This window comes from Winogradskyella endarachnes (assembly GCF_009741275.1).
Lineage (GTDB): Bacteria > Bacteroidota > Bacteroidia > Flavobacteriales > Flavobacteriaceae > Winogradskyella > Winogradskyella endarachnes.
Genome location: NZ_WOWS01000002.1, coordinates 634,387 through 826,412 on the forward strand (window position 1 = coordinate 634,387; position 192,026 = coordinate 826,412).

General features: G+C 31.8%; 176 protein-coding genes and 3 tRNA genes. 86 read left to right on the top strand and 93 right to left on the bottom strand.

The annotated features are described in order from the left end of the window. Positions 1–48 precede the first annotated feature (48 nt). Entirely contained in the window at positions 49–498 is a 450-nt protein-coding gene (locus GN138_RS07480) for a hypothetical protein (RefSeq protein ID WP_157363168.1), read from the top strand. Beyond that, positions 498–701 (top strand): helix-turn-helix transcriptional regulator, encoded by a 204-nt coding sequence (locus GN138_RS07485; protein WP_157363169.1) that lies wholly within the window; start codon positions 498–500, stop codon positions 699–701. Before GN138_RS07480 ends, GN138_RS07485 begins: the two co-directional genes overlap by 1 nt. Positions 702–708: 7 nt before the next feature. Here GN138_RS07485 and GN138_RS07490 read toward each other — a convergent pair whose 3' ends face one another. Beyond that, positions 709–1,383 (bottom strand): SIR2 family NAD-dependent protein deacylase, encoded by a 675-nt coding sequence (locus tag GN138_RS07490; protein ID WP_157363170.1) that lies wholly within the window; start codon positions 1,381–1,383, stop codon positions 709–711. A 98-nt stretch (positions 1,384–1,481) separates the two neighbouring features. Between GN138_RS07490 and GN138_RS07495 the strand changes: the two genes are divergently transcribed. Next, positions 1,482–2,147 (top strand): TrmH family RNA methyltransferase, encoded by a 666-nt coding sequence (locus GN138_RS07495; protein WP_157363171.1) that lies wholly within the window; start codon positions 1,482–1,484, stop codon positions 2,145–2,147. Positions 2,148–2,159: 12 nt separating this feature from the next. On the opposite strand, the gene GN138_RS07500 is transcribed toward GN138_RS07495, so the two are convergent. From GN138_RS07500 to GN138_RS07520, 5 genes are all read right to left on the bottom strand, one after another. After that, positions 2,160–2,960: a carboxypeptidase-like regulatory domain-containing protein gene (locus GN138_RS07500; protein ID WP_157363172.1), complete on the bottom strand. Its 801-nt coding sequence runs from the start codon at positions 2,958–2,960 to the stop codon at positions 2,160–2,162. 238 nt (positions 2,961–3,198) lie between these two features. Continuing rightward, the gene (locus tag GN138_RS07505; RefSeq protein WP_157363173.1) at positions 3,199–5,097 is read right to left on the bottom strand and encodes a DEAD/DEAH box helicase; all 1,899 of its coding nucleotides are present in this window, start codon (positions 5,095–5,097) and stop codon (positions 3,199–3,201) included. 259 nt (positions 5,098–5,356) lie between these two features. Next, positions 5,357–5,917, bottom strand: a complete 561-nt coding sequence (locus GN138_RS07510; protein ID WP_157363174.1) for a carboxymuconolactone decarboxylase family protein — start codon at positions 5,915–5,917, stop codon at positions 5,357–5,359. 76 nt (positions 5,918–5,993) lie between these two features. Next, positions 5,994–6,557 carry a TetR/AcrR family transcriptional regulator gene (locus GN138_RS07515; protein ID WP_157363175.1) on the bottom strand — a complete coding sequence of 188 codons (564 nt, stop codon included), beginning with the start codon at positions 6,555–6,557 and terminating at the stop codon, positions 5,994–5,996. Between the two features lie 99 nt (positions 6,558–6,656). Next, positions 6,657–7,229 carry a non-canonical purine NTP diphosphatase gene (locus GN138_RS07520; RefSeq protein WP_157363176.1) on the bottom strand — a complete coding sequence of 191 codons (573 nt, stop codon included), beginning with the start codon at positions 7,227–7,229 and terminating at the stop codon, positions 6,657–6,659. Between the two features lie 59 nt (positions 7,230–7,288). On the opposite strand from GN138_RS07520, the gene GN138_RS07525 reads away from it, so the two are divergent. Both GN138_RS07525 and hpf read left to right on the top strand, forming a co-directional pair. After that, positions 7,289–8,275 (top strand): DUF4421 family protein, encoded by a 987-nt coding sequence (locus GN138_RS07525; protein ID WP_157363177.1) that lies wholly within the window; start codon positions 7,289–7,291, stop codon positions 8,273–8,275. Positions 8,276–8,438: 163 nt separating this feature from the next. Next, on the top strand, positions 8,439–8,738 hold the full coding sequence (gene hpf, locus GN138_RS07530) for a ribosome hibernation-promoting factor, HPF/YfiA family (protein ID WP_157363178.1): 300 nt from the start codon (positions 8,439–8,441) through the stop codon (positions 8,736–8,738). Positions 8,739–8,782: 44 nt separating this feature from the next. Here the strand turns inward: hpf and rlmH are convergent, their stop codons facing one another. Continuing rightward, positions 8,783–9,256 carry a 23S rRNA (pseudouridine(1915)-N(3))-methyltransferase RlmH gene (gene rlmH / locus GN138_RS07535; RefSeq protein ID WP_157363179.1) on the bottom strand — a complete coding sequence of 158 codons (474 nt, stop codon included), beginning with the start codon at positions 9,254–9,256 and terminating at the stop codon, positions 8,783–8,785. Positions 9,257–9,375: 119 nt separating this feature from the next. Here rlmH and nadC point away from each other — a divergent pair, with 119 nt between their 5' ends. Both nadC and GN138_RS07545 read left to right on the top strand, forming a co-directional pair. Further along, positions 9,376–10,233, top strand: coding sequence for a carboxylating nicotinate-nucleotide diphosphorylase (gene nadC, locus GN138_RS07540; RefSeq protein ID WP_157363180.1), 858 nt, complete (start codon positions 9,376–9,378; stop codon positions 10,231–10,233). Between the two features lie 57 nt (positions 10,234–10,290). After that, the gene (locus GN138_RS07545) at positions 10,291–11,271 is read left to right on the top strand and encodes a YihY/virulence factor BrkB family protein (RefSeq protein WP_157363181.1); all 981 of its coding nucleotides are present in this window, start codon (positions 10,291–10,293) and stop codon (positions 11,269–11,271) included. On the opposite strand, the gene GN138_RS07550 is transcribed toward GN138_RS07545, so the two are convergent. Next, complete coding sequence (locus GN138_RS07550; RefSeq protein ID WP_157363182.1) at positions 11,264–12,001, bottom strand: LytR/AlgR family response regulator transcription factor; 738 nt, start codon at positions 11,999–12,001, stop codon at positions 11,264–11,266. The genes GN138_RS07545 and GN138_RS07550 overlap by 8 nt on opposite strands. Positions 12,002–12,003: 2 nt before the next feature. Next, complete coding sequence (locus GN138_RS07555; RefSeq protein WP_157363183.1) at positions 12,004–13,791, bottom strand: tetratricopeptide repeat-containing sensor histidine kinase; 1,788 nt, start codon at positions 13,789–13,791, stop codon at positions 12,004–12,006. 166 nt (positions 13,792–13,957) lie between these two features. On the opposite strand from GN138_RS07555, the gene GN138_RS07560 reads away from it, so the two are divergent. From GN138_RS07560 to priA, 7 genes are all read left to right on the top strand, one after another. Next, positions 13,958–14,485, top strand: coding sequence for a hypothetical protein (locus GN138_RS07560; RefSeq protein ID WP_157363184.1), 528 nt, complete (start codon positions 13,958–13,960; stop codon positions 14,483–14,485). An 18-nt stretch (positions 14,486–14,503) separates the two neighbouring features. Next, a complete protein-coding gene (locus tag GN138_RS07565; protein WP_157363185.1) occupies positions 14,504–14,926 on the top strand; it encodes a hypothetical protein in 423 nt (140 codons plus the stop codon). Positions 14,927–14,937: 11 nt separating this feature from the next. Continuing rightward, positions 14,938–15,792, top strand: coding sequence for a tetratricopeptide repeat protein (locus GN138_RS07570; protein WP_157363186.1), 855 nt, complete (start codon positions 14,938–14,940; stop codon positions 15,790–15,792). Positions 15,793–15,815: 23 nt separating this feature from the next. Next, the gene (locus tag GN138_RS07575) at positions 15,816–16,331 is read left to right on the top strand and encodes a hypothetical protein (protein WP_157363187.1); all 516 of its coding nucleotides are present in this window, start codon (positions 15,816–15,818) and stop codon (positions 16,329–16,331) included. A gap of 20 nt (positions 16,332–16,351) precedes the next feature. Continuing rightward, entirely contained in the window at positions 16,352–16,885 is a 534-nt protein-coding gene (locus GN138_RS07580) for a hypothetical protein (RefSeq protein WP_157363188.1), read from the top strand. A 116-nt stretch (positions 16,886–17,001) separates the two neighbouring features. Beyond that, positions 17,002–17,427, top strand: a complete 426-nt coding sequence (locus GN138_RS07585) for a DUF2147 domain-containing protein (RefSeq protein ID WP_157363189.1) — start codon at positions 17,002–17,004, stop codon at positions 17,425–17,427. Next, positions 17,427–19,880 carry a replication restart helicase PriA gene (gene priA / locus GN138_RS07590; protein ID WP_157363190.1) on the top strand — a complete coding sequence of 818 codons (2,454 nt, stop codon included), beginning with the start codon at positions 17,427–17,429 and terminating at the stop codon, positions 19,878–19,880. Before GN138_RS07585 ends, priA begins: the two co-directional genes overlap by 1 nt. A 76-nt stretch (positions 19,881–19,956) precedes the next feature. Here priA and GN138_RS07595 read toward each other — a convergent pair whose 3' ends face one another. After that, positions 19,957–20,652, bottom strand: a complete 696-nt coding sequence (locus GN138_RS07595) for a LytR/AlgR family response regulator transcription factor (RefSeq protein ID WP_092443855.1) — start codon at positions 20,650–20,652, stop codon at positions 19,957–19,959. Positions 20,653–20,865: 213 nt separating this feature from the next. Here GN138_RS07595 and rpsF point away from each other — a divergent pair, with 213 nt between their 5' ends. The 5 genes from rpsF to GN138_RS07620 all read left to right on the top strand — a co-directional run bounded on the left by rpsF (position 20,866) and on the right by GN138_RS07620 (position 23,493). Next, the gene (gene rpsF, locus GN138_RS07600; protein WP_157363191.1) at positions 20,866–21,210 is read left to right on the top strand and encodes a 30S ribosomal protein S6; all 345 of its coding nucleotides are present in this window, start codon (positions 20,866–20,868) and stop codon (positions 21,208–21,210) included. Beyond that, the gene (gene rpsR / locus GN138_RS07605) at positions 21,210–21,509 is read left to right on the top strand and encodes a 30S ribosomal protein S18 (RefSeq protein WP_172837628.1); all 300 of its coding nucleotides are present in this window, start codon (positions 21,210–21,212) and stop codon (positions 21,507–21,509) included. The genes rpsF and rpsR overlap by 1 nt, the downstream gene beginning before the upstream one ends. Positions 21,510–21,522: 13 nt before the next feature. Further along, on the top strand, positions 21,523–21,984 hold the full coding sequence (gene rplI / locus GN138_RS07610; protein ID WP_157363192.1) for a 50S ribosomal protein L9: 462 nt from the start codon (positions 21,523–21,525) through the stop codon (positions 21,982–21,984). A 117-nt stretch (positions 21,985–22,101) separates the two neighbouring features. After that, on the top strand, positions 22,102–22,974 hold the full coding sequence (locus tag GN138_RS07615) for a glycerophosphodiester phosphodiesterase family protein (RefSeq protein ID WP_157363193.1): 873 nt from the start codon (positions 22,102–22,104) through the stop codon (positions 22,972–22,974). Between the two features lie 45 nt (positions 22,975–23,019). Further along, positions 23,020–23,493: a DUF6495 family protein gene (locus GN138_RS07620; protein ID WP_157363194.1), complete on the top strand. Its 474-nt coding sequence runs from the start codon at positions 23,020–23,022 to the stop codon at positions 23,491–23,493. A gap of 155 nt (positions 23,494–23,648) precedes the next feature. On the opposite strand, the gene GN138_RS07625 is transcribed toward GN138_RS07620, so the two are convergent. Then, the gene (locus GN138_RS07625) at positions 23,649–24,890 is read right to left on the bottom strand and encodes an ABC transporter permease (RefSeq protein ID WP_157363195.1); all 1,242 of its coding nucleotides are present in this window, start codon (positions 24,888–24,890) and stop codon (positions 23,649–23,651) included. Between the two features lie 178 nt (positions 24,891–25,068). On the opposite strand from GN138_RS07625, the gene hisS reads away from it, so the two are divergent. After that, a complete protein-coding gene (gene hisS, locus GN138_RS07630; RefSeq protein WP_157363196.1) occupies positions 25,069–26,451 on the top strand; it encodes a histidine--tRNA ligase in 1,383 nt (460 codons plus the stop codon). Positions 26,452–26,508: 57 nt separating this feature from the next. Here the strand turns inward: hisS and GN138_RS07635 are convergent, their stop codons facing one another. Further along, positions 26,509–31,392 (bottom strand): LamG-like jellyroll fold domain-containing protein, encoded by a 4,884-nt coding sequence (locus GN138_RS07635; RefSeq protein WP_197429328.1) that lies wholly within the window; start codon positions 31,390–31,392, stop codon positions 26,509–26,511. A 430-nt stretch (positions 31,393–31,822) separates the two neighbouring features. Here GN138_RS07635 and GN138_RS07640 point away from each other — a divergent pair, with 430 nt between their 5' ends. From GN138_RS07640 to GN138_RS07690, 11 genes are all read left to right on the top strand, one after another. After that, positions 31,823–37,690 carry a PKD domain-containing protein gene (locus GN138_RS07640; protein ID WP_157363198.1) on the top strand — a complete coding sequence of 1,956 codons (5,868 nt, stop codon included), beginning with the start codon at positions 31,823–31,825 and terminating at the stop codon, positions 37,688–37,690. A 6-nt stretch (positions 37,691–37,696) separates the two neighbouring features. Further along, positions 37,697–38,701, top strand: coding sequence for a PorP/SprF family type IX secretion system membrane protein (locus tag GN138_RS07645; protein ID WP_157363199.1), 1,005 nt, complete (start codon positions 37,697–37,699; stop codon positions 38,699–38,701). A gap of 155 nt (positions 38,702–38,856) precedes the next feature. Continuing rightward, the gene (locus GN138_RS07650; protein ID WP_157363200.1) at positions 38,857–40,494 is read left to right on the top strand and encodes a tetratricopeptide repeat protein; all 1,638 of its coding nucleotides are present in this window, start codon (positions 38,857–38,859) and stop codon (positions 40,492–40,494) included. Positions 40,495–40,598: 104 nt separating this feature from the next. After that, a complete protein-coding gene (locus GN138_RS07655) occupies positions 40,599–42,905 on the top strand; it encodes a T9SS type A sorting domain-containing protein (RefSeq protein ID WP_157363201.1) in 2,307 nt (768 codons plus the stop codon). 282 nt (positions 42,906–43,187) lie between these two features. Next, positions 43,188–43,334 (top strand): hypothetical protein, encoded by a 147-nt coding sequence (locus tag GN138_RS07660; RefSeq protein WP_157363202.1) that lies wholly within the window; start codon positions 43,188–43,190, stop codon positions 43,332–43,334. A 103-nt stretch (positions 43,335–43,437) separates the two neighbouring features. Then, positions 43,438–43,800: a hypothetical protein gene (locus tag GN138_RS07665; RefSeq protein ID WP_157363203.1), complete on the top strand. Its 363-nt coding sequence runs from the start codon at positions 43,438–43,440 to the stop codon at positions 43,798–43,800. A gap of 176 nt (positions 43,801–43,976) precedes the next feature. Continuing rightward, positions 43,977–45,656, top strand: coding sequence for a type I restriction-modification system subunit M (locus GN138_RS07670; protein WP_157363204.1), 1,680 nt, complete (start codon positions 43,977–43,979; stop codon positions 45,654–45,656). A gap of 695 nt (positions 45,657–46,351) precedes the next feature. Further along, entirely contained in the window at positions 46,352–47,548 is a 1,197-nt protein-coding gene (locus GN138_RS07675) for a restriction endonuclease subunit S (RefSeq protein ID WP_157363205.1), read from the top strand. A 103-nt stretch (positions 47,549–47,651) separates the two neighbouring features. Further along, complete coding sequence (locus GN138_RS07680; RefSeq protein WP_157363206.1) at positions 47,652–49,187, top strand: Fic family protein; 1,536 nt, start codon at positions 47,652–47,654, stop codon at positions 49,185–49,187. Positions 49,188–49,320: 133 nt separating this feature from the next. Next, positions 49,321–49,608 (top strand): GIY-YIG nuclease family protein, encoded by a 288-nt coding sequence (locus tag GN138_RS07685; protein WP_157363207.1) that lies wholly within the window; start codon positions 49,321–49,323, stop codon positions 49,606–49,608. Beyond that, positions 49,605–52,478, top strand: a complete 2,874-nt coding sequence (locus tag GN138_RS07690; protein WP_157363208.1) for a type I restriction endonuclease subunit R — start codon at positions 49,605–49,607, stop codon at positions 52,476–52,478. The genes GN138_RS07685 and GN138_RS07690 overlap by 4 nt, the downstream gene beginning before the upstream one ends. Positions 52,479–52,692: 214 nt before the next feature. Here GN138_RS07690 and GN138_RS07695 read toward each other — a convergent pair. Next, positions 52,693–52,766: transfer RNA gene (locus tag GN138_RS07695), tRNA-Met, on the bottom strand. A gap of 149 nt (positions 52,767–52,915) precedes the next feature. On the opposite strand from GN138_RS07695, the gene GN138_RS07700 reads away from it, so the two are divergent. After that, positions 52,916–53,308 (top strand): START-like domain-containing protein, encoded by a 393-nt coding sequence (locus GN138_RS07700; protein WP_157363209.1) that lies wholly within the window; start codon positions 52,916–52,918, stop codon positions 53,306–53,308. 67 nt (positions 53,309–53,375) lie between these two features. Continuing rightward, positions 53,376–54,227: an aminotransferase class IV gene (locus GN138_RS07705; RefSeq protein ID WP_157363210.1), complete on the top strand. Its 852-nt coding sequence runs from the start codon at positions 53,376–53,378 to the stop codon at positions 54,225–54,227. Positions 54,228–54,264: 37 nt separating this feature from the next. On the opposite strand, the gene GN138_RS07710 is transcribed toward GN138_RS07705, so the two are convergent. The 5 genes from GN138_RS07710 to GN138_RS07730 form a co-directional block, all read right to left on the bottom strand. Beyond that, positions 54,265–54,819 carry a YqgE/AlgH family protein gene (locus GN138_RS07710; protein WP_157363211.1) on the bottom strand — a complete coding sequence of 185 codons (555 nt, stop codon included), beginning with the start codon at positions 54,817–54,819 and terminating at the stop codon, positions 54,265–54,267. 142 nt (positions 54,820–54,961) lie between these two features. Then, positions 54,962–55,234 carry an HU family DNA-binding protein gene (locus tag GN138_RS07715; RefSeq protein ID WP_157363212.1) on the bottom strand — a complete coding sequence of 91 codons (273 nt, stop codon included), beginning with the start codon at positions 55,232–55,234 and terminating at the stop codon, positions 54,962–54,964. 196 nt (positions 55,235–55,430) lie between these two features. After that, positions 55,431–56,390, bottom strand: a complete 960-nt coding sequence (gene fmt, locus GN138_RS07720) for a methionyl-tRNA formyltransferase (protein WP_157363213.1) — start codon at positions 56,388–56,390, stop codon at positions 55,431–55,433. Next, the gene (locus tag GN138_RS07725) at positions 56,387–58,282 is read right to left on the bottom strand and encodes a RecQ family ATP-dependent DNA helicase (protein ID WP_157363214.1); all 1,896 of its coding nucleotides are present in this window, start codon (positions 58,280–58,282) and stop codon (positions 56,387–56,389) included. The genes fmt and GN138_RS07725 overlap by 4 nt, the downstream gene beginning before the upstream one ends. After that, positions 58,282–58,824: an AAA family ATPase gene (locus GN138_RS07730; RefSeq protein WP_157363215.1), complete on the bottom strand. Its 543-nt coding sequence runs from the start codon at positions 58,822–58,824 to the stop codon at positions 58,282–58,284. The genes GN138_RS07725 and GN138_RS07730 overlap by 1 nt, the downstream gene beginning before the upstream one ends. Positions 58,825–58,993: 169 nt before the next feature. Here GN138_RS07730 and GN138_RS07735 point away from each other — a divergent pair, with 169 nt between their 5' ends. From GN138_RS07735 to GN138_RS07750, 4 genes are all read left to right on the top strand, one after another. After that, positions 58,994–59,287 (top strand): DUF493 family protein, encoded by a 294-nt coding sequence (locus GN138_RS07735; protein WP_157363216.1) that lies wholly within the window; start codon positions 58,994–58,996, stop codon positions 59,285–59,287. A gap of 89 nt (positions 59,288–59,376) precedes the next feature. Further along, positions 59,377–60,036 carry a DUF4290 domain-containing protein gene (locus tag GN138_RS07740; protein WP_157363217.1) on the top strand — a complete coding sequence of 220 codons (660 nt, stop codon included), beginning with the start codon at positions 59,377–59,379 and terminating at the stop codon, positions 60,034–60,036. 6 nt (positions 60,037–60,042) lie between these two features. Then, positions 60,043–61,359, top strand: a complete 1,317-nt coding sequence (gene murA / locus GN138_RS07745; protein ID WP_157363218.1) for a UDP-N-acetylglucosamine 1-carboxyvinyltransferase — start codon at positions 60,043–60,045, stop codon at positions 61,357–61,359. Between the two features lie 227 nt (positions 61,360–61,586). Further along, complete coding sequence (locus tag GN138_RS07750) at positions 61,587–64,844, top strand: T9SS type B sorting domain-containing protein (RefSeq protein ID WP_157363219.1); 3,258 nt, start codon at positions 61,587–61,589, stop codon at positions 64,842–64,844. A 39-nt stretch (positions 64,845–64,883) separates the two neighbouring features. Here GN138_RS07750 and GN138_RS07755 read toward each other — a convergent pair whose 3' ends face one another. The 19 genes from GN138_RS07755 to GN138_RS07845 form a co-directional block, all read right to left on the bottom strand. Next, positions 64,884–65,246, bottom strand: coding sequence for a nuclear transport factor 2 family protein (locus GN138_RS07755; RefSeq protein ID WP_157363220.1), 363 nt, complete (start codon positions 65,244–65,246; stop codon positions 64,884–64,886). 162 nt (positions 65,247–65,408) lie between these two features. Then, on the bottom strand, positions 65,409–66,713 hold the full coding sequence (locus GN138_RS07760; RefSeq protein ID WP_157363221.1) for a cryptochrome/photolyase family protein: 1,305 nt from the start codon (positions 66,711–66,713) through the stop codon (positions 65,409–65,411). Between the two features lie 144 nt (positions 66,714–66,857). Next, entirely contained in the window at positions 66,858–67,325 is a 468-nt protein-coding gene (locus tag GN138_RS07765) for an SRPBCC family protein (RefSeq protein WP_157363222.1), read from the bottom strand. 26 nt (positions 67,326–67,351) lie between these two features. Continuing rightward, a complete protein-coding gene (locus GN138_RS07770; protein WP_157363223.1) occupies positions 67,352–67,816 on the bottom strand; it encodes a TspO/MBR family protein in 465 nt (154 codons plus the stop codon). 1 nt (position 67,817) lies between these two features. Further along, positions 67,818–67,988, bottom strand: a complete 171-nt coding sequence (locus tag GN138_RS07775; protein ID WP_157363224.1) for a Lacal_2735 family protein — start codon at positions 67,986–67,988, stop codon at positions 67,818–67,820. A gap of 6 nt (positions 67,989–67,994) precedes the next feature. Then, on the bottom strand, positions 67,995–68,483 hold the full coding sequence (locus tag GN138_RS07780) for a glutathione peroxidase (RefSeq protein ID WP_157363225.1): 489 nt from the start codon (positions 68,481–68,483) through the stop codon (positions 67,995–67,997). A 31-nt stretch (positions 68,484–68,514) separates the two neighbouring features. Then, on the bottom strand, positions 68,515–69,201 hold the full coding sequence (locus tag GN138_RS07785; protein ID WP_157363226.1) for an SDR family NAD(P)-dependent oxidoreductase: 687 nt from the start codon (positions 69,199–69,201) through the stop codon (positions 68,515–68,517). A 4-nt stretch (positions 69,202–69,205) separates the two neighbouring features. Then, complete coding sequence (locus GN138_RS07790; RefSeq protein ID WP_157363227.1) at positions 69,206–69,436, bottom strand: hypothetical protein; 231 nt, start codon at positions 69,434–69,436, stop codon at positions 69,206–69,208. Positions 69,437–69,443: 7 nt separating this feature from the next. Beyond that, the gene (gene folE, locus GN138_RS07795) at positions 69,444–70,133 is read right to left on the bottom strand and encodes a GTP cyclohydrolase I FolE (RefSeq protein WP_157363228.1); all 690 of its coding nucleotides are present in this window, start codon (positions 70,131–70,133) and stop codon (positions 69,444–69,446) included. A gap of 139 nt (positions 70,134–70,272) precedes the next feature. Then, a complete protein-coding gene (locus GN138_RS07800) occupies positions 70,273–70,545 on the bottom strand; it encodes a TIGR03643 family protein (protein ID WP_157363229.1) in 273 nt (90 codons plus the stop codon). Then, a complete protein-coding gene (locus GN138_RS07805) occupies positions 70,542–70,973 on the bottom strand; it encodes a hypothetical protein (RefSeq protein WP_157363230.1) in 432 nt (143 codons plus the stop codon). Before GN138_RS07805 ends, GN138_RS07800 begins: the two co-directional genes overlap by 4 nt. Before the next feature lie 101 nt (positions 70,974–71,074). Then, on the bottom strand, positions 71,075–72,565 hold the full coding sequence (locus GN138_RS07810) for a cryptochrome/deoxyribodipyrimidine photo-lyase family protein (RefSeq protein WP_157363231.1): 1,491 nt from the start codon (positions 72,563–72,565) through the stop codon (positions 71,075–71,077). Between the two features lies 1 nt (position 72,566). After that, entirely contained in the window at positions 72,567–74,036 is a 1,470-nt protein-coding gene (locus GN138_RS07815; RefSeq protein ID WP_157363232.1) for a cryptochrome/photolyase family protein, read from the bottom strand. A gap of 125 nt (positions 74,037–74,161) precedes the next feature. Continuing rightward, positions 74,162–75,469, bottom strand: coding sequence for a DASH family cryptochrome (locus GN138_RS07820; RefSeq protein ID WP_157363233.1), 1,308 nt, complete (start codon positions 75,467–75,469; stop codon positions 74,162–74,164). Further along, positions 75,439–75,588, bottom strand: a complete 150-nt coding sequence (locus GN138_RS07825; protein ID WP_157363234.1) for a DUF2256 domain-containing protein — start codon at positions 75,586–75,588, stop codon at positions 75,439–75,441. Before GN138_RS07825 ends, GN138_RS07820 begins: the two co-directional genes overlap by 31 nt. Continuing rightward, complete coding sequence (locus tag GN138_RS07830) at positions 75,585–77,003, bottom strand: SDR family oxidoreductase (protein WP_157363235.1); 1,419 nt, start codon at positions 77,001–77,003, stop codon at positions 75,585–75,587. Before GN138_RS07830 ends, GN138_RS07825 begins: the two co-directional genes overlap by 4 nt. Beyond that, a complete protein-coding gene (locus GN138_RS07835) occupies positions 77,003–77,641 on the bottom strand; it encodes a flavin reductase family protein (RefSeq protein ID WP_157363236.1) in 639 nt (212 codons plus the stop codon). The genes GN138_RS07830 and GN138_RS07835 overlap by 1 nt, the downstream gene beginning before the upstream one ends. Continuing rightward, the gene (locus GN138_RS07840; protein ID WP_157363237.1) at positions 77,642–78,952 is read right to left on the bottom strand and encodes an ABC1 kinase family protein; all 1,311 of its coding nucleotides are present in this window, start codon (positions 78,950–78,952) and stop codon (positions 77,642–77,644) included. 5 nt (positions 78,953–78,957) lie between these two features. Then, on the bottom strand, positions 78,958–79,614 hold the full coding sequence (locus GN138_RS07845) for a TetR family transcriptional regulator C-terminal domain-containing protein (protein WP_157363238.1): 657 nt from the start codon (positions 79,612–79,614) through the stop codon (positions 78,958–78,960). Positions 79,615–79,881: 267 nt separating this feature from the next. Here GN138_RS07845 and GN138_RS07850 point away from each other — a divergent pair, with 267 nt between their 5' ends. Beyond that, entirely contained in the window at positions 79,882–80,727 is an 846-nt protein-coding gene (locus tag GN138_RS07850; protein WP_157363239.1) for a DUF2911 domain-containing protein, read from the top strand. A 66-nt stretch (positions 80,728–80,793) separates the two neighbouring features. Here the strand turns inward: GN138_RS07850 and GN138_RS07855 are convergent, their stop codons facing one another. The 5 genes from GN138_RS07855 to GN138_RS07870 all read right to left on the bottom strand — a co-directional run bounded on the left by GN138_RS07855 (position 80,794) and on the right by GN138_RS07870 (position 87,356). Next, positions 80,794–81,465 carry a Gfo/Idh/MocA family protein gene (locus GN138_RS07855; protein WP_317162716.1) on the bottom strand — a complete coding sequence of 224 codons (672 nt, stop codon included), beginning with the start codon at positions 81,463–81,465 and terminating at the stop codon, positions 80,794–80,796. Next, the gene (locus GN138_RS16305; protein ID WP_317162717.1) at positions 81,462–81,767 is read right to left on the bottom strand and encodes a Gfo/Idh/MocA family protein; all 306 of its coding nucleotides are present in this window, start codon (positions 81,765–81,767) and stop codon (positions 81,462–81,464) included. The genes GN138_RS07855 and GN138_RS16305 overlap by 4 nt, the downstream gene beginning before the upstream one ends. Next, complete coding sequence (locus tag GN138_RS07860) at positions 81,767–83,575, bottom strand: sodium:solute symporter (protein WP_157363240.1); 1,809 nt, start codon at positions 83,573–83,575, stop codon at positions 81,767–81,769. Before GN138_RS07860 ends, GN138_RS16305 begins: the two co-directional genes overlap by 1 nt. 179 nt (positions 83,576–83,754) lie before the next feature. Next, positions 83,755–86,274 carry a PIG-L family deacetylase gene (locus tag GN138_RS07865; protein WP_157363241.1) on the bottom strand — a complete coding sequence of 840 codons (2,520 nt, stop codon included), beginning with the start codon at positions 86,272–86,274 and terminating at the stop codon, positions 83,755–83,757. Positions 86,275–86,483: 209 nt separating this feature from the next. Next, positions 86,484–87,356, bottom strand: coding sequence for an AraC family transcriptional regulator (locus tag GN138_RS07870; protein WP_157363242.1), 873 nt, complete (start codon positions 87,354–87,356; stop codon positions 86,484–86,486). Between the two features lie 199 nt (positions 87,357–87,555). Here GN138_RS07870 and GN138_RS07875 point away from each other — a divergent pair, with 199 nt between their 5' ends. The 3 genes from GN138_RS07875 (at position 87,556) to yidC (ending at position 92,135) form a co-directional block, all read left to right on the top strand. Next, positions 87,556–88,137, top strand: coding sequence for a hypothetical protein (locus tag GN138_RS07875; protein WP_157363243.1), 582 nt, complete (start codon positions 87,556–87,558; stop codon positions 88,135–88,137). Between the two features lie 346 nt (positions 88,138–88,483). Next, positions 88,484–90,100, top strand: coding sequence for a CTP synthase (locus GN138_RS07880; protein WP_157363244.1), 1,617 nt, complete (start codon positions 88,484–88,486; stop codon positions 90,098–90,100). A gap of 121 nt (positions 90,101–90,221) precedes the next feature. Beyond that, the gene (yidC, locus tag GN138_RS07885) at positions 90,222–92,135 is read left to right on the top strand and encodes a membrane protein insertase YidC (RefSeq protein WP_157363245.1); all 1,914 of its coding nucleotides are present in this window, start codon (positions 90,222–90,224) and stop codon (positions 92,133–92,135) included. A 178-nt stretch (positions 92,136–92,313) separates the two neighbouring features. Here the strand turns inward: yidC and GN138_RS07890 are convergent, their stop codons facing one another. Further along, complete coding sequence (locus GN138_RS07890; RefSeq protein WP_157363246.1) at positions 92,314–93,294, bottom strand: fasciclin domain-containing protein; 981 nt, start codon at positions 93,292–93,294, stop codon at positions 92,314–92,316. Between the two features lie 63 nt (positions 93,295–93,357). Between GN138_RS07890 and GN138_RS07895 the strand changes: the two genes are divergently transcribed. The 10 genes from GN138_RS07895 (at position 93,358) to GN138_RS07940 (ending at position 102,697) form a co-directional block, all read left to right on the top strand. Then, positions 93,358–94,068, top strand: a complete 711-nt coding sequence (locus tag GN138_RS07895) for a toxin-antitoxin system YwqK family antitoxin (RefSeq protein ID WP_157363247.1) — start codon at positions 93,358–93,360, stop codon at positions 94,066–94,068. A gap of 138 nt (positions 94,069–94,206) precedes the next feature. Further along, positions 94,207–95,394 (top strand): tRNA 2-thiouridine(34) synthase MnmA, encoded by a 1,188-nt coding sequence (gene mnmA, locus GN138_RS07900; protein WP_157363248.1) that lies wholly within the window; start codon positions 94,207–94,209, stop codon positions 95,392–95,394. Positions 95,395–95,503: 109 nt separating this feature from the next. After that, a complete protein-coding gene (locus GN138_RS07905; protein ID WP_157363249.1) occupies positions 95,504–97,123 on the top strand; it encodes a S8 family serine peptidase in 1,620 nt (539 codons plus the stop codon). 155 nt (positions 97,124–97,278) lie between these two features. Continuing rightward, positions 97,279–98,220, top strand: a complete 942-nt coding sequence (locus GN138_RS07910; protein WP_157363250.1) for an NAD(P)H-dependent flavin oxidoreductase — start codon at positions 97,279–97,281, stop codon at positions 98,218–98,220. A gap of 225 nt (positions 98,221–98,445) precedes the next feature. After that, entirely contained in the window at positions 98,446–99,021 is a 576-nt protein-coding gene (locus GN138_RS07915; protein WP_157363251.1) for a hypothetical protein, read from the top strand. Positions 99,022–99,159: 138 nt separating this feature from the next. Beyond that, the gene (locus GN138_RS07920) at positions 99,160–99,678 is read left to right on the top strand and encodes a DUF3124 domain-containing protein (RefSeq protein WP_157363252.1); all 519 of its coding nucleotides are present in this window, start codon (positions 99,160–99,162) and stop codon (positions 99,676–99,678) included. Then, positions 99,679–100,287 (top strand): MarC family protein, encoded by a 609-nt coding sequence (locus GN138_RS07925; RefSeq protein ID WP_157363253.1) that lies wholly within the window; start codon positions 99,679–99,681, stop codon positions 100,285–100,287. It abuts the gene before it with no gap. Between the two features lie 39 nt (positions 100,288–100,326). Then, positions 100,327–101,703, top strand: a complete 1,377-nt coding sequence (locus GN138_RS07930; RefSeq protein WP_157363254.1) for an MATE family efflux transporter — start codon at positions 100,327–100,329, stop codon at positions 101,701–101,703. A 197-nt stretch (positions 101,704–101,900) separates the two neighbouring features. Next, entirely contained in the window at positions 101,901–102,128 is a 228-nt protein-coding gene (locus GN138_RS07935; protein ID WP_157363255.1) for a hypothetical protein, read from the top strand. Next, positions 102,128–102,697, top strand: coding sequence for a phosphatase PAP2 family protein (locus GN138_RS07940; protein WP_157363256.1), 570 nt, complete (start codon positions 102,128–102,130; stop codon positions 102,695–102,697). Before GN138_RS07935 ends, GN138_RS07940 begins: the two co-directional genes overlap by 1 nt. Here the strand turns inward: GN138_RS07940 and GN138_RS07945 are convergent. From GN138_RS07945 to GN138_RS07965, 5 genes are all read right to left on the bottom strand, one after another. Beyond that, on the bottom strand, positions 102,684–104,294 hold the full coding sequence (locus GN138_RS07945) for an ArnT family glycosyltransferase (RefSeq protein WP_157363257.1): 1,611 nt from the start codon (positions 104,292–104,294) through the stop codon (positions 102,684–102,686). The two genes, GN138_RS07940 and GN138_RS07945, sit on opposite strands and share 14 nt — an antisense overlap. 2 nt (positions 104,295–104,296) lie before the next feature. Further along, positions 104,297–104,920 (bottom strand): lipid-A-disaccharide synthase N-terminal domain-containing protein, encoded by a 624-nt coding sequence (locus tag GN138_RS07950; RefSeq protein ID WP_157363258.1) that lies wholly within the window; start codon positions 104,918–104,920, stop codon positions 104,297–104,299. Between the two features lie 8 nt (positions 104,921–104,928). Continuing rightward, positions 104,929–105,645 carry a glycosyltransferase family 2 protein gene (locus GN138_RS07955; RefSeq protein ID WP_157363259.1) on the bottom strand — a complete coding sequence of 239 codons (717 nt, stop codon included), beginning with the start codon at positions 105,643–105,645 and terminating at the stop codon, positions 104,929–104,931. A gap of 77 nt (positions 105,646–105,722) precedes the next feature. Continuing rightward, on the bottom strand, positions 105,723–105,950 hold the full coding sequence (locus GN138_RS07960) for a hypothetical protein (RefSeq protein WP_157363260.1): 228 nt from the start codon (positions 105,948–105,950) through the stop codon (positions 105,723–105,725). Between the two features lie 156 nt (positions 105,951–106,106). Next, complete coding sequence (locus tag GN138_RS07965) at positions 106,107–106,673, bottom strand: DUF2911 domain-containing protein (protein WP_157363261.1); 567 nt, start codon at positions 106,671–106,673, stop codon at positions 106,107–106,109. A 266-nt stretch (positions 106,674–106,939) separates the two neighbouring features. Between GN138_RS07965 and GN138_RS07970 the strand changes: the two genes are divergently transcribed. The 4 genes from GN138_RS07970 (at position 106,940) to GN138_RS07985 (ending at position 110,427) form a co-directional block, all read left to right on the top strand. Beyond that, complete coding sequence (locus GN138_RS07970) at positions 106,940–107,437, top strand: RNA polymerase sigma factor (protein WP_157363355.1); 498 nt, start codon at positions 106,940–106,942, stop codon at positions 107,435–107,437. Then, on the top strand, positions 107,421–108,002 hold the full coding sequence (locus GN138_RS07975) for a hypothetical protein (protein ID WP_157363262.1): 582 nt from the start codon (positions 107,421–107,423) through the stop codon (positions 108,000–108,002). The genes GN138_RS07970 and GN138_RS07975 overlap by 17 nt, the downstream gene beginning before the upstream one ends. A gap of 63 nt (positions 108,003–108,065) precedes the next feature. Then, the gene (locus GN138_RS07980) at positions 108,066–109,652 is read left to right on the top strand and encodes a hypothetical protein (RefSeq protein WP_157363263.1); all 1,587 of its coding nucleotides are present in this window, start codon (positions 108,066–108,068) and stop codon (positions 109,650–109,652) included. Between the two features lie 88 nt (positions 109,653–109,740). Next, positions 109,741–110,427 (top strand): peptidoglycan DD-metalloendopeptidase family protein, encoded by a 687-nt coding sequence (locus GN138_RS07985; protein ID WP_157363264.1) that lies wholly within the window; start codon positions 109,741–109,743, stop codon positions 110,425–110,427. 7 nt (positions 110,428–110,434) lie between these two features. Here the strand turns inward: GN138_RS07985 and GN138_RS07990 are convergent, their stop codons facing one another. The 9 genes from GN138_RS07990 to GN138_RS08030 all read right to left on the bottom strand — a co-directional run bounded on the left by GN138_RS07990 (position 110,435) and on the right by GN138_RS08030 (position 116,765). Continuing rightward, positions 110,435–110,842, bottom strand: coding sequence for a hypothetical protein (locus GN138_RS07990; protein WP_157363265.1), 408 nt, complete (start codon positions 110,840–110,842; stop codon positions 110,435–110,437). Positions 110,843–110,904: 62 nt separating this feature from the next. Continuing rightward, positions 110,905–111,984, bottom strand: a complete 1,080-nt coding sequence (corA, locus tag GN138_RS07995; RefSeq protein ID WP_157363266.1) for a magnesium/cobalt transporter CorA — start codon at positions 111,982–111,984, stop codon at positions 110,905–110,907. A 2-nt stretch (positions 111,985–111,986) separates the two neighbouring features. Further along, positions 111,987–112,520: a mechanosensitive ion channel domain-containing protein gene (locus tag GN138_RS08000; protein WP_157363267.1), complete on the bottom strand. Its 534-nt coding sequence runs from the start codon at positions 112,518–112,520 to the stop codon at positions 111,987–111,989. A gap of 36 nt (positions 112,521–112,556) precedes the next feature. Next, complete coding sequence (locus tag GN138_RS08005; protein WP_157363268.1) at positions 112,557–113,495, bottom strand: septum formation inhibitor Maf; 939 nt, start codon at positions 113,493–113,495, stop codon at positions 112,557–112,559. 79 nt (positions 113,496–113,574) lie between these two features. Further along, positions 113,575–114,168 (bottom strand): Maf-like protein, encoded by a 594-nt coding sequence (locus tag GN138_RS08010; protein ID WP_157363269.1) that lies wholly within the window; start codon positions 114,166–114,168, stop codon positions 113,575–113,577. A gap of 1 nt (position 114,169) precedes the next feature. Continuing rightward, positions 114,170–115,096, bottom strand: coding sequence for a geranylgeranylglycerol-phosphate geranylgeranyltransferase (locus GN138_RS08015; RefSeq protein WP_157363270.1), 927 nt, complete (start codon positions 115,094–115,096; stop codon positions 114,170–114,172). Between the two features lie 8 nt (positions 115,097–115,104). After that, positions 115,105–115,416, bottom strand: coding sequence for a hypothetical protein (locus GN138_RS08020; protein WP_157363271.1), 312 nt, complete (start codon positions 115,414–115,416; stop codon positions 115,105–115,107). 7 nt (positions 115,417–115,423) lie between these two features. Continuing rightward, positions 115,424–115,957: a KdsC family phosphatase gene (locus tag GN138_RS08025; protein WP_157363272.1), complete on the bottom strand. Its 534-nt coding sequence runs from the start codon at positions 115,955–115,957 to the stop codon at positions 115,424–115,426. A 16-nt stretch (positions 115,958–115,973) separates the two neighbouring features. Beyond that, positions 115,974–116,765 carry a Rossmann-like and DUF2520 domain-containing protein gene (locus tag GN138_RS08030; RefSeq protein WP_157363273.1) on the bottom strand — a complete coding sequence of 264 codons (792 nt, stop codon included), beginning with the start codon at positions 116,763–116,765 and terminating at the stop codon, positions 115,974–115,976. Positions 116,766–116,834: 69 nt separating this feature from the next. On the opposite strand from GN138_RS08030, the gene GN138_RS08035 reads away from it, so the two are divergent. From GN138_RS08035 to GN138_RS08050, 4 genes are all read left to right on the top strand, one after another. Beyond that, positions 116,835–117,236, top strand: coding sequence for a group III truncated hemoglobin (locus GN138_RS08035; RefSeq protein WP_157363274.1), 402 nt, complete (start codon positions 116,835–116,837; stop codon positions 117,234–117,236). 53 nt (positions 117,237–117,289) lie between these two features. Next, positions 117,290–117,739, top strand: a complete 450-nt coding sequence (gene mscL, locus GN138_RS08040; RefSeq protein ID WP_157363275.1) for a large conductance mechanosensitive channel protein MscL — start codon at positions 117,290–117,292, stop codon at positions 117,737–117,739. A 103-nt stretch (positions 117,740–117,842) separates the two neighbouring features. Beyond that, positions 117,843–121,040, top strand: a complete 3,198-nt coding sequence (gene ccsA / locus GN138_RS08045) for a cytochrome c biogenesis protein CcsA (protein WP_157363276.1) — start codon at positions 117,843–117,845, stop codon at positions 121,038–121,040. 130 nt (positions 121,041–121,170) lie between these two features. Continuing rightward, positions 121,171–122,322: a trans-sulfuration enzyme family protein gene (locus GN138_RS08050; RefSeq protein ID WP_157363277.1), complete on the top strand. Its 1,152-nt coding sequence runs from the start codon at positions 121,171–121,173 to the stop codon at positions 122,320–122,322. Between the two features lie 66 nt (positions 122,323–122,388). Here the strand turns inward: GN138_RS08050 and GN138_RS08055 are convergent, their stop codons facing one another. From GN138_RS08055 to GN138_RS08065, 3 genes are read right to left on the bottom strand one after another with little or no spacing between them, the layout of a single operon-like run. After that, positions 122,389–123,075, bottom strand: coding sequence for a DUF2490 domain-containing protein (locus GN138_RS08055; protein ID WP_157363278.1), 687 nt, complete (start codon positions 123,073–123,075; stop codon positions 122,389–122,391). 57 nt (positions 123,076–123,132) lie between these two features. Continuing rightward, complete coding sequence (gene pckA / locus GN138_RS08060) at positions 123,133–124,770, bottom strand: phosphoenolpyruvate carboxykinase (ATP) (RefSeq protein ID WP_157363279.1); 1,638 nt, start codon at positions 124,768–124,770, stop codon at positions 123,133–123,135. Positions 124,771–124,800: 30 nt separating this feature from the next. Further along, positions 124,801–126,639 carry an SLC13 family permease gene (locus GN138_RS08065; RefSeq protein WP_157363280.1) on the bottom strand — a complete coding sequence of 613 codons (1,839 nt, stop codon included), beginning with the start codon at positions 126,637–126,639 and terminating at the stop codon, positions 124,801–124,803. Positions 126,640–126,947: 308 nt separating this feature from the next. Here GN138_RS08065 and bshB1 point away from each other — a divergent pair, with 308 nt between their 5' ends. Next, complete coding sequence (gene bshB1 / locus GN138_RS08070; RefSeq protein WP_157363281.1) at positions 126,948–127,664, top strand: bacillithiol biosynthesis deacetylase BshB1; 717 nt, start codon at positions 126,948–126,950, stop codon at positions 127,662–127,664. A 59-nt stretch (positions 127,665–127,723) separates the two neighbouring features. After that, positions 127,724–127,799: transfer RNA gene (locus GN138_RS08075), tRNA-His, on the top strand. A 107-nt stretch (positions 127,800–127,906) separates the two neighbouring features. Here the strand turns inward: GN138_RS08075 and GN138_RS08080 are convergent. From GN138_RS08080 to GN138_RS08090, 3 genes are all read right to left on the bottom strand, one after another. Then, positions 127,907–129,487 (bottom strand): M28 family peptidase, encoded by a 1,581-nt coding sequence (locus GN138_RS08080; RefSeq protein WP_157363282.1) that lies wholly within the window; start codon positions 129,485–129,487, stop codon positions 127,907–127,909. Positions 129,488–129,568: 81 nt separating this feature from the next. Continuing rightward, entirely contained in the window at positions 129,569–130,600 is a 1,032-nt protein-coding gene (locus tag GN138_RS08085) for a M28 family metallopeptidase (RefSeq protein WP_157363283.1), read from the bottom strand. A 157-nt stretch (positions 130,601–130,757) separates the two neighbouring features. Further along, the gene (locus GN138_RS08090) at positions 130,758–131,096 is read right to left on the bottom strand and encodes a hypothetical protein (protein WP_157363284.1); all 339 of its coding nucleotides are present in this window, start codon (positions 131,094–131,096) and stop codon (positions 130,758–130,760) included. Between the two features lie 244 nt (positions 131,097–131,340). Here GN138_RS08090 and GN138_RS08095 point away from each other — a divergent pair. Further along, a tRNA-Ser gene (locus GN138_RS08095) sits at positions 131,341–131,425 on the top strand. 69 nt (positions 131,426–131,494) lie between these two features. Here the strand turns inward: GN138_RS08095 and GN138_RS08100 are convergent. The 3 genes from GN138_RS08100 to GN138_RS08110 form a co-directional block, all read right to left on the bottom strand. Then, on the bottom strand, positions 131,495–132,259 hold the full coding sequence (locus GN138_RS08100; RefSeq protein WP_157363285.1) for a patatin-like phospholipase family protein: 765 nt from the start codon (positions 132,257–132,259) through the stop codon (positions 131,495–131,497). A gap of 66 nt (positions 132,260–132,325) precedes the next feature. Further along, complete coding sequence (locus GN138_RS08105; protein ID WP_157363286.1) at positions 132,326–133,009, bottom strand: hypothetical protein; 684 nt, start codon at positions 133,007–133,009, stop codon at positions 132,326–132,328. A 46-nt stretch (positions 133,010–133,055) separates the two neighbouring features. Continuing rightward, positions 133,056–133,595 carry a hypothetical protein gene (locus GN138_RS08110; protein ID WP_157363287.1) on the bottom strand — a complete coding sequence of 180 codons (540 nt, stop codon included), beginning with the start codon at positions 133,593–133,595 and terminating at the stop codon, positions 133,056–133,058. Between the two features lie 347 nt (positions 133,596–133,942). Between GN138_RS08110 and GN138_RS08115 the strand changes: the two genes are divergently transcribed. The 4 genes from GN138_RS08115 (at position 133,943) to GN138_RS08130 (ending at position 141,557) form a co-directional block, all read left to right on the top strand. Next, positions 133,943–135,808, top strand: coding sequence for an OmpA family protein (locus GN138_RS08115; protein WP_157363288.1), 1,866 nt, complete (start codon positions 133,943–133,945; stop codon positions 135,806–135,808). Between the two features lie 88 nt (positions 135,809–135,896). Then, positions 135,897–136,526, top strand: coding sequence for an NAD(P)H-dependent oxidoreductase (locus GN138_RS08120; RefSeq protein WP_157363289.1), 630 nt, complete (start codon positions 135,897–135,899; stop codon positions 136,524–136,526). Positions 136,527–136,587: 61 nt separating this feature from the next. Beyond that, positions 136,588–137,781: a DegT/DnrJ/EryC1/StrS family aminotransferase gene (locus tag GN138_RS08125; protein WP_157363290.1), complete on the top strand. Its 1,194-nt coding sequence runs from the start codon at positions 136,588–136,590 to the stop codon at positions 137,779–137,781. A gap of 14 nt (positions 137,782–137,795) precedes the next feature. Beyond that, complete coding sequence (locus tag GN138_RS08130; RefSeq protein WP_157363291.1) at positions 137,796–141,557, top strand: transglutaminase domain-containing protein; 3,762 nt, start codon at positions 137,796–137,798, stop codon at positions 141,555–141,557. Positions 141,558–141,620: 63 nt separating this feature from the next. Here the strand turns inward: GN138_RS08130 and ribB are convergent, their stop codons facing one another. The 8 genes from ribB to pheT all read right to left on the bottom strand — a co-directional run bounded on the left by ribB (position 141,621) and on the right by pheT (position 152,267). Then, positions 141,621–142,769, bottom strand: coding sequence for a 3,4-dihydroxy-2-butanone-4-phosphate synthase (gene ribB / locus GN138_RS08135; protein ID WP_157363292.1), 1,149 nt, complete (start codon positions 142,767–142,769; stop codon positions 141,621–141,623). A 31-nt stretch (positions 142,770–142,800) separates the two neighbouring features. Then, positions 142,801–144,789 (bottom strand): LptF/LptG family permease, encoded by a 1,989-nt coding sequence (locus GN138_RS08140; protein WP_317162718.1) that lies wholly within the window; start codon positions 144,787–144,789, stop codon positions 142,801–142,803. A gap of 18 nt (positions 144,790–144,807) precedes the next feature. Continuing rightward, on the bottom strand, positions 144,808–145,449 hold the full coding sequence (locus tag GN138_RS08145; protein WP_157363294.1) for a LolA family protein: 642 nt from the start codon (positions 145,447–145,449) through the stop codon (positions 144,808–144,810). A gap of 23 nt (positions 145,450–145,472) precedes the next feature. Further along, the gene (locus GN138_RS08150; protein WP_157363295.1) at positions 145,473–147,923 is read right to left on the bottom strand and encodes an FtsK/SpoIIIE family DNA translocase; all 2,451 of its coding nucleotides are present in this window, start codon (positions 147,921–147,923) and stop codon (positions 145,473–145,475) included. 30 nt (positions 147,924–147,953) lie between these two features. Next, positions 147,954–148,727, bottom strand: coding sequence for a M15 family metallopeptidase (locus tag GN138_RS08155; RefSeq protein ID WP_157363296.1), 774 nt, complete (start codon positions 148,725–148,727; stop codon positions 147,954–147,956). Positions 148,728–148,806: 79 nt separating this feature from the next. Then, positions 148,807–149,175 carry a diacylglycerol kinase family protein gene (locus GN138_RS08160; RefSeq protein WP_157363297.1) on the bottom strand — a complete coding sequence of 123 codons (369 nt, stop codon included), beginning with the start codon at positions 149,173–149,175 and terminating at the stop codon, positions 148,807–148,809. 5 nt (positions 149,176–149,180) lie between these two features. Then, entirely contained in the window at positions 149,181–149,681 is a 501-nt protein-coding gene (tpx, locus tag GN138_RS08165; protein WP_157363298.1) for a thiol peroxidase, read from the bottom strand. Positions 149,682–149,840: 159 nt separating this feature from the next. After that, on the bottom strand, positions 149,841–152,267 hold the full coding sequence (pheT, locus tag GN138_RS08170) for a phenylalanine--tRNA ligase subunit beta (RefSeq protein WP_157363299.1): 2,427 nt from the start codon (positions 152,265–152,267) through the stop codon (positions 149,841–149,843). 164 nt (positions 152,268–152,431) lie between these two features. Between pheT and GN138_RS08175 the strand changes: the two genes are divergently transcribed. The 3 genes from GN138_RS08175 to GN138_RS08185 all read left to right on the top strand — a co-directional run bounded on the left by GN138_RS08175 (position 152,432) and on the right by GN138_RS08185 (position 154,580). Next, positions 152,432–152,659, top strand: a complete 228-nt coding sequence (locus tag GN138_RS08175; protein ID WP_157363300.1) for a hypothetical protein — start codon at positions 152,432–152,434, stop codon at positions 152,657–152,659. Positions 152,660–152,673: 14 nt separating this feature from the next. Beyond that, positions 152,674–153,237, top strand: a complete 564-nt coding sequence (locus tag GN138_RS08180) for a hypothetical protein (protein ID WP_157363301.1) — start codon at positions 152,674–152,676, stop codon at positions 153,235–153,237. Positions 153,238–153,338: 101 nt separating this feature from the next. Beyond that, entirely contained in the window at positions 153,339–154,580 is a 1,242-nt protein-coding gene (locus GN138_RS08185) for a peroxiredoxin family protein (RefSeq protein WP_157363302.1), read from the top strand. A 41-nt stretch (positions 154,581–154,621) separates the two neighbouring features. On the opposite strand, the gene GN138_RS08190 is transcribed toward GN138_RS08185, so the two are convergent. Both GN138_RS08190 and GN138_RS08195 read right to left on the bottom strand, forming a co-directional pair. After that, complete coding sequence (locus GN138_RS08190) at positions 154,622–155,272, bottom strand: hypothetical protein (RefSeq protein WP_157363303.1); 651 nt, start codon at positions 155,270–155,272, stop codon at positions 154,622–154,624. 71 nt (positions 155,273–155,343) lie between these two features. Next, positions 155,344–156,381: a YHYH protein gene (locus tag GN138_RS08195; RefSeq protein ID WP_157363304.1), complete on the bottom strand. Its 1,038-nt coding sequence runs from the start codon at positions 156,379–156,381 to the stop codon at positions 155,344–155,346. A 412-nt stretch (positions 156,382–156,793) separates the two neighbouring features. Between GN138_RS08195 and GN138_RS08200 the strand changes: the two genes are divergently transcribed. Next, positions 156,794–157,675: an NAD(P)-dependent oxidoreductase gene (locus GN138_RS08200; RefSeq protein ID WP_157363305.1), complete on the top strand. Its 882-nt coding sequence runs from the start codon at positions 156,794–156,796 to the stop codon at positions 157,673–157,675. A gap of 103 nt (positions 157,676–157,778) precedes the next feature. Here GN138_RS08200 and GN138_RS08205 read toward each other — a convergent pair whose 3' ends face one another. Beyond that, a complete protein-coding gene (locus tag GN138_RS08205; RefSeq protein ID WP_157363306.1) occupies positions 157,779–158,666 on the bottom strand; it encodes a hypothetical protein in 888 nt (295 codons plus the stop codon). Positions 158,667–158,875: 209 nt separating this feature from the next. Here GN138_RS08205 and GN138_RS08210 point away from each other — a divergent pair, with 209 nt between their 5' ends. The 3 genes from GN138_RS08210 (at position 158,876) to GN138_RS08220 (ending at position 160,331) form a co-directional block, all read left to right on the top strand. Continuing rightward, positions 158,876–159,031 carry a YqaE/Pmp3 family membrane protein gene (locus GN138_RS08210; RefSeq protein WP_157363307.1) on the top strand — a complete coding sequence of 52 codons (156 nt, stop codon included), beginning with the start codon at positions 158,876–158,878 and terminating at the stop codon, positions 159,029–159,031. 8 nt (positions 159,032–159,039) lie between these two features. Then, positions 159,040–159,696, top strand: a complete 657-nt coding sequence (locus GN138_RS08215; RefSeq protein ID WP_157363308.1) for an SDR family oxidoreductase — start codon at positions 159,040–159,042, stop codon at positions 159,694–159,696. A 74-nt stretch (positions 159,697–159,770) separates the two neighbouring features. Further along, a complete protein-coding gene (locus tag GN138_RS08220) occupies positions 159,771–160,331 on the top strand; it encodes a type 1 glutamine amidotransferase domain-containing protein (RefSeq protein ID WP_157363309.1) in 561 nt (186 codons plus the stop codon). 61 nt (positions 160,332–160,392) lie between these two features. Here the strand turns inward: GN138_RS08220 and GN138_RS08225 are convergent, their stop codons facing one another. Then, the gene (locus tag GN138_RS08225) at positions 160,393–162,930 is read right to left on the bottom strand and encodes a DUF559 domain-containing protein (protein WP_157363310.1); all 2,538 of its coding nucleotides are present in this window, start codon (positions 162,928–162,930) and stop codon (positions 160,393–160,395) included. Between the two features lie 222 nt (positions 162,931–163,152). Here GN138_RS08225 and GN138_RS08230 point away from each other — a divergent pair, with 222 nt between their 5' ends. Beyond that, positions 163,153–165,129: a M1 family metallopeptidase gene (locus tag GN138_RS08230; protein ID WP_157363311.1), complete on the top strand. Its 1,977-nt coding sequence runs from the start codon at positions 163,153–163,155 to the stop codon at positions 165,127–165,129. Next, positions 165,129–166,013: a patatin-like phospholipase family protein gene (locus GN138_RS08235; RefSeq protein WP_157363312.1), complete on the top strand. Its 885-nt coding sequence runs from the start codon at positions 165,129–165,131 to the stop codon at positions 166,011–166,013. The genes GN138_RS08230 and GN138_RS08235 overlap by 1 nt, the downstream gene beginning before the upstream one ends. A 97-nt stretch (positions 166,014–166,110) precedes the next feature. Here GN138_RS08235 and GN138_RS08240 read toward each other — a convergent pair whose 3' ends face one another. Then, positions 166,111–166,632 carry a DUF7935 family protein gene (locus GN138_RS08240; protein ID WP_157363313.1) on the bottom strand — a complete coding sequence of 174 codons (522 nt, stop codon included), beginning with the start codon at positions 166,630–166,632 and terminating at the stop codon, positions 166,111–166,113. A 126-nt stretch (positions 166,633–166,758) separates the two neighbouring features. Between GN138_RS08240 and GN138_RS08245 the strand changes: the two genes are divergently transcribed. Further along, a complete protein-coding gene (locus GN138_RS08245; protein ID WP_157363314.1) occupies positions 166,759–168,324 on the top strand; it encodes a hypothetical protein in 1,566 nt (521 codons plus the stop codon). A 103-nt stretch (positions 168,325–168,427) separates the two neighbouring features. Further along, on the top strand, positions 168,428–170,767 hold the full coding sequence (locus GN138_RS08250; protein WP_157363315.1) for an ATP-dependent helicase: 2,340 nt from the start codon (positions 168,428–168,430) through the stop codon (positions 170,765–170,767). Here GN138_RS08250 and GN138_RS08255 read toward each other — a convergent pair. Next, entirely contained in the window at positions 170,764–171,627 is an 864-nt protein-coding gene (locus tag GN138_RS08255; protein ID WP_157363316.1) for an alpha/beta hydrolase, read from the bottom strand. The two genes, GN138_RS08250 and GN138_RS08255, sit on opposite strands and share 4 nt — an antisense overlap. A 47-nt stretch (positions 171,628–171,674) precedes the next feature. Between GN138_RS08255 and GN138_RS08260 the strand changes: the two genes are divergently transcribed. Next, positions 171,675–172,295 carry an L-threonylcarbamoyladenylate synthase gene (locus GN138_RS08260; RefSeq protein WP_157363317.1) on the top strand — a complete coding sequence of 207 codons (621 nt, stop codon included), beginning with the start codon at positions 171,675–171,677 and terminating at the stop codon, positions 172,293–172,295. A gap of 12 nt (positions 172,296–172,307) precedes the next feature. Here GN138_RS08260 and GN138_RS08265 read toward each other — a convergent pair whose 3' ends face one another. Beyond that, positions 172,308–173,504, bottom strand: a complete 1,197-nt coding sequence (locus GN138_RS08265) for a multidrug effflux MFS transporter (protein ID WP_157363318.1) — start codon at positions 173,502–173,504, stop codon at positions 172,308–172,310. A gap of 82 nt (positions 173,505–173,586) precedes the next feature. Here GN138_RS08265 and GN138_RS08270 point away from each other — a divergent pair, with 82 nt between their 5' ends. After that, the gene (locus tag GN138_RS08270) at positions 173,587–174,033 is read left to right on the top strand and encodes a DinB family protein (protein WP_157363319.1); all 447 of its coding nucleotides are present in this window, start codon (positions 173,587–173,589) and stop codon (positions 174,031–174,033) included. A gap of 49 nt (positions 174,034–174,082) precedes the next feature. On the opposite strand, the gene GN138_RS08275 is transcribed toward GN138_RS08270, so the two are convergent. The 7 genes from GN138_RS08275 to GN138_RS08305 form a co-directional block, all read right to left on the bottom strand. Beyond that, positions 174,083–174,718 carry a hypothetical protein gene (locus GN138_RS08275; RefSeq protein ID WP_157363320.1) on the bottom strand — a complete coding sequence of 212 codons (636 nt, stop codon included), beginning with the start codon at positions 174,716–174,718 and terminating at the stop codon, positions 174,083–174,085. A 57-nt stretch (positions 174,719–174,775) separates the two neighbouring features. Next, the gene (locus GN138_RS08280; RefSeq protein ID WP_157363321.1) at positions 174,776–176,317 is read right to left on the bottom strand and encodes an acyl-CoA carboxylase subunit beta; all 1,542 of its coding nucleotides are present in this window, start codon (positions 176,315–176,317) and stop codon (positions 174,776–174,778) included. Positions 176,318–176,402: 85 nt separating this feature from the next. After that, positions 176,403–177,842 (bottom strand): acetyl-CoA carboxylase biotin carboxylase subunit, encoded by a 1,440-nt coding sequence (gene accC, locus GN138_RS08285; protein ID WP_157363322.1) that lies wholly within the window; start codon positions 177,840–177,842, stop codon positions 176,403–176,405. A 142-nt stretch (positions 177,843–177,984) separates the two neighbouring features. Beyond that, positions 177,985–178,464: an acetyl-CoA carboxylase biotin carboxyl carrier protein subunit gene (locus GN138_RS08290; RefSeq protein WP_157363323.1), complete on the bottom strand. Its 480-nt coding sequence runs from the start codon at positions 178,462–178,464 to the stop codon at positions 177,985–177,987. A gap of 117 nt (positions 178,465–178,581) precedes the next feature. Further along, the gene (locus GN138_RS08295; RefSeq protein WP_157363324.1) at positions 178,582–179,259 is read right to left on the bottom strand and encodes a PrsW family intramembrane metalloprotease; all 678 of its coding nucleotides are present in this window, start codon (positions 179,257–179,259) and stop codon (positions 178,582–178,584) included. Continuing rightward, positions 179,256–179,813 carry an NUDIX hydrolase gene (locus tag GN138_RS08300; protein WP_157363325.1) on the bottom strand — a complete coding sequence of 186 codons (558 nt, stop codon included), beginning with the start codon at positions 179,811–179,813 and terminating at the stop codon, positions 179,256–179,258. The genes GN138_RS08295 and GN138_RS08300 overlap by 4 nt, the downstream gene beginning before the upstream one ends. 78 nt (positions 179,814–179,891) lie before the next feature. After that, positions 179,892–180,980, bottom strand: a complete 1,089-nt coding sequence (locus GN138_RS08305) for a M42 family metallopeptidase (protein WP_157363326.1) — start codon at positions 180,978–180,980, stop codon at positions 179,892–179,894. Positions 180,981–181,105: 125 nt separating this feature from the next. Here GN138_RS08305 and GN138_RS08310 point away from each other — a divergent pair, with 125 nt between their 5' ends. Next, a complete protein-coding gene (locus tag GN138_RS08310; RefSeq protein ID WP_157363327.1) occupies positions 181,106–181,825 on the top strand; it encodes a DUF4294 domain-containing protein in 720 nt (239 codons plus the stop codon). Beyond that, positions 181,809–182,435, top strand: a complete 627-nt coding sequence (gene trhA / locus GN138_RS08315) for a PAQR family membrane homeostasis protein TrhA (protein WP_157363328.1) — start codon at positions 181,809–181,811, stop codon at positions 182,433–182,435. Before GN138_RS08310 ends, trhA begins: the two co-directional genes overlap by 17 nt. 27 nt (positions 182,436–182,462) lie before the next feature. On the opposite strand, the gene GN138_RS08320 is transcribed toward trhA, so the two are convergent. Continuing rightward, positions 182,463–183,731, bottom strand: coding sequence for a hypothetical protein (locus GN138_RS08320; RefSeq protein WP_157363329.1), 1,269 nt, complete (start codon positions 183,729–183,731; stop codon positions 182,463–182,465). A gap of 48 nt (positions 183,732–183,779) precedes the next feature. Next, positions 183,780–184,673: a sulfotransferase gene (locus tag GN138_RS08325; protein WP_157363330.1), complete on the bottom strand. Its 894-nt coding sequence runs from the start codon at positions 184,671–184,673 to the stop codon at positions 183,780–183,782. 423 nt (positions 184,674–185,096) lie between these two features. On the opposite strand from GN138_RS08325, the gene GN138_RS08330 reads away from it, so the two are divergent. The 5 genes from GN138_RS08330 (at position 185,097) to GN138_RS08350 (ending at position 189,532) form a co-directional block, all read left to right on the top strand. Further along, positions 185,097–185,498 carry a DUF134 domain-containing protein gene (locus tag GN138_RS08330; protein WP_157363331.1) on the top strand — a complete coding sequence of 134 codons (402 nt, stop codon included), beginning with the start codon at positions 185,097–185,099 and terminating at the stop codon, positions 185,496–185,498. Between the two features lie 181 nt (positions 185,499–185,679). Continuing rightward, positions 185,680–186,063 carry a NifB/NifX family molybdenum-iron cluster-binding protein gene (locus GN138_RS08335; protein WP_157363332.1) on the top strand — a complete coding sequence of 128 codons (384 nt, stop codon included), beginning with the start codon at positions 185,680–185,682 and terminating at the stop codon, positions 186,061–186,063. 82 nt (positions 186,064–186,145) lie between these two features. Then, positions 186,146–186,583: an acyl-CoA thioesterase gene (locus tag GN138_RS08340; RefSeq protein WP_157363333.1), complete on the top strand. Its 438-nt coding sequence runs from the start codon at positions 186,146–186,148 to the stop codon at positions 186,581–186,583. Then, positions 186,561–187,343, top strand: a complete 783-nt coding sequence (locus tag GN138_RS08345) for an MBL fold metallo-hydrolase (protein WP_157363334.1) — start codon at positions 186,561–186,563, stop codon at positions 187,341–187,343. The genes GN138_RS08340 and GN138_RS08345 overlap by 23 nt, the downstream gene beginning before the upstream one ends. Before the next feature lie 116 nt (positions 187,344–187,459). Continuing rightward, entirely contained in the window at positions 187,460–189,532 is a 2,073-nt protein-coding gene (locus tag GN138_RS08350) for a hypothetical protein (protein ID WP_157363335.1), read from the top strand. A 60-nt stretch (positions 189,533–189,592) separates the two neighbouring features. Here the strand turns inward: GN138_RS08350 and GN138_RS08355 are convergent, their stop codons facing one another. From GN138_RS08355 to GN138_RS08365, 3 genes are all read right to left on the bottom strand, one after another. Next, positions 189,593–190,789: a TlpA family protein disulfide reductase gene (locus GN138_RS08355; protein ID WP_157363336.1), complete on the bottom strand. Its 1,197-nt coding sequence runs from the start codon at positions 190,787–190,789 to the stop codon at positions 189,593–189,595. Between the two features lie 536 nt (positions 190,790–191,325). Next, positions 191,326–191,631 carry a type II toxin-antitoxin system RelE/ParE family toxin gene (locus GN138_RS08360; protein ID WP_157363337.1) on the bottom strand — a complete coding sequence of 102 codons (306 nt, stop codon included), beginning with the start codon at positions 191,629–191,631 and terminating at the stop codon, positions 191,326–191,328. Further along, positions 191,631–191,849: a hypothetical protein gene (locus GN138_RS08365; RefSeq protein ID WP_092447541.1), complete on the bottom strand. Its 219-nt coding sequence runs from the start codon at positions 191,847–191,849 to the stop codon at positions 191,631–191,633. The genes GN138_RS08360 and GN138_RS08365 overlap by 1 nt, the downstream gene beginning before the upstream one ends. Between the last annotated feature and the right edge of the window lie 177 nt (positions 191,850–192,026).

A 192,026-nucleotide genomic window follows, 5' to 3' on the forward strand; every position in this document is an offset into this window, starting at 1 on the left:
ACATATGGGAAAATATGTTTTCCTTTATATAAAGAAGATTTGTCAATTATGAATACAGAGAAACTTATTAATTGCGAACGTAAAAACTTTCAGAAACTTATAAAATTTAGGTTACCACATGGTTTTATGACTGTTGGTATTGCAATTGTAGTCTTATCAATTATTGGTATGTGCGTGCGAGCGTTTGCTTTAGAAGGCGACTTATTATGGCTAAAACAGTTGTTACAAAAAACACTTTTGGTAGGTATGTTAGTTATGTCTATGTCTAAGGACAAAGTAGAGGACGAGATGACTATTACTTTAAGAGCACAATCTTATGCCATTGCTTTTGTAGTTGGTGTGATCTATGCGCTAGTGATGCCATATGTAGAATACGGTGTTTCTAATGTGGTTCATTCTGGTGGCGAAGCGTTTAAAGACTTAGGCGATTTTCAGGTATTACTTTTTATGCTAATGATTCAGCTTTTGTTTTATCATAATTTAAAACGTTTTAGATAATGGAAAACACTATAAAGGTAGAACGCGCTATTTTAAATTTAACACAAGATGAATTGGCTAAGAAAATAGGTGTGTCTAGGCAAACCATAAACTCTATTGAAGCTAATCGTTATGTACCATCAACGGTTTTAGCTTTAAAATTATCTCAACTTTTTAAGAAACCTGTAAATGATTTTTTTAAATTAAATGCTGATGACTATTAGAAATAACTTATAATAACTTAATGAGTTCTTGCATACCTTCTGTAGCAGATTTGGCAATTACGGTTACCATGTCTCCGCTGTTAATAGCTGGCTTTGGGTCTATGTAATAAATCGGAGTTTTGGCTTGCACATAATCTATTAAACTTGCCGCAGGATAAACTTGCATACTTGTGCCAATGATGATAAGAATATCTGCAGTGTTACAGATGTTAATTGCGGTTTCAATCTTTGGTACTGCTTCACCAAACCAAACAATGTGTGGGCGTAATTGATGTCCTTTGTCACATAAGTCACCAATGTTTATATCTTCTGTCCAATCTCTAATGTCGTTCTCATTTCCTGTACTTCGTATTTTTCGTAATTCGCCGTGAAGATGCACTACATTTGTACTACCAGCACGTTCATGTAAATCATCTACATTTTGTGTTACAATGGTTATTTTATACTTGTTTTCTAGTTCAGCCAAATCGAAGTGTGCTTGGTTAGGTTCAACCTCTTTTAACTGCTTGCGTCTTTCGTTATAAAAGTTTAAAACCAATTCTGGATTGCGCTCAAACCCTGCAGGTGAAGCTACTTCCATAACATCATGGCCTTCCCAAAGTCCGTCCGCATCTCTAAAGGTTTTTATTCCACTTTCGGCACTCATGCCTGCTCCTGTTAATACAACGATGTGTTTTTTCATAGATTAAAAATAATTAATTTTGAGTTATTTTGACTGCACTTAGTGTTTCAATTAAAATTAATGGCTTTGCTCTAAAGGACATTTCTTATTTTTGAATTATGCAAGATTTACAATTATTAGACTATTTAGAAACATTTTTAACTGAAAATAGGAGAGAGCGTTTTAAAAATGTGTTGCCACAACGAACAAAACATTTTACAGTTGCTACAGAAGATGTTTATCAATTACATAATACAAGTGCTGTAATGCGTTCTTGCGATGTGTTCGGAATTCAAGAATTAAACATTGTAGAAGAAGTGAATTCTAAAAGTATAGATAGAGAAATTGCAATGGGTGCACAGAAATGGGTAGATTTAAATAGATACCATTCTACTGCAGATTGTATAAGTGATTTGAGAGACAAAGGCTATCAAATTGTAGCAACCACACCACATAGAGATGACTGCGAACTAATTGATTTTGATATTACTAAAAAGTCATGTTTTTTCTTTGGAAGAGAAACAGAAGGATTATCTGAGCAAGTACTAGAGGAAGCGGATTGTTTTTTAAAAATACCAATGGTTGGTTTTACAGAAAGTTTGAATATTTCTGTGTCTGCCGCAATAATTCTTCAGCATGTCACAGCTCAATTAAGAAAATCTGCAATAAATTGGAAACTAACAGAAGCGGAGGTTATAGAGAAACGATTTGATTGGATTAAGAAAACTTTAAAAGATTATGATGCTATTGTTGAGCGCTATGATTCAACTAAAAATAAGCTATAAATTAATTCAGCTTTAATTTTTCTTATTTGTTTTTCGTTCCTTGCTATTTCTTATTACTTTATATTCTTCGTAACACTCGCTAATAGCGTCTAAAATTTGAAGGTCGTTTGCCGTATTTATAAAGTCTTTAGAGTAGTTACATTGGTTTACAATTTCGTCTAAATCGTATTTTGTAACTTGGAGTAGAACTAATAACATTTCTCTATCGAAACGTTTTGCCAATTGATTTCTAATTTCATCATCTTCCTTCATTTTCTTTAGCTTATGCATTTCGTTGGGCTTTTTTCCAAACATATTGTATAAGAAATCTGCAGGATTAAATATTGCACCTAAAACTTTGGTTGCTATATTAGGTTTACCAGCTTCATAACCTTGTCCAGGTAAGCCAGATATACGATAACGGTTGTTAGAAGTTACAGGAATTTGCTCCATATCTACTTCTAAATAACCTGTAAGTTCTAATTGTTTTACGGTAACTTCTTCTAATGCTAAGGCCAATTCTGTCATTTGAATTTCTGTTTCTCCAAATTTTAACCAGTCGTTTGTAACTCGGACTTTAATTGATTTGTAACCTAAGTAAGATAAATGAAGGGTATCATTTACGTTGGCTTTGATTTCAAATTCACCTTCGTCGTTTGAAGCTGTACCAATAACCTGATTAATATTTACAATGTTTGCTTCGCTTAATGGTAGTTCTGTAGAGGCACTAACTAAAGTACCTTTAACTGTTGTTGGCGTTTTTGTGGCTGTGCTGTCTTGACTATAGCCTTGGACTGTAGTTAAGCATATAATGAGAATTAATAAATATCGCATGTAGTAGTGTTACTGGGTAAAGGTAATAAACAAAACCGATTTAACATATTGGACCTTTATATTTGACTTAAAATTAACAAACTTTAGTTTTAGAGTTTTAGAGTTTTAGAGTTTTAGAGTTTTAGAGTTTTAGAGTTTGAAATGAAAAAATCCAAAACTTAAATTAATTTTTCAAGTTTTGGATTTTGTATGCGCCTTTATAATCTTATTAGTTGTAAAATTATTATCTAAACGACATTTAATCTCTGCGTCTAGAACGTCTAGGTCTATCTGAACCAGAGGAGTTAGTAGATTCTGGGCGTCTGTCTCCTCTAGAATCGTTAAATTTTCTATCGCCTCCTCTGTCATTTTTATTGTTATCAGAGCGTCTGCTTCTTCTATCGCTTCGGTTTCTAGAACCAGAAGAACGTCTTTCACTAGAGCGCCTATTTCCTCTGTCATCTCTTCTGCGGTTTCCACCACCAGAACGTCTGTCGTTTCCGCCACGTCCACGACCTCTATCGCGTCTTCCGCCACCACTACGACCTCTATTTTCGCTAACTTCTACGTTTACAAAACGACCATTGTGTTTGAAGTCAGTGAAGAATTCTAAAACTTTATCTTTTAAGTTATTTTCTGTATTAAAAAACGAGAAACTTTCCTTTACATCTACTTTAAAGACATCATCACGCCCTAATTCTAGTTGTTCTTTTAAGAAATCTTTTAATTTCATCCAATCAAAACCATCTTTACTACCAACGTTTATAAAGTAACGTGTATCGTTAGATTGTTTTGCGTAATCTCGTCCGCCATCTCTATCACCTCTAGATTCTACAACATTTATATCTTTAGATTTTTGATAATAATCAAAGAATCGATTAAATTCTACTGAGAAGAATTTTTTAATTAACTCATCTTTATCTGTATCGGCAAATAATTCGTTAATACTATCTAAATGCTTATCAATTTCGTGATTAGTCTCAGTTGCATGAATTTTATTTGCTAAAGACATTAATTGTACTTCCACTATATCAGTACCAGAAGGAATATCCTTTTTCTCAAACTGCTTTTTAATGATACGTTCTATACTCTTAATCTTTCTAACTTCACTTTTAGAAACAATTACCATAGAAACACCTGTTTTACCAGCACGTCCTGTTCTACCAGATCGGTGTGTGTAAGTTTCTATTTCGTCTGGTAATTGGTAATTGATAACATGTGTTACATCATCTACATCTATACCACGTGCAGCGACATCAGTAGCTACAAGCATTTGTATTTGGTTGTTTCTAAATGACTTCATTACCAAATCTCTTTGATTTTGGCTTAGGTCTCCATGCAATGCACCTGCAGAATAGCCATCTTCAATTAAGTTTTCGGCAACTTTTTGTGTATCTCTTTTAGTTCTACAGAAAATTACAGAAAATATATCTGGATTTGCGTCTGCTAAACGTTTCAAGGCTCTGTAGCGGTCTCTTGCATTAACTAAATAATACTCGTGAGAAACGTTACTTGTACTTTCGTTTTTGTTACCAACAGTTATTTCTGTTGGGTCGTACATAAATTTCTTAGCAATTGTAGCCACTTCTCTAGGCATCGTTGCGGAGAATAGCCATGTACTTTTATCATCTGGTGTGTGCGATAAAATGTCTGTGATATCTTCATAGAATCCCATATTTAACATTTCATCTGCTTCATCTAAAACACTATACTGAATTTTAGAAATATCAACCAATCTGCGGCTAATCATATCTTTCATACGACCAGGCGTTGCTACTATTATTTGGGCGCCTCGTTTAACTTGTCTGGCTTGTTCGGTAATACTAGATCCACCATAAATAGCTACAACATTTAAACCCTTGCAATATTTACCATAGTTTTTTAATTCATTGGTGATTTGTAAACAAAGCTCTCGAGTAGGTGATAATATTAATCCCTGTGTGGTTCTACTTTCAATATCAATTTTTTGTAACATTGGGAAACCAAAAGCTGCTGTTTTACCAGTACCAGTTTGTGCTAAGGCTACTAAGTCTTTGTCTTCTTCTTCTAATAAAAGTGGAATTGCTTTTTGTTGAACTTCACTAGGTTTTACAAAACCTAAATCTGTAATGGCGTTAAGGAGGTCTTCATTAAGACCTAATTCTTGGAATGTGCTCATTCTTGAGTTTTATGTATTCGATTATGTTCTGTTGGTGTTACAAGAGAAGCGAATCGACATACTAAACACTAAAACTTCTAGGTAACACATCCTCACTCTGAGGAATTTAAAAATTCAATTTATGAATTTTTTGCAAGGTGCAAAGGTAGGTTAATTTATTTAAATTGCAATTTTGTTGGCATTTAGCTTATGATTTAATTATAAAAACCTTCTGAAGTATGTTCAGAAGGTTTGAAATTTAATTAATTCTGGAGTAGAATTAAGATACAGTGTCTTTAGACCATGCAAACTTCTCAAAAGGTGCATCTACAGGTGTATTTGCAATATGATTAGTGTAGTTACTAATAGTCTTTTGAGATAATCCTAAGATGATATCTAATACGTGCTTTTCTTCGTATCCTGCAGCGTAAAATGTGTCTAATTCTGCTTGAGAAACATTGCCACGATTTCTAACAATAGATAATGTCATAGTGCGTAAAGCTTCAAGTTTAGCATCTTCTAACGGTGTTTCATTACGTAAAGCTTCTGTAATGTTATCATCTACTTTCATCATTTTGGCAATGCCTGTATGGGCTGGCACACAATAATGACATGCATGTTCTACATTAATAGCTTGCCAAACTACGGTTAACTCATCCTCGTTAAAAGAAGATTCCGAAAATAACTCATGTAAAGTTTGGTAAGCTTTTAATATTTGTGGTGATCCCGCTAAAACGCCGTGTAAACCAGGAACCATTCCGAAGGCTTTTAAAGAATTTTCTAATAATGGTTGCGCATCTTTTGGTGCATCTTCAATAGTGTGAACTTTTAATGTTGTCATTGTAATTTTGTTTTTAATTTAAAATTCTGTTAATCTTTTCTAAACGTTCGTTTAGTTATTGTGTAAAAAAAATGTGTTATAAATTTTTGAAAGTCATTTCTATATAATCTTCAATTTCTTGTTTTGTATTTACTCTCGATGCCGCAGCTAAACCATGTTTTGCTAATAACAAATAGTTAGCTTGCCTTAAGATAGTTTCTTCATTTTTAGAAGTATCTATTTTTAATTTTTCTATGATAATTTGCTTTAAATTAGTCATAAAAGCTTCCATTTGCTCTTTTACCATGTCATCTTCTGTTTCAGAAAATTCGTTATAGGTATTTGTAACAAAGCATCCTTTTAAGTTGTTGTCTTTAAAATTAGAACTTACAGAATCGTAGAAAAATTGTTTAATGTCTTCAATTCCTTTTGTTCCGTTTTTTAATTTATTGAAAACCGAATTTACGCTAGATTTATAGTGTTTTAAACTCTCTAAAAATAAACTATGCTTATTTCCAAAACTAGAATATATAGAGAACTTGTTAATGCCCATTTCTTTTTCAAGCATTTGCATTGAAGTAGACTCATAGCCATTTTTCCAAAAAAGACGCATGGCCTTTTCTAGTACTTCAGCTTCATTATATTGTTTTGTTCTGGCCATTTTTATATTCCCAATAAGAGAAACATTTATATTTACATCACAAAACTAAACAATCGGTTAGTAATAAAAAAAGTTTTAACATTATATTCTGAAATACCTTTATTTGCTTAGAAATTCTATGAGTTGGGTTACGGCTTTCCCACGATGACCAATTCTGTTTTTTTCTTCAAGCGTAATTTCTGCAAAAGTTTTATTATAACCTTGTGCTTTAAAAACAGGATCGTAGCCAAAGCCACCTTCACCATGTTTTGTTTTGGAGATTTCACCTTTGCAGATACCAGTAAAGGTGTGGAGTTTTCCATTAATATGTAAAGCAATTACCGTTTTAAATTGGGCATTTCTGTTCGGTTTATTTTTTAATTCAGTCAATAATTTATTGGTATTATCTTCTGCATTACGTTGCGGACCAGCATAACGTGCAGAAAAAACACCTGGTTCGCCATTTAAAGCTTCAACCTCAAGGCCAGTATCATCAGCAAAACAATCGTAACCGTAATGTGTTTTAAGGTATTCTGCTTTTTGTATGGCATTACCTTCTATGGTTAATTGGGTTTCTGGTATATCTTCTGTGCAGGCAATATCTTTTAAACTTAAAAGTTTAATGTGTGGTGGCATTATAGCTTGTACTTCTTTTACTTTATTTAAATTGTTTGTTGCGAAAACGAGTTGCATAGAGTCTTTTTATTAATGTATTTTAGCTATTGTAAAAATATAAATCTAATTACATATCCTTGTTAAAAATTTTAAACATTAAAAAGACTCTAGCATTAAAACTTTTTATTTCTTTTACATGCTCTTTATTATATATTACTGCACATGCTCAAGATATGGAAGGTATAGATGACTTGTTATTGGATAGGGATATAGACAATTACTCTTTTAGAGTATTTACCAATTTTAAAGCTAATAAATTTAGTATTTTAAGTGAGACCTCTAAAGCTAGATTTGCTCCAAACAATAGACATGGATTAGGCTTGGGTATAGCAAATAGAAAAATAATTTTAGATTTAGCTTTTAATATTAAAAAAGCAAATAAAGAAGCTACAAAGAAGTTTGATATACAAGGAACTACAATTATAAAAAGAAGACATTATACCAATTTATATTTTCAAAGCTATAAAGGTTTTACAGCCAAAAACAATTTTGATGTAGATTATGATTTTAGAAGTAATATGCGCTCTTTAAGTTTTGGAATTAATTACCTATACACTTTTAATGATATTGAATTCTCATATGCCTTACTTAAAGCTGGTTTGGAAGACAACGAAAATAAAAATGTTTTAATTTCTGGAGGAATAGGACTGTTTTCTGGTTTTAACTATTTTTCTGCAAATTCTGGTATTCTTACAGAAGACACAAGTCTATTTTTTAATGATCAGGCTAACATTAGACGCTTTCAAGGTGTAACAGTTGGTGTGTTGGCAGGTTTGATTTCTTATTTTAAATTACCAGAAAATATTACAGCAACTGTAAATATTATGCCAGGAATGGGTGTAATGTATAAAAAACTTACCATTGAAGGCGGAAGCTATACACCTAGTAATCCTATGATTTATAAGCTAGATTTTATGCTTGGTTTGGGCTATAATTTTGATAGATTTTACATAAGTCTAACTTATAATAATGGTTTGTATACTACTGATTTTGATTATTCTAACAGGTATAGATTAAATGTAACAAATGCTAAACTAGCTATTGGTTATAGGTTTAAAAGTTAGAATAATTAATTATTAAGTAACCCAGTTTTAAATTCCATATTCTATTTATTTAAGTGATAGAATTTTAGAAATTTTATAAATTATTTATGATATATATCAGTCAGAAAATTGCTGTTAATCTTTATCTTAGACAAAAGAATTATTAATTAAAACAAGATAGATTATGACTGTGAATTTTCAATATGTAAATACAGATGTTAGTGAAACACTTTCAGCTATTACTACAGAAAAATTAGAAAAATTGGTAAAAAAAAATGAGTTCTTAATATCGGCACAAGTCTATTTTAAGCACGATGATAAAGATTATAACGCTGGTAAAATTTGTAAAATAGAATTGAGTCTTCCTGGTCCAAGGATTTTTGCTACATCAAATGAAAAAAATTACGAAATGGCTGTAAATAAAACAATCAGCGATTTAGAAAAACAACTAAATAAACGAAAAGAAACCTATAAAACATTTTAATATTTAACGTTACGACGTTTGTTTTTTCAGAGGGTTTATAGTTTTTAGCGATGATGATATGGCTCATTTCTAAGAATTGTAAACCCTCTGTATAATTGTTCTATAAAGAATAACCGTACCATTTGGTGAGAAAATGTCATTTTAGATAAACCTAGTTTTCCGTTGGCTCTTTTATACACGGCATCAGAAAATCCGTAAGGACCTCCAATTACAAAAATTAGGGTTTTAATACCAGAATTCATGTGTTTTTGCAAATAGTTAGAAAAGGCAACAGAATCTAACTGTTTACCGTTTTCGTCTAATAAAATTAAAACATCAGAATTTTGAGTTTTCGCTAAAATAAGATCACCTTCTTTATCCTTTTGTTGCGCCTCTGATAAATTTTTAACCTTCTTTAAATCTGGAATAACTTCAAATTCAAACTTGATATAAAACCCAAGTCGTTTAGAATAATCTGCAATTAAGGCAATTAAGTTTTTGTTGTCCGTTTTGCCTATGGCTATGAGTTTAATGTTCATATTTCAAATTTACAATTTACAAGGTATCATTTTAATTTTTTTTTAGAATTATAATTCGTAATTCTAAAATCGGATATCGTTAATCAATTTCCTATTTTTACATCAAATAAGTATTTAATATGATTTCACAAGCACAATTCGATAAAGAAATAGAATTAATAATCTCTAATGCCATCCGTGAAGATGTTGGTGATGGCGACCACAGTTCATTAGCATGTATACCAGCTTCAGCACAAGGAAAAGCAAAATTATTGGTAAAAGATACTGGTGTAATTGCTGGTGTAGAATTTGCTAAGCAAGTGTTTGCTTATGTGGATGCTAAAATGAAGGTAGAGACCTTAATTGAAGATGGCAGCCGAGTTAAACATGGTGATATTGTATTTTATGTTGAAGGTGCTTCACAATCTATTTTAAAAGCAGAACGTTTAGTACTTAATGCCATGCAACGTATGAGTGCTATTGCCACAAAAACAAGAGAATTTGTAGATATTTTAGAAGGAACAGGAACCAAAATTTTAGATACACGTAAAACAACACCAGGCATTAGAGCTTTAGAAAAATGGGCTGTAAAAATTGGTGGTGGTGAAAACCATAGATTCGCATTGTATGATATGATTATGCTTAAAGATAATCACATTGATTTTGCAGGAGGTGTTTCTAAAGCTATTAATTTGACTAAGGATTATTTAAAAAATACCGAAAGAGATTTAAAAATCATTGTAGAAGCTAGAAACCTTGATGAAATTAAAGAAATTTTAAATTGTGGAGGCGTTTACAGAATTTTAATAGATAACTTTAATTATGAAGATACTCGTAAAGCGGTAAAATTAATTGGTAACCAATGTTTAACTGAATCTTCTGGTGGAATAAATGAAAACACTCTGAGAAAATATGCCGAATGTGGTGTAGACTATATTTCATCTGGTGCATTAACACATTCCGTTTATAACAAAGATTTAAGTTTAAAAGCAGTATAGTTTAATAAATAAGTCTAAAAAATGAGCCGAATTAAGGCAATAGCTAAACGCTAAATAATGACTAAACACATAGAAGATAAATTAGATAAGATTCCGGTTTTAAATATAATTGTGCGTTTTTTTAAGCAAATTAGACTACCAGGATTTGAAGGTTTATCTATTTATGATTTGTTAGAGCTCTACGTAATGGGAATTGTAAAAGGTGCATTAACAACAAGAGCTAGTGCTATTGCGTTTAGTTTCTTTACAGCTATATTTCCTTTTTTATTATTTGTAATTATTTTAATTCCGCATATTCCAATACCTGATTTTCAATCAGAATTTTTAGATTTTTTAAATTCATTTTTACCACCGCAAACTTCGGATTTTTTCATTTCAAATATTTTTGATAACATAAGTGGAAATGGAGGAGGAGGTCTATTGTCTTCTGTATTTTTATTATCCATGCTATTAATGGCCAATGGTGTAAATGCTGTTTTTTCTGGCTTTGAAAATTCGTATCATAAACAATTAACAAGAAATGTGTTTAAACAATACATATTCGCTTTGGGTATAGCTCTAATTTTAGCCATACTAGTATTGTTAACTGTTGCATTTTTTGGTTATTTTCAGATTTATGTAATAGAACCTTTATATGAAAGTATTAATAATGAAATAGTCTCTGAAGATAACTCAGGTGTTGGTTGGGTGATTTTTGCAAAGTATATGTTCTTTGTAGCAATGACGTATATAGCTACAGCAACATTATATTATTTTGGAACACGAGAAGGACGAAAATCTAGATTCTTTTCCGTTGGTGCTTTGCTAACTACTTTACTTATTATTTTAACCTCGTATTTATTCGGAATTTACATTAATAACTTCTCGCAATACAATGAACTTTATGGGTCAATTGGAGGTTTGTTAATTCTATTATTATATTTGTGGTTAAACTCTAATATTTTACTTTTAGGCTATGAGTTAAATGCCTCACTTCAGTTTTTAAGGAAGCATCCTAAAGCTAAAAAACCAATTAATTTTAAGGATATAATTAGTTAAAATGTTTTAGAAATTCCTCCTTACGTCTTACTGATATTGGTACCTGTGCTTTATTAGACATTACAACGTAACTTTGTTTGCCTTTAAAATATTGTTTAACGTGGTCTAAGTTTATTAAATGCGATTTGTGTGTTTTAAAAAACAAACCATCATCTAATAAATTTTCGTAGAATTTAATGGGTTTAGAGACTATTGTTTTGCCTTCTTTGGTATAAATATGTGTATAACTTGTGTCGGCTTCTAAATGAATAATGTCTTCAATTTTTAAGGTTTCAAAGCCTGTTAATGACGGAATTGTAATTACCTTTTTTTGGTTAGGTTTTATGTTTTTAAATAAATTTTGAAGTTGCTGCTCCATGCTTTGCTGAGAAATGGTTTCTCGTAATCTAGAAACGGAAGCATTAAAATCATCGGCATCAATTGGTTTTAATAAGTAATCAATAGCACTGTATTTAAAGGCTTTAATAGCAAAATTATCAAACGCTGTAGTAAATATGACTTTAAAATTTATGGTATCAATGGCTTGAAGAAAATCAAATCCTGTTTTTTCATGAATTTTAATATCTAAAAACACCAAATCAGGTTGTAGTTGTGGCACAAGTTCTAAAGCGTCTTCAATGGTGTCTATAACTTTTAAGACATTAAAGGTGTTAGGTTGTTGTCTTTCTATTAAATTTAAAATACGGTCAGAGCAATGCTTTTCGTCGTCTATAATTATGGTTTTTATCATTTTTAGTAAGCAAATTGCATAGGTAATGAAACATCTATTCTGGTACCTTTGGTTTTATCAATTATTTCAATATTTCCGTTGGTATTTTTTAATTTATTGATAATCTCAATTCTACTTTTGGTAATGGCCATTCCCATAGATTTGTTTTCTGTGTTAGCTTTGTTTGTTGCAGAGGATTTTCTACCTATCCCATTATCATCAACACTACAAATTAGCATATCGTTTTTGGCTTTAAATGAAATGGTTAAAACACCAGAATTTTCCTTATGAGATAATCCATGAATAATACTATTTTCTATAAAAGGTTGCAAAATCATTGGTGGTACAAGGATATTATCTTCATCTAGTCCTTCATCGACGATAATATTGTATGTAAACGTATTATTGAAGCGTTTGCGCTCAATATCCATATAAGTTCTAAGTAGGGAAATATCTTCACTTAGTAGAATCTCCTTTTTTTCAGAATTCTCTAAAGTGAGTCGCATTAATTTGGCAAACTTGCTCAAATAATCGCTAGCAGACTGTGTGTCGTTTTTTAAGATATAATCGCCAATTGAGTTTAGAGAATTAAATATAAAATGCGGATTCATCTGAGAGCGCAACGCCTTTAATTCTGTATCAGAAACCTTGGCATTAAATTCAGCTTCTTTAGATTTAGAAACGGCATCGCGCTTTCTTCGGTATAAAATGAAACCAATGATTGCGGCTAAAACTAAGCCTGCTCCTCCAATAATAGACGCATTTTTAATTGATTTTTGGCGTTCAATTTCAACTTGTGCTATGGCTTTGTCTTTATCGGCTTTAAACTGAATTTCCTTTCTGGAGATTTCTAATTTTCTATCAGCATTAATTAAACTATCTCTTAAAACAATATGTTCTTTATAGTTAGTCAGTGCATTTTTATAATCACCTTTTTGAGCGTATACATTAGCTAATGTTGCCAAAGCACTATTTTTAGTAGATAAACTATTGATGCCTTCACTCAATTTTAAACTGTTTGAGGCATAATATTGAGCTTTTTCGATGTTGTTATTTTGCAGGTAAACTTCAGCTGCGTTAGTGTACGCTGTAACGCGTAAGCCTTCAATGTTATGAGTTTCAATGATATCTAAACTCTCTTGTGTGTTTAATAAGCCATCCTCTAAAAAGCCTGCATTTGTTTGTACTACGCCTAAGTTAGTTTTGATATTGGCTATAAAAATTGGCCGTTTGTTTAGTTCTGCACCAACCAATGCTTTTTTGTAGTAATAAATGGAAGAATCTAATTTTTTTTGTTCGCCATAGACATTTCCAATATAAAATTCAGTCGTGTATTTGCTCTTGTTTTCCGGATTATGAAGTAAGGTTTTAAAGCTTTTTAAAGCTTTGGTATATTCTTGTTGCTCTAAATAAATAAGTCCAATATTGGTAAGAACTCCAATTACATATTTTTGAAATTTTGGCTCTTTTTCAAAAACGTCATAAGCCTGTTGATAATACTCTAAGCCTTTTAATGGGTCTGATAAAAAGTAATGTTTAACAATACCTAAATTATTATAAGATATACCAATGCCTTTAGGGTAATTAAGTTTTTGGGATAACTCTAAAGTTTTGTTGTTGTACGTTGTCCATGTGGTATCTGCAGGTGTTAAGAACATCTTTCTCGCTGCATATTTAATTCTAAGATTTACATAATTGGTGTCTTGGGTTTTGTAATTAGAAATTAAATTTTCTAGAGAATCTAACATCTTATTTTGCGAAATACAAACAAGCGGAATCAATAAAAAGAGGATACTGAGATATCTTTTCATTTCAATTATTTAATTAATAGCTAGGCTAAAAATAGTAATTATTTGTTAAAAATAAACTAGAGTTTTAACGTTAATGTACTCAAAACCAACGTTGATAAGTTGGTTATGGTTTTTGGAAGAGAATAATTAGTTCTTTAGACATAATTAAATCTATAACATCAAAAACATGAAATCCATTCTAAATTCCCTCAAAATCGCCTTCACTTTTTTAATACTAGTTGGTTGCTCTAATAGCGACGATTCAGATTCTAACGTTTACGGAACAATTCAATTATCTGGCGCAGATACAGCTGTTGTTGGGTCGTCTTTAACTGTTGGCAATATAGATTCTGACGCTTTAGATACCACAGGTACTTCTAGCTCAGTTGTGCTTTTAGATGAAAATACAACCTTTGTAAATGGCGAAATAGAATCTTCAGATTATTCCAATGCGTTTATAATAGTTGCTGCAGAATTTAATGCCGTAGATGAAGCTGATGTTGAGAAATCAATTTCTATGACTATCGTTAAAAATGGTGTGCAAATGAGTTATGTCTGTACTTCTCCTGCTACAACCTCTGGAGGTAATATAGATTGCGGTACAGGCTTTAGTGTAGATAAAGTAGAACAAGAAATTATTTTTTCTAACACAACAGTTATCAATGTTGAAAATGAGAATGTATTAACTATGAATGGTGTTATTCAATACAACTAATATTTAAAATCTCTAATTATGAAATTAATCAATCCAAACAAGCCTCATCTCGTAATAATATTATCAATTTTTATAGGCCTTCCGCTTATAAGTTGGTCTCAGCCTAAACGTTTAAAACCACCCAAGCGAAGTTCTAGAATAGAAAGTGTAGATAATTTTGTTAGTCATTCATTTGAATTATATCACAAAGTTTTTGTGTATGATAGTTTAACAAAAGCTGGTATTGAAATACCTGCAGAAATAGAAGATGAATTAATTGAACGTGCAGAAATTGATGCCGATAGTTTGTGGCAAGAAGTGCCAGATTTATTAGAAGAAATTAGCGATGCCTCTGTGATGAAACAAGCTAAAGCGACCATAAATTTAAATAAAACAAAGAAGGCCCTAAAATTTTGTTTGACAGCAATTAAAAATTATTTCACAGAACCAGAAGAAGATTAAATATTTGATATATGAAACTAATAAATACGTTTATATTACTGATTATTAGTGTTTTGTCGGCAAACTCACAATCCTATAAAAAAGCATTTAGAGATGATATGTGCCAGTGTATAGAGCTGGTTAGCCAAAAGAGGAGTCTTACAAACAATGTACTTAAAACATGTTATGTAGAAATCCTTCCAAATTATGCAGATTTAATAGATGCAACTATTACAGAAGAAGATATCAATAAGAAATTTATAGAAGGGCAATTAGCACGCAAGGATTTGCTAACAGCTATGTATTCTGAATTAATTTATACCTGTGATACGTATTACAACTTTATTGATTTTCAAAGAACCAATAGTGCATTGGTTTTGCGCGAAAATGCCAGTGAGAGTGAATTAAAACGTTATAACCAATGGGTTGCCTTAAAACCAAATTTCACAACCTATTATATGAGGGCTTGTGTACATTTTACGCTAAAAAACTTAAAAGAAGCTGAAGCAGATATTAATAAAAGTCTAGCACTAAACCCAAATAAAAAAAGCGCAAAAATTACTAGAAAAGAATTAGAACTTTTAGCATGGGTTTACGAGGAACAAGAGCGTTTTAAAGAAGCTGTTGCTATATACGATTCCATTTATTTAGGAGATTTTGATACTAATGTAGCTCAACTTAGAGCATTAGCCAATAGAAAATCTGGTGGTACAATGTCTCAAATTCTAAAAGAAGAAATTACTAGCAATAAAGTTCTAGGACAAAAAGAAAATACCAATACTCAAAAAAATCAGAAAGTATTAACATCCAATAAAAGTAAGTCAGAAACAACAATAAAAAGTAAAAAGAAAGATACGGCTGCACTGAGAAAACTTTTTAAAATTTAAAACCAATAACTACCCACTAAAACATGAAAAATAATTACCTCTTTACAATACTTATCAGTTTACTATTTCTAAGTTCAGTGTACTCTCAAAGTATTTCAGAACCTGGAAAATTAGGATTAGGCTTTGCATCATCTTATCCAGGTTATGGATTAAGTGCTAAATATAATTTTACCGAAACTCACGCAGGCCAAGTTATTATTGGAGGTGCATCTTACGGATTTGGTACAAGTTCTTTAGCTATTTCTGCGCGTTACCTTTATAATTTTAAAACAGGAGGAAGCAAGCTTATTTATAAACCTTATGTATACGGACAAGCTGGTTATTTTAGTGTAAAGGTTGAATATTTTGGCGTGTCAGAATCATATAATACGGTGTCTTTTGGTTTTGGTGGAGGTATTGAATTAACTATTGATGAATTTGTAGAAGGCTTGGCTTTTAATGTAGAATTAGGTTACATAGGTGGTTCATTTGATAATGGTGTGGGCGGATTTGCAGGTTTTGCTTATGGTGTAGGTATTCATTATTATTTTGATATATAATTTTTTAAAATCTATAACCCATGAAAAAAATATTCATATGCATATTAGCTATAATATTAACAAGTTGTGATACAGAAGATATTGTTAGTCAGTTTGTAGATGGTTCAGTTAGTGCAGATATTAATGGAGAAACACAAACATGGCAATTTGGACCCAATGCATTAGGAGCAATAATAAATAGCGAATCTGTAGGTACTGAAACTGTTTATACCTTTAGTGTAGTAGCATCTACCGATGGTGTTTCAGATAATTCAGAAAGTAAATCTATTGGAGTTGTGGTGTTTATTGATAGTCCTGCCAACATTGTTTCAGGTGCAACATTTAATTCCTCTACCGATTTACTCGTTGCTTCATATGCGTTTGAAAGTACTAATAGTACATTGTCTATAGATGCTGATCATACGGTAAGTGCAACATTGCAAATTTCTAACATAAATTTATCTGATGAAACAATTTCTGGAATATTTAGTTTTGAAGTAATCGATGAAACTACTGCTATAACCTACAATATTACCAACGGCAGTTTTACAAATATTCCTTATTACAATGATTAATAGTTAATATAATTTATAAATCACAAGTTTATTTAAATTGAAAACCATCTCATAAAGGGATGGTTTTTTTAATTAAACCTATTACTTTTGATATATTAAGCCTTAAATTTTCAATTATGATTAAGAATGTATTAGTATTTTTTTTAGTTTTCTTTATGTTTTCTTTTCTGCCAGCGCAATCTGTTTTAGGAAAATGGAAAAGTATAGATGATAGTACAGGTAAAGCAAGGTCTATTATAGAAATTTATGAAAGTGATGGAAAAATCTACGGAAAAATTATAGAATTAATAGACCCAAAATCTAAAAACCCAATTTGCCGTGAATGCAAGGGAGCTAATAAAAATAAGCCTATAATAGGGTTAGTAATAATAAATGGTTTGTCTAAAAATGAAGATGTCTACGATGGCGGAACAATTTTAAATCCTGAAAACGGAAAGACATACGACTGTCGTTTAAAATTTGAAGACGATGAAGATACGTTACAAGTAAGAGGTTATTTAGCATTTTTCTATAAAACCCAATATTGGAAACGTATTAAATAATGTTACATTTTATAGATGTTATACTTCCAATTCCGCTTCAAAAGGCATTTACTTACCATATTACAGAGGCAGAATCTAAATTTTTATCGCTAGGTATGCGTGTTGCTGTGCCTTTTGGAAAAAGTAAAATATATACGGCTATAGTTTATAGTATTCATCAAAATCCACCAACAGCGTATGAGGCTAAAACCATTCATCAAATTTTAGATGAAACACCTGTAATTACTATGCACCAATTAAAACATTGGGAGTGGATTGCTAAGTATTATATGTGCAGTATTGGTGAAGTTCTTAGAGCAGCAATGCCAAATGCATTTCTTTTAGAAAGTGAAACTATTATTTCAAAAAATGAAAAACAAACTATTGATGAGTCTAATTTAAAAGATGACGAATTTTTAATCTATGAGGCTTTACAACATCAGTCGTCTTTAAAAATTAATGATGTGGTTTCTATTTTAGATAAAAAACGAGTTTTACCTACTATAAACAGTTTGGTAGAAAAAGGGGTTTTAAATCTACAGGAAGAACTTTATGAAAAATACACGCCAAAATTAGTGCGTTATGTAAAGTTACATCACAATCATAAATCTCAAGAGAAGCTTCAAGAATTATTAGAAGAATTAAGTAGAGCGCCAAAACAACGCGAAGTAGTCTTAACGCTTTTTACAATGGAAGCTTCACTAAAACAACCCATAAAAGTTTCTGATTTATCTCAGCAAAGTGGTGCATCAACGAGTATTATTAAAACGCTAATTGATAAACAAATATTAGAAGAATATCATATTCAGGTGGATCGCGTTAGGTATGAAGGAGAAGGTGATGAAGATGCTAAACGATTAAGTGAGGCTCAACAAACAGCTTTTAATGAGGTTGAAACTATTTTTAGAGAAAAATCAGTAGCCTTATTACATGGTGTCACTTCTTCTGGTAAAACCGAAATTTATGTTCAGCTTATTCAAAAACAATTAGAAATAGGTAAACAGGTATTGTATTTGTTGCCAGAAATAGCATTAACTACGCAATTGGTTAATAGACTTCAAGATTATTTTGGAGAGAAAGTAGCTGTTTTTCATTCTAGATATTCAGGAAACGAAAGAGTAGAGGTTTGGCAAAATATGCTATCTAATTCTCAAAAAGCGCAAGTTATTATTGGTGCGCGCTCCTCTTTATTATTGCCATTTCAAAATTTAGGTTTAATTATTGTAGATGAAGAGCACGAGCAATCTTATAAGCAATTTGATCCTGCACCACGTTATCACGCTAGAGATGCCGCCATTGTTTTGGCTAATATTTTTAAAGCCAAAACGTTATTAGGTTCTGCAACACCAAGTTTAGAAAGTTATTTTAATGCAAGCCAAGGAAAATATGGCTTGGTAGAATTAAATACACGTTACAATAATGTATTGATGCCAGATATTGAATTGGTAGATTTAGCAGATAAGTACAAACGTAAACGTATGAAAGGTCATTTTAGCGATAGACTTATTGAAGAAATGACCGAAACGTTAGAAGAAGGTTTTCAGATTATATTATTTCAAAATAGAAGAGGGTATTCACCAATTATTGAGTGTACAACTTGTGGTACGTCACCACAATGTCCTAATTGCGATGTAAGTTTAACCTATCATCAATACAGAGATCAATTACGTTGTCATTATTGCGGTTACAATTCGGCAATGCAAAAGGCGTGTCAAGCTTGCGGAAATTCTACATTAGATACCAAAGGATTTGGTACGGAACAGATAGAGCAAGAAGTAAAAGTGTTATTTCCAGAGAAGAAAGTGGCACGTATGGATTTAGATACCACACGAGGTAAATATGGATTTGAAAAAATTATAACCAGCTTTGAGCAGCGCGAAGTAGATATATTAGTAGGTACGCAAATGCTAACCAAAGGTTTAGATTTTAGATTTGTGAAGCTAGTTGGAATTATGAATGCAGATAACTTACTTAATTTTCCAGATTTTAGAGCACACGAGCGTAGTTATCAGTTAATGGCTCAGGTTTCAGGCAGAGCAGGTAGAACTGAATTGCGTGGAAAAGTGTTGATACAAACCTACAACCCTCATCATAACATACTACAGCAAGTATCTACAAATTCATATAAAGAAATGTTTACTGAGCAAATAAATGAGCGCTATAATTTTAAATATCCTCCAATATATCGTTTAATAAAAATTACGTTTAAGCATAAAGATTATAACCGTGTAAATTTAGCAGCAGACTGGTATGCAAAATCTTTAAAACACTATTTTAAATCTAATGTATTAGGTCCTGAATTTCCTCCAGTCTCTCGAATAAGAAATTTATATCATAAAAATATTTTAATTAAAATTCCGCAGCAGCAATCTTTAGGTAAAACAAAAGAGGCCATAAGAAAGATTGATAACAGTTTTAATGCTGTCAAGGATTTTAGATCAGTGCGTGTGGTTATAAATGTAGATAATTATTAAAATAAAAAATCCTAAGCCGTCATGACTTAGGATTTTTTAAAATTATAATGTAATGCTTAAATCATAATGTAAGGTTTTACATGTTGTTTAAGGCATCAACTAATTGAGTCTTTTTGTTTCGACTCAACGGAATTTCGTAAGCGCCAACTTCAACATTTTTACTATTAAATCTGTCAATTTTATCGAGGTTTACAATATAAGATTTGTGAATTCTTAAAAATTTTCCTTCTGGTAATTCACTTTCAAAAGCTTTCATTGTTGATAAAACCACTAAGCTGTTTTCTTCAGTTACTACTTTTACATAGTCACCAAGAGCTTCAATCCATTTAATGTCCTTAATATATACTTTACGTTTTTTAAGGTTACTTTTTACAAAAATATGTTCGCCGTCTGTTTCGTTAAAGTCTAGTTTTAATTTGTGCTGCTCAATAGCCTTTTCTACGGCAGTGTTAAAACGTTCTTTAGTGATAGGTTTTTGAAGATAATCTGTAGCGTCATAATTAAACGCTTTAAAAGCATATTCGGTTTTACCAGTAACAAAAATAATTTGGGGTTTGTTGTTGAGTACATCTAGTAACTCAAAACCGTTTAATACAGGCATTTCAATATCTAAAAAGATAAGATCTACTTTATGCGTATTAAGACCATTTTTTGTTTCTAATGCACTACTGTACTCTGCTATAAGATTAAGAGAGGAATGGTTCTCAATTAATTTTACTATAGAGAGACGCTGAATCGCAGAATCATCAACAACTACACAGTTTAAAGTCATAACATTATTTAATTTTAGGTTAAGATATCGACAATAGTACGATAATTTCGGTTAAAAAACAAATAATACCGACAAACCGTAAAAATTAACATAAAATTTTAGTTCAATTTATGGGGTAAATCTGTGTTTTCAAAGTAGTTGTAAAAGTAGTTGTCAGATTTATAAAAAATATGTATTTTTGCAGCCGTTTTAACAATAAACAAAATTATTATTATGAATCATTATGAAACTGTTTTCATCTTAAATCCCGTTTTATCTGAAGATCAGATAAAGGAGACAGTAAAGAAATATGAGGATTTCCTCGTTTCTAAAGGAGCTAAGATGGTATCAAAAGAAGATTGGGGCTTAAAAAAATTAGCTTATCCAATTCAAAACAAAAAAAGTGGTTTTTATCACTTATTTGAGTACACTGTTGCTGGAGAGGTAATAGAGCCTTTAGAAGTAGAGTTTAGACGTGATGAGCGTTTTATGCGTTACTTAACTGTGAAATTAGACAAGCATGCTATTTCATGGGCTGAGAGAAGAAGAGAAAAACTTAAAGTTAAAGCAAAAGCGTAATTATGTCATCTATAGAACAACAAGCAAAAGGAAAAAAAGACGGTGAAATTAGATATTTAACACCATTAAATATTGAGACGTCTAAGACTAAGAAATATTGTCGTTTTAAGAAATCTGGAATCAAGTATGTAGATTATAAAGATGCAGATTGGTTATTAGGTTTTGTAAACGAGCAAGGTAAGTTATTACCAAGACGTTTAACAGGAACTTCTTTAAAATACCAAAGAAAAGTATCTGTAGCGGTAAAGAGAGCTAGACATTTAGCTTTAATGCCATACGTAGCTGATTTATTAAAATAAAATACCGATAACAATGGAACTTATATTAAAACAAGACGTTGAAAATTTAGGATTTAAAGACGATGTTGTAACAGTTAAGAACGGTTATGGTAGAAACTTTTTAATTCCTCAAGGCCATGCTATAATGGCTACTTCTTCTGCTAAAAAAGTTTTAGCAGAAACTTTAAAGCAAAGAGCATTTAAAGAAAAATCTGTAATTGAAGCTGCTGAAAAAACAGCAGAAGCAATTAAAGGTTTAGATATAAAAATAACAGCAAAAGCTGGTACAGGAGCTACAGCAGGAGATAAATTATTTGGTTCTATTACCACAATTGATTTAGCTGAAGCTCTTAAAAATGCTGGTCACGATGTTGAGAAGAAATTTATTTCTATCAATGGTGGTAACATTAAGCGTTTAGGTCAGTACGAAGCTGCAATAAGATTGCACAGATCAGTAACAGTTGATTTATCTTTCGATGTTGTTGGTGAAGCCTAGTCTTTATTAAAATAAATTTTAAAACCGTTTAGTTTTCTAAACGGTTTTTTTATAATTTTTTTTTAGTTCAGCCCTAGTGAATTATAATTTTACAGGTTCAAAATTATTACTTTATACATGAAAAAAAATCTTCTAATTTTAATTGTTCTTGCTTTTATAAGTTGTAAAAACACTTCAAAAAAAGAGACTATTGTTGAGGTTGAAGTTTCTCAGCTAATAAATTTATTTAAAGCATCTCGTACAGATTACCCAAACATTAGTGTACATCGTGGTGGTAAAGGGTTATTAAATTATCCAGAAAATTGCTTAGAATCTATAAAATTTATAAACGATAGTATTTCTGCTATTTACGAGATAGATGTTGCCCAAACCAAAGATGAACAGTTAGTTTTAATGCACGATAACGCTATAGATAGAACATCTACAGGAACAGGTAAAGTAAGCGATTTAACGTATAATGAATTAAAGCAATTTAATTTAGTGGACGATTTTGGTAACAAAACACCATTTAAAATACCATTATTTTCTGAAGTATTAGATTGGTGTAAAAAAAATAATGTCATCCTTACAGTAGATATTAAACGTAGTGTAAAACAGCAAGATGTAATTGAAGTTATTAAACGTAAGAATGCAGAAGATATTAGTATTATAATTACTTATAATGTAGAACAAGCAAAAACAGCTTATCAATTAGCACCAGAATTATTGTTATCAGTTTCGGCAAGAAATAATGAAGAATTTAATAGGCTTTTAGATGCTAAAATACCAACTAAAAATATGCTTGCCTTTACAGGTACACGTCTGTCTGATGCTTCATTGTTTAATAGGTTACATGATAACAATATTGTTTGCATGCTTGGCACATTAGGTAACTTAGACAAAAGCGCTGCAGCCAAAGGTGATGATTTGTACAAGAAATGGAAACAATTAGGTGCAGATGTTTTGGCAACAGATAGACCATTTGCCGCATATAAAGCTATAAATAATTAAAAAATAGATTCTGATACATGTTCAGAATGACAAATCAATGTTGAAATGAAATATTCAAGATTAACAAAAGAACAATTTGAAGAGTTACACCAAGAATTCATTAACTTTTTAGCTACTCAATCTATTACAGCTGATGAGTGGGAAGATATAAAGAAAAATAAACCAGAAACTGCCGAACAAGAATTAGATGTATTTAGTGATTTAGTTTGGTTAGGTGTACTACAAAAAGTTGAATATTTAGAGCATATTTCTCCAAATCAAATTCATTTATTTCAATGTAATGAAAAAAGCATGCGTTTAATTGCTTTAAGAATTGAAAATAAACGCGTAGATTTTACAACTAAAGAAGGTTTTAATTGGTTACGCGATAATTTATTATCTGATTCTGTTGAGTTTTTTAATGCAAAAAAAGACTACTCAGAAGATAAGTATTTAGATATCTTTAAAATGATTCAATCTGGTGCAAATATCACAAAGGGTGAGTTGTTTAATTACTTTGCTAATTTGGTAAAAGGATAAATTTACTGCGTAGACAGAAGTCTCGTGTTAAATGTGAATTTATTTATTTTTGAGAACGCTATATCCATATTAGTTCTTAGCTCCAACGATTTTGAATTATTAAAGTTTAATAAACTCGAGTTTTATTTATTGAGATTCCTGTCTTCGCAGGAGTCTTACTCATAACGTAAACTCTCAATTGGGTCTAGCCTTGCGGCTTTAGTTGCTGGATATAAACCAGAAACAATAGCTACTATAAAAGCAATACTAGTAGCCCAAATCATGGCAACCCAAGGTGTGGAGAATTCTAAATCAAAACCATTAGCTACAGCCATACCAATTAAAATACCTAGAATGATGCCTAAAATTCCACCAAGTTGACCAATAATTATGGTTTCCATAAAAAATTGAAAAGCAATAGTTTTACGCTTTGCACCAAGTGCTTTTCTCACACCAATTTCTCTGGTGCGTTCACTTACAGAAACTAGCATAATATTCATTAAAGCAATCGTAGAACCAAAAATAGTGATGATGCTTATAATCCATGCTGCAAGGTAAAGTGCAGCTGTGTTTTCAGCAACTCGGTTAAGCAAATCGTCACTACGCTCTAGTCCAAAATCGTTATCTTCAATAGGGTTTAATCTTCTAATATTTCTAAAGGTTAAAATAGCATCTTCTTGTGCAACGTCTAACATATCAGTTTTATCAACTTTTACACTTAAATTATAATTGATATTAGGATTAGTGAAAATAGAACGTGCTTTTTGTATAGGTATAATGACTCTTAAATCTTGATTATTTCCAAACGTAGAGCCTTTTTCTTTTAAAACACCAATAACTTTAAATTTAGAACCTCTTATGCTGATAGTTTTATTAACCGGATTATCTTCAGGAAACAAGGCCTTTTGCAAATCGCTACCAATTACACAAACGCCATTGCTATTTTTTACATCAAATACATTTAACGACCTACCATTATCAATTTCTAAACCAGAGTTTTCAATATAAAATTCGTTAGCACCTAAAACCGCAACTTCTGGATCTGTTTTTTCACTGTCATATTTTACCTCGGCAGTAGATGTTCCGTAAAATGAAACAGCTACTTTAGTAAACGGAAAATCATAATTATCTTCAAAATCTTTCACATTTCTGTAGTTAATAACCGGATTTATTTTTTGACGTTCTCTACTGCTTTGACGTTGATTTGTAAATTCGTAACGCTGAATATTGAAGGTATTAGAACCCATTGAAGAAAAATTACTCGTAATGGTATTTTCTAAAGCAGAGACACCACTTAAAATTCCTACTAAAGCCATTATTCCAATAGCAATAATTAAAACCGTTAATATAGTACGAAGCAATTGCCCTTTTATAGAGTCAAAGGCAATTCTAATATTCTCTCTAGCTAATGAAAACATAGTATTTTATCGCGTTAGTTGGGTTGTTTTAAGTATAAGACTACTTAATCCGTATAAAGTTACTATAAAATGAAGATATCTTTATAAGACCTCTGAAAAATATAATATTTTTGCGTTGAATTTTACATTTAAAATAAAGTTTCACTAAAAGAGATTCCTGCTTTTGTAGGACGTATATATGGCACAAAAACCAAGCATCCCAAAAGGTACAAGAGATTTTAATGCAGCAGAAGTTGCAAAACGTTCTTATATAATGGAAACTATTAAAGAACAGTTTCAAATTTTTGGATTTCAACCTATTGAAACACCAAGCTTTGAAAACTCAGAAACCTTAATGGGAAAATATGGAGATGAAGGTGATCGCTTGATTTTTAAAATTTTGAATAGTGGTGAGTATTTAAAGAAAATTTCTGACGAAGATTATAATGCTAAGTCTGAAGTTAAAATAACGCCTAAAATTTCAGAAAAAGCACTTCGTTACGATCTCACAGTACCTTTTGCACGTTATGTAGTACAACATCAAAATGATATAGAATTTCCATTTAAGCGTTATCAAATTCAACCGGTTTGGCGCGCAGATCGTCCACAAAAAGGACGATTTAGAGAGTTTTTTCAGTGCGATGCAGATGTGGTAGGTTCTAAATCTTTGTTTCAAGAAGTAGAGTTTGTGCAGTTATATGATGCGGTTTTTTCAGCTTTAAAATTAGAAGGTGTTACTATTAAAATCAATAACCGAAAAATCTTATCTGGTATTGCAGACGTAATTGGAGCACAAGATAAACTCATCGATTTTACAGTGGCTTTAGATAAGTTAGATAAAATAGGAGAGGAGAAGGTAAAAGAGGAAATGCGAAGTAAAGGTATATCTGAAGATGGTATTACTAAGCTTCAACCTTTATTTACCTTAAAAGGTGATTTTGGAAATCAAATAGAAAGTTTAAAATCTATTTTGAGTGCTTCAGAAATTGGACTAAAAGGTATTGAAGAATTAGAATTTATAAATACAGCCATTTCAAACTTAAAACTAAAAACAGCTATCTTACAATTAGACGTTACTTTAGCTAGAGGTTTAAATTATTATACAGGTGCTATTTTTGAAGTCTCAGCGCCAGAAGGTGTAAAAATGGGATCTATTGGTGGAGGTGGTCGTTACGATGATCTTACCGGAATCTTTGGTTTAAAAGAAATGAGTGGTGTTGGTATTAGCTTTGGCTTGGACCGAATTTATTTAGTGTTAGAAGAATTGAATTTGTTTCCAGATACCATTACAGAATCTACAAAAGTATTGTTTATTAATTTTGGCGATAATGAGGCAATGTATAGTTTAGGTGCAGTTACAAAGTTAAGAGCTGAAGGTATAAAAGCAGAGTTATTTCCAGATGCTGCAATATCGGGCAAGCAAAAGAAAAAACAAATGAACTATGCTAACCGTCGTAATATTCCTTATGTTGTTTTAGTTGGTGACCAGGAGTTGAATTCAGAAGTGTTTACATTAAAAAATATGGAGTCTGGTGAACAAAAAACTGTTGATTTAGCTACGTTAACTAGCTTTTTAAAATAAAGAAAGCCTCAGTTGAATGACAATGAGACTTTCTTCTAACTAACTAAAAACAATTATTTATTTGACTATTATTTTTTTTGTTACTAATAAACCAGCTTCGGTTTGAAGCTTTATAATGTAGGTGCCACTACTTAAATTATCTATACTATATTCTGAATAATTACTTAATGTGATAGCGTTATTATTATATACAGATTGTCCAAGCACGTTATATAAGTGCATGGATTTAATATCAAAATAATAAGGGTTTATAATTACTATTTTTTCGATATCATTAGAATAGAGGATATCAATGCTTGTTGTTGTTTGGTTTTCTAAACTTAATGCGTCTGCAGCTAAACCAAAAGTGATTTCAAAGCGATCTAAATAGGTGCCAGCATTTAAGAAAATCTCGTAATTATTAAGTCTTAAATCATGATAGATTCCTAAGTCTTTATCATGTAGGTAGATATTGAATTCTGATGGTACATTTTCTAATTCATCTATAGTTATAGAATTTATACCATCTGTACTCGTTTTTATACCAAGAGGATAGATGCTTGTAGTTTCTGCATCATTACTTCCTTGTATAATATAGGCTTCAGTGTTTATTAGCCAGTACATATCATCTATTTGGTCTTCGTTTAATAAGCCATCGTAAGCCCAATCTACACCTGTTGTAGCATTGTTATCTATTGTTAATAATAGTTGACGTTTTATGGTATTAACAGAGTTAAAGCCAATTCTAAATTTCATTCTTAAATCCTCTTCTTCAACTGTGGTATCATCGTTATTAGTTTTAGCTATTGAAGTATTTGTACTTCTCATAAAAACTGAAGTACTATTTTCTTTTTGAAAAACACGTTGACTATTGTTAAAGTTTATTGTTCCGGAATTTTCACCAATGACAAAGAAACCTTGACCAACAGGTATATAGCGACCTGGTTGTTTAGTTGGTGTTCCACCAGAGGCAAGATTAGGGTAATTATTAGCCATATAAGCTGCGGCAACTGCGCCAGAATAATTATAGGTAGCGTAACCACCTTGATAATCTTGTAAAATATGTGATCCGCCTCCCCAATGTTCCCAAAAATATAATGTACCACTAATTAACGGTGTAGTATCTGAAGTAGAGCTGTTATTGTAAGTAAGTTCTATGCCATTGTCACTTATAAATTTATCGGCATCAATAGCAGATGGATAAGGGTTACCAACTAAGTAATCGTTATTTGCGGCTAATGTAAGATTGATATCGCCATTATTAGGCAGACCAGAAAACACGTAATTTTGAGGGGTTGTAATAGAGCCTGTTCCTGGACCCTTCATGGTAAACCCTTCGCCAGGATAAATTTTTCCTGTTTTTCTTATGTGTTGCCAAGACGAATAATCTCCAGTAGGATGGTTGGCAAATTTCCATATCCAATAATCGGCTATTTTAATTGGGCTAGTTGCTGCGCCATTATATCCTGAAGACGAAAAGTTAATTGTAGTTGGAACATCTGGGTTTGTACCATCTCTCATAATATCAGATACATTATAGTTTAGCGCAGTAGAATTTTGACGTTTTACAGGTGAAGACCAATAGTTGTATGTGTAAGTGTCTGCTGTACCTTGTTGGTCGCGTTCAATTTTACCTATACTAGTATCATCAAGTACACTATCCTCGCCTTGTATTAGTTGAGATTCGCCTTCTAAGTCAATAAAACCATCTAATTTCAGATACCATGACACATTGAGTTCAGAATCATTTGTTATATGATATTCAATAGGGTTGTTAGTTGCATCTGTTTCTTCTATAAATAAGCCTAGATGTTTTTGTCTGTTATTAAAGGTGACATCATTGTGTTCTACTTTTACAATAGACCAGTCGTAATTAATAGCATCTTCTCCATTAATACCATCAGATGCTATAGTTAAAGCAGTTTCTAGATTTCCACTTTGTTTTGTTACAAAAGGCATTGGTGCAGATTGATAATTGAACGTTTTTATATTGTATAGTCTTGCGCCAGAATTAGTATCTACAACAGGTGTTGTTAAATTGTCTGTATACGCACCTTTTAATTGATCTAATCTGTAATATTTTATAAGGTTAGCCCATGGAAGTGGTGTAATATTGTCACTATCTACAAAATTGGTGATATCTCTTGGTATTACAGTGCCTCTTATAGTAGAGCCATTAGCCTCTATTTCTTGGTATACCATTTTTTGTATTTCATCATCAGAAAGTGCTTTGTTAAAGAGTCTTACTTCGTCTAGATAACCTTTAAAAAACCAAGGTGTTGTGCTATGGTCTCTTCTACCCATATAAAAAGGTGTATTATCTGTATTGAGGTTTCCAGAGATTGAGCTATCTCGTACAAATTCGCCATTAACATAGATTTTTAGACTGTTAGTAATACTGCTATAAGTAGCACCAACATGAACCCATTGGTCTGTTGGTAAAGGAACGGTGTAAAACAAGTTTTTGGTATTAGCTCTAACTAACAAACGTCTGTTACCTAATAGTCTGAAATAAAAATTGTTCTGACCAAATAGAATTTGATTTCCGGTTCCTGTTGAATCTATTTTTATCCAACCCATTAACGTACATTCTGGCCAATTACTAATAACTGGGTCATCTTGGATATAATCATTTCTGCCATCAAAATATATTTGAAGCTTTTTATCTATATCTCTAGGTGAACCAAAAATAGTGTTGTCAGTATCAAAATTATCTAGTAATCCATCGCCATCTGTATCAGAATTTCCATCAATTACACCATCGTTATTTGTATCTAAGTCAGCATAAAGTGTATTGTTGATATCAAAAGTAGCTTCAATATTATTGTAATTATCAATATAGTCTGGTAGTTCATCGTTATCTGAATCTTTAACATAAAATGCATGGTCTGTACCTTGGTTAGAATTTCCATAACTGTTATTTATGGTATTACCATTATAATAATCGTAGATATCTAAAATACCATCTGAGAAATACTCTAAAACACCATCGGAGTCAAAGTCTTTTTCTCTTACAGCGTCAGTATCTAAGCCATCACCAACACCATCACCATCTATGTCTCCATCACCATTTTGAAATGAAGAATTTCCTATATTACCAGCACCAGATTCGTCAACATCAAAAATACCGTCGTTATCACTATCTAAATCGAGATAATTTGGTACACCATCATTATCGGTATCTAACGCTGTTGTATTTTCTATAGCATCGTGTAAGCCATTATTATTGGTGTCAATTAATGAAGAAATTACAGCATTACCAGAAGTTAAGGAAGCAAAACCTGCTTCTACAGCATCTGGTATACCATCATTATCACTATCTAAGTCATATACATTGGCTATACCATCGTTATCTGTATCGCATAGGGTTTGTATAATTTGTATATCATCAATAGCTAAATCGTTTCCAAGTCCTCCAGACTGGTCATTGTAAAAGTATACATTAAATTCACTAACCGAAAAGGTAAGGTCAGCTGTAAAATTATGCCAACTTGCTGCGGCATCACCATTGATAGATGGAGGAATATCACCTGTGTTAATTGTAGCAAGTAAATTGTCATTTACATCTCTAAATTCTACTTTAATTTGTGGTCTTAACCTACTGTTTATGTTTGGGGCAGATGTTGTATCTAAATTTAATACCCAAAAACTATAAGTAATAGGCACGTTAGGTAATGCACCTACAATATTTGCTGTATAGAAAACACCTGGATCGTAAGCGGCATTAAACATAGCCATTCTTCCGTTGGTATCACCTTCAGTGTGATCACCACCAGTATACCAATATTGGTCAGCCCAAGAAGCAACTTCAGAGTTTGGTGTATCGTTATTACCATCACCATCAGCAGCCCTATGATATACGGTGTATTTTCCATCTCCTAAATTAATATTACCATCACAAGAGCCGTAACCATCTTCGTAACAATACGTTGTAATAGCATTATAAGATGTATTAATTTGTGTTCTGTTACCAGTACCAAAAGTTTCATTTAAAAATTTATAATTTGTAGTTGTAGATATATTAGAATTTAAACAAGCTAATTCTTCATCAGAATCTGCAATACCGTCATTGTCATCATCCATGTCAAGATTATCTAAAATACCATCACCATCACTATCAAAGAAACTTAGAGTGGCTTCAGCTTTAATTTTAAATGTGAATGGATTTTCGTCGGAATCATTATTATCTATTGTAACAATAGCAGTTGAAATCCCTGTATTTATTGAATTAAATTGAATATCAATAGTTGTTTGTTGTCCTGCCGTTATAGAATTATCATAGGTACCAATTATTGAGAAATCTGTTGTATTAGATAAAGAAATATTAGTTATAGATAATGTTGACGTTCCAGTGTTTTTAATAGTAAATGTTTTAATTATGGCGTTGTTTAGTTCAGCAGAACCATAGTCTGTATTGTTCGCAATACTTGGCGAATTACTTCCATCATTAATTTGATTAGCTAAACCAGTTACATTTATTTCTGGTGCATTTGGATAGCCTTTAATAATTATATTATCTACATACATTTCTCTCCATGCAGAATTTGTACGAATTCTAAATTTAGAAGTATTGGTAAAAACATATGTTGCACTATCTATAGTAATAGAGGCGGAATAATTGATGTCATTGTCGTAATTAGGATAGTTATAATACCCTATTTCAGTCCAATTTGTACCATTATCATTAGAAAACTCCACAAAATAATGTTGATCCCACCAAAAGTTATTCAATCTAAAATCGAACTCTATTGTTGCTGCGCCATAAGCTGTTAGATTAATGTTGTTAGAGTATGTAGATGAATTACTTCCAGAATCATATTGCAGCGTAACGCCTTTGCCTGAACCTATAGGTGTAGAGTTAGATAGATGCACATTTGAGCCGCCATCATTCCAATTTCCCCAGCCAGAACTAAAATTATCTGTTGTTATAATTGTTTGTGCGGATATATTAAAGCTAATCATTATAAACGCGCAAAAAAGAGCACATTTATTGTAATTAAACTGGCTATTCATTTCGGTTAAATTTAGTTTGGGACTAAGTTCTAGGACAAACGTATGGTTTTAATCTTTAAAAAGCAAATAATCACGATAAAATACTTTTAATTGTAGTCTTTTTATTACTTTAGATGTGTGAATTATTATGTAATAACTCTAGTAATCCTTATGCTATATAGTATATAAGGCATATGCTATATCAATCACATGAATTTAAACTTTGCATTACATGTTCTAACACAGGTTAGTATACCTAATTATATCAGTGATTTTTATATAAATAATGCATTTGGTAGATGATTATTAAATCTTATCGAAGTTTACACTGTAATAATATTACCATTTATTGTTTTTATTATATTGAAAACCTATTTAAGTAATTAGCTATCATGTATTTATGGGGAAAATAAAATATAGCTTATTATTGATCATAAGTCTTGTTTTTGGTCTAATAAGCGCAATAAATATTGCGAATACATCTGAGGAGGATAATAAGCCTTTAAATTCAACGGAATCTTTGTCTAGTAATTTACCACCAACAGCAACTATAAGTGGTGGCGGAATTACCGTATGCCAAAACAATGAGCCAATTCCTCAAATTACGTTCACAGGTTCTGCCGGTTTACAGCCATATACATTTAATTATCAAATAAATTCTGGTGCTACTCAAACTATAATGACTACAGGTACCGATGATTTTGTTACTTTTAATGCCGATATAAGTACTATTGGGACCATCACTTATACTCTAATAAGTGTAGAAGATGCAAATGCAGAAGTAACTGCGATAGGGCAGAGTGTAGATTTTACAGTTATAGAATCTCCAGATGCAAATTTAGGAGGCACTGGTTCTGGTACTACTTTTAATGGTCTACCTGTTTTTAGACAATGTATTAATTCTGGTTCAGAATTTACGTTTACTAATTTATCTACTACTACAGCTTTAAATACAAGTTATAATATTAATTGGGGAGACGGTTCCCCAGATTTTAATGCAACTGATTGGTCTAGTACAACACATAATTTTGGTGTTGGGATTTATGATTTAACTTATACTATTACAGGAAGTAATGGTTGTACTACTGTTACAAATTATTCGGTCTTTGTTGGGTCTAACCCAGGTGTTTCTCTAGGAAACCCTGGTAATACAGATATCTGTAATGTTAACCCATTAACATTTCCTATAACTGGGACAGAGAATAATCCTCCAGGTACAATTTATACAATTACATTTAATGATGGTTCTGCGCCACAAGTGTTTAACCATCCACCACCATCTAGTGTTTCTCACACTTTTGAAGTATCGTCGTGTAATACTACAAGTTCTGATGGTACTAATACCTATGAGAATTCGTTTTCTGCTATTATTGTAGCATCAAATCCTTGTAGTACATCGTCAGTTGGTGTTGTACCTATATATGTTTCGGTAGCTCCAGAAGCTAGTTTTAATAGTGACGATGTTACGTGTACTAATACGCCAGTTTGTTTTCAAAATACATCAATTGGTGATGAAAATAACGGGCAAGGTGGCTCTTGTGATACAAGTCCAAGTATAATTTGGGATGTAACGCCAGCAACAGGTTTTACAGTGTCTAGTGGTTCATTAGGTAATGATTTTGGAAGTACAGACCCAAGTGTTTGGTTACCAGGAACAGATAACATGTGCTTAAACTTTACTCAAGTTGGGACTTATGAAGTACGACTAAGAACTGGAAATCGATGTGGTATGGATGAAATGATAAGAACCATATGTGTTGAGGATGATTTAATACCTGTATTTACCACAAGTACAGTTGAAGGTTGTTCACCTTTGCAAATTACTACAACAAACTCCACGGATGAATCCAATAGTTGTGTAACACCAACTTATTTTTGGGAAGTAAATTATACCTCAGATTATTGTGGCACAACGTCAACTTGGAATTATACCAACGGGAGCGATGAAAACTCTTCTAATCCATCGTTTCAATTTGATGAAGCTGGAACTTATGAGCTTATAATGACTGCTACGAACTCTTGCGGTGATTTTACAACATCCCAATTTATAGAAGTTAAACAACCACCAACAGCGATTATTGAAACGATAGATGATGCCTGTGGAACGGCATCAATAAATCCGTTAGTTACCGTAGATTCTTGTACAGATGCTTCAGATACTATTACCTATAATTGGTCGTTTCCTGGCGGAACGCCTTCAACCTCTAACCAATTAAATCCAGGTACTATAGATTATGCAACAATAGGAGATTATACCATCACTTTTAGTGTAACCAATTCATGTGGTACTACAACTGTAACTGAAGGTTTTTCGGTTAACGATTCACCGATAATGACAAATACAGATTTTATGCAAACCATTTGCTCTGGTGCATCTACTGATGAAATTATTTTTACATCAAATAATTCAGCTACATCTTATAATTGGGCATCTAATAATCCGGATGGTTTGTCTGGTTATATACCAAATGGGACTTCTAATAGTATTCCTATTCAGTCTATAGTTAATTCTACAACTTCAAATATTTCTTTAATCTATACAGTTACACCAGAAATTAATGGTTGCATTGGCACTGCTATAGATTTTGAAATCGTTGTAATTCCCGCACCATTAATTACAACCCAACCAAGTTCTGATTCGGTTTGTCTTAATGGTGTTGCTAATGATTTGTCAGTTGCATTTGACGGTTCAGGAACACCTAATTATCAATGGTTTGAAAACACTGTAGATAATACAACATCAGGAATGGCAATTGCAGGTGCTACTTCATCTACTTTTACACCTCCAACAACAGCAATTGGCTCCATATTTTATTATGTTGTTATTTCGTTCACCACAGGTGGTTGTAGTGAAATAATTTCAGATACAGCAGAAATTGAAGTTACCGATTTAACACAAATAGATACACAACCACAAGCAACACAGACCATATGTGAAGGCGGTACTTCTGAAACATTAGAAATAGAAGTTTCTGGAGGTTCTGTAGATCCAACGTTTCAATGGTTTTCTAATACAACTAATAATAACTTTGGAGGAACCTTAATTTCGGGAGAAACCAATTCAACATTTTTACCACCTGTTTTTAATGCAACAGGCACCTTTTATTATTATGTAGAAGTGAGCTATAGCGAAAATGGTTGTGCCGCACTTACTAGTGCAGTTTCAGAAATTGTGGTAATTGATGATCCTATAGTAACAACAGAACCTATGGCATCTCAAAGCTTATGTGAAAATTCTATAGTACAAGATTTAACCGTTGCAATTTCTGGTGGTACTGGGACAATAACATATCAATGGTATGTTAATTCAATAAATAATACAACTTCAGGTTCACCAATAGCTGGTGCTACATCAGCGACTTTTACACCACCTTCAGATAGCGTTGGTACGTTTTACTATTACTGTGTAATTACACAAGATGTTTCGGGTTGTGAAGTAACAAGTGCTGCTGCGGAAGTTGAAATTAATGCAGGTGCTCAATTTAGTGAACAACCATTATCAGATGAATTATGTTTAGGAGAAACTACAGCAGATTTAATGGTGTCATTTACAAATGGAGCAGGAGCAGCAACGTATCAATGGTATCAAAATTCTACAGATGACACTACAACAGGAACAGCCGTTTCTGGAGCAACAGCTTCAAATTATAGTCCAGATGTAAGTAGTGTTGGCACAAGCTATTATTATGTAGTAATTAATTTTGATTCAGGTGGCTGTTCTGAAATTGTATCACAAACCGCAGAAATAATAGTTAACGAAACACCATTTATAAATGATTCTACCGCTTTAATTTGTAGTGGTACAGCTTTTCAGTTTATACCAGATACTTCTAGTACTGGAGATATTATACCCTTAAATACAGAATATACTTGGGCAATGCCAATTGTTAGTCCGGCCGGAACAATTAATGGCGCAACAGAACAATTAGCTGGAGTTTCAACGATTTCTCAAACTTTAGAAAATACAACTACAAATCCTTCAACAGTAACTTATGTTGTAACACCAACATCTGGAAATTGTGTGGGTGAAACTTTTGAAATTGTGGTGACGGTAAATCCTTCAATCTCTATAACCTCAACAGTTATTAATAATTTGTGCTATCAAACTGATACGGCTTCAATAGAAATTGATATTGTTGGAGGTGTACCCTTTACCTCAGGTAATCCTTATACTATTTCTTGGACAGGACCAGATGGTTTTGCGAGTACTGATGAGGATATTTATAATTTAGCTGCTGGAAGTTATATTGTAAATATTACAGATAATGGAGGTTGCCCTTTTTCTGAAACATTTGAAATTACAGAACCTGATGAACTTGTGTTTAGTGCTATCAATTTTGATCCAGAGACTATATCTTGTAATGGTGCAAATGATGGAGAAATTTCTATAGATGTTTCTGGAGGTGTATTGCCATATACTTATAATTGGACGTTGAATGGTAACCCATTTTCTACAGATGAAGATTTAGCAAATTTAGGACCTGGTGATTATTTTATTTCAGTAACAGACGCTAATAGTTGCAGCCCAATAGAAATAAATTTTATAATTGAAGAACCAGATGAATTAGACGTGTCTCTATATACTAAAACAGATGTGTTATGTTTTGGAGATGCTACAGGCGAAATTTTGGTTGATGTTGTTGGTGGAAGAGGAGATTACACGTTTGCATGGACAGGTCCAAGCGGATTTGTAAGTACTAATGAAGATCTTAATAATTTAATTGCAGGAATTTACAATTTAACGGTTACCGATAGCTCTGGTTGTATTGATATGTTACAGGTTGAAGTCCTTCAGAATACAGAAATTGAAATAGATGTAACGGTTACACAAATGCTCTGTTATGGCGATAATGATGCCTCTATAGTTATTAATTCAATCTCTGGAGGTGTTTCACCATATGAAGTATCATGGAGCAATTTTGGCCAAGGAATGAGTCAGGTAAATTTGTCTGGTGGAACATATATTATAACGATTACTGATGGGGAAAATTGTGAAAAAGAATTTCCGGTAATTATAGATCAACCACCTGTATTTGATATAAATCCTGTGGTTACACAAATGACCTGCGCCGGAGAAAATGATGCAAGCATCACTTTAAATTTTGTGGGAGGAATTGATCCTGTAACGCTGGTTTGGGATGATGACCCAGTTGCAGGTACAGAACGTAATAATTTAGCGCCTGGCACCTATACGGTAACTATTATAGATGGCACACCTTGCGAAATTCAGGAGAGTTTTACCATTTATAATATTGTACCATTATCATTGAGTGCCAATATTACACATGCGTTAGATTGCGAAGATACTAATAGTGGCGGCATCAATTTATTAATTGAAGGTGGTACACCGCCTTTTGAAGTTTTATGGAATAATGGTGAAACTACTGAAGATTTGTCTAATATACCTCCAAGCACATATACAGCAACTGTAACTGATGCCAATGGTTGCGAAATTTCAGACAGTTGGGCTATTAATAGATTTGAGCCCTTGCTAGTTGAAGTTATTGATCAAGTAGATGTAGATTGTGAAACTGCCAGTATAGATCAAACATTTTTAGCTATGGCAACAGGAGGTGTGCCGCCATTTCAATTTAGTTGGTCAGATGGTACGGTTAGCGGACAGAATAATGAATTTATGTCTACAGATACTAATGGTTTAATAGTTTTAGAAGTTGAAGATAGTTTAGGTTGTACAGCAAATTATACGTTTAATGTAGAACTTGCAGTTTTTGGCGAACCAGGTTTTACAACATCTTCTTTTGGGTATTTAAATTACGGACTTTTTGCAATTGAAGACCCAATTGAATTTACAAATACCGCAACAGGAAATTACGAAAGCATCTTATGGGATTTTGGAGATGGAAGTTTTTCTTCTGATGAAAATCCAATACATACTTATTTTTCACCAGGTAGTTACATAGTGACTCAAACAGTTACTTATCCTTTAGGTTGTGTGTTTACTGAGACAATAACCCTTGTTATTGAAGAAGGTTATAAGTTAGTTGTACCCAATGCATTTACACCAAATGAAGACGGAATCAATGACTTTTTTATACCAGTCTTTTTAGGTTTGAGCAGTATAGAACTTAGTGTTTATGATACTTGGGGAAGTTTAATATATAATGAAACAGGAGATTCTATAAGAGGTTGGGATGGAAAAGTAAATGAAGAAGAGGCTGAGAATGGTAATTATTATTACACATTTTCAGCTAAAACATTTTATGGTAATGAAGTAAAAAGACAAGGCGCATTTATATTTATCAAATAAAACTGAATGACAATTAAAGCAAAATTCACAATTATAGTAGCGGTTTTATTTGTGTGTATAACACATGCTCAAGACCCTGTTTTTACGCAGTCTAACTATATACAAGAAACCTTAAATCCTGGATTTTCTGGTTTTGAGGATAATGATAGAATTAGTGCAGGTGTTTTAAGTAGAACGCAATGGCCAAATTTAAATTTAAAGGTTAGTACGCAGTATTTTTTTATTAATAAATCTTACGAAAGTAGATACAGTTCTGGTCATGCCTTTGGGTTTAACGCGTTATGGCAAAACGAATCTGCTACTAATTACAATTTTTATCAGGCTAATGTTAATTACATGCATCGTGTTAATTTAAATGGTGGATGGTTTTTTAGACCAGCAATAGAGGTTGGTTTTGGTATAAAAGATTTACGCTTTAATAGTTTAACACTTGGTGACCAAATTAATATTTATAATGGAACAATAAATCCAAATTCCGTTGATCCATTTGGTAGTAACACAGAGAATGTTGCTTTTTTTGATGTGTCATCAGGGTTTGTATTTGAAAAACAAGGCTACAATAACCAAACGTATTGGTTTGGTTTTTCTGCAAAACATTTAAATCGTCCCAATATTGCATTTGTAAGGGATCAAAATGTAGATTTAGATATTTTTTACTCAGTGCATGGTAATTATAGGTTTCCTTTCTTAAATGATTATAGAATAATGATGACGGTAAATTATATGCAACAAGGAGAGTATAACCGATTAGATATTGGGTCATTATTTCAAGTAAATCAGTTTTTATTTGGCCTTACTGCTGCTTCAAATCCTGCACAGAACGATGATAACAGTCATTTGCTAACTTCAGTAAATGGATTTCTAGGTTTAGAGTATACTAATTTTAGATTTGGCCTTTCTTATGATGCCAACATCTCAAAAATTGGTAGAACAAATGGTGTTTATGAGTTTTCAGTAACCTACATGTCACGTTGTCGAAATTGTCCAACAGATCGCAGCCGCAAACGTTAAATAGACAAATTAAAAATACTTTACTTCAAATTTTAATTAGAATTTGGTTGTTTTATTTGTAAGTTATTTCAACATTTGTGTAAATAGAGATTTTTTTTTACCTCTAGCTCAGCTATTTTAATTAATCTCTTAATTATCCCGGTTTTAAATTAAGTATGAAGTTTTTTATTAAAGTTTTAATTTTTTTTAGCAGTACGTTATTAGGTGCACAAACTGCAGAGAAGTTAGATAGCTTAATATTAAAAGGCATTACTGCACGTAATAATAAGGATTATTCGCTGTCATTAGAATTATTGACTGAAGTTAATGCTATAGCAGAAGACAACCACCTTTATAGACATCAATTTTTAGCAATAAATAATATAGGAGCTAATTATTATTCTATGCTAGATTATGGTGAGGCATTAGATAATTATTTAGAAGCATACACTATTGCAATAAAGCATCTCGATGAAAATGAGGAAATGACGGTTTTAAATAATATCGCTATTCTTTACAGTAAAGAAGGTGATTTAGAAAAGGCAGAAGAATATTTTACAAAAGCTTATGAACTAGCAGTAGCCAATGAAGAGAGTTTAAAAATTGGATTATATGCCTTAAATTTAGGTATTGTTGCTAATAAGCTAAATAAGTTAGATGTAGCTGTTAGTTATCTTAAAGATAGTAAAAAACGCCTTGCAGAGCATCCTGAAATTTCCATATTGGCAGATGTAGCCATGGCAGATAATAAATTTAAACAAGGTGATTTTACAGGCGCAAAGGTTTTAGCCGAAAGTATACTACCTCATTTAGATGATAGCGCGTTAACTGAAGAAAAAATTGAAACTTTAATACTGCTTTCAGATATATCTGAGCGTAATAATAAATTAGTATTAGCTATAAATTACGCAAAAAGTGCTCTTGCATCGGCTCACAACCCTGAATTTAAAATTTCGGCCTATAATCAGTTGGCTAAAGTATACAGTTCACAAGGCTTAGTAGAAGATGCTTTAATATCTAAAGACTCTATAATTGCAATGACAGAAGCGTTAAATCAAATAAAAAACGGGCGTTTGTATGAGTCTAATAAGGTAAAGTTTGAAGTTGCAAATTATAAAAAAGAATTACAGCAAAATAAGGTATTACAAGCCATTGAGCGTAAAAGACTTTATACATTACTTGGCATATGCGCGTTAATAATTGCTTTAATCTCTTGGGCTTTAAGAAATAGTTTTATTAAGAATAAACAACGCAAGATATTACACCACAGAAGTAAGGAAATTATCGAATTAGAATTACAAAAGAAAGAAAGTGATAATTTAGTATTAGAGCAGCAATTACAAGCGCAAGAAGTAACATTGCAATTAGAACAAGAAAAGTTAAAGAATGAAATAGATGCACGTAACCGAAAATTGGCTACTAAAGCACTTCAGATTTCAAGTAGAAATGAATTATTAAAAGATATTATTAGCTCCTTATCTAGTCAGGTTGAAATTTCTAAAAATGCATTTCTTTCAAAAAAAGTTAAAGAATTAAACCATTTATTAAAAAGTGATAGTGAATGGGAAAATTTCCTAAAACATTTTGAAGAAGTCAATCACAATTTTATATTTCAATTAAAAAAACGTCACCCAGAACTTACAGCAAATGACATCAGATATATAAGTTATTTATATATGGATCTCACAAATAAAGAAATTTCTTCACTCTTTAATATCACAGCAGTGGCCTCTCGCAAGCGAAAAGAACGCATCAGTCTTAAAATGGGATTAACAGAGAGTTCTGAGTTATATAGTTATTTGTCAAGTATTTAAGTTGTTATGTCACACTTTTTATTAATGCTGTCGCATTAATTATTTTAAATTTTTGGCATTTGTAATTATTTTGAAAGAATATTGAAGTTCACAAAAAAATAATTATGAAAAAAACAATTACGCTCTTCTTATTTATAGTTTGTTTTACTTCTCAGCAAACATTTTCTCAAATTGAGATTACTGGTTCTAGTGCATATGGTAGGATTTTTGATTTAACCTACGATTCTAATATTGCTAATAAAATATACGCAGTAACTTTAGGTAACCATATTTTAGTTTCTGAAGATAATGGTAATAATTGGTCCATTTTATATTCCATGAATCTGGTCTCTAATGGAATTATTGAGCAAATGAAACTGTCGGCAGACGGTACAGCTTTAACATTTGCTGTTTATAAGGGAAACTCTACAGAAAATGCAATCGTAGTCTATGATATTGCAACGGCATCTATTACAAAAACATTTACGTTACCTAATCAATTAGATTTAGCCTATGTGAGTTCTTATGATTTTTATGATAATAATATGGATATTTTGCTCGTAGATACCAATTATCCGGTTGGTTTTGATACCGAGGGGAAAACGTTTTACACCTCAGATGGAGGCATTACATGGGATATGATTTATTATACCAATAATTACGATACCGTTTTTTTAAAAAAAGTAGCTATCAGTCCTAATGATCCCAATAAATTATTTTTAACTAGAGGAAACGGAAGCACAAATATAGATGGAGGCCTTTTTGTATCTAATGATGCCGGACAAAATTTTACAGAATTATTACCAGGTGTTGTGTTAGATCCAATTACTTTTCATCCTACAGACAATCAAACTATATATGTAGGTACAGGAATTAGTTTTGGTAGTACAACAGAAAACGTATATAAATCTACAGATGGAGGAAGTACGTTCAATATTGTTCCTATATCGTGGACATCTGGTATTTTAGATAATATTGTTGCGATAAAAATTAATGAGAATAACCCTTCACAAATACTTATTTTAGAGGAAAATGAAATGGTAATTTCTGAAGATGCAGGTGTAACTTGGCAAAATGTGGTATATCTAAATGAAGACCCAGAAAGTTATTACTATGGTTTAAATGCTAGTTATAATCCTCAAAACTCTAGTGAAATTGTAATAAGTGCTAATTATAAACCTTTATTTTCAAACGATGGAGGATTAACAGTGGCAAGCATACCAAATCCATATTTTGCAAGTACAGGTAAGACAGCTGTTTTTAAAAACGCCTCTGTTTCGTCTTTATATTATGGCGTACAATTTGGTAATATTCATAGAGATTTATTAACCAGTACAGATACGGCATATAACATTGTTCCTTTAAATTATTTTTCTAACGGTGGAGGTGCGCCTTATTTTGTAGATCAGATAACACCTAATCGTATCTTTACTTTAAATTCTGGTTTTGTAGGCAGTAGCTTAACGGTTAGTAATGATAATGGTAATACGCAAAATCAACTTTATAGTTTATTTACTAATAGATTTACAGCATTGGCAACATACCCAACTAATACAGAAACTGTTTTAGCGGCTTTTGCTGGTTATGATCCCTCAGAAACTATTTTGAAAAAAGTAGATTTTTCAGATATTAATAATGTACAAGCAACAGATGTTTCACTACCTGTTTTAAATTATATTAATGGAATTTTAATAGATAACACAGATAAAGTTACAGTTGCCATTGGTACAGAGGTATATTACACAAATGACGATGGTACTACTTGGGTTAATAGTAGCGCAGGACTAGAAACCTTAACAGCAAACGATTTAATTTACGATTTACAACAAGACCCATTAAACTCTAATAATTTAGCTTTAGCTACAACCTCTGGTGTTTTTATCTCTACTGATTCTGGTTCTACATGGAATCAAAAAACAACCAGTATAGTTCATAATGTTGCATTTTCTACCGAAAGCCAAGGCGTTATATTGGCTTCTACTTACAGTAGTGAAGTTTCATTATTTCATATGTATTACTCTACAGATGGTGGAGATAATTGGGAAACTATAAGTAATGATTTATTATTAAATGTAAGTGCATCATCATCATCTTATTATTTTAATGCAGATTCCGTTATTGCGTATGTTGGTACTGCGGATTTAGGATTAATGGAATTCACGTTAGATATAAATGCTTTAGGTTTACCTCAAATTGCATCTGATCAACAAATGCTTTCAGTTTTTCCAAACCCTTCCTCAAATATTGTAAATATTGATGTGAAAAATGCGAATATAAACCGGATAACACTTTATAGTTTAACAGGTAAAATGATAAAAGAATTTATTGGTGCATCAACAATTGACATTTCTAGTTTTTCATCTGGTATTTATCTAATGCGCGTACAAGACAGTAATAACAAAGTAAATTTTAAAAAAATTGTAAGAGAATAATAATAGTTACCCCCAATTTACCCTTACCCTTAATAGCGATCAAAGCCCAAGTTACAAGTTAATGAGGGTTTTGGTTTTTTATAAAGACATGTTTTAATGTTTATGATAAGAAATGTTGGTTTTAATCGAATAAAACAAGCAGTTTATCTGCAAAGTTTACAAGATTGCGACTATAATGTTAAGAAAATGCTAACTAATTGATTTTTAATAGGTTTTTAGGGTATTTGGACGTCCAAAATAGATTTCTTCAACGTATCTTTAGTAACATTAAAAACGAGGGCTATGAAAACTATAAAAGAACTTAAAGATAAGTTACAAGGATTTAAATTTAGATCATCTAAAAAGGCTGTAACTTCAACTAAAACAACGACTAAAACTTTAGCAACTAAATCGTATTCTGGAGATGATGATTTGTTTATGTTTATTTAAACACATCTGTGTTTTAAGTTAGCATGTAAATTACGTTTTTATTTTCTCACCATTATTAATTCTTCAATTAATAACCGCTAGTTTTGTGTAAATTTTTACACTAATGGAATTATCAGAACTAGTAGGACAATTTAATGTTATCGGTAGTAACCAAAATGAAGATGGCATTGCCTACCAAGGCACGTTAAATTTAACCTTAGATTCTAACAACAGAATAGTTGCGCACTGGGTAATCAATTCTACTCAAGAACAATTTGGAACCGGTTTTTTTAAAGATAATATCCTAGTCATTAATTTTAATTATAAAGGTTACAATACCGAAACTTTTAAAGGCGTTGTCGTTTACAAATGCATTACTAAAGATGTGCTAGATGGTTTTTGGTCCGAAAAACACGGCAACCCACTTTATTTAGGTAGTGAGCGTTGTTTTAGAATAGGGACCTCTAGTAGTATTGCAATTAATTAAGTAATTTTATTACAGTTGCTATATTTTTTTAGGTAAAAATCAGAAAAAATGTACTATTAAACACTTGCACAAACAAGGGCTTTTCTTACCTTTAAACTCCCTTAATTAATTTCCTAATTATAATTAATATACCTTCAGTTTTTTTTGAAGGTACAAACACACACTATTTTATTTAAATGTCCGAAAACCAACAACAACTACATCAAACCCTCTGGAACATCGCCAACGACCTTCGTGGTAATATGGATGCCGACGATTTTAGAGACTACATACTAGGCTTTATATTTTACAAATACCTAAGCCGTAAAATGACGCTACACGCTAACAAAGCACTAGCGCCAGATGGCTTAACTTATGATGAAGTAATGGGTCATGAGCAAGAAGAAGCACTTATAGATGCCTTGCGTACCGATGCGTTAGACGCTTTAGGCTATTTCTTAAAGCCAACCGAACTGTTTAGCGAGTTGGCAAAACGTGGTAATTCTGGTGGAGTTAACAAGTTTGTACTCGAAGATTTACAAAAAGTACTCACTAGCATAGAGCAAAGCACAATGGGTAGCGAGAGCGAAGACGATTTTGGTAACCTCTTTGAAGATTTAGACCTAACGAGTAGCAAACTAGGTAAGACTGAAGAAGCCAAAAACGAACTTATAGTAAAAATACTAAACCGTTTAGAAACCATTAACTTTGATGTAGATAATGCCGAAAGCGACATTCTAGGTGATGCCTACGAGTATCTTATTGGGCAATTTGCCAGTGGCGCAGGTAAAAAAGCAGGCGAGTTTTATACACCACAGCAAGTATCTAAAATACTAGCGCAGTTAGTCACAACAGACAAAAACCGACTTAAAAGCGTGTACGACCCAACCTGTGGTTCGGGTTCCTTACTACTACGTGTGGCAAAAGAAGTAAACGAAGTTGGCGCTTTTTACGGGCAAGAAAGCAACCCAACCACGTACAACCTAGCACGTATGAACATGATTATGCACGATGTGCATTACAAACGTTTCGATATTTATAATGAAGATACGCTAGTCAACCCATCGCCAGTACACAGCGAGCTTAAGTTTGAAGCCATAGTGGCAAATCCGCCGTTTTCTGCAAAATGGAATCCAGATGCTATAATAAGCGACGAGCGTTTTTCACCATACGGAAAAATGGCACCCAAAAGTAAAGCCGATTTTGCGTTTGTACAGCACATGATTTACCAGTTAGACACTAACGGAACTATGGCTTGCGTATTACCACACGGCGTTTTGTTTCGTGGTGCTGCCGAAGGTCACATACGTAAATACCTTATTGCAGACACCAACCAGCTAGATGCCGTAATAGGTCTGCCAGCAAATATTTTTTACGGTACCAGTATACCAACTTGTATTTTAGTACTTAAAAAAGACCGCTCGATATGTCATGCTGAGCGCAGTCGAAGCATCCTATTTATAGATGCCAGTAACCATTTTGAAAAAGTAAAAACCCAAAACGTACTGCTGCCAGAACATATAGATAAAATAGTTTCAACATATAGAACTTATTGTCACACTGAGCGCAGTCGAAGTGCAAACAATACTCTTAACAATAATAGTCACACTGAGCGCAGTCGAAGTGCAAACAATACCGATAACACCAACCATCCGGCAAACATAGACAAATACAGCTACGTAGCCAGTTTAACCGAAGTAAAAGAAAACGATTACAACCTAAACATACCACGCTATGTAGACACCTTTGAAGAAGAAGCACCTGTAAACCTACAAGCCGTATCACAGCAATTACAACAGCTAGAAAAAGAGATGGAAAGCACAGACGAAGTAATAACAGGCTTTTGTAAACAATTAGGAATAAACACACCGTTTTAGTCATTACGAAAAGTATAGTTTAAACGTCACATCAAGTAATTTGAGAAGCACAAGCAAACAGTATCTCAAAACCGTCACATCGAGTGATTTGCGAGGCACGAGCAAATAGTATCGAGATGCACCCACAATAACCACATGAACAAAACAACAAAACATAAAACAAGAAGTCATTACAAACCGTCACATCAAGTAATTTGTGAAGCACGAGCAAATAGTATCTCAAAATCGTCACATCGAGTGATTTGTGAGGCACGAGCAAATAGTATCGAGATGCACCCACAATAACCACATGAACAAAACAACAAAACATAAAACAAGAAGTCATTACAAACCGTCACATCAAGTAATTTGTGAAGCACGAGCAAATAGTATCTTTAAACCGTCACATCGAGTGATTTGCGAGGTACGAGCAAATAGTATCGAGATGCACCCACAATAACCACATGAACAAAACAACAAAACATAAAGCAAGAAGTTATTACAAACCGTCACATCAAGCAATTTGTGAAGCACGAGCAAATAGTATCTCAAAACCGTCACATCGAGTGATTTGTGAGGTACGAGCAAATTGTATCGAGATGCTAACCTTTTTGGGCGTGCCCCAAGGGTCGGGCTATACATTACAATCTTTTTGCTCGTACCTCACAAAAAGGATATCCATTGCTATCCCTCACGCAAACCAAACAAACCTATAAATGGCAGCAGTAAATAACAAACATATAACTACAACAAAAAGGCGCGTACCAAAACTACGTTTTAAGGAATTTGATGATGAGTGGAAAGAGAAAGAATTTGATGAAATATGCATAATTAAAACAGGAGGAAGAGATACTCAAGATAGAAAAGATGAAGGCGAATACCCATTCTTTGTGAGGTCAAATACTGTTGAGCGAATTGATACTTTTTCTTTTGATGGTGAAGCAATTTTAACGTCCGGTGATGGTGTAGGTGTAGGTAAAAATTTTCATTATATAAACGGAAAGTTTGATTATCATCAAAGAGTATATGCTCTTCATACTTTTCACAATAATTTTTCTGGAAAGTTTGCATATCACTTGTTTGCCGAAAAATTTTATCGAAGAGTATATAGGTTAAGTGCAAAAAACTCTGTCGATTCTGTTAGAATGGAAATGATTGCTAAAATGAAGGAGTATTTCCCATCCCTACCAGAACAACAAAAAATAGCCCAATTTTTAACCGCAGTAGATAGCAAACTACAGCAACTCAACCAAAAAAAGGAGCTGCTGGCGCAGTACAAAAAAGGCGTTATGCAACAACTGTTTAGTCAACAACTACGCTTTAAAAAAGATGATGGTAGTGATTACCCAGATTGGGAAGAGAAGAAGTTGGGTGAGGTATTGAAGTATTATGATGGTACACATCAGACACCAAATTATGTAAGTGAAGGTATCCCTTTCTATAGTGTTGAACATGTAACATCAAATCAATTTATTAATACAAAATTCATATCTGATGAGGTTTTTGAAAAAGAAAATAAACGAGTCATGCTTGAAAAAGGTGATATATTAATGACTCGCATTGGTGATATTGGTACCTCAAGATTAATTGATTGGGATGTAAAAGCATCTTTTTATGTGAGTTTAGCATTGTTGAAGCAAAATAAAAGTTTAAATCCTAGTTATTTAAACCAGCATATTTCATCAGATAGTTTCCAACGGGAATTGTGGAAACGGACAATTCATGTAGCTTTTCCAAAGAAAATAAATTTGGGAGAAATTGGAAATTGCCATGTTCAATTGCCGTGTATGGAAGAACAACAAAAAATAGCCAATTATTTAAGCGCTATAGATAGTAAAATAGAAACCGTTACCCAGCAAATAGAAGCCACACAACAGTTTAAAAAAGGCCTGTTGCAGCAAATGTTTGTGTAAATAATAAACGTTTTTCACCAAAATATTAAAAAAATAAATGTTTTTTACCAGCTGTAAGTGTTTTTCACCTATATTTGAGAATAAATGTTTTTCACCATAAACTATGAATAATAAGCATTATTCACTTGAAATAAGTGTTTTTCACGGCAGGCAAGCACCAGAAACAGGTACATTAGTAGGCTATGGCGCCATCATTGAAGCGCATCACCTACCAGTGCCATTGCCTAAAACATTATCTCTCATAAGTACTAAAAAACGTCGTTATACCACAACACACTGGCAGGTATTTACACCTAGACATGAACCAGAAAACAATTTATACAAACAACTGGTATTTGCTTTAAAATATGAAGGTGTAGATTTATTAGTATTAAAAAAGCTATTTGTTGCCATTGATAAAGCACTAATAACTGAAATAATTGCATCCGAGACACTTGGTCAGTATAGCAGGAAACTTTGGTTTTTATATGAGTGGTTACTAGAGGAACAACTTGATATCCCAGATTTATCAACTGGTAATTATGTACCCTTATTAGACAAAAAATTACAATACGCCATTACAGGTACAAAATCTTCCCGTCATAGAATTACAAATAATCTTCCAGGAACTAATGAATTTTGTCCGTTGGTGTTTAAAACAGACAAATTAGATAGTTATATAAAGGCTAACCTTTCCGAACAAAAAAACACCTATTTAAATACTACACATGCCGATGTATTGCAACGCGCGGCTTCATTTTTAGTGTTAAAAGATTCAAAGGCATCATTTACTATAGAACAAGAACATCCAACAACTAATAGAGCCATGCGTTGGGGAAAAGCTATCGGGCAAGCTGGTAACAAGCCCTTAAGTATAGAAGAGCTAGAACGTTTACAGCAAATTGTTATTGAAAGTGCTAGGTTTTTAAAACTAGGGTTGCGACAAGAAGGCGGTTTTGTAGGAGAACACGATAGACATACAGGAGAACCCATTCCAGAACATATATCTGCAAAGCATGAAGATTTAGAGACTTTATTACAGGGTTTAGTAAATGCCAACAAATTATTGCAAGACGAAACCTATGATGCGGTTTTAGCAGCAGCAACCATAGCATTTGGTTTTGTATTTATACACCCTTTTGAAGATGGTAACGGACGTTTACATAGATACCTAATACATCATGTGTTATCTAAAAAAGCATTTTCACAACAAGGAGTTATTTTTCCCGTATCAGCATCCATTCTAGACCATATTGATGATTATAGATTGACGCTTGAAAGTTATTCGCATCCATTGCTGGACTTTATAGAATGGAAAGAAACAGAAGGGCATAATGTAGAAGTCTTAAATGATACCATAGATTTTTACCGTTATTTCGATGCCACAAAACAAGCTGAGTTTTTATATGATTGTGTGGCAGATACCTTAAATCGTGTAATACCACAAGAGGTGAATTATTTATTAAAATATGATGAGTTTAAACATTTTATAGATAATAAATATGAGATGCCAGACAACTTGGTAGCATTATTAGTTCGTTTTTTAGAGCAAAATAATGGTATACTATCACAACGCGCTTTGAAAAAAGAATTTTCTGCCTTAAAAGAAAATGAGGTAAAAGAAATACAACAATTTTATAAAGACCTATTTTTTGAGTAATGACCATGGAGTTGCAAAAAAAAGCGTGTTACAATAACCGTCATTGCGAACGTAGAGAAGCACTCTCATTTTGCGGAGTACTAACAGTAAACAGATTGCTTCGTGCCTCGCAATGACGTAAAAAAATGACGCTATGAAACCAGGATACGTTTACATAATGACCAATAAAAATAACACAACGCTGTATGTAGGTGTCACTTCCAACCTAGAGCGACGTGTTAAGGAACATAAGTGTAAAAAGTATCCTAAAGCCTTTACGGCACGATATAATTTGGGTAAATTAGTGTATTACGAAGCGCACCAAATAATAGGCGACGCCATAGGTAGAGAAAAGCAATTAAAAGCAGGAAGTAGAGCAAAAAAAATAGCATTAATAGAAAGTATAAATCCTGAGTGGTTAGATTTATGTAATGAATTATGAGTAAACAATCTGAAGCACAATTAGAAAACAACCTCATTAAACAATTAGTTGGTTTAGGCTACCAAAACATTACCATACACGATGGCAATGCTTTGGTTGGTAATTTAAAAACACAATTAGAAGTATTTAATAACACAACGTTTTCTACCAAAGAGTTTGAAACCATTTTAAACCACTTAGCAAAAGGTAATGTGTTTGACAAAGCCAAAACCTTACGTGGCAGGTTTCAGTTTACTAACGATGCTGGTGAGCCTACTTATATTCAGTTTTTTAATAGCGAAGATTGGTCTAAAAATCTATTTCAAGTCACTAACCAAATTACCCAAGAAGGTGTTTATAAAAACCGTTACGATGTAACGCTTTTAGTAAACGGTTTACCTCTGGTACAAATAGAGTTAAAACGTCGTGGTTTAGAAATTAAAGAAGCGTTTAATCAAATAAACCGCTATCAAAAACACACGTTTTGGAGTAATAATGGGTTGTTTCAATACGTGCAATTGTTTGTAATTAGTAATGGTGTTAATACTAAATATTTAGCCAATAACGAGTTGCAATCGGTAAAACAAACCTTCTTTTGGAGCGATGTAAACAACAAAAACATTACAGAGCTTACAGATTTTGCGGCTTCGTTTTTAAATCCCGATCATTTGGGTAAAATGATTGCCAAGTACATAGTACGTAACGAAACCCATAAAATACTTATGGTGTTGCGTCCGTATCAATTCTTCGCCGTAGAACGTCTAGTTGAGCGAGTAAAAACGAGTAATGATAACGGTTATGTATGGCACACCACAGGTTCTGGTAAAACCTTAACCTCTTTTAAAGCGAGTCAGATTTTAATGGATTTACCACAGGTAGATAAAGTGTTGTTTGTGGTAGATCGTAAAGATCTAGACTACCAGACTATGAAAGAGTTTAACAGCTTTAAAAAAGATAGTGTAGATGTTACTAATAATACCAGTAGTCTAGTAAAACAACTTACAGACGAATCTAAATTGGTATTAACCACCATACAAAAGTTAAACAACGCCATATCAAAAACGCATTATGAAAACCAATTATCTGTATTAAAAAACCAGCGTATTGTTATCATTTTTGATGAGTGTCATCGCAGTCAATTTGGTAAAACGCACGAACTAATTACCAACTATTTTACAAACAGTCAGTTATTTGGGTTTACAGGAACACCAATTTTTGCCGATAATGCATCAAAAAACGATTTAGGTAAACGCACCACCAAAGATTTATTTGGCAAATGTTTGCACAAATACGTGATAACAGATGCTATTAAAGATGGTAACGTACTTAAGTTTGGTATAGAATACATTGGTAAATACAAACAAAAAAGCAACACCTTTGTAGATATTGAAGTAGAAGATATTGATAAAGCAGAAGTGTTTCAAGATGAAAAACGTTTAGAAAAGATAGCCGATTACATTATTAACTATCATAGTTCTAAAACCTTTAATAAAGCCTATTCAGCATTATTTGCAGTAAGTAGTATTGATGTTTTAATAAAATATTACGATATTTTTAAGCGTAAAAAAGAAACAGGAGAACACAATTTACGCATAGCAACCATATTTTCTTATGGTGCTAATGAAGACAGTAAAACAGCACAAGATTATTTACCAGATACAGAAGATGACTATGATGCAGCAGCAGAACCTACAGCAGTTTATGGTAAGCATACTAGAGAAAAGTTAGACGAATACATTGCCGATTATAATAAAATGTATAATACTGGCTTTTCTACCAAAGACAGTAAGCAGTTTCAAAAGTATTTTGAAAATATTAGTAAGCGTTTAAAAGAACGAGAGAAAACATCATTTAAAGATAAAGATCGATTAGATATTGTTATTGTGGTGAATATGATGTTAACGGGTTTTGATGCAAAAAAGGTCAATACGCTTTATGTCGATAAAAATCTAAAGTATCATGGATTAATACAGGCTTTTTCTAGAACCAACCGAATTTTAGGTGAACAAAAATCACAAGGAAATATTATTTGCTTCAGGAATTTAAAAGGCGCTACAGATGAAGCCATCACGTTGTTTTCTAATAAAGAAGCCAAAGAAGAAATCATTTTACCACCTTATGAGTCTATTGCTTCAAAATTTGATGAAGCCTTAAAAAACCTACTTCAAATTACACCAACCTACCAAAGTGTTGACGATTTGCGTGATGAAAACCAAGAACTAGAATTTGTTACAGCATTTAGGCGCTTATTACGAGCTAAAAACGTGTTAGAATCTTATGTGGATTTCGATTGGGATGATTTGGGTATTGACGAACAAACTTTTGAGGATTTTAAGGGTAAATACTTGGATTTACATGATAAAGTAAAAACCGATAGGCAAAAACAAAAAACATCAATTCTTGATGATATTGATTTTGAGTTGGAGCTAATTCATCGCGACGAAATTAATGTCGCTTATATTTTACAGCTATTAGCTAAATTAAAAGCGTTAAAACCATCGGAAGCTAAAGCACAGAAAAAAGCTATTATTGACTTGTTAGGAGGTGAAGTAGAGTTACGAAGTAAGCGAGAGCTTATAGAGAAGTTTATAAAAGAAAACTTACCACATATTGAAAATCCTGATGATATACCCGACGAATTTGAAAAGTTCTGGCAACAAGAAAAAGTCATGGCATTATCAAAACTATGCGAAGACGAAGGTTTAGACCAACAACAATTTAATGCTTTAATAGAAAGCTACGTATATAGCGGACAAGAACCTATACGCGATGAGGTTTTTAAATGTTTAGATAACAGACCAAGCATTTTAAAAGCAAGAGCAATAGGCGAACGCATCATTTTAAAAATGAAAGAGTTTGTACAAGTGTTTTTAGAAGGGATGACAGGGTAGAAATTTAATTTTATACGCTTACTTTCTAGTTAAACTTTTACTGTTGTAGCGCGGTAGAGATTTACATAATCTTTTTTAGGGAAGCTATATAATAGTAAAAGCCTACAATACTAGGGTATTGTTGCCGTCTTTTTTTTGTACATTTTGCTATAAAGCAAGTTTTAGCAATACATATAAAAAAGTCCAGTACGTTTGTACTAGACTTTTACTGTTGTAGCGAGAACGAGATTTGAACTCGTGACCTCCGGGTTATGAATCCGACGCTCTAACCAACTGAGCTACCTCGCCATTATTAATTACCAATAGGTAAATGCGGCTGCAAATATAAAAACAAAATCTACTCTGACAAACAATAAAATCTAAAAAAAAATAATTTTAATTTAATCTTCAATTCTAAGCCATAAATTGTATATATTGAGCACATAATTATAGTATTTATGGACGATAAAGAAAAATATGAAATGGAGTTTGTGATCCAAGCATCACCTGCGTTGCTATACACTTATATATCAACACCGTCTGGCTTGTCAGAATGGTTTGCAGATAACGTTAATTCGCGTGGAGAAATGTTTACATTTATTTGGGATGGGTCAGAAGAAGAAGCAAAATTATTAAGTAAAAAAAGTGGAGAACGTGTTAAGTTTAGATGGCTAAATGATGAAGAAGATGGCCTATCTTGTTATTTTGAAATGCGTATTCAAGTAGACGAAATAACAAAAGATGTTTCTTTAATGATTATAGATTTTGCAGAAGATGATGAAATTGATGAAGGAAAAATGCTTTGGACTAATCAAGTTTCAAGTCTCAAACAAGTTTTAGGGTCTAGATAGCTTGTAAATAGTTATTCTAATATATCTTTGTCTCGATTTAATTTTTAAACTAAATCGAGATTTTTTTATGGTTAATTTAAACGGTTCATTACTAACTGAAGCAAACTCTAAACTTACAGTAAATAATAGAGGTTACAACTATGGAGATGCTTTATTTGAAACTCTAAAAGTTGTAAATGGTAAGATTTTCTTCTGGGAAGATCATTATTTTAGGCTAATGTCTTCTATGCGTATTTTAAGAATGGATATTCCTATGAATTTTACTATGGAATTTTTAGAAGCGCAGATTTTAAAAACGTTAGAAGCTAATAATTTATTACAAGCGGCTGCACGTGTAAGACTTAATGTAGATAGAGGAGTAGGAGGAAAATACGCACCTTCTAAAGATGCCATTGTACAGTACAATATTAGTGTAGAACCACATGATAATCCGTTCTATACTATAAATACTGATGCTAAATATATTGTAGATTTATACAAAGATTATTTTGTAGCACCAGGCTTATTATCTGGTTTAAAGTCTAACAATAAAGCCATACAAGTTATAGGAAGTATTTATGCCAAGGAAAATGATTTTGAGAATTGTTTAATATTAAATACCAATAAAAGTGTTATAGAAGCTCTAAATGGAAATCTATTTTTAGTCAAAGATGGCAACATAAAAACACCTCCATTAGAAGATGGCTGCCTAAAGGGCGTTATGAGAAAGCAAATTTTAGAAATCTTATCTAAAGATGTTAATATTACTATTGAAGAAGCGTCTATAAGTCCATTTGAATTGCAAAAAGCAGATGAGTTATTTATTACCAATGTTATTAAAGGTATTGTTTCAATAACAAAATATCGTAAAAAACAATTTGGGAATGATTTTGCGCAAAGCCTTGTTAAAAAACTTAATGCAAAACTGAGATTATTATAATTTAACTTGTAATTAGTTGAGTTTTTATTTGTTTAAACTAATTATAACTTGGGTTTTCTGGTGCATTAGACCAAATACTGTAGTCACCACCTAACTCTAACATTTTATCACGCCAAAAAGAATTACAAGGTTTAGAGATAATTTCGTTGTTGTAGATGTTTTCTGAAATGAGCCAAGCATTAGATTTAAGTTCGTTATCTAATTGTTGCTCATCCCAACCAGAATAGCCCAAAAAGAATCTAATATCTGATGAAGAAATAGCACCTTCATTAATAAGGTTAATAACAACAGAAAAATCACCACCCCAAAAAATGCCATGAGATATTTCTACGCTGTTGGGTATAAGATCTGGTGACTTATGAATAAAATAGAGGTTGTCTTGCTCTACTGGTCCACCATTATAAACTTTAAACTCGGATTCCGTACCTTCAATTATATCTTTAAGATTGTACTCTAATGGTTTATTTAAAATAAAACCAACAGAACCAAAGGCATTATGGTCAGCTAGTAGGATGACAGCACGATTAAATGAAATGTCTCCGATAATAGATGGTTCAGCAATTAGTAAATTACCTTTTTCGGGCTTGTTCATTTTATACTTTTAATTGGTTTTATTTAAAATTCTGCTATTAAAGCTAGTTTATTTTTGTTAAATAAACAACTTATAACCATAAAATTAGAACAAAAAAAGCCTGCTCATTGAGCAGGCTCTGTATTTTTAAACAAAAAATGTTTTAGTTTACAGCGCTACTTAAGTCAGAACCTGCCTTAAATTTCACTACATTTTTAGCTTTAATTTTGATAGTTTTACCTGTTTGTGGGTTTCTTCCTTCTCTTGCAGCTCTTTTAGAAACTGACCAAGATCCAAAACCTACTAAAGATACTCTGTTACCTTTTTGTAAAGATCCTTCGATATCAACTAATAAAGAGTCTAATGCTTTTTTTGCTGCTGCTTTTGTAATTCCAGCATTCTCTGCCATTCCGTTGATCAAATCTGTTTTGTTCATAAATATTAATTTTAAATTGTTAAAAATTCGATTTTAGTCATAGTGTTGTTAAAACCGGTACACAAAATTATTAGGAATATTAAGCTATACAAGGAATAGCAAGGGAAACTCGGATTTTTGTTAATAACTTGAGGCATTTGTTAATAAACCTAATGAATTTTATCGAATATTTTGTAATACCAATGATAATAAGGGTTTACAGCAGTTTGGCTCCTTCAGAAAATTTAAAACCATTTAAAAGCGATTTTACCTCCATTTTTCGTTTGCCTGGCAACTGAATTTCTAAGATTTTTATATAACCACCTTGGCAAGCGACCTTTAACTCGTCTTTAGTTACTATTAATTTTCCAGCTTCAAAATTATGTGATTCGTCAATTTTTTCTACCCCATAAATTTTTACAGATAGTGGCTTTTTTTCATCATTTTCTAACAAACACCATGCTGTTGGAAATGGATTTAAACCGCGTATCTTATTATATATGGTATCAATATTTAATGTCCAATCTATTTTGCAGTTATCTCTATTAAGTTTGTAAGCTGTTTTTAAATCCTCGGTTTGTGACTGAACTTTAGTTTTAACCGTATTGTTTTCAATTTGCTCAACAGTTTTAATGACTAGTGTGCTACCAATATGCATTAATTCATCATGCAATTCGCCAACGGTTGTAGCGTTTCCTATTACGGTTTCTTCACTTTTAATAATAGCACCTGTATCTATTTTTTCGTCTATAAAAAAAGTAGTAACACCAGTTTTAGTTTCACCATTTATTATAGCCCAATGTATTGGTGCAGCACCTCTATATTGTGGTAGTAAAGACGCGTGTAAATTAAACGTCCCAAACTCTGGCATTTGCCAAACCACTTTTGGTAACATTCTAAAGGCAACAATGATTTGTAAATTAGCGTTTACGTTCTTTAGTTCTTCTAAAAACGATTCGGCTTTTAAGTTTGTAGGTTGCATAATAGGTAAACCTTGTTCTAAAGCAAAGGTTTTAACTGCAGAAGCTCTTAGTTTTTGCCCTCTACCAGCAGGCCTGTCTGGTGCAGTAATAACACCAACAACATTATAATTATGGTTAATAAGTGCTTTTAAAGTAGCAACAGCAAAATCTGGTGTACCCATAAAAACAATTCGTAAATTGCGTTTTTCGGTCATATAAGTGTATAGGTATTTGTAGGTGTTAATTTTATTTTTTTAAGTTCTATTAATTCTGAAAGTGTTTTTAAAAGTACCTTTTCAGAACATTGTATTTGAAGTAATAATTGTCGCGAAGATAAAGCTTCTGCTGTAATAGATGTTATAATTTGAAGTGCAATAGCATCATTTGAAGCCGTATCTACGCTTGAAGCTTTTGCCACACAAACCGAACAAATGCCACATGGTTGTTTTAACGTCTCACCAAAATAGCGCAGAAGTTGTTGACTTCTGCAAACGGTATCATTTTTAATGTAATTTAATACGGATTCAATTTGCTGATGTTTTAATGTATGTTGTTGTTCTATTGTTTTTGCGATTGGGTTAATGGTAATAGCATCTTCACGTGGTTTTAAAAATGTAATTTCAGAATCTGTGTTTGCCATTTGTAAACTAATTACATCGTCTTTTTCTAAACGTTGCAATTGAGCAATAACTTGCTTTTCTGATAAATTAGATTTTTTAATAACCAAACTAAGATTCACTTTGGTTTCATAATCAAAAATACCACCATAGGTTCGTAATAATACTTTTACTAAAATATTTAAATCTTTATTAGTTTCTAGGTACTGAAACAAAACGGTATTAGTAGTTATAAACTGTATTTTTGTTCTGAAGTTAAAATGTTGTATCAGTGTAATTATGGCATTTCGGTCTAAAAGTAACAAAGCATTGTAGGTAATGCTAGCACTTAATTTATACTGATTGCAAAAGGATTTAAAATCGAATTGATGTAAGGTGTTTTCTCCCTCACCGTAAGAGATCTGAAAATAATTACACAGTTTGTTATATACCGTTTTTACAAAGGCTACGGACGGTAAATTATTTAAAAACTGACTACGTAAATGATTCTCATCAATATGTTGTTTTAAAATAATTGCGTGTGCTAATTTACCATCTCGTCCTGCGCGTCCTGCTTCTTGGTAATAACTTTCTAAACTTTCTGGTAAATTAATATGAATAACGGTTTTTACATTAGCCTTATCAATTCCCATTCCAAAGGCTGTGGTGGCCACCATAATATCTAGTTGTCCATTAGTCCATTGGTACAACCGTTGTTGTTTTTCTTTATTAGTAATACCGCCATGATAAAAAGTAGAGGTAAAACCTTTAGCTGTTAAAAAATTATGAATGTCTTGAGTGGCGCGTCTATTTCTTACATATATAATAGAAGAACCAGTATGCTTTTTTAATATAGATTCTAACTGAAATAATTTATCGTCTGTATGGATAACATCATATGCAATATTAGGTCTTGCAAAAGAGGCTTTGAAAATATTAGGATTTATAAAATCTAGGTTTTCTACAATATCATCTACTACATTATGTTTTGCTGTGGCTGTTAATGCAATGCAATTAACATGTGGATGCATTTGTCTTAGTATAGCAATGTTTTTATAAGCAGGTCTAAAATCATTTCCCCATTGACTTATACAATGTGCTTCATCAATCGCAATGAGGTTTACTTTCATTTGCTGAATGCGATCTTGTACTAAAGTTTGTTGTAAGCGTTCTGGTGAGAGGTAAAGAAATTTATAATTTCCATAAATACAATTGTCTAATTGCGTGTCTAAATCTTTATAAGACATGCCAGAAGTCAGCGCAATAGCCTTAATACCTTTTTCTTTTAAAGTGGTGACCTGGTCTTTCATTAAAGCAATCAGCGGCGAAACAACAATACAGATGCCATCTTTTATTAAAGCAGGAATTTGAAAACAAACTGATTTTCCGCCTCCAGTTGGTAACAAAGCAAAAGTATCCTCTTGGTTTAAAACCGAAGTAATAATCTCTTCTTGAAGCGGTCTAAAGGACGTATAATTCCAGTATTGCTCTAAAACTTCTATAGGATGCATTACTGCAAATTTAAGAACTCTAAGATAAAGTTGGCTCTAGTTTCTACACTTCCAAAAGGCACGTCAATTAATTTATAGCCAAAACGCTTATAGGTTTCTAATAAATGGTTGTGTATTTTTATAGCTTCTTCAAAATTCTCATAACGTTCATTGTCACTAGTAAAAATTTCTTGCCAAGGTGCTAAAACAAAAATGATATCGTATTTATGGTTGTCACAAGCTTCTACAAAATGATTGGGATACGTGTCTCCTATAAAATCCATATACGCAATAACATCAGGAATTCCTCGATCTAAAAAAACAACCTCATTTGTTTCAATAGTAGCATCTTTATATTGCTGTATTCTCCCATCTAAGAGTTTCTGACTAAATAACAATGGGTCAGTTAGAAACATTTGTTCAATACCTTCCTCTCTAGCTTGTAATGTAATTTGTCTAGAGATTTCATCATAACAAATAAAATTTCTTTTTTTTAGTTCGTTAATTATAGTGGTTTTTCCTGTTCCAGGTCCACCTGCAATGACGACTTTTTTCGGATTCAAATTGTCTATAAATTTTAAGAAAATAATGAGGGTAAAAATAAGGCATTAAATAGAAAATATAAAAATCCTAACTATATTTTGAAAAACACCATTAAATACCAGGTTCAGTTAATTTGAATTTTCTCTTTTTTAAGTTTTAAATGTATCTTTGCAGTTGAAAATATAAACTATGAATAGTTCTAAAAAAACAGATGAATTTTACGAGAAATTAAAGTCGCAATTATACGACACAACGCTTTGGCCATCAGAGTATTTGTATAAATTTATTGTAATTACAAAAGGGTCTGGAGTTAACCACATTGAAGCACTTTTTGATAATTTAGGCGCTGTAATTTCTACTACTGAATCTAAAAATGGGAAATACACTAGTGTTTCTATTAACGTTAGAATGAAAAACCCAGAAGCAGTTATAGCTAAATATAAAGAGGTGGCAGAAAATGTTGAAGGCGTAATTTCTTTATAATTTTATATTAGACTTCTTATTTTTTTGTACTTTGCAACAAAACCTAGAGACTTCGGGTTTTACAACATTATACTACACATATTACAATTTTGATTGACAATTTAGAATACAACACAGAGCGCGAGCATTTAATAATTCCAGAATATGGACGTCATCTTCAAAAGATGATTAATCATGCTAAGTCTCGCGAAACAAAAGAAGAGCGTAATAAATTAGCTAATGCTATTATTTCTGTAATGGGAAATCTGCAACCACACTTAAGAGATGTGCCAGATTTTAAACACAAATTATGGGACCAGTTATTTATAATGGCAGATTTTGATATTGATGTAGATTCACCATATGGAGAACCATCAAAAGAAGAAATACAAGCGCGACCAGAGCCTTTAAAATATCCGCAGAATCACCCTAAATATCGTTTTTATGGTAATAATATAAAAACTATGATTGATGTTGCGGTGAGTTGGGAAGAAGGCGAATTAAAGGAAGCTTTAACGTATACTATAGCTAATCACATGAAAAAGTGTTTCCTTAATTGGAATAAGGATACGGTAGAAGATGATGTTATATACAATCATTTACTTGAACTTTCTGACGGAAAATTAAACTTAAAAGATAGTGAAGAAGATTTAACAGACTCCTCTAGTTTAATGCGTACCAAATCTAAATATGGTTCTAAAAATAACTCTAACAAAAAGAATAACAATTCTAATAAAAAGAAATATTCTAATAACAGAAAACGTTACTAAAAACGGATGAGTACATTTAAAATTGAAGGTGGCCACCAACTTAAAGGGAAAATTCAACCACAAGGTGCCAAAAATGAAGCTTTACAAATCTTATGTGCAGTACTTTTAACTGCCGAAGAAATTCAAATAGATAACATTCCAGATATTATTGATGTTAATAAGCTCATTGCTTTATTAAAAAAGCTAGGCGTAAAAATAAATAAAACAGGTAAAGGGTCTTACACGTTTAAGGCTGATGATGTTAATTTAGGATATTTAGAGTCTGCTCAATTTAAAGAAGATGGTAAGGGTTTAAGAGGTTCTATAATGATTGTTGGTCCATTATTAGCACGTTTTGGTAAAGGTTATATTCCAAAACCTGGCGGTGATAAAATTGGTCGTCGTCGTTTAGACACACACTTTCAGGGATTTATAGATTTAGGGGCTAAGTTTAGATATAATAAAGAAGATTTATTTTATGGAGTTGAGGCAGACCAGTTAAAAGGAACTTACATGCTATTAGATGAGGCTTCTGTAACAGGTACAGCTAACATAGTTATGGCCGCAGTTTTAGCAGAAGGTACCACAACTATCTATAACGCAGCATGTGAGCCTTATTTACAGCAGCTTTGTAAAATGCTGAATCGTATGGGAGCAAAAATTTCTGGTGTTGGTTCTAACATGCTTATCATTGAAGGTGTTAAGTCTCTAGGAGGTACAACTCACAGAATGTTACCAGACATGATTGAAATTGGAAGCTGGATTGGTTTAGCTGCTATGACTAAAAGTGAGTTAACGATAACCAATGTAAGTTGGGATGATTTAGGCCAAATGCCAAGTGTATTTAGAAAAATAGGTGTTACAATTGAGCGTCAAGGTGATGATATTTATATACCAGCGCATATTGATGGTTATGAGGTGCAAAATTATATTGATGGTTCTATATTAACGGTTTCAGATGCGCCATGGCCAGGATTTACACCAGATTTATTAAGTATCATTCTAACCGTTTTAACACAAGCTAGAGGAGAAGCTATTGTGCATCAAAAAATGTTTGAAAGTCGGTTGTTCTTTGTAGATAAGTTAATTGATATGGGTGCAAAAATTATTCTTTGTGATCCTCATAGAGCTACAGTTATTGGTCACGATTTTAAGTCTACATTAAAAGCAACAACAATGACCTCGCCAGATATTAGAGCAGGTGTTTCATTATTAATAGCTGCATTATCTGCAAAAGGAACATCTACTATTCATAATATTGAACAAATAGATCGTGGTTATGAAAATATAGACGAGAGATTAAGAGCAATTGGTGCTAAGATTGAACGTATAGAAGGAAATTAGAAAATAAAAATATAATATATAAAGAGCCTCATTTTTTATGAGGCCTTTTTTTTATGTTTATAGTAAAATTTTATATCTGTAGACTATGTATTTATAAAATCATTTTCTATTTTAGTAGCTTTTAGAATAATGCATAATATTTAATCAATTATTAATTATATTAACGTGTTTTAAGGATAAACGTTAATTAATTTTAATTTGTGGTATAATGCTTTGAAAAATAAATAATGTATTTAATTTTCCCTCAAAAAAACTACATTCTATTTTTTCTTGTATTAATTAGCTCTTTTGTGCATGCGCAATTGAGTGATTTTAACTTTTCAGTAAGTGTAACAGAAGAGTCTTGTTCAGGAAATGGTTCAATTACAATGGAGGTTTCTGGCCTAGAAACAGAAGCACAAGTAACGTATAAACTATTTTTATATCCAGATCTAGATACACCAATTGCACAAACATCTTCAAGCATGTTTAGTAATTTAGAAAGCGGTGATTATTTGGTTGAAGCTACACAAACATTAGATGACTTTCAGAACACACAAACTGCAGATGCTACTATAATTGATGCTATTACTGTTTTAGACTTTGAGGTTGACCAAGGCTATTCTGGGGTTTGTGGAGACTTAATTTTAGTTGTTAATATATTATCTGGTAATGCTGAATCTTTTGAAATTATTTCGGGCCCTGTAACAGTGCCTTTACAAACAGGTAACACGTTTACTAATCTTCCTGAAGGAACTTATGTTATCCGTGTTTATGATAATTGTGGTAATGCTTTAACTAAAACCTATACTTATTTATTTAATGATTCCGTTTTAACAGTATCTGAAATTGAACAATCTAATGTTTTAATTAACTGCGATGAGGTTACCATTTATCAAGTTATATCAGCGAGTAATGGGTCACAACTGTCTTACCCTATAGTTGTTAATTTTACCATAAATTTTTCAGATGGAAATGAAACTACAAGTTATTCTCAGACCTACGATAATGGTCCAGAAACTGAGTTAGAGATATCAACAACGGTAACTGATTATGCTGAGCAAACTTTTACCGTAGATACGGTAATACAAGATGGGTGTGGCACTATGGTTACTAGCACTGAAATTGTAAATCCAAACCCTGAAATTAATTTATCTGAAGTTGCAAATGTTTGCGGAAATGATTTAATAATTGCCATATCCAATATGCTACCGCCTTTTACACTACAGTTTATTCAGGCACCTATAGAGTTCAATCCTTCAGATTATAATGATAATCAAGGTGTATATTCAGATTTTGTTATTGTTTTTGGGCAAGAAGATGAAGGCTTACCTTTTGGAGTATACGAAGTAAGTATTGTGGATGCTTGCGGAAATATTGGTGAGGCAAGCATAGAGTTAGTAGAAGAGTTAGAAATTCCAGTTGTAAATACTTCAAATGGTGGGTGTGATACAGAATCTGGAGCATTGTCGGTGAGAATTCCAAATAGAGAGCTTGTATCCGCATTAATTACAGCTGCACCTATTAATTATAGTAATGCTGTGCCAGATGATGTTTCGTATTTAATTTCTTCAAATGGTAGATTAATGCTAAACGACCTTCCATTAGGTAATTATACGTTGGAGATGATAGATAATTGTGGAAACACTTATATAGAAGACTTTGAAATTCCAGAACATGAGATTTATGATTTTAACGTTTCAACCTCAGTTAGCTGTAGTACAAATCTAGGAGCTTTAAATTTAACAGGTGGCAATGGTACAGTTGCATCTGTAATTTTTATTGAAGCTCCAGTTGAGTTTTCACAATCATTGCCTTACGATTACAGTTATGCAATTTCATCTCAAGGCATATTTTATGTTGAAGATTTACCAGCTGGTAACTACACAATAGAGTTTACGGATAGCTGTGGTAGCCAATTTATGTTTACAGAAATTGTTGAAACGTACAATGATGATAACAATGAATCTATTTATGTTTTACAACAAAATTGTGGTTCTTTTGATTTGAGTATTCTAGATAATGATGATGCTGTAGTAAATCAAACTTATTGGTTTCAAAAGTACTACCCAGAATATGATAGTTGGGGACATCCTAATACAGGTGTAATGTATAATGAAGGTGAATTGCCAACTGATATAAATTCTATTTCAATTGAAAATGGAGAAAGTCTTCTTAATATTTTTGTTGTCGGTGAGTTTAGATTAATAAAAGTATTTCAAACTGCAGTTAACCCAAATCCAGAGGCATATTGTTTTGATATTTTTGGAGAATTTGAAATAGAATCAGAGCTAACAATAAATGATGTTTTTAATTTAAATTGTGATGGAGGCTCAGGACCGTCAGACATAATAGTAGATGTAAGTGGTGTGCCTCCTTATAATTTCTCTATTATTTCTCCTATCGTTATAGATAATGGTGCCGTTAATGTTTTTACAGATTTGAGTGCAGGTATTTATGAAATTAGGGTAGAGGATGCTTGCGGAAGTATAGCTGCCACTACTATTAATACCATGGATTTACTACCTGTGGTTAGTCTTGGAAATCCAACTGATATGGTAATTTGTAGTGATTCAAATAACAATCAAGCGTTATTTAATTTAACTGAGCAAAATACCCAATTGTTGGGGAATCAAAACCCAGATAATTTCACAATTACATATCATCTAAATCAAATGGATGCAGATTCAGGGAATAACCCGATTTCAGAAAATTATGAGAATGTAATAAATCCACAAACTGTTTATGTTAGAATGGTTCATAATACTTTAGATGTATGTTATGAAACAGATGCTTTTCAGCTTATAGTTGGCTTTGCTCCAGAGTTGGGAGCTGATGAATCTACTACGATTTGTGAAGGTAACTCTATTTTGCTGTCTGCAGATTTGGGGTATTCTAGTTATTTATGGTCTTCAGGTGAAACAACAAGAAGTATAGTTGCAGATACAGAAGGAACTTACTCTGTTACAGTTTTTAATAACTATGGTGATTTTTATTGTGAAGCTACTAAAACCTATACTGTGGTTATGTCTGGTGTTGCTAATATTGAAAATATCATTAGCGAAGACTTTACCTCTAATAATAATTTTGTTGATATTGAAGTTTCTGGTATTGGTGATTATGAATATTCATTAGATGGCGTAACTTATCAGTTAGAAAATCATTTTGAAAATTTAGATTCTGGAATTTATACCATTTTTGTAAGAGACAGAAATGGTTGTGGTGTTAGTACTGAAAATATTTCGTTATTAAATTATAAAAAATTCTTTACACCAAATGGTGATGGCGAAAATGAATATTGGCAAATAACAGGCTCGCATTTAGAAACTGATATGCAAGTTTTTGTTTATGATAGGTACGGCAAGTTATTAATTAATTTTTCTGGTAATGATATCGGTTGGGATGGACGTTATAATGGTAACCAAATGCCTACTAGTGATTATTGGTTTTTAGTAAAACGTTCTAACGGGTTAACACATACAGGTCATTTTACTTTAAAACGCTAAGTTATTTTATACAATTGAGAGTGGTTTCTTTGCTATGATTTAATCTATAGTATACAAAAATTGTTCAGATGTAATTTTGCCATCCTTAACTTCAAACACGGCAATTTCTTCCATTTGTTGTCTTCCTCTATCTTTAAAAGTTAAATCGAATTTCATTTTAGAAGAAAAATGATTACCCGCAACAAGAGGCGCACTTATAGAACTGCAATGAATTTTTTCAACATTATCTAACCATTCCTTGTTTTTATTCCAAACATTTTGTTTGCCAGTAATTTTTTCTCCAGGCATACCTGGCATTTCTTTACTTACAACGTTGTCTGCATAAAGCTCATTTATGCATTCTAAGCTTTTACCTTGCTCGCACATTTCTTTCCACTTTCTAGCAACTCCCCAAGTATTCATAATTCTCTAAATTTAAATTAGTGCTTTAAAAATAGTGAAAAGTTTTTCTAAAATCTATATATATTCCCGAGCTTTTTAACTTTTAAATTAATTATTAGAGCGTTGTGGTGCTGTTTGCTAGTAAAAAATAATGGTATTATGACAATGCGAAAGGTAAAGTAATTAATCTAAGGCAGATTTATATCTTATTAAACAACGTTCTCTTGCTTCTTTATGGTCAACTATTTGTTTGGGATAAGTTAACTCTTGAAAATCCGGAACCCATTTTTTTATATATTCTAAATTCTTATCAAATTTTTGAATCTGAGTAGTAGGATTAAAAATTCTAAAATATGGCGAAGCATCTACACCAGAACCAGCAACCCATTGCCAATTACCAACATTACTTGCCATATCGTAATCGTGAAGTTTCTCAGCAAAATAAGCTTCGCCCCAACGCCAATCAATGAGTAAATGTTTGCATAGAAAACTACCAACTAACATACGTACTCTATTGTGCATAAAACCTGTGGCATTTAGTTGACGCATACCAGCATCAACAAGTGGATATCCCGTTTTACCTGCGCACCATTTTTTAAACTCTTCTTCATTATTTCGCCATTCAATGCGGTCGTATTTTGGTTTAAAGGCTTTGTCTTTTGTATGCGGAAAGTGCCATAGAATCTGCATAAAAAACTCGCGCCAAATTAACTCTTGCCAAAACACTTCATTGTCTTCAGCAATGGCTTTTTTTACCATTTTACGAATGCTAACGGTTCCGAATCTTAAATGTGGTCCTAAACGTGAGGTGGCATCTTTAGCAGGAAAATTTCGTGTGGCTTCGTAATTCTTAATCAATGTTGGTGTAACATCATAAGCTGCTATTTCTTGACTCGATTTTTCAAAACCAATATCTGCTAATGATAAGTTTGGTAATCTGCTGTGCTCAATAAGATTGTCTAGATATGAGTTGGTATAGAAAATTTCTAAATCTAGATTTCTAAATTTTTCTTTCCACTTACGCATGTATGGTGTGTAAACCATGTAGGGTTTACCGTCATTTTTTACAACCTCACTTTTTTCAAAAATAACCTGGTCTTTATAGGTTTTGAATTCTATATTGTTTTTTTCTAAAAGGGTTTTTATTGAATTATCACGTTCTGTAGCATAAGGCTCGTAATCATGATTTGTAAACACCGTTTCAATATCGTATTCTGAGATTAATTGCTTGTAGGTGTCTTCAGGCTTTCCTTTAAATATGGCAATGCTACTGCCGTGCTCATCTTGTAGCGTTTGTCTTAAACCTTGTAGTGTTTCAAAAATAAAAGTAACACGCGCATCATTTTTGGGTAGTTTTTCTAAAATCGAGGTATCAAATATAAATATAGGAAGCACAGGATGTTCCGATTTTAAAGCTTCATAAAAACCAAGATTATCATCTAATCTTAAGTCGCGTCGAAACCAGAAAATGTTTACTTTTTTTGTCATGTTTTGTTGTTAATTAGTAGAAAGTGTAAAGTGAGAAGTGATAAGAGTATAATGTAAAGTAAAAAGTTTCGCTTAATATTTTCTGCTTTTGGAATCTCAGTGACTCTTCAGCTTTAAATCTTTGCGCCTTAGCGAGAGCGTACATTACAACTCGTATTTCCCAAACAATTTTTCTAACTTTTTAGTTCTATAGTTAAAAATTTCTTCCAATTTGGGCTTCACTATAATAGGATGAATTAGTTGTCCTAGGATTCCTAGAGGCACTTTATAATCTATAATATCTTCCATTTCTACACCACCTTCAATTTCCTTTATAAAATGCTTATGATGCCAAAGGGCATAGGGTCCAAAACGTTGTTCGTCTACAAAGTATTCATTGTCTTTTACATGCGTAATTTCTGTAACCCATTTTGTTTTAATGCCTAATACAGGTGTCACAATATACTGAATAATTTGCCCAGGAAACATTGGTCTATCTGCGCCAGAGAGAATATCAAAGCTCATATAATCTGGTGTGATGGTTTTTAAATTAGCAGGACTAGATAAAAACGCCCAAGCTTCTTCTACTGAGATTGGTAAATTTTGTTTTTTGTGTAACCTATATATTTTCATTTGTTAGTTTTTCTACTAGTTGGTGATTAGTTATTAAATACAATGTAGCCATTGAGCGATGTAGCAATACAGAGCCAAATAATGTAAGGTAGTAAGAGATATTTAATGTGACTTAGTTTATCGTCGCCAAACGTTATAAAGAAATAGGTAATGAGTAAAGTGAGTAAAATGATATTAACGAAACCTAGTGTCGTTAACTGTTGGTTAAAAAACACGTAATTCCAACTCACATTTAAAATTACCGCTATAACGAAAAGTGCTTTAACAACATTAGAATTCCGAACTAAAAATAAATAACTAAGATAAACTGAAAAGCATATCATAATTAATGTCCAAGCCGCTCCAAAAACCCAACCTGGTGGTGTCCAAGGTGCTTTATTTAGATTGGTATACCATTCGCCAGTTACAGCGTCTCCCATAAAATAGCGTCCCAAAGCAAGACCACCGAAATTAATAACTAGAAATAGAATGATAAGATATATCTTTTTCAATTTATGCTTGTTTTAATTGTTCTATTTTGTCCATTATTACTTGTGCTTCAGCATATTTTTTATCACTTTCGCCTCTGTTTGTGGCAGACAATTTATGCCAATCTGCCATTAGCTTTTTGTATTGCTTTTGAAGCTTTTCTAATTCTGTAGTTTTTTTAAAGCGTCCAAACATAGTCTTCTATTTTAAATATTTTGTTATTCTAGAGCTATTAGGCTTAGTAATTGAAAAAAAGTAATTTAGAAATTCGCCATTTTCATCAATAAGATATTTTTGAAAATTCCAACGTACATTAGAATTTTGCTTTCCGTTTAAAGATTTATCTGTAAGCCAAGCGTATAATGGATGTTGAGAGTTGCCTTTAACATCAATTTTTTCTGTTATTATAAAAGAAACACCATAGTTAATTTCACAAAATTCTTGAATATCATTTGCGCTACCAGGTTCTTGATTTCCAAATTGATTACAAGGCACGCCAATAACCACCAAATTGTCTTTATAAGTATCTTGAAGCTCTTGCAACGCTCTATATTGAGGTGTAAAACCACATTTTGACGCTACGTTAACAAATAGTATTTTTTTACCTTTAAATTGTTGAAAATCTATAGGTTGTCCTTGAAGGCTGTTCATCTTTATATCGTACATGGAATGCGTAGCTGTTGCTATCATGATATTTAAGTATTAAATTATTCAATGGTATTTATAACTTGAAACTGACGATGCCACAGTCCATTTCAAATATTTGTCCTGACATAGAAGCCGCTTTTTCTGATAATAAAAAGCCTGCCATATCCGCAACTTCTTTAGGTTGAAGATATTTTTTTAAGGGATGACGTTCGTTCATATTGTCAATCATCCGTTCATTACGCAGTAATTTAGATGCCAACTCTGTATCTGTAACAGTTGGTGCAATCGCATTAATGCGAATGTTTGGTGCTAATTCTGCACCTAATGATTTTGTTAAGCCTTCAATGGCAGATTTTGAAGCCGCTACACTAGCATGAAACGGCATGCCTAACTTTGCTGCAACGGTACTAAACAATACAACCGATGGTTTATTACCATTTTTTAAAGCTGGTAAATAGTTTTGTATAGCTTTAACAGCTCCTATAACATTAATGTCAAAATCATTTTTAAAATCATCTACACTAAGTCTGTTTATGGGTTTAAGATTAATACTTCCAGGACAATACACTAACCCATCGGCTTTATCTATTTCTGGTAATTGGTCAGTTAAAATATCACAACTGTAATGTTTTAAATTAGGCTGTGACGCTTCTGGCGATGTCCGACTGATATTTACAATCTCATCGTAAGAAGAAAGCAAAGATGAGATAATTGCTTTACCAATACCTTTGCTTCCTCCAACAATTATTAATCTTTTCATATTATTAAGCCAGTTCTGTTAAAGGTCTACCTTTTAATCGTTTTTCAATTTTTTGCTTAATAACAGTTAATCGCTTCATTAAGTCCATTAATTTCGCGTCTTTTTCTTTTTTGTATATTTCGTTGACTTCTAATATTAAATCTTTAGCTTCTCTTGCTGCTAAAATTCTGTCACTTGTTGTTTTAAATGAAAACTTTCTGTTTTCAAATTCTAAAGCTTTTTCTACTGTACTCATAATATATTTAGTTGTTTAAATAGTTTTGTAATTCTAAAATTTTTGAAGCGTTGTTAAATTCGCCTCCATAAAATGTTGTTATCGTTGTAGAAGTATCGTCTTTTACACCTCTAGAGGATACACATAAATGCTTGGCATCTATAATAACAGCCACGTCTTCAGTTTCTAAGACAGTTTTAAGTTCATTCGCAATTTGATTTGTTAAACGCTCTTGAACTTGAGGACGTTTGGCATAGTATTGAACAATTCTATTTAATTTAGAAAGTCCAATCACTTTTCCAGATGACTTGTAGGCAATATGTGCTTTTCCTATTATGGGTACAAAATGATGCTCACAATTAGAGTAGAAGGTAATATTTTTTTCTACTAACATCTGATTATATTGATATTTATTTTCAAAAAGTGCCATTTTAGGCTTGTTTTTTGGGTCTAAACCAGAAAAAATCTCTTCAATATACATTTTTGCAACACGGTCTGGTGTGCCTTTAAGGGAATCGTCGGTTAAATCTAAACCCATAACATCCATTATTTCTGAAAATAAAATAGATATGCGTTTTTTCTTTTCTTCATTAGACATATCAAAAGCATTGGCTTTCATTGGTGTGTCTAAACTTGTAAATAAATGGTCGTCGCCTATAGCCTCATTTGTAAAACCATTAAGCGTTCCATTTGTTTTGGAAGTTGTTTCTGTACTCATCTGTTTTTTTTAATTTTAATCAAAGGTCAGATGGAATTCGTCAAGTCTACTTTTTAATTGTTAAATGACATTGACTCATTTCATAGAATCTTTTTTATGTGCTGTCTTTAAGTACTCCAAGCTTAAATCAAAGCACGTGTTAACGTTTTGAAATAGAGTTATTTGTTATTGTTCTTTGTCTCGAGCATTTAAATCTGCCTTTGTCAAACGTTCTTTTTTTACTGTGTTTAGTAGCTCTACCTTGCACTCGCGCTCTCCATAATCTGAAGCTACTTGGTTTTAATTCGCGTCGCATCAAATTAATAACCTCTTGTTCTTTTAAATTGAATTGAAATGTAATAGCGTCAAAAGGTGTTCTGTCTTCCCATGCCATTTCAATAATTCTGTCAATGTCTTTTAGTTCTAAATTCATAGTCCGTGAGGCATTGTGTGTTGTAAATCGTACTTTACTTTTTCATCCATTAATTTGTCAAAAAACTTCTTATTTTCTTTAAAAGTTTTGTTGGCCCTAAAGTGCACAAATTTTCCTTGCGCATGTATACTAGACCCATTGATTTTATATATAACGAGATGGTAATAAGGTATTATCCATGTAAAATTTTGTAAGCCTTTATTAATTCTAATTAAAATACCTTTTGGTCTCAATTCAATATTTCCATAATTAATATCAGATACAGTATTCATCATGGATTGCATATTTGGACTCACTTCGTCAATTATCATACGTTTAGAACCTATACCATTCATTTTCAATTTCTGTACCAAACTAAACGGACTGCCAACTAAATCGGCAATGATTTGTTTGTGCTCAGGATTGTTATATGTAGTATTGAGTATCATATATCATCAAATATATAAAATGTTTAACTATTTATTTTAAAAGTTAAACAAAAATTAACAGATAATTATGACTATGAAATTTCTTAGGTAAGAAACAGAAATCAATCACTTCTCAGCATACGCTTTCTATCTTGTAATGTATGTCGTTTTAAGATTCTATAACTTTCACGCAGCACTTCTGGGTCTTTTTTCATATTCCACAAAATTTTGCTTGCACGCTTTCTATTTTCCTTTACATCTACTATAGGCATTGGGTAATCTTCGCCTAGCTTAAAACTATAAAAGGCTTGCTCCATCTCAGTCATCAAATAAGGTTCATGAATAAATGGTATATCTAAGTGTGCCAATTCTGGAACCCATTTTTTAATAAATTCAGCATCAGGATCGTGCTTTAGTCCATTGAGAGTTGGATTGTAAATTCTAAGATTATTAATGCCTGTTTCGCCTGCTTGCATCTGTAATTGTGGAAAATGGATGCCAGGTTCAAAATCTAAAAATTGTTGTGATAAATGCGTGGTTGCAGACTGCCATGGTTGCCAAAGGATATGCGTAAAAAAAGATGCCAACATGGCACGCATTCTAAAATTTACGTAACCTGTTTCAATTAAACATCGCATACTCGCATCTACCAACGGAAATCCGGTTTGCCCATCTTTCCATGCGTTTTGATAACGTTCAGACAGTGTTTTCTTGAGTTTATGATACCCTTTGTTAACGCTTGCGTTTTCCATGGTGTGTTCCATTTCAAACTTTTGAATGAAATGGGCTTGCCATCGTAATCGTGAAATAAACGCACCAATGTGACGTTTATCTTGAGTTGTAGATTTTAATTGTTTTGCTTTCTGAAACACTTGTCTAATGGACAAATTTCCCCAAGCTATGTATGGCGAAATTCGGCTACAACTGGTTCTTGAAGCTTCAGGCTTTGAAATATTAACCATATAATCTACATGTCTGTTTTCAAAAAATGAATTGGCATATTTCCAACCCATAGTGGTGCCACCTTTTTGAAACTTAGTGTCTTCAGGTGTGGTTAAATTTGTTTCCGATAGGACGTTTTCTAAAGTTTCAATTTCTGAAAGATTTAATAGTTGATTGTCGCTAGGTTGAAACACTTCCAAAGGACTATTCATGTAGGTTTCCCAATTTTCAAACCAATTATCTCTATTAACCAAACCACGTTCTACACCATTGTTTTTAGATTCTTCCCAGTGAATTAAATTGTTTCGGCAATAGCGTTTAAATTCTTTGTCTCTGTTGTATGTGACTAGTAGACCAGTTTCCACATGCGAAAAAACCGTATCAATTTTGTGGAATGCTTGTAGTTGGTTAAATACACTTGAAATATCGCTAGTTACAGTGAGTATTTTAGTCTGGTGTGCGGCAAGATTTTCATTTAAATCTCTTAAAGATTCTTTTATAAAATTGAAATGACGTTTGCTATAATGCGCATCATTCAATAGTAAATGCTCAAAAACATATACAATAAGAACACGTTTGCCTGATTTTAGAGCATTGGAAATGGCTTCATTATCCTGAAGTCTTAAATCGCGTTTCAACCAAACGACATTGATATGTTCTTTTGTTTTCATCTTAAAGTTGCTCTAAAAACTGTTCTGCGTTATTAAAATGATTTTCTAAAGTCTCTTTTTTCATTTTGTCTAAATTGCCCAAAAGCATGCCTAGTCTTGGATTGCCAGCAAAAAAATCGCGATGCTTATCCATAAACGTCCAGAACAAACCATCCCAAGTGTCTTGCCAATCGCCTTTAGCATAGTTGCTCATTTTCATTATATAGTTACTGCTACTGATGTATGGTTTTGTGGACATTAAACCACCATCAGCAAACAAACTCATGCCATACACATTTGGTACCATAACCCAATCGTAGGCGTCAATAAACAATTCCATAAACCATTGGTAAACCTCGTCTGGATGAAATTCGCACAACACCATAAAGTTGCCGAGTAGCATTAAACGCTCTATATGATGTGCGTAGCCTGTTTTTAATACTTTTTTAATAACATCGTCAATGGGTTTAATGCCTGTGTTGCCATCGTAGAAAGATGCTGGAATTTTCCTGTTGAAATTCCAAAAGTTTTTTGTGCGTTCTTCCGTGCCTTTTACTTCGTAAACACCTCTAATAAATTCGCGCCAACCTAATATTTGTCGTACAAAACCTTCTAATGAATTTAAGGGAACGTCGTTAGATTTTGCATAATCGATAGCTTTTTCGATAACATCTAAAGGTTGAAGTAATCCAACATTAATAAGAGGTGAGAGGATGCTATGATTTAAGAAATGTTCTTCCTTAACAATGGCATCTTCATAAGGTCCAAACTCATGAAAACGTTGCTCAAAAAACTGGTTCAACCATTCTTCTGAAGATTTAAAATCTACAGGATAAATTACAAAATCATTGAGTTCGCCATAATGCTCACTAAAATTAGCGTTGACATAAGTTTCGGCTTCCTTATGATAATCGGTTTTATCTGGAAAATGAATATGTGGTGGTGTTTTATCTTTTGGATATTTCTTTCGGTTATCAGCATCATAAGTCAGTTTGCCGCCTTCTGGCTCACTATTTACCATTAAAATATCACGTGTTTTACGTTGCTGCTTGTAAAATGAGGTTTGAAAGAATTTCTTTTTTGTGGGTTTAAAGAATGAACTTAACTCTGCTTTTGTATTTATGAACAGAGGATTTTCATACCATTCAATTTCTATTCCTTTTGAAGCCGAATTAATATGTTTTTGAAGCCAATTATCTGTTGGGTCAATGATATGAAATTTTTCAATGCCATCTTCAATAAGTTTTGGTATCAGTTGTCTAACATCAGATTGTTTTGTGGTGGCTTCGATATAATTTACGGTTTTATTTTGGGTTTTGAGATAATCCGCATAGGCTTTCATGGAAGCTCTATGAAAGGCAATTTTTTGCTTGTGAAACTTATATTGCTTAAAGAATAAGAACTCTTCAATTACATAAATATCAGTATCTACTTTAAGAATTGGTGCATCCTTAAATAATTGATGTGGGAATATGAATATGGCTTCTTTCAATTTTTTCTTTTTTGTTTTTAATCCTGCTATGATTTAAGCATATTTTAGTTATGGTTGGTTTTGAATATATTGCATCTCAATACTATTTTTCATTCTTCAAAATCACTCGATGTGACGTTTCGTTCTCAGAACAATGTTGGTTGCAACCAAAGATTTCTAAATTTTCTATTGGCATCATAGCGTTCCGCTTGTAATTCAACATTAAACTTTCTATCTCTTGGGTCGTTACCAACACCAGCCACGTACATCCAATTGCCATAATTGCTGTGCACGTCGTAATCTATGAGTAAAGACTCAAAATAGGCAGCACCAATACGCCAATCTAGTTCTAATGATTTGGCAAAATATGAGGCCACATTTTGGCGTCCTCTGTTGCTCATCCAACCGGTTTCTTTAAGTTCAATCATATTAGCGTTTACAAATTCAGATGTAGTTTCGCCATTAATCCATTGTTGTATCTGAGTTTGGTTTATAAACCAATCGTAATCCTTTTGAAGTATGCCTTCTAACTTGAAGATTTGGTTGCCATGTTTTAAGGACACGTATTTGAAATAATCGCGCCAAATGAGTTCAAAAATGAGCCAATAGGTGGATTGATTTTTGAAGAATTCGTTTTCAAAATTTTTCACTTGCCAATAAATTGTTCTGGCAGAGATGCAACCATTTGCCAACCAAGGTGAAAACTTAGAGCTGTAATCCGTACCAACTAATCCGTTTCTCGTTTTTTTATAAAACCCTAACTTTTTAGTGTTAAAAAAATAATCTATGAGGCGTTTGTTAGCTTCCGTTTCGCCACCTTTAAAAGGAAAAGCCGAATGTGGATGGGTTTCAAAATCTTCAAAGCCTAAATCGTGAAGTGTTGGAATTTTAGTGTTGTTGGTAATGCGATTACTTTCAGGATATGTTTTAGGTTGTAATTCTGGTCGAATGGTAACATTCTTTTCTAGTTTCTTTCTAAAATTAGTAAAGACTTGTGATGTTTGTTCAATTTTAAAATTAAGGTCTTCTGGATGGAATAAAAACTGATTGTAAACTGCATACCAGTTAATAGAATTTAATTTTGATTGAACAGCATGTTCAGTTTCTAATTCTTCAGACGTCCATTCTTTTTGAAAAAATATTGAATTGACATTATAGGTTTTGCAAAGTTCTGGAATTACTACTTCTGGCTGTTGATGAAAAACCAATAAATCAATGTTTAAATTTTTGAGTTGCTTTTTTAAATCTTGTACAGATTCAATTAAAAACTTAGCTCTAAATTTTGCTGTCTTTTTAAACTCAAATTTGTCAATTGTAAAGTGATTGGGATTAAAACAATAGACGGCAATTATTGGATTACCGTCTTTTTGAGCTTCGTATAAAACGGCATTGTCCATGGTTCTTAAATCGTTTCTAAACCATATTAAATTATTATTGTTTTCTGTTTTTTGCATTTATTGCTACAATATTTAACGTATTCCCAATCGCGTTCCCATTTTTTGCGCCATGTAAAAGGACGATTACAAACAGGACATTGTTTTGAAGGCAGATTTTCCTTTTTTACGCCTTTCATTTTTTTACCAAAGCGTTAATCATACCATTAAAAACAAAAGCATGAAACGGTAAAACAGCATACCAATATAAGCGTCCCCAAATGCCTTTAGGTCTAAAAACCGCACGTTGATGTAATTGGTCTTTTACAATTTTAAATTCTAACCAAGCTTCGCCAGGTAAACGCATTTCTGCGAAAAGCAACAATCGTTTTTCTTCTTTATTAGCATATAACACGCGCCAAAAATCTAGTGCGTCTCCAGCTTCTAAATACGTGTCGCTTGTTCGGCCACGTCTTAAACCAACACCACCAAAAAGCTTGTCCATATAGCCTCTTAGTTTCCATAAACCATTGAAACTGTACCATCCATTTCTGCCACCAATAGCCCAAATTTTATTCAGTGTAAATGCTTCGTCTGTTACTTTACGTTGCTTTACATCTTTAAAACAGCCGAATTTTGGTAACTCAATATGCTTAGATAATTGGTCTTTAAAGCGTCCGCTACTTACAGCATCTTTCCAACTCGAAATCACAGCATTTTGTTCAATTTTCTGAAAAGCTAAATCTACAGCTGTTTTGTAATCCATGGGCTCAATACCAATAATAGTGTTAATGTTGCTTGGTTTGCCAATCACTTCAACCTTCATACTATCTACCAAAGCAGCAGCTAATTTAAACGAGGTTGAGGTTACAAAATATAACCAATATGATGATAGTTTTGGTGTCAGTACAGGTAAAGTAACAATGTAACGTATTAAGCCTCTTACTTCTGCAAATTGAAGCAACATTTCTTTGTAAGTCAGTACTTCAGGACCAAAAATATCGTAAGACTTATTATAGAGTTCGGTTTTACCTAATCCACCTGCTAAAAAGTTAAGAACATCACGAATAGCTAAAGGTTGTGTTTTGGTATTTAGCCACCTTGGTGTAATCATAAAAGGCAATTTTTCAACGATATCTCTTATAATTTCAAAAGAAGCGCTTCCGCTACCAACAATGATACCTGCTCTAAATGTGGTGAGTGCATAGGCTTTAGACTTTAAAGTGGTTTCAACCTGTAATCTCGATTTTAAATGTTTAGATAACGATGCATCGTTAACAATGCCACTTAAAAAAAGGACTTGTTTACAGTTGGTTGGTTCAACAAGGTCTTTAAAATTTTGGGCACATTGTTGTTCTAAATCTTCAAAATCATTAGAACTTGTAGACATGGAATGAATTAAATAATACGCAGCATCTATGTCTTTAGGAATTTCAGCATCTTTAGGTTTTAAGAAATCTACTTTTATAAAAGAGCATAACGGATGGTCTTCAATTTCATCTGGAATTCGGTTTAAATCACGTACACAACAGACTAGTTCGTGCTTATCTTCAAGTAATTGAAGTGCTAGTCTTTTGGCAATGTAACCTGTTGTACCTGTGATTAATATGCGCATTAGCTTTTAGAGTTTACAAATTCTGGTTTCGGTCTTTGGTACTCAAAACGTGTTTTTAATTCTGGTATAGCATAACCATCTAAACCATTTATAGTTGCCACATTCCCTTTAGAAAGGTTAACAAAACCATCGTCGTTTAATAAGGTGTCTTGTATGTATAGTTTTTCAATTTTACCAATAACCAAAATAGTATTGTTCGCAGCGATAGGATATTCTTCAACAAATTGCATCGCCAATTGTACAGGTGCATTTTTTACAAAAGGTGCCCAAAATTTATCTTTATATGCTTCCGTTAGTTTTGTGGCATCAAATTCTGATATGTGCGAATCGTATTTAGCCGAAGTGTGATGTGCATCTTCTATAATTTCAGAATGAATGTGATTTATAGTGTATTTTCCTGTCTTTTTTAAATTTGAGTACGTATTACGCATTACCGTTGTTGGTCTTAAAAAGAAACCCAATAAGGCAGGATTAGAACCTAAATGCGTTACAGAACTAAACACAGCGACATTACTAATACCATCCTCACTTTTTGTACCAATGAGATTAGCAGATTTATAGCCAGAACAACTATTAATGAGGTTAATTCGGTATAAATGGTCCATGTTTTCAAAGTCGTCACTGGTAAATTCTAACATCTATAGATTTTTAAAATTATTGATTTTAACGTTTTTAGATTTTAAATCGAACATTAAATTATACAGTCCAAAGAAGGTTCTATTGATGTAAATAAAATGTTTAGAACCTCTATTACCGTTCATGTTTCTAAGCTCTGTACTTTTCGAATAACGTTGTCCCATTTCTGAAATTTGATTGAAGAATTCAGGATTTGAAAAATCGAATTCTTCAACATGAAATGGTTTTGTAAACAGGCTTAATAACTCATGAAACATAGCGCTAAAGAATTTTATTTCTTCATCTGAATCATCTTCTCTTAAAATTTCTAACGCGTATAATTTTTCGGTAAATAACTTCGGATTATCGATGCATTCTTTTTCAGCTAATTCGAAATACGGAATGTAGAAATCTTCCGGAATGGTTTTCATACAACCAAAATCTAACGCAATTAAATCGCCAGATGCTGATATTAAGAAATTTCCAGGATGTGGATCTGCATGGACCTTTCTTAAATTGTGAATTTGAAACATGTAAAAATCCCAAAGGGCTTGGCCTAACTGATTGGCTAAAACTTGGTCAGTATTATGCATTACAAATTCTGAAAGGTGTTCGCCTTTCATATAATCCATAGTAATAATACGTTCAGAGGATAAATCTGAATAATAGTTAGGAAACTTTAAATTAGGAATATGTTGGCACGCCTCAACAACGGCTTTACTTTGTTCAACTTCTAAGATGTAGTTGGTTTCTTCGGTGAGTTTATTTTCAACCTCTTTGAAATATTTATCAGAATCTTTGCCTTTTATATTAAACATTTTAATGGCAATGGGTTTAACCAAAGCTAAGTCTGATGCAATACTTTCCGCAACTCCAGGATATTGGATTTTCACAGCAAATTTCTTCCCATTCTTCTCTGCAATATGGACTTGGCCAATACTGGCAGCATTAACTGAAGTTGCGTTGAAAGTATCAAATAATTCTTCGGGATGCTTCCCAAAATATTTTTTAAATGTTTTTATCACTAAAGGTGGCGACAATGGTGGTACCGAAAATTGAGACAACGAAAATTTTTCTACATAAGCCTGTGGCAATATGCTTTTTTCCATGCTCAACATTTGGGCTACTTTTAGCGCACTTCCTTTTAATGTTTTTAAGCTATCGTAAATATCTTCTGCGTTATTTTGATTAAGACGTTCTTTAGCTTCTGCTTCAGACTTAACCATTTTATCGCCATAATACTTTAAGTAGTTTACACCAACTTTTGCACCAGTAGACACCAATTTAGTGGCTCTTGAAATTTTGGTAATCGGTATGCTATCTATCGTTTTCATAAGCTCTATTTGGTTTGCATTTTTTCTTTGTATAAAAATTTACCAAAGTCGATAATGCTTTTTAATGGTGTTGTATCTATTAAATCGAAGCTTGTTTTTAACGATTTTTCTATAAAAATATCGGTCTTTTCAAATGAAGACGATGTGTCGTCCATCCAAAATTTTAGTGTGACTAACAATTGAATCCAAGCGGATTCTTTTAAGGCTTTATTCTGAATTTTTTCTAACTTCTCTTGTTTTAAATCAATTGTTTTTATGTCTAAGTGTGCCACGTAATTAGTGAAACTGTCTTTTAAATGTTTTAAGACTTTTAAAGTTTCTAGTTTGTTATTACTAGATTTTAATGCATGAATCACATAACTTCTGTTAGCCGTTAAAATCTCAAAGAAGGTGTAATAGAAACTGAGCATTTTGTTTCTGGCATCAAAAGACTGATAATCTTCACTTTTGTCAAGATTAGCAATAGTATGGTCAAAAAATACTTGAAATATAGCTTGTTCTAAGGCTTCAAAAGACCCAAAAAATTCATAGAATTTCTGTTCTTCAAAATTATTGTCTTTAGCAAAAGCATAGACGGATTTTGGCTTATGATTGTGAGTTAAAACATAATCCATGTAAAAATCGATTACGTCCGATTGTTTGATTGCCTTTTTTTTTGCCATGATATCTTCTTTTAGAATGGTGTAAAGATAAATAATGTTTAACTATTTTTGTTGTTAGTTAAACAAAATTTAACAAGAATTTATTGATTAGCTGTTTTTAGCTATTATTTTGTGTCCATTAATGATAAGGATTTGATTCATCTGATTAGATGTCTTCTAGTTATATTGAAGAAAGTTAATGGTATTTTAAGTTTTTATTAACAAAGACAATATATGTTTAGATGTAATTTTACAAGCAATTCAAACAACCACTAAACACTATAATTTATGAAAAAGTTAGTATTATTTACATTTGCTTTAACCTTATTGTTTTCAGTAAATGCACAGATTAAAACACCACAACCCAGTCCTGCTGCTAAACTAGAGCAAGTCGTTGGTTTAACAGATGTAGCTATTGAATACTCTAGACCAGCAATGCGTGGCAGAAAAATATTTGGAAACCTTGTACCTTACGGCAAACTGTGGAGAACTGGTGCTAATAAAAATACTATGGTAACTTTTAGTGATGCTGTAGAAATTGGAGGAAAAGAATTAAAAGCTGGTTCTTATGCGATTTTTGTAACACCTTCTGCTAAATCTTGGGAAGTCATTTTCTATACGGATACTAATAATTGGGGAACACCAAAAGAAATAGATGAATCTAAGGTTGCAGCACGAGTTACTGCACAAGTATATCCTATAGAAATTGATATTAAATCATTTACAATTTCTATAGATGATATTACTAGCAGCTCTGCTGTAATTGGTATGATGTGGGAGAAAACTTATGTTGGTGTAGAATTTAAAGTACCAACCGATAAAACCGTTAGTGCTGCAATAGAAAAAGTAATGGCTGGTCCGTCTGCAAATGATTACTATGCTGCTGCAGTATATAATTTAGCTGAAGGAAAAGATATTAAGCAAGCAAAAGAATGGATTGATAAAGCGATTTCTATGATGAAGGAGCCTCGTTTTTATCAATTACGCAAGCAATCTTTAATTTATGCAGCAGCAGGAGATAAAAAAGGTGCGATTGAAATTGCTAAAAAATCGTTAGAAGGTTCTAAAAAAGCCGGAAATGCAGATTATATTAAAATGAATGAAGATTCTCTGAAAGAATGGGGCGCAAAATAATACGCTCTACTTAATTTATATTTAGTAATCTGAAAAACGCAACTTTATAAGTTGCGTTTTTTTGTTTTAATATTCCAATCCAATTAGCTTTCTGACCTGGTCTAAGGTCTTAATTAATTGCTGACTTTTTTTAAACGTCATTAAATGGCTTTCTTTTTTATCACTTCTTACCAGTTGGTTAAAATGTTCAATTTCAAAACTATAACCGATGGTATTATAATTGAAATCTTTTTCTTTAGAATTTCCTTTTTTGTCAATTAACGTAACTGAAGATGGCTCGTGAAAACGACTATTTATTTTAATAATGCCTTCTTCACAATAAATTATAGCTTCGGTATTAGTTTTCTCTAAAAAAGTGCTTTTTAAATAAGCTTTAGCTTGATTATAGTGAAAAGTAACATTGCATTTAGAATCTGCTCCAGTAACAAAGAATTCTGCATTAGCCTCAATTGAGTTAGGTACGCCTAAAGCGGAAAGTGCCATAAAAATAGGGTAGATGCCAATGTCTAAAAGACTTCCGCCTCCAACGGATTTATCAAATACTCTCGAAGTTTCATCATAGGTTGGATGGAACCCGAAATCCGCTTCAAGTTTTAAAATTTCTCCAAAATGTTTACGTTGAAGTAGTTCTAAAACATAATTAAAATGTGGAAGAAAATTGGTCCACATGGCTTCCATTAATAATGTATTCTTTTCTTTAGATAGTTGAATCATATCTTCAACCTCTTGTAAGTTCATTGCGAATGGTTTTTCGCATAATACAGGTTTTTATGGTTTAAACATAAAGCCGTATGCGCGTTATGAAAACTGTGTGGTGTAGCAATATAAATGGCATCAATATTATTGTCTGCTATAAGTTCTGCATAGCTGCCATAAGCGACATTTGCATGATGCAGTTTTTTAAAGGAGTCTGCTTTTTCAATAGTCCTAGAAGCAATAGCGTAAAAATTACAATTAGGAACTGTGTTTAAATCTGTAGCAAATTTGGTAGCAATTTTCCCTGCTCCAATAATTCCCCAATTGATGATTTTAGATGTCATTATGCTACTTTTTTCGGCATAAGTGCTTGTAAAATATGTGCCATACATATTACAACAACGCAACCAAATAGATTTAGCCATAAATAAGGCATCCAGTCTAACCACCAACCAATTACAACGATGGTTTGTGTAATTAATGCTCCAATAAATACAGCGTTTCCTTTAATATATTTAAAGAAAAAGGCGAGTAAAAAGATACCTAATACATTACCATAAAATATAGAACCGATAATGTTAACGAGCTGAATTAAATTCTCTGCCAAATCGGCAAAACAAGCAATAATAATGGCTACAATTCCCCAACCTAATGTAAAGAGTTTGGTCATTTTTACCATATGGTCATCATCCTTTTCCTCTTTTAAATTTCTACCATATAAATCAATAGAGGTTATGGTTGCTAAAGCATTTATTTCAGAAGCTGTAGAAGACATGGCTGCAGATAAAATAACGGCGAGTAATAAGCCAATAAGACCTGTAGGTAATTGGTTTAAGATAAACCTAATAAACATATAGTCTCTATCGTTAGTTTGTGTGTCTTTTGCCGCATCTTTATATAGTGATGCTAATGACGCTGATTTGGTTAAGTAGGCTTCACTTTCTGGATTAGATTTTAAAGCTTCAACTTCTTTTTTAAGTGCATTATACTCTTTGGCATAGTCAGAGTCAACTGCTTTTTTAATTAAAAACTTAGATTCTAATCTATAGGTTTTTTCAATGCTATCGAGTTGAAATAATTTGTGCTTTAAATTGTTGTTTTCAGTTTTGGATAATGCTAAACTTATGCTTTGCTTTTCTTCGAATAAGACAGATTGTTTATTTTGTAGTGCTCTATATTCATCACCATATTCTGAAGCTAAAACCGTTTGTGTTGATGCATCTATAAAGTTTAACGGTGATGGGTTAAATTGATAAAACACAAATACCATAACACCAACTAGTAAAATAAAGAATTGCATAGGTACTTTTAGCATACCATTAAATAGTAAGCCCATTTGCATTTCTTTCATAGATTTACCAGAAAGATAGCGTTGTACTTGGCTTTGGTCTGTCCCAAAATAAGAAAGCATAAGAAATGTACCACCAATTAAACCTGTCCAAACGGTATATCTATTTTCTAAATCGAAAGAAAAATCTAAGACTTGCATTTTGCCCGAAGCACCAGCAATATTAATGGCATCAGTAAAAGAAACGTCTTCTGGTATTAAATTTATAGTAATAAATAAGGCAGCCAACATACCAGCAAAAATGACGAACATTTGTTGCTTTTGAGTAACTGTTACCGCTTTGGTTCCACCAGAAACCGTATAGATAATTACTAATACGCCAATGATAATGTTTAATGTAACAATATTCCAGCCAAGTACTACAGAAAGAATAATGGCGGGAGCAAATATGGTAATACCAGCAGCTAAGCCTCGTTGTATTAAAAACAGAATGGCTGTAAGACTTCTTGTTTTAAGGTCGAATCTATTTTCTAGAAATTCATAGGCTGTATAAACCTTGAGTCTATGATAGAGTGGAATAAAAACTAGGCATATAATTACCATGGCAATTGGGAGTCCAAAATAAAATTGGACAAATCCCATGCCATCTGAAAATGCTTGACCTGTTGTAGAAAGGAAAGTTATAGCACTAGCTTGCGTTGCCATTACGGATAATCCGATGGTCCACCATTTTGAAGAATTACCTCCTTTTATGTAATCTTGTGCGTTTTTTTGTCCTTTAGTTTTCCAAGTTCCATAGCCAACAATAATAGCGAGGGTAGCTATTAATACTGTCCAGTCTTTCCAATCTAAATACTGCGGCATTAATTAAGCAAATGAAGCAGTGATAAAGTAAAATAAAACAATATAAAGTGCATTTGCTATTAGCACAGCAGTGTACATTTTATTCCATTTTTCTTTTTTCTGAGGGAAATTTTGATTTTGCATTTTGTTAGTTTTAGTTAGTTACTTAAGGTTGTGTAGGTAGTTCCGCTAGAAAAACACTATTTTTTAATTGAGGGATTATCGGTTTTTTTAGCGGATAGTAAGTTAGCAAATAATCTGTAAGAACCAAGCACTCCAGCCGGAAATTCTCTAAAAAAGCTTAATCCTGTGTAGATATAATTGCCTTTTCCGTAACTCGCCACAAGTAATACGCCTTCTTTAGAAGATTCGCCTTTATCGTTGGAAGCGAGAAGTGGTGTAAATTCGTTAGACCATTCATTTGGGAAGTATAATCCGCGTTCTTGTACCCAACCTTTAAAGTCTTCACTAGTAATTTTATTAGGATAATTTAAAATAGGGTGGTTTGGTTCTAAGATTCTTACTTCTGCAGTTTCGTCTGTAACTCTATCTCTAGATAATTTTAAATCGAAAGGTGCAATATTATTAACTTTTAGTCTTCTATTGGTGTTATACTGAACAACTAAATTTCCGCCTTCTTTAACGTAGTTTAGCAAGAATTTTTGTTTAAACTTTAACTCTTCAACAATATTGTAAGCTCTAATGCCTACAACAATAGCATCAAAATTAGTAAGATTTTCTGGTGAAATTTGTTCAGGTTTAATAATAGTTACATTATAACCTATTTGTCTTAAACTCTCTGGGACAACATCTCCAGCACCTTCAATATAGCCAATATTGTTTCCTCTTTTTTCAATATTTAATCTTACAATTTTACTTTCACTTGGAATTAGTACAGTTTGAAACGGAATATGTGCATAATCAATTTCTATAAGTTCGTCAGTGTAAAATTCGCCATCAACATTGACCATTGGTGTAATTAAACCTTCACTTTGATTTTTTGGTGGAATTACAGTAAATGTTACTTTTTGAATATCGCCTTTATTTGCAATTTTAATTTTTTGTTTTTGAGGAAATACTTCCCAATCGTTAGGGTATGCCAATTGCACATAACCTTCTATAATATCTTTACCAGCTTTTACGGTAACTTCAATTTCTTTTTGTTGGTCGTTTTCAAAAATGTATACTTTATCACTTAAACTGGCAGAAACTATAGGTACAATTTCAAAAGGTCTATAAAGTTCACCTTTATCTGGCTCAGAATATCTGTAAATAACTGGTTTTGTAAAACTAATAGGTGTGCCGGCAATCATTAAATTAAAATCTACTAAGACTGTTCTTGGTGTTTCTGGTAGACCAATTAAGGTTTGGTCTTCTACATTGTACATGCCTAAGGTACTTTGTTTATTTAGCCAATATGGTGTAGTGTAATTGCTGTTTGCAGGAATAGTTATGCCTTCTTCAAAATTCAATTTTTTATTTGAAGCCATTATCATGTTCTTAGAAATTCCCTTATTTATAGTTGATAATTTATAAGATAGTAATTTAATGTCTGCAGTGCTTCTGTTTAAAACTTCCATATTTAAAGTCACATCAGAGTTTGGTGCTGCATTTGGTGTGTTAGCCGAAACTTCTAAATATAAACCAGTGCAAGCTTCAATTATGGTTTTAATTTCTTTGGTTTTTACTGCTTTCCAGTGTTTATTATCTAATTTTTGAATTAATTTGTAAGCTTCTAATAACTGTGGTAAATGTGCAGCTGGATTTTTAAAATTAAAATTGTCTTCAACCGATTTTAAAATAACTTCGATTGCTTTTCCACCTTTAACTCTGTTCCAAGAGGTATCAATGCCTTCAAAAACACTCTCTTTTTTGTCTAATGGTTGTCCTTTTAAAAACTCTATATACTCTTGTTGAGAACCGCGTTGCGATAAACGTCCAAAACCTTGGCAAAGGTGTTGGCTACTAGCAAGTGCTGCGACTTCATTGTTAGACATACCTTTGCTTGGGTAATACACACCAATATCAAAATTTAGCATGTTGCTTTTATCTACCTTATCAAATTCTTCTTGGCTGCCGTATCTCCACCAACTAGTATTGTAAAATAAACGTTTTGGTTGCCAGGTTTCTGTAAAGTTTAATTGACTGGCATATTTAGTAGCATCGTTAGCTAAATCAAAAGCTTCTATACTTAAAAGGGCAGAAGTGGTATGGTGTCCGTGAGTTTTACCAGCTCTTCTATGATCAAAACGGTTAATAATAACATCTGGTTTAAATTCTCGTATAGCCCAAACGACATCAGCAAGAACTTTGTCTTTATTCCATATTTCTAGTGTTTCATCTGGATGTTTAGAATAACCAAAATCATTGGCTCTACTGAAACGTTGTTCGCCACCATCTACACGTCTTGCGGCTAATAGTTCTTGAGTTCTAATAACACCTAAAAGTTCTCTAATTTCTGGGCCAATAAGGTTTTGGCCGCCATCGCCACGTGTTAAGGATAAATAGGCTGTACGTGCTTTAACTTGGTTAGACATGTACGAGATAAGACGTGTGTTTTCATCATCTGGATGAGCTGCAATATATAAAACGGAACCTAAAACGTTAAGTTTTTGAACTGCTTCATAAATTTCTGAAGCATTATATTTTTTTGGTTTTTGTGCTTGTAATGACGCAATTGCGCTTATAAAAAGCAATAGACAAAGTCTAAATTGGTACATGAGGTGTGTTAGTTAGTTGCGCTTCAAATATAAAAAAGATACCTAGCTGTTTGTTGAGTTTTAGATTTTTTTAACGTTGTAATATATTATATTGATGGCGTATACTTTTATCTACTATTAGGTTGTAAAAAAAGTGAATTTTCTTTTATGTATTTGATAGGTTTTAAACACTACAAAGTTTATTTAGATGTTAAACGCATACATACAGGCTACTGAACAAGTTTTTTTACGTTAGCTCTGTACTTAGATGCACTTTCTCCTGTAGTTTCTTTGAAGACTTTATTAAAATGAGAAAAGCTATTAAAACCGCACTCGAAACATATATCTGTAATACTCATGTCACTTTCTTGTATAAGTTTGGTGGCGTGCACAATTCTATATTCATTAACCAATTTTGTGAAAGTTTTTCCGGTTATCTTTTTAAAAGATCTACAAAAAGCAGGAACCGTCATGCTCACCGCATCAGCAATTTCATCTAAAGAGATATGGTTTTTAAAATTGTCGTTAACGTGTTTGTAGATGATATCCATTTTGGCAGTATCTTGTGGTTCTACTTCAAAATTAAAACCTTCAGGGTTGAGAACTCTATATTCATCGGTAACAGAAAGCTCGTGTAAAATGTCTAAAAACTTAATTACTTTGTGGTAGCCTTCGTAATTAACTAAATCTTCGATTTTTGGTCCTAATTCTTTTTTTATTTTAGGATTAAATAATAAGCCTTTATTAGCACGTTCAAATAAGTTATTGATGTCTTTCATTTCAGGAACGTCAAAAAATGAATCTCCTAAAAATTCTTTTTTAAACTGTATAATAGTTTCTTTTCCATTATCCGTAATTCCATCAGTAAAACCTTTATGCGGAATATTTGCACCTATTAATAAGAGCTGACTATTATTAAAGTATGAAATATGACTACCAACATGCCGTTTACCATGACCTTGATTTACATAGTGTAATTCTATTTCTGGATGAAAGTGCCAAAATGCTGTTTTGCTATCTAATCTTTCATTACGTTGAACTATAAGTATGGAACTTCCAAAATCTGAATTTAATTTTTTTAAAACAGGCTTTTTAATAATCATTACTAAAATTTTTTACAAAGGTAAGTTGTTAAAATCATTAATTATACACAAATATAACTTAATTATGCTCTATATTAACATTTACTCAAAACGAATATTTTCTTTTGGTTAATTTAGAGTATAAAATGGTCAAATCTGGTGTTTTTTAGCACGCTAAAGCCCTATATCTTTGTAGTGTAAATAATAAAAATAATTTATCATGAAAAATATACTTAAAAACATTTTAGTAGTAGCATTAATGTTTACAGCATTAGTAGCAAGTGCAGATTCATCACTTAGAAACTCTAAAGACGAATCAAAAACAATCTTAACATTAACAGATGTTATTGAAGGAAACAAATTACTTATTAAAGATGCTTACGGTTTAACATTATATACTGAGCAAATTGAAAATTCTGGAGATTATATTAAAGGATTTGATTTAACAGAACTTCCAAACGGGAACTATTATTTTGAGTTAGTACAAGATTTTAAAATTAAAACCATTCCTTTTTCAGTAGAAGAAAATACAGTGAAATTTGAAAAGGATAACGAGTCAACAGTATTTAAGCCAGTTGTTAAAGTAGAAGATGACTTAGTTTATATTTCAAAATTAGCTTTAAACAAACAAGCATTAAGCATAGAAGTTTATTATGATAACGATGGGTATAACTTATTACATTCTGAAACTATCGAAGGAACACAAGATATTAAAAGAATGATTAAGTTAACAGAAAAAGGTAGTTACAAAATAGTAACTAAGTCAGATGGTAAAACATTTGTAGAGAACTTTAAACTATAATTAAATTACTACGAGAAAGAATAAGACAGTAGTTTAAGATAAAACAGTTAAAGTCGGTAAAGTTAATCTTTACCGACTTTTTTATGTTATTTTGTTTCTAATTATAAAGAATAGTTACATCATTAACTTACTTTGCCTGGACTTAGATAGGGTTTTATAATAAAAACAATAAAAATTGCTTCTTATACAAAAATTAAAGTCTATATGTAAGGTTTTGAAAACCATAGATTAAGTAAAGATTTTTTAGGAAAGTTTACTAGCAAAAAAGAACATATTAACAAACCATAAACAATTAAGGAAATTACTCATTAAATTTCGTAATTTTGCCTGCGTTTAAAAACGTATCATGACCACAAACCCTAAATATATCTTTGTAACAGGAGGCGTGTCTTCTTCTTTGGGAAAAGGCATTATTGCTGCATCTTTGGCAAAATTACTGCAAGCACAAGGTTACAGAATTACGATTCAAAAATTAGATCCATATATAAATATAGATCCAGGAACATTAAATCCGTACGAGCACGGCGAATGCTATGTAACAGATGATGGCGCAGAAACTGATTTAGATTTGGGCCATTATGAGCGTTTTTTAAATGTACCAACCTCGCAAGCCAATAATGTAACTACAGGTAGAATATACCAAAGCGTAATAGATAAAGAAAGACGTGGTGAGTTTTTAGGTAAAACGGTGCAAGTAATTCCGCATATAACCGACGAGATTAAACGAAGAATACAAATACTAGGTAACTCGGGAGATTATGACATTGTAATAACCGAAATAGGAGGAACCGTTGGTGATATTGAGTCTTTACCATACGTTGAAGCAGTAAGGCAGTTAGAGTGGGATTTAGGAGAACACAACACTTGTGTTATACACCTAACCTTAGTGCCATATTTATCTGCAGCAGGCGAACTAAAAACTAAGCCAACCCAACATAGTGTAAAAACCTTAATGGAAAGTGGTGTACAAGCTGATATTTTAGTTTGTAGAACAGAGCACAAGTTAAGTGAAGGGTTAAAAACAAAACTAGCACGTTTCTGTAATGTAAAAAAAGAAGCTGTTATAGAGTCTATTGACGCATCAACCATTTACGATGTGCCAAATTTAATGTTAAAAGAAGGGCTAGATAAAGTAGTTTTAAATCAATTACAATTAAAGAGTGATGTACCTAATTTAACAACTTGGAACACTTTTATAGAACGTTATAAAAACCCAAAAAGTGAAATTACAATTGGTTTAATAGGTAAGTATGTAGAGTTACAAGATTCATATAAATCTATTTTAGAAGCATTTATACATGCTGGTGCAGAAAATGAAGTTAAGGTAGTTGTAGAACCAATTCATTCAGAATATTTATCTGAAAGTAATATAGATTTTAAACTAGGTCATTTAGATGGCGTTTTGGTAGCTCCTGGTTTTGGTGAAAGAGGTATAGAAGGTAAAATTGATGCTGTAAAATTTGTAAGAGAAAATAATATTCCGTTTTTAGGTATATGTTTAGGTATGCAAATGGCAGTGATAGAATATGCCAGAAACGTTTTAAACCTAAAAGATGCTAACTCGGTAGAAATGGATGAAAATACTCCAGATCCTGTAATTAACTTAATGGAATCTCAGAAAGATGTGATTAATAAAGGCGGAACCATGCGTTTAGGAACTTGGGATTGTAAATTAGATAAAGAAAGTATTGCTTATAAAGTTTATAAATCTGAATTAATTACAGAACGTCACAGACATCGTTTTGAATTTAATAGCAACTACAAAGAACAATTTGAAACTGCAGGATTAAAACCAACAGGTTATAATCCAGATACAGGTTTAGTTGAGATAGTTGAAATAACAGGAAATGATTGGTTTGTTGGTGTACAATACCATCCAGAATATAAAAGTACAGTTAAGAATCCACATCCATTATTTGTGGCTTTTGTTGCTGCAGCTTTAAAGCATAGTAAGAAGAAGTAAAATATAAATGTGTCACTTTGGCGCACTATTAACTTTTGGATAGTTTTTTGGTTATTCAATTGTTACCATATAAGACCTGTTAGATAGTAATACCTGACAGGTCTAAAACTGAAAAATAAACATGGAAGAAAAGAAATTCGACGTTAAATCTATTATTGGCTTTGTTTTAATATTTGGGATTTTGGTATTTATGATGTATCAAAATCAACCTTCACCAGAAGAACTAGAAGCACAGAAAAAAGCAGAACAAGAAAAAGTTGCCGAAGAAAAAAACAACAGAAAGCAAAACGAAACTTTAGTTACAACATCTAACGATTACGTAAACACCCAAGCTTTAGATTCTACACAAAAAGTGGCTTTACAAAGCAAAGTAGGTTCATTTGCATATGCATTAACATTACCATCGTCTTCAGAAAAACAAACTGTGGTAGAAACAGATGTTTTTGAATTAAAATTCAATAATAAAGGAGGGCAGTTATCTGAAGTAAAACTTAAAAACTTTGTAGATTATGATTCAGTTCCTATTTATTTAATTAAAGATAACAACAGTGCATTTAATATCACCTTCGGAACATCGGATAATAGAACTTTAAATACACAAGATTTTCCTTTTGAACCAACAGTTACTAAAAGTGGAGAAAACACTGTAGTTTCTATGAAACTTAAAGTTTCGGCTACAGATTTCTTGGAGTTCCGTTACGAGTTAAAGCCTAACGATTACATGATTGACTTTTCAATTAAATCTCAAGGTTTAAGTGGTGTTTTTAACACGTCTCAACCAGTTTCTTTAGATTGGAAACAAAAAGGAATTAGACACGCAAAAAGTATAAGCTACGAAAATCGTTATACAAGATTAACTTACATGCATGATGATGGTAAGGTAGACAAATTATCTCAAACAGGAGATGATGATGACACTGCAGAAGCTGTAGAATGGTTATCTTACAGACAATTTTTCTTTAGTTCTATATTGGTTTCAAATGATAGTCCGTTTAAAAAGGCGGATTTAACGTCTCAAAATTTAGTTGAGGATGACGAAATAGATACGTTGTATACAAAATTGTACACCTCTAAATTACCATTGGCTTATAATGGAGGCGAATTAAACAAGAATTTAGGTTTGTATTACGGACCAACTAAAGCAGATATATTAAAAGAATACGACAAAGGCTTAGACCAAAGTATTCCTTTTGGATGGGGAATTTTTGGATGGATTAACAAAATTATATTTATCCCTCTATTCGGTTTCTTAATTCAATATCTACCACATGGTATTGCTATTATTTTAATGACTGTTTTGGTTAAGATAATGTTGTCTTTTGTACAATACAAGCAGTTTTTATCTCAGGCAAAAATGAAAATTCTAAAGCCAGAATTAGATGCCGTTAGAGAAAAATATAAAGACAATAAATTAAAAGCGCAACAAGAAACAATGGCTATTCAGAGTAGAGCTGGTGCAAGTCCATTAAGTGGATGTTTACCAGGTTTAATGCAAATACCTGTATTCTACGCTTTATTTCAGTTTTTTCCAACAGCTTTCGATTTAAGACAGAAAAGTTTCCTTTGGGCAGATGATTTAAGTTCTTATGATTCTATTTTAGAATTACCATTCAGTATTCCTTTTTACGGAAGTCATGTAAGTTTATTTCCAATTTTGGCGGCTGTAGCTATTTTCTTTTATATGAAAATGACTACTGGTCAGCAAGTAGCAACACAACCAACACAAGAAGGTATGCCAGATATGGGTAAAATGATGAAATATATGATTTATTTTTCACCATTATTAATGTTAGTATTCTTTAATAACTATGCTTCTGGTTTAAGTTTATATTATTTCATATCTAACTTAATTAGTATTGGTATAATGTTGGTGATTAAAAACTACATTATTGATGAAGATAAAGTGTTAGCCAAAATAGAAGTGAATAAAACGAAGCCAAAAAAGCAAAATAAGTTTCAAAAGAAAATGGCTGAAATGATGGAGCAAGCAGAAGCACAGAAACAAGCACAACAAAGAGGTAGAAAGAAAAAGTAAGCCTTACTTCTTATTATAAAATAAAAAAAGCTCTAACATATTTAGTTAGAGTTTTTTTTTAGTTTAAAAGAAAAGAAACAAAATGATTGTGAAATAGTAAAAGCCCAAACCAAAGTATGGGCTTCTACATTCTAACTATTAATCAACTTAAATTTAGGTAATCAGTCTTTGTTTAATATTATTGTGGAGTTAAAATCACTTTGTCAATAACGTGTACCACACCATTTATAGCTTGGATGTCTACTAAAGACACTACAATGTTGCTAACTCTTCCGTTAGCATCAGTTAACGTAAATGCTGAGTTATCTGCTGTAATATCACCACCAAGTGTTGTTACTGTACCATTAGGTAAACCAGAAGATTGTACATTGGCATTAACAATATGATATAATAAAACAGCATCTACAGTAGCTGTATCTAAATCTGTTAGCGCAGAAATGTTTAACTCAGTTAATAAATCTGAAAATGCATCATTTGTTGGTGCAAATACAGTATATGGGCCAGCAGTAGCATCAGATACCGTTTCAATATAAGGTACAGTTGGTGTGCCAGAATCTGCATACGCTAAAGCTGTAACTAGAGTATCTAAAGCATCATTAGTTGTGGCAAAAGTTGCAATGGTTGGTAAACCAATAACTTCATCTACAATATGAACAATGCCATTAGATGCTGTATTATCTGCACTTGTTACTGTTGCAGAACCATTTAACATTACACCATTAGATGTTGTAAAATATAAACTTAAATTTTCATCATTTGGGCCAGTTGCTGCAGTGTTAGTATAACCAGAACCTGCTGTAATTAAGGCAGAAGAATTAACCGTTTCTCCAATAATTACGTGGTTTAATAATATGTTTCTTACTAAATCTTCTTCATCGTCTGATAAATCGTTTAAATCTAAACCAGTTGCTGCTAATAAATCAGTAAAAGCCTCATTAGTTGGTGCAAATACAGTAAATGGTCCATCACCTTGTAAAGTTGTCACTAAATCAGTGGCTTCTAAGGCAGCTGCCAAGGACGTTAAATTGTTTGCTAAAGCAATATCCACAACGGTAGTTGGTGTTGTTGTACCATTGTCGTCGTCGTCACTGCAAGCAGTAAAACCTATAACCAATAGAAATACTGCAAGTAATTTGAAGTTTTTTGAAATAATTTTCATTGTTTTGAGTTTTTAAATTGTTCAACATTCAAACCTCACTGGTTTGTTTAACAAATATAGAAAATGGTTAAACAAAAAATTTATTCTCTTTTTATTTTAACAGTTTTTTTAACAACTGCTAATGCCCAAAAATCTGTAAATCAATTTGATAAAAACGGCAAACGTCACGGTATATGGACAAAAAACTACCATAAAACTGACCAAAAACGTTACGAGGGCACTTTTGTGCATGGCAAAGAAGTTGATTCATTTAAATACTATACCTTATCTTCTGGTAAAAGTGTGTTGAGTGCTGTAAAAGTCTTCAATGAGAAAGATAGTATTGCAGATGTCACCTTTTTTTCGTCAACCAAAAAAGTGATTAGTAAGGGTAAAATGAACGGGAAACGTTTTATAGGCCAATGGATTTTTTATCATAAAAATTCTACTGATATTATGATAAAGGAATATTACAATGAGGATGGCGTATTAGATGGCAAACGTATTGTATTTTTTAAAAATGGAAAAGTTGCAGAAAGCGCTAACTATAAAAATGGTGAGTTACATGGTGAATCAAAATGGTATTCAGAACAAAACGTGTTACTAAGGCATGCACAATACAAAGATGGTCATTTAGAAGGAAAAACCATTCATTACAATTCGGAAGGCGACGTCGTTTCTGAGGGCAATTACAAGAAAAGTAAAAAAGATGGTATTTGGAAATATTACAAAGCAGGTGAGCTTCACAAAAAAATAGACCATACCACTGGCGAAATTATATTTAAGAAAGAATAGTTTTAAGCTATACAGTCTATAGAATTTGAAAATGGCAATCTTACAAAGATTGCCTTTTTTATTTTGTAATTTTGCCAAAGTTTTTTAGACTAAGATTTTGTAAATTAAAACGAGATTACTGTTTTACAGGGAATGATTATGAAAAGAGTTATAGTAGGACTTTCAGGAGGTGTAGATTCTAGTGTTGCCGCTTATCTTTTAAAAGAGCAAGGCTATGAGGTTATTGGCTTATTCATGAAAAATTGGCACGATGATTCTGTAACCATTTCAGACGAATGTCCTTGGTTAGAGGATAGCAACGACGCTATGTTAGTAGCAGATAAATTAGGTATTCCATTTCAAACTGTAGATTTAAGCGAGCAATATAAAGAGCGTATTGTAGATTATATGTTTAATGAATATGAAAAAGGGCGTACACCAAATCCTGATGTATTATGTAATCGTGAAATTAAGTTCGATGTCTTTATGGATATTGCCTTAGAACTTGGTGCAGATTATGTAGCAACTGGTCATTACTGCAGAAAAGCTACGATAGAAAAAGACGGAAAACAAATACATCAACTATTAGCTGGTGCAGATAATAATAAAGACCAATCGTATTTTCTTTGTCAATTGTCGCAACAGCAATTAGCAAAAGCTTTATTTCCTATTGGCGAATTACAAAAACCAGAAGTAAGAGAAATTGCTAAAGCCCAAGATTTAATTACTGCAGAAAAGAAGGATTCTCAAGGCTTATGTTTTATTGGAAAAGTAAGATTGCCAGAATTTCTTCAACAACAATTAAAACCTAAAGAGGGTAATATTGTTGAGGTGGATTCTAATTTTAAAATTTACAATCAAGTAATTCCAACATTTAATTCTAAAGAAGCCGAACTAGAGTTTTTATCTAAAAAACCAAATTATAATGTAACGGATGGCAAAGTTGTTGGTAAACATCAAGGTGCACATTATTTTACCAAAGGCCAACGAAAGGGACTAGGTGTTGGTGGTACAGTAGAACCTTTGTTTGTAATTGATACAGATGTTAACGAGAATGTAATTTACACAGGTCAAGGTAAACAACATCCTGGATTATACAGAAATGTATTGTTTGTATCTAATGAAGAATTGCATTGGGTACGCGAAGATTTAGCTATTAATGAAGGTGACACTTTAGATGTTATGGCAAGGATTCGTTACAGACAAAATTTAGAAAAAGCAACCTTGCATAAAGTCGCATCAGGATTATACGTGGAATTTGAAAATAAACAATCTGCAATAACCGAAGGTCAGTTTGTAGCTTGGTATGTGGAAGATGAATTATTAGGTTCAGGTGTTATTTCTTAACTTGCATAGAAATTAATAGACAAGTAGTTATAAAATAAAAGTTGTATTACAGAGTGTCAACGTTTATAAACTGAAAATTGCGTTAAAAAGAATAAAAATATATAGTTTTATGAAAAACATATTTACACTTCTATTTTTAGTATTTATCTCCACTAGTTTCGCCCAAGAAGACGCATGGATTTATCTTACTGATAAACCTAATGTAGCAGCTTCAATTGCTAATCCTATTAGCATCTTAACCCAAAAAGCTATTGATAGAAAACAAAATCATAATGTAGCTATAGATGAACGCGATGTGCCTGTTAATGAAGCCTATATTTCAGATTTAAAACTTCAAACTGGGATTACAGTTATGGCTAAATCTAAGTGGTTTAATGCTGTGCATGTTAGAGGGACTCAAGTAGATATTGATGCTTTAAGCAGTTTAACCTATGTAGATAGTATAGATTTTGCAAACAATAATTTAGATGCCGCCTCAAGAGGGACTGCAGTAACAGATAAACATGAAATAGAAAATGAGTCCATCATTTTTACGTATGGAGACACGCAAAACCAAGTAGAAATGATTAATGCAGATAATTTGCATATTGATGATTTTACAGGTGAGGGCATTACCATTGCTGTAATGGATGCTGGTTTTCCTAATGTTAATACCATGTCTGGTTTTCAGCGTTTACGAGATAATGGCGATTTACTAAATGGTTATGATTTTGTAGATAGGGTTTCAGATGTTTATGCTTATACGGGAAACAATCACGGTACAAAAGTTCTGAGCACAATGGCTGGTTTTGTGCAAGACCAATATGTTGGTACTGCTCCAGATGCTTCCTATTATTTATTTAGAACCGAAGACTCTGCAAGTGAAAATCCTGTAGAAGAAAGTTACTGGGTAGAAGCGGCAGAACGTGCAGATAGTTTAGGTGTAGATATGATTAATACATCTTTGGGTTACACAGATTACGACAACTCTAATTATAATTACACACCTGCAGATATGAATGGGCAAGTTACCTTTATTGCCAGAGGCGCTTCCATAGCTGCAGAAAAAGGTATTTTGGTTGTTGTTAGTGCCGGAAATTCTGGTGCAACGGCTTGGCAAACTGTGGGTTCGCCTGCAGATTCTCCAGACGTTTTAAGTATTGGTGCTGTAGACGCAGCTGGTAATTATGTAGCGTTTAGTTCGCAAGGAGGTGCTGCGCAAGTGGGTTACCAAAAACCAGATGTAGTTGCTAGAGGTGGAGCTGCTTATGTTATAAGTGAATATGATAATATTGTGCAAAATAACGGAACATCGTTTAGTGGACCAATTATGTGTGGTGGTATTGCTTCATTATGGCAAGCCATACCAGATGCTTCACCTTCTGAAATTATGGATTTTGTTAGAGAATCCGCTTCTCAATATACAACACCAGATGACTTCTTAGGGTATGGAATTCCAGATTTAGATTTAGCCAGAACAAATGCATTATCAATAGATAGTTTAGCAAAAGAAACCTTCAATTTTTATCCTAATCCTGTAAGGACAACTTTAAATATTGACATTCCTTCAAATGTTGATAAAGTTGAAGTTTTTGTTTACAATCAATTAGGCCAAGAAATATTGAGTCAATCTGTAACTGAAAATTTAAAAACGATTAATGTTTCAGGTTTAGCTTCAGGTATTTATTTGATGAAACTTTCAACTCAAAATAATTCAAAAACGTTCAAGTTTATTCGTAGTTCTAATTAAAAATGGAACATTAGTTCTATTGATTTAAATCCTGAAATTTTTCGAGAAAGAAATTGTATCGAAAACAACGTGGACTAAAATTATCCTTATTTTCAATGGTGAAACTCGTTTGAATTGCCGAAATTTATACTCTATTTCAACAGATATAATTTCACATGGCAAACAAAATCACTTCACTTTTCAATATAAAATATCCAATTATCCAAGCCGGAATGATTTGGAATAGTGGCTGGAAATTAGCCTCAGCAGCTAGTAATTCTGGTATATTAGGCTTAATTGGTGCTGGTTCTATGTATCCAGAAGTGTTGCGTGAGCATATTAAAAAATGTAAAGCAGCAACCGATAAACCTTTTGGCGTTAATGTACCAATGTTGTATCCAGACCTTCAAGAAATTATGGATATCATTGTTGAAGAGGACGTTAAAATTGTGTTTACCGCAGCCGGAAATCCAAAGACGTGGACCAAATGGTTAAAAGATAAAGGCATAACTGTTGTACATGTGGTGAGTAGTGTAAAATTTGCATTAAAGGCACAAGAAGCAGGTGTAGATGCTGTTGTTGCTGAGGGATTTGAAGCAGGAGGCCATAACGGAAGAGACGAAACCACAACCCTAACGTTAATACCAATGGTAAAAGAACAACTTCAAATTCCGTTAATAGCAGCAGGAGGTATTGCCACAGGTAAAGCCATGTTAGCCTGTATGGTTTTGGGGGCAGATGGTGTGCAAGTTGGTAGCCGTTTTGTGGCTAGTGAAGAATCCTCAGCTCATGCCGCCTTTAAGCAAGTGGTTGTAGATGCTAAAGAAGGCGATACACAACTCACCTTAAAAGAATTAGCACCTGTAAGATTAATTAAAAACAAATTCTACAACCAAGTACAAGAACTATATAAAACAGGTCCAACACCAGAACAACTTAAAGAATTATTAGGAAGAGCAAGAGCTAAACGTGGTATGTTTGAAGGTGATTTAGAAGATGGTGAATTAGAAATTGGCCAAATTTCTGGATTAATCCATGAGGTAAAACCAGTGGCTGAGATTGTAAAAGCTATGGTTGAAGAGTTTGAAGAAGCAAAGAAATTAGTTGCTACATTTTAATATAATTGGTTTTGTAATATTTTTCTTAAAAATATGTGGTTCTACGTATTGAAATCATTATTCTTAAATATTAACTTCGCTTACTTGTCCTGATCTTGTTTCAATAACGTTTGACATGATTCCTTAAAACGGATTTGTATCAATTACAGTTAAGCGCAATACTTAAATTATCTTTAAATTAAATCTTTCATATTATCTTTAACTTAAACAATTAATTAGTTAGCCATGAGAAAAAGACTCCTCCTATCCATACTTACATTAGGACTTTTAGGTTGTGAAAATGAAAACAAGCCAATTATAGACTTAACAAACCTAGAAATAGTAGATGGTTATGTTGATGTACCGCTTACTATAATTGAAAGTAAAGAACTTGATAGTTATTATGAGTACAACTCTGGTGCAATTGTAAATAAAGATACTATTGGGCTTATTGTAAGGTTAAAAAAAGATATTCCTGCAGGATTTGTTAATGGAGTACCAAAAAATATGTTTATTGGTGAAGGCATTCAATTTGTTTCAAAAGGAAAAGTAAGTGATAATTTATTGGAGTTTTTATCTGAAAAATATGGACTTCAAAACGATAATCTTAAACTCATGGATTCTCAAACCTTTACTTGCGCTAATCTTAATCAAGAAAAGACAAATTATAAAAGCGGAGAAAGCCGATTTAAAATTTTCTTAGAAGGCGAAGAAGATTATTCAGAGTTATTTGTGAACTTTAATTTTGCAAAAGGCATTGTTTCTTTAAACGAAAAAGATGAAGAATATAGAGCGCCTTTAATCAAACTATTAAAAAAGTAGACGCTCTAAAATGTTATATTAATATAGCTGAGGTATTATTTTATATGTCAGTATATGGTATATAAATTATCCTAAAAAATATTTCTACCAACTAAATGTAATCAATTATCTTTATCTTGTTGAATTAACTATTAAGCTATGAAAAAAATACTATTACTTTCCATACTGCTTCTTGGTCTATACGCTTGTGAAAATAAGATTAACTTAGATCCAGAAGAACCTCTAAAAGTTAATTGGAATGAGCGTGTAGCTTCAATGTCTATTGCAGATTCTTTATTAACTTCTGGTCATTCTTATCTCTCTGTGTATTCTCAGATTTATAGTTACTCTCAGCATAAAACCTATAATTTAACCGCTATGGTAAGTTTAAGAAACGTGAGTATGAAAGATACAATCTATCTTACCAACGCAGATTATTACGATACGCATGGCACACTTTTAAAAAGTTATATTAAAAACCCAGTGTATTTAGCACCATTAGAAACCGTAGAAATTGTTATTGATGAATCTGATATTTCAGGTGGTACAGGTTCTAATTTTTTATTCGATTGGAAAATTCCTAATAACGCACCAGAACCACTTTTTGAAGGTGTAATGACCTCCACAGCTGGTCAGCAAGGTTTGTCTTTTGTAACGCATGCTAAAAGAATTAGATAAATGGCAGAGATTATTACAAGCATATTTTTTCTATTTGCAGTAATTGACCCCATTGGTTCGGTACCTGTTTTTTTAGAGGCAACTAAAGAATTTGATACAAAGTTTAAGAAAAAAATAGCGCTTAGAGCTTCTGGTGTTGCTTTCTTTATTTTACTCTTCTTTATTGTAATTGGCCAGCTAATTTTAGAAAGCATGGAAGTGTCTTTAGATGCGTTTCAGATTTCAGGAGGTGTAATTTTATTTTTATTTGCTTTAACCATGATTTTTGGTGATGGTAAACCCGAAAATGAAAAGAGTCACATTTCAGATTACAAACATGTAACTATATTTCCTGTAGCCATACCCTCTATTGCGTCGCCTGGAGCTATAATGGCTGTGGTATTATTAACAGATAACCATAAATATACTATTAACGAACAAATCTTTACCACGTTTTTAGTGCTAGTAGTTATTGGTATTACATGTTTAATTTTGTTGGCAGCAACTAAAGTGCAAAAGCGCATTGGAAGTTATGGAATAACCGTAATTAGTAAAGTTATGGGCTTAATTTTAGCTGCTTATGCTGTTCAGAATATCTTATCAGGAATTTCAGATTATTTTGCGAAATAATTAGACCATTATAGCAAAACGAAGTATTACTTTTGCAAAATGGTTTTAAGTGACTACACAAAAGAATTTAAGTACAATCTCAAACTAGCATCACCTGTAATGTTAGGTATGTTAGGGCATACCTTTGTGAGTTTTGTAGATAATGTAATGGTTGGGCAATTAGGTGCTGCTGAACTTGCTGCAGTATCTTTAGGTAATAGTTTTATATTTATTGCCATGTCTTTAGGTATTGGGTTTTCTACAGCTATTACACCATTAGTGGCAGAAGCAGATACCGAGAATAATTTTGAAAAAGGAAAATCGGTTTTTAAACATGGCCTGTTTTTATGCACGGTTTTAGGGATATTTCTTTTTGTAATGCTCTTATTTGCCAAACCCTTAATGTACGTAATGGATCAACCGGAAGAAGTGGTTGCTTTAGCTATTCCGTATTTAGATTTGGTGGCGTTTTCTTTGGTGCCTTTAATTGTTTTTCAGGCATTTAAACAGTTTAGCGATGGTTTGTCGCTTACCAAATATCCAATGTATGCCACCATTGTTGCCAATGTATTGAATGTAGCCATAAATTATGTTTTAATATTTGGGAAATTTGGTTGTCCAGAAATGGGTATTGTTGGTGCAGCAGTTGGGACCTTGGTCTCTCGTTTTGTTATGGTGGCTTATTTGTGGTGGTTACTAGCCAAACGTGAAAAATCAAAGGCATTTGTTACTAATATTAAATTCTTTCAATTAGAGACTTATTCATTAAAAAAGATTACCAATTTAGGTTTACCAAGTGCTATGCAGATGTTTTTTGAGGTGGCGATTTTTACAGCTGCAATTTGGCTCAGCGGAACCTTAGGAGCAAATGCACAAGCTGCTAATCAAATTGCATTAAATTTATCTTCAATGACCTTTATGGTAGCCACAGGTTTAAGCGTGGCAGCTATGATTAGAGTTGGTAATCAAAAAGGATTAAAAGATTTTAAAAGCTTAAAACGTATTGCACAATCTATATTTTTAATCGGGTTTGGTTTTGCTGTAATTTTTGCTTTGCTTTTTGTGTTATTTCATAACATGCTACCTAATTTATATGTAGATTTAGACGACCCTGTTAATGCATTAGATACAGCTGAGGTTGTAAAAATTGCATCAACTTTATTACTTGCTTCTGCGGTTTTTCAAATTAGTGATAGTTTGCAAGTTATTGCGCTTGGTGCATTACGTGGACTTCAAGATGTCATGGTACCTACGGTTATTACATTTATTTCGTATTGGGTTATTGGCTTTCCTATTAGTTATTTTTTAGGAAAAGAAGAGGCTTACGGAAGTTTAGGAATTTGGATAGGCCTTTTAGCTGGTTTGAGTACAGCAGCTATTTTATTATTTATTCGATTTAATTATTTAACTAATAAGTTAATTGTGGAGCGTAGTTAGGAAATATAGAAATAGGTCTGTCCCAGGGAATTTAACGATTAATAAATCGTGAAATTAGTATAGAGAACAGATAATTCAGTAACCGATAGTTTTCAATAGGATGCGCAAACTGACGTTTTAAATCATTAGTAGAATTAGCTGATATAAACTAAAAGAGATTTACTACTTTTGCCACACCGAATTCAATATTAATATTCATGGAATTACCAAAGTTTATATTAGGAGATAATACAGATTATCCTGATGCTATATATATTATTCATACAGAATTTCCTCGTTTTATCATTAATCTAGAAAATGATGAAGTAGAATGGTTTGAAGAATTTGATCAACACGACGAGAAAGAATTAGAAACTGAAACAGAAAACTACATTCAGCAAGCTACTGATTTTTACGATAGAGAAATAGCAAGATACGACGATTAATGTTAGAACAACTTTTACAATTAGATAGTGAGCTCTTTCTTTACCTTAATAATTTAGGCTCAGAAAACTGGGATAATGTATGGTTAGCCATAACAAATAAGTTTTCATCAATACCGTTATACCTTATTTTATTGTATTTAATTTATAAGAAATTTGGTTGGAGAGCATTAGTGTTAATGGTATTTGTAATAGCAGGTATGATTGCTTTTACAGACCAAATGACTAATTTATTTAAAGATACGTTTCAACGGCCAAGACCATGTAGAGCAGAGAGTATCATGGATTTAACACGTTTTATCGCACCACGTTGTGGTAAGTATGGTTTTTTCTCTGGTCATTCTTCTAATTCAATGTCTACAGCAATTTTTGCAGGCTTATTACTAAGACCTTATTTTAAAAACCTTATATATGTTCTTATTGTTTGGAGTTTGGTTGTTGCGTACAGTCGTATTTACGTTGGTGTCCATTACCCTTTAGATGTGGTTTGTGGCTTAACCTTTGGTGTGTTTTCAGGTTTTATATTCTATAAGTTAACATTATACCTTTTAAAACGTTTTATTTCAGAGTAAGTTTATATAATTGGTTTACTAAACGCGAGCGTTGTCCACTTTTAGTAAAGTTTAAATTGTACGTATCCACAAATTCAACGGTATATAATTTTTTAAGGGCTGCTATATCTTCTGTGTTAGATTTCGATGTTAAAAGATAAAATTGTTTTTCTTCCGGAATTATAAGTCCAACTTCAGTTTTAATACGCTGAATTTTATCGCCATAATGGTAAATAGCTTCAGGAGAAATTCCACTGATAGAGTAGAGAGGTAAATTGTCTGAAGCTAACTCAGCAACCGACTTATAATTGTCTTGCACTTGGTATTTTACAATGGGTAAAGCTAAAAAGCCAATACTCATCATAAACGTTATAAACAAGTAGAATACAGTTTTTATATTTTTAGCCTTTAAATTCTTAATAATATAAAATCCAATAATAGCCAAAACAAAACAGGTGGCTATAAATCTTATCCAAGCTAACCCTGTAAATGAAGGAGCCAAAACAAAACCAGTTGCCCAAAATAAAACAGCAATACTACCAATTAACCCAAATTGAAAATAAACAGGAATCTTTTCTTTCTTAGATTTTAGCGTTTTGAATTCACGAATTAAATACGCTATATAAAATCCAATATTTATAGCCAATGGAATTAAAACAGGCATTAAATAACGCGATTTTTTTTCAGGAATAACAGAGAGTAGAATTACAGCAATAATGGTCCAAAAGAAACTAAAACGATAGGCTTTTAAATTTTTAACTCTCGTTTTCATATAAGGATAGAGTAAACTGATAAATGCAGGAATCGTCCATAAGCCACTCTGCACAAAGAAACTCCAGTAATAATAAAAGGGTCTTACATTATAACTGCTCCAATTAGAAGTTTCGCGTTCTGCAATAGCTGCAAATGTTTCAGGGTCTGCAATTCTTACATGAAAATACCACCAACCACCTAAAACAATTCCGAAGACTAAAAGGCTAATTAATTTTAAAAAATGAATGGGTTTTCCTCTAAATTTATAGGCAATACCATAAGAAATTACAAATGGTAAGAATAATGCATAAAGCGAAACAGGTCCTTTAGATAACACAGAACCAGCTAGGCACAGTACAAAAAGTAAACTTCTTAAAATAGATGTTTTTTGGTCTTTAAAAAGAATAAAAAGTTGATATAAAGCCATAAGCATAAAACCATGGGTGTAAATATCCCAAGGCGCTTCAATAGTAATACCAATGCAATAAAAAGAGGTTAAAACAATAAATCCATTAATTAAACTATGGCTTTTACTAAGCTCTAGTTTTTTAGATAATAAATAAGTAGAAATACCTAAACTCGCTAAAAAGAGTAACGCAGGTAAACGCAACGCCCAAACGGACGTTATTCCAAAAATATAACCAAATACAGCAGTAATCCAGGTTGGTAAAGGTGGTTTTTGGTAACGTGGCTCACCATTCATGGTAGTTAAAATCCAATTATCATCCGTAAGCATTTCTCTTGCCGAAATAAAATTACGAGCTTCCATAATGGTTACGGGAATTGCATCTATGGTAAAACCAAGCATTACCAAAACAAAAATTAAAAGACTAATAAGAGGATATTTTTCTATAAGTTTTATCATGTTTAATCTTTAGTTTTTCGGATTAAATACGCATTTCTAGCATAAATTATTAAGCCAAATAGATGACCAACAAACAAAACAGGATCTTCTCTAATAATGGCATAGGTAAGAATTAATCCTGCGCCAATTAAACTCAAAACCCAAAAGCCCATTGGTAAGGTAGATTCTTTTTGTTTTTCAGAATGAATCCATTGATACACAAAACGCAAAGTAAAAATAACCTGAGCTATAATTCCTAAAACTAATAACCAAGTTGGAATATCTGCATTTTTAAACAATAAGTCTACGTCAATCTGATTGTTATTAAAATAAAAAATAACAATAAATATTGGCGTAAAGAATAATAAGTATTGTACTATTTTAGGAAATTTTTGCCACTGACCTTGTAATTGTAGATTTCTAATATAAATAAAGTAGGTTAAACTTTGGCCTAACATAATGGCAAAATCTAAGCGTAAATAACCATAAATAAATAGAAGGAAAGAAGCAATTAAACTAAGGATCCAGAACGTTTTTGGAGTTATAACTTTGCGTTGCTTTTCTGAGGTTATCCATTGTATAATTAATCGAGATGAAAACAATATCTGCGCCAAAAAACCAATGCTGTAAATAATCCAGTCTTTCATGTGCTAGATTATTTACTAGATTTTGAAACTTCGTAATTAATATATTTTTTCTTCATCCATAGATAAGCAAAGCAATCCATTAAAGGACCTAAAAGTCTATTCCATAAACCAAATTTAGCTGTACCAGCCATTCTTGGAAAATGCTGAACCGTTATTTGTGTAACGCGCCCGTTTTGTAACATGATCATGGCAGGTAAAAAACGATGTAAACCTCTAAACATGGGTATGCGTTTAGCGTAGTCTGTTTTTATAACTTTAAGCGGACAACCAGTATCATCCATACCATCATGCGTAAATGCACGTCTAATGCCATTGGCAATTTTAGAAGACATGTTTTTTACAAAAGAATCTTTTCGGTTAGAGCGCACACCAGTTACTAATTCATAAGAATCTATATGCTCTAATAAAATATTAAAGTCCTCGGGAGCGGTTTGTAAATCTGAATCAATATAACCAACAAGTTCAGAATCTACATAATCAAAACCTGCTTTTATAGCTGCGCTTAAACCTTTGTTCTCTTTAAATAGAATATAATCAAAGGCTTCGTTACGCTCGCAAATGGCTTCTATTAACGCCTGACTTTTATCTGTAGAGCCATCATTTACAAATAGAATTGAAGTTGAAACCGTAGCGATATTGAGGTAGTTAGAAAGTTCTTTTTCTACACGTTCTAAATTGTCTTCCTCATTATAAACAGGAACTATGATGGTAAACTTATACGTCATGTATTTGTTGGCTTAGTCGTTGCAAAAGTATTGATTTTTATTATACTGATAAAGACTAATTATTTATTGTTATTTAATTAAATAAACCATCTCCAAATACTAAAAATTGAAAGAATAATAGCAACTAAAGATATTAGGGCAGCTACTAAAGCTAATTCTTTTATTCTATGTTTTATAGCTACTATTATACTCACTATAAAACCTATAGCTGGTAGAATGCCATAATAGTATTTATGACCGTAGCGGAGAAATTCTGTTAAACCGAACAACGCTCTGTTTTTTCCTGTAGATACAGAATATTCCATATAAATACTAACTTGTATTTGTATTAAAACTAACAGGCAAAAACTATTTAAAATGATAATACTATAGATTATTTTTTTATTCAAATGTTAAGCCGTTTTTCAGTAAAAGCAAAAGGATAATTTTTTACTTCTTTTGGGAGTTTTACATTTAATAATCTATGGTTTTGTTGGTGTGTGAACTTTTAAAGGCACTTCAATAACTGTGTTATCCCAAGCCATAGTCAACTTTAGGTTTCCTGTTTTGTGATCAAAGGCAATGGTAAATTGTTCTATTATTTCGTCAATATGTTCTGCTGGTACTTCAATTTCTAAAGCATCGTAATTTGGATCCCACATTGGTTCCATTTTTTCATTAACTCCCCATTTATACTGCTTAGAATTAAACATCACTTTCCAAGATTCTTTCATTGGCACTGTCCAAATGGTATATTTTCCTTTTCTTAATACCATACCATCAATTAACAAGTCTTTGTTGGTTTCAAACGTTGTTGCTTCGTTTGCTCCAGTTCGCCATACTTTATCAAAAGGTACAAGTGCACCAAATACCACACGTTCTCGCTTAGAAGGTCGGTTGTATTCTACTTTTAATTTTAAATCGTTTAATGTAATTTCTGCAGTATCTTTTGGACTTAAACGTGGTGCAAAAATATTTTCTACAAACACAGAATATAATAGTAAACCTAAGGCTAATATGCTTAGTATAATTAAAAGGCGTTTCAACATAGTGGTGATTCTAGTTTTTATGTAAGTTCAATGTAATGCAAACTTATGCATTATAAGTTTAAAGATAATTCAATTCCTTAAATTTATAAGGTACAAACGCTGAATTTTAAGTATTTCTTATAATAATTTAAATTTTCTAAAAATTTTTGCAACACTTCATTTTTTAAGTCGTCTTTAAGGTGCAATCAATCAAAACCAAAAGTAAAATTAGTACGTTTCAAAATCATATTGTTGAACAATGCAAACAGAACAATAGGCAAGCGCAAATGCAATTGTATAATCAATATTGTCACGGAATGTTGGCTGTTGCCAATAGATATATAAATAATACCATGGAAGCTGAAGACGTTGTGCAAGATGCCTTTATTAAAGCTTTTTCTAAGTTAGAACAATATAAAGCAGAAGTAAGTTTTGGCGCTTGGTTAAAACGTATTGTGATTAATAGATGTATTGATGTTTTGAAATCTAAACATCAACGAATGGTAGAATTAGAAGACTTTCATTTAAATGTTATAACCGAAAATAGTGAAACCAATTGGGAGATTGAAAAAGGAATAACCGTTGAAAATGTAAACCAAGAAATTGAAAAATTACCAGAAAAGTATAAATATGTAGTGTTACTGTATTTAGTTGAAGGTTACGATCACCAAGAAATTTCTGAAATATTAAACATAACCGAAGTTGCCTCTAGAACCCAATTATCGCGAGGAAAACAAAAATTGAAAAATGCCTTAAAATTGAAAAGAAATGAAGCAAGATATTAGAGATTTATATAAAAATGAAGCAGACAATGAAGCCGTTAAAATGTCTAAAGGGCATGAGTTGCGATTTCTTCAAAAGTTAGATATAGAATTACCAATAAAAAAAGAAGAGAAGTCAAAGTCATTGAACACTTTTATGCTGTTTAAAGTGGCAGCAAGTGTTGTAGTGGTTTTAGGCTTAAGTTTTGGAGCTATAAAGTTTTTTCAAAATGAAAAGGTTGAAATAGAACCACAAGAAATGGTTACTACAGAAATTAAATCTTTAGGAGATGTATCACCAGATTTTAAACGTGTAGAAGATTACTATTTAGCTAGTATAAACTTAGAATTATCTAAAGTGCATTTAACACCAGAGAATAAAGAATTGTTTGATGGTTATGTAGCACGCTTAAAAGAGTTAAATGACGAGTATAAAAAATTAACCGTAGAGCTCAATGAAAACGGACCTAATGAAGCAACCTTAGATGCCTTAATACAAAACTTAAAGTTTCGTTTAAAGCTTGTAATGCGTTTAAAAGATAAACTAAAAACTTTTAGTGATACAGTAATTGAACAAAAGACATTATAATCAAATCAGTACCAATCAATCAATCAAATTAAATCAAAAAACGAACAGTTAAATTAAAAAATCATGAACAAAATCAAAATTTTAATCCTCTGTCTTTTTACCACTTTGGGTTATGCACAGAAAACGCTGAATAAAACATCGCAATCTATAAAAGTTAATAAAGATGTGATTGTAGACCTCAATACCAGTAATGTTGAAATTCAACTCGAAACTTGGAACAAAAACACCGTAGAAATTGAAGCTTATATAGAAAGTGAAACACTATCTAACGAACAATTAAAGGAAGCTTTAGAGCATTGGAGTCTTAATGTGGAAGGTTCTAATGATAAAGTAACTATAACCTCTAATGGTAGTAGGTATATTGGGCTATTAGATACTGATGATTATTCGGTTTTACTAAATGATTTAGAGTATCAGCTTATAGAGTTACCAGAAATGCCAGAAATGCCAGAAATGCCAATATTACCAGAAATGGTTCAGATGCCTAATATCCCAATATTACCAGAAATGCCAGAAATGCCAGCGTTACCAGAATTGCCTAAAGGTGTAACTACCATAGAATTTGACTACGAAAGATACCAAGAAGAAGGCGAGACGTATTTAGCAGAATGGAGCAAAAAATACGAAAAGAAAGGCGGTAAGGAGTTTCAGAAAAAAATGGAAGATTGGGCTAGAAAGTTTGGTGAATCTGGTTATCAAGAAAAAATGGAAAAATGGGGTAAAGATTACGCTCAACGATTTGAGGGTAAATGGACCAAAGAAATGGAGAAATGGGGCGAAAAATTTGGAGAAAAGTATGGTGAAGATATGGAAAAATGGGGCGAAGCGTTTAGCGAGAAATTTGGCAAAGAATGGGCAGAGAAAATGAAAGTTTGGGGCGAACGTTTTAATGATAAAATGGAAGCGCGAGCTGAGGCTTTAGAGCATAGAGCAGAGGCTTTAGAGTATAGAAAAGAAGCTTTAGAATCTCAAAGAGAGGCGAGGCAACATGCTTTAGAAGCTAGAAAAGAAAGTTTAAAAAATAGAAGAAATTCTAGAGTAATTTACGGATTAGATAATGGTAATGACAGCAAAGTGAAAAAGGTGATTAAAATTAAAATACCTAAAAAAGCGAAATTAAAAACCAATATAAGACATGGCGAATTAAAATTAAGCTCTGTAATTTATAATATGAGTGGTGATATTGCACACTCATTATTAAAAGCAGAACACATTGATGGAGGTGACACTTCCATCAATGTAGCTTACTCTCCTATTTTTGTAGACACATGGAATTTAGGAACACTCAACGTTAATTTTGTAGATAAAGCTCAGATTAAAAATGCTCATAATTTAGTGTTGAATTCTAAATCTTCTAATATAAATATTGAGAATCTTACAGATACAGGTATTGTAGATGGCAGTTTTGGAGAACTTACTATTGCTAATCTAACATCAACATTTAAAAATCTTAATTTGGTTTTAGAGCATTGTGATGCTTTAATTGCATTGCCAAAAGGATTGTATTATACCCTTTATTTTAATGGTAATCTCTCCATGTTTAATAATAAATCTATAAAGCAAAAAACCATTAGAAATTATCCAGAAGGGCAAAGTACTAACCGAACTATAATGATTAATGCCAAGTATAGTGATGTGGTAATTGATTAAAAGTATGCCTTAAGTATCTTCAAAGTTTTATGTTTTCTCTTCGTGCTTTCCATGGAATACATTCGTATTTTTATGGAAATTTTATTTTATGACTAAGCTGTCTTTTCAAGCGTTTTTAAAATCACTCAATACACATTCTGTTATAGACGCTGCACTAGACAAAACAGACTACATCGCTTTAGATTTATCAATTAATAATTTCCAATTAAAATCCGTTGATACATCATCTTCTTCAGAATTAGAACAATATATTTTCAATTATATAAAAACAAATAAGGCAAAAATTGCTTTTGGTGGTTATCTTGAAAAGCGAAATATTTACCAACGCAGTACGTATTTTAATCAGCAGAATTCAGATTCTGAGCGTAACATTCATTTAGGAATAGATATCTGGATTAAAGCGAATACGCCAATTTATGCACCTTTAGATGGCATTATTCATAGTTTTAATAATAATATTAATTATGGCGATTATGGACCAACTTTAATTTTAAAACATAAGTTTGAAGAATTTGAGTTTTACACACTGTATGGTCATCTCACAGAAGCCTCATTAATTGATAAATCTATTGGCCAAAAGGTGAAACAAGGTGAGCAAATGGCAACTTTAGGAACAGCTGAAGTTAATGGTGATTATCCGCCTCATTTGCATTTTCAGATTATAAAAGATATTGAGGGCTACAAAGGTGATTATCCAGGTGTTTGTAGCTTATTGGATTTAGAATATTACAAAGCTAATTGCCCAAATCCAAATTTACTTTTAAAGTTAAAATAGGCTTAGCTTAAAATTTAGTAATCTGTTTCTGGGCAATGATTTTTCCTATTAAAAATCCAGCAATAGCAAATACCGCATCAGAGACTGTAAACCATAACTCTTTTGGGAGCATAAAAATGGTCGCAAAAGTGGCTATGACCATTAAGCTACCAACAATATAAGACGGAATTATACTTTGTTTAGTAATCATTGCTGCCGCTATCATACCAACCATAATACCCGCAAAATGAGCAATAACAACAAAAATTTTAGAACCAACAGGAATTTTATCCATGTTGTTTTTTATCCATTCCATGTCAGAGAGCTGTGCATTGGCAGGCATCGGAAATAAATTGTGGCCAATTACTGCCTCAAATAGGTGAACCGTTAAACTAGCTATAATTAAACCTATAATAGTTGCTAATACATTTCTCATGGTTACTTTAATTAAAAGGTAAAAGATAATAAATTATTACAAAATGGCTTGCTAGACTATAATTACAACCATTTTTTGCGTTTAAAATAATAAAGTAAGCCCAAAAACATTAAGAACATTATACCTATAAGCACAAAATAACCATAACGGTATTTAAGTTCTGGTATGTATTCAAAATTCATTCCGTAAATACCTGCCAGAAATGTTAGTGGAATAAAAATAGAAGACATAATGGTGAGTACTTTCATCACTTCATTCATTTTATTGCTTATGGTTGTCATGTACATATCCATTAAACTCCAAATCATTTCTCGGTATATATCTATGTTTTCAGACACCTGAATTAAATGGTCATATATATCTCTATAGTACGTAAGTGTACGTTTGTAAACCAGTGGATGTTCGCCTTTGTCTATGCGATTTATAATTTCTCTAAGTGGAAATATAGCACGTCTAACTTTTAAGATTTCACGCTTTAATTGTTGTACTTCTATGCTAATGTTATCTCTTGCATGTCCTTCAAACAAATCGGTTTCTAAATCTTCAATTTTGTTACCTAAGGTTTCAATTATACTAAAGTAGTTATCTACAACAGCGTCAATTAAAGCATATAATAAATAATCGGATTTTAAGCCTCTAATTCTTCCGTTTCCTGTTCGTAAACGTTCGCGAATGGCATCAAAAACATCACCTTCAGATTCTTGAAAAGAGAGTACGTAATTTTTACCTAATGCAAAACTTACTTGTTCTATTACAATATTTTCATCAGCATCGTAATACAACATTTTTAAAACCAAAAATAGGTAATCGTCGTACTCATCAATTTTAGGTCGTTGGGTTGTATTTACTATATCTTCTAAAACAAGCGGATGCAAATTATATTGTAAACCAATATGTTCAATTTCTTTAATAGAGCTTAAGCCATCTATATTAATCCAAGTTACAGAATCGGTATCTTTAAACGATTTAGCATCTTCAATATTAGTAAGTAGCTTTTCTGAAATAAAGTCTTTGTTGTAATCGAAAGACTCAATTTTTATATTTTTATGTGATTTATCACCAGTGTAAATTAGGGTTCCAGGAACTTGTCCTGCATGTTTTTTATAATTCTCGGTACGTTTTTTAGGCCTTCTTTTCTTCATTTTTATAAAATACTTGCATCATCTAATGCATCCTTTTGCAATAAAGTTACGGCTTTTTGTAGAAGAAGGTTATTTGGGTAAGTAACTAAATCACCATTATCTTCTCGTAGATGAATTTGAAAAGCTCTAATGTCTTCAATTATAGCTTCTACAGGGTAATCTTTATCGTGTATTCTAATTTTATCACCAACTCTATAAGGGAATGAAAAGAACATAATAACACCAGAAGTAACATTACTTAAAATAGACCATACTGCAAACAAACCAACACCAATTACAGCAAAAACAGAAGAAAATACCAGAGACACTTCTTCTGGTTCTACACCAAGAATAAACATTTCTATAAGTATAGCAATCAGTACCAAAATCACTGTAATATAACGACCAATTAAACCAGCTCTTGCTTCTGTGGTGCCACTTTTTTTACCAATATTTTTTACAGTTATAACTATAATGGTTCTTATAATTATGAATATAATTAATAATATAACTGAAGAGATAATTTGCTCTAAATTGTTGTTAAAGAATTGCGTCATTAAGGTATTTTATTTTTCTAAGATTTTTATAAAGAATTATTGCAATTTTAAATCTGTTCTTAAACTTAAATCTGCATTACTTTTCTTATTCCAATAATCAGTTTTAAGAGATTCTAATTTTGTTGCTTTAGTTGTTAATGTTTTTTCTGAAGGACCATGACCAGTAGTGGTGGTTTCTGTCCAACCTAAAATCTCATACGGAAAAGTAGAATTAAATTCTATTTGTAATGTACGACTTAAATTATGGTAACTCAGTGTATAGCTATTGTCATCTAATTTAGCAGAGGTATTGTAAGCCTTAAGTTCATCATGGTTTAATCTTGCACTTTCAATAGAAGGAATAACTTTGATATCTCCAACAGGAAGACTTTTTGGGTTAATTCTTAATTTTGTCCAAAGTTCATTTTCGGTCCAATTTTTTTCTAAAGAAAATGCGTCGTCTGCTTCACCTTGAAAGTAAGAATGAGACATCACTTCAAATTTATCACGATTGTTTAATTGGGTATACACATGGCCACACCATTCTTGTACAGAAGCCGAAATTTTTAGAGCATGTTGATTATTAGCAACAGGAAAAAAAGTACTTTGCATTATAGAATATGGATAAATGCCAGTGTTGAAATTCTTGGTCATATTCAGTTTTAAAACCGGGATATTGTCAGTGCTATAATTGTTGGCTTTAACCTGTTGTTCTGGCATAAAATCTTCAGTAACAAAGATTAAAACAGAGGTTCCGTCTTTTATTTCGCCATAGCGCGCTTGTTCTAGTTTATAAGATGTAATTTCGGCTTCACCATTATACCAGTAATCTTTAAAGGCTTTTGATAGTTCTTGTTTAGGCACTTTAGGTTCTAATTTTGTTTCAGAAAGTACTGCTGTTTCTTGTTTTTTTGAGGGTGTTTCTTCTTTACAAGCAATAGAACTTAAAATACTGATAGTAAGTAATACAAAGCTCAATTTTAATTTCTTTATCATATTAAGTGTATTTTAAAGTTGTTCTAAATAAAAAAATGAAGAACAAGCATCTTAAGTTTTTTATAATAAAGATACGCTTCTAAAAACCGTTTGCAATGTTATTTAACGTTTTGTAAAGTAAATGGGTTGGCAAGCCTACTACATTATTATAGGAGCCTTCAATTTTTGTAATGGCAATAGCTCCAATCCACTCTTGTATACCATAAGCACCAGCTTTGTCTAGTGGTTTAAAATTATTAATGTAGTACAATATTTCCTCGTCAGAAAGCGACTTAAAAGTTACTTTTGTAACTGTATTTACTACTTGTTGTTGCCCATTTAACGTTATGCAAATTGAGGTAATAACCTCATGAGTTTTGTTGCTTAAAGATTTAATCATTTTAAAGGCATCATCTTCATCCTTTGGCTTTCCTATAGCTTTGTCTTCTAACCAAACAATGGTATCACTAGTAATTAAGATGTCTTTATTTTGAAGGTCCGTTGCAAAAGGTTCAGCCTTTAGTTTGGCTAAAAAATCGGTAATCTCTTCGCGTTTTAAATACTCAGGAAAAATTTCTTCAACAGGTTTTAATTTTATCTCAAAATTGAGATGCATATCTTTTAAAAAGGCATGGCGACGCGGAGAACCTGATGCTAAAATTATATTAAATTCTTTTAGTTTTTCCTTTAGCATACTATTTTAAAATAAAATTATAAAGTAAAATTGATAACATACCTGTAAGCATTACCAATTTGTAAATTAAACTGATATGCTTGTATTCTGCCTTAGTTTCTGAATTAAATAATTTAATGCTTGCGTAAATTAATGGCGCAATAACTACAATTAAAAAGTAACCAACTACTGGTAATTGCTTAAATAAATACGTCACCACGTAATATGTAATAGATAAAATAGGGAGTAATGAAATAAAGAATACAATTTTATTAGCACGTTTTATACCTAAAAGAACTGGTAACGTTTGTATTTGTACTTTTTGGTCGCCTTCAAAATCTTCGAGGTCCTTAACCATTTCTCTAACAAGATTAATTAAAAAAGCAAATATGGCATAATCCTTAATTATATTTAGAAAGGTAGTTTGTACAACTTCGTTATTAAAATTTATAGCTGGAATCAATTCAAAAATACCAACCAATAAAATATTAAGGGCAACAACCAGAGATACAATGGCATTGCCAACAACAGCGATTTGTTTTAGAGATGTAGAATAAATATAAAGTAGTGCAGAGGCAATAAAAAAGATGGAAAAAAAACCTGTTCTCCCGATACTATTGGTTAGATAAAACCCTAAGCCAACACCAATAATATTAAGAGCTATAAAAAGAGAATATGCATCTTTTTCACTGATGTTTTTAGTAACAATTACTTTGTTAGGTTTATTAATAGTATCGGTTTCAATATCGTTAATATCATTAATAACGTAGCCACCTGCAGCAATAAGAAGTGTAGCTAATACAAGTAGAAAAAAGTTGAAATGTGATAAAGATGTTACAACACCGTGACTATCTTCAAAAGGTATTAATAAAGCATATTTAATAATGTATTGCACAAAGGCTATCATTAATAGATTTTTCCAACGTATTAAATTAAGTATGTAAATCATTTGAGGGATTAGTGAGATAATATTTTAGTGGTTAAATAATAAACAATTAAAGCAACAATAATAGAAATTATAATACTTAAAATCAGTGTGCGTTTAAAAAGCTTTTGCTTTTGATGCCTAATTTTATCTTTAATGGTTTGTTTGTCGTCTTTGGTTAAGTCTTTATGAAGAAATTCCATTTTGTAATGTAAATGGGCTTCTAAATCTAGTTTTTCTTTGTATTTAGAAAAAGGTGTAGCCGATTTTCGGTTAAAAGTTGCTTGGCTGTTTCCGAAGCCTATATATCCAAATCCTGTGCTATGTCTTCTTCTTTTTGGCATTTATAAATTAATCGTATTTAGCATTAAAATTACCATTCCATTTACCTTGTACTTTTAAGACTTGTTCAATAACATCTCTTGCAGCACCTTTTCCACCATTTTTATGAGAAATGTATTTAGAAATCGCTTTAATTTCTGGAACTGCATCTTGTGGGCAACATGGTAAACCAACCAATTTCATTACTGGAAAATCTGGTATGTCGTCTCCCATATATAAAACTTCAGATTTAGAAACCTTATGTTGGTCTAAGTAATCATTAAGTTGTTCAATCTTATTGTGTGCACCTAGAAAAATATCTTTAATACCTAAACCCGCTAAGCGTTTACGAACACCTTCATTAGAACCACCAGAAATAATACAAAGATTAAAACCAGCATCTATTGCTGTTTTTAGGGCAAAACCGTCTTTTATATTCATGGTTCTTAGCATTTCACCATCTGTGGTTACGGTAATTGTTCCGTCAGTTAAAACACCATCTACATCAAAAATGAAAGTGGTTATATCTGCTAAGTATTCTTTATAACTTTTATCGTCGCTCATATATTATTTTTATCGTTTAGTTGGTTTTTGATTTTTTTGGTCTATAATTCGAAACATTATGCGTCTTTTTAATAGAGGCTGTTAACATTTTGTAAATCGCTTCATGCTCTTCTTTTTCTATCAATTTCAGTTGTCGCTTAATGGTTCTTTTGTCATTGCGTTTTGCAGGGCCAGTTTGTGCCTTAAAAGGTGACATTTGCTGAATTTTTTTAGCTGTTTCTTCAATTAAAGGATGTAGAATTTCGAATTCAATATTCTTTGTTTCACAAATTTCATGACCAAATCTATACAGTTGATTGGTGAAATTATTTACAAATACAGCTGCTAAATGAAGCGTTTGGCGTTGCTCTGTAGTAATTTTATGAGGTTTGCAACCCACGGCTCTTGCTAAGTCTCTTAATATTTTAAGATTTTCCTTTTCATAAACTTCAACACAAATTGGCACTTCAGAAAAAACAATATCTGCATCTTTTGTAAATGTTTGTAAAGGATAAAAAACACCAATTTGGTTTTTCTTATCAATATCGTGCATGGCTACACTTCCAGAGGTATGCACTACCAAACGATTTGTAAAGGGTAAAGCTGAAGAAAATTCTGCAATACAATCATCGCTCACTGCCATAATATAAAGGTCGGCTTCTTTTAATTCTTCTAAAGAATCTGTTATGTCTACTTCATTTGCATACGACGAAATTGAAGAACGCGTACGGTTATACCATTGTGTAACAGAAACTGTTTCTGAATCTGAAAAGGCTTTATATAAATGTGTGGCTACATTGCCAGCACCAAGTAATATTACTGAAATCATGCTGTAAAAATACTAAGATTTCTTATCTTAGAATAACAACATAGCGATTAATAGAATAACTTTGAAACAATGAGCAAAAAAGACCTAAAAACCAGAGAAGATGTTTTTTTATTGGTTTCAGAATTTTATAAAAAAGTTAGAAAAGACGACAAATTGGGACCCTTTTTTAACGAAACAATTATAGATTGGCCAGCGCATTTAGAGCATCTCACTTCGTTTTGGGAATCGAGTTTGTTTTTAAAAACAAAATTCTATGGTAACCCTTTAGAGGCACACGCCAAAGTAGATAAAGCGTTTAATCATAGTATTACAGAACTACATTTTGGTATTTGGCTTAACTTATGGTTTCAAACTATAAATGAATTGTACGAAGGCGATTATGCCGAAAATGCTAAACGTAGAGCTCGTAAAATGGGCACTTTTATGTATATGAATATATTTTCAGAAAGAAATAAAAAGAAGGATATGTAGTTCTTCTCTGGCAACTTTATTATTTTGTGTTTTTAAAACCAAAATAATCACAGATGAAACTAATTAAAGAATTTAAAGAATTTGCAGTAAAAGGTAACATGATGGATATGGCTGTAGGTATCATTATAGGAGCAGCCTTTAATAAAGTTATAGATGTATTGGCAAAGCAAGTTCTTTTACCGCCTTTGTCTTTATTAACAGATGGTGTAAAATTTAGTGATAAAAAACTTGTTTTGAGAGATGCAGTATTAAATGCTGAGGGAGAAATAACAACTGCAGAGGTTGCCGTAGCTTATGGTAAACTGTCTGAAGTATTTTTAGATTTTATAATCATTGGGTTTACTGTATTTGTTATTGTAAAATTTATGAACAAACTTGTAAATCGAGCTCATGACACAAAAGATGAAACTGTGGTAACACCTAAAGATATTCAATTGCTGACAGATTTAAAGGAATTAATGCAAGAGCAAAACAAAATTTTAAAGACTGAAACTAACAAGTAAGTCTTTGTTTTAATAGAATTTTAACAACTTTTGAGTCGATTAAAGAAACTTCTAAATCGTTTTAAAAGCATATCTTTGCGCGAGCTTAAAAAAGCCAATAGTTATGCAAAAGAAAATCGCTAATTTCCTATTCTCTACAAAACTCACTGCGTTTTTATTTATTGCCTTTGCCGTTGCCATGGCAGCAGGTACGCTTTTAGATAGAAACATGGATACATCGCCAACACCTTACACTAGAACTTTGATTTATAATGCATGGTGGTTTGAGACCATAATGGTGTTTTTTATTATCAATTTTGCAGGTAATATTTTTAGATATCGTTTATATAAAAAGGAAAAATGGGCAACTTTAATTCTGCATTTATCATTTGTTTTTATTCTGTTAGGTGCATTTATTACGCGATATATTAGTTTTGAAGGCTTGATGCCAATTGTTGAAGGTTCTACTGAAAATGAATTTTTCTCTCAAAAAACATATATAGGTGGAAAAATAGTAGGCGATTACAAAATTAATGGACAATTACAACAGCGTAGAATAGAGGAAGAGGTAGATTTTTCACCAAGATTAGATAATGATTTTAACAAAACCTTTGAGTATGGTGATACCGAAGTTACTATTAAGCTTGAAGAATTAATAAAAGGTGCAGAAAAAGATATTATACCAAATGAATCAGGAAAACGCTATCTAAAAATTGTTGAAGCAGGCCAAGGTGCACCACACAATCACTTTTTAGAAGACGGTAAAACGGTAAACTTGCATAATATTTTAGTGTCGTTGAATAAATACCAAGAAGGCGCTATTAACATAACCGAAACCGAAGAAGGTCTTTTTATAAATTCGCCTTACGAAGGTGAGTATATGACCATGGCAACCAGAGCCCAAGGTAAATTAATAAAAGACAGTTTACAGCCTTTAATATTAAGATCTAGATATATTATTGGTAACATGCAAATTGTAATGCCAAAACCTATAGTTAAAGGTGATTTTGGAGTAGTTAAAAAGGCAGACTTTTTAAAAAATGATGAAGATGGTGTTATTTTAAGTGTAACGGCCAATGGTGAAACTAAAAAAGTAGGACTTCTAGGAGGTCCTGGTAATTACGGAACTCCAGAAGAGTTTGAAGTAGGTGGTTTAGAAATGGCATTACAATATGGTCCTAAAATTTTAAAATTACCGTTTGATATAAAATTGAATGATTTTATTGCCGAGAAATATCCAGGTACGGAAAGTGCATATTCATCTTATAAAAGTAAAGTAACTGTTTTTGATGAAAAAGATGGTGATTTTGATTATGATATTTTTATGAATCACGTTTTAGATTATAAAGGTTATCGATTTTTTCAATCGGGATTTGATTCTAATGAAACTCGAACTATTCTTTCTGTAAATCATGATTTCTGGGGAACTTACATTACATATGCTGGTTATATGTTATTGTATTTAGGATTAATGGCAATTCTATTTGCAAAGCACACACGCTTTGATGAAATACGTAGTAGATTAAAAAAATTAAGAAACAAGAAAGCCAAAATAATGAGTGCTATTGTGCTTTTGTTCAGTTTATCTGGTTTTGCACAAGAACACACTGCCGAAGATGGTCATAATCATGCTACAACACCAGAGAAAGAGCAGATAGATTCTATTTTAAGAGTACACATTACGCCAAAAGAGCATGCGGCTAAATTTGCAGAAATGGTAGTGCAAGATTACAGTGGTCGTATGATGCCTATGCATACATATTCTTCAGAAATGTTACGTAAAATAAGTAAAAGTGATGTTTATGAAGAGTTTAATGCGGTTCAGATATTTCTATCTATTCAAGAAAGTCCAATGCTTTGGTATAACGTTCCTATTATTTATTTAACACCTAAAAAAGCAGATTCAATTAGAAAAATTATTGGCATAGATAAAAGTGTTAAGCACTCTAAACTTGTAGACTTTTTTACACCAGAGGGTAGATACAAACTGGCGCCTTATTTAGAAGAAGCATATAAGGCATCTGTACCAAATGGTTATCAGGCACAAATAAAAGAAATAGATTCTAGAATAAATTTATTGTACAATGCTATTGAAGGGCGCACAAACAAAATTTTTCCTATTCCAGGTGACGAGAATAATAAATGGATTTCATCTATAGAATTTAGAGAAGGTGGTTATAGAGATAAAATTAAAGACACACTTTATGGTAATTTTATAAACAATGGCTTTAGTGCTTACTTAGTAACTTTAAACAATGCTAAGCAAACAGGTAATTATTCTAAAGCCGAAGATTTATTAACCGGAATTAAAAAAACACAGCAAAAGTATGGCAGTGAGGTAATGCTGCCAGATGATAAGGTTAAGGCTGAAATTTTATACAATAATTACGATATTTTTAAGCGTCTATTTAGTTGGTATATGTATGCCAGTACATTATTGTTTGTTTTAATAATAGTTCAGATTTTTAAATATAAGAGCAAATGGATTAATATTGCTATTAGAACTCTTATAGGTGTAATCATAGCCTTATTTATATTACATTTAGGTGGTTTAATATTACGTTGGTACCTATCTGGACATGCACCATGGAGTGATGCATATGAATCTATGATTTATGTAGCATGGTCGGCTATGTTATTTGGACTGTTATTGGGTATTAAGAAAAGTAGTTTAACAATTGCAGCATCTGCTTTTGTAACCTCTATGATATTAATGATAGCACATTGGAGTTGGATGGATCCAGCAATAGCTAACCTGCAACCTGTTTTACAAGGCTATTGGTTAATGATACATGTATCTGTAATTGTAGCAAGTTATGGACCTTTTACCTTAGGTATGGTTTTAGGTATTGTGGCTTTATTATTAATGATTTTAACAACAAAAGATAATAAAGAACGCATGTTGGTTAATATAAAAGAGTTAACTATTATTAATGAAATGGCTTTAACTGTTGGTTTAGTAATGTTAACTATAGGTAATTTTCTAGGCGGCATGTGGGCAAATGAAAGTTGGGGAAGATATTGGGGTTGGGACCCTAAAGAAACTTGGGCTTTAATTAGTATTATGATATATGCTTTTGTAATACATATGCGCCTAATTCCCGGCTTAAGAGGTAGATGGCTCTATAGTTTAATGTCTATTTTGGCTTATGCTAGTATTATGATGACCTATTTTGGTGTTAATTTCTATCTATCAGGATTGCATTCTTATGCAAGTGGAGATCAAATATTAAGTTTTAAATTTATAGCTATAAGTCTTGCTATTATTGCAATACTGGGTTTCTTTTCTTATTTAAGTTATAAAAAGTACTATAAAAAATAGAGTTAACTTTATTAGCTCTAGTAATTAAAATTGGTTGATGATATTTTAGTATTGTCAACCAATTTTTATTTTATATTCAATAAGACTTGTATTCATTTTTAGTAATTTTAGATTTCAAAAAATTAAAATAATGTCAAAGATAAATCTAGGTTTAAATACCATTTGCACTCATGTAGGAGAAGTTAAAGATGAACAGTTTAAAGGTGCAGTTTCACCAATATACTTAAGTTCTTCATATGAATATTTAGATGTAGACGTAAAACGTTATCCGCGTTATTTTAATACACCAAATCAAGAATTTTTGGCCCAAAAGATAGCAGCATTAGAACATGCAGAAAGCGCAATGATTTTTGGTTCTGGTATGGCTGCAATTAGTACCATGTTTTTAGCTTTTTTAAAACAGGGCGACCATTTAGTTGTACAAAACACTCTGTATGGCGGAACCGTTAATTTTATAAAAGAAGAGTTTCCAAAATATGGAATAGAATATACATTTACAAATGGTTACAAAGTGGAAGATTTTGAAGCTGCATTACAAAGTAATACCAAATTAATTCATATTGAAACGCCTTCTAATCCTTTATTAACTGTAACAGATATTAAAGCCATTGCGCAATTAGGTAAAGCTAAAGGAGTCTTAACATCCATAGATAATACATTTGCATCACCTGTTAACCAAAAGCCTATGGACCTAGGTGTAGATATGGTAATGCATTCTGCAACAAAATATTTTGGTGGTCATAGTGATATATGTGCTGGTGCAGTTGCAAGTTCTACTGAGCATATAGAACGTATTTGGAATGTTGGTAAAAATTTAGGAGGAAGCCTAAGCGATATGATGGTTTGGATGTTAGAGCGCAGCATGAAAACATTAGGTTTACGAGTTAAAGAACAAACTAAAAATGCTTTGAAACTGGCAAAATGGTTAAATAAACATCCAAAAGTCTCAAAAGTGTATTATCCAGGTTTAAAAACGCATCCCGAATATAAGTTAGCTAAATCTCAAATGACAGGTTTTGGTGCCATGCTGTCTTTTGAATTAATAGACGGACTAGATTCACAACTTTTTCAACAAAAACTAAATTTAATTAAATCTTCAATGAGTTTAGCAGGTGTTGAGAGTACTATGATTTCACCTCATTTAACATCTCATGCCTTATTAACACAAGATGAACGCGATGCTGTGGGTATTAGTAATCAATTAATTCGTTTTTCTGTAGGCATAGAAAATGTAAAAGATTTAAAGCACGATATAAATCAGGCAATTGAAAAATTAAAATAGAATAGCAGTTGTCTATAAATTATGGTAAAGTTAGATTGAAATTTGATTTGATATAGATTTCTATACTTATTGTTTTTGCTTTTTTCTAGAATTAAACTTTAAATTAAGTTGAACAGATAATCTATCATAACTCTTAGTTTTAAATGAATGTCTTGCATAGCCAAATTCAGCACTCATGTTTTTGTTTAAACTAACACCTAAACCTCCAAATATTCTATTTTGTTGAAAGTCGAATTGATTAAGGTAAAAGTGAATCTCATCGTAGATAGAAACAAATAAGGTATTATTAATTGGTATTTTACCTTTAAATCTATAGCGTAATCTATGTTTTAAAAGATTTTCTGTTTCATATTCTAAAAAACGTTGTTCTAACCTAAATCTTTGAGAAAGTTTAATTTTATTCAATTTATGATTAAAAACAAGTTGTTCTAATATACGGTGTTCCTTAATGTTAGGGGTGTCATTTTCTTCAAAAGAAGAATCAATGTCACCATAAGCATAGCCAAGACCAACAGATGTTTTTGGGTTTAGTTGATACTTAACACCAACAATGGCTAAGAGTAAATGAGAGTTTTCGGCTGGTAACTTGTAATTCCAACTCGTTAATGAACCAAAAAAGCCAAACTTATCGCTAATTTTGGTAGAGGCTGTAATTTCGTACCAAGAACCAAATTGATATTGTTTTGTGTTTTGAGCTTTTATCTGACTGAGAGAGAATAAAAAAATAATGATTAAAAATAGGTAGATTTTCATAGTGTAAATAATAAAAAAAAGAGCCCTAAAAGTGAGCTCTTTTCGGTCATGGAGTTATTAAACATGGTCATTTAAATGATGATGCTCATCTATTAATGGGCCACCTTCAAAGATTTCTTCTGAAGCCTCACTAGCAAATTTTTCAAAGTTTAAATGAAAAGAATGTGCTAATTGAATGGCTTTACTAATGTAACCTCCTTTTTGTAGCCAAGTATTCATTGGGTCTAAAATTTCGGTAGGTACATTAGGGCAATATTTAGGCATGTGTAATCCAAATATTGGATGTTGGTGATAATCTACGTTGTCTAAATCTCCATTTAGTATTGCAGCAATCATAGCTCTTGTATATTTTAATTTAATACGAGAACCAACACCATAAGGACCGCCACTCCAGCCCGTATTAATAAGCCAAACGTTAACACCTGCTTCTTGCATTTTGTTGCTCAACATTTCGGCATATACTGTTGGGTGTAATGGCATAAAAGGTTCACCAAAACACGCAGAAAAAGATGGAACAGGTTCTGTGATACCTGCTTCTGTGCCTGCTACTTTAGCAGTGTAACCAGAAATAAAATGATAGGCAGCCTGGCCAGGTGTTAGTTTTGAAACAGGTGGTAATACTCCAAAAGCATCAGCAGTTAAGAAAAATATGTTTTTTGGATTGTCTGCATAAGATGGTTTTTGAATATTATCTATATGGTAAATAGGGTAGCTTACACGTGTGTTTTGCGTAATGCTACTGTCTAAATAGTCAACTTCACCATTGTCTTTAAAGACTACATTTTCTAAAATAGCACCTGGTTTTATAGCTCTAAAAATGTCTGGCTCTTTTTCTTCAGACAAGTCAATAACTTTGGCGTAACAACCGCCTTCAAAATTAAAGATGTTGTTGTTGGCTGTCCAACCGTGTTCATCATCACCAATTAACTTACGTGTTGGGTCGGCAGATAATGTTGTTTTTCCTGTACCAGATAACCCAAAGAAAATTGCGGTATCTCCATCTTTACCAACATTTGCAGAACAATGCATTGGTAGTACATCTTTTTCAACTGGAAGAATAAAATTTAATGAAGAAAAAATTCCTTTTTTAATTTCACCAGTATAACCAGATCCACCAATTAAGGCTATTTTTTTTGAGAAATTAAGGATTGAAAAATTTCCTTGACGTAAACCAACAGCTTTTGGGTCTGGTGCATTATAACCTGGTGCACAGAGTACAAGCCAATCTTCCTTAAAATTTTCTAATTCTGACTCTTCACATCGTAAAAACATATTATAGGTAAACATGCTAGACCATGGGTATTCTGCAATCGTTCTTACATATGTTTTGTAAGTTGGATCAGCACAGACATAAGCATCACTGGCGTAAATTTCTTTATCACTCAAATAATTAGTGAGTTCTGCTTCTAATTTGTTAAAGTTTTCTGTGGAGATAGCTTTATTTGTTTTTCCCCACCAAACTTTATTTTCGGTGTATTGGTCTTTTACAATAAAGCGATCTTGTGGCGAACGACCGGTAAATTTACCAGTGTTAATTGCTAATGTTCCATTAGCTGTTTCTTTTCCCATACCTTTTTCAATGGTAATGGCTTGTAGTTTTTCTGGATTTAAATTCCATTTTACAATGGCATTCTTTATTCCGTACTTAGTTAGGTCTCTTGTTTTGTGGACCAACTTGTTCAATAAAGTTTCCATGATTAAAATTTTTATAATTCGACTTTCGATTTAAAAAGGCCAAATTAATGGCACTAATATTAATGATGTTATTAAGAAAAGCAGTAGCAAAGGAGCACCTACTTTTAAATAGTCCATAAATTTATATCCGCCAGCCGTCATAACCATAGCGTTTGTTGTAGTGCCTACAGGTGTTAAAAATGCTGTTGAAGCACTAATTGCAACCACAATCATAAATGGTGCAGGTGATATGTTTAATGTGTTAGCTGCAATAATTACAATTGGCGCCATTAATACTGCGGTTGCAGAATTATTTATAACTTGGCTAAAGGTTGTGGTCAATAAAAAAACACCTCCAAGTAAAACCACAGGATGTAAATTACCTAATGAGCTAACTAATCCGTTGGCAATTAGTTCTGCAGTACCTGTTTTTTGTAATGCAATACCCATTGGTATCATTGCTGCAATCATTACTACACTTATCCAGCTTATGCCTTTATACGCTTTTACCATTGGAACACAACCAGTAATTAATATAATACCTGCTGAGATTAATGCAGCAATAGCTCCTGGTACAATTTTAAACACCAACATGGCAATCATTAGTAATAATGAAAATAACGCTATATAAGATTTTGGAGATAATTTAGTTACCGTTTTTGCCATACCTTCAGGACTACCACAGATCACTATGTGCTCATAATGTTTCTTTAATTCATCTATAGCACTCCATTGTCCTCTAATTAGAAAAGCATCTCCTGCTTTTATTGTAAATTCTGAACCTTCTAATGGTTGACCATTTCTAGACGCTGCCATTAGTTGTACATTATATCTTTCAAAAAAATGATTAAAGCTAACCTTTCTACCTACCCAAGATGATTGAGGAGTAACCAAAACCTCAGTCATACCAACTTCTTGATTTATTAAATTCTCTCTCAGTTCATCTTTAATTGGATCTAAAGGTAACAGGCCTAATCTATATTTTATCATTAGAGCATTAATGGCTTCTGTGTTTCCTTTTACGGTAATTATATCATGATATAGAAATTCAGTGTCACCCGTTGGTAATTCAATAAATGGACTATTGCCTTTTAAACGGTTAGGATGTCTTCTTTTTATACGAAGGATTGATATATTATGCTTGTTTTCAAAATCCCAATCTCCTAGTTTTGTATTTAATAGTGGAGAAACAGATCTAACTCTTAATCTATAGTATTCACCATCAACCTGGTAGGCTTTTATCCATTGGTGAAGTGTAGTACTTATGTTAACCGGTTTATTATTGGTTTTGTTACTAGGTAGAAGTTTATAGCCAACAAATCTAAAATAGAGTAGTGCTAAAATTAATAATGGTAAGCCAATAAGACCAAATTCAAAGAAAGAAAACCCTTCTAAACCACTCTCCATCATTGTGTTGTTAACAATAATGTTTGGTGGTGTACCAGTTAATGTTAATAAACCACCTGTATTAGAACCAAACGCAACAGGCATTAATAATTTAGAAGGTAAGGTACCAATACTCCATGCTGAAGAAATTGTAACAGGCATTAAAGTAGCAACGGTACCTGTATTACTTACTACGCCAGAGAGCAGTCCGGAGCCTAAGGTTGTAATTAGTAGTAGTTTAACTTTGCTTTTGCCAGCTAATTTTATAAATTTTTCACCTGCCAATGCTGTCCAACCTGTTTGAGATAAGCCTTCTCCAATTATAAATAGAGCAGCAATCATAATTACAGTTGGGTTACTAAAGCCACTAAGAGTTTCAGTAAGATCTAGAATTCCAAAAATAAATAAACTCAGCATTGAAAGCAAAGCAATAATATCTGGAGTGAATTTTCCCCAAATAAAAAGAGAAATTGTGATAACAAGGATGGCAATCATTAAGCTCATAAAGCGTGGTTGTTTTTAATTATAAGGTAAAGGTAGAGTCAATTGAATCTATTAATTATGACGAAAATCATACTTTTGAGATTTGTGAATTTTGCAATATTAGTGAGTATTTATTAAGATTTTGTAACTTTACTTATCGCTGATAACGTTTGCGTATTAAAAGGAAAGTTAATATCATTCTTCTTTTTAATATTTTTGACATTTAAAGATACATATTAGAACAAATAATAGGTATTGGAAGATGGTTTTTTTAATAAAGAAGTTGAAATTAATGTTCTAAAATGATTATAAATACAACATAGTTACAAATGAAATTAGATATATTGGCCATAGGAGCACATCCAGATGATGTAGAATTAAGTTGTGGTGGAACACTAGCAAAAGAGGTTGCTAATGGTAAAAAAGTAGGAATTGTAGATTTAACTCGAGGTGAATTAGGAACCAGAGGAACAGCAGAAACTAGAGATGTAGAAGCTTCAAACGCAGCTAAAATTTTAGGTGTACACGCCAGAACAAATTTACGTTTTGCAGATGGTTTCTTTGTTAATGATAAAACCCATCAATTAGAATTAATTAAAAGTATCCGATATTATAGACCAGAGATTATTATATGTAATGCTATAGATGATAGACACATTGATCATCCTAAAGGAAGTCAGTTAGTTAGTGATGCATGCTTTTTAAGTGGATTAAAAAAAATTGAAACTATTTATAAAAATGAAATTCAAGAACCTTGGCGTCCTAAAGTGGTGTATCATTATATACAATGGAAAGATTTAGAACCAGATTTAGTGGTAGATGTAACGGGTTACATGCAAAAAAAGATTGATTCTGTATTAGCTTACAAGACTCAATTTTACAATCCGGATAGCAAAGAGCCTGAAACTCCAATCTCTAGCAAGAATTTTACAGATAGTGTAGAGTATAGAGCAAGAAATTTGGGAAGATTAGTTGGTGTGGAATATGCTGAGGGTTATACAGTTGAGCGTTTAGTTGCTGTAGATTCATTATTTGATGTAAAATAATTATAAAAAGGCTTTGTAGAAAAATGTAAATATTTTACATTTGCAATCCAATTTAAAATGGTGGTTGTAGCTCAGCTGGTTAGAGCGTCGGTTTGTGGTACCGAAAGTCGCCGGTTCGAACCCGGTCTTCCACCCAAAAGCAATAAGCCTTTCAGTAATGAAAGGCTTTTTTTGTGGGTTAAACTGAGAAAAGTCCTTCATAAATAATGAAGGACTTTTTGATATCTAAATTTTGTACTAAACTACTTATTGCTTACTTTATCTACAACAAGTCTTTCTGCTCTGTTCGCAACTTCCCAAGCGGTATAGAATATTAAACGTGATCTTGTTTCTAATAAATCATATTCTATTTTGTCTGGTGTATCTGATGGTTGATGATAATCATCATGTGTACCATTAAAATAAAAAATTACAGGTATATTATTCTTGGCAAAATTATAATGATCCGATCGGTAGTAAAAACGATTTGGATCATTATCATCATTAAATTTATAGTCTAGTTCTAATTGTGTGTACTTTGTATTTATTTCTTCAGAAATATTATGTAAATCCGTACTTAATTTGTCACTACCAATAAGATAAATATAGTTTCTTGTGCCAATGGTACGTTTAGGGTCAGTTCTTCCAATCATATCTATATTTAAATTTGCTACTGTTTTTTCAAGTGCAAAAATAGGGTCGTTATCGGCATAATGCTTTGATCCAAGAAGTCCTTTTTCTTCACCAGTAACATGCAGAAATAAAATAGTTCTTTTTGGTCCATGACCAGCTTTTTCTGCGGCTTTAAAGGCTTGTGCTATTTCTAAAATAGCAACTGTACCAGAGCCATCATCGTCTGCCCCATTATAAATTTTACCGTCTTTAATGCCTTCGTGATCTAAATGAGCTGAAATTACCAAAATTTCATCTGGTTGTTCAGAACCTTTAATGTAAGCAACCACATTTTCGGACATAATGGATTCTGTTTTGTTCTCAACTTCAATATTTAATTCTGTTTTAATTTGCTTTGCAGATGAATCTTCAAGAATAGATGGATAAAGTGCTTTTGCTAATTCATCATTTATCATAAGCATAAGTATGTTGTCTTCATTACTTTTTAGTTTTAAACGACCTGTAGAACCAGATTGGGCTTGTCTTTTGTAATATGGTGCGTACCGAGCAAATGATTCATTATCAAAATATAAAATACCTTTTGCACCATTCTTTATGGCCGCCTCTTTTTTACTTGCTAAAGATTGTCTCCCATTTGTCCATTTTGTTTTTTCTGTTGTACCTGAAGTTATAAAGTTACCTTGTTTATCCTTGGGTTCTCCAGCTTTTGCTAATACTATTTTATTAGTGACATCAATAGTATTGTAGTCAGAATAATGTTCATCATCAATACCATAACCAACATATATAATTTGGTCAGTTGAAATGGTTATACTTTTTGAAGCATCTAAAACAATTTGATTTTTAAAATTTTCATATTTCACGCCATTAACGGTTAGTTGGGCTTCTGAGACTTGTTGCTTTTCTAAAGGCACTTCTTGGAAATAATCATCACCTCCTAAAGGTGTAGAGATGCCCATTTCTTTGTATTTCTCTTTTAAATACTCTACGGCCATTTTCTGACCTTTTTCTCCTGTATTTCTACCTTCAAATTCGTCTGAAGCATAAGTGTATAACATTGTTTTTAGCTCCTCAGATGTAATAGTTGATGCGTATTCAGTGGGATCTGCGACAACAGCTTTTTCTGGTAGTGTATTGGTTTTATTTTTTGTTGAACTACCACATCCTAAAATTAGAAGTGCAGTACAGCTAAAAATTAATAGTTTTTTCATTTTTGATAGAATTTAATGTAGAATAAATTATAATAATTGCGTGAAAATAGATTTTTGTTTTTTAAAATACTGAGGAGTTAATTATATAATTACGCGTTTTAAAGGTTTGTTTGAATTTGCCAAATACCATGCAGTTGCAAATATTAATTTAGTCCGTTTGGCTAGAAGTGAATAGTTGATTTTTTCTGCTGTATCTGTTGGTTTTGTATAATCTTTATGTTCGCCGTTAAAAAAGAAAATCACAGGTATACCTTTTACTCCAAAGTTATAATGATCAGATCTGTAGTAATAACGATTTGGGTCGTTCTTTTCATTAAATTTATAATCTAATTCTAAATTTGTGAATGTTGAGTTTGCTTTTTGAACAATAAAATCGAGCTCAGTACTAATTTTGTCAGAACCAATAAGATAAATGTAATTTTCATTATTTTTATGTCTGCGGTCAATACGTCCAATCATATCTATATTTAAGCAGGTAACTGTATTTTTTATAGGAAATATAGGGTTGTTTACATAATATCTAGAACCATGTAGACCAACTTCTTCCCCTGTAACATGTAAAAACACAACACTACGTTTGGGTCTGTAACCATCTAAAACAGCTTGGCTAAAAGCTTCTGCCATTTCTAAAACGGCAGCTGTTCCAGAACCATTATCATCTGCGCCGTTAAAAATTTTGCCATTTTTTATGCCTTCGTGATCAGAGTGTGCTGAAATATATATGAATTCATTTGGGTACTCAGCTCCTTCAATAAAAGCTATAACATTCTGAGAATTATTGAGGCCCTTAGGTAGGACTTCTTTAGGAACGATTTGATAGTAGTTTGGATTAGATTTTGGAGGAATAATGTTTAAGTTTATATACTGATTTCTTATAAAATCACAGACTTCATTATGACCAGATTCCCCTGTCATTCTTCCTTTATATTTATCATCTGAAATTTCAAAAACATAAGACTGAAGTTGTTCTGTATTAATAGTATTGAGGTACTTTTCTACAATAGTCTTATCATTATATTGAATGCTATTTTTAAGAGTGTTTATTTTCTCACTATGTCTTATTGTGGCGCAAGAACCTACTAATAAAAGAATAGAAGTGAAGAGTGCTTTCATATGCAGTATATCAATAATTTCTATAGGTTAGATATAAAGTGAAATGGGGGGATTTATTTTTAAGATATAGTATAATTTAATCTTAAATAAAATAATTCAAATGATTAAAAATAAGGTGTTTAAGGACAAGAATATAAAATGTAAAAATAAAATTTAATTAAACTCTAATCTTACTTTCTAATTTTTGTGGTTGAGGTGTTTCACTTTTATTTTGATTTTCAGTTTCAGTACTCTCGGTTTGTTCGGTCTCTTGTGTTTCATGTACTATAGTAACATTTTTGTATATGGTAAGCCCTAAAGACATGATTACTAAAAGAAAAATATACTGAATAGATTTTGTATAATTTTGTGTTTTTTTTGAAATAAAGATTAAGGCTACACCACAAATAAAAGCCGTTATAATAGGGATAATTGAAAACATATACAATTTAGTAGAAGCTAAAATAGTCGCTATCACTGCTGCTATAAACCCAATGATGATTAATGCTTTTTTCATTTTTCTTATAATATTATATTATAAAACAGTGTAAATATCTCACTCTGAGATAAGCTGTAAATTTAATGATAAATGTATCATTAACTGTGCCTAAAATAAAAATAGTCGTAAAATGTACTGAATTATAGTAGGTTATTAAATGAATTTAATTTTTTTAGAAAAAACTCATTAAAAATGTTTGTCTAAAACAAAAAGGGTTTTATATTTGCAGCCGCATTCAGGGAATACCTGATTAGGCACTCAAGGAGAAATGGCAGAGTGGTCGAATGCGGCAGTCTTGAAAACTGTTGAGGGTCACACCTCCGGGGGTTCGAATCCCTCTTTCTCCGCAAAAGAAAACCCATAACTTCAGTTATGGGTTTTTTGTTTTTTAAATATTTAGAATTTTATCTAGACTATTAGTTAAATTCAATTTTACTTTTTTGTAATACAACTTTTGCATTAGTGTAACCTATATTAAATATATTATCAATACTATTCATATTAAAGGTGCCATACTTTACTAATTCTTGCGGATTAATTAAAAGATCACAATCAGAAAATTTATTTATTGTTTCTCCAGCTAGTTTAATTTTGTAGGCTCTTTCAACAATAGAGTAGGTGTTTTTTAGATCTTTTATAGTTACATTTTTTAAAGGACTAACGTTAACACCAATAATTTTATCGCAGATAGGAATTAGAGGTTCTGTAGGGAAATTATTTAAAGTACCTCCATCTACGTAGTATTCTCCTTCTATTTCTGTAGGCGTAAAAACTCCAGGAAAAGATGCAGATGCAATTATGGGTTTAATAAGTTCTCCTTCGCTAAATATTTTACAGGTGCCCTTAACAATGTTAGCAGCGGTAACAAATAGTGGTTTGCTAAGAATATCAAAATTATCTTTTGGAAAAAAAGCTTTTAAATCATCATAAAAATTTACTGAATTTAAAAAGCCAGGTTTTTTACGTGCATATCTATATGTACTAAAAATGGTAATCGTTTTAAAGAAATCTAAAATTTCAGACCAAGAGATGCCTGCAGCATATAAACCGCCAACTATAGCACCTGCACTAGCACCAGATATATGTGTTGGGTAAATACCCTCTTCTTCTAATGCTTTAATTACACCAATGTGTGCTGCTCCTCGAGCGCCTCCTCCAGAAAGTACTAGGCCAATATTCATTTATTTGATTATTTCAATTTATTAATGTTTCTACAAAGAAGAAAAATTAAATGTAAGAATTATATTTTACAACGAATTAGTTATTGCTCCAATAAAAGTAATAATTGTTAAGAGTATTAATACGCCAAAACCTAAAGCGTAAATTTTGATAAGTGTACTTTTTTTAGTTTGTATAGGACTGAAATATTTTTGAAAAAATGGAATACAAACAGGAAAGCATATTAGCAATATTGTATTTAAAATAGAATTTGAGGTCGTTGCAGAACTATTGTACCGTTTTGCAGAAATTGCTCTTGCCGAATAATGGCAAATCGCTGGATAAAGAATTAACAAACCTATAAAATTGATAGTTTCTCTTGTGCCATATAAAAGCCAAGTATAATTATCATAAGAAGTACTTAAAAACGTATATAAGGGCTCATATGTTAAATTGTAAATTAAATAAAACAAGAATAAACCAAATACTATATTAAACCATTTAATAGGAATACCAAGTTTTGTTGTATCTACAGAAAGCGTGGTGGCTTTTAACCATAATATCCATAATAAAAAAACTAGGATAAAAAGCATGTTAATTATTACGAAAAGCACTTGAGATAATTTGTTGTTTGCTTGATATATACTCTGGTGTTCACTTACTATGAGAAATAAAATGACATAAAATGTTAAAGCCAAAAGCGGACAAACAATTAAGTAAATGGCTAAAACCTTTGGAGATAATTGTAAAATATAGCTGTAAACTCTTTTCATATAAGCTTTTAATTAAACAAAATAATAGGAGTAGAATTCATTTTCATTAAAAGGTTGAAATTTCTATACCATTAGCTTTTGCGTAAGGAATAGCAATATCCATTAAATTGGTGTGTAAATCCCAAAATTTATCTAAATATTTTTTTTCAAACTTTATAATTTCTTGATGAATTTCTGTTTTAGACACTTCACTATCTATGAGCTCTGCGATTTTTACATATTCAGTTTTATATTGTTCTAACGTAAATTCGTGTAGTTCTAAAGAGGCATTAATCATAGCTTCGGTACTAGCTGTAACTTTTAAATCTTTAATGTCTTTAATGCTTTTTTCAATATTAGGAATAACATAAGTTGTTATATGAGGTACTAACATATCTTGCATTTCATAATCTTCGTTTTCTAGTTTAATATAAAGTGCATTTTGAGATTTAGCATTCATATAATTTTCAAAATCTTGTTCGCCAAATCCTCCTAAAAGATTTGAATTAAGAGCAACCTTTCCAAAGTATTTTTCAGGACTAACACTAAAACTGCAAGATTGAGCGATTACAATAAGAATTATAATAATTGATAATTTAGTTTTCATGATTATAAAATTTGTATGTTGTATCTGTGTACAAAATTAATTTCAATTTATAATTCTCAATACCCTGAAAACCGTTAAAACCTTCTACTTGTAAATAGTGTTTTGTTATTGATTACATTTTTTAAAATTAATATTTCATTATTTCTAAATTTTTTTTAATTTGCTTCCTTAGTATGAGGTTTTAATTACCTCTTAAACAGTAATTTACTATTTGTGTATGTTGTTTTAGATTTACATATAATAACCGCTGGTTGATATTAAAACCATGTTCTTTTTTTTGACATTTATTTCCCTAAAAATAAAGTTGCTTTTTTCCCTAGATTTTTCTAATAATTAAAAATGTTAACATGAAAAAAATATTTAGTGTATTGAGCTTGTTTTTATTGATGTCTTTTGCTTTTGGACAACATAAAAAAATTGAAAAAGCAGATGAATTGTTCAATAGTTATCAGTACATGGATGCTATTGAAGCATATCTCAAAATTATAAAGGAAAATCAAGGCAACAGTGCTGTTTACAAACATTTAGCAGATAGTTATTACAATGTTTTTAATGTTGATGAAGCCTCTAAGTGGTATAAAAAAACAATAGAAACCAAACAAGATGGAGAGACGTATTATCGTTATGCACAAGTATTAAAATCTCAAGGAAATTATGAGTTGGCTAATAGGCAATTAGATATTTTTGCTAAATTAATGCCTAATGACCCTCGGGCAATTTCTCATTTAGAAAATCCTAATTATATTCCAAAATTGGCAGATGCATCTAAAGCATTTAATGTTGAGTCCACAACAATAAATGACGCCATACAAAGTGACTTTGGAGCCATATTATCTAATGATAATAATCTTTATTTTGTTAGTTCTAGAACGTCTTCGATAAAAAAAGATAATTGGACAAATCAGCCTTATTTAGATATTTATAAATCTGTAAGAAAGGAAGATGGTATCTTATCAAAACCTCAGGGAGTTTCAGAATTAAATACGGATTATCACGATGGTCCTCTAACCATTAGTGCAGATGGTAAAACTATGTATTTTTCTAGAGATGGTCATAGTGAGGGTACGTATAAAAAATTAAAGAAGAAACGATTAAAAATTGCACAACAAGGTTTATACAAGGCTACTTTAATTAATGGCAAGTGGGGAAATATTAAAGCACTGCCAATTAATAGTAATGAGTACACGGTGACGCACCCTAGTTTAAGTAAAGACGGAAAGACGTTGTATTTTGCTTCAAATATGGAAGGTGGTGTAGGAGATACTGATATTTGGAAAATTAGTATTAACGGAGAAACTTATGGTAAGCCCGTAAATTTAGGTCCAAATGTAAACTCTTCTGGTAAAGAAGGATTTCCATTTATTAGCGATGATGATGTTTTATATTTTTCTTCAATAGGTAGAATGGGAATAGGAGGTTTAGATATTTTTAAATTCGATTTAAATACTAATGAAGATGCTCAAAATTTAGGAGCCTCAATTAATACAAATAAGGATGATTTTGCTTTTAGCATTAATAAAAATTTTAACGTTGGTTATTTTACGTCTAACAGGTCAGGTGTAGATAATATTTATATGGCTATACCAATTTGTCAATTTAAAACTATTGCTATAATTAAAGATATAGCAAGCGGACAAATTGTTTCTGATGCAGTTGTTACTATTTCTGATGCTTTAAATAATAAAATTGCGACTCAAAAAAGTGATAAAAAAGGAGAAACGGTTTTTAATGTAAATTGTAACGACTATACATTGCATATTCAAAAATCAGGCTATCAATCAACTACTATTTCTGTTGAAACATCTAATGGTGATGATGTTACTGCAATTGTAAAACTGAAACCAATCAATGAGTTAATAACAGAAACCGAAGTTAAATTAAACAATATATACTTTCAATTTAATAAAAGTAACATTACAGAACAAGGTGCTACTGAGTTAAATAAATTAGTAAAAATTATGCAAGATTATAGAGATATGAAAATTTTAGTGCGTTCGCATACAGATTCTAAAGGTCGGGCTGAATATAATTTAAAGTTATCAGAGCAACGAGCACAAGCAACAGTGCAATACCTAATATCTAAAGGTGTTAGTGAAGAAAGACTATCAGCAAAAGGTATGGGAAGTTTAGAACCTAAAATTGATTGTAAATCTAACTGTACAGAAGAACAAGATGCTGAAAATAGACGTTCGGAATTCTTGATTGTAAAATAAATTAAAGCCAATTAATAGAAGCAAGTATTCATTAACAATAGTAGAATTCGTCATTACTTTATTCCGTATTTTTACAAAAAAGAATAAAATGTCTATTATAGAAAAACTAAAATGGCGTTACGCTACAAAAAAGTTTAATCCTTCAAAAAAGCTTTCAGAATCACAATTAACAACATTAAAAGAGGCTTTTAATTTAACCGCTTTATCTTATGGATTACAAACACTAAAGTTAGTTGTAGTAGAGGATAATAAAGTAAGAGAAAATTTGGTTGGCATGTCTTATGGGCAGCGTCAAGTGGCAGATGCATCTCATTTATTAGTACTTTGTATTCAAACGGAGATTAATGAGACGGATGTTAACGAACATTTTAAAACTATTAAAAAAATAAGACAAACACCAGATGCAATTTTAGCACCTTTTAAGGAGCAGTTAAATACTTCAATTGCAGAGATGTCTTCTGCTAAAAAGCAAGATTGGGCTACAAGACAAGCTTATATAGCTTTAGGAAATTTAATGACCGTATGCGCCGTAGAAGGGATAGATAGTTGCCCAATGGAAGGTTTTATACCAAAAGATATTGATAATGCTTTAGGGTTAGATAAGTTAAAACTTAATTCCGTTTTACTTTTACCAGTTGGCTTTAGAGCAGAAGACGATATGTTTTCAACGTTTAAAAAAGTACGAAAATCCATTTCTAAAACAGTTATCGAATTGTAGCTGTTTTATTACCTTAAAAATTATAAATAATATATATTTACTTGTAAATAAAAATATAAATATGCCAGGATTTGAATTGTTCAGTGATTTAGAACGTAATGAAGTTAACGATGTTTTAGATAATGGAGTGTTGATGCGCTACGGTTTTGATGGTATGCGTAAGGGCCATTGGAAAGCAAAAGAATTAGAAGCAGAACTTGCAACTACGTTTGAATCTAACCATGTACAATTAGTATCTAGCGGAACAGCTGCAGTTTCTGTAGCATTAGCATCTGCAGGAATTGGTGCTGGAGATGAGGTAATAATGCCAACCTTTACATTTGTGGCGAGTTTTGAAGCTATAATGATGTTAGGTGCAATTCCGGTTTTAGTTGATATAGATGATACCTTAACATTAGATCCAAAGGCTGTAGAAGCTGCTATTACACCAAAAACCAAAGCAGTAATGATAGTGCAAATGTGTGGCTCTATGGGTAATATGGATGCTTTGAGTAAAATTTGTAATAATCATAATTTAGTTTTCATTGAAGATGCATGCCAAGCAATTGGAGGAACTTACAAAGGAAAACCCTTAGGTAGCATTGCAGATTTAGGCTGTTTCTCTTTCGACTTTGTAAAAACCATAACCTGTGGAGAAGGTGGTGCAGTAGTAACTAATAATAAAGCATATTATATTAATGCAGATCATTTTAGCGATCATGGACATGATCATGTTGGTAATGATAGAGGAGCAGAAACACATCCTTTTTTAGGTTATAATTTTAGAATATCAGAATTACATGCTGCTGTTGGCTTAGCGCAAGTGAGACGGTTACCAGAGTTTATAAATATTCAGAAAAGAAACTTTACCATATTAAGAAATGCTATAGCAGATGTGCCAGGTGTAACTTTTAGAACTGTACCAGAAGGTGGAGAAGAAAGTTATGCTTTTTTAAATTTCTTTATGCCAAATTTAGAATTGGCTCAAAAAGTTTCAGAAGCATTTAAAACCAATGGTGTAGATGCCTGCTGGAACTATTACCACAATAATTGGCATTATATTAGAAAATGGAATCATTTAAAAGACCTAAAGTCATTGTACCCTATTTCTTCCGAAGTTAAAGAAGGATTAGAATATCTTCAAACAAAATCCTTTGATCAATCAGATTTTTATATTTCTCGAAACATTTCTTGCTTAATTAAATTATCTTGGACCGAAGAAGAAGTTAGAGCTAGAGGAAGTAAAATGGCTCAACTTATAAAAGCTATCAATTAAATCTCAAATCATTTATGAACAAAAAATTATTATGCATTGCAATCGTTTGTCTATTCGCATTCAAATCTTTTGCACAAACCAATGACTATTCAGAATTTTGGAATCATTTGCTAGCCAATGAAAGGGCCGAAGCCGGAAAAATAATTAGTAAGAATAAAAGTGCAAGTATTGAGTGGCTTATAATAAATGAGTTGTACAGAAATGAAATTGGTAAAATAAAACGAAATGATAAATTTCTAAAACCCTTTTTAGCTAAAGCTGATTTTGAAAATTACCTGTTTGCATTTTGGAATAGATCGTTCTTTTTTGATGATTATTTAAGCGAGGGATTCAATATCAATACTTATGAAACCTTAGATGCAGTTTCTAAATTAAATATTAAAAATATAGACCTAAAAGATGCTATCTTATATCTTGAAGCTATAAGGCAAAGGCATCATAATAATTGGGATGATTTTAATAGGTTAAATGCAGAAATAAATGCAATTAAGGAGTGGCAATATTGCGGAAGTTTTGAAAACTTAAACAAAAGTGGATTAGATAAATTCTACGAGCCAGAAACCACATCTGCTAATGACGTAGATTTTGATGCCAAAAGCAATGGTATTGTAAGATGGTACAATGGTAATAATACTAAAGAGGCCTATCAGTTTTATTCTAATCATAACGAGTATGGCTCTAGTGTTAATTATGCTCAAACGTTTATAAATTCTTCAATTGACCAACGTGTTATAATTAGAATAGGAAGTGGTTCTGCTTTTAAATTATTTTTAAATGATGTTGAGATTTATAAATATGAAAAAGATGTTTCAACAGATTTAAATGGTTTTGAGGTTGTTGTTAATTTACCTAAAGGCAATAACCGATTATTAGTAAAATCGGCAGAGAGTAATTCTAACTCTTATTTTATGGTAGCTGTTTTTGATGAAAATAAAAAACCGTTAAAAAATATTTCAATTTCAAAAAATCCAACGAGTTATAATACATCTTCGTTTTCGGCTTTAAATCCTGTTGAAAAACAAAATGATGTAGAACGTTATTTTAAATCTAAAATAGCAGAACAGCCAGATAATTTCCTTTATTCTTATGCTTTGTATAGTACTTATTTAAGAAATTCAAAGTATAACGAAGCTAGAGATGTTATAATGCCATTTTATAAAGAGTTTCCTAAAAGTTCTATGTTAAGAAGTGCTTTAATGACTACTTATAATTTAGAGAATGACTATACATCGTCTAATGAAATAAACGAAAATATAGAGCGTGATGATCCAGATTATTACCTTCCTATAGTAAATAAAGTTACAGAATACGATGAGCTATCGAGGTTAACAATGGACGAATTTGAAGAGTATATAGAAAAGCTAAAAAAGGCTTTTGACTCTGAGATGATTAAAGGTGCGGCCGATTTTTTATATTTTGCACGCAAAGAAGATTTAAATGGCATTAAAAAAACATTAGAACATCTTAATACATTAGCAGAAGACTATGATAATACCAATTTCAAATTACGTTATGCGCCTTTGTTTGATCAGTTATTTCAGGATCAGAATAGAACCATAAAAGCGTTAGAGGAAATTGCCAAAGAGAAGTTTAGTTTAAGTGCAGAAAATCAACTTATTAATTACTATGATAAGAAAAACGAAAAAAATAAAGTTTTAAAATTAATAGATAAGCACTACGATGAGTTAGGTAATCAAAATTCGTATTTAAAAAGAATTGTAAACAGGTATGTAGAATATCAGATGTTTGATAAGGCATTGCCTTATACCGAAAAAATGCTTAAAAATTATCCTTATAGTTTTACAACAATGGAGCTTAGAGGTGATATTTTAAAGCAAATGGGAAAAACCGAAGAAGCTTTAGTTTATTATGAAAAAGCACTTGCGCATAACAGTGGTGATTCCGGATTAAGAAAAAAAATTAATGATGTTTCTAAAAAATCTAACCTTATAAACGAGTTGGTTTTAGAGGAAGCTTATGATTATATCACAGAAAACAGAAATAAAATTACCACTAACAATTACGGATTTAATATTTTATTAGATGAAGGTAATATTGAGATTTTTGAAGAAGGTGGTTTTAAGTACAGATATGTATACATTTATGAAGTAACCTCAAACAATGGTATAGAGTCGTTTAAAGAGTATAATTTAGGTTTAGGTGGTTCTTATAAATTTTTAAAATCAGAGTTGGTAAAACCAGATGGTAGTATTGTGCCTGCAGCAAGAAGTGGCTCTAATTTAGTGTTTAATGATATTAGCATAGGCGATGTTGTTTATATAGATTACGAAGGTGTTGTAACTACAACAGGACGTTTTTATAAAGATATTTCAGATAAAATGCAGTTTGATTCTTTTCACCCAATGGTATTTACATCAATGGATATTTTAGTACCAAATTCTAGCCAATTAAATTACAAGTACATGAATGGCAGTTTAGAGCCAAAAATTACTAAAAAGAAAGATCATGTTTTGTACCAATGGGAATTAAAAAATGCTAAAACGTTAGAGTTTGCAGAGGATTACATGCCAAATTCTGTAGATGAATTAGGTTACCTTCATTTTAATACAATAAAAAGTTGGAATGATATTGCGGTTTGGTATTCGGATTTAGTAAGAACAAGAATTGAAATTAACTCAAAAGTTGAAATTGAGTTTAAAAAGCTTTTTCCAGAAGGGCATGAAGGCTTAAGTGAAAATGAACGTGCAAAAATTATTTACAATTACATTACTTCTAATTTTAATTACAGTTATGTTAGTTTTAAACAAAGTGGATTTATTCCGCAAAAACCGGCAAAGACTATTAATACAAGTTTAGGGGATTGCAAAGATTTTTCAACCTTATTTGTAACACTTGCTAAAATGGCGAATCTTAACTCTAATTTGGTTTTAGTTTTAACCTCAGACTACGGAAGAAACAATTTGGTTTTACCTAGTACAGATTTTAACCATTGTATTGTAAAGGTAATGATAGATGGTAAACCTCAGTTTTTAGAGTTAACCAGTAAATATTTGCCATATAAAGCTTTGCCAACAAGTTTAAGAGGTGCAACTGCATTAGAAATTCCGTTTGATGCAGAGAAAACTAATGAAACTTTTGATTTAATACATTTAGATAATATTAATAGAATTAAATCTAAAGTAAATAACCACATCAATATTGATTTATCTAAAGATCATATGAATCTTCAGATTGCAACAGAGGTTATTGGTCATAACACAGCGTATTATAAAGAAGTGTTTAGTGAGCCTAACCAAGAAGTAATTAAAAAATCTATGACCGAAGATTACTCGTCTAAACTGGTAGATGATTTTACGTTAAATACAATAACTAATTACAAGGAAAATAATGATTTGGCTTCAATAACCTATGATGCAGATATTACCTTAAATAAGAAAATGAGTAGTATTGGATCCATAAAAATCTTACAATTACCAATTGTAACACATCCTTATGAAAACTCAATTATTCAGTTAGAAGAAAGAAAATACCCTATTAATTACATTCAATATGAAACAGTAGATACTTATTATACAGAATACATAATAGAGATTGAAGATGGGGAAACTTTTGTTGAAATACCCGAAAGTAAACAGTTTTCGTTTAAAGATCATAAGTATTCTATTACTTATAAAAATGAAAAGCCAAATAAACTAAACGTAGTTATTAAAGCAACTACACCATATGATGATGTAATGCCAGAAGATTATATAGCTTATAAAACATACGTAAAGGGTATTTTAGATGCTGAATTAGAGTATATAGGATTTAAGTAAAAAGAATTTAAATCTGAATGTAAAAAGGAATAAAGCCACTTTTTAAAGTGGCTTTCTTTAAGTTTAATAATTAGAATACTCAACGATTTCTAACCCATATCCAATCATTCCTACACGTTTGGTCTGAAGACTGTTTGATAGCAATTTTAGTTTACTAATTTTAAGATCGTGTAAAATCTGTGCACCAATACCAAAATCTTTAGTATCCATGCCTAAACTTGGTGCTTTTATTAATTTACCTTCAACTTGGTTTTCCTTTAAAATTGAAAGACGTGTTAATAAATTCACCGACTCTGGTTGTTGATTAATAAATATTATAGCCCCTTTTCCTTCAGTATTAATAGCACTAAACATATCATCTAGTTTTTTATCTGCATTGTTAGTTAAGGTACCTAAAATATCATTATTAACTAAAGTAGAGTTTACCCTTGTTAATATAGATTCATCAGATTTCCAATTCCCTTTTGTTAACGCAATATGCACTTGGTCATTGGTAGTTTGTTGATATGCTCTTAATCTAAATTTGCCAAAACGAGTTTCTATATTAAAGTCTTCTTTCTTTTCAATTAAAGAATCGTATTCCATTCTGTAAGCCACCAAATCTTCAATTGAAACAATTTTTAAGTCGAATTTCTTTGCTACATTTAAAAGCTGTGGTAAACGTGCCATTGTACCATCTTCGTTCATAATCTCTACAATAACACCAGCAGCCTCAAAACCAGCTAAACGAGCAAAGTCTATTGCAGCTTCGGTATGGCCTGTTCGTCTTAAAACACCACCTTCTTTGGCAACTAAAGGAAATATGTGTCCTGGTCTAGCAAGTTCAAAAGGTTTGGTGTCTTTTTTAACTAAGGCTTGTATAGTTTTAGCTCTGTCACTTGCTGAAATTCCTGTACTTACACCATTACCTCTTAAATCAACCGAAACTGTAAAGGCTGTTTCCATTGGGTCGGTATTGTTTCTTACCATCATGTTAAGTTCTAAGTCTTCACATCTATGTTCAGTAAGTGGCGCACAAATTAAACCACGTCCATGAGTAGCCATAAAGTTTATCATCTCTGGTGTTGCCTTTTCTGCAGCAGCTAAAAAATCACCTTCGTTTTCACGGTTTTCGTCATCTACAACAATAATTATTTTACCTTGCCTAATGTCTTCAATTGCTTCTTCAATTGTATTTAATTTGGTTTTAGTATTTACAGTATTAGTTGTCATAATGTGTTTGTGTTATAGGACAAAGGTAAGCTTATTTTATGTTTTGAAAACAACTCAAATAAAAGTCTTGGGTAATCTTATTTCTTAAAACAAGATATTTAAGTGGATAAACCGGGAGCGTAATAAGATGTATTAATGGATTAATACGCTTGCCTTCTAAATTTGTGGTTTTATAAAATTTTGAATATACCACAGCATCTACAACAAGGTATATTATAAAAAATATAAAAGCTATGATACTTAGTGTTATTGAGGTCTCAGCTAATTCTGGTAATTTATTATTTCTAAAAATAAAATATAGAACTAATAGAACAGCGCCAATACCAAAACTAATTAAACTTGTTTTAGAATAATCCTTGTAATCTTTTAAAAGTACTCTAGCTTTAATAAGTTTGTCTGGCACATCTAAGCCTTCAGACCTTAAACCTTCTAATGGAATTTTTCTATCTAAAATACTGTGCAGCGCAATCTCTTTTGGCTTTTTATCTAAATCAAATTCGTCTTGCTTTTTTATAATACTTATTAATTCTTCAATGGAATATTTTTTATAAAAATTAAAGACTTTAGTATCGCTTTCTGAAAGTTGAATTCTATTCTTTGTAGAAAATAATCGCTTTAAAGGTACAGTGATAGCATCAAATTGAAAAACACCTTTGTCGTTTGTTGCTCTAGTTGTTAAATAAATACTTAAAGGAAACATTATTGCAGTTGATAACCAAGAACCAATTACAGGGCTATAACTTCCTTTTTCTGCACTGTTTTTAGCAAAAATACCAAAAAAGTGATACGTTAAGAAAAGCACTATAGCAATTACCATAGGTAAACCTAAACCTCCTTTTCTTATTAAAGCGCCTAACGGAGCTCCCACAAAAAAGAGTACTACACATGCAAAAGCTAATACAAATTTTTCATGTAATGCAATGACGTGTTTATTTAATCTAATTTGTTTATCTGTAAACGACTTTTTATTAGAGTCTAATATTTGTCTTGTACTGTTAGCAGAATTTAAAGCTAAGTTTAAGATTTGTATTTTTTGGTTGGTATTAAAAATTGTTAAAACGTCTTTTCCGGTATATAAAGAATCTGTTTTAGTAGTATCTATATTTAAATTTAATGCATCATAAGAACTTCTATTATAGAGAGTATTGGCTAAGGTATTGTAACTATTTTTCTGTTTGGTTTTTAAACTATCTATAGTATAGTTTAGCTGGCTAACATCTAACATGTTGTATCTGTCAGAGTGATTTTTTTCATCTAAATCGTCAGCATTGAGCAATTCTAAATCTACATTAATAATATAGCTATCAAAATAACTTCTTATGTGTGGTTTGTTTACATTATTAGAGCGTTTACTACTTATTATTTCTTCATAATAATTACCGTTAATTAATTCTAATTGCAAAATGTTAGAGTCTGTACTACTTATTAATTCACCTTTTTCGGCAGCAATAACAATGTAGTTTCCAGATTTTCGTTTGTCACTTTCTTTATGGATTATAACACCTTCTAAAAATTGTCCTCTATCACCAGATTTTTTATCAACTTTAATATTAATATTACCTATTTCGTTAAATTGACCTTCCGCTATAGCTAAAGCAGGTTTTACTTTGGCAATGTTTCTTCTTAGGTTATAGAAATTGTATTCTCCCCACGGAATAACATTATTAGAAAAAAAGAAAGTTGCAATACCTAAGCCAATAATAAAAACACTTAAGCTACGCATAGCGCGCTGTAATGAGATACCAGTAGATTTCATGGCTGCGAACTCATAATTTTCAGCAAAGTTTCCAAAAACCATAATGGACGATAATAAAATGGTTAACGGAACAACTAACGGAATAAGTCTAGGCATGTAATACAAAATAAATTTTGCAGTTACCGTAACATCTAAATCCTTACCAGCGAGTTCAGCAATATATAGCCAAACACCTTGTAGAATAAAGATGAACATGAATATAATAAAGACGCTAAAAAACGTCCTTAAGAATGTGATAAGTATGTACCTATCTAATATTTTCACAAAGAAATGATTTTGAACTTAATCTAATTTATTGATGTAATAATCGCTGTATTTACTTTGGTCAAAAGTAAATAAGGTTTTTGAAATAGGTTGGTCGGTTTTAAAAGAATTAACAGTTAATGTTGTTTTGGTTCCGTTTTTACCTACTTCAATTAAGTTATAAATGTGCTTTGTAGTGGCATCAATACCTAATAACACGTGTTTTATTTCAGAGTTGGTATCAATAGGGCTCAATTTTATATATTGAATTTTTCTTCCTTTTAGAGTTTGAACAATGTCCATTTTAAATATGTAACCATCTTCATAAAACGATAACATTTTACTTGGCGTTATTGTACTTTCATCTTCTGTGTTATCAGACGATATTGTTACCTCTTCGTCTTCCGGACTAATGGTATACAATGTTTTACCATCGAATATACGTGTAATTCCTAAAATATTTAATTTGTACTTTTCACCTTGCATTACAACATCTCCTCGTGTTTCTTGGCTAATATTTTCACTTACGTTATTTAGCTCGTATTTAAAACTTAGGCTAATATTATTATAAGATTTAATTTTTGTACTTACTTCCTTAAGTAACGTTTCTGCTTTGGCATCACTTTGTGCAAATGCCGTAAATCCTAATGTTAAAAATGCTATTACAAATAATTTTTTCATCGTATTAAATATAAATAATCTTATTAATTTTTTTCGTTTTCTAATAATTGGTCAAGGGCAACTAAATCTGGCACTAAAACTTGTCTCGCTTTACTACCTTCAAAATTACCAACAATACCAGCAGCTTCTAATTGGTCTATAATTCTACCAGCTCTATTGTAACCTAATTTTAATTTTCTTTGCAATAAAGATGCCGAACCTTGTTGAGCGGTAACAATTAATTCTGCAGCTTCTCTAAATAATTTATCTCTGTCTGAAATATCTATATCAAGATTTGTGCCACCTTCCTCACCAACATATTCTGGTAATAGGTGAGCATCCGGATAGGCTTTTTGAGAGCCAATAAATTCGGTAATTTTTTCAACCTCTGGTGTATCTACAAAGGCACATTGTATACGGACTAAATCGTTACCTTGGGTGTAAAGCATATCTCCTCTACCAATTAGTTGATCAGCTCCAGGTCCATCTAAAATAGTTCTAGAATCTATTTTACTGGTTACTCTAAAGGCTATACGTGCTGGGAAATTGGCTTTAATAATACCAGTTATTACGTTAACAGATGGTCGCTGCGTTGCTACAATTAAATGTATACCAATAGCACGAGCCAATTGCGCTAAACGTGCAATAGGTGTTTCTACTTCTTTACCGGCTGTCATTATTAAATCTGCAAATTCATCAACAACCAAAACAATGTATGGTAAAAAAGCATGACCATCGTTTGGGTTTAACTTTCTAGCTTTAAATTTAGCGTTGTATTCTGATATGTTTCTACAAAATGCATTTTTAAGCATTTCGTAACGGTTATCCATTTCAATACAAAGTGAATTTAAAGTGTTTATTACCTTGGTATTATCGGTAATAATGGCATCTTCACTATCTGGTAGTTTTGCTAAATAATGTCGTTCAATTTTATTAAAAAGGGTAAGTTCTACCTTTTTTGGGTCTACCAACACAAATTTTACCTCTGCAGGATGCTTTTTGTATAATAGAGACGTTAGTACAGCATTTAGACCTACCGATTTACCTTGACCAGTTGCACCTGCCATTAGCATGTGAGGCATTTTAGCTAAATCAACAACAAAGGTTTCATTACTAATAGTTTTACCAAAAGCAATTGGTAATTGCATCTCTGATTTTTGAAATTTTTGCGACGCAATAACTGAACGCATTGATACTATTGTTGATTTTTTATTAGGTACTTCAATACCAATAGTACCTTTGCCAGGTATGGGCGCAATAATTCTTATGCCTAAAGCAGAAAGTGATAATGCTATATCATCCTCTAGGTTTTTAATTTTTGAAATTCTAATACCAGCTTCTGGTACAATTTCGTATAATGTAACCGTTGGCCCAATGGTTGCTTTAATGCTAGAAATACCTATTTTGTAGTTATTTAAGGTTTCTACAATACGGTTTTTGTTTTCCTCTAATTCTTCTTGGTCAATAGAAATCCCTTCGTTATCGTATTTCTTTAATAAGTCTATCGTAGGAAATTGATATTTTCCTAATTCTAAAGTTGGGTCAAATTGCCCAAAATCTTCAACTAACTTGTCAGCTAAGTTGTCGGTTTCAGATTTTTCTTCTTCTACAGCTTCAACTTCAATCTTTAATTCTGGTACGTCAATCGTTTCTTCTATAGGTTTCTCAGTAACTTCCATAGTAAGCTTTGTTTCAGGCTCAATGGACATTTCTGGTTCTAGTTTTGGTTTAGAATGTTTGCTAATGGTAGGTTCTGATTGTTCTAAAGGAATCTCAAAAGCAGATTTTATAGCTTCAGCTTCTTCTGTTAAATTATTATCAATATTAACAACTGGTGTTTTTTCGTTGTCTTCAGCTTTTAAATCTTCTTTAATTGAACTTTTGGCACTTTTAAAGAGCTTAACAATGCTTTCTCCTGTGACTTTAAATCTTATTGCTAAATACGTAATAAGTCCAAAAACAAGAAGAAGTATAGTGCCAATTTTACCAATATAATCTTGAAAATAGGTATTCATTTCAAAACCTATTGTGCCACCAAGCAAATCGTATTTATGTGTAAAAAATCCGAATAGAATTGATAACCAAATAACAATGAGTGTTCCCCAAACCCAGTGTTTTCTGAGTTTTACTTTGTTTAAATCTAAAGCGATATACACGCCAGAAAGAAATATTAAGCCAGAAAAAATAAATGAAGGTAATCCAAATCCTTTAGTGATAAAAAATTCACTAACCCAAGCACCAAGCTGACTTGCCCAATTTTTATATTCTGTGGAGCGTTCTGGAAAACTGTGTAATACACTTTGGTCTTCCTTACCCGTAAAGACAAAAGATAAAAAGGAAATAAAAAGAAGAAGACCAATAATTATTAATAAACTACCAAGCACAAGTTTGTGCTGACTCGTTAGTTTAAAAGCAGGCTTTTTTACCTTAGGCGTTACTTTTGCCTTAGGTTTTGCTTTGGTTGTGGTTTTCTTTTTAGTTGTTTTTTTTGCCATACTTACTTCCTGCGAAAATAGGAATCTATTTTATTTATATGCTGTTGCTTTTTTAGAAATACCATTAACATAGTTTTCTATTACATTAAGGTCTTTTGCTAATTCAGCACCATCAAAATCAATTATATCATCTAGTGTTATATTAGAATTATAAAATTCTAAATATTTGCTGGCTAAAGGTAAATAAGACCAATGCCATTTTTCTAGATTATAACCAGTTCTGCCGTTATCTTTAGTGGTATAAACCTGATAAAATCCGTAATCATTAGCATTTTCATTTAACCAACGGTAAATAGCTTTTCCTTTTGCTGTGCTAAAATACGAATTAGTTAAATTATTTAGGTCTAAATCTGTTCCCCAATGATGACGAGATGTACTTGGCATAGAACTATATTCTAATATTTTCTGTGCTCTATCCAATGGTTTTAGATTGTTATACTTTTTCCATTTGCGTTCCCAAATAGCCTTTTGCTCCTTAAAATTTCGTGTTCCAGATAAAATTACTAAATCTATTTGGTCTTTTTTTGCGGCTTTGTACATGTCTAAAAAAGCAGCATATACGTCTTTATTGAGATATAACGTTTTTGCAGAATGGTCTGTGCTAACTTTAATAAATGTAGAATCTGTTTTATAATTAAATTTTCCTAAGACTAAAGATTTATTAATATTGAGTTTTGATTTTTCTTTAGTTTGAAGGCTGTCGTTACTACTTGTTGCAACTTCTGCTACAACAACTTTATTTGGTTTTGTGTTACAACTTACCACCAGGCAAAGCATAAAAAATGTAGCAAGTAATAATTTCATTGATGAGTTTAAAAGTATTGATGAATTGCAATGACGCAAAAATACAAATATGAAACGTTAATTCTAGTGCTTTTGGTATTTATAGGAACTTAGGTAGATAAATAATTCCGGCAATGATAATAGCTATAATTGAAGCAATAAAAACGGCTCCGGCTGCTACATCTTTTATTAGGCCTATTTTTTTATGGTATTCTGGGTGAATAAAATCTGCAATATATTCTACAGCAGTATTCATGCCTTCCATGCTCATTACAATACCAATCATAATGAATTGAGCCATCCATTCGCTTTTAGAAATATCAAAATAGAAGCCAGCACAAGTCATTACAATTGTAATAAATAATTGTACCTTTATACTAGCTTCTGTTCTAATAAGAATGAGCATGCCTTTAAAAGCAAAGCCTACACTTTTTAGTCTATTAACTAAAAACGTTTCTTTTTTTTGCATTCAAATTATTTAAGTACCTCTAAAGCAGCTTCGTAATTTGGTTCGTCTGCAATTTCAGCAACTTGCTCTGTATGTAATACTGTACCATCCTTATCTACAACAACAATACATCTAGATAATAATGGTGTTAATGGGCCAGTTTTAAAAGTTAAACCGTAATCATCACCAAAGCTTCCTGTTTTAAAATCTGAAAGACTTTCTACGTTATCTAAACCTTCTGCGCCACAAAACCGCGCTAATGCAAATGGTAAATCTTTAGAAATACATAATACTTTAGTCTCTGGTAATTCGCTAGCTTTTTCGTTAAATGTTCTTACAGATTGAGCACATGTACCTGTATCTACACTAGGAAAAATATTTAACACTAATCTATTGCCTTCAAAATCTGACATAGATTTGGTAGATAAGTCTGTTGCAGTTAATTTAAAATCTGGAGATTTACTACCAACTGATGGTAAACTACCTGTAGTTTCTATAGGATTTCCTCCTAAAGTTATATTAGCCATATGTTTTTGATTTTAGAATGTTAAAAATAAGAACTTTTAAATGTAATAATATTAAATAAACGATAATATTTCAATAGGTATTTATCTTATGGTTAATATACATTAACAAAAAACCTCAAGCCCTGAAACTTGAGGTTTTTTTATAATATATAATATAATTTATCTTAATTCTGCACCAAGCTTGGTCTCAAAGTTAGATTGTAGTTTAGACATTATTTTGTCTATCTGCTTATCGTTTAGCGTTTTGTTTTCATCTTGCAGAATAAAACTCACGGCATAACTCTTTTTACCAGCTGGTAAGTTTTTGCCTTCGTATACATCAAAAAGATTCACACTTTTAAGTAATTGTCTTTCGGTTTGTTTAGCAATAGTGTTTATCTCTTCAAAAGTAACTTTGTTGTCTAATAGTAAAGCAAAATCACGTCTAACTTCTGGGTATTTAGAAATAGCACTATACTTAATTTTGTTGTGTTTAGCCATGTCTATTACATTGTCCCAATTAAAATCAGCAAACAATACATTCTGAGAAATACCAAAGTGTTTTAAAACCGATTTTTTAACCAACCCAAAGTCAACCATTTTTTTCTTTCCAACAGATAAGCTCATACCTTCACTAAAGATATCAGATTTTATTGGTGCCGACTTTAATTTGGTTAAACCTAGTCTGTGTAAAACCGCTTCAACCGTTCCTTTTACATAAAAGAAATCACTCGGATTTGCTGCGGAATTCCAACGTTCTTCAGATTTATTTCCTGTTACAAAAACCGATAAATGTTTATGTTCTTCTCTAGCTTCTGTGTATTGATGGTATGTTTTTCCAAATTCAAATAACTTTAAATCATCACGTTTTCTATTGATGTTATGAGCAACCGCTTCTAAACCAGAAAACAATAAGGACTGACGCATAACTTCTAAATCGTTACTTAAAGGATTTAGCATTTTTACGTTATGCGCATCATTTAAATCTTCACTTAACTCTATATATTTTGGCGATGTTAAAGAATTAGACATAATCTCGTAAAAGCCTTGAGATGCTAATTGATTACCAATGATATTTTGTAATTTATAATCTTCAAAACGAGAAGAGTTAGAAATCGATGCATTTAACTTAGTGGTTGTAATTATATTATTGTAGCCATAAACTCTTAATATTTCTTCAATAATATCAGCTTCTCGCTGTACATCGTTTCTGTAAGGAGGTACTGTAAGTCCTAAGCCAGCTTCTGTAACATTATTTACTTTAATATCTAATGAGGTAAGTATGCTTTTAATTGTTTCTTTAGGAATTTCTTCACCAATCAACTTTTTAGCATTTTCAAAACTTAATCTAACTTCAAAATCTTTAATTTTCTTTGGGTAGGCATCAACAATTTCACTTGTAATTTCACCTCCTGCAATTTCAGTAATAAGTAAAGCAGCACGTTTTAAAGCATATTCCGTAAGATTAGGGTCAATACCTCTTTCAAATCTAAAAGAGGCATCTGTATTTAATGCGTGGCGTTTTGCTGTTTTACGAACACTTACCGGATTAAAATATGCACTTTCTAAAAAAATACGTGTGGTATGCTCCGTAACACCAGAGTCAATACCACCAAAAACACCAGCTATACACATTGGTTTTTCTGCATCGCAAATCATTAAATCATCCTCATGTAATTGGCGCTCAACACCATCTAAAGTGGTGAATTTTGTGCCAGCTTCACAGGTTTTCACTTCAATTTTATTGCCTGCAATTTTGTCTGCATCAAAGGCATGTAATGGTTGCCCTAATTCATGCAATACATAATTAGTGGCATCCACAACATTATTAATTGGTGCTAAACCAATAGATTTTAAACGATGTTGTAACCAAGTGGGCGATGCCTCTACTTTTAATCCAGATAGTGTAATACCACAATAACGAGGTGCTTTTTCAATATCCTTAACATCAACATCTATTTTTAAGGACCTAGCGTCTACGTGAAAAGAACTCACTGAAGGTGTAATTAATTCTAAAGAAACATCTTTTTGCAATAAGCCAGCTTTTAAGTCTCTTGCTACACCATAATGACTCATGGCATCAGCTCGGTTTGGTGTAAGTCCGATTTCAAAAACTTGGTCGTTTTCAACTTTAAATAAGTCAGAAGCTAATGTACCAACACTTAGATCAGCATCTAAAACCATAATGCCGTCATGAGATTCACCTAGACCAAGCTCGTCTTCAGCACAAATCATTCCGTGGCTTTCTTCGCCTCTAATTTTTCCTTTTTTAATTTTCCAGGCTTCACCTTCGGCAGTATAAAGAGTGGTGCCAATAGTAGCCACAGGTACTTTTTGTCCGGCAGCAACATTAGGTGCGCCACATACAATTTGCACAGGCGCTTCTGTGCCAATATTAACCGTGGTTACTTTTAAACGGTCTGCATTTGGGTGTTGTACACAAGTTAAAACTTCGCCAACAACGATGCCTTTTAAGCCACCTTTTACAGATTCGTAAGTATCTATACCTTCTATTTCTAAACCTAAGTCGGTTAGTAAATCGCCGGTTTTTTCAGCGTCCCAATCGGTTTTTATAAACTGTTTAAGCCAGTTGTATGAAATCTTCATAATATCATTTTAGTCAATTTACAAAGATAAAAATACTTATGGCAAAAAAAATAAGTTAGCAGGTATATTAAGTTATTTCTTTTAAAATCATAATTTGTGACTTAATAGTAAATTAGTGTCATATGTATAAGGACAGAATTGTATAATCTTTAAAATAAATTTATATGAAATCATTATTAAAAGGCTTAATTGTTTTAAGCATATTGCTATCTTATTCTTGCAGAGAAACCAAGGAAGAGGAAAAAGGAATAACAGAAGATAAAACTGAGGTGGTAGATGAAACGGTTATCGCTACAGAGGCAGTTGAAGACGATTTAGATGAAGCAGAAGAATATATTAACGAAACTGAAAAAGAGTTAGAAGACGCTTTAAGTGATTTAGACAACATTTAATAAAGAAGATAATTATGAAAAAAATACTCAACATTTTAATAGTAGTGATTTTTGTTGCTTTTAGCAGCATTTCAGTGCAGGCGCAAGGAAAACCAGAAAAAATAAAGGAAACAAAAGAAAAGATTGAAAAAAAATCTAAGAAAGCCACTAAGGACATAAAAGATAAAAAAGAAAAGGTAAAAAAGGAGCTGTCTGATAAATCTGAGAAAGCTAAAAAAGAATTGAAAGACAAAAAGGAAAAAATAAATACTAACAAAGGTGATGTTAAGAAGTCTGCAGTAGCGTTAGAGGCCAGTGCAAAAGGTAAAGCTAAAGTTGCTGAGGCAAAAGAAAAACTTCAAAAGAGGTCTGATTTTCTTGTGCAAAAGGAAGAAAAATTCAATTCATTTCAAGATAAAATTAGCGCAGCTAAAGTGCGTTTGCAAAAGTTAAAAGATGAGGGGAAATTATCTGCAGATCAAATAAAAGATAAGGAAGCTAAAATTGTAAAAGCAGAAGAAAGACTTAACAAGTACAAAGCTTCTATAAACGCTGCCAAAGAAAAGGTAAAAAATAGGACTAGTGTTTTAGAAAATTAAAAGAATTAATACTTATAACAAAAGGTGCTAATTTATTAGCGCCTTTTTTTTATTTGTAAGCAAATTGTTGTTATTTCGAACTTAATTAAAAGTCTATTTCTATGCGTAACGTTATTGCTTGCCTTATTTTATTAATTCTTTGTGCTTGTAAAGAAGAAACAAAACAACAAACTATAGAACCACAACTTAAAATTGGAAGTTATAGAGCTATTTTAGAATTGCAAGACAATGAAAAATTACCTTTTAATTTTGAAGTTACATCAGCATCTGAATTAAAAGTTTTTAATGCTGAAGAAGTTATAGACGTAGACGAAATAACTTATAACAATGATTCTGTTTTTATTAACTTTCCTGTGTTTGAAGGTTATGTTGCTGCTAAATTAGATGGCGATAATTTAAATGGAAATTTTATAAAGGAAAGTTTAAATAGAGTAGTGCCATTTTCTGCTGAATTTGATAATGCTACGCGCTTTAATGTTTCAGAAAAACCGTCTCAAAATGTATCAGGTATTTGGGAAACTGTTTTTAGTATAGGAATTGTTGATGATGAATATATTGCTAAAGGTATTTTTAAACAAGAAGGCAAAAAAGTAACCGGAACTTTTAGAACCACTACAGGTGATTACAGATATCTTGAAGGTGTAATGGATGGCGACCAAATGAAGCTTTCTACTTTTGATGGCGCACATGCGTTTTTGTTTACAGCGAAGGTTACAGACTCTACAATGGAGGGTTTATTTTATTCTGGTAATCATTGGAAAGAGCCATTTATTGCAAAACGTAACAAGAATTTTGAATTGCCAAACTCTAACGACTTAACCTTTTTAAAGGACGGTTATGATGCTTTAGATTTTGCGTTTCCGAATACATCAGATGAGTTGGTGTCTTTAAAAGATGACCGCTTTAAAAATAAAGTTGTGGTTGTTCAGATTATGGGAACTTGGTGCCCAAACTGTTTAGATGAAAGTAAATACTATGCAGAGTTTTATAAAAACAATAAAGATAAAGACATAGAGTTTGTGGCATTAGCTTTTGAGTATGCTAAAACCAAAGAAGCGGCATTTAGCAGAATAGACCGTTTGCAAAGTAAAATAGATATTAATTATCCAATTCTTTTAGCACAATACGGAACTTCAGACAAAGCTAAAGCGCAAGAAAAACTACCAATGCTCAACCATGTGTTATCTTATCCAACATCTATCTTTATCGACAAAAAAGGAAAAGTAAGAAAAATACATACAGGTTTTAATGGACCAGCAACGGGTGAAAAGTATGTGGAGTTTAAAGAAGAGTTTGAAGGGTTTGTTGATGATTTGTTGTTGGAGCAGAGGATTTTTGATTAATGAGACTTTTTCTAGAAGTTAATTATATTCAGTGACGATAATTATTCGTTCTGTTCTAAAGATTCTTTTTTGTTAAATTTAGATGTCTTTCTAAATATTAAAATAACAGAAAGTATTACCGCAAATACTATTGCCAAAACCCAATATGGAGTAGTATTTTTTTGTTTTTCTATGATATCTAAAACTTCAATATTTGATTCGTTAATTATAAATTTAGCCTTAAAATTATTTTTATTGTATAGTTTTGCTCGAGCATTTAAGCCTTTATAGGCTATGGTGAAAAAGTTGTTTTGCTTTTCATTTTCTTGAAAGCAAATTGCTTTTACCTTTATTTCCCTTGGAGTATCCTTAAGGTTATTTATTCGAAATTTTAAATCTGTTTGGTGACTTCCTAATTTTATTATTCCAGCACCAAAATTTAATTGTTGGTCATTTGCAAATATTAGGATATTTTCTTTTAAATATTTAATTAATAATTCTTTAAATTTATTCGGTTCAATAGAGCTTAAGTCTAATTCAGGATATTTTTTTAAAAATGCTTGTTCTATTCCGTATTGTGATAAACTTATCTCTAAAATATTATTATTTTCAGTAAGGAATAGTTTAAAGCTAGATTGTTGCGGATTATGAGCAAAAGCAACACTTTGAAATAAAAAAAGGAAACCAAATAAAAGACTATTATTAAATTTCATAAAATATATTTTTATATTAAAAAGTAGTCAATAATAACACTCATTAACTACTTTTTAAATTTTTAATGTATTTATTGGACACTAGAAAAGTTTTCACTAGCAACGTTAGCACCATATGTACAAGGTAATATATTTGTATAGCCAGTATCGCTATTGCTATCTATAATGTTAGTAATATGATAATGATAAATACCGTCAGGAAATTCATCAGTTTCGTGTGTATGTCCATTACAATCATCTAAATCATCCGGTGTAGACCCATCATAATCTTCAGTACCATACATTGGGAAACCATCTCTTGCGTAACCTAGTATAGTATTACTAGATTGATCTATATAACTACAATTTACATTGGTGATGCCTTGATCTTCTAATAAATCATCAATTACCTGAGGGATTAGGTGGTAATGATATGGCCCATCAGGTTGTGGATGGCCACCACAACCATCTAAACCAGGTATAGCAACACCAACTTGACTAGCAGATGATGGTGGTTGTTCTGCAAACGGAAAACCATCAAGAGAAATACCCCAATAATCTAAAGAATTTGTAGTTGTTTGTATTGTTGTTTTTACCGGATAAGCAGGAATGTAATACGTTATTAAATAGGACTCATCTAACTCAGCATCTAAACAAGAACCACTAATTCCTGATCCTGCTTCTATGAAGCCAGATCCTGGTCCGCCAGCAGGTATTTGAATGTTTATTGTTCCGTCATCATTAATAATGTCATAACCATCAGTTGCGAAATCAGCCCATAAGTCATTATCTAAGGCACGTAATCCAGGATTAGTAATGCCATCAACACCATTATAAACACCTAATCCGCCAACTTCGCCTTCGTTTTCTGGGCATATTACAGTTACGGTTTCTCTTATGTTTTCATAAACAACTTTGTAGCATTGTGTTACAGTACCATCAGACAGAGTGCAATCTACCAATTCAAAGTCACTGGTTCTAGAATATTCAGAAAACAAACTGGTATTTAATACTATAGTGCTTTCTTCAGACGATGAGTCACCGCCATCATTGTCATTTGAATCATCATTATTACAGGCAAATAAGCCAATGGAGATAATTGCTAATGTAATGTAAGATCTTTTTATCATTTTAGTATGTTTTTATATTTAGACTATTTTTTTAAGATTTTCTTGTGTTCAATTTCAATATTTTTTATTTAAGTGATTTTCTTGGTTAATATTATTTGTACTTTTAATTATGAAGATTCTATTTTAAATGGCACTATCGAAGACTAAAAGAACTTGATGTTTTTTAGAAAAAGTAACGATTAAAATTTTAAAAAATTAAATCTTTTGTGAATCATCATTTTACAGAATAATTTTGATAAGTCAAAAATCACATTCTATTAACTTAACCTAGCAGGATGATTATTTTTAAAACTGTATACATGTTTTTGATTCAATAAAATTTAATCAATTAAAAACCATGTTAGAGTTGTGCTAAATACTTTTATAAACGCAGATAGATATTTATCTTTGTTTTAACTAATTAATTTAAAAAATGGAAAAACCTAAGATTGGATTTATAGGACTTGGCCTCATGGGAGGAAATATGGTTGAAAATCTACAAAAAAGAGGCTACGAATTAACAGTAATGGACCTTAATAAAGACGAAGTTGCAAAAGTTATTGCTCGTGGTAATGCAACTGAAGCAAGTTCTCCAAAAGAATTGGCTGAAAATAGTGATATCGTAATGTTTTGTCTTACAACATCTGCTGTTGTAGAAAAAATAGTTTACGGCGAAAACGGCGTGTTGGCTGGTATAAAGGAAGGTTCGGTATTAATAGATTTTGGTACTTCAATTCCGGCCTCTACTATTAAAATTGGTAAAGACTTGGCTGAAAAAGGTGTTGGTATGATAGATGCACCTTTAGGACGTACACCTGCACATGCTAAAGATGGATTACTTAATATAATGGCAGCTGGTGATAAAGCTACATTTAATAAGGTAAAACCAGTATTAGATGAGCAAGGTGAAAATGTATTTTACTTAGGTAAACTTGGTGCTGGACATACAACAAAGTTAATTAATAACTTTATGGGTATGACTACAGTTGTGGCCATGTCTCAAGCGTTTGCTGCTGCTAAATTAGCAGGTGTAGATGGGCAACAATTATATGATATTATGTCTGCAGGACCATCAAACTCACCGTTTATGAAGTTTACTAAAAACTACGCAGTAGATAATGTTAGTGATTTAGGATTCTCTATTGCTAATGCTAATAAAGATTTAGGATACTTTGTACAAATGATTGATGATTTAGGTTCAGTTTCAGATATCGCAAAAGCAACTTCTGGAAACCTTCAAGCTGCATTAGATGCAGGTATGGGAAGTGGTAATGTTCCTGAAATTTTTGATTATTTTACAAAATTGAAGAAATAAATTGAGGTTGATTTCATTCCAAAGATAAACTTCAAAAGTATAGTCCTGGTGTATTAAAACCTAGTTCTAGTATTATGTTGTCTGTTTAATAAGATGATTTATTTTATAACGTAGTATTAACTATGTTGTAGTATCTAGACCATTGTTTTAACATACCAGGATTTATAGTTATATCAATAAACAGTTCTGGACTAATAACATGTGGTAATCCCCAAACATTTACTTTATTCGTTTTAAAGTCTCCAGTTTCACTAATTTTAATGTTGTTTTTACGGTTGCTTAATTCCCAACCAGCTTTTTCATAACTACTTCCGCTTAGGTTACTGAAAAAGAATTCTTTTTCAATTTGGTCTGTAAATTTTAATTGGTCTTTGCTAATAATTACTTTGTATTCAGGGTTTACGGTTTCTTCAAATAATTCTGGTTTTAAGGCAAACGGAAAATTCAATTCGTAATTATCATTTATCGGTTCATTATTTATTGCTATAAAATTATGAACATATTCATCTGTAATAATGAGTTTTTTGCCTGTGTTTTTTAGTTTGTAATTTATGGTAAAACCTTCCTCTTGTAATTCTATTTCCTTAGATAAAACATAAGCGTAACCATTTATAGATTCAGATTTACAGTTTATAGTAATCTTGTTATTATCCGTTTTTACAGTGAACTCAGCGGGTTTAATTTCAAATTTATGCAGAAAATTATACGTGTCTTCTGTCTTTTTTAATAAGCCAACGCCAATCTTATGAAACCAACCACCAATTTTAGCATCTTTAAATCCAAGAGCAGTATTTATACCAAATTCATTATAAAAACCTTGACCTAAACTCCTTTTACTTTTGCTTTTAGGATTTTCTAAAGCTGAAATTACAATGTTTTTAAATTTAAAAGAGGATATTTTTCCTGAATAATCAAAACGAGATGCATTATAGCCTTCGTGTGGTAAATCTATATGCATTTCAATAGCGTTATTTTTTAAGATATGTGGCATGTTTCAATGTTCTGTCTATAAACAAGCGAAGTTAGGTTTTTAGTTGAAAATTAGAAACTAAAATTAAGTGCTATATGGGAATTTTAGCTTAGTTGCTAAGATTCTTAAAGTTTTCCCAATTTAGTATTTGCATCAATATCATAATCATTTGCGCTAAACAGAAGCTTCTCTTCTATGTAATTTTGTAATGAACCAATAAAATACATAAGATGTCATTATTAACAATTATTCTCAGTATTCTTTTACCACCTTTAGCAGTTTTTTTAAAGCATGGAGTAGGTACAGAATTTCTAATAAGTATTCTATTAACATTAATTGGATGGTTACCTGGAGTTATTTATGCATTTTATGTTAATAGTAAATAAATAGAAACATGGAAAATATATTAATAGCAGGTGCCAATGGTACTACAGGAAAAAAAATAGTAAATCTTTTAAAAGCGTCGCAATACTTTAATCCTATTGCTATGGTTAGAAAAGAAGAACAGTTAGAACAATTTAAAGTTGATGGTGTAGAGACTGTATTAGCAGACCTAACTAAAGATTTAACAAAAGCAATTAAAAATATTGATAAAGTGATATTTGCGGCAGGTTCTGGAGGGGAAAATGTAGTTGAAGTCGATCAGGAAGGTGCAAAACGATTAATAGATGTTTCAAAAATGGCGGACGTTAAAAAGTTTGTAATGTTAAGCTCTATGGGTGCTGATAATCCAGAAGCTATTGAAGGTATGGTAGATTACATGAAAGCCAAGCAAAATGCAGACGAACATTTAAGAAATAGTGAATTAAACTATACCATTGTAAGACCAGGAACTTTAAATAATTCTGAAGGACAAGGAAAAATTAAATTGAGCGAAAAATTAAACGAACAAGGCGAAATTAGTAGGGCAGATGTAGCCCAAACACTTGTAAGAGTTTTGCATGATGATGCGCCAAACAATACAATTTTTGAAATTTTACAAGGCGAAACCTTAATAGGTGAAGCTATAAATACAATACAAATGAATGAGTTAAATATGAGTGTAAATTAGGGTTTGCCTATAGTCTTAAAAAATTATTACAGAAAGAATAAAAGTTAAACACAAATTAAAACACATATACAGAAATGGAAAATTTAAATAAAAAAACAGTAGCAATTTTAGCAACAAACGGATTTGAAGAAAGCGAATTAAGAGAGCCTAAAAAGGCTTTGGAAAACGCAGGTGCAAACGTGGATATTGTATCCTTAGAATCTGGAGAAATTAAAGGTTGGGCTGATGGAAATTGGAGTAACTCTTATAAAGTAGACAAGACTTTAAATGAAGTAAGTCAAAATGATTATAATGCCTTAATGTTACCAGGAGGACAAATAAATCCTGATATTTTGAGGAAAAACAAAGATGCTGTAAATTTTGTGAAATCATTTTTTGAAAATCACAAACCAGTAGCAGCCATTTGCCATGCGCCTTGGTTGTTAGCGGAAGCTGGTGTAATTAAAGATAGAAAAGTAACCTCTTATGATTCTATTAAAACCGATTTAATTAATGCAGGTGCCAATTGGGTAGATGAAGAAGTTGTGGTCGATTCTGGGTTAGTAACCAGTCGTTCACCAGAAGATTTACCAGCATTTAATGCGAAATTAGTAGAAGAGGTTTATGAAGGTAAACACGAGGCGCAAGTTGCCTAATATAAAAATAGCTTTGAGAAAGAAAGTAAAGGAGATACCTACAGTGTCTCCTTTTTTTGTTTCAACTTATGTAGTTCCAAATGTTTTTAAACTTACTCATTTGGCGGTAAGTAAAAAGAATCATTTTATGGTCTGGTAAAGCTAGGCTTGGGTCGGTTTTAAGTACGTTTTTAGCATAGTAACGTGCTTGTTCTAATATATCCTTGTCTTTTACAATATCTGCAATTCTAAGATTTAATACACCACTTTGTTGTGTTCCCATAATGTCACCTGGTCCGCGTAGTTTTAAATCCACTTCGGCAATTTCAAAACCATCGCTACTGCGTACCATTGTTTCTAATCTTGTTTTACTGTCTTGGCTAAGTTTATGGCTGGTCATTAAAATACAATAACTTTGTTCTGCACCTCTACCAACACGTCCGCGTAACTGATGCAATTGCGATAAGCCAAAACGTTCAGCGCTCTCAATTATCATTACAGACGCATTTGGAACATTTACACCAACTTCAATAACGGTTGTGGCTACCATAATTTGGGTTTCTCCGTTTGCAAAACGTTGCATCTCATAATCCTTGTCTGCAGGTTTCATTTTTCCGTGTACAATAGATATTTGATAATCTGGCATTGGGAATTCTCTAGAGACACTTTCATAACCATCCATCAAATCTTTATAATCCATTTTTTCGCTTTCCTGAATTAATGGATAGACAATATAGATTTGTCGGCCTAAAGCAATTTCGTCTTTCATAAACTTGAAAACTTTAAGTCGATTATTGTCATATCTATGAACCGTTTTTATAGGTTTTCTTCCGGCTGGTAATTCGTCAATAATTGAAATGTCTAGGTCACCATAAACAGACATCGCCAAGGTTCTCGGAATTGGTGTTGCAGTCATGACAAGAATATGTGGTGGGATAAAAGCTCCTCTAATCTCCTCAGAGGGGAGACTTTTCAAAGTTTCCTGAATTTTATTTAAAACATTATCTATACTCCCTATGACTTCTTCGTTCTTAAAACGAATCACTTTAAACCCTAAATCCTTTAAAATTAGCGTTCTGATTTCATTAATTTCAGTTTGTTCTAAACTATTGTGATAACCTCCATCAACTTCTACAACTAAGTTTTTTTCAAGGTTTACAAAATCTACAATAAATTCATCAATAATATGTTGTCTTCTAAATTTGGTATCTAGCTTTTTTGCTCTCAAACATTCCCATAAAATACGTTCAGCTTCAGTGCTATTGTTTTTGTTTTCATGCTGAAATTCTTTCATTAAATTATAAGTCGATGGACGAGCAGTTTTATATTTTTTTAGAACAGCTCTGGCTGCCTCCTTTTGGGAGGATTGAGGAGGGCTTTTTTTCCATAATTTTGACCTTTGTGCAACTCCAAATCGATGTTGCTCATCAATAATTGCGAGTCCTAAATTCTTAAATTTTACTTTATCTTCAAGAAGCGCGTGTGTGCCAATTAAGAGTTGTAAACTCCCGTTTTCTAAATTTTCATGAATAATTTTTCGTTCTGAAGTTTTAGTTGAGCCAGTGAGTAATGAAATACTGATTCCTAATGGTTTACATAGCTCACTTAAACCTTGGTAGTGTTGAACTGACAAAATAGCAGTAGGCGCCATGAGGCAGCATTGAAAACCATTGTCAAGTCCCATGAGTATTGACATAAAGGCTACAATGGTCTTACCAGAACCTACATCGCCTTGTAAAAGCCGATTCATTTGGGCATTACTACCCAAATCGTTTCTAATTTCTTTTAAAACGCGTTTCTGTGCATTGGTTAAATCAAAGGGTAAATGCTCTTTATAGAACGTATTAAAATAGTTGCCAACTTTATCAAAAGTAAAGCCTTTTATTTTAGATTTATGAATAAGATTTTTAATAATTAATTGCAGTTGAATGTAAAATAATTCTTCAAACTTTAATCTAAATTTTGCTCTTGCTAAAAGCTTTGGTGTCTTAGGGAAATGAATATTAAAAAGGGCTTCTGATTTTGAAATTAATTTTAATTCTTTCAAAATAGAATCTGGTAATGTTTCAGAAAATCGACCTTTAGTTTCCAAAAATAATTGCTGCATTATTTTGGAAGTTACTTTGTTTGTAATGCCTTTATTCGATAATTTTTCAGTTGAAGGATATATAGCTTGCATGGCAGAACGTAGATTACTTTCGTGATCTTTTTTTAATTCTATTTCAGGGTGAGGCATGCTGTATTTTCCACCAAACCAATTCGTTTTTCCAAAAATTACATAGGTCTGTCCAGGTTTAAGACTTTCTCTAATCCATTTTTGACCACGAAACCAAACCAATTCCATTTGTCCTGTGTCATCTCTAAAGTTAGCAACTAAGCGTTTACCACGTTTTTGTGCCACCTCTTTAAAACCCATTAATTTTCCTATAATCTGCACTTCGGCACCATTGCGTTGTAACTGATTTATTTTATAATATTGAGTTTTGTCTATATATCTATTTGGGAATAGGTTGATGAGGTCTTGATACGTGTGTATACCTAACTCCGAACGCAATACATCTGCGCGGTTTGGGCCAACACCTTTGAGGTAATCAATGGGAGTTTGTAAATTCACACTCATAATTGCGAATTTAATTAATTCCTACGAAAGCAGGAATCCCATTGTTTGAAGAATTAAACTTTGTTTTGCTTAGTTGTGCTCTGTTATACCTGCTAAGGCAGAAATCTTTTAATCTTAGATATTAATGTGTAAATTCTATAATTTTATGTTATTTCTATGAGCTAACTTTTAGTAATGGTATAAAATCTCTATTTTGGTCTTATTCTTGTTTTATATCTATTTATGAAGAATTCTATTATCTATTTATGTGTATTAATTACTAGTTTTTCCTTTGCTCAGCAGACGGATTATGTGGATTTTGAAAAGTTAGAGGCAACGATTGGTTTTGAAGTAGATTCATCAAAGGTAATGGGTGCTGGTACATATACCTTTAAAATTTTACAATCAGTAGACTCTATTTTTATCGATGCAAGGAATTTTGAATTTAAATCTGTAGAATTGATTAATCAGTCTACAGAAAACTTTAATTTTATTAATAGTAGCGATAAATTGTGGTTGAAATATAACTTTCAAAAAGGCGAAACTTATCTGCTTTCTTTTGATTATGAAGCTTATCCTGAAAAAGCTATATATTTTACTAAACAGAATAATGAAATTCAAATATGGACACAAGGACAGGGTAAGTATACGAGTAATTGGCTGCCAAGTTTTGATGATGTAAATGAAAAAGTTGAGTTTGACTTGAATATAGTTTTTGATGATGGCTACGAGGTTCTATCAAATGGTAAATATGTTTCAAGTAAAAGGTTAAATCATATCGGTAAAAAGCAATATGAATTTGACATGAAAAAACCAATGTCCAGCTACTTAGTGGCACTAGCTATTGGTAAGTATAATAAGAAAACTGAGACTTCTAAATCCGGAATTCCATTAGAATATTACTATTATCCAGAAGATTCTTTAAAATTTGAACCAACGTATCGTTACTCCAAACAAATGTTCGATTTTTTAGAAGAAGAAATAGGTGTCCCATATCCATGGCAAAATTATAAACAAGTTCCTGTTCATGATTTTTTATATTCTGGAATGGAAAACACAAGTCTTACTATATTTTCAGATGCTTTTGTGGTGGATTCTATTGGTTTTAATGATAGAAATTATGTAAATGTTAATGCGCACGAATTAGCACATCAGTGGTTTGGTGATTTGGTAACGGCAAAATCTGGTAAACACCATTGGTTACAAGAGGGTTTTGCTACGTATTACGCACTGTTAGCCGAACGCGATATTTTTGGTGATGATTATTTTTATTTTAAACTGTTGCAAAATGTACTCGATTTAAGTCGGCAAGATTTAACAGGTAATGGCACATCGCTATTAGATGAGAAGGCAAGTAGTTTAACGTTTTATCAACGAGGTGCTTTTGTATTGCATGCGTTAAAATATAAAGTTGGTGATGCTGTGTTTAAAAAAGCCGTAAAAAACTATCTAACAAAATATCAGTTTAGTAATGTTGAAACTAAGGATTTTATTGCTGAAGTCCAGAAGTTATATGGTAAATCGTTAACTAGCTTTGTTAATTATTGGATTGTCAGTAAAGATTTTCCATACGAACAAGCCTTTGAAATACTTAAGAAGCAGTCTGTTTTTGTTAATGAATATGCAATAGTAGATTGTGAAGCGCAATCTTCTAAATGTGCAGAGCAGCTAAAGTATTATATCTCAGATGAAGCTAAAGCTAAAATTATTTCTCAAGTACCAGATTTGGTAACCGCAGATACTTTTAAAAATGGTCTTAAAGTTAGACAAGCTATTGCACAGCATGTCACTCAAATCCCTAAGAATTTAAAAAAAGAATACGAGTCTTTATTAGACGATATGTCTTATATAACTATTGAGAGTGCTTTGTATAATCTTTGGACAAATTTTCCGGCAGATCGTGCTAAGTATTTAGCTAAAACAAGAGATGTTGTTGGTTTTAATGATAAAAATGTGCGTTTATTATGGATTGCATTAAACTTAAATACACCATTTTACGAAGCCGATAATAAATATGAACTCTTCAATGAATTAAAACAGTATACAGGAGAAGCGTATAATGCGGATTTAAGAATGAGCGCATTTAATTATCTTTACATAATGAAATCTTGCGATAAAGACTGTATTGCTGAGTTAGAAAAAGCAAAATCGCATCATAATTGGAGAATGGTTAAGTTTGCAAAAGATTTAATTAAAAAAATAGAAGAAAACAAAAATTAATGCGGGCTTTAGTCATATCTGGAGGAGGAAGTAAAGGTGCATTTGCAGGTGGTGTAGCGCAATATTTAATGGAGCACAAAAAACATAATTACGATATGTTTTTAGGTACTTCTACAGGAAGCTTATTAGTGCCACACTTAGCAGCAGGAGAAATAGGTAAATTGTATGATATTTTTACCAATGTGCAACAGCACGATATTTTTAGTGTAAGTCCATTTATTCAAAGAAAAAAAGGAGATAGAGAATACGTCTCCATAGATTTTATAAACTCCCTTTGGCAGTTTATGAGGCGCAAACGTACTTTTGGTGAAAGTAAGGCGTTAAGAAAACACATAAGAAAACATGTAACTTATAATGAGTATTTGAAAATAAGAAAAGAAAAGCACGATGTTGTTGTTACTGTAGCTAATCTTTCTTTAAATAGAGTAGAATATAAGTCTATACAAGAATGTTCTTATGAAGAATTCTGTAATTGGATATGGATTTCTTGCAACTACATTCCTTTTATGTCTTTAGCCAAAGTAGATGGTTATGAATATGCAGATGGTGGTTTAGGAAGTGTAATACCAATAAGAGAAGCTATTTTAAGAGGTGCAACAGAAGTTGATGCCATAGTTTTAGAAGCAGAAACTTTAGGGAAGCAAAAAGTACTGGGTAAAAACCCCTTTTCATTAATGATAAATTTATTTAGTCATTTGCTTAACCAAGTAGAACGAAATGATATTATGATTGGTAAGTTGGCAGCAAAGAATAGAGGTGTAAAACTAAACTTGTACTATACACCAACAAGTTTAACGGAAAACTCCTTAATTTTTAGCAAACGTCTTATGGAAAAATGGTGGCACGAAGGATTTGATTATGCCGAAAAACGCCACGAAAAATAATTGTTAATAAATACTGATTAGTCTTTGGTTGAGGGACAATAGTAATAACAACATCATCTCACTATATAACCTTATAAGTAGTTTAAAGACAATTAGCCTACCACATGTCACTAACCTCTTGCTTTATAAAAGCAAGTGCAGCATTACTTGGTGCTGGTTTATCCATTAATTCCGTTAAAACCACTTCACGTAATTTATTAGCAGAATCTGTACCCTCTTGCATTGTAGATTTTCTAATTAACTGAATGGTTGCATTTTTAGCTGCCTGCGTAATAGACCAACATTGGTCACTTACATATATTTGCTGTGATAAATTATGCTCAAATTCTTGTTCTATGGTGGCAATAAGTAAAGTTTCATAATCTTCTTTATTAGAAGATGTTGGGTTAACTCTAGTTAATAATTTTGAAGGCGAAATACGCTCTAAAAAAAGTGCCATACGCTCGTAGGCTTGTAAACGCAATGGAAACGTTTCTTTTTGTAAATCTTTTTGTAACAGAAAATTTCTTCTATTGGTTTCGTTATCTGTATGCATTTTAAAAAAGTAATATGCAATGACACCAACAATTAAAGCTGGTGCAATGTTAAAAAGAAGTTCTAGTACCTTATCTATATCCATTCTGTTTGTTTTGAGTTAAGATTAAATTTTTATTAGTCAAAAAACAAGTCTTGATTATCCTAAATTCAAACTTTAAGCTGTAAAGGTAATTTATTTTAAAGATTTTAAAAATTAATAGCACTAACTATGATTCAAAAACATAAAAAAACACTTATCAATTTATCCGTCATAATTTTAGTAGCTATAGTCGTTACACTTTGGGGTAATTATGCCGTAGAACGCCAGATAAAAAAGGTGCTGCAAGGTTTGCCTAAAACAATACAATTGCAATACACATCAATTAAAGCTAATATTTGGACTGGAAATGTGGCCATAAAATTACCTCAATTGAGTGTAATTGGTGAAATAACAGATCAACCAATTCTTAATGCAGAATTAAAAACAATTGAGATAAAAGATATTGGTTATTATGATTTTTTAATAAATGATCAGATCTCTATAAATTATCTAATTCTGGATCAATTAGTTGTAAACTATAAGTATAATCCTAAAGTTAAGCGCAGCTCTTATAATAAAGGAATTTTAGAGAAATTGAAACAGATTATACATGTCGAAAAAGTTGATTTTAACAATGCAGATGTTTTAGTTTTAAATTCTGAAACAGATTCTACATTATTGAGTCTGCCTAAGTTTAATTTTGAATTAAAAGAGCTTCAAATACAACCCGAAGCTTCAAATATTTCTAATAAAATAAAATTTAAAGATTTTAAAGTATCAGCTTCTAACGTAAAATGGGCAATGAATACGTTTGATGATTTATTCGCAAACACAATAGAGATAACTGATGACTATGCTGTTTTTAATGAATTTCAGATTAAAACAAAATACAATAGACAAGAATATTCTAAAATTTTGAACGTGGAACGCGATCACTTCCAGCTTAACATAAAACAATTAAAGTTAAATGATTTAGACTATGGATTCAACATAGAAAATAGTTTCTATTTAACATCTAAAGAAATGAATGTAGTTACACCTGAAACTGAAATTTACAGAGATAAATTAGTAACAGATGACCTAAAGAAAAAACCATTGTACTCTCAGCTATTAAGGGACTTAGATTTTAATTTAAACATACATTTAGTGGAAATCACAAACGGAAAAATAGCTTACTTAGAAAAAGTTAATGAAGATAAATCAGCAGGTCGTTTAGATTTTACAAATCTTAATGCAACCATTGTGAATTTAGGTAATATTAATGGAAGTGAAGAGACGCAAATTAAGGTGAATTCTACATTTATGGACAATTCTAGTTTAGCAGTCCGTTGGGATTTTAAAGTCAACGATAATACAGATCAATTTAGTTTTAAAGCAGATTTAGGATTGTTTAATGCCGATCAGTTAGATCAGTTTACTAATGCTAATCTTAATATAGATTTAAATGGCCAATTACAACAAACCTATTTTACCATAAGCGGTAATAAGAAAGCTTCTCGTGTAGATTTAAAAATGAAATACAATGATTTTGAGGTTGCTATTTTAAAAAAGAATGGTAAAGAAAAAAATAGGTTGTTATCTAAACTAGTCAACCTAATTGTATCTAAAAACAGTAATGAAACTAAAAATAATTTTCGTTATGGACAAGATTACAAAGTAGAGCGCGATGTTACTAAATCTGTTTTTAATTACATTTGGTTAAATGTAAAACAGGGTTTATTAGCAGCTATGACAGGTAAAGGTGTTATTAAATAGTATTTAAAATCAATGTTTTAAGACAATGTTTTAATATTTAATGGCTTTCAATTCGGATAACAAAGAGAGTATCCGTAAATTTACAGCTTCAAAAAATTTTATCTTGGAAAAATATCTCAGTCAACTTAATGACGCACAACTAGAACCTACAATTCAGGTTAATGGACCAATGATTATCATTGCTGGTGCAGGTTCTGGGAAAACTCGAGTGCTTACGTATCGTATAGCGTACTTAATGAGTAAAGGAGTTGATCCCTTTAATATTTTGGCTTTAACTTTTACCAATAAAGCTGCAAAAGAGATGAAAGGTAGAATTGCAGATATTGTTGGTGATAGTGAAGCAAAAAATCTATGGATGGGTACATTTCACTCGGTTTTTGCTAAAATTCTTCGTTTTGAAGGACATCATTTAGGTTTTCCAAGTAATTTTACAATCTACGATACGCAAGATTCACAAAAGTTAATGGGTTCTATTATTAAAGAAATGGGACTCGATAAAGATATCTATAAAACAAAGCAAGTTTACAGCAGAATCTCTTCATATAAAAACAACCTAGTTACGGTAAAAGCCTATTTTAAGAATCCAGAATTAATGGAAGCAGATGCCATGGCAAGGCGTCCAAGAATGGGAGAAATTTACAAAGAATATGTAGATCGTTGTTTTAAGGCTGGAGCCATGGATTTTGATGATTTATTATTAAGAACCAATGAGCTTTTAACACGTTTTCCTAATGTTTTGGCACAGTATCAAGATAGGTTTAGATATATCTTGGTAGATGAGTACCAAGATACAAACCATTCTCAATACTTAATTGTAAGAGCATTGGCAGACCGTTTTCAAAATATATGTGTAGTAGGTGATGATGCACAGAGTATTTATGCGTTTCGTGGTGCTAATATTAATAACATCTTAAACTTTCAGAAGGATTATGATGGCGTAAAAATGTTTAGACTAGAGCAGAATTACCGTTCTACAAAAAACATTGTGGGAGCAGCAAATTCTGTAATAGAGCATAATAAAACTAAATTAGACAAAGTAGTTTGGACCGCCAATGACGTTGGAGAAAAAGTGATTGTTCACAGAGCAATGACAGATGGAGACGAAGGTCGTTACGTAGCAAGTACTATTTGGGAAACTAAAATGAATCAGCAATTGCACAACAGTGATTTTGCGGTTTTGTATAGAACCAATGCGCAATCTAGAGCAATTGAAGATGCCTTGCGTAAACGAGATATTCCGTATAGAATTTATGGAGGTTTATCATTTTACCAGCGTAAAGAGATTAAAGATGTTACAGCATATTTGCGTTTAATTCTTAATTCTGCAGATGAGGAAGCATTAAAACGAGTTATTAATTATCCGGCGAGAGGTATTGGTCAAACCACAGTTGATCGTTTAATTGTTGCGGCAAATGCTACAGGGCAAACCATATATGATGTTATTAAGAATCTTGATTCAGTTAATATTAACATTAATAATGGAACTAAAAATAAGCTTCGAGATTTTGTAACACTTATTGAAAGTTACAAAGTAATGAACCAAACAGCAAATGCTTTTGATTTAGCAGAGCATGTAACTAAAACTAGTGGTTTAGTTAGAGAATTAGGAAAAGATGGAACTCCTGAAGGCGTTGTTAAAATGGATAACGTACAAGAACTTCTTAATGGTATTAAAGATTTTGTTGAAGGACAAATAGAATTGGCAGATGCTGGTGATTCTTTAGCAGAATTTTTAGAAGATATTGCGTTGGCAACAGATTTGGATGGAGATAAAGGTGATCCAGATCATGTAGCTTTGATGACAATTCACTTGGCAAAAGGATTAGAATTTGGACACGTATTTATTGTAGGTATGGAAGAGGATTTATTTCCTAGTGCCATGAGTATGAACACAAGAAGTGAATTAGAAGAAGAACGACGTTTATTTTATGTAGCCTTAACAAGAGCAGAAAAACAAGCGTATTTAACATATACCTTATCGCGTTACCGTTGGGGAAAATTAATAGATGCAGAACCTAGTCGTTTTATCGAAGAAATTGATGACGAATTTATAAATATAACCACACCATTAAAAGAGCGTTTTAACCCAATGTTAGACGCTTCTATATTTGGAGATGTAGAGCCAAATCGCGTAAGATTTGCAAAACCTAAAACCCCAAAGATTCAGAAAAAAGAGATGAACAAAAAACCTGAAAACTTTAAAATAAGTACACCAAAACGACTGAAAAAAATAGATAATTCTAAAACTGATACTACAACATATAACAGTGATTTAACAGTTGGTAGAACTGTAAATCATCAACGTTTTGGAAGAGGTCAAGTTATTAATATTGAAGGAAAAGGTGCAGATGCAAAAGCTGAAATAAAATTTCAGAATGGTGATACAAAAAAATTACTGTTGCGCTTTGCAAAGCTTGAAGTGTTAAGAACTAAGCAAGATTAAAGATAGGTCTGTATAAAGTTTTGAAGCTTAGTCGTTGTATCAATAAGATTTAGTCCAACCCAACCATGCCCTTCTTCAGGGTATAAAGTAAATTCATGAGTTACATTAAGTTCTTCTAGTTTATCTCGTAACGCAGTGCCTTGTGTTGTTGGGATTAATGGATCATTACCACCATAAAACATAATTGTTGGTGGCGCAGATGCAGTTACTCTATGATAAGGACTTATTTCTTCTAGATAAGACGTTGAGGTGTCTATACCTAAGTTCATTAAAAGTAACTGTAAAATAGGGTCTGTATTTTCTAAATATGCAGGGTCTGTAAAATTGGTAGGGCCAACAACACTACAAACCATTTCAGTTTGGCTATTAGTATCAAAACCATAACTCCATAATAACGATAAATGCGCACCAGCACTTACACCAACAAAACCAATAGCATTAGAAATAGTATAATAGTCTTCATTGTTTTCTAAGTAATCTACTACACTTGTAATATCATTTATTTGCATTGGGTAGGCATCATTGTTGGCATCTGCTAAACGGTAATTAATATTAACCACGGCATAAGATGGCATTTGTTCTAAAATATAATCTTTAAAATCGTTCATGTCTTCTTTATCGCCAGAAGACCAACCACCACCATGGACTAAAATAATGGTTTTGGTAGCTGTAGTTCGGTTAGCAGGTAAGTATAAATCGAATACTTGGTCGCTGTCAGAACCGTATGATACATTAAGTTCGGTGTAAGATTCTAGTGGGTCTAAAACATCTTGTTCATCATCCGCAGAGTTATTTGATGAACATGAAATAAATATGGATATAGAAACCAAAAAGACTAAAGCTAATTTAAAATGTTTCATAATAAAAAATGTAGTTACTTTGTAAACGCGTCCTAAATATAGTTATTATGGCTGAATTTGTTAAAATATATCCAGAAAACCCCAATCCAAAAGAAATTCAAAAGGTTGTTAATGTGTTGAAGCGTGGAGGATTAGTTATTTACCCAACAGATACCGTTTATGGTTTAGGCTGTGATATTACTAATATTAAAGCATTAGAGCGTATTGCTCAAATAAAAGGTGTTAAACTTGAAAAATCTAACTTTTCATTTGTATGTGAAGATTTAAGTAACCTCAGTGATTATGTAAAGCAGATTGATACTACTACATTTAAAATTTTAAAACGAGCTTTACCAGGACCATATACATTTATTTTACCAGGCTCTAAAAATTTACCAAATCCATTTAAAAAAAGAAAAACTGTAGGGATTAGAGTGCCAGATAATTCAATAGCTCTAGCTTTAGTGTCGGCATTAGGAAATCCTATAGTTTCTACATCCATTAGAGATGAAGACGATGTTTTAGAATATACCACAGATCCAGAGTTAATATTAGAAAAATGGGATAAATTAGTAGATATAGTTATTGATGGTGGTTATGGCGATAATGAGGCATCTACCATTATAGATTTATCTACAGGTGTGCCAGAGGTTGTTAGAGAAGGTAAGGGAAATTTAGAGATTTTTTAGAAAATATAAGGCTTACTCTCTAACAGGTTTTTTTACGCTGTAAAATAAAACCAGCGCAATTAAACCAGTAACCAAGAAACCAATAAATAACGGTAAAACTGAAGTTTTAATAAAACTACCAATATAATTGGCAATAGGTACAGCCATTATTGTAGAAATAAAGCCATTTAATGCAGAACCAATTCCTGCAATATGTCCCATGGGTTGCATAGCTAAAGCTCTATAATTACCAAACAAAAATGCAACACTTGCAAATTGAAGCATTAAAAAAACAATTAAAACACCTACAGGAGGATTTACACCAGACCAAAAGAGAACGACATAAACTAAAGCTATAGAAACAAAAGTTAATAAGGCAATGTTTACAAGGTTCCACATGCCAAATCGCATTACTATGGCACTATTTAAAAAAGTAGATAGTCCTATAGTAATCGCTAAACTGGCAAATATGTATGGAAATAAATCACCTAAATTATACTGTACCTGAAAGATTTGTTGAGAGGTACTTAAATACACCATAAAAGACCCAGTAATTAAACCAGAAAGTATTGTGTATATAACGGCAGATTTTATTCTGAAAAACGTTAAAGTACCTGTTTTAAATATAGAAAGGTGGTAGGTTTTTCGGTGTTGCTCTTGCAATGTTTCTGGTTGACGTTTCCAAAACCAAAGCATTATAAGTGCACCAAAAGCAAGGTTAACACTAAAAATAGAATGCCAACCAAAATGATGGAGTAAAAACTGCCCTAGCATTGGTGCAATTACTGGTACTAAAATAAAGGTCATTGTTACAATAGACAGTATTTTAGCCATATGGTCACCACTGTAAGAGTCTCTTACAATAGCAATACTCATGGTTCTTGGTGATGATAAACCAACACCTTGTAAAATACGTCCTAACAACATCATTTCAAAATTCTTGGTGGTAATACAAATAAGTGATGCTACAACAAATACTCCAAAACCTAAATAAACCATAGGTTTACGGCCAAAACTGTCTGAAAGTGGCCCAAAAATTAATTGGCCAAACCCAAGTCCTAAAAAAATTGTAGTAATAAGTTTTTGGTTTTCGGTTTCGTTAACACTGCTTAAATATGTGCCTATTTTTGGAAGTGCAGGTAAAACAGCATCTATGGATAAGGCTACAATAGACATTAATGCTGCCATTAATACCACAAATTCTAACTGAGACCGTTTTTGATTTTGCATGGCGCAAAAGTAAGAATTAATGTCTATTTTTGATTACTCACAGTATTAATAAAAACTTAAATTAAGTATTAAATAATGCCATATGCTTACTAAAACTTTAATCAAAATATTTACTAGAGATTTAGAAAAAATAAAGGAAGAAATTAGTCTTTATAAAGACGAAAAAAACCTGTGGAAAATAGATGGATTAGTGACTAATTCTTCAGGAACTTTAGTACTTCATTTATTAGCAAATTTAAACCACTTTATTGGCGCAATTTTGGGAGATTCGGGTTATGTTAGAGATCGTGATTTAGAATTTTCTTTAAGGGATATCCCTAAGTCAGAATTACTATCTGAGCTTAATAAAACCATACGTATTGTGGAAAATACATTAAACAAAATAACTCCCAATATGTTACAAAAAGACTATAAGCCTCAGGTTTTTAAAGACCCAATGACTATTGGGTATTTTTTAGTGCATTTAGCGTCTCATTTGGCTTATCATTTGGGTCAGATAAATTATCATAGACGATTATTAGATAAATAAATTTGAATAATTAAAACTGTAGAATTGTTTTTTAAACGAAGTTGTTACTTTAGTTATAGGTAAAATCACGTTCTATAATTTCAATTTTTTGAGTGGAATTATATGTTTTTTGAAGTTCTATACAGTTATCAGAAGCATCTTTTTCTAAACACCGAAGCGTTGTTTTTTCTGTTTCCTTTCGGTCTTTATTTAAAGTTATTATTGTTAATAAAGTATCGCTTTTAATAGTTGTACCATATCTGTAAATGTACTTATTAAAAGTAGTAAAGTTATCTGTAATATGTTTTACAGTACCGTCTTTATTGTATTGCACAATAATTTCATTTTGTTTGTCTGTTTTCTGACTATAACAGCTTATACGCTCCTTTTGATTAAATTTCCAGCGTGTTTTACAATAGTATGGTTCTTTATTAGGGAATGATTTTTTATTAAAAAACAACTTCTTTTCAACGGTTTCAATAAGGTCATTTTTTTCATTGAAAGTTTCAGAATATTTAACCCTACCGTTTTTGGTAAGTTCAATATGTTTCAGTTCTATCTGGGTTTTGTTGCCATTTTCTATAGCGTAAGTTGTTTCCTTAATTTTAGAAATATCACTTTGTAATTGTAGCTTTTGCACCAGTTTTTTTGAAGCACAAGAGGATAGTATAAGCACAAAAGTTATATATTTTAAAACCTTATTCATTAATCTAAAGTGATAAAATAAAGATACAAAAATTACAGCATATTTGCATTGCGCAGGTTATAACGGAATGTTACCATGTTTACGCTTAGGTTTTGAGACATCTTTATTTTTTAGCATACTAAACGCTTTTATTAGTTTTTGTCTTGTGTTTTGTGGTAAAATTACTTCGTCCACAAAGCCGCGTTTTGCTGCACTATAAGGATTTGCAAATAGATCGGCATATTCAGCTTCTTTTTCTTTCCATTTAGCCTCTTTGTCTTCTGCTTCAGAAATTTCACGTTTAAAGATAATTTCTGCTGCACCTTTTGCACCCATTACGGCAATTTCGGCATTTGGCCAAGCAAAGTTCATGTCAGCACCAATATGTTTAGAATTCATTACATCATATGCACCACCATATGCTTTTCTTGTAATCACTGTAATTCTTGGTACAGTAGCTTCGCTAAAGGCATATAATAATTTAGCACCATTGGAGATAATACCATTCCACTCTTGGTCTGTACCAGGTAAAAATCCAGGTACATCTTCTAAGACTAATAACGGAATATTAAAACAATCGCAAAAACGTACAAATCGTGCTGCTTTTTTAGAGCTATTTACATCTAACACACCAGCCAAAAACATAGGTTGATTGGCAACAATACCAATACTTTTTCCGCCTAAACGTGCAAAACCTACAATAATATTTTCAGCATAATCTTTATGGATTTCGTAAAAAGAATTTTCATCAATTATACCTTCAATAATGTGATGCATATCGTAAGGTTTATTTGGGTTGTCTGGCACTATAGATGATAATACATCTCTCACTTCGTCTTTAAAAACATAGGGAATATCATCTACCTTACACTTGTTGCTTTGTGGTACATAGCTTAATAAAGTTTTAAGGTCTTCTAAACATTCTACGTCATTAGAGGATGTTTTATGAGCCACACCAGATTTTGAAGAATGTACACTTGCGCCTCCTAATTCTTCACTGGTGACTTCTTCATTAGTAACTGTTTTTACAACATTTGGTCCTGTTACAAACATATAGCTTGTGTTTTCAACCATTAATGTAAAATCAGTCATAGCAGGTGAGTACACCGCGCCACCAGCACAAGGTCCCATAATCGCAGAAATCTGAGGAATAACACCAGAAGCCTGAACATTTCTGTAAAATATATCTGCATAACCTCCTAAAGAACGCACACCCTCTTGAATTCGCGCGCCTCCAGAGTCGTTTAGACCAATAATTGGAGCACCAACATTTACAGCCATATCCATAATTTTACAGATTTTTTCGGCATGTGTTTCAGATAATGAACCTCCAAAAACGGTAAAATCTTGAGCAAAAACATAAATCAGTTTTCCGTTTACTGTGCCATAACCAGTAACAACACCATCGCCATAAAATTGTTGGTCTGCCATACCAAAATCTTTAGTTCTATGTGTTACTAAAGCTCCAATTTCTTCAAAAGAGCCTTCATCTAAAAGATATAAAACACGCTCTCTTGCAGTTAGCTTTTTCTTTTGATGTTGTTTATCTATTCTCGCTTGTCCTCCTCCTAATTTGGCTAAGGTTAGTTTATCGTTAAGGGTTTTTATTTTAGAATTCATAATTTCTGTATTTCTCGCTATCTGTTTACCGCGAAGTCGCAAAAACGGAAAACTTTTAATTTTAATATTTTTTTTTGACTAAAGACTATTCAGGTATTCTTAAAATTTTCTGTTCTTTTAAAAAATGTTTTAATGCAATTTTTGCTGCAATTTCTGCCTCTAAGACATGTTGCTGTTTTAATAAGCTAAATGAATAGTGGTTATTAACAAAATGTGTATCAAAATTTCCACTTCTAAAAGCATCGTGCTCACAAACAAAGCGACCAAAAGGTAAAGTACTTTGTACACCTTCTATTTGATAATTATTTATTGCTGTTATCATTAATGCAATGGCTTCTTCTCTTGTATTTCCGTAAGTAATCAGTTTAGATAACATTGGGTCGTAGTAAATAGGAATATCCATGCCTTCTTCATAGCCATTATCTACTCTTATATTTTCGCCTTCAGGAAGTTTATATACCTCTAATTTACCAACACTTGGTAAAAAATCGTTCATTGTATCTTCTGCATAAACTCTCAGTTCTAACGCATGACCATTAATTTTTAAATCGTCTTGCTTAATATTTAACGTTTCTCCTCGAGCTACTTTAATTTGAAGCTCTACTAAATCTACTCCAGAAATCCACTCGGTTACAGGGTGCTCTACTTGCAATCTGGTATTCATTTCTAAGAAGTAAAAATTTAGGTTCTCATCTAATAAAAACTCAACAGTTCCAGCGCCAACATAATCACAAGAACGTGCTACATTTATGGCAGCTTCACCCATTTTTTTTCTTAGTTCTGGTGTTAAGACTGAAGAAGGTGCTTCTTCTATTATTTTTTGGTGTCTACGTTGTATAGAACACTCGCGCTCAAAAAGATGGATGATATTACCATGGGTATCTGCCATAACCTGAATTTCAATATGCCTTGGAGAAGCTACATACTTTTCAATAAACACAGAACCATCTCCAAAAGACGATGTTGCTTCACTGATGGCTCTATTCATTTGCGATTCAAATTCCTTTTCGCTTTCAACTATACGCATTCCTTTTCCGCCTCCACCAGCAGATGCTTTAATAAGAATTGGGAAACCTATGTTATTTGCTATTTGTTTAGCTTCAGAAATATCAGTAATGGCCTTGTCTGTTCCTGGTACCAATGGTATGTTATAATCCTTTATGGTTTCTTTAGCTGCTAATTTATTGCCCATTAATTTAATAGCCTTAGAACGCGGCCCTATAAAAATGATATTATGGTCTTCGCATAATGCTGCAAAATCAGCATTTTCACTTAAAAAACCATAACCAGGATGTATGGCGTCTACATTAAGTAATTTTGCTACTTCTATAATTTTATCACCTTTTAAATAGGATTCATTAGAAGGTGCTGGACCAATACAAACGGCTTGGTCTGCATATTTTACATGTGGCGAATTTCGGTCGGCTTCAGAAAATACAGCCACTGTTTTAATGCCCATTTTTTTAGCAGTTGTCATCACTCTTATAGCGATTTCACCTCTGTTAGCTATTAATATTTTTCTCATTTTATGCTGAATTTGTTTTCAGTATTTCAACTTTAACCTTTAGTAAATAGGTGTCTTTTTTAATTTTATCTGTATTTAGATTTTATACCTCTGTGTTTTTAACATGTGCCATCTAGTAAAGTACATGCATTAATGGAAACGATTAAGATTCAAACTCAATTAAAAGTGTGTTCTTTTCTACGGTTTCTCTTTCGTTAACTTTAATAGATTTTATTATGCCCTCACGTGGTGAGTGTATTACATTTTCCATTTTCATGGCTTCAAGAATTAATAACGTGTCGTTTTCTTTTACATAATCGCCAACTTTTACTGTAATTTCTAATATTAACCCTGGCATTGGAGCTTTAATGTCGTTAACTTGTCTTGATGCACCGATTTCAAACCCTAGTGCCTCAATTTGTTGGTCTAACTGATCTTGAATATCAACGTTATAAGTGTTGTTGTTAACTTTAATTTTAAATGTTTTTTTGTTGAAATCAGATTTTAAAACTTTGGCTTTTATAGATGTGTTTTCATGAAGAATATGATAAGTATCTGAAGAAATTTCTACACTATCTAGAGCTTTTAAAGTGTCTTTTGATAATTTAAAAGTATCTGTAGTGTTAACATTAATTTTATACATATGCTATAATTTGTTATATAATTGCTAAGTTATAACGAAAAAAGCAAACAAAAAATGAAATTAGAAAGGATATTTTGAGAATATCATAATTTAATACAAATTGTTATTCAATATTAATTATGAGGGTTTAAAGTGAGAATGGTCTTGATGTTTTTTAATGGCTTTACGGGATAAAAATAATCCTATAACTAAGGATACAAAAGCACCAGTTGAAATTCCTGGAATAAAATTGATAAATAAGAAGAAATCATAAGCACCATGAAACAAGGTTGCTAGCAGTAAACCTGTTAAATTTAATACCAATCTATTGTTAGAGAATTTTGCTTTACCCATAAAATAACCCATTAAAACACCAAACGTAGCATGTGCTGGTACTGCTGTAAATGCTCTTACTATGGCCGTTTGGTAACCACCTTCTATAACGTACATTAAATTTTCTGTACAGGCAAAACCCATGGAAACCATTACTGCATATATAATGCCGTCGTAAGGTTCGTTAAATGCTTTTTTAGGCTGCGCATAATATTTTACAATAACGTATTTACTAAATTCTTCAGACAAGGCAACGACTACAAAGGCTTGTATAAATTGCTGCCAAACACTAAATTTATCAGTAACAGGTATAAATCTTCCGGTAAAAAAATAGAGTGCAAATACAATGAGTACACTTATTATGGCACCAAGTAGAAAACTAAAAATCAATAGTTTTCTCGGTTCTTTTTCATGTTTGTCTTGAATATAAATGTATAAAATGATACTAAAAACTGGAGCAATGGCGAGCAAGATGGTGTTCATGTAGAGGATATATTTTGGATGGTTTTTAGTATAAATTTATAATAATCGGTATTACTGCTTACAAAATGGTTATTAGTTTTGCTGTTATTTAATAAGGTTTCAAATTCAGAAAAAGATACGAGTTTTACAGCTTCGACTTCTGATTCTTGAATTACTAAATCAGTAATAGGTACTTTTAATTTGGCTATAAAAACCTGATGAAATTCGTTATCTTGTATGGTACCATCATTATAAGATGTTTCGTGTAGAAAAACACCAACATGTTTTAAGTTGTTCGCTTCTAGTTGTACGCCAAGTTCTTCTTTAGTTTCGCGCAAAGCAGCTTGTATAAATGTTTCGCCTGCGTCAATATGTCCGGCTGCAGAAACATCCCAAAGCAAAGGGAAAATTAATTTTTTATGAGAGCGTTGTTGTAAAAGAATTTCGCCGTTAGAGGTATATAACCATAAATGTATAGTGTTGTGATACAATCCTTTAGTATGCGCTTCGGATTTTAAAGCAGTTTTACCTGTAGGTTTACCGTTTTTATCTACGATGTCTATAATTTCGTCCATAGTTGCAAGAAGACCTCAAAGATTTTGAAACCTTTGAGGTCTTTATTATTATTGTTTTTCCAAATCTAATTTAGCTAGTTATTTAAAATAACTAAATGTTTCTCCGTCTTCTATTTTGAGCAATGTTTCATAAATTAATTTAATGACATTTTCAACATCATCTCTATGTACCATTTCTACAGTTGTATGCATATAACGTAGTGGTAAAGAAATTAGGGCAGAAGCCACACCTCCATTACTGTATGCAAAAGCGTCAGTATCTGTTCCGGTTGCTCTAGATAGTGCAGCGCGCTGAAAAGGAATTTTTTTGTCTTCTGCAGTATCTGTAATTAAATCGCGTAATTTTTGTTGTACAGCAGGTGCATATGCTACAACAGGACCTTTACCAATTTCGGCATAACCTTGTACCTTTTGGTCTATCATAGGAGTTGTTGTATCATGAGTTACATCTGTAACAATAGCGACGTTTGGTTTAATGGTTTCGGTAATCATTTGGGCACCACGTAAGCCAATTTCTTCTTGTACGGAGTTAGTAATATAAAGTCCAAAAGGTAATTCTTTCTTATTTTCTTTAAGTAAACGGGCTACTTCAGCAATCATAAATCCACCCATTCGGTTATCTAAAGCTCTACAAACAAATTTGTCTTTGTTTAAAATATGAAACTCATCTGGATAGGTGATAACACAACCCACATGAACACCCATTTTTTCAACTTCTTCTTTATCTTTTGCTCCAATATCAATACAGATATTATCTGGTTTTGGTGCTTGTTCTTTAGCTCTGCTTCTGGTATGGATTGCAGGCCAACCAAAAACACCTTTCACAATACCTTTTTTTGTATGAATATTAACAACTTTACTTGGTGCAATTTGGTGGTCGCTTCCACCGTTTCTAATTACATATAGTAAGCCGTTATCTGAAATATAGTTAACATACCAAGAGATTTCATCAGCATGTCCTTCAATAACAACCTTATATTTTGCCTTAGGGTTTATTACTGCAACTGCAGTTCCATAAGTGTCTGTGATAAATTCATCTACGTATGGTTTTAGATAATCCATCCATATTTTTTGGCCTTCCCACTCGTAACCTGTAGGTGAGGCGTTATTTAAATATTTCTCTAAAAAGTCTATTGACTTTTTATTCAATAATTGTTTTTTAGCCATCTGTGTAAATTTTCTTTAAAAATAATAATATTAATACTAATTTAGGGTTATAGATTATAAATATTACTAATTTTGAATAGTATTAAAATTGAATTTTTGGAACGATTTTAGCATTATAGAAATTGATGAGGTATATATTCTACATTTGGTTATTTTTTTCTGTGGCATTAACAGCCCAAGAAAGACCTGTGGAGCATGATCAAGATTCTGTAGATGTACACTATATGATAATTGATTCTGTACCTGTAACAGAAGTAGAGTTAAAAGAAGTTGTAGTATTACCTAATTTAAAGTTTGCAGATAAAGCAGCGAGAATTAGATATATTATTTTAAGACGAAAAACCTTGAAGGTTTATCCGTATGCAAAGCTTGCAGCGGAACGTTTAGAAGCCTTGCAAGAGCGTTTAGATGGTTTAGAACGAAAGCGCGATAAAAAACGATACGCAAAGGTTATACAGAGGTATATTGAAGATGAGTTTTCTGCTGAACTAAAAAAGCTTACAAAAACGGAAGGTCAGATTTTGGTAAAGCTTATTCACCGACAAACCGGAAAAACTACTTTTGAACTTATTAAAGAATTACGCAGTGGTTGGCGCGCTTTTTGGTTTAATAGTACCGCGAGTGTTTTTGATATTTCTTTAAAAAAAGAATTTATTCCGATAGAAGAGGAAGAAGATTATCTTATAGAAGATATTTTACAACGCGCTTTTAGAAACGAACGCTTAATTAGACAAGAACCGGCATTTGATATTGATTTTTACGCCTGTTATAACAAATGGACTAAAAAGAGGCAAAAAGATACGGCTAAAAATACTGTAAAAACTAAAAATGCGGGTTCAAACTAAACATGAAGAGAAGTTAAATGCATGGACACATGGTTTTGGTGCGGTTCTGGGTTTAGTGGCTTTAATTCTTTTTATAATAAAAACAGATAATGCGCAACCTTGGCATTTGTTTAGTGTTATTGTTTATGGATTGTCTATAATTATTCTGTTTACGGCATCAACACTATACCATTCTATAGAAGATGAAAAACAAAAACATTATTTTAGAATTGTAGACCATGTAAGTATTTATCTTCTTATTGCAGGTACATATACGCCAATTTTGTTAATCTCATTAACAGAGAGTCTTGGTTGGACACTTTTTTGGACGGTTTGGGGAATAGCTTTGTTTGGTGTTATTTTAAAATTATTCTTTACAGGACGTTTTGAGATTTTTTCAACCCTTTTATATTTGGTAATGGGTTGGTTAATTATTTTTGATTTTACAAATGCATCTGCAGCTCTAGGTTCGCAAGGTGTTTTATGGTTATTTGCGGGTGGTTTATTTTACACAGTTGGTATTATATTTTATGCTTTTCATAAAATACCATATAATCATGTTATTTGGCATTTGTTTGTTTTAGCAGGTGCAATTTGTCACTTTTTTATGATTTATATGTATGTCATATAAATAGCAATGTTTTATTTTTTCAATGATTTAAATTTCGAGAGGTGTAGTACATCGTCTTAATTGGTATTTTTTTCTTAAATAAGGTGTGGTATCATCAATAATTACAGCAGAATAAAAGACCCAAACTTTTGTGGTACCTATAAATGGTTCTGGTTCAGAGACACTTAAACTATCATTAAATTGGCTCAATAACCATTGTTGCTGATTGGTGTTATCTACAGTTGTAAGCCATATTTCACCAGCTTGATTAAATGAAGTTTCAAAGAAGTTACCACCATCGTTATTAATTTGAAATGTAGAGTACAATTGATTATTAAAAGTAAATGGCTCGTGAGATTGATTTAGAGCAGGAGTTTCTAGATTTTCAGATAAAGGAGTTACTGATTCGTGTTGCACAAACATGGTATTGAAGGCAGTTCGCTTATAAATGTATGCTGTGCTAGTGGCATCTATACCACTTATAAAATATTGATTGCCATTAGCAGTGTTGAGAAAAGAATTACCATCAACTTTATTGCTATAATCATCTGTAATTTGTGATGCTGATATTGTTGGAGTATTTGCATTAAATTGTTTTGCTTGTGCTGTACCAATATCGTCTTTAGAGCCATAGGAAAGGTAAGAACTCCCTTTAATCCATCTAGGTACAATAACATCCATGGCTATAATTTGAGGATAAACACTTGCTTGTTCTTCTATTAGGTAATCATTAGTAGGATTGTCTATGTCTAATAGTCGTAATTGAAAAGTTGTGTTTTGAGGATATGTAGAAGAGAAACCGTTGGTTACATCATTTAAAATATAACTGAGGTAACGCTTATCTTCATTAGGCAATTGCGATGGGTAAAATACTCTACGTTTATTGTTTATTGGTGTGTTAATATTTGTAACTGTTGCAGTAGTTGGGCTTGTTGGTCTTACAAATTTTAGTTGACCATAATGTGTAGCGCCAACGTAATAGACACCATATTGATCTATTCCCCAATCAGCTGGTCTAGCATAAATATTTGATGAAAACGGATTAAAGCCTTTTCCATCTGTAGGAATTAGATCGCCAGTTTCTGGGTTTATACCACATTGCCATACTTTGCCGGTAACACCATTTAAAGTGTCAATTTCAATCCAGATCATATAATTATTAATTGGGGAAATTTCTGGATTAACGTAATTAACAGAGGTATCTCCAATTCTTATATCTTCAGTATTAAAATTGGAGTTTGTATTAGTGTTATTGTTTGATGTAGAACAAGACACCACAAAAAAGCAAATTAAAACCCATAAGGTTAAAAGTCTCATAATATAATTCTTTTACGTTTAAGACTGAGATTTTTTGTAAAAGTTTAATTACCAGTCGTTTTCTGTGTAAAATTTCTTCCAAACTTTTTCTGTTCCAATTTTTATCTGTTGTATTTCATCTTCAGAAAGTCGTTGTTTCCAAGATTTAATATTTTCTTTAGAATTTCTTTTTAATTCAGATTTTTTATTGCTCTTAGTGGTTTCATTTATATAATTAATAACATTAGAATCAACGGTTAAATTTAATTTAGCAAACATCTTATTAAACTCAACCATTGGGTTTGTGGAAAGATCTTCATGCTTAACAAAATACCAATCTTCTTTATATTTCTTTTGGTAAAGAAATATTGTTTGATGTATAATATTCCAAAGTAAAATTCCTTGATCTATAATATCTTTTTGGTTATTAGAATAAATTAGTATGGCGTCTTTATATTGTTTTAAATATGAGTTTAGTAATAAGGGTTGATTTAAAAAGTTGTTAAAATCAAACTCCCAGTTTTTAACTTTGAGGCTCGCTATAAAAGCTGCAGGATGCCTAATAAGTACAACAACATCAATATTATAATTATTGTAAATCCATTCTACCGACATAATGGCGATTGGATCTTTAATAATTGTTCTGTATGTAAGACGTTTTATTAAATCTCCTAAAAAATAATATACGCCTTTAATAGAGCTGACATCTAATAATCTATAAATAGTGTATACATGGAGAATATGTAAAAAAGAATTAAGGTATTTTTTAGCACCTTTTTTTTGCAGTGATGTAGACGTGTTAGAAATGTGTTGAAACCAATATTTAAGAGGTGTGTATTTTCTTGTCATTGCAATATTAAATGGCTCTTGAACGTACCTAACCTTAGGTGCTTGTTCTATTACTTTTCCTGTCCAAGTTGAACCAGATCTATGAGATCCGGTAACCAAAATATTTTTTTTCATAAAATTTTCTTGATTGAAGTCTTTTAGTAATTTAACAAATAACTATTTAATTAGTCAATAATATAAAACACTTAATACATTTAAATAAGTTGAGTTGACTAATATCTTTTATTAATTCCAGTTGTGAAAACAGCTTTTATAAACAGGCAACTTAATGGCAATTTACGTTAATATTTACGAAGAAATAAATAGTAATACACCTAATTATACTAAATTTTAAAAAGGGTTTTAGACGTTGTTGTTAGTTTGTTAATTTCTTTTTTTTTCAAGGCTTTTATAGGGTTATATCTGTAACAAAATCTTTAAGAGTAATAAAATTATGGTTTTTTCTATTCCATTATTCTCTAAAAATTAAATATTCATATTTTTTAAAATTTACCTATATAATGAACGTGGGTTCATTATCTTTGTAAAAAATAAAGAATGCCACGACCAAAGAAAAAGCGAAAAATTAATCATCCACCAAAAATGCATGGTTTTAAACCGTTCGGTATTAGATTTTGTGATACAGAACAAGTTGTGATGCAATACGAAGAATACGAAACGGTAAAATTGGTTATTTATGATAAGCTTTCGCAAGATGAAGCAGCGGAAAAAATAGAGGTGTCTAGACCAACACTAACCAGAATATACAATAGTGCTTTAAAGAAAATTGGACAAGCTTTTGTAGAAGGAAAATCTATTGTTATTAAAGGTGGTGATTTTGAGTTTGATAAGGATTATTACAAATGTAACAGATGTTTTAAGTTATTAGAAAGCATTGATAGGCCTGCTAAATGTGATGAGTGCCCTGAGGAAGATAAATTAGAAAATTTAAATGAATAGCATATGCCAAACTTTAACCAAAAAGGGCCAGAAAATTTAGATCCCAAAACAGGCATGAAACTAGGACGCTGCAAAAAAAATCTATATCTGATGTATTTGCATATCCGGAAAATAGACTGTTTAAAAAAGGTAGACGAAGAAAATCTAATACTGGTAAAATCTTAAAATTAAATAGTTTAGAATGAAAAGAATTGCAATACCCATAACAAGAGATAATAAGATAGAACACCACTTTGGTCATAGCAAGTTTTATGAAATTTACACATTTTCTAATGCTAATGAAATAATAGATTTAAAACTAGTAGAGTCTAACAAAGGTTGTAGTTGCCAATCTAATATTATTAATGAACTAGTTGATGAAGGTGTAAAAATGATGTTATCTGGTAACATCGGAGAAGGAGCTGTAAACAAATTAAATGATGCAGGTATAAGCGTAATACGTGGTTGCACAGGTAAATCTTCAGATGTTATTTTAAAGTATGTAGAAGGCGAGATTACAGACAATGGCATTAATTGTACTCGTTCTCATACACGCCAAAAACATAAACATATGTCTAAGCATTAACAATTTACTTCAATTTATTAACCGGTTTTACTTAGATATTTTGTTTAAGACTTCGTCCAAGTAATAATAAAAAATATAGACTATGATAACTGATGAGTTTCAATTAAGACCACGTTATGGAGAGGTAGATCAAATGAGATATGTTTATCATGGCAATTATCTAAGTTATTGTCATCAAGCCAGAAATGAGTTATTAAGAAAATTAGGGTTAGATGAGATTAGGTTAGAACATAATCATATTATTTTACCAGTAATTTCTTTCAATATAAAGTATAAAAAACCAGCACATTTTGATGAACTTATTACCATAAAAACTATCATAAAAGAAATGCCTAAGACACGTTTTAATTTTGAATTTGAAATTAAAAACGAACAAAATACACTGTTAAGTAAAGCTAAATCTACAGTTTTGTTTGTAGATAGCGAATCTCGGGTACCAAAACGTATTCCAGAATTTATAAAAGAAATTTTGAATCTCAATTTTGAAGCATTAACTCATGAAACTAACAGTACTTACTGAAAATTGTGCAGGTTCAGAGTTTTTAGCTGAGCATGGATTATCTTATTTAATTGAACACGAAGGCGAAAATTTTTTATTCGACGTAGGGCATACAGATGTTTTTATAAAAAATGCTAAAACCCTTGGTATTGATATTAAAAATGAGGTAGATAAGATTGTACTTAGTCATGGTCATTGGGATCATGGTGATGGGTTGCAGTATATTGAGAACAAAACTTTAATTACACACCCTGAAGCTTTTATAAAACGATTTAGAAACAGCGATTTTTCAAGCCTTGGGTTACAATTAAGTAAAACTGAGATTGAACAAAAGTTTAATTTAATATGCTCCACCGAACCGTATTATATTACAGACCGAATTATTTTTTTAGGTCAAATTCCTAGACTTAATGATTTTGAATCTATAACCACTAATTTTTCAGATGAATTAAGACAACCAGATTTTGTAAACGATGATTCCGCTGTTGTTATTATTCAAAATAATGAGATAATTATAATAACAGGATGCTCACATTCTGGTATTTGTAATATAATTGATTATGCCTCTAAATTAACAGGAATTAATACGGTAAAATCTGTGATAGGAGGTTTTCATCTAAAGCACAATGATTTACAAACCCAAAAAACAATAGAATTTCTTAAAGAAAAAAATATAAATGATATTCACCCATCTCATTGTACCCAGTTTCCTGCAATGGTTGCTTTTTCTGAACATTTTAAAATCGAACAATTAAAAACAGGTATGGTATTAAATTTATAAAAAGAACTATTTTTATAAAATAAATAGTCATTTTATTAAGACTGATAAATTTTATAATCAGTAAAATACCTCAGAAGAGAATTTTGTTCCTCTGAACATTTTAAATTAAAACACTTATGACAAATAATATATTAATAGAAGATCAATATAAAAGAACAAGTTTATTTGAAAAAGAAAACGTGAATTACCTGGTACATGTTTTAAAAAGATTTAATACTGTACCAAAAATGAACAATATTAATATTATTACATCTAATAGTGATCCAAATATATTTAAAATTATACCGAATAAATCTATTATTATAGGTTCATCTTATTTAAAAAAACCTGTTTTAGCTTTGGTTTATCTTAGATATGGTATTGAATGGCAATTATGGTATAAAGCTATAGATAATAATAAAGAAGATGTAGCATTATGCGATATCGCAGCATTTAAAGTAACCAGAATATTCTATAAGTTACTGCCAAAAGAAGATAAGGAGAAATTAGAATCTTTAGACTATTTTTTAACTAACATTATTAGAAAAAATAAAGATATAGGCGCAGAAGAATTGTTGCAATTTAAAGAACTACAAGAATTTCATGATATTGATTATATAGACAAAGTATTTAAAGATTCTTGGAAACCTATTGTAGATAATTTAGCAAAACCAACCGAATATTTATTAATGGATGGTGGTGATTTAAGATTAAATATAGACGAAATTGCTTTGCTTAATAAATATGGGTGTAGACCGTTTCCTAGGCCTGATGCGTTTACATTTGCATCTTCAACGGCAACAAGTGTTTCTAATTTTGCATTTGATAAAACAGACAAGGTAAGACGAATTGTAATTAAGAACAGTTTAAAAAACGGTTTTAAAAGTTCTACAAATGAGTTTTCAGAATCATTAAAAGATAGACTTAAAAAGATTTTTAAATTAAATACAGAGAGTCAAATTATATTTTCGCCTTCTGGTACAGATTCTTCACTTCAAATCGCTGGTATAACTCAAATTATTACAGATAAGGATATAGCACATGTTTTGGTGGCAGCAGACGAAACTGGTAGTGGTGTGCCAGCCGCATTAAAAGGCTGTCATTTTGAAAATACAACTGCGCTAAATTTCCCAATTAAAAAGGGTGATAAAATTGAAGGATTTAGAGATGTTGAATTAAATAAAGTAACGCTGAGAGATGATAAAGGAGACCTTAAATCTTCTACAGCAATAGATAAAGAAGTATTTACAGCAATTTCTAAAGCTAACGACGCAGGCAAGCATGTTGTCTTGCATGTCATGGATCAATCTAAATTAGGCTATCAGTCACCTAGTGAAAAAATGATTAAAGATTTAGATAGTTTAACAAATCTGTCTATACAAGTCATTGTAGATTCTGCACAAGTAAGGTTAGACCCAAAAGACATTCAAAACTATTTAAAAAAGGGGTTTATTGTTTCAATAACAGGAAGTAAATACTTTACAGGACCTCCTTATTCTGGTGCGTTAATTTTGCCACAAAGTGTAAGTAAATCTATTCAAGCCATTAAAAATACATTGCCAAAAGGATTAACTAAATATTATAACCATTCAGATTGGCCAACATCTTGGCATTGTTCTAAAGATTTGTGCGATGGATATAATTATGGGTCGTACATGCGTTGGAATGCAGCCATAGTAGAAATGGAAAGGTATTTTATGACACCAGTATTATATAGAAACATGGGTATTGAAATGTTCTGTGATTTTGTAGAGGAATCTATTAAAGAAGCCACCTTTTTAGAACGACTTTATGGCAATGAAACAAATACCAATAGTTATACAGGTAAGGAGTTTGGGATTAGAAACATGCGTACTATTTTTCCTTTTTTCATTCTAAAGGATAATAAAGTGTTGTCGGTAGATAAAGTGAAAAAGCTTTATCTATTGTTAAATTCTGATTTGTCAAATCATTACCAAGATTCTCCTTTAGAGATTGTAAGACTTGCAGCGCAAAAATGTCATATTGGGCAAGCTGTAAATGTTAAATATAATAATGATATTCAAAGTGCAATATTAAGAATTAGCTTAGGTGCAAGAATTATTTCAGAAAGTTGGGTAAACAGAGATATTAGTATCTTTTTTAGAAATATTGAAGCACAAATGAGTCAGGTTACTGTGATTATAAAAAAGATTGAATTGATTCTTAGTAACCCAGATTTATTAGAATAGTGGATTAAATATTTGTTTTTGTTACGTTATTAAATTCTAAAAAAATAACGTATATAGTTATTATTTTTCTAGGTAATCTTTAACCCATTGTTTTAATGCTTCACCATGAAGATTTTTTGCAACAACAATGCCTTTATCATTGAGAATAAAGTTAGCAGGTATAGTTTGTACGCGGATTTTATTTAAAAATGAGGTGTTATCACCTTGTAATTCGGATACATTTAACCAGCGAATGGCACCATCTTTATCGGTTGCTGCTTGCCAAGATTTTTCACTACTCTCTAAGGCATAAGCGACTATTTGTAAGCCTTGGTTATGGTATGCTTCCCATAGCGGAACTAGAATTTCTCGGTTTTCTATGCGGCACGGTGCACACCAAGAGGCCCAAAGGTCTACAATGGTAATTTTTTTACCTAACTGATTTTTTAATGAAATTGTATCTTTAGTAATCGTTGGTAATTTTACATCAGGAAATTCATCGCCTATAAGAACCGGTAATTTAGAAGGTTTACTTTGTTCACAGAGTTGTTTAACCCAAATATGATCTGGTTGTATTTTATTCCATTTTTGACATTGACTTACTAAAAATTCTGGAATACGCTCATAATCATTTTGTGGACTTGCCCATCTAAGCGCAATTAATGCTGACATTAGGTGTTCTGTATCATTGGCAAAATTCATTAATGCTGTTTGATATTGTAAAACAGCATGTTCTTTATCTAATAATTGATTTCCGTTTTCTAAATGCCATTTTTTTTCATAGAGATAAGTTTCATAAGCTTTTAAGTTAATATCTCTAAGTTTGAGTAGCGCTTTATTTGTCTCCGAAGGATTTTCTATAATAAAATTTTTCTGAAAATTTTTTGTAGTGGTTTTAACCTTTATAGTTTCTCCTTGTTGCCATAAAACAGGCATGTAGTTAGATAAAATAGGGTTATAAGTATTTAAATAATTAGGACTTTTATTAGATTGTTTTAAGGCCAGTTCTAACAATAAAGGTTCAGTTGTTTTAGGTGTGTTTTCAAACTTAAAATATCCATTAGCATCTGTGAGGGCAGAGTCTATTACCTTACCAAAATAAGAAGCAGCTATCTCTTTTAAATTATTTGGTTTTATAAGGTATATTGTAACACCTTCTTTAGTAGTTCCTTCTAATTTACCAGATATATAAGAAGACGTATTACAAGATACAAGAAATAAGGTTAGTATACTTAATAGAAAACTTTTTTGTTTTGAAAATAATTTATACCAAATCATGTTAACGTTATAATATAAAGTAAAATAGTAATGGTTTGTTTATATGTATTTCCTACTGAATTAGGTTGATTCTTTTTGGTTGCAATATCTGTATTTAAAAGATTGTTTTAGTTATTTTAAAGGCAAAACTTAGTATAAACTAGTTCTTCTATTCTTAAAATTGTTAGTTCAGGGCTGTATTCAACGTTTTAACGAGTACTATGTGTTTAATGTAGAGTCAAAATTGCGCTTCAATCCCTATAAACGCTGATGTGTTTAGTTGCATGTAGAGCGTTCTTAGACTCGACTAAATATAGAACAAAATTTGATGAGGTGCAATAAATAGTAAACGATGTGTTGAAAATAGTAAAACAAAAGGTTTTGAAAACGCTATTGTGCGTTACGTAGGCAATTTGACCACATCGTTGATGTATATAGTTACGTGGTTTAAGTCACTAATTTAGCAAATAAAAACCGAATAGAAAATCCGAGAGGATTTTCGTAAGTAGGCTAGAACCAAGCAATTAATTTTATACATTTTTTGGCTTTCGTACTTTTTAATCGACGTCTTTTTTTAACTTATCAGGATTTTGTCGTGTGTCAAAAATTGTAATGATTTCTACTTCTTTTCGTTCAGCTATTATTCTAAAGAAAAATGTTGTTTGCTTTGTTACAACACATTTATAAAGATTTTTAAATTCCGATGATTTTGGACAACTATCAGGTTGATTTGATATTTGTTTGATTTTATCGCTTAGTTTTGAGATAAACTTGTCATGAGTTTTTACGTTCCACTCTTCAAGTAAATATTGAGATAGCTTTAGAAGTTTTGATTCGGCAAGTTCAGATAAGAATACTTTCATTAAGAAATTTTCTTTAGGAATGACTCGAAGGAAACTCTTTTTCCTTTATCCAATTCCTCAACACCTTGTTTTATTTCAGATTGTTCAGATATAGATAATTCGTCCCAAAAATCTACTTTTTCTTTTTTTACAAAATCAGCTACCCTTTGGATGAAATCAGTGTTTTCAGTCTCCAAAATCGTTTTGAGTAGTTCAAGTTTTGTTGTTCGAATATCCATTTCAAAATTTCTTTTAATCAAATGTACAAAAAAATATGATTTAGTTCGTTGCTGCATTCAATGTTCTAACGCAACAAACGTTGCTTTTTTTTGATTGATACTAAGCTACATTTTTTAGTTCATAATCCATAATTTCTTGAGGAGTTTTATAGCCTATAATTTTCCGAGGTCTGTTAT

Bases quoted from the DNA above. Each gene is read 5' to 3' on its own strand.
- GN138_RS08150 (WP_157363295.1), bottom strand. From the start codon at position 147,923: ATGGCAAAAAAAACAACTAAAAAGAAAACCACAACCAAAGCAAAACCT.
- GN138_RS08010 (WP_157363269.1), bottom strand. From the start codon at position 114,168: ATGCTAAAGGAAAAACTAAAAGAATTTAATATAATTTTAGCATCAGGT.
- GN138_RS08350 (WP_157363335.1), top strand. From the start codon at position 187,460: ATGACAAATAATATATTAATAGAAGATCAATATAAAAGAACAAGTTTA.
- pheT (WP_157363299.1), bottom strand. From the start codon at position 152,267: ATGAAGATTTCATACAACTGGCTTAAACAGTTTATAAAAACCGATTGG.
- GN138_RS07925 (WP_157363253.1), top strand. From the start codon at position 99,679: ATGGCAGAGATTATTACAAGCATATTTTTTCTATTTGCAGTAATTGAC.
- GN138_RS08050 (WP_157363277.1), top strand. From the start codon at position 121,171: ATGTCAAAGATAAATCTAGGTTTAAATACCATTTGCACTCATGTAGGA.
- GN138_RS08125 (WP_157363290.1), top strand. From the start codon at position 136,588: ATGCCAGGATTTGAATTGTTCAGTGATTTAGAACGTAATGAAGTTAAC.
- GN138_RS07915 (WP_157363251.1), top strand. From the start codon at position 98,446: ATGAGAAAAAGACTCCTCCTATCCATACTTACATTAGGACTTTTAGGT.
- murA (WP_157363218.1), top strand. From the start codon at position 60,043: ATGAGTACATTTAAAATTGAAGGTGGCCACCAACTTAAAGGGAAAATT.
- GN138_RS08310 (WP_157363327.1), top strand. From the start codon at position 181,106: ATGAGGTATATATTCTACATTTGGTTATTTTTTTCTGTGGCATTAACA.
- GN138_RS07655 (WP_157363201.1), top strand. From the start codon at position 40,599: ATGAAAAAAACAATTACGCTCTTCTTATTTATAGTTTGTTTTACTTCT.
- GN138_RS08335 (WP_157363332.1), top strand. From the start codon at position 185,680: ATGAAAAGAATTGCAATACCCATAACAAGAGATAATAAGATAGAACAC.
- GN138_RS07830 (WP_157363235.1), bottom strand. From the start codon at position 77,003: ATGCGCATATTAATCACAGGTACAACAGGTTACATTGCCAAAAGACTA.
- GN138_RS07710 (WP_157363211.1), bottom strand. From the start codon at position 54,819: ATGAACAAGCCCGAAAAAGGTAATTTACTAATTGCTGAACCATCTATT.
- GN138_RS07670 (WP_157363204.1), top strand. From the start codon at position 43,977: ATGTCCGAAAACCAACAACAACTACATCAAACCCTCTGGAACATCGCC.
- GN138_RS07985 (WP_157363264.1), top strand. From the start codon at position 109,741: ATGACTAAGCTGTCTTTTCAAGCGTTTTTAAAATCACTCAATACACAT.
- GN138_RS08355 (WP_157363336.1), bottom strand. From the start codon at position 190,789: ATGATTTGGTATAAATTATTTTCAAAACAAAAAAGTTTTCTATTAAGT.
- GN138_RS08025 (WP_157363272.1), bottom strand. From the start codon at position 115,957: ATGAGCGACGATAAAAGTTATAAAGAATACTTAGCAGATATAACCACT.
- GN138_RS07895 (WP_157363247.1), top strand. From the start codon at position 93,358: ATGGTTAAACAAAAAATTTATTCTCTTTTTATTTTAACAGTTTTTTTA.
- GN138_RS08030 (WP_157363273.1), bottom strand. From the start codon at position 116,765: ATGATTTCAGTAATATTACTTGGTGCTGGCAATGTAGCCACACATTTA.
- GN138_RS07700 (WP_157363209.1), top strand. From the start codon at position 52,916: ATGGACGATAAAGAAAAATATGAAATGGAGTTTGTGATCCAAGCATCA.
- GN138_RS08005 (WP_157363268.1), bottom strand. From the start codon at position 113,495: ATGATAAAGAAATTAAAATTGAGCTTTGTATTACTTACTATCAGTATT.
- GN138_RS07855 (WP_317162716.1), bottom strand. From the start codon at position 81,465: ATGAACTTACAAGAGGTTGAAGATATGATTCAACTATCTAAAGAAAAG.
- mscL (WP_157363275.1), top strand. From the start codon at position 117,290: ATGAAACTAATTAAAGAATTTAAAGAATTTGCAGTAAAAGGTAACATG.
- GN138_RS07785 (WP_157363226.1), bottom strand. From the start codon at position 69,201: ATGAAAAGATTAATAATTGTTGGAGGAAGCAAAGGTATTGGTAAAGCA.
- GN138_RS07890 (WP_157363246.1), bottom strand. From the start codon at position 93,294: ATGAAAATTATTTCAAAAAACTTCAAATTACTTGCAGTATTTCTATTG.
- GN138_RS08320 (WP_157363329.1), bottom strand. From the start codon at position 183,731: ATGAGACTTTTAACCTTATGGGTTTTAATTTGCTTTTTTGTGGTGTCT.
- GN138_RS07910 (WP_157363250.1), top strand. From the start codon at position 97,279: ATGGCAAACAAAATCACTTCACTTTTCAATATAAAATATCCAATTATC.
- GN138_RS07755 (WP_157363220.1), bottom strand. From the start codon at position 65,246: ATGAATACTTGGGGAGTTGCTAGAAAGTGGAAAGAAATGTGCGAGCAA.
- GN138_RS08105 (WP_157363286.1), bottom strand. From the start codon at position 133,009: ATGAAAAGAGTTTACAGCTATATTTTACAATTATCTCCAAAGGTTTTA.
- accC (WP_157363322.1), bottom strand. From the start codon at position 177,842: ATGAGAAAAATATTAATAGCTAACAGAGGTGAAATCGCTATAAGAGTG.
- rpsF (WP_157363191.1), top strand. From the start codon at position 20,866: ATGAATCATTATGAAACTGTTTTCATCTTAAATCCCGTTTTATCTGAA.
- GN138_RS08205 (WP_157363306.1), bottom strand. From the start codon at position 158,666: ATGCCACATATCTTAAAAAATAACGCTATTGAAATGCATATAGATTTA.
- GN138_RS07760 (WP_157363221.1), bottom strand. From the start codon at position 66,713: ATGACAAAAAAAGTAAACATTTTCTGGTTTCGACGCGACTTAAGATTA.
- GN138_RS07675 (WP_157363205.1), top strand. From the start codon at position 46,352: ATGGCAGCAGTAAATAACAAACATATAACTACAACAAAAAGGCGCGTA.
- GN138_RS08325 (WP_157363330.1), bottom strand. From the start codon at position 184,673: ATGAAAAAAAATATTTTGGTTACCGGATCTCATAGATCTGGTTCAACT.
- priA (WP_157363190.1), top strand. From the start codon at position 17,427: ATGTTACATTTTATAGATGTTATACTTCCAATTCCGCTTCAAAAGGCA.
- GN138_RS07870 (WP_157363242.1), bottom strand. From the start codon at position 87,356: ATGATTATTAAAAAGCCTGTTTTAAAAAAATTAAATTCAGATTTTGGA.
- folE (WP_157363228.1), bottom strand. From the start codon at position 70,133: ATGAGTACAGAAACAACTTCCAAAACAAATGGAACGCTTAATGGTTTT.
- GN138_RS07560 (WP_157363184.1), top strand. From the start codon at position 13,958: ATGAAATCCATTCTAAATTCCCTCAAAATCGCCTTCACTTTTTTAATA.
- GN138_RS07625 (WP_157363195.1), bottom strand. From the start codon at position 24,890: ATGTTTTCATTAGCTAGAGAGAATATTAGAATTGCCTTTGACTCTATA.
- bshB1 (WP_157363281.1), top strand. From the start codon at position 126,948: ATGAAATTAGATATATTGGCCATAGGAGCACATCCAGATGATGTAGAA.
- trhA (WP_157363328.1), top strand. From the start codon at position 181,809: ATGCGGGTTCAAACTAAACATGAAGAGAAGTTAAATGCATGGACACAT.
- GN138_RS07790 (WP_157363227.1), bottom strand. From the start codon at position 69,436: ATGAGTACAGTAGAAAAAGCTTTAGAATTTGAAAACAGAAAGTTTTCA.
- GN138_RS07500 (WP_157363172.1), bottom strand. From the start codon at position 2,960: ATGCGATATTTATTAATTCTCATTATATGCTTAACTACAGTCCAAGGC.
- GN138_RS07480 (WP_157363168.1), top strand. From the start codon at position 49: ATGAATACAGAGAAACTTATTAATTGCGAACGTAAAAACTTTCAGAAA.
- GN138_RS08065 (WP_157363280.1), bottom strand. From the start codon at position 126,639: ATGAGCTTAATGATTGCCATCCTTGTTATCACAATTTCTCTTTTTATT.
- GN138_RS07515 (WP_157363175.1), bottom strand. From the start codon at position 6,557: ATGGCCAGAACAAAACAATATAATGAAGCTGAAGTACTAGAAAAGGCC.
- fmt (WP_157363213.1), bottom strand. From the start codon at position 56,390: ATGACCGAAAAACGCAATTTACGAATTGTTTTTATGGGTACACCAGAT.
- GN138_RS07860 (WP_157363240.1), bottom strand. From the start codon at position 83,575: ATGCCGCAGTATTTAGATTGGAAAGACTGGACAGTATTAATAGCTACC.
- GN138_RS07800 (WP_157363229.1), bottom strand. From the start codon at position 70,545: ATGAATTTAGAACTAAAAGACATTGACAGAATTATTGAAATGGCATGG.
- GN138_RS07810 (WP_157363231.1), bottom strand. From the start codon at position 72,565: ATGAAAACAAAAGAACATATCAATGTCGTTTGGTTGAAACGCGATTTA.
- GN138_RS08230 (WP_157363311.1), top strand. From the start codon at position 163,153: ATGAAGAATTCTATTATCTATTTATGTGTATTAATTACTAGTTTTTCC.
- GN138_RS08225 (WP_157363310.1), bottom strand. From the start codon at position 162,930: ATGAGTGTGAATTTACAAACTCCCATTGATTACCTCAAAGGTGTTGGC.
- GN138_RS08190 (WP_157363303.1), bottom strand. From the start codon at position 155,272: ATGAAATTTAATAATAGTCTTTTATTTGGTTTCCTTTTTTTATTTCAA.
- GN138_RS07820 (WP_157363233.1), bottom strand. From the start codon at position 75,469: ATGCAAAAAACAGAAAACAATAATAATTTAATATGGTTTAGAAACGAT.
- GN138_RS07975 (WP_157363262.1), top strand. From the start codon at position 107,421: ATGAAGCAAGATATTAGAGATTTATATAAAAATGAAGCAGACAATGAA.
- pckA (WP_157363279.1), bottom strand. From the start codon at position 124,770: ATGGAAACTTTATTGAACAAGTTGGTCCACAAAACAAGAGACCTAACT.
- GN138_RS07715 (WP_157363212.1), bottom strand. From the start codon at position 55,234: ATGAACAAAACAGATTTGATCAACGGAATGGCAGAGAATGCTGGAATT.
- GN138_RS07665 (WP_157363203.1), top strand. From the start codon at position 43,438: ATGGAATTATCAGAACTAGTAGGACAATTTAATGTTATCGGTAGTAAC.
- GN138_RS08235 (WP_157363312.1), top strand. From the start codon at position 165,129: ATGCGGGCTTTAGTCATATCTGGAGGAGGAAGTAAAGGTGCATTTGCA.
- GN138_RS08180 (WP_157363301.1), top strand. From the start codon at position 152,674: ATGAAAAAAATACTCAACATTTTAATAGTAGTGATTTTTGTTGCTTTT.
- GN138_RS07690 (WP_157363208.1), top strand. From the start codon at position 49,605: ATGAGTAAACAATCTGAAGCACAATTAGAAAACAACCTCATTAAACAA.
- GN138_RS08120 (WP_157363289.1), top strand. From the start codon at position 135,897: ATGTCTATTATAGAAAAACTAAAATGGCGTTACGCTACAAAAAAGTTT.
- GN138_RS07750 (WP_157363219.1), top strand. From the start codon at position 61,587: ATGTATTTAATTTTCCCTCAAAAAAACTACATTCTATTTTTTCTTGTA.
- GN138_RS08300 (WP_157363325.1), bottom strand. From the start codon at position 179,813: ATGGACGAAATTATAGACATCGTAGATAAAAACGGTAAACCTACAGGT.
- GN138_RS07545 (WP_157363181.1), top strand. From the start codon at position 10,291: ATGACTAAACACATAGAAGATAAATTAGATAAGATTCCGGTTTTAAAT.
- yidC (WP_157363245.1), top strand. From the start codon at position 90,222: ATGGAAGAAAAGAAATTCGACGTTAAATCTATTATTGGCTTTGTTTTA.
- GN138_RS07490 (WP_157363170.1), bottom strand. From the start codon at position 1,383: ATGAAAAAACACATCGTTGTATTAACAGGAGCAGGCATGAGTGCCGAA.
- GN138_RS16305 (WP_317162717.1), bottom strand. From the start codon at position 81,767: ATGACATCTAAAATCATCAATTGGGGAATTATTGGAGCAGGGAAAATT.
- GN138_RS07980 (WP_157363263.1), top strand. From the start codon at position 108,066: ATGAACAAAATCAAAATTTTAATCCTCTGTCTTTTTACCACTTTGGGT.
- GN138_RS08175 (WP_157363300.1), top strand. From the start codon at position 152,432: ATGAAATCATTATTAAAAGGCTTAATTGTTTTAAGCATATTGCTATCT.
- GN138_RS08035 (WP_157363274.1), top strand. From the start codon at position 116,835: ATGAGCAAAAAAGACCTAAAAACCAGAGAAGATGTTTTTTTATTGGTT.
- GN138_RS07960 (WP_157363260.1), bottom strand. From the start codon at position 105,950: ATGGAATATTCTGTATCTACAGGAAAAAACAGAGCGTTGTTCGGTTTA.
- GN138_RS08295 (WP_157363324.1), bottom strand. From the start codon at position 179,259: ATGAACACCATCTTGCTCGCCATTGCTCCAGTTTTTAGTATCATTTTA.
- GN138_RS07705 (WP_157363210.1), top strand. From the start codon at position 53,376: ATGGTTAATTTAAACGGTTCATTACTAACTGAAGCAAACTCTAAACTT.
- GN138_RS07775 (WP_157363224.1), bottom strand. From the start codon at position 67,988: ATGTTTGGACGCTTTAAAAAAACTACAGAATTAGAAAAGCTTCAAAAG.
- GN138_RS08265 (WP_157363318.1), bottom strand. From the start codon at position 173,504: ATGCAAAATCAAAAACGGTCTCAGTTAGAATTTGTGGTATTAATGGCA.
- GN138_RS08000 (WP_157363267.1), bottom strand. From the start codon at position 112,520: ATGACGCAATTCTTTAACAACAATTTAGAGCAAATTATCTCTTCAGTT.
- GN138_RS07555 (WP_157363183.1), bottom strand. From the start codon at position 13,791: ATGAAAAGATATCTCAGTATCCTCTTTTTATTGATTCCGCTTGTTTGT.
- GN138_RS08210 (WP_157363307.1), top strand. From the start codon at position 158,876: ATGTCATTATTAACAATTATTCTCAGTATTCTTTTACCACCTTTAGCA.
- GN138_RS07930 (WP_157363254.1), top strand. From the start codon at position 100,327: ATGGTTTTAAGTGACTACACAAAAGAATTTAAGTACAATCTCAAACTA.
- GN138_RS08100 (WP_157363285.1), bottom strand. From the start codon at position 132,259: ATGAATATTGGCCTAGTACTTTCTGGAGGAGGCGCTCGAGGAGCAGCA.
- GN138_RS08270 (WP_157363319.1), top strand. From the start codon at position 173,587: ATGCTTACTAAAACTTTAATCAAAATATTTACTAGAGATTTAGAAAAA.
- GN138_RS07575 (WP_157363187.1), top strand. From the start codon at position 15,816: ATGAAAAATAATTACCTCTTTACAATACTTATCAGTTTACTATTTCTA.
- GN138_RS08155 (WP_157363296.1), bottom strand. From the start codon at position 148,727: ATGAAATTATTACTTGCTACATTTTTTATGCTTTGCCTGGTGGTAAGT.
- GN138_RS07780 (WP_157363225.1), bottom strand. From the start codon at position 68,483: ATGATAGCAACAGCTACGCATTCCATGTACGATATAAAGATGAACAGC.
- GN138_RS07645 (WP_157363199.1), top strand. From the start codon at position 37,697: ATGACAATTAAAGCAAAATTCACAATTATAGTAGCGGTTTTATTTGTG.
- GN138_RS07685 (WP_157363207.1), top strand. From the start codon at position 49,321: ATGAAACCAGGATACGTTTACATAATGACCAATAAAAATAACACAACG.
- GN138_RS07550 (WP_157363182.1), bottom strand. From the start codon at position 12,001: ATGATAAAAACCATAATTATAGACGACGAAAAGCATTGCTCTGACCGT.
- GN138_RS07905 (WP_157363249.1), top strand. From the start codon at position 95,504: ATGAAAAACATATTTACACTTCTATTTTTAGTATTTATCTCCACTAGT.
- GN138_RS08275 (WP_157363320.1), bottom strand. From the start codon at position 174,718: ATGAATAAGGTTTTAAAATATATAACTTTTGTGCTTATACTATCCTCT.
- GN138_RS08305 (WP_157363326.1), bottom strand. From the start codon at position 180,980: ATGGCTAAAAAACAATTATTGAATAAAAAGTCAATAGACTTTTTAGAG.
- GN138_RS07970 (WP_157363355.1), top strand. From the start codon at position 106,940: ATGCAATTGTATAATCAATATTGTCACGGAATGTTGGCTGTTGCCAAT.
- corA (WP_157363266.1), bottom strand. From the start codon at position 111,984: ATGAAGAAAAGAAGGCCTAAAAAACGTACCGAGAATTATAAAAAACAT.
- nadC (WP_157363180.1), top strand. From the start codon at position 9,376: ATGATTTCACAAGCACAATTCGATAAAGAAATAGAATTAATAATCTCT.
- GN138_RS07865 (WP_157363241.1), bottom strand. From the start codon at position 86,274: ATGTACCAATTTAGACTTTGTCTATTGCTTTTTATAAGCGCAATTGCG.
- mnmA (WP_157363248.1), top strand. From the start codon at position 94,207: ATGAAAAGAGTTATAGTAGGACTTTCAGGAGGTGTAGATTCTAGTGTT.
- GN138_RS07955 (WP_157363259.1), bottom strand. From the start codon at position 105,645: ATGACGTATAAGTTTACCATCATAGTTCCTGTTTATAATGAGGAAGAC.
- GN138_RS08360 (WP_157363337.1), bottom strand. From the start codon at position 191,631: ATGAAAGTATTCTTATCTGAACTTGCCGAATCAAAACTTCTAAAGCTA.
- GN138_RS07635 (WP_197429328.1), bottom strand. From the start codon at position 31,392: ATGATTAGCTTTAATATATCCGCACAAACAATTATAACAACAGATAAT.
- GN138_RS08245 (WP_157363314.1), top strand. From the start codon at position 166,759: ATGATTCAAAAACATAAAAAAACACTTATCAATTTATCCGTCATAATT.
- GN138_RS07935 (WP_157363255.1), top strand. From the start codon at position 101,901: ATGGAATTACCAAAGTTTATATTAGGAGATAATACAGATTATCCTGAT.
- GN138_RS07725 (WP_157363214.1), bottom strand. From the start codon at position 58,282: ATGCATCCTATAGAAGTTTTAGAGCAATACTGGAATTATACGTCCTTT.
- GN138_RS08340 (WP_157363333.1), top strand. From the start codon at position 186,146: ATGATAACTGATGAGTTTCAATTAAGACCACGTTATGGAGAGGTAGAT.
- GN138_RS07920 (WP_157363252.1), top strand. From the start codon at position 99,160: ATGAAAAAAATACTATTACTTTCCATACTGCTTCTTGGTCTATACGCT.
- GN138_RS08055 (WP_157363278.1), bottom strand. From the start codon at position 123,075: ATGAAAATCTACCTATTTTTAATCATTATTTTTTTATTCTCTCTCAGT.
- GN138_RS07510 (WP_157363174.1), bottom strand. From the start codon at position 5,917: ATGACAACATTAAAAGTTCACACTATTGAAGATGCACCAAAAGATGCG.
- GN138_RS07990 (WP_157363265.1), bottom strand. From the start codon at position 110,842: ATGAGAAATGTATTAGCAACTATTATAGGTTTAATTATAGCTAGTTTA.
- ccsA (WP_157363276.1), top strand. From the start codon at position 117,843: ATGCAAAAGAAAATCGCTAATTTCCTATTCTCTACAAAACTCACTGCG.
- GN138_RS07875 (WP_157363243.1), top strand. From the start codon at position 87,556: ATGAAAAATATACTTAAAAACATTTTAGTAGTAGCATTAATGTTTACA.
- GN138_RS07495 (WP_157363171.1), top strand. From the start codon at position 1,482: ATGCAAGATTTACAATTATTAGACTATTTAGAAACATTTTTAACTGAA.
- GN138_RS07840 (WP_157363237.1), bottom strand. From the start codon at position 78,952: ATGAAAACGATAGATAGCATACCGATTACCAAAATTTCAAGAGCCACT.
- GN138_RS07580 (WP_157363188.1), top strand. From the start codon at position 16,352: ATGAAAAAAATATTCATATGCATATTAGCTATAATATTAACAAGTTGT.
- GN138_RS07620 (WP_157363194.1), top strand. From the start codon at position 23,020: ATGAAATATTCAAGATTAACAAAAGAACAATTTGAAGAGTTACACCAA.
- GN138_RS08160 (WP_157363297.1), bottom strand. From the start codon at position 149,175: ATGCAAAAAAAAGAAACGTTTTTAGTTAATAGACTAAAAAGTGTAGGC.
- GN138_RS08215 (WP_157363308.1), top strand. From the start codon at position 159,040: ATGGAAAATATATTAATAGCAGGTGCCAATGGTACTACAGGAAAAAAA.
- GN138_RS07640 (WP_157363198.1), top strand. From the start codon at position 31,823: ATGGGGAAAATAAAATATAGCTTATTATTGATCATAAGTCTTGTTTTT.
- rlmH (WP_157363179.1), bottom strand. From the start codon at position 9,256: ATGAACATTAAACTCATAGCCATAGGCAAAACGGACAACAAAAACTTA.
- GN138_RS08280 (WP_157363321.1), bottom strand. From the start codon at position 176,317: ATGAATTCTAAAATAAAAACCCTTAACGATAAACTAACCTTAGCCAAA.
- GN138_RS08090 (WP_157363284.1), bottom strand. From the start codon at position 131,096: ATGAAAAAAGCATTAATCATCATTGGGTTTATAGCAGCAGTGATAGCG.
- GN138_RS08145 (WP_157363294.1), bottom strand. From the start codon at position 145,449: ATGAAAAAATTATTTGTAATAGCATTTTTAACATTAGGATTTACGGCA.
- GN138_RS07585 (WP_157363189.1), top strand. From the start codon at position 17,002: ATGATTAAGAATGTATTAGTATTTTTTTTAGTTTTCTTTATGTTTTCT.
- GN138_RS07520 (WP_157363176.1), bottom strand. From the start codon at position 7,229: ATGCAACTCGTTTTCGCAACAAACAATTTAAATAAAGTAAAAGAAGTA.
- GN138_RS08200 (WP_157363305.1), top strand. From the start codon at position 156,794: ATGGAAAAACCTAAGATTGGATTTATAGGACTTGGCCTCATGGGAGGA.
- GN138_RS08080 (WP_157363282.1), bottom strand. From the start codon at position 129,487: ATGAAAAAACTATTAATTTTTAGCTGTACTGCACTTCTAATTTTAGGA.
- hpf (WP_157363178.1), top strand. From the start codon at position 8,439: ATGACTGTGAATTTTCAATATGTAAATACAGATGTTAGTGAAACACTT.
- GN138_RS07485 (WP_157363169.1), top strand. From the start codon at position 498: ATGGAAAACACTATAAAGGTAGAACGCGCTATTTTAAATTTAACACAA.
- hisS (WP_157363196.1), top strand. From the start codon at position 25,069: ATGGCACAAAAACCAAGCATCCCAAAAGGTACAAGAGATTTTAATGCA.
- GN138_RS07505 (WP_157363173.1), bottom strand. From the start codon at position 5,097: ATGAGCACATTCCAAGAATTAGGTCTTAATGAAGACCTCCTTAACGCC.
- GN138_RS07805 (WP_157363230.1), bottom strand. From the start codon at position 70,973: ATGATACTCAATACTACATATAACAATCCTGAGCACAAACAAATCATT.
- GN138_RS08290 (WP_157363323.1), bottom strand. From the start codon at position 178,464: ATGTATAAAATTAATGTTAACACTACAGATACTTTTAAATTATCAAAA.
- rplI (WP_157363192.1), top strand. From the start codon at position 21,523: ATGGAACTTATATTAAAACAAGACGTTGAAAATTTAGGATTTAAAGAC.
- GN138_RS07615 (WP_157363193.1), top strand. From the start codon at position 22,102: ATGAAAAAAAATCTTCTAATTTTAATTGTTCTTGCTTTTATAAGTTGT.
- GN138_RS07680 (WP_157363206.1), top strand. From the start codon at position 47,652: ATGAATAATAAGCATTATTCACTTGAAATAAGTGTTTTTCACGGCAGG.
- GN138_RS07965 (WP_157363261.1), bottom strand. From the start codon at position 106,673: ATGTTGAAACGCCTTTTAATTATACTAAGCATATTAGCCTTAGGTTTA.
- GN138_RS08195 (WP_157363304.1), bottom strand. From the start codon at position 156,381: ATGATAAAAAGATCTTACATTACATTAGCAATTATCTCCATTGGCTTA.
- GN138_RS07835 (WP_157363236.1), bottom strand. From the start codon at position 77,641: ATGTTAGAATTTACCAGTGACGACTTTGAAAACATGGACCATTTATAC.
- GN138_RS08130 (WP_157363291.1), top strand. From the start codon at position 137,796: ATGAACAAAAAATTATTATGCATTGCAATCGTTTGTCTATTCGCATTC.
- GN138_RS07850 (WP_157363239.1), top strand. From the start codon at position 79,882: ATGAAAAAGTTAGTATTATTTACATTTGCTTTAACCTTATTGTTTTCA.
- GN138_RS07595 (WP_092443855.1), bottom strand. From the start codon at position 20,652: ATGACTTTAAACTGTGTAGTTGTTGATGATTCTGCGATTCAGCGTCTC.
- GN138_RS08330 (WP_157363331.1), top strand. From the start codon at position 185,097: ATGCCACGACCAAAGAAAAAGCGAAAAATTAATCATCCACCAAAAATG.
- GN138_RS07825 (WP_157363234.1), bottom strand. From the start codon at position 75,588: ATGAAAGGCGTAAAAAAGGAAAATCTGCCTTCAAAACAATGTCCTGTT.
- GN138_RS07880 (WP_157363244.1), top strand. From the start codon at position 88,484: ATGACCACAAACCCTAAATATATCTTTGTAACAGGAGGCGTGTCTTCT.
- GN138_RS07660 (WP_157363202.1), top strand. From the start codon at position 43,188: ATGAAAACTATAAAAGAACTTAAAGATAAGTTACAAGGATTTAAATTT.
- GN138_RS08015 (WP_157363270.1), bottom strand. From the start codon at position 115,096: ATGATTTACATACTTAATTTAATACGTTGGAAAAATCTATTAATGATA.
- GN138_RS08345 (WP_157363334.1), top strand. From the start codon at position 186,561: ATGAAACTAACAGTACTTACTGAAAATTGTGCAGGTTCAGAGTTTTTA.
- tpx (WP_157363298.1), bottom strand. From the start codon at position 149,681: ATGGCTAATATAACTTTAGGAGGAAATCCTATAGAAACTACAGGTAGT.
- GN138_RS07945 (WP_157363257.1), bottom strand. From the start codon at position 104,294: ATGATAAAACTTATAGAAAAATATCCTCTTATTAGTCTTTTAATTTTT.
- ribB (WP_157363292.1), bottom strand. From the start codon at position 142,769: ATGACAACTAATACTGTAAATACTAAAACCAAATTAAATACAATTGAA.
- GN138_RS07565 (WP_157363185.1), top strand. From the start codon at position 14,504: ATGAAATTAATCAATCCAAACAAGCCTCATCTCGTAATAATATTATCA.
- GN138_RS08020 (WP_157363271.1), bottom strand. From the start codon at position 115,416: ATGCCAAAAAGAAGAAGACATAGCACAGGATTTGGATATATAGGCTTC.
- GN138_RS08110 (WP_157363287.1), bottom strand. From the start codon at position 133,595: ATGAAAACTAAATTATCAATTATTATAATTCTTATTGTAATCGCTCAA.
- GN138_RS07570 (WP_157363186.1), top strand. From the start codon at position 14,938: ATGAAACTAATAAATACGTTTATATTACTGATTATTAGTGTTTTGTCG.
- GN138_RS07735 (WP_157363216.1), top strand. From the start codon at position 58,994: ATGAATAGTTCTAAAAAAACAGATGAATTTTACGAGAAATTAAAGTCG.
- GN138_RS08220 (WP_157363309.1), top strand. From the start codon at position 159,771: ATGGAAAATTTAAATAAAAAAACAGTAGCAATTTTAGCAACAAACGGA.
- GN138_RS07950 (WP_157363258.1), bottom strand. From the start codon at position 104,920: ATGAAAGACTGGATTATTTACAGCATTGGTTTTTTGGCGCAGATATTG.
- GN138_RS08365 (WP_092447541.1), bottom strand. From the start codon at position 191,849: ATGGATATTCGAACAACAAAACTTGAACTACTCAAAACGATTTTGGAG.
- GN138_RS08085 (WP_157363283.1), bottom strand. From the start codon at position 130,600: ATGAAAGCACTCTTCACTTCTATTCTTTTATTAGTAGGTTCTTGCGCC.
- GN138_RS08185 (WP_157363302.1), top strand. From the start codon at position 153,339: ATGCGTAACGTTATTGCTTGCCTTATTTTATTAATTCTTTGTGCTTGT.
- GN138_RS07650 (WP_157363200.1), top strand. From the start codon at position 38,857: ATGAAGTTTTTTATTAAAGTTTTAATTTTTTTTAGCAGTACGTTATTA.
- GN138_RS08255 (WP_157363316.1), bottom strand. From the start codon at position 171,627: ATGAAACATTTTAAATTAGCTTTAGTCTTTTTGGTTTCTATATCCATA.
- GN138_RS08260 (WP_157363317.1), top strand. From the start codon at position 171,675: ATGGCTGAATTTGTTAAAATATATCCAGAAAACCCCAATCCAAAAGAA.
- GN138_RS07940 (WP_157363256.1), top strand. From the start codon at position 102,128: ATGTTAGAACAACTTTTACAATTAGATAGTGAGCTCTTTCTTTACCTT.
- GN138_RS08115 (WP_157363288.1), top strand. From the start codon at position 133,943: ATGAAAAAAATATTTAGTGTATTGAGCTTGTTTTTATTGATGTCTTTT.
- GN138_RS07845 (WP_157363238.1), bottom strand. From the start codon at position 79,614: ATGGCAAAAAAAAAGGCAATCAAACAATCGGACGTAATCGATTTTTAC.
- GN138_RS08240 (WP_157363313.1), bottom strand. From the start codon at position 166,632: ATGGATATAGATAAGGTACTAGAACTTCTTTTTAACATTGCACCAGCT.
- GN138_RS07765 (WP_157363222.1), bottom strand. From the start codon at position 67,325: ATGAAAATATATAGGTTACACAAAAAACAAAATTTACCAATCTCAGTA.